Raw genomic sequence first — 227,950 nt, 5'->3', positions numbered from 1 at the left:
CAACATGGCCAATGGGCTCGAACAAGGATTGTAAAAGCCGCTAATAGGCTAGAATTTTTTCAGCTCGATTATCAGGTTTTTTAAACTAATGTGGTGTACCTGACAGGCCGCGCAGTCTGCTTCGCGGCGAGCCCGCTCTCACATTGGAACTTTCACGCTGGTAGTGCTTTCCAGCCCACAATGAGCTGAAATGAGCCAATTAATAGAATCAGCTCATATCGGCTCATTGCCTGAGCTGATCTGAAAAGTATGAGACTGCTGCATATCTGCGGTGAAACACACTACCTGTGGGAACGGGCTTGCCCCAATGCCAGTCAGTCAAGCGAACGATGCGCCCCTGAGCGAGCTTGCTCGCGATGGACTCAAGGGCGGCGGGGGTAGCCATTTCATTATTTGAATTGCGTTGTGCCCGCTGTTGAGTTTCACCGGAGCAATTTTCAGGCAAGAAAAAGCCGCGTCTCGACGCGGCTTTTTCTTGGGTGCGGCTTTTATACGTTGAAACGGAAGTGCATCACGTCGCCGTCTTTGACGATGTAATCCTTGCCTTCCAGGCGCCATTTACCGGCTTCTTTGGTACCGGCTTCGCCCTTGTACTGAATGAAGTCGTTGTAGGCGATGACTTCGGCGCGGATGAAGCCTTTTTCGAAGTCGGTGTGGATCACACCGGCCGCTTGTGGCGCGGTAGCGCCGACTTTTACGGTCCAGGCGCGGACTTCTTCGACACCGGCGGTGAAGTAGGTCTGCAGGTGCAGCATCTCGTAGCCGGCGCGGATTACGCGGTTCAGGCCAGGTTCGTCGAGGCCCAGGGCTTCGAGGAACATGTCTTTTTCTTCACCGTCGTCGAGCTCGGCGATTTCCGCTTCGATCTTGTTGCAGACCGGCACCACGATCGCGCCTTCTTCTTCTGCAATGGCCTTGACCACGTCCAGCAGCGGATTGTTTTCGAAGCCGTCTTCAGCGACGTTGGCGATGTACATCACCGGCTTGGTGGTCAGCAGGTGGAAACCGCGAATCACCGCTTTCTCGTCGGCGTTCATGCTCTTCATCAGGCTGCGCGCAGGCTTGCCGATGGTGAAGTGGGCGATCAACTGTTCCAGCAGACCTTTCTGGACCACTGCGTCCTTGTCACCGCCCTTGGCGTTACGGGTAACTTTCTGCAGTTGCTTTTCGCAGCTGTCGAGGTCGGCGAAGATCAGTTCGAGGTCGATGATCTCGATGTCGCGTTTCGGGTCGACGCTATTGGAGACGTGGATCACGTTCTCGTCTTCGAAGCAGCGGACCACGTGGGCGATGGCATCGGTTTCGCGGATGTTGGCCAGGAACTTGTTGCCCAGGCCTTCACCTTTCGAGGCGCCGGCAACCAGCCCGGCGATGTCGACGAATTCCATGGTGGTCGGCAGCACACGCTTGGGATTGACGATGGCCGCCAACGCGTCCAGACGCTTGTCCGGCATCGGCACGATACCGGTGTTCGGTTCGATGGTGCAGAAGGGGAAGTTTTCGGCCGCGATACCGGATTTGGTCAGGGCGTTGAACAGGGTGGACTTGCCGACGTTAGGCAGGCCGACGATGCCGCAGTTGAATCCCATGGTGTTTCCCCTCGGATAAGAGTCAGGCCTTCTGGCTGTGCAGGTTTTTCATCGCGCGGTTCCATTCCCCGGCGAAGATATCCGGCAGCACGCCGAGAGCAAAATCGATGCTGGCATCGAGTTTTTCCTGTTCGGCGCGTGGCGCACGACCCAGGACAAAGTTTGAAACCATACTGGCAACGCCCGGGTGGCCAATGCCAAGCCGCAAGCGATGAAAGGTATTCTGATTGCCCAGCTGCGCAATGATGTCGCGCAACCCGTTGTGACCGCCATGGCCGCCGCCCTGTTTGAGCTTGGCAACGCCAGGTGGCAGGTCGAGTTCGTCGTGCGCCACCAGTATCTCTTCCGGCTTTATGCGAAAAAAGCCGGCAAGCGCCGCTACGGCCTGGCCGCTGCGGTTCATGTAAGTGGTGGGAATCAACAGACGAACATCCTGACCCTGGTGCGAGAAGCGCCCGGTCAGGCCGAAATATTTGCGATCGGCAACAAGGTTGATGCCCTGTGCTTGCGCGATGCGCTCAACAAAAAGGGCCCCTGCGTTATGCCGGGTCTGTTCGTATTCAGCGCCTGGATTTCCCAGGCCAACGATCAGTTTGATGGCAGTCACGATAGGGGCCCTTCCTAGGAGTGGTGGATAACGTCGCCGCAAGCAGGTTGTGCGGCGAAAGTGGACGAAAAGTGCTCATTTACCATTATGTAAACTCCGCGTTCTCGCCCGCTTTCTCGCTACGCTCTAGTCCGCGATGTTTCCAGTCACTCCGGCGTACAGAGTGAAATTACTCTGCAGCGCCTTCTTCAGTAGCTTCTGGAGCAACACGTGGAGCGTGAACGTTGGCAACAGCCAGGTCGTTACCGTGAGCCAGAGCAACAAACTCAACGCCTTTAGGGGCTTTGAGGTCGGACAGGTGAATGATCGAGCCGACTTCGGTTTCAGCCAGGTCGACTTCGATGAATTCAGGCAGGTCTTTCGGCAGGCAGGAAACTTCGATCTCGGAAACAACGTGCGAAATTTCGCCGCCTTTCTTGATCGGGGCTTCTTCACCAACGAAGTGAACTGGGACGATAGCGGTCAGTTTCTGACCAGCTACAACGCGTACGAAGTCAGCGTGCATCACGTGGCCTTTGGCCGGGTGACGTTGCAGAGCTTTGATGATTACGTTTTGCTTGGTGCCGCCAACGTTCAGCTCGATGATGTGGCTGTAAGCCGCTTCGTTTTCGAGCAGTTTGGCAACTTCTTTGGCCAGCATGCTGATGGATTCAGGGGCTTTTTCGCCACCGTAAACTACAGCTGGAACCAGGCTTGCGAGACGACGCAGGCGGCGGCTCGCACCTTTCCCCAGGTCGGAACGCACTTCAGCATTCAGAGTAAAATCGTTCATGTTGTATCTCCAAAATAACCACATTCGCCCCAGCGGTTGCGACCAGCGCTAAAGGCGATATGGGCAAAAAAGCCCCGCCCCAACAAAATGTTGGGGCGGGGCGCTTTTCGTCGGCGGGATGCAGCTAAGGTTCGACCCTTAACGGAACATCGCGCTGATCGATTCTTCGTTGCTGATGCGGCGGACCGCTTCGGCAACTACCGGTGCGATATCCAGTTGACGGATACGCGTACAGGCTTGAGCAGCAGCGGACAACGGGATGGTGTTGGTCACCACCAGTTCGTCCAGCATGGAGTTTTCGATGTTCTCGATCGCCCGACCCGACAGCACAGGGTGTGTGCAGTAGGCAAAGACCTTTGCCGCGCCATGCTCTTTCAAGGCTTTAGCCGCGTGGCACAAGGTGCCGGCGGTATCGACCATGTCATCGACCAGAATACAGGTACGCCCTTCGACATCACCGATGATATGCATCACTTCAGAGTGATTGGCTTTCTCACGGCGCTTGTCGATGATTCCGAGATCGACGCCCAGGGATTTGGCAACAGCACGTGCACGCACGACGCCGCCAATGTCCGGGGATACGATCATCAGATTTTCGAAGCGTTGATCTTCGATGTCATCCACCAGAACGGGGGAGCCGTAGATGTTATCTACCGGAATATCGAAGAATCCCTGGATCTGGTCAGCATGCAGATCAACCGTGAGAACACGATCGATGCCGACCACGGTAAGCATGTCAGCGACGACTTTCGCGCTGATAGCCACACGTGCGGAACGCGGACGGCGATCCTGACGGGCATAACCAAAGTAGGGGATTACAGCTGTGATTCGAGTCGCTGAGGAGCGGCGGAAGGCATCAGCCATCACGACGAGTTCCATCAGGTTATCGTTGGTCGGAGCACACGTCGGCTGAATGATGAAGACGTCTTTACCGCGGACGTTTTCATTAATCTCAGCGGTGATTTCGCCGTCGGAGAACTTACCGACAGAAATGTCACCGAGTGGGATATGCAGCTGACGTACAACACGCCGAGCCAGATCGGGGTTAGCGTTCCCCGTAAAGACCATCATCTTGGACACGCGCAGTACCTGAAGGCTGAGGGTATACCTGGATGAGTATAGGAAAATGGCAGGGGCGGCTGGATTCGAACCAACGCATGGCAGGATCAAAACCTGCTGCCTTACCGCTTGGCGACGCCCCTGTATCTGTTGCAACGAGTGCCCAGCACTCGATTCCTTTTAGAGCAGACTTTGCAGCTTGCGATGCAACATCGAAACGTTGCTTCCCTTTGCTACAAACCCTGTAAGGGTCTCTGTAAGAAGGGCCGAGACTTTATCAGCTTCAGCTTTGCTTGGGAAGCCCCCAAACACACAACTTCCAGTGCCGGTTAATTTTGCTTCGGTAAATTTACCTAACAAATTCAAAGCGTTACGTACATCTGGGTAACGCCTTGCTACAACCGGTAAGCAGTCATTTCGACTGTTTCCCTTGGGAACGGGGCGCACTTTAATGGGAGAAGAGTTACGTGTCAACAACGGATCTGAAAAAATTTCTGCTGTACTTACAGAGACTTGCGGCACGAGCACGAGATACCACGGTTCTTCGGGGTCTACAGGCGTGAGTTTTTCCCCAATGCCTTCAGCAAAAGCGGCGTGTCCACGCACGAAAACCGGGACGTCGGCGCCTAGAGTCAGGCCCAGAGCGGCCAGCCGATCTTCATCCCAACCCAGTTGCCAAAGATGATTCAGGCCGAGCAGGGTGGTCGCCGCATTTGAACTGCCGCCACCGATTCCGCCGCCCATGGGCAGGATTTTTTCGATCCAGATATCGATTCCCAGCGGGGAGCCGGATTGTTCCTGAAGTTTTTTTGCCGCGCGCACGATCAGATTGCTGTCGTGAGGGACGCCTTCGAATTCGGTGTGCAACTTGATGACGCCATCATCGCGAATGGCAAAGGTCAGTTCATCGGCGTAATCGAGAAACTGAAACAGCGTTTGCAGTTCGTGATAGCCGTCTTCCCGGCGCCCGAGGATGTGCAGCATCAGGTTGAGTTTTGCCGGAGCGGGCAAGGTCAGGCGGGTTGCTGTCATTGCATTGCCCTGGCTTGCCCCAGCGTGCGCGGTTGCCAGTCCTTGATCACCAGCGTGACGTCGAGGTCGGGACCGTGCAGCTTGATCCGTTCGGGCAGCCAGAAGCCGCCCTGTTGCGCATAGCTCAGGTACTCGACCTTCCAGCCATCCTGGTCGAGGCTGGCCAGGCGGCTGTCGGCATCGAGGTTCAGGCGGCTTTTGCTGTCAGGCGCGGGAAGGCCGCGGACCCACCAGACCAGATGCGAGACCGGCAGCTTCCAGCCCAGCTGCTCTTCCAGCAGGGCTTCGGGCGTAGGTGCTTCATAGCGTCCCTGGTTGGCGACTTCCAGTGACACCTGGCCCGGGCGACCGGTCAGGCGGGCTGCACCGCGCCCCAACGGGCCGGACAAGCGGATGTCGTAGTAGTCCTGACGTTGCAGCCAGAACAAGGTGCCGCTGCCCGAATCTTTCGGGGCGCGAATGCCGACCTTGCCGCTGATCTGCCAGCCATCGAGGCTGCTCAGTTGCTGTTTGTGCTCGCGCCATTGCGCGGCGTTGCCATGCCCTTCGACTGACTCGCGGGGGCCCAGGCCTGCGCAACCGGCGAGCAGAGCGATGAAGCTGAATACGATAACGTGGCGCAAAAACATAATCTTAAAGAGTCTCGGAACCGGTCAGGCGCTTGATGGTGCTGCGCAGAATAGGGCTGTCGGGCTGATCCTTGAGGAACTTGCCCCAGATTTGCCTGGCTTCGCGTTGTTTGCCGTTGGCCCACAGGACTTCGCCCAGGTGCGCGGCGACTTCCTGATCGGGGAACCGCTCAAGGGCCTGACGCAGAAGACGTTCGGCCTCATCGAGGTTGCCCATGCGGAAATTCACCCAGCCGAGGCTGTCGAGTACCGCCGGATCTTCCGGGGTCAGCTGATGAGCCTGTTCGATCAGCGCCTTGGCCTCGGCATAACGCGTCGTACGGTCGGACAAGGTGTAGCCGAGGGCGTTCAACGCCATGGCATTGTCCGGATCACGCTGGATGATCAGGCGCAGGTCTTTTTCCATCTGCGCCAGGTCGTTGCGCTTCTCCGCCTGCATGGCGCGGGTATACAGCAGGTTCAGATCGTCCGGGTATTGCTGCAAGGCTTGCTGCAGGACTTTCCAGGCGCGATCGCCCTGATTGTTGGCTGACAGGGTCTCGGCTTCGATCAGGTACAACTGAATCCCATAGTCGGGCTGAGTATCGCGGGCGGTAGCCAGGCGGCTTTCGGCTTCACTGGTGCGACCGTTGCTGATCAAGATGTCGGCCTGGCGCAGTTGCGCCGGCAGGTAGTCATTGCCGGGGCCGACCTGGGCGTACTCGATCAGTGCGCCTTGCGGGTCGTTGCGCTCTTCGGCGATCCGGCCCAGGTTCAGGTGCGCCGAATCGACGTGGCTTTCCCGGGCGACCAAGTCTTCCAGATAACCCTTGGCCTCTTCCCAGGCCTTGGCTTCCAGGCAGACCAGTGCCAGGGAGTAACGCAAATCGTCATCTTCCGGGTATTGCTGGACCAGGCTGGAGAATTCGACCTTGGCATCGTCCATTCGGTCCTGCTCGACCAGCATGCGTGCGTAGGTCAGGCGCAGGCGTTTGTCGTCCGGATACTTGCGGATGCTTTTTTCCAGCAATGGCAAGGCTTCCGGTCCGCGATTCAATGCTTGCAGCAGGCGTGCACGCAGCAACAACGGCGCGACTTCGCCTTCTTCCGGCGGATTGTCCTCGAGCAGGCTCAATGCGCCCTCGGAATCACCGTCCTGTTGCAACATCAAGGCCTTGCCGAAGATCAACTGACCGTTGTTCGGGTATTTCTGCAACAAACGGTCAAAACTTTTCATCAGGCCGTTGCGGGTTTCTTGATCGGTATCGGCGGCAGACAAGGCCAGAAAGTCGAAATGAGTGTCGCCTTTGCCTTGCAGGACTTTCTCCATATAGACCATGGAGTCGTCGTAGCGCCCGCTACGTGCCAGCTGAATGGCCGCGGCGCGTTGTGCCTCCAGGTCGTCCGGGGCGTTTTTCGCCCAGATCAGCGCGGTATCCAGCGCGGCCTGATCGGCGCCCAGGTATTCGGCGATGCGAAAGGCCCGCTCGGAGATCCCGGGATCCTGAGTATTGATGGCCTGGGTCACGTAGTTGTCCAGCGCAAGGTCGTAACGATTGCGCTGGCCAGCCAGTTCCGCGCTCAGCAGGCTGAAGATAGTGTCTTCGCTGAATGAGCTGTAGACCTTGGGCTTTTCAGGCGCCGGCGTACTGTCTTCAGCCGGCGGCGTACTGTCTGGTGACACGGGCACCAAGGCCTGGCAGCCGCTGAGCAAGACAAAAGCGAGGAGCAACGTGGAAGATCTATTCATATAGGAGGAGGACGACTAACCTGCGGTCGGATCATCATGACACAAGCCTTCGGTCAAACATAACCGGGCCAGGCAATTCATGTTGACGGACATTTGAATGCTTCTCGTAGGAGCAGTTGTTGCCTGCGATCTTTTGATCTTGCCCTTCAATGTGCCCGTAAACGCTGAAGGATCGCAGCCTTCGACGGCTTCTGCCGGGGGATTCGCTAAGGCAGTGGTTGTTCTGGATCTGGCGAAGTAGGACAATTGTCGGCTTCTCGATATCATCAGCGACCTTGAATGGCCTTCCTTGCACTCGGTATTAACCACAAGACTGCTTCAGTAGACGTCCGCGAGCGCGTGGCCTTTACCCCTGAGCAGTTGGTTGAGGCCTTGCAGCAGCTCTGCCGCCTCACCGACAGCCGCGAAGCTGCGATCCTCTCCACCTGCAATCGCAGTGAACTCTATATAGAACAGGATCACCTTTCGTCTGACTCCGTGCTGCGCTGGCTGGCCGATTATCACCATTTGAGTCTCGAAGAGCTGCGGGCCAGCGCTTATGTGCATGAAGATGATGCGGCAGTTCGTCACATGATGCGGGTGGCTTCGGGGCTGGACTCACTGGTGCTCGGCGAGCCGCAGATTCTCGGTCAAATGAAGTCGGCCTATGCCGTGGCTCGCGAGGCCGGCACCATCGGGCCGCTGCTCGGGCGCTTGTTCCAGGCCACGTTCAATGCGGCCAAACAGGTGCGCACCGACACCGCCATTGGTGAAAACCCGGTATCAGTGGCCTTTGCCGCCGTCAGCCTGGCCAAGCAGATTTTCAGTGACTTGCAACGCAGCCAGGCGCTGTTGATCGGTGCCGGCGAAACCATCACCCTGGTCGCCCGGCACCTGCATGAGCTGGGCGTCAGGCGCATAGTGGTGGCCAACCGGACCCTGGAGCGCGCGAGCATTCTGGCCGAGCAGTTCGGTGCCCACGCGGTGCTGCTCTCGGACATTCCGGCAGAACTGGTTCGCAGCGATATCGTCATCAGCTCCACCGCCAGCCAGTTGCCGATTCTCGGCAAGGGCGCGGTGGAGAGTGCATTGAAGCTGCGCAAGCACAAACCGATCTTCATGGTCGACATCGCTGTACCCCGCGATATCGAGCCGGAAGTCGGCGAACTGGACGACGTTTACCTGTACAGCGTCGACGATCTTCACGAAGTGGTCGCCGAAAACCTCAAGAGCCGTCAGGGCGCTGCACAAGCGGCTGAAGAGATGGTCTCCATCGGCGCCGACGACTTCATGGTGCGCCTGCGTGAACTGGCAGCGGTGGATGTGCTCAAGGCCTACCGCCAGCAGAGCGAACGCCTGCGTGATGAAGAGCTGCTCAAGGCCCAGCGCATGCTCGCCAATGGCGGCAACGCCGAAGACGTGCTGGTGCAATTGGCCCGCGGCCTGACCAATAAATTGCTGCATGCCCCGAGCGTGCAGTTGAAAAAGCTGACTGCCGAAGGCCGCCTCGATGCCCTGGCCATGGCCCAGGAACTTTTCGCCCTCGGTGAGGGCCCTTCGGATAGCTCTTCGGATAAAAAACCGCAATGAAAGCGTCACTGCTCAATAAGCTGGACATCCTCCAGGACCGTTTCGAGGAACTGACCGCCTTGCTCGGCGATGGCGAAGTCATTTCCGATCAGAACAAATTTCGTACCTATTCCAAGGAATACGCGGAAGTTGAACCGATTGTCAGTACCTATAGCCAGCTGCTCAAGGTCCAGGCCGACCTCGAAGGCGCCCAGGCGTTGCTCAAGGACAGCGATCCGGACATGCGTGAGATGGCCGTGGAGGAAGTGCGCGAAGCCAAGGAGCGGCTGATCGAGCTCGAAGGCGACCTGCAACGCATGTTGCTGCCCAAGGATCCCAACGACGGGCGCAACGTGTTCCTCGAGATTCGTGCCGGCACCGGTGGCGACGAGGCGGCGATTTTCTCCGGCGACCTGTTCCGCATGTATTCGCGCTACGCCGAGCGTCGCGGCTGGAAGGTGGAAATTCTCTCGGAGAACATCGGCGAGCACGGTGGCTATAAAGAAGTCATTGCCCGAGTCGAAGGCGACAACGTCTACGGCAAGCTGAAATTCGAATCCGGTGCCCATCGCGTGCAACGAGTTCCGGCCACTGAATCCCAAGGCCGTATCCACACCTCGGCTTGTACCGTGGCGGTACTGCCTGAGCCGGATGAACAGGAAGCGATCGAGATCAACTCGGCGGATCTGCGGGTCGATACCTATCGCTCCTCCGGTGCCGGTGGTCAGCACGTCAACAAGACCGATTCGGCGATCCGCATCACTCACCTTCCTTCGGGGATCGTGGTCGAGTGTCAGGAAGAACGTTCCCAGCACAAGAACCGCGCACGGGCCATGTCCTGGCTGTCGGCCAAGTTGAACGACCAGCAGACCAGCGCCGCGGCCAATGCCATCGCCAGCGAGCGCAAGTTGCTGGTGGGTTCGGGGGATCGCTCCGAGCGGATCCGCACCTATAACTTCGCCCAGGGTCGGGTGACTGATCACCGGGTCAACCTGACCCTGTATTCCCTCGATGAAATTCTCGCGGGTGGCGTCGATGCGGTAATCGAGCCATTGCTGGCCGAGTTTCAAGCGGATCAACTGGCAGCAATAGGTGAGTAAATGACGATTATTGCCAGCCTGTTGCGTGCCGCCGACCTGCCGGACTCACCCACGGCCCGCCTGGATGCCGAATTGTTGCTGGCGGCTGCGCTGGGCAAGTCCCGCAGCTTTCTGCACACCTGGCCAGAACGGATTGTCAGCAGCGAAGCCGCGCTGATCTTTGCCGGCTATTTGCAGCGCCGCCGCAGTGGCGAGCCGGTGGCTTACATCCTCGGTCAGCAAGGCTTCTGGAAGCTCGACCTGGAGGTCGCACCCCATACACTGATCCCGCGGCCGGACACCGAGCTGCTGGTGGAAGCCGCGCTGGAATTGTTACCGGCCACGCCAGCCAAGGTCCTCGATCTGGGCACCGGCAGCGGCGCGATCGCCCTGGCTCTGGCTAGCGAGCGTCCGGCCTGGCAGGTCACGGCGGTGGATCGGGTGCTCGAAGCCGTGGCCCTGGCCGAGCGCAACCGTCAGCGCCTGCATCTGCACAACGCGACGGTACTGAGCAGCCATTGGTTCAGCGCGTTGGCAGGTCATCGCTATCAGCTGATTATCAGTAACCCGCCGTACATTGCCGATGCCGACCCGCATCTGGCGGCAGGTGACGTGCGTTTCGAACCGGCCAGTGCGTTGGTGGCCGGTTCCGACGGGCTGGATGATCTGCGCTTGATCATCGCCCAGGCCCCGCAATACCTGGAGGCCGGCGGCTGGTTGATGCTCGAACACGGCTACACTCAGGCCGCTGCGGTGCGTGACCTGCTGCTGATCCAGGGTTTTGAACAAGTCCACAGTCGCCTGGACCTGGGCGGCCACGAACGCATCAGTCTGGGGCGCCTGCCGTGCTGAATGATCAAGAGCTGTTGCGCTATAGCCGGCAGATTCTGTTGCAGCATGTCGACATTGACGGCCAGCTGCGTCTGAAGAACAGCCGTGTGTTGATCGTCGGTCTTGGCGGGCTCGGTTCGCCAGTGGCCCTGTACCTGGCCGCGGCGGGGGTCGGCGAGCTGCATCTGGCGGATTTCGACACCGTCGACCTGACCAACCTGCAACGGCAGGTCATGCATGACACCAACAGCGTGGGCCTGAGCAAGGTCGACTCGGCGATTCATCGCCTGACCGCGATCAATCCCGAAATCCAGCTGATCGCCCATCGCGCCGCCCTCGATGAAGACTCTCTGGCCGCGGTCGTGGCCGCAGTCGATCTGGTGCTCGATTGTTCCGATAATTTCTCGACCCGCGAAGCGGTCAATGCCGCCTGTGTGCTGGCCGGCAAACCCTTGGTCAGCGGCGCGGCGATTCGCCTGGAAGGGCAGCTTTCTGTGTTTGATCCGCGCCGGTCCGAGAGTCCTTGCTACCACTGCCTGTACGGGCACGGCAGCGAAGCCGAACTGACCTGCAGCGAAGCCGGGGTGCTGGGGCCGCTGGTGGGGCTGGTCGGAAGCCTGCAAGCCCTGGAAGCGTTGAAATTGCTGGTCGGTTTTGGCGAGCCGCTGGTGGGCCGGTTGCTGTTGATCGATGCCTTGGGCACGCGTTTTCGCGAGTTGCGCGTCAAGCGCGATCCAGGCTGCAGCATCTGTGGACCCAAGCATGCGTGAAGCGCCGATTGGCGTGTTCGACTCCGGCGTCGGCGGGCTGTCGGTGCTGGGTGAAATCCAGCGTTTACTGCCTAATGAGTCGCTGTTGTACGTCGCCGATTGCGGCAATATTCCCTACGGTGAAAAGACCCCGGAGTTCATTCGCCAGCGCTGTAGCGTGATGGCCGAGTTCTTTGCACAGCAGGGCGCCAAGGCATTGGTGCTGGCCTGTAACACGGCAACGGTGGCGGGCGTTGCCGACTTGCGTCGCGATTACCCACAGTGGCCCATCGTCGGCATGGAGCCTGCGGTCAAACCGGCAGCCGCGGCGACCCGCAGTGGTGTGGTCGGGGTGCTGGCGACCACCGGGACCTTGCAGAGCGCCAAGTTTGCCGCCTTGCTCGACCGTTTTGCCACCGATGTGCGGGTCATCACTCAACCGTGCCCGGGGCTGGTTGAGCTGATTGAAACGGGTGACCTTCACAGTCCGGCGTTGCGCCAGTTACTGCACGGTTACCTCGAACCACTGCTGGCGGCAGGTTGCGACACTATCATTCTCGGCTGCACCCACTATCCCTTCCTCAAGCCGTTGCTCAAGCAGATGATCGCCGACGACATCAGCCTGATCGATACTGGCGCCGCCGTTGCCCGGCAACTTCAACGCTTGCTGGTCGAGCGTGAATTGCTCGCCCGTGGCCCATCCCGCCAAGCGCAATTCTGGACCAGTGCCAGCCCCGAGCATTTGCGAAATATCCTGCCTCTGCTATGGAGCGGGTCTGGCGTGGTGCAAGACTTCCTTTTGTAAAAAAACCTGAAAGAACGGCTCAAAAGCTCTGAACTTCTGCGTGAGTGGCGACTTCTATAGCTAGTCTGTTGAGTAGTACAAGAACAATACAAAAACGTTCGCGAAAGGATGTTTCTCATGAAGCGACTATTCTGTCTGGCCGCCATTGCGACCGTTATACTGGGGCACAGTTTTTCGGCACAGGCTGCGGGTGTCGAGTTCGCAGTGGGCCAGACTGGTGAGTCGACGATGACCTACCGCCTGGGTATGCAACTGGATTGGGATAAGAGTTGGCTACAGAGTAGTGTCGGCCGTCTGACGGGCTACTGGGACGGTGCCTACACCTTTTGGGATGGTGACAAAACCTCCAGTAATCACAGCCTGTCGATTTCGCCGGTATTTGTGTATGAGTTTGCCGGTGAAACCGTCAAACCTTATATCGAATTAGGGGTGGGCATTGCGCTGTTTGCCGAAACCGAGGTGGAGAACAATAACCTGGGGTCGGCCTTTCAGTTCGAAGATCGCATCGGTTTCGGCCTGCGCTTTGCCGGTGGGCATGAAGTCGGCGTTCGCGCGACTCACTACTCCAACGCCGGTCTCACCAGCCCCAACGACGGCATAGAGAGTTACGCGCTGCATTACACGATGGCGTTGTAAGCACTTAATGTGGGAGCAAGCTCGCTCCTGCATTAGTACTCGGGTAACTTCGCCTTCAGCAATACGCCGTCGCAATCCCCTGTCGTTCGTTGATGCATTCTGGCGCGCCCATCTCGAATTCCCGACAGATCAGCGGGCGTTTCTCGTAGATGGTGCACATCATGCTGTTGCGATCCAGCGCGGCGCACCAGCCGTCATCCAGGCGCAGCATGACTTCCCCACCCCAATCGTCCGTGTCGATAAAACGTTCGGGCACGCCGGTGTCGGTGATCAGCATGACTTCCAGTTGGCAGCAGCAGGCCGCGCACGTGGAGCAGGTGACGGCCGGTTCGGCGATCTCGATGAGGGGAATATTGATCATAGCCATGCAGTGTAAGGCAGTGAGCCACTGTTGTGTGAAAGGCCAGACGGACGCCGTCACGCGCTCCTGTGCTTGCCGATCACACTTCTCGCTGCGGCTACTTCGGCAGCGGCCAGAATCCGGCCATGCTCAATGCCGCAAAAGCGACTTTCGGCGGGCGACTGCGAATTTCCTCCAGGACATGCCTTGCGGCCAGTTCCAGCGGCCAGTTCTGCGGCATGGGTAGGTCATTTTCCTCGATTGATGGCGTATCGACGAACCCCGGGCTCAGTACGGTGATGTCAATGCCTTGCGGTGCCAGATCGATGCGCAGCGATTCGAACAGCGAGCGCAGGCCGGTATTGCAGGCGCCATTTTCGGCAGTTCGCGGCAGCTGCAGCCAGGTCACTGAGCTGGCGATGCCCACCAGATGCGGTTTGTTCCCGGCCCGTAACAGGGGCAGGGAGGCTTCGATGCAATAACTGCTGGCCAATAGATTGGTGCGCACCACATGTTCAATGATTGAGCTATCGAGTTGCCTGGCATCGACGTATTCACAAGTGCCGGCATTGAGGATCAGGCTGTCGAGCGAGCCCCAGGCCTCGCCGATGCGTTCACCAATCTCCCGCACCTGCTGGCTGTTGGTGAGGTCGCCGGGTACCAACAGCACTTGCCCCGGAAAACGCGTGGACAGCGCTTGCAGTGGCGCGACCGCGCGTGCACTGAGGGCAAGGTGCGCCCCTGACTTGAGCAATTCCTCAGCCAGCGCGGCACCGATTCCGCTGGCGGCGCCGGTCAGCCAGATACGGCGTGGACGACTCATCCCATTCTCCTTTCAAAATCACTCATGTCCGGCTCCCGCAGCCTGTCGCGACGGCAGGCTATTGAACGCGGCCAGTGCCCGTTGACGAGACTGGCCCAGATCGACCATCGGCGGTGGGTAGTCGGGCCCACCGAATAACCCACCCCTGGCAGCCGGGTGGTGGATATCTTTGTTGTTTTGCTCGGTCAGTTCCGGCAGCCAGTGCTTGATGAACAGCCCTTGCGCATCGAATTTTTCTGACTGGCTCAGCGGGTTGAAGATGCGGAAGTACGGCGCCGAATCGGTGCCGGTGGACGAACTCCATTGCCAGCCGCCGTTGTTCGCCGCCAGGTCGCCGTCGATCAAGTGGCGCATGAAGAAACGCTCGCCTTCGCGCCAGTCGATCAGCAGGTTCTTGGTCAGAAACATCGCCACCACCATGCGCAACCGGTTGTGCATCCAGCCGGTTTCCAGCAATTGGCGCATGGCTGCGTCGATGATCGGCAAGCCGGTCCGCCCCTGCTGCCAGGCGGCCAGCTCATCAGGGGCATGGCGCCAGGCCAGGGCTTCGGTTTCCGGGCGAAATGCGCGGTGCCGGGAAACTCTTGGGTAACCCACCAGAATATGTTTATAGAACTCCCGCCAGAGCAGTTCGTTGATCCAGGTCACGGTGCCTTCATTACCGCTTTCAAATTCACCCTGATTGCTTTGCAAGGCGGCGTGCAAGCACTGGCGTGGCGAGATGATCCCGGCGGCCAGATACGCGGACAACTGGCTGGTGCCAGGTTTGGCCGGAAAGTCTCGCTCGGTTTTGTAGTAGTCGATCTGCTGTTCGGCAAAACGCTCGAGGCGGCGCCGAGCCTCGGTTTCACCCGCAGGCCAGAGCTGGCGCAACGTCTCGTTGGGAGACGCGAAGCCTGCTACCTGGGATGGCACCGGATCGCTGCTGATGTTTAGCGACAACTGGACGTTGGGTGCGCCGATCAGTCGTGGTAGCGCACTGTGCAGGCGGGCGTAGCAGACTTTACGGAACTGGCTGAAGACCTGGAAATAGCTGCCGGTCTTGCTCAGCACGCTGCCGGGCTGGAACAGCAATTGATCGAGGTAGCTGTGAAAGCTGATGCCATGGGCGTGCAGTACTTTATCGACGGCCACATCTCGCTGGCTTTCATGAACGCCGTATTCCTCGTTGGCGTGAACCGCTTCGATCCCCTGTTGCCGGCATAGATCGAGTATTACCTGCGGCATCTGGTCCCAGGTACTGGCATGGCGAATCAGCAAGGGGATATTCAATTCACCAAGGGCGTTGCTCAATTCACGTAGATTGCGCAGCCAGAAGTCGACCTTGCACGGAGCGTCGTCATGGGCCAGCCATTGCTTCGGGCTCAACACATACACCGCTACCGTCGGGCCACTCGCCGCCGCGGCCGAGAGGGCAGTGTTGTCATGTACGCGCAGATCGCTGCGCAGCCAGATCAAGTGCATGGTCATTCCAGAAAAAACCTTAAATAAGCCCACGTTGAACCAGTCCCTGGTGAGCCGACAAAGGATCTTCGGCCAGGAACAAGTCAGCTATTCCTGCGGTTTTCACGGACAGCTCGGGATAGTGAATGCACACCGTTGGTCCGGCAATGATTTTTGGGCATCTGACGCTATTCAGAAGTTTCATCAGCTGGCTCAAATTTATCGCTTTGCTCGAATAAAGCAGTACGCCACGGGCTTGCAGGTGATCGACGGCCAACGCCAGTTCCCCTGCGGGCAGGGGCCAGTCGAAGACTTCCACGGGACAATCGGCGTTGCTCACCAGCCAGGCGGTTAGCCACAGATGAGGCTCCAGCGGCAGGTCCGAGTGGTTGATCAACAGCAGCGGCGCTGTGCGTAACTGGCGATTGTTATGGTAGATCCGCGCGCCGAACTTGCTACGCAGCCAGGAATAAAAAAACACCCGTTCCATTTGCATGCCGAACTGGCCCTGCCAGCGCTGCTCGAGGTCGGCCAGCAGCGGTATCAGCAGTTGTTCGCACAAGGTTCGCGGCGGGTAGAGTGACATCGCCTGGTTGAAGGCGTCGTCGATCTGGCGTTCGGCCAACTGGCTGATCGCCTGCAGCAGGCTTCGGCGCAAGGTCTGCCAATCGTTTTCGGCAGGTTCGACGGATGCCTGTGGCGTGTCCAGCAGCTGCTTGACCTGACTGACCGCCACACCGCGGTTGAGCCAGGTGAGGATCATCAAGATGCGCTGCACATGTTCGCTGGAGAACAACCGGTGCCCTTTGGGTGTGCGTTGCGGCACGATCAAGCCATAGCGACGCTCCCAGGCCCGCAAGGTGACCGCATTGACACCGGTCTGACGGGCGACTTCGCGAATCGGCAGCCAGCTGTCTTCCAGCGCCTGTTGGTAGCCGGCGCCGGGTTCATCGTTGGCGGGAGTGTCGGGCTTGGTCATGGGCTAGATCGCATTGCGCAGGCTGAGGTTTTCCGGGTGCGGTTGCAGGTACACCTGCTGTGCGACATACGGATCGGGGTGCAGTCGCAGATGGTGTTTGAACAGCGTCAAGGGCACCACCAATGGCACGATGCCGCGAAGGTACTGGCGGATGACCTGTTGCATTTCCTGCTTGTCTTCAGCGCTGATGGTTTGCTTGAGGTAGCCGCTGAGGTGGTGCAGCACATTGGTGTGGGTGCGGCGGGTGGCGCATTTTTTCAGCGCCGTCATCAGCTCGCTGAAATACCGTGGGCCGAGCACGCTGGGGTCGGACTTGCCCATGTTACCGAGCAAATTGCCCAGGGTTTTGTATTGCACCGGGTTATGGGCCATGAGCAGATATTTGTAGCGAGAGTGAAATTCGATCAGTCGGCGGCGGCTCAAGCCTTCCTTGAGCAACTGCTGCCAGGCGGCATAGACGAAAACCCGAGTCAGGAAGTTTTCCCGCAGTACCGGATCATTCAGGCGGCCGTCTTCTTCTACCGGCAGGTCGGGATGCAGCGCGCAAAACGTCTGGGCATAGATCCCACGACCACCGTGATCAATCGGCATGCCGTTGTCCCCATAGACCTTTACCCGGTGCAGGCCGCAGGAAGGCGACTTCTGCATGAAGATGTAGCCGCAGATGTCGTGCAATTCGCCGGCCATTTTTGCCGCGTAATCAGCCAAGGTTTGGGTGACATTGAGCTGGTGGTGAACCGTGCCAATGGCCTGTGGGTGCTGAGGATCACCCACCAGACGGATAGGCTCGCGGGGAATACCGAGGCCGATAGCGACTTCCGGGCAGACCGCGATGCAGTCGAAATAATCCGTAAGGGTGCGACTGCACAGCTGCGATTGCTTGTGCCCGCCGTTGTAGCGGACTTCGGCGCCCATCAGGCACGCGCTGACAGCGATTTTCGGTCGGGCCGCAGTAACGTCACAGGGCATGGGGAACCTCTGATCCAGGTCTGTACAGACTCGTTTATCCGTACAACTTAATTCATCATAGATTCAAAGGTGTACAAGTCAAACTATTTGTATAGGTTTTCAGGGGGCGCCAGAAAATGTTTTTCGCGGTTTCGCGGTTTCGCGGATGGGCTGCTGTCCATTTCGACAGCAGCAATTTGATCGGGTTGATGCGATTCACTGCAGGTGTTCATGCAAGCGGCGGGCGGCTTCCTGGCCGCTGAGCCAGGCCCCTTCGACGCGTCCGGACAGGCACCAGTCGCCACACACATACAGGCCCAGATCGGCATCGGCCAAGGCGCCCCATTCATGCGTGCCGGCCGGCCGGGCATAGAGCCAGCGGTGGGCAAGACTGAAGGTCGGAGCGGGCATGGCACTGTGCAGCAACTCGGCGAAAGCGCCGTGCAGTTGCTCGATGACGGCCTCTTTCGGCAGGTCGATATGCTGCCGGCTCCAGCTGCTGGTAGCGTGCAGCACCCAGGTGTCCAGGGTGGTGTCGCGCCCCGGCTTACTGCGGTTGCGAGCCAGCCAGTCGAGTGGGCTGTCCTGCACGAAGCAGCCCTCCATCGGGGTATCCAGCGGTGTTTCGAAGGCCAGGGCGACGGCCCAGGTCGGCTCCATTTTCACGCTGGCAGCGGCACCCGCCAGTTTTGGCGCGGCCGCCAGCAGGGCGGTGGCCTGAGGGGCTGGAGTGGCGATCACTACATGGCTGAATGGGCCGTGGGTGAAGCCTTCGGCATCTTGCAGATGCCAATGCTGCTCGCCACGGTAGACCTCGGTGATACGGCAGCCGAAATGCACTTCCAGGTCGCCGATCAGGGCGCGAGTGATGGCGCTCATGCGTGGCGTACCGACCCAGCGAGTCTGCTCGTCCGGGGAAAGGGTCAGCTGGCCGCCGTGGAAGTTATAGAGTAGCGGAGTCCATTCGGCGACCCAGCCCCTGGCTTGCCAGCGCTGGACTTCGGTGACGAAGCGGCGGTCACGCGCGGTGAAGTACTGCGCCCCCAAGTCCAGCACGCCAGCGTCACTGCGCTTGCTCGACATGCGTCCGCCGCTGCCATGACTTTTATCGAACAGTTGTACCTCATGCCCGAGGTCGCGAAGTGCCTGGGCGGCTGAAAGACCGGCGATGCCGGTGCCGATGATTGCGATAGGTACAGTCATAGGGGCCTCGTTTACCTTCTGTACAGACTACGCCGTGGTTGAAACCTGTACAATATTGTTTTTTGGTATAGCTTTTTGCGTGGGCGGTCTTGCAAGCTGTTCCAGGTAGGTTGTCCTATTGTTAACCATAGAGCCTGCCCGATTGAAAAGATCCCTGCTTATAAAAATAGACTAATGGACAGGGTAAAACGCCACGCGAGGAAGTCGTCATGCACATATTGCTGACCGGCGGTACTGGTTTGATAGGACGTCAGCTCTGCCGACACTGGTTGACTCAAGGTCATCGCTTGACTGTATGGAGTCGTCGACCGGATCAGGTGGCAAAACTTTGCGGTGCCCAGGTCCGCGGAATCGGAAGTCTTGAGGCGTTCGGCGCCGAGCCGCTGGATGCGGTGATCAACCTTGCCGGTGCACCGATTGCCAGTCGGCCCTGGACCCACAAGCGCAAGACTTTGCTCTGGAGCAGCCGGATCAGCCTGACTGAAACCCTGCTCGCCTGGCTTGGTAGCCGCGAACAAAAACCACAGCTGCTGATTTCCGGTTCGGCGGTGGGCTGGTACGGCGATGGTGGCGAGCGTGAGCTGACCGAGGAATCGCCGCCGATCAATGAAGATTTCGCCAGCCAGTTGTGTATTGCCTGGGAGGAGACCGCGCAACGCGCCGAGGCCATGGGCATTCGCGTGGTGCTGATTCGCACCGGGCTGGTGCTGGCCGCCGAGGGCGGCTTTTTGTCGCGGCTGTTAATTCCCTTCAAGCTCGGGCTGGGCGGGCCTATCGGCAATGGTCGGCAATGGATGCCGTGGATACATATCAAGGATCAAATCGGCCTGATTGATTTTCTTCTGAATCAGAAAGACGCCCGCGGTCCTTATAATGCCTGCGCGCCCAAGCCGGTACGCAATCGCGAGTTTGCCCAAACCCTGGGCAGCGTGTTGCACCGACCGGCGATAGTGCCAATCCCGACCCTGGTTTTACGGGTTGCCCTTGGTGAGTTGTCTCTGTTGTTGCTGGGTGGCCAGCGGGCCACGCCGACGCGGTTGTTGGCGGCGGGTTTTATTTTTCAGTTCACTGATTTACGTGCGGCCCTGGACGATTTATCCAGCCGCCTTTGAAAGGACGTTGCATGACCGATCACGCGTTGCTCCTGGTCAATCTGGGTTCGCCGGCCTCCACCTCGGTGGCTGACGTGCGCAGCTACCTCAATCAATTTCTGATGGACCCTTACGTCATCGACCTGCCATGGCCGGTGCGGCGTTTGCTGGTCTCGCTTATTCTGATCAAGCGCCCTGAGCAGTCGGCCCATGCCTACGCGTCGATCTGGTGGGAGGAGGGCTCGCCGCTGGTGGTCCTCAGCCAGCGCCTGCAACAGGCGATGACCGAGCAATGGACTCAGGGCCCGGTGGAGTTGGCAATGCGTTACGGCGAGCCGTCGATTGAGACGACGCTCACCCGTCTGGCCGCCCTAGGCCACAAGAAAATTACCCTGGCGCCGCTTTACCCGCAGTTTGCCGACAGCACCGTGACCACGGTGATCGAAGAGGCCCGGCGGGTGGTTCGGGAAAAAAAGCTGGATATTCAGTTCTCGATACTGCAGCCGTTCTACGACCAGCCGGAATACCTGGACGCGCTAGTGGCCAGTGCCAAGCCGCATCTGCAGCAGGATTTCGATCACCTGCTGCTGAGTTTCCATGGCCTGCCGGAACGGCATCTGAAGAAGCTCAATCCCGGGCACAGTTTCGAAGGCGGGGGCGATTGCTGCCGCGATGCTCCGCCAGAGGTCGTCGCGACCTGTTATCGCGGCCAGTGCCTGCGCACGGCCCGGGCCTTTGCCGAGCGCCTGGGGTTGCCTGAGGATAAGTGGTCAGTGTCGTTCCAGTCGCGGCTGGGCCGGGCGAAATGGATCGAACCCTACACCGAAGCGCGGCTTGAGGACCTCGCAGCCCAAGGCGTGAAGAAGATTCTGGTGATGTGCCCGGCATTCGTCGCCGATTGCATCGAGACCCTGGAAGAGATTGGCGATCGCGGGCGTGAGCAGTTTCGCGAAGCAGGGGGCGAGGAGCTGGTGCTGGTGCCCTGTCTGAATGACCACCCTGAATGGGCAGTGGCGCTGAATGCGCTGTGCGAGCGGGCGCCGAGAGCCTTGTAAATGCAGACCTGTGGCGAGGGGGCTTGCCCCCGCTCGGCTGCGCAGCAGTCGTAAAACCAGTGGTTGCGGTGTGCCTGACGAAATGTGATTGCAGGTTTTAGGGCCGCTTCGCGACCCAGCGGGGGCAAGCCCCCTCGCCACAGGGGACCTGCTTGTGTCGGTTACAGCAACGACTCATCCGCCTTCTTGTGCTTCCAGCTGTCATTGCCGGGCAACAGCAGATTCAACCCGATCGCCACCACCGCGCACAAGGCGATGCCTTTGAGGCCGAAGTCATCCGGGCCGGTTCCGGTACCCACCAGCACGCCACCAATCCCGAACACCAGGGTCACCGACACAATCACCAGATTGCGCGCTTCGCCCAGATCGATTTTATGGCGAATCATGGTGTTCATCCCCACCGCGGCGATCGAGCCGAACAACAAGCAGAGAATCCCTCCCATCACCGGCACTGGAATGCTCTGCAGCAGTGCACCGAACTTGCCGACAAACGCCAGGCTGATGGCGAAAATCGCCGCCCAGGTCATGATTTTCGGATTGTAGTTCTTGGTCAGCATCACCGCGCCAGTCACTTCGGCATAGGTGGTGTTGGGTGGGCCGCCGAGGAGCCCGGCGGCGGTGGTGGCGATGCCATCACCGAACAGGGTGCGGTGCAGGCCGGGTTTCTTCAGGTAATCACGCCCGGTCACGCTACCGACCGCGATCACTCCGCCGATATGTTCGATGGCCGGCGCCAGCGCCACCGGAACGATAAACAGAATCGCCTGCCAGTTGAACTCCGGAGCGGTAAAGTGCGGCAGCGCAAACCATGGCGCAGCGGCAATCTTCGCGGTATCGACCACACCGAAGAAGAACGCCATGCCGAAGCCCACCAGCACGCCGGAGATGATCGGCACCAGGCGGAAAATCCCTTTGCCGAAGACTGCGACGATCAAGGTAGTCAGCAACGCCGGCATCGAGATCAGCATGGCGGTCTGGTAGGGGATCAGCTCAGTGCCGTCGCCGGCCTTGCCCATCGCCATGTTGGCGGCAATCGGTGCCATGGCCAGGCCGATGGAGATAATCACCGGCCCGATCACCACGGGTGGCAGCAGGCGGTCGATGAATCCGGTGCCCTTGATCTTCACCGCTACACCCAGAAAGGTATAAACGAAACCCGCCGCCATCACCCCGCCCATGGTCGCGGCGAGGCCGAACTGGCCTTTGGCGAGAATGATCGGGGTAATGAAGGCAAAGCTCGAAGCCAGGAACACCGGCACCTGACGCCCGGTGACCAGTTGAAACAGCAGAGTCCCCAGGCCCGCCGTGAACAGCGCGACGTTGGGGTCGAGGCCGGTAATCAGCGGCATCAACACCAACGCGCCAAACGCCACGAACAGCATCTGTGCACCCGATAAAATCGTGCGCCAGAGCGGGTCGTTGAACTCGTTCTGCATGCTCACGCGTCCTTCTGCTTGGTACCGAAAATCTTGTCGCCGGCATCACCCAGGCCAGGAATGATGTAACCGTGTTCGTTCAGGCGCTCATCGATGGACGCGGTGTAGATAGTCACGTCGGGGTGAGCTTTGTCGACGGCAGCGATGCCTTCGGGAGCGGCAACCAGCACCATGGCGCAGATATCCTTGCAGCCGGCCTTTTTCAGCAAATCAATGGTGGCGACCATCGAACCGCCGGTGGCGAGCATCGGATCGATGATCATTGCCAGGCGTTCGTCGATTTCCGGAACCAGTTTCTCCAGGTAGGTATGGGCTTCCAGGGTTTCCTCGTTGCGGGCTACGCCCACGGCGCTGACCTTGGCGCCCGGAATCAGGCTGAGAACACCTTCAAGCATGCCGATACCGGCGCGCAGGATCGGCACCACGGTAATTTTCTTGCCAGCGATCTTTTCAACGGACACGGTACCGGCCCAACCCTCGATGTCGTAACTCTCGAGCGGCAGGTCTTTAGTTGCCTCGTAGGTGAGCAGGGCACCGACTTCCTGAGCGAGCTCACGGAAGTTCTTCGTGCTAATGTCGGCGCGGCGCATAAGGCCGAGCTTGTGGCGGATCAGCGGATGGCGGATCTCACGGATGGGCATAGGGAATGGCTCCGGCGGCGGGCAAAAAAACCGGCCTAGATTAATCTATCCGAGGGTGTTGTCCTATAGACATGCTGTACGTTAGTCCACAAAGGCTTGATCTCGCTGCGCCGGATGCGTACCTTTGCCCGCTTTTCCGAATCCGCCACCCCCCTGGAGAGCGCCATGTCCGCTGATCTCGAGCATATCCGTCAAATCATGCGAGAGGCTGACTGCCTGTACACCGAAGCTGAAGTCGAGGCGGCCATCGCCCGTGTCGGTGCACAAATCAACGATCAACTGGCCGAGCGCAATCCAGTGGTTTTCTGTGTGATGAACGGCGGTCTGATTTTCACCGGCAAACTGCTGACCCACCTGAATTTCCCATTGGAAGCGTCCTACCTGCACGCGACCCGCTACCGCAATGAAACCAGCGGCGGCGACCTGTTCTGGAAAGCCAAGCCGGAGGTCTCGTTCATCGACCGTGATGTACTGATCATCGACGACATCCTCGACGAAGGTCATACCCTGGGGGCGATCGTCGACTTCTGCAGACATGCCGGCGCCAGCGCAGTGCACACCGCTGTACTGATCGACAAGGATCACGACCGCAAGGCTCGTCCTGACCTGAAAGCAGACTTCGTCGGCCTGCCTTGCATCGACCGCTATATCTTCGGTTACGGCATGGACTACAAAGGCTACTGGCGCAATGCGAACGGCATTTTCGCCGTCAAAGGAATGTAAGAAATGGCAACCCCGAGCTTTCTCGACCAATCATTATTCAGCGAACTGGCCGAGAAAGCCGCGGCCAACCCGCGTGGCCGGCAGCATCACAACTTCCACCAGATGGAAGAGCCGTGCCACCGGATGGCGGTGGGGCTGCAACCCTCGACCTACATCCCGCCCCATCGGCACCTGAGTGCCGACAAGGCCGAAACCCTGCTGGTCCTCAAGGGCCGCCTCGGCCTGCTGATTTTCGACGAGTCGGGTCAGGTATTGAGCAAGCGCGTGCTGCAGGCAGGCGGCGATTGCCTGGGCGTGGACTTGCCGCCGGGTGTGTTCCACGGCCTGGTAGTGCTGGAAGCCGACAGCCTGATGTTCGAATGCAAATCCGGACCTTACCGACCGGTGGGCGAAGGCGAGCTGGCGCATTGGGCGCCGCGCGAAGGCGAAGCGGGCGTGGTCGAGTATCAGGCCTGGATGCGCGCGCAGTTCGATTGATTGCTGCGCTGTGCCCCATGCTAGAGTGCTCGGCCATGTGTCCGGAGCCCGCCATGAGCCTTTTGATTCGCAGTTGCGCCGCTGTGTTGATGGCACTCTGCCTGCCGCTGCAGGCCGCGCCAGCGCCGATGCACGCGCAGTTCCTGCCACCAGACGATCTAACCCTACGGGATGCCCAACCTGAGCACCAGCAGCTGCTGCAGGTCACCGAATACTCGGTAGTGGTCGGCAGTCAGCGTCAATCCAATCAGCAGCCGATCCCGGTGACTTCACCCGTGTTGATCCGCTTGAAGGGCAAGCCGCTGAACAAGGGTGCGGCAATCAATCAGGTGCTGGTTAATTTCGATGGCGAAAGCAAAAGCCTGAAAAAGCCGGTGTTCGACGAAAAGACCAAGACCTTGACCCTGTATTACCCGATGGCCCAGTACCGGGTAATCATCGATCTACTGCGCAATGACACGGTCTATTGCCAGTTCCTCAGCTACGCCAACGGGCATGTCTGGGCCGATCTGCACACCGGGGCCGTACGCGCGCGTTGAGCACAGAGGCTGGCGGGGGGTAAACTGCCCGCCCCGTGAAACGTCTGCGAGCTGGAGTCGGCAATGCGTAAAGATAAGAAACAAGTGATTGGTGACGAGATCGGCGATGCGCAGATCAAATTGTTCCTCGATTTCGAACCGGTTGACGCCACATCGCCGTCCCTGCACAAACTGATCAAGGCCTACCGTGGCCTGCGTATCGACGATTTCGAGCGCTTTCTGGGGTTCTTTGTCGAAGCTGGTTACGACCTGAATGGCAAGGATGAGCATGGCAAGGATTTCGTTGCGTTGATCCAGGATCAGCGTCATGCCGATGAGTACATCGAGTTGATCCAGAAAGCTCGGGGCTGACAGAAGCAAGATCAAAAGATCGCAGCCTGCGGCAGCTCCTACAGGGGATCGGCGAACCGAGGATGAACGCGCTCGGCATAGGAGCTGCCGCAGGCTGCGATCTTTTAGACGAGATAAAAAAACGCCCCGCTCTCAAGGAGAACGGGGCGTTTTTTATGCGCCAAGACTTCAAGCGTAGCTTTCGGTCTCGTTGCTTTGCTCAACCAGTTCCAGGCTGAGGTTGTTTTGCGTGCTGATTTTACGGTACAGCGCAGCGTCGGTTTCCAGGACCTTTTCCCGAGCCGGGAAGATTTCCTGGAGTTTGGTCGCCCAAACGCCTTTGGTTTTTTCCGGGAAGCAACGTTCGATCAGCTCGAGCATGATCGAAACGGTGACCGATGCGCCCGGCGAAGCACCGAGCAGGGCGGCCAGCGAACCGTCCTTGGCTGCCACCAGTTCGGTACCGAACTGCAGAACGCCGCCTTTCTTCGGATCCTTCTTGATGATCTGCACGCGCTGACCAGCCACTTCCAGACGCCAGTCTTCAGCTTTGGCTTGCGGGTAGAAGCGACGCAGGGACTCCAGACGTTGTTCCATCGACTGCATCACTTCGCTGACCAGGTACTTGGTCAGGTCCATGTTGTTTTTGGCCACGGCCAGCATCGGGCCGATGTTGCCGGCGCGAACCGACATCGGCAGGTCCATGAACGAGCCGTGCTTGAGGAACTTGGTGGTGAAGCCGGCATAAGGTCCGAACAGCAGGGACTTCTTGCCATCGACGACACGGGTGTCCAGGTGCGGCACCGACATCGGTGGCGAACCCACTGCAGCCTGGCTGTACACCTTGGCCTGGTGGTGCTTGACCACTTCCGGGTTGTCGCAACGCAGCCATTGGCCACTGATCGGGAAGCCGCCGAAGCCTTTGCTTTCTTCGATGCCCGAGGCTTGCAGCAATGGCAGCGCAGCCCCGCCGGCGCCGAGGAAGACGAACTTGGCGTCGACGTCGCGGGAGTTGCCGGTATTCACGTCCTTGATGCTGACGGTCCAGCCGCCGTTGTTACGTTTGAGGCCGGTGACACGCTTGCAGTACTTGACCTGGGCATCGGGTGCGCTGGCCAGGTGATGGAGCAACTGGTTGGTCAGGTTGCCGAAGTTGACGTCGGTCCCATTGATCACGCGGGTGGCGGCGACGATTTCGTCAGCCGGACGCCCAGGCATCATCAATGGCATCCATTCCGCCATTTTTGCCTTGTCTTCGGTGTATTCCATGTCCGCGAAGGCGTGATGCTTGTGCAGCTTCTCGAAGCGCTTTTTCAGGAACGAAACCCCGTCCTCACCCTGCACGAAGCTCAGGTGCGGCACCGGGCTGATAAAGGTTTTCGAAGAGCCGAAGGTGCTTTTTTTGGTCAGGTAGGACCAAAACTGCTTCGACACCTCGAACTGGGTGTTGATGTGCACGGCTTTCTTGATATCGACGGAGCCGTCCGCGGCCTGTGGCGTGTAGTTCAGCTCACACAGCCCGGCGTGACCGGTACCGGCGTTATTCCACGGATTGGAACTCTCCGCGGCACCCGAATCCATTAGCTCGACGACTTCCAGCTTGATTGCGGGGTCGAGCTCTTTGAGCAGTACAGCGAGGGTGGCACTCATGATGCCCGCCCCAACCAATACCACGTCGACTGCTTCGTTATGCGCCATTTAACGCGTCTCCAAAATCTGCAGCACCAAATTGACGGCATAGCTGCCAGGAGTTACGGGGCATGCTTCAAATAAAGCCCCAGGTCACCCATGGCCAGGATCGCCATGTCCGAATCTTCGCAATTTTTTGCAACTTCGACGGACGCTACCAACCGGCCTAAAGTTCGTATGAACTCACTTTAGCGCGCCGCAGGCAATTCGACTTATGGTCAAGGCGTCCGTTTTTGTGCAACCAAATCCGTAGCGGACAGGCTTCAGGCTCCAGTTCTTGAGGAGTGCTCGGTCCTGTGTAATTGGGCTGTTGTAGACGCTAATAGTGCATTTTCAGACGCAAAACTATTCATTTGCTCGCCACACTCTTGTGAAGTTGTCAAAACCCGTTTTTTCACGCTCTTTTGAAGACGTGAACCTCAAAAAGGGCTGCCTCAGCCTGGCACCGGGCCCGAGGATTAATGCCGTCATGGGATGTATGACAGGCAAAACGGGCAAACAACTCAGTGCCGAGCGCAATGGCAGCTCTGGCAGATTCGCGAAAAGTGGTGGTTTGCAGGATAAACAGCAAGCGCGCCAGCTTCACTCGATCTGTGTGGGCGGCTCTCTGTGGGCAATGCGGGGGAGCTAATGCAAGCGCATTAGCGATGCTGCGAGGCCCGATCAGGAGACGTCCTTATAATCGGGGGAAGATTGTAGCGAAGAAACGCACAGAAATGGTCTTGTTAAATGACTTTTATTAGCCGTTTGGTCAGACGGTCAACGCGAAATGCGCTCCCGAGCGGGGAATGCGCGGGCTGATCCGGGCGTTGGCAGGCAGTGGTCGCTGCAACCAATTGAGGCGAATTTCCTCGATTTCGACCCAGCCGTCGCCGATCGGCGGCAGGCTGCAGTGCTTGAATGCTTGGCAGCAACCTTTGCGGTCGAGCAAGGCAAAGCTGCGGTATTGCCGGCGTGGAGTGAAAAAGGACCGGAGAAAGCGCATGACGGAGTACCTGCTGGTGACTGAGTCAAAGGTTGCCAGCCAGGCATGACAAAGCGATGTAAAAGCTGTGACGGCTGTGTGACAGGAACCCGCCTGCAGTGCCCGGGTCAGACATTTGAGCAAGTGTTGCGTAAGGGTAGTGGCCTGTGTGGCTAGTTCTGTTAGTCAACTTCGGCGCCAGAAGCCCATATCCTGCGTTGCTGTTCCTCGCCATAGCGGGCTATGACTCGTCACAGCGCCTTGGCTATGGACTTCTGGCATCCGAATTTGAGCTAACGAACTAGCCGTACAGGCCACTAGTTCGCAGCACTGGCCCACCGCTATACTGCGCGCCTGTTTGTGCCTGATTCTGGAGAGATGAGCATGTTGCAACGCCTGTTGTTCGGTTTGATCACTGTAACCAGCTTGACGCTGGTCGGCTGCGCCCACAGCCCGCAACAACTCAGCCCGCAACCGAAACTCATGGCCCAACTCGCGCCTGTGGGCCAGGGCCAGCCGGTGGTGGTGAAAGTGGTTGACGGTCGTCCGTCGCCAACCCTGGGGACCCGTGGCGGTCTGTACCCTGAAACCAGCGCCATCAGCGTCGCCAGCGCCGACATCGTGCCCAAGCTGCAAGCCCAGGCCGAAGCGGCCGTGCGCCTGCTGGGTTTCACCCCAAGCGCGAATGCGCTGAATGCCCCGCAGGTCACCGTGACCCTGGTCGAACTGAAGTATCAGTCGCCTAAACAAGGCATGTACGTGACCGAAGCGACTATCGGCGCGACCTTCCGCTCCGATGTGTCGAACGCCAACCGTCGCTACAGCGGTCGTTACGGCGCGTCCCTGGACCAGCGCTTCGGCATGGCGCCGAACCAGGAAACCAACACCAAGCTGGTCAGCGACGTGTTGAGCGATGCCCTGACCCGGCTGTTCAAGGACCCGACCATCGGTCAGATCCTGAGCCAATAATATTGGCTCTGTGTAGGAGCTGCCGAAGGCTGCGATCTTTTGATCTTCGCCCTTGTCGGCATGCTGCTCAAACTGAAAAAGCCCGGCTTCATCACTGAAACCGGGCTTTTTCATGACTGACTGAATTCAGGCAGCTTCGACATAGAAATCGAGCATGCTAACCCCGGTCAGCAAGTCAGTCTCCGGCAGATCGGCATGTTGATGGCCACCGAGGGCGCAATACACCAGCCAATGGCGGTCCTGGACGTTGAAGGCCAAGCCTCCGATCAGAGCTTCTTGCTCATCGCAGGGGGAGATCAGATAAAGGCGATCCTGGTTTTCTGCATGCAGCATGACAAACTCCGTGTCGGTCTCGAGGGGCAACAGACTGGCTTGTTTAGATGACGAAAGCGTGACCGGGTAAATTAATCGGCGAATAGCGCGCACTTTGGTCGAATAGGGCGGGGCATGCGTCAGGGCTTTCGGTAGAATCCGCGCCGCGGGTGCCCCTATGGCATGTCTTACTCGAGGTTGATGATGTCGCTGCAACTGATCTGGTCCATGTTCAACGCCCATCCGGCGAAACTGATTAACGTCCTCGCCTTGTTGTTTGCCTGCCCTGGTGGTTGGCTGCTGCACGCGACCCGTCGTCGAGAGCAACGCGCCCTGGCCAGCATCGAGGCGCAAAGCCAGAGTCGCAATACCGACCAGCCCATCCTGCTGCTGGACGTTGCGACCTTGCGCAAGAACCGGTTTTTCTACTGCTTCGGCTTCGCCTGCCTGGGCTTGGCGCTGCTGGTGTCGTGGGTCAGTACCTGGATCTGAGCCGACCTTCCGTGGCGAGGGAGCTTGCTCCCGCTGGGTCGCGAAGCGGCCCCAAAGCCTGCCACCACGATTATTTAGATAAAACGCAGCAGTCGGTTTTACGACTGCTTCGCAGCCGAGCGGGAGCAAGCTCCCTCGCCACAGGGGTATCCACCAGGCTGAAGACTCGCGCTCCAGAAACCAAAACGGCGCCCAAGGGCGCCGTTGTCGTATTCAGTCATCGCCTCAACGCAGCAACCCAGCCTTCACCAAATACTGATTGCGTACCGGTGTTGCATATTGCTTGACCATAAACGGACGGTGCTCGACCGGACAGGCGTCCAGGCGTTGTTGCCATTCTTCCTGGGCCTTGGCCAATTCCTCGGCAGGGAACAGGTCGGCGGCGGGCGGCACCTGCAATTGCGGGTCGGCGTCGCTCCACTGTGCGTAAGCCAGGTAGTGCACCGGGAACAACCGATAGCCACCGAGAATCTGCCGGTCCATTTCGATCGCCAATTGCTTGGTGTCGTCGAACAGTTCGGTGATCGGTGCAGCGAAATTCACGTGCACGCGGCCTTTATAGCCAGTGATCCCTTTGGCGATGCTGACGTCGTCCTCGCCCGGCACCTTGCAGTAAGTGCCAGTGGTGGCGCGGATGTACAGTTCGCGAGCCTTGGCCTGATCGCAGGGGTCGTATTCGTAGCTGATCGACACGGGGGTCAGGTTCAGCGAACGGATGACCTCGCCGAACGGCTCGTTCTTGCGGCTCATGTGGAACATCTTGAGGATCGCCGACTCGGTGCGGTCGTCTCCATCCTTGGCGCGGCCCTCGGCCTGGGCGATCCAGATCGACTGGCAATCGTTGCGGATCGAGTGACTGATGTAGGCCGAAAGCAGTTGATAGGCGGCCATCTTCTCGCGGCGACCGCTGATGGAGCGGTGCACGATAAAGCTCTTGTTCAGGCGCATCAGGTCGCTGACAAAAGGTTTTTGCAACAGGTTGTCGCCAATGGCGATGCGCGGGGTCGGCAGGCCGGCGTGGTAGATGGCATAGTTGACGAAGGCCGGGTCCATCACAATATCCCGGTGATTGGCCAGGAACAGGTAGGCGCTGCCAGACTTGAATTGCTCGACGCCGGTGTAGGTCACGCCGTCGGTTGCGCGCTCGATCGTGTGGTCGACGTAAAACTCGACCTTGTCCTGCAGGGTGGCCACCGAAGTGATACCGGCGAACTCACGACGCAGCCGATGAGCTATAAGTGGTTTGAGCATCCAGCCGAGGGCGCCGGCAAAGCGCGGGAAGCGGAAGTGGGTGAGGATATCTAGAAACGCCTTGTCGCCGAGCAGCCGTGCCAGCACTGCCGGGACTTCGCTGTCGTCGTAAGGTCGGATGGCATCGAATTCGCCCATCATGCTCTCTTGTTGGAAACGGCTAGGGTAAGTAAAGGTTTGGATCAAAAAGTAGCCGGGCGCGGTCTGAAAAGTAAGCTCAAACAAAAATAGCCCTGCAAATAGACCGGCGATTATACGCACAAGTCACTCGGGAGACCGCGATGCTGGAAACCGAACGCTACGAATGCCCATATTGCGGCGAGGAGGCAGAAGCCGTACTGGACCTGTCCGGTGGTGATCAGACCTACATCGAAGATTGTCCGGTGTGTTGTCGTCCCATCACCTTTGTGCTGCAAACAGACGGTCATGAATGGTTGCTCGAGGTTCACAGCGAGAACGAGTGAAGGGGGAAGGCCTGTATGCAGCGAATCTACGAACCGGAAAACTTGATGGAAGGCGAGCTGCTGCAGGGCATGCTCGCCAGCGAAGGCGTGGAAGCGCATCTGGTGGGTGGCGATCTGCTGGGTGGTGCTGGTGAGCTGCCGGTGTTCGGTCTGTTGGGCTTGTCGGTGGATAACGATCAGGCGCAATACGCACGGGAGCTGATCGCCGCGTACAATGCCGCGCTGCCGTTGCCGGGGGAAGAACCGGAAAGCTTTTCTGGCGTTCTGGTCTGTTAGGCTGGCGTTTGTTTTGTTCTAGAGTCGTGTTGCCCCATGTGTGGACGTTATGCCCTGTTTCGTTGGAACCCCGCTTTCGCAGCCCTGCCAGGATTCCCCGCGGATCAGCAGGCGCAGTGGAATATTTCACCCAACGATTCGGTGCTGATCCTGCGCGCGACCGACGGTCAGCGTAACCTGGCTCGCGCCCGTTGGGGTCTGACACCGCCGTGGCTGACCGATATGTCACGGACCCCGGCTCACGCCCGGGCGGAAACCCTGGCCGAGCAGCCGATGTTTCGCGAAGCCTTTCGTTTGCGCCGCTGCCTGTTGCCGGCCAATGGCTTCTACGAATGGCGCGGCACCACCCGCAAGCGCCCGTACTGGCTGACTCCGGGAGAGGGCTCGGCACTGTTCTTCGCGGCGATCTGGGAGGCTTACCCGGTGCAGGAGCAGGTCTGGCTGAGTACCGCAGTGGTCACCCAAGCAGCTTCAAGCCAGCGCCGGCCGCTGATTCTCGATGCCGCGGGCCAGGAAGCCTGGCTGAACCCGGAAACTCCCTTGCACAGCTTGCAGGCGTTACTCGCCAGCGAGCCGGCGCCTTTGCGCGAGCGGGTGCTGGCCAACCTGGTGAACGATCCGAAGCTCAATGCGCCGGAGTGTTTGACTCCGGGTTGAGTCGAACCGATTCACCCCTGCAATTGCAGGTGTACGCAATACCCGAGCTGCCGCAGGCTGCGATCTTTTGGGGGCGCCCCGTGCCTGACTGACTGGCATTCAGATGGATCTGGGTGGAGGTTTTCCTGGGTGAATCTGAAATTCAGCTGTTACACGTCCGTTGCATCTGGCGCCCATACCCATCACCGCCTAGGATACGCGCCATGTCTTCAGGGAGCGTATTCATGAGTAAGTCATTGGTTTTGTGCGCACTGAGCGCAAGTCTGCTGCTCAGCGGTTGTCAGTCCGTCAACACCACCAGCAGCGGCGCGGTGGGGGTGGAGCGCAAACAGTACATGTTCAGCATGCTGTCGGCCGCTGAGGTCAACCAGATGTATGCGCAGTCCTATCAGAAGACGGTGGGGGAGGCGAGCAGCAAAGGTTTGCTGGACAAGACCAGTAACGATGCCAAACGGGTCCAGGCAATTGCCGACCGACTGATTGCTCAGGCGCCGAGTTTCCGTCCGGATGCTGCCCAGTGGCAGTGGGAGGTCAATCTGATCAAGAGCGACGAGCTCAACGCCAGCTGTGGTCCTGGCGGCAAGATCTTTTTCTACAGCGGGTTGATCGACAGCCTGAAACTCACCGACGACGAAATTGCCGCGATCATGGGCCATGAAATTGCCCACGCGTTGCGCGAGCATGGCCGTGAAGCAATGTCCAAGGCCTATGGCATCGAGATGGCGAAGCAGGGCGCCGGGGCCTTGTTCGGCCTGGGGCAGACCAGCCTCGCTCTGGCGGACACCGTGGCCAATTACGGCATGACCTTGCCCAACAGCCGCGGCAATGAAAACGAAGCGGATCTGATCGGCCTGGAACTGGCCGCCCGCGCCGGCTACGACCCGAATGCGGCGATCACTCTGTGGACCAAGATGAGCAAGGCCTCGGAAGGTTCGCCGCCCGAATTCTTGAGCACTCACCCGTCATCCAGCAGCCGGATGGCTGCGTTGAAAGCGGCGATTCCGAAGGTTATGCCGCTGTACCAGAAGGCGAAGTGAGGCAGCTACAAGCTGCAAGCTACAAGCTACAAGCTACAAGCTACAAGCAAAGCAGATCTGCTTTTGCTTCAAACTTGCCGCTTGTAGCTTGCCGCTTGCCACTGCTACACAGCCTTATACACCGCGACAATGGCAAGGATGAAGAATGCCGTGGCCGCCAAACGGCGGATCAGGGTCAGGGGTAGTTTTTCCGCGGCGAAGTTGCCCGCCAGCACCACCGGCACGTTGGCGATCAGCATGCCGAGGGTAGTGCCAATAATCACCAGCCATAGTTCCGGGTATTGCGCGGCGAGCATCACCGTGGCGACCTGGGTTTTGTCGCCCATCTCGGCGAGGAAGAAGGCGATCAGCGTGGTCAGGAATGGCCCGAATTTGCGTGCGGTGCTGGCTTCGTCGTCATCCATCTTGTCCGGCACCAGGGTCCATAGCGCCGTCGCGGCAAAGCTCGCGGCGAGGATCCAGTGCAGGGTGGCGTCCGAGAAGAAGCTGCCGAACCAGGCGCCGACCACACCCGCTGCGGCATGGTTGGCCAGGGTTGCAGCGACAATGCCGGCTATGATCGGCCAGGGTTTGCGAAAGCGCGCAGCGAGAATCAGGGCAAGCAGTTGCGTCTTGTCGCCGATTTCGGCCAAGGCAACGATCGCGGTAGGGACGAGTAGAGAATCCAGCATCAGGGTTTTCCTAAGGGGCGGGTCGACACGGCTATGACACGTACAGCCTTCCCGCCCCGGGTAAGGTGTTCGTGTCATAGGTCTTGTCAAACCCTGCGGTCCGTCTGTGCGGACTCTGGGTCGCATACGCCATGGTCTGAGGACCAAGTATGTTGACGTATGCCGGACGAGCATGGCGCTCGTGGGAGACTACTCCCCTAGGACGGAGCGGATTCTGCCTAGGCAAATCCAATTGGGCAAGCCCTGTTTTTCTAAAGGATGTTACCCACGCTTGGCCCGGTAGATTCTGAAGCCTTGCCCTTCAGCCTTGATTGCACACACCCCAAGGTGCTCTTCGATCAAGGGTTGGTACTTCAGGAAACTGTTGGCGACCAGGCGCAGTTCGCCGCCGTTTTTCAGATGTTTGGCCGCTTTTCGCAGCAAGTTCTCCGTCGCGTGGTAATCGGTATGCACCCCGACATGGAACGGCGGGTTGCTCAGAATCGCACTCAAACCCATGGGGGCGGCGTCGATTCCATCGCCGGTCAACACCTCGGCTTCCAGGCCGTTGGCAGCCAGGGTCAGGCGACTGCTGGCGGCGGCAAACGCATCCACGTCGAGCAGGGTGACGGTGTTATGGGGATAACGCCGTTTGACCGCCGCGCCCAACACCCCGGCGCCACAGCCGAAGTCCAGCAGGTGACCGCTGGGCAGCTTGTCCAGATGTTCGAGCAGCAGCGCGCTGCCGCGATCCAGGCGCCCGTGACTGAACACGCCGGGCAGGCTGATGACTTTCAGTGGGCCCTCGGCCAGCGGCAGTTCGTACTCTTGCGCGAGGCTCTCCAGGGTCACCGCCTCCGGGGCATTGGCTACGGTGACTTGCCAAAGTTGGCAATGCCGCGCGCTGTCGAGTTTGCGCGGTTTGCCAAAGGGATTCAGCTGTTTGGCCGCGCCTTCGATACCGCTGCGCTTTTCACCCACCAGATACAACTCGCGGCCGGCCAGGCGCGAGGCCAGGGCGTTCAGTACGTAGTCGGTCAGGTCCTTGGACTTGGGCAGGAACAGCACCGCGGTTTCGAAGCCTTGAACCGGCGCACTCACACCGAAATGGCTGCGCTCGGCAAAACGTGCATCCAGCGCGGCCTGATCGCCGGCATGCCAGCACCAGCCGTGGGCGTCGGGCAATTTGCCCAGCAAGTCATCGGCGGGCAAACCGGCCAGCAGCAGCGAGCCCTGGAATAACTCAGCCTGACGAAGCAGTACTTCACTGCGCGGATCCATGGTCTGCTCCCTGAAAAATGGCGCGCAGTTTATCAACTGACAACCCGCAGCGCTGCACCGTTGAAGAAGCCTTGGGCGTTTTCGGTCAATTGGCCAACGATCCGCTGCCGCGCTTCGCGACTGCCCCAGGCATTGTGCGGCGTGACGATCAACCGCGGGATGTCGTTGGCCAGCAAGGGATTGCCGGCAGTCGGCGGCTCGACGCTCAGTACGTCGGTGGCCGCGCCGCCGAGGTGACCGTTGCGCAGGGCATCGGCCAGCGCCTGTTCGTCGATCAAACCACCGCGCGCGGTGTTGACCACAAAGGCGCCGGGCTTCATCAGCGCCAGTTCGCGGGCGCTGATGAAGTGGCGGGTGTGTTCGTTGAGCGGGCAGTGCAGGGTCAGCGCGTCGATTTGCGGCAGCAGTTCATCCAGGGGCAAGCGATCGGCACGGGCAGGGCGCCCTGGCAGCTGGCCGAGCAATACGCGCATGCCGAAGGCTTCGGCCAATCGCGCGACGGCGCTGCCCAGCTCGCCATGTCCGAGCAGGCCGAGGGTCTTGCCCTCCAGTTCGACAATCGGGAAGTCCAGCAGGCAAAACTGTTTGGCCTGCTGCCAGCGACCTTCGCCGACCGCTTTCTGGTAATCGCTCAACCGCGTGGCCAGGGCAAGTAACAGCATGATGGTGTGTTGAGCCACCGACGGCGTGCCGTAACCCTGGCAATTGCTCACCGTGATGCCCTGGGCGCGGGCGGCATCGAGGTCGACGTTATTGGTGCCGGTGGCGGCGATCAGGATCAGTTTCAGTTCGGGGCAGGCCGCTAGCGTCTGGGCATTGAGTATGATCTTGTTACTGATGGCGACGCTGGCGCCTCGCAGGCGTTCGACGACTTGGTCCGGGGTGGTCTGTTCGCACAGCTGCAAGTCGCTGAAGCTGTTTCGCAGCGCGCTGAGGTCGAGATCACCCAGATCCAGGGAAGTGTGGTCAAGGAATACGGCGCGGCGATTGTTACTCATCAACTGTACCTTTTGTGGGATTGACTGAAGGCGTAATGTGGCGAGCCTAACAGATGAAACAATTCGTTACTCCCTGCCCAAAAGGAGCCCCCATGTACTGGACAGAGTTCTTGACCGTCGCCCTGATTCACCTGCTCGCCGTTGCCAGCCCGGGCCCGGATTTTGCCGTGGTGGTCCGCGAAAGCGTGACCCACGGTCGCCGCGCGGGCACCTGGACTGCCTTGGGTGTTGGCACAGCGATCTTCCTGCACGTGGGTTATTCGTTGCTGGGTATCGGCTTGATCGTGTCGCAGTCGATCGTCCTGTTCAATGCCCTGAAATGGCTGGCGGCTGCCTATCTGTTGTACATCGGCTTCAAGGCGTTGCGTGCGAAACCAGCCAAACCTGCGACTGACGACCTGCACCAGGAAGCCGGCGAGCGCACGGCCCGTGGCGCTTTTACTTCGGGTTTCGTGACCAACGGCCTGAACCCCAAGGCGACATTGTTCTTCCTGTCGTTGTTCACCGTGGTGATCAATCCGCATACGCCGCTGGCAATCCAGGCGGGCTACGGGGTGTACCTGGCGGTGGCGACCGGCTTCTGGTTCTGCCTGGTGGCGATGCTGTTCAGCCAGCAGCGGGTCCGCGCCGGTTTCGCTCGAATGGGCCATTGGTTCGACCGGACCATGGGCGCGGTGCTGATTGCCATTGGCGTGAAGCTGGCGTTCACCGAGATGCATTAATTGCGCTGCGGGAAACAAGTGCTGGCGCAAAGCCGGCATCTGCACGCCCTGCAAATCATTCCTTTGGCTGATTTAGCGGTTATCAAGGGGCTCTAAAGTGAAGACCTTTACAGCCATGACCGTGCAGTCAGATAAGGGATTCTTATGTTGCAGACTCGTGTTATCCCGCCAGCCGAAGGCGCTTATCAATATCCACTGTTGATCAAGCGGCTGCTGATGTCCGGCAGCCGTTACGAGAAGACCCGAGAGATCGTCTACCGCGATCAACTGCGCTATAGCTACCCGACCCTCATCGAGCGTGTCGCGCGGCTAGCCAACGTCTTGACGGCAGCCGGGGTCAAGGCCGGTGACACCGTGGCGGTGATGGACTGGGACAGCCATCGCTATCTGGAGTGCATGTTCGCTATCCCGATGATTGGCGCAGTGATCCACACCATCAACGTGCGCCTGTCACCCGAGCAGATTCTCTACACCATGAACCACGCCGAGGACCGCTTCGTGCTGGTCAACAGTGAGTTCACGGGCCTTTACCAGGCGATTGCGGGGCAGTTGACCATGGTCGAGAAAACACTGCTGCTGACCGACGGGGCGGAAAAAACCGCCGACCTGCCGAATCTGATTGGCGAGTATGAGCAGTTGCTGGCGGCGGCCAGCCCGCAGTACAACTTCGAAGACTTCGACGAGAACTCGGTCGCGACCACGTTCTACACCACCGGCACCACGGGTAATCCGAAAGGGGTGTATTTCACCCATCGGCAACTGGTGCTGCACACCATGGGCGTGTCGACGATCATGGGCAGCATCGACAGCGTGCGGCTGCTGGGCACCAGCGACGTGTACATGCCGATCACCCCGATGTTCCACGTGCACGCCTGGGGCTTGCCGTATGTGGCAACCATGCTCGGGCTCAAACAGGTCTATCCCGGCCGTTACGATCCAGAGTACCTGGTGGAATTGTGGCGCAAGGAGAAGGTTACGTTCTCCCACTGCGTGCCAACCATCCTGCAGATGCTGCTCAATTCCAAGGCCGCTCAGGGCACCGATTTCGGCGGCTGGAAAATAGTCATCGGCGGCAGCGCCCTCAACCGTGCGCTGTACGAAGCGTCCAAGGCCAAGGGGATTCAACTGACCGCCGCCTATGGCATGTCGGAGACCGGCCCGCTGGTGTCCTGCGCTCACCTCAATGACGAGCTGATGGCCGGTACTGAAGACGAACGCACTACTTATCGAATCAAGGCCGGGGTGCCCGGCCCCTTGGTGGAAGCGGCAATTGTCGACGTGGACGGTAACTTCCTGCCGGCCGATGGCGAGTCCCAGGGCGAACTGGTGCTGCGTGCGCCATGGCTGACCGAGGGTTATTTCCGCGAGCCGCAGAAGGGTGCCGAGCTCTGGGCCGGCGGCTGGTTGCACACCGGTGATGTGGCCACCCTGGATAGCATGGGGGTGATTGATATTCGTGACCGGATCAAGGACGTAATCAAGACTGGGGGCGAATGGGTGTCGTCCCTGGCGCTGGAAGACCTGATCAGCCGCCATCCGGCGGTACGCGAAGTAGCAGTGGTCGGCATCCCGGATCCACAGTGGGGCGAGCGCCCGTTTGCCCTGCTGGTGGTGCGCGAGGGGCACGCGATTGAGGCCAAAGAGCTCAAGGAGCACCTCAAGCCTTTCGTTGAACAGGGGCACCTGAGCAAGTGGGCGATCCCCAGCCAGATCGCGCTTGTTACTGAAATTCCCAAGACCAGTGTCGGCAAGCTCGACAAGAAGCGCATCCGCGTTGACATCAGCGAATGGCAGAGCAACAACAGTACCTTCCTTTCGACGCTTTAAGCGTCTTTTGCCGTGCCCGAAAGGGCACGGCAAGCCCACCAAGCAAGCGCTTGGCTTGTTAAATCGAAATTTTCAGCCATTCTTCCCCTGCCGAAATTTGTCGGTCTGGCGAAAGGACTGTTCCAGAGTGGTTTGGGCTGCAAATCACACTTTAGAGGGATCAAGCAGTACTACCTGCTGGCTATAGTCCGCCCAAGGATTTTTAAGAACGGAGCAAACGCACAAAACGGGGCGATGCAACTTTGACTGACTTTCGGGACACCCTGGTTCCCTGTCACTTGGAGCGTTTTTAGAAGTGCTCACTGCCATAACAATAAAGCACATGGAGTAGCGTCGATGACATCAGTAAACCAGTTCTGGCGCCGGGCGAAATTGCCCCTGGCGGTCAGTCTCGCCTCTACGCTCGCCGGGCCAGCATTCGGCGTCAGTTTCAACATCGGTGAAATCGAAGGTCAGTTCGACTCGTCCCTGTCGGTGGGTGCCAGTTGGTCTACTACGAGCCCCAACAAGAACCTGATTGGCGTCAACAACGGCGGCCACGGCCTGTCCCAGACTTCCGATGATGGTCATCTGAACTTCAAAAAAGGCGAAACGTTTTCGAAGATCTTCAAGGGCATTCACGATCTTGAATTAAAGTACGGCGATACCGGAGTCTTCGTCCGCGGCAAATACTGGTACGACTTCGAACTCAAAGACGAACATCGTTTATTCAAGGACATCAGCGACGAAAACCGCAAAGAGGGCGCCAAGTCTTCTGGCGGGCAGATCCTCGATGCGTTCGTCTACCACAACTACTCGATTGGCGATGAGCCGGGCTCGGTTCGTCTGGGCAAGCAGGTCGTCAGCTGGGGTGAAAGTACCTTCATCGGCGGCGGCATCAACTCGATCAACCCGATCGACGTTTCCGCATTCCGTCGTCCGGGCGCCGAGGTCAAGGAAGGACTGATTCCGGTCAACATGTTCTATGTCTCGCAAAGCCTGACCGAGAACCTGTCGGCCGAAGCCTTCTACCAGCTGGAGTGGGACCAGACCGTCGTCGATAACTGCGGCACGTTCTTCTCGCAGCCGGACATCATTGCCGATGGTTGCGACAACAACCTGCGGGTCCTGAACAAGCGCTCCACCATTCCTGCAGCGGCATTGCCAGCACTGGCGGCTAACGGTGTAGACATCAATAACGAAGGTGTTCTGGTACGCCGTGGCCCCGATCGGGATGCGCGAGATAGCGGGCAGTGGGGCGTGTCTTTCAAATACAACTATGAACCGCTGGACACCGAGTTCGGCGCGTATTTCATGAATTACCACAGCCGTGCGCCGATCTTCAGTGCCACGGGTGCGCCAAGATCCGCTTATGCCCGAGCGGCCGCGCTGCCAGCCCCGCTGCGTTCCCTGGCGCCATTGATTGTCGCGGGTAGCTCCGAGTACTTTGTGGAGTACCCGGAAGACATTCGTCTCTATGGCTTGAGCTTCTCCACCACCTTGCCTACCGGTACTGCGTGGCAAGGCGAGATCAGCTATCGTCCGAATGCCCCGGTGCAGCTCAACTCCACCGACATCCTGTTTGCCGGTGTGCGTCCACTGGGCGGGGCCCTGACCAACGCATCGCTGCTCAATGGCGTACCGGGGCAGGACTTGCATGGCTATCGTCGCAAGGAAATCACCCAACTGCAGACCACCTTCACGCATTTCTTCGACCAGGTCATGGGCGCCAGCCGTCTGACTCTGGTGGGTGAAGTCGGTCTGACTTATGTCGGTGGCCTGGAAAGCACTTCCGACGTGCGTTATGGCCGTGATCCGGTCTACGGTCCGGGAGAACTGCCCGCCACAGGTACCCTTAATACTTGCTCGCAGATCCTCAACACCAGCACCATCAACGGTGCGGGGCCGGGTGCCGCCACCAACAACCGTAGCCGCAATTGCAACGACGAAGGTTTCACCACGTCGGCCTCGTGGGGCTATCGCGGGCGTGCCATCTGGGAATACAACGACGTATTTGCCGGGGTGAACCTCAAACCGAACGTGGCCTGGTCCCATGACGTCAGCGGCTACTCGCCTGGCCCTGGCGGCAACTTCGAAGAAGGCCGTAAAGCCGTAAGCCTGGGTGTCGATGCCGAATACCAGAACACCTACACCGCGAGCCTGGCATACACCAACTTCTTTGATGGCAAGTACACCACCGTGGATGACCGCGACTTCGTTGCGCTCAGCTTCGGCGTGAACTTCTAAGCACTGCATCTTCAGGATGAACAAGAATATGAAAGTAACCAAGAGTCTGTTGCACGTCGGTGTCCTTGGGCTGTCTATGCTGGCGACCAGTGTCATGGCCGCTGTTCCCGCGGCTGAAGCGGACAAACTGGGCAAAAGCCTGACGCCTATGGGCGCAGAAATGGCAGGCAATGCCGACGGCTCGATTCCGGCCTGGAAACCCATGGCCAAGAACGCCGGCAACGCCGACAGCAAAGGCTTCCTGTCGGACCCTTTTGCTGCCGAAAAACCGCTGTTCACCATCACCGCGCAAAACGTCGATCAGTACAAGGACAAGCTTGCTCCGGGCCAGTACGCGATGTTCAAGCGCTACCCGGAAAGCTTCAAGATTCCGGTTTACCCGTCCCATCGCGGTGCCACCGTGCCGGATGCCGTGTTCGCCTCCATCAAGAAGAACGCCACCACGACCAATCTGGTGTCCGGCGGCAACGGTCTGGAAAACTTCGAGACCGCCGTGCCTTTCCCTATTCCGAAAACCGGCGTCGAGGTTATCTGGAACCACATCACCCGCTATCGCGGCGGCAGCGTGACCCGTCTGGTGACCCAGGCCACGCCACAGCCGAACGGCTCGTACAGCCTGGTGTACTTCCAGGATCAGTTCGTGTTCCGCGACAAGATGAAGGACTTCGATCCGGCCAACCCGGGCAACATCCTGTTCTACTTCAAGCAGAAAGTGACCGCGCCGGCACGTCTGGCCGGTGGTGTGCTGCTGGTGCACGAAACCCTCGACCAGGTGAAGGAACCGCGTTCGGCGTGGGTCTACAACGCCGGTCAGCGTCGCGTGCGCCGTGCGCCACAAGTGTCCTATGACGGTCCGGGTACGGCAGCCGACGGCCTGCGTACCTCCGACAACCTTGACATGTACAACGGTGCTCCGGATCGTTACGACTGGAAACTCGAAGGCAAGAAGGAGATGTACATCGCCTCCGACAGCTTCAAGCTCGACTCGCCGCAACTCAAGTACGCCGACATCATCAAGGCGGGTCACATCAACCAGGACCTGACTCGTTACGAGTTGCGCCGGGTCTGGCATGTGGTTGCGACCTTGAAGGAAGGTCAGCGTCACATCTACGCCAAGCGTGACTTCTACATCGACGAAGATACCTGGCAAGCTGCGGTGATCGATCACTACGACGGTCGTGGTCAACTCTGGCGTGTGGCGGAAGCTCACTCCCAGAACTATTACAACGTTCAGGTGCCGTGGTACACCCTGGAAACCCTCTACGACCTGCAGTCCGGCCGCTACCTGGCGCTGGGCATGAAGAACGAAGAGAAACAGGCATATGACTTCGGCTTCACCGCGACCACCAGTGATTTCACCCCTGCTGCACTGCGTCAGGAAGGTGTTCGTTAACAGCGTGTAAAAGAGAGGCCGCAACCTCTGAGCGCCCCGACTGGTTCGGGGCGTTTTCTTTTGGGTTTCGCAAGCCGGCAGCCGCTAAACCGGGCTGACAATTCTGGTCGTATTCTTTTTCCATCAATTTTCAGCAATAACCTTCAACATCAGGCCTTTTACCGCTAGTCTGCGGACATCTGCAATGCCGACAACAGCATTAAACAAGAGTTGGCTATGACTGACCTGTCCCGTATACAAGGGCCTTCCGGCGTTGCTGTTCCAGCGCTGGAAGGGCGCTTTTACCGTCCACCCTTGCCCGACGGCTATGTACTGCGGCCTCGCCTGTGCGAGCGCCTGAGTGCCGGCTTGAACGGGCGTTTGCTGTTGGTCAGCGCTCCGGCCGGGTTTGGAAAAAGCTCGCTGGCGGTGGAGTTCTGTCAGAGCCTGCCGGCTCACTGGCGCAGCCTCTGGCTGGGCTTGAGTCCTCGCGACAGCGATCCCGGGCGTTTCCTCGAGCGTCTGCTCGATGGTCTTCAACACTATTTCCCGCAACTGGGCAGCCAGGCCCTCGGCCTGTTGAAAATGCGTCAGCGCCATCAGCCGTTCGCCTTCGAAGAGTGGCTCGATGGCCTGCTCGACGAGCTGGCCGATCACCTCGTGCCAGGCAATCCATTGCTGCTGGTGCTGGATGACTATCACCTGGCCCAGGGCCCGGTGCTCGATCGCTGCCTGCAATTTTTTCTCAATCATCTGCCCGATGGTTTGCTGGTGCTGGTCACCAGCCGGCAGCGTCCGAACTGGCACCTGGCGCGGTTGCGGCTGTCCCGGCAATTGCTCGAGCTGAATGAGCAGGACCTGCGCCTGACCCACGACGAATCCCTGGCCTTGCTTGACCGGCACAGCAGTTCATTGCGCGGTGAGGCCCTGGAAAGCCTGATCCAGCGCAGCGAAGGCTGGGTGGCCGGGCTGCGCTTCTGGTTGCTGGCGGCTTCCGAAGCTGGCAGTGGCGGTGCACTGCCCCAGGTGTTGCACGGCGGCGAGGGTTTGATTCGCGATTATCTGCTCGAAGAGGTCATCGATTGCCTGCCCGCCGAGGTGCAGTCATTTCTCTATGACACCGCGCCCCAGGAGCGTTTTTGCAGCGAGTTGTGCGACGCCGTGCGCGAAGCCCACGACAGCGCCGAAATTCTTCGTTACCTGCAAGCCCATCAGGTTTTCCTGGTGCCCCTGGATGACCAGGGCCATTGGTACCGTTACCACCATCTGTTTTCCGACCTGCTTCGGACTCGTCCCACGGCCAATGCGGTATTGCCCGCGGCCAGCCTGCACCTGCGGGCCTGCCGCTGGTTCAATGCCCAGGGCCTGCTCGACGAAGCAGTGGAGCAGGCGTTGCGGGCCGGACATCTGGATGTCGCGGCGAATCTGGTGCAGAACCTTTCCGAAGAACAGCTGTTGGCCGAACAAAACGTCGGCATGCTGCTGCGCTGGAAAATGGACCTGCCCGACAGCCTGCTGATCAGTACGCCACGGTTGATCGTGCTCTATAGCTGGGCGCTGGGATTGGCCTGTCAACTGGACGCGGCCGAGGAGCTGGCCAGTCATTTGAGTCGTTTCCTGCCGGCGCCTTCGGAGACCGCGCAGAAATCCATGCTGGCGCAATGGCTGGCACTGAGCGGAATCATCGCCCGAGGTCGCGGTAACCGCGAATTGACCCGACTTTATTGCACCGAAGCACTGGAAAGCCTGCCGCAGAAGCGTTACGGGCAGCGTTTGATGTGTCTTTCAACCCTCTCCAATCTGGCGATTGCCGACGCCGATCTGTGGCGTGCCCGAGGCTTGAACCGTGAGTCCCTGGAGTTGGCGCAACGGGTCGGCAACCCGCTGTTCGAAGCCTTGGCCCATTCCGATAGGGCTCGGGTACTGCATGCCCGAGGGGAAATCCTCCGCGCGCTCGATGAAGTGCGTCAGGGTTTGCAGCGCCTGCAGGGGTTGTCCACCTTGCGGCTATATGCGGTGCGTGCACGTCTGATCCTGTATGAAGGCTATTTGCTGACCCTGCTTTCCCAGCCCGAAGCCGGTCTTGCCTGCTTGCAGACGGGCCTGGTCGAGGCGCGTGCCTGTCGGGATATCAGCGTGTTGATCGGCCATTGCGTGATCGCCTCCCTGGAAGGGAGCAACGGTCAATTCGCCAGGGCTTTCGCCGAGCTGGCCGAGGCCGAGCGACTGATGCATATCTGGGACGTGCCGCCGATCTACTACCTGGCGATGATCACCTTGGTCAAATGCCAGCTGTGGCTGGCCCAGGGGCGTACCGATCTGGCCGAAGCTTGGCTGGCGCGGTTGGGACAGACCTATAACGGTGAACAGGCGGCAGCGCCTCCGGAGTTCCATCCGCAACTGCCGCTGCACATCGAATTGCAACAGGCGTCACTCGAGGTGATCCAGGGGCAGTCAGCGCTTGCCGAGCAACGGTTGAATAAACTGGTCGAGCGCGGGCAGCAAACCGGCCGGCTGATGCTCAGCGTGATGGCGTTGAATCAGAAGGTCGCGTTGCTGCTTGGCAGCGGGCGTGAACCTGAGGCCCGGCAAGCCATGGCTCAGGCGTTTGAAGCGGCGTCGGGCGGTGTCCAGCAACCCTTCGAATGGTTGTTGAGCGGACATCCCGACTGGCTGCGAGAACAACTCCCGAATTGCCCGCATCCAGCGTTGCGGCAAAGTCTGCTCGAGCGTTTGCCGCTGGTGGTGGCCCGTGAGCCGGTCGAACCGCAGCATCACACGGAAAACCTCAGTGCCCGTGAGCTGGCGGTGCTGCGATTGATCGCTCAAGGGTGTTCGAACCAGGAAATCAGCGACCGGCTGTTCATCTCCCTGCACACGGTAAAAACCCACGCCAGCCACATCAACAGCAAACTCGGCGTCGAACGCCGGACCCAGGCCGTGGCGCGGGCGAAGGAGTTGGGAGTCTTAAGTTGAGGCTCCCTTGCGACAGGATTGGTGGGACACATAAAAAGATCGCTGCCAGTTCCTACAAATACGACAGGGGGGCTGTAGGAATTGGACTTATTTACTGTTGAAGGCGGCCCATCAGTTTTACGTCGTACTCACGAACCTCTTCAGTTCGCGGATTAAACACGACGTGACCCGCGGCTACACTTTTATTGATAAAGCTGCCGGCACCGACAACAACATCGTTCCCTAACTTCAGGTCGTCAGAAATAATACATGAGTGTGCGTGGACTCTAACCCCGTCACCTATGATCAGCTGGATGTCATCTCGTTGACCCTTGATGCCAATAGTGCAGTTCTGCCAGATTTTGAAGTTCTTGCCGATTTCGGCATGCGATGAAATCACGATGCCGGTAGGGTGGGCAATCCACAATCCCTCACCAATAGTGGCACCCAACATGATCTCGACGTTAAACTGACGGCTTATCTTTTCGTTGAGCAGTTTGCCTCGACGCTTCCAGAATTTATTGCCTTGAGCATGTAACACATAAGCCAGTCGGAACCAGAAAATGTAACGGTATCTATTGCTTCTGCGGCACTTTTGAATGAGCCGCTTCCAACTGAAAGGTTTGTCCAGGCCGCCAATGATTTCGATATGCCAATAACGTTTGGCCGTGCTAAAGATGCTAGCTGGCATGGGCAGTCCTTTTATCTTGAGCGTCCATCAGTAACTGAGTCGAAACAATGACCCCGATGGGCAACCAGAAGATCATCCAGTAGACGCCAGGCCTATTCAAGACGGTGTGATAATCAAACAGGGCGGTAGTGATGCTGAAGATAAGCAAGGGCAAGCCTATCGAGCCCAAAGGCATGTTCCAGGCTCTGCGATCCATAGACTGCCGAAATGCGACGACGAGCATGGCTAGCATTAACAGAAGTCCAACGACCCCATACTCATAAAAAAACTGCAGAAAAAGATTATGGGCTTGAGAGAAGCACTGGTCGCCTGCGAGGCATATGTCAAACCTGCGCCCCGCCCCGGCGCCGGTTAACCAGAATTGCTTCATGCGTTCAAGCCAGCCTTCCCAGATGAGGTCTCGGAGGCTCAGCCCCCGAACTTGCTGATCAATCAATATGGGCGACAGCCAAATTGATATGGCCACTCCCAATACCGCCGTTGCAATGAGCCACTTTTTCGAACGGGCACTGCGATGAAGAATAGCCGTCGTGCACAGCGCGATGCCATATCCAAGCCAGACCCCGCGAGAAAAGGTGCAATAGACGAACAAGGACAAGCCCAGGATACAAGCACCGAACAGCAGGGTTGTGGTTAGAGAGTAACGTTTGGTGAGCAACTGACAAAAACCGTAAATCCCGAAAAATCCATAGTACAGTGCTGCAATGATAGGATTCTGAAAGTCGGCGTACTCTCCGTAGCCCAAGCTGTACAGGCGATTTCCGCTGAGGAATATATTGTGGTTCTGCAGTATCGATTGCAGGATCAAGCTTGCAATGGCCGATGTTCCAGCAAGCACAAACAAGATGTTAAGGCATGCCTCCATTCTACCTTCTCTGACCAGCAGGTTAATGGTAGCAAGGTATAAAATAACGTATAACGCTGTTTTAAATTGTACAAAAACCGGGTTTTCCGAATTGTTGTTTGTCAAGGCTATCAGTATTGTGAAAATCAACATCAGGCCGATGAGCAAGTATTTTCTGCTGATCAGGCTTTCACGCAATGGCTTGTCAAAAATGCAGAGAATCAATGCAGGTATGAACAAGGTGGCATTGGAAATCGTGGTGTGACGACTGCCATCGATTATTAATAGCATTCCGGCGATGTGTGCGATAAATCCAACCGTCAAAACCGTGAGCGTAAATCGTAAAAAAAGAGTGCCAGGGTAGGTCATGAAAAATCCAGTTTCAGGTTGAACGCATTTAGCATCGCACGGGCAGTACTGACTATTTTATAGATTGAACTAGGGGATGGTTTCAGCGACCTTCGCGAAGAGGTCTGGCTGGTAGGCCGTTCTGAAATGGGCATTCCCGTCAACGAAATAGCCTGCGTTGAGGGGTTTTTACACATGGGCGTCGTCGACATTCGCTTGGTAAATAAAATCGACTGCGTCATCCTGGCTTTTGGCTTTTACTGTCGGCTTGAATGTGCAGGTCCACTCGGGCCACTCTTCAGACACGATTTGCGCGTGCCAGGAGCCTTTGTTGCTGAACTTCACCATTGCCCACCGCACTGCGCCAACTCATATGCCATCGATCTTACAGGAGTACCCATGCAAGCAGCAAAGACTGCGGTTATCCGCGAAACCTTCCCCGTCGGCCCGTTGCAGTGCAACTGCACGATCATCGGCGATCCGATCACGAAAAAAGCCATCGTCGTCGATCCCGGTGGCAATCATGAATTGATCCTGGCGCGGCTCGATGCCTTGGGCCTGAAGGTGGTGAGCATCATTCACACCCACGCCCATCTCGATCACTTCCTCGCGTCCGGCCTGTTGAAGGAAAAAACCGGCGCCACGCTGCATCTGCATAAAGAGGATCAGTTCCTCTGGGACAACCTGGAGATGCAATGCAGTATGTTCGGCGTGCCCTATACGCCAGTGCCGCCTCCGGATCGCTGGCTGGCCGATGACGAAGAGTTGGCCTGCGGCTGTGGCGTGGCGTTGCACACACCCGGACATACTCCCGGGTCTATGAGCTTCTGGTTTTCCGAGGCCAAGCTACTGATTGCCGGTGACACACTGTTTCGTCGCGGGGTAGGGCGCACGGATTTGTGGGGCGGCGACCAGGCGACCATCGTGCGCTCGATCAAGCAGCGTCTGTACACCCTCGATGAAGACGCAACCGTGATCACCGGCCATGGCCCCGACACCCGTCTGGGTGATGAAATGCGCGAAAACCCTTTTGTGCGGGCCTGATTGATTGGCCTGGACGAGTTGATGGAATTTTTGCCGTCCGTCGTGTTCCAACCCCAGCTAAGGTCTATTGCCAACGTCCGCTGCACCACAGAATGCAAAAAAAAGTAGGAGCTTTCCATGTTCACCTCGCGTCGTTTGATTATTGTCGCTACTGCCGTGGCTTTGCTGTCTGGCTGCGCTTCGCCTAACCCGTATGACAACCAGGGTCAGGCCGACAGTTCCACGGGCATGAGCAAGACCGCCAAGTACGGTGGGCTGGGTGCGTTGGCCGGGGCGCTGGCCGGTGCCGCTATCGACCACAACAACCGTGGCAAGGGCGCGCTGATTGGCGCCGCAGTGGTCGGTGCCTCGGCCGCCGGTTATGGCTACTACGCCGATCAGCAGGAAAAGAAGCTGCGTGAGAGCATGGCCAATACCGGGGTCGAAGTGCAGCGTCAGGGCGATCAGATCAAGCTGATCATGCCGGGCAACATCACCTTCGCCACCGATTCGGCGAACATCGCTTCAAGCTTCTATCAGCCGCTGAACAACCTGGCGGGCTCCCTCAAGGAGTTCAACCAGAACCAGATTGAAATCGTCGGCTACACCGACAGCACCGGCAGCCGTCAGCACAACATGGACCTGTCCCAGCGTCGGGCCCAGAGCGTGGCGACTTACCTGACTTCCCAAGGCGTCAGCGGTACCAACCTGTCGGCTCGCGGTGCCGGGCCGGACAATCCGGTCGCCAGCAACGGCGACGTTAATGGCCGCGCGCAGAACCGTCGGGTCGAGGTCAACCTCAAGGCGATTCCTGGTCAGCAGTATCAGCAAGGCCAGCAATAAGCCCGACTAACACTCAGGCACAAAAAAGCCCGCCCGATCATCAGTGATCAGGCGGGCTTTTTAGTGTCGCTCGAAAAGTCCGGTTACTTCTTCAGGCCGTAATGTTCATCGAGCATGCCAGGAGCGTTCGGCGTTTTTGGCGCGTAATCTTTCGGCGCTTCCTGACTGCGCGGTGGCGTCAGGCGTTCCCGTGGAGCCTGCACAGAGTCGGCGTGCAGTGCGGCCAGCAGGCGTTGGCGAGTCAGTTCGTCCAGGGCCAGACGATTGGCGCCCTCGGCGAGATGATCTTGCACATCCTGATAGCTTTGAGTGAGCTTTTGCACCAAAGACGCAGTGCTGTTGAAATGGGTAACCACTTCATTCTGATAACTGTCAAAACGTTCCTGAATATCATCCAGCTGACGTTGCGTGCGGTTAGGCGCGGCATTCGGCAACAGCCGGGCGATCAAGAATCCAATGGCGACACCAGCAACCAGGGCAAGAGTCGGCAACAACCAAACTAAGAGCGAGTGTTCCACGAGTCCTTCCTCTATAAACGGCTTTGCTTTACGTTAACGGCTCGGACCTGCGCTGTATACCGCGACGAGATCGCAATCATGCCAGGCGCAGACTTTTAGCTAGACGAGTCGACCCAATTCGAGGTCACGGAGTTCCTTCCTTGCTTATGCGCGAAACCCCTGTATTTATCGATGGCCCGGTTGGCCAATTGGAAGCCTTGTACCTGGATCAGCCCGACGCCCGTGGCCTGGCGCTGATCTGCCACCCGAATCCGGTGCAGGGTGGGACCATGCTCAATAAAGTCGTGTCGACCCTTCAGCGCACAGCGCGGGACGCCGGCTTGATCACCTTGCGCTTCAACTATCGCGGAGTTGGCGCCAGCGCCGGTAGCCATGACATGAGCACCGGTGAAGTCGATGATGCACAGGCTACAGCCCAATGGTTGCGGGCCAAACACCCTGACTTGCCAATGACTCTGTTCGGTTTCTCCTTTGGCGGTTTCGTCGCGGCCAGCCTTGGTGGTCGCCTGGAAGCCAAGGGTGAAACACTTGCTCACTTATTCATGATCGCGCCTGCCGTGATGCGTTTGGGCGATCTGGATCAGTTGCCGCGAAACTGCCCGCTGACCCTGATTCAGCCAGAAACCGACGAAGTGATCGATCCGCAACGGGTCTACGAGTGGTCCGCGGCCCTTGATCGCCCCCATGAGCTGCTGAAAGTGGCAGAATGCGGACACTTTTTTCACGGCAAGCTGACGGACCTCAAAGATCTGATCCTGCCGCGCCTTTCGAATTGATAGCAGTCTGATAAGCGATTACCCATGACTACTCGTACGCGAATTCTCACCGGCATCACCACCACCGGCACGCCGCACCTGGGCAACTATGCCGGGGCCATCCGTCCGGCGATCCTCGCCAGCCGTGACAGCAATGCCGATTCGTTCTACTTCCTGGCTGACTACCATGCCCTGATCAAGTGCGATGATCCGCTGCGCATCCAGCGCTCGCGTCTGGAAATCGCCGCGACCTGGCTGGCCGGTGGTCTGGATGTGAATCGGGTAACTTTCTATCGCCAGTCCGATATCCCGGAAATCCCTGAGCTGACCTGGCTGCTGACCTGCGTCGCGGCCAAGGGCCTGCTCAACCGTGCTCACGCCTACAAGGCCTCGGTGGACAAGAACGTCGAAACCGGTGAAGACCCGGATGCCGGTATCACCATGGGCTTGTACAGCTACCCGGTGCTGATGGCCGCGGACATTCTGATGTTCAACGCGCACAAGGTGCCGGTCGGTCGCGATCAGATCCAGCATGTGGAAATGGCTCGGGACATCGGCCAGCGGTTCAACCACCTGTTCGGCCAGGGCAAAGAATTCTTCACCATGCCCGAAGCAGTGATCGAAGAGGGCGTGGCAACACTGCCAGGTCTCGACGGCCGCAAGATGTCCAAAAGCTACGACAACACCATCCCGTTGTTCAGCAGCGCCAAGGAAATGAAAGACGCCATCTCGCGGATCGTCACCGATTCCCGCGCGCCGGGTGAAGCCAAGGATCCGGACAATTCGCACCTGTTCACCCTGTTCCAGGCCTTCGCCACACCGGCACAGGCCGACGAATTCCGCAGCGAACTGTTGCAGGGCCTGGGTTGGGGCGAAGCCAAGAATCGTTTGTTCAAGCTGCTGGACAACGAACTGGGCGAGTCCCGCGAGCGTTATCACCTGTTGCTCGAACGTCCGGCGGACCTGGAAGACATTCTCCAGATCGGCGCGAAGAAAGCCCGCAGTGTCGCCACACCGTTCCTCAACGAGCTGCGTGAAGCGGTCGGCCTGCGCTCTTTCGTCAATCAGACGCAAGCCGCCACGACCACCAAAAAGAAAGCCGCAAAGGCCGCACGTTTCGTCAGCTTCCGTGAAGACGACGGCAGTTTTCGCTTCCGTCTGCTGGCGGCAGACGGCGAGCAATTGCTGCTGTCGCGCAACTTTGCCGACGGTAAAACCGCTGGCGCGGTGACCAAGCAGCTGCAAACGGGTCAGGAACTGGACCTGCGTAGCGAAGACCTGAGCTTCAGCGTCTGGCTGGAAGGTGAGTGCGTGGCGGATAGCCCGGTATTCGCCGACGGCGCTGCGCGTGATGCGGCCATCGAGGCTTTGCGGATCGCTCTGAGTCCTTCTCAGGACTAATCAGGGGCCAGCCCGACTAAGGGTTGATTGCCATTCTCAAGGGTCGTCGCTACAGTGACGGCCCGTTTTTGTTGTCCTTGCCAGCGAATTATGACGCCCCTAGAACGATATCAAGCTGATCTGAAACGCCCGGAATTCTTCCATGACGCCGCCCAGGAAACTGCGGTGCGTCATTTGCAGCGCTTGTACGACGATCTGGTCGCCGCCTCGCAGAGCAAGCCGGGCCTGTTCGGCAAACTGTTTGGCAAAAAAGACCAGGCACCGGTCAAGGGTCTGTACTTCTGGGGCGGCGTTGGCCGCGGCAAGACCTACCTGGTCGATACCTTCTTCGAAGCCCTGCCGTTCAAGGAAAAGGTCCGCACTCACTTCCACCGCTTCATGAAGCGCGTGCACGAAGAGATGAAAACTCTGCCGGGCGAGAAAAACCCGCTGACCATCATCGCCAAGCGTTTCTCCGACGAAGCGCGGGTGATCTGTTTCGATGAGTTCTTCGTGTCCGACATTACCGACGCGATGATCCTCGGCACGCTGATGGAAGAGCTGTTCAAGAATGGCGTGACCCTGGTTGCCACCTCGAACATCGTCCCGGACGGCCTGTACAAGGATGGCCTGCAACGCGCACGCTTCCTGCCGGCTATCGCGCTGATCAAGCAGAACACCGACATCGTCAACGTCGACAGCGGCGTCGATTATCGCCTGCGTCACCTCGAACAGGCCGAGCTGTTCCACTTTCCACTGGACGCTGAGGCCAACGAAAGCCTGCGCAAGAGCTTCCAGGCGCTGACGCCGGATTGCACTATGGCTGTCGAAAACGATGTGCTGATGATCGAAAACCGCGAAATCCGTGCCCTGCGCACCTGTGAAGACGTGGCCTGGTTCGACTTTCGCGAACTCTGCGACGGCCCACGCAGCCAGAACGACTACATCGAACTCGGCAAGATTTTCCATGCCGTGCTGATCAGCGGCGTCGAACAGATGACTGTCACCACCGACGACATCGCCCGACGCTTTATCAACATGGTCGACGAGTTCTACGACCGTAACGTCAAACTGATCATTTCCGCCGAAGTCGAGCTCAAAGACCTCTACACCGGCGGCCGTCTGAACTTCGAGTTCCAGCGCACCCTCAGCCGGCTGCTGGAAATGCAGTCCCACGAGTTCCTGTCGCGGGCGCACAAGCCGTAGGATATTTCGGAAAATAAAAAAGGGTCTGCATTGCAGGCCCTTTTCTGTTGCTGAAGATCAAAAGATCGCAGCCTGCGGCAGCTCCTACAGGGTCATGTCCTACACCGCGTAGGAGCTGCCGAAGGCTGCGATCTTTATCGATCTCCTATGCGCCGAAGAAGCGTGGTGGTGTGGTGCGATCTCCTATGCGCCGAAGAAGCGTGGTGGTGCGACTGCGCTTTCCTATGCCGCCTGCTGAAACTGCTGCCGATACTGATTCGGCGACAGTTCGGTGTGCTGGCGGAACAGTCGGGCGAAGAAGCTCGCATCGTCGTAGCCGACTTCATAGCTGATGGTCTTGATGCTTTTGCGGCTGGCGGAAAGCAGGCCCTTGGCGGTTTCGATGCGCAGGCGTTGCAGGTAGTGCAGCGGCTTGTCGCCGGTGGCGGTCTGGAAGCGGCGCATGAAGTTGCGGATGCTCATGCCGTGTTCGCGGGCGACGTCTTCGAAGCGGAACTTGTCGGCGAAGTGTTCTTCGAGCCAGTGCTGGATCTGCAGGATGATCACGTCCTGGTGCAGTTTCTGTCCGCCGAAGCCGATCCGGCCCGGCGAATAGCTGCGCTGCACTTCATAGAGAATGTCGCGGGCCACGGCCTGGGCGACGTTGGCGCCACAGAAACGCTCGATCAGGTAGATGTAGAGGTCACAGGCCGAGGTGGTGCCGCCGGCGCAGTACAGGTTGTCGGCGTCGGTCAGGTGTTTGTCCTGATTGAGCTGGACCTTGGGGAAGCGTTCGCTGAAGGCATTGAAGAAACGCCAGTAGGTGGTCGCTTCCTTGCCGTCGAGCAGACCGGCCTCGGCGAGCCAGAACACCCCGGTGGCTTCGCCGCAGAGCACCGCGCCGCGTTTATGTTGCTCGCGCAGCCATGGCAATACTTGTGGATAGCGCTGGCAGAGGGTTTCGAAATCGTCCCAGAAGGCCGGGAGGATGATCACGTCGGTGTTTTCCAGGCCGCCGTCCACCGGCAGGATCACGTCACTGAAGCTGCACACCGGTTGTCCGTCAGGGCTGACCAGACGGGTTTCGAAGGCCGGAGTCAGGCCGTGACCGAGTTGTTTGCCATAACGCAAGCTGGCCAGATGGAAGAAATCCTTGGCTTGCATCAGGGTGGAAGCGAAAACCCGGTCGATAGCCAGGATGCTGACGCGCCGCAGGGGCGTGGAGAGCTGGATAGACATAAATTCAATTATTCTTATAGGGGAAAGTGGTCACCAAACGGCTGGATCGTCTTATTTTTTGTCGTATGTGTCCAGTGTCCTGTATCGAATCGCGGGCTTAGGCTCTGAGGACCAATCCCGACTAACAATAATTACAGGTGCCCGCATGATCCCCAGAACCTTGTTCAGTTCCGAGCACGAACTGTTTCGCGACAGCGTGCGCACGTTTCTCGAGAAAGAGGCTGTACCGTTCCACGGGCAATGGGAAAAACAGGGGTACATCGACCGCAAACTGTGGAACAAGGCGGGGGAGGCGGGGATGCTCTGCTCGCATCTGCCGGAAGAATACGGTGGCCTCGGGGCGGATTTTCTCTATAGCGCGGTGGTGATCGAGGAGGTCGGGCGTCTGGGTTTGACCGGCATCGGTTTTTCCCTGCACTCGGACATCGTCGCGCCGTACATCCTGCATTACGGCAGTGAAGCGCTGAAGCACAAGTACCTGCCGAAGCTGGTCTCGGGGGAGATGGTCACGGCCATCGCGATGACCGAGCCGGGCGCCGGTTCCGACCTGCAAGGGGTGAAAACCACGGCGGTGCTGGACGGTGACGAGTACGTGATCAATGGCTCGAAAACCTTCATTACCAACGGCTTTCTCGCCGATCTGGTGATTGTCGTGGCCAAGACCGACCCGAAAGCCGGCGCCAAGGGTACCAGTCTGTTCCTGGTGGAAGCGGACACGCCGGGCTTCGCCAAGGGCAAGCGTCTGGAAAAAGTCGGGATGAAGGCCCAGGACACTTCCGAGCTGTTCTTCCAGGACGTCCGTGTGCCCAAGGAGAACCTGCTGGGGCAGGCCGGGATGGGCTTCGCCTATCTGATGCAGGAATTGCCTCAGGAGCGCCTGACGGTCGCCATAGGCGGCCTGGCGTCGGCCGAGGCGGCATTGCAGTGGACGCTGGAGTACACCCGCGAACGCAAGGCGTTCGGCAAGGCGATCGCCGACTTCCAGAACACCCGCTTCAAGCTGGCCGAGATGGCCACGGAAATCCAGATCGGCCGGGTCTTTGTCGATCGCTGCCTGGAGTTGCATCTGCAAGGCAAGCTGGACGTGCCGACGGCGGCAATGGCCAAGTATTGGGGTACCGACCTGCAATGCAAGGTGCTCGACGAGTGCGTGCAGTTGCACGGCGGTTACGGCTTCATGTGGGAATACCCGATCGCCCGCGCCTGGGCGGATGCGCGGGTGCAGCGGATCTATGCGGGGACCAATGAGATCATGAAGGAGATTATTGCGCGGTCGCTTTGATCAATCTGCGGTGCCTGAAAAAAGATCGCAGCCTTCGGCAGCTCCTACAGGTGTACATCCGTAGGAGCTGCCGCAGGCTGCGATCTTTTCGGGAACGCCGAAAATTACGGCGCCGGGTTCGGATGATCCTTGTGAATCGCCTCGATCCCCGCCAGCACTTCACCGGACAACTTCAGCTCGAAGCTCGCCAGATTGCTCTCGAGTTGTTCGAGGGTGGTGGCGCCGATGATATTGCTGGTCACGAATGGCTGCTGCGTCACATAGGCCAGGGCCATCTGCGCCGGATCCAGGCCGTGTTCGCGGGCCAGTGCAACGTAACGGCTGCACGCAGCTTCTGACTGTGGGTTGAAATAGCGGCTGAAGCGGCTGTAGAGACTCAGGCGGCCTTTGGCCGGGCGAGCCCCACCTTCGTACTTGCCCGAGAGAAAACCGAACGCCAGCGGCGAATAAGCCAGCAACCCGCACTGTTCGCGGATAGCGATTTCCGCCAGGCCGACTTCGAAGCTGCGGTTGAGCAGGTTGTAGGGGTTCTGGATCGACACCGCCCGTGGCCAGCCGCGGCTTTCAGCCAGGGCGAGGAACTTCATGGTGCCCCACGGGGTTTCGTTGGACAGGCCGATATGACGGATTTTGCCGGCCTTGACCTGCTCGTCCAGTGCTTCAAGGGTTTCTTCCAGTGGCGTGAAATCCTCGTCGGCCTTGTGCGTGTAGCCGAGCTGGCCGAAGAAATTGGTACTGCGCTCCGGCCAGTGCAGCTGGTACAGGTCGATCCATTCGGTCTGCAGGCGTTTGAGGCTGGCGTCCAACGCTTCGACGATGTGCTTGCGGTTGTGCTTGAGCTGGCCGTCGCGAATATAATCGATGGTGTTGCCGGGGCCGGCGATCTTGCTCGCCAGTACCCAGTCGGCGCGATCACCACGGGTCTTGAACCAGTTTCCGAGATAACGTTCGGTGCTGGCGTAGGTTTCGGCTTTCGGCGGCACCGGATACATTTCGGCGGTATCGATGAAATTGATCCCGGCGCTCTTGGCCCGTTCGATCTGGGCGAAGGCCTCTGCCTCGCTGTTTTGCTCGCCCCAGGTCATGGTCCCGAGGCAGATGGCGCTCACATTCAGATCGGTTCTGCCTAGCTGGCGATAGTCCATCGGGTGCTCCCTTGGCAAAACATTCATAAAAGCAGGTTGAAAATTTTTTCGCAATCTGCATAATTGCGCACCTCTTTCTGCAGTGGAAGTGATGCGCCGCCTGCCGAAGAATCTTGCCGTTGAACGGACGCGCTGACCCGAGCCCCCGATAGCGTCTGTATCCGGCTGCCTTTGACTTGTCAAAGTACGCACTATTCAGTAAGATCCGCCGTCTAATTTATCAGGGCGGCCCCTGAGGCTATAAAGAATGAAAACTTTTACTGCTAAACCGGAAACAGTAAAGCGCGACTGGTTCATCGTCGACGCTGCTGGTCAGACCCTGGGTCGTCTGGCCACCGAAATCGCGAGCCGCCTGCGTGGCAAGCACAAGCCTGAGTACACTCCGCACGTTGACACCGGTGACTACATCGTCGTGATCAACGCTGAGCAAGTACGTGTCACTGGCGCCAAGTTCACTGACAAAATGTACTACTCTCACTCCGGTTTCCCGGGCGGGATTAAGTCGATCAACTTCGAAAAGCTGATCGCCAAAGCTCCTGAACGCGTGATCGAGACCGCGGTTAAAGGCATGCTGCCTAAGAACCCGTTGGGTCGCGACATGTACCGTAAGCTGAAAGTCTATGCGGGCGCTGTACACCCTCATACTGCTCAGCAGCCCCAAGAACTGAAGTTTTAACGGAATAGTTCATTATGTCGGCGACTCAAAATTACGGCACTGGCCGTCGCAAGACTGCAACCGCACGCGTTTTCCTGCGTCCGGGCACTGGTAACATCTCCATCAACAACCGCACCCTGGAAAATTTCTTCGGTCGCGAAACTGCCCGCATGGTAGTTCGCCAGCCGCTGGAATTGACTGAGACTGTCGAGAAATTCGACATCTACGTCACCGTGATCGGTGGTGGTGTAAGTGGTCAAGCTGGCGCAATCCGCCACGGTATCACTCGCGCTCTGATGCAGTACGACGAAACTCTGCGCGGTGCTCTGCGCAAAGCTGGCTTCGTTACTCGTGATGCACGTGAAGTTGAACGTAAGAAAGTTGGTCTGCGTAAAGCGCGTAAGCGTCCGCAGTACTCGAAGCGTTAATTCGCTTTTACGTTCAAAAGCGCCCAGTTTCCTCACGGAGCTGGGCGTTTTTTATGGGCGATAGTTTTAGCTGTGACAACTTGCCACATCCTCCGCCCCCTGCATTACAAGGCTTCACGCTGGAGTGGGATGGTAATTACCTTGTCAGAGTAGGGGCTTTTCATTACCATTCGGCAAAATTTTTATAAGTTCAGATTTTTACTTAGTAGATGCCTGATTTAACAGGCCACAAAGCTGATGGGAGAGGACTGAATGAGCAATGACGGCGTGAATGCAGGCCGGCGTCGCTTCTTGGTAGCAGCCACATCCGTGGTGGGTGCTGCAGGAGCGGTGGGGGCTGCGGTCCCGTTCGTGGGGTCATGGTTTCCCAGTGCCAAGGCGAAAGCCGCAGGTGCACCGGTGAAAGTGAATGTCAGCAAGATTGAGCCAGGTCAGCAGATGATTGCTGAGTGGCGCGGTCAGCCGGTGTTCATTGTCCGCCGTACGGAGGAAATCCTGGGGAATCTTAAGAAGATCGAGGGGAAGCTTGCTGACCCTGACTCCAAGAACTCGGACCAACCGACTTATGTCGACCCGGTAGTGCGTTCGATCAAACCAGAAATTCTGCTGCTGATCGGAATTTGCACACACCTGGGCTGTTCGCCGACCTTCCGTCCAGAAGTGGCTCCTGCGGATCTGGGCGCGGACTGGGTAGGGGGTTATTTCTGCCCTTGCCACGGTTCCCACTACGATCTGGCTGGCCGCGTCTACAAGTCGCAACCTGCGCCTTTGAACCTGCCAGTTCCCCCGCATTCCTATGAGTCGAACGACATCATTGTCGTTGGCGTCGATACGGAGAAAGCGTGATGAGCAAGTTCATGGATTGGGTTGATGCGCGCTTTCCCGCCACCAAAATGTGGGAAGACCATCTCAGTAAGTACTACGCCCCGAAGAACTTCAACTTCTTCTATTTCTTTGGCTCCCTGGCACTGCTGGTGCTGGTTAACCAGATCGTTACCGGTGTCTGGCTGACCATGAGCTACACCCCGTCGGCGGAAGAAGCTTTCGCTTCCGTCGAATACATCATGCGCGACGTCGAGTACGGCTCGATCCTGCGTCTGCTGCACTCCACCGGCGCCTCGGCGTTCTTCATCGTGGTCTATCTGCACATGTTCCGTGGCTTGCTCTACGGTTCGTATCAGAAGCCGCGTGAGCTGGTGTGGGTGTTCGGCATGCTGATCTACCTGGCGCTGATGGCTGAAGCCTTCATGGGCTACCTGCTGCCGTGGGGCCAGATGTCCTACTGGGGTGCCCAGGTGATCATCTCGCTGTTCGGTGCGATCCCGGTCATCGGCAACGACCTGACCCAGTGGATCCGTGGTGACTACCTGATTTCGGGTATTACCCTGAACCGCTTCTTCGCCCTGCACGTAGTCGCCTTGCCGATCGTGATTCTCGGCCTGGTGGTGCTGCACGTCCTGGCGCTGCACGAAGTCGGTTCGAACAACCCGGACGGCGTGGACATCAAGAAACATAAAGACGAAAACGGCGTGCCGCTGGATGGCATTCCTTTCCATCCGTACTACACCGTGAAAGATATCGTCGGCGTGGTGGTGTTCCTGTTCGTCTTCTGCTCGATCGTGTTCTTCTTCCCGGAAATGGGCGGCTACTTCCTTGAGAAGCCGAACTTTGAAGTGGCGAACGCCTTCAAGACCCCGGAACACATTGCACCGGTCTGGTACTTCACACCGTTCTACGCGATCTTGCGTGCGATTCCGGACAAGCTCCTGGGTGTTATCGCCATGGGTGGCGCGATTGCCGTGCTGTTCGTCCTGCCCTGGCTTGACCGTAGTCCGGTCAAATCCATGCGCTACAAAGGCTGGCTGAGCAAGATCTGGCTCTGGGTGTTCTGCATCTCGTTCGTGATTCTGGGTGTGCTGGGTGTTCTGGCGCCGACCCCGGCCCGTACGCTGCTGTCGCAGGTATGTACCTTCCTGTACTTCGCCTACTTCATTCTGATGCCGTTCTACACCAGGCTCGAGAAGACCAAACCGGTTCCGGAAAGGGTGACTGGCTGATGAAAAAGCTATTTGCTGTACTGATTCTTGCCGCTATGCCTGTATTGTCCTTCGGGGCCGAGCACGGTGGTCCTGAGCTGGAAAAGGTCGATATCGACGTCTCCGACAAGGCAGCGATGCAGGATGGTGCGCGCACATTCGCCAACTATTGCATGGGCTGTCACAGCGCCAAGTTCCAGCGCTATGAGCGCGTTGCCGACGATCTGGGTATTCCCCATGATCTGATGCTCAAGAACCTGGTGTTCACCGGCGCCAAGATCGGCGACCACATGAGCATCGGCATGCAGTCTGCCGACGCCAAGACCTGGTTCGGTGCGGCTCCGCCGGACCTGACTCTGGTAGCTCGTGTTCGTGGTACGGATTGGCTCTACGGCTACCTGCGGTCTTTCTACGAAGATCCGTCTCGTCCTTATGGTGTGAACAACAAGGTATTCCCGAACGTCGGTATGCCTAACGTTCTGGTCGGCCTGCAAGGTCGTCAGGTGATAGGCTGCAAACAAGTTCAAATCGTCGAAGACGGTAAAAAGCAATTCGATCCACTGACTGGCACGGCTTTGACTCACGAAGCCTGCGATCAGATGACCGTGTTGCCGAAAACCGGTACGCTGAACGAAGAGCAGTTCGACGAGAAGGTCAAGAATCTGGTGACCTTCCTGGCCTACTCGGCCAACCCGGTGAAGCTGCAGCATCAGCGCATCGGTACCTACGTGTTGCTGTACCTGGCCTTCTTCTTCGTATTCGCTTATCTGCTCAAGCGCGAATACTGGAAGGATGTTCATTGATTAAGTTGTAAGCAATTGCTGTTAATCGTGCGCGCCCAAGGGCGTCTCTGAAAGTGTAACGAGTCTGGATCTCCAGGCGTTACGGGAGGCGTCCTCTGGGCGCGCTCGTTTTTCCGCTCCCGATAATTTCAACAAGCGAGGAGGACCGCCATGGGCGTGACCAATCGGTTGGCCTGTTACTCCGACCCCGCCGACCACTATTCCCACCGAGTACGCATCGTGCTCGCAGAGAAGGGTGTCAGCGCCGAGATCATCAGCGTGGAGGTGGGTCGTCATCCACCGAAACTGATCGAAGTGAACCCTTACGGCAGCTTGCCCACCCTGGTCGATCGTGACCTGGCGTTGTGGGAGTCAACCGTGGTGATGGAATATCTGGATGAGCGTTACCCGCATCCACCCTTGCTGCCGGTGTATCCGGTGGCGCGTGCCAATAGCCGTCTGCTGATTCATCGCATTCAGCGTGACTGGTGTGGGCTGGTGGATCTGATTCTGGATTCGCGCAGCAAAGAAGCCGCTCGCGTACAGGCTCGTAAAGAACTGCGCGAAAGCCTCACCGGTGTTTCGCCGCTGTTCGCCGACAAGCCGTTTTTCCTCAGTGAGGAACAAAGCCTGGTCGATTGCTGCCTATTGCCAATACTCTGGCGTTTGCCGATTCTAGGTATTGAATTGCCGCGGCCGGCCAAGCCGCTGCTTGATTATATGGAGCGCCAGTTTGCGCGTGAGGCTTTCCAGGCGAGTCTGTCTGGTGTCGAACGCGATATGCGCTAAAAAGCTTAAGGAGCCGCTATGAACTCCAGTCGACCTTATCTGGTCCGTGCGCTCTATGAGTGGATTGTTGACAACGATTGCACCCCGCACATGCTGGTCAATTCCGAGTACCCGTCGGTGCAGGTGCCGCAGGGCTTTGCCAGTGACGGCCAGATTGTCCTGAATGTATCACCCAGTGCTGTGCGGCATTTGCACATGGATAACGATGCAGTCAGCTTCGAAGGGCGTTTCGGCGGTGTGCCGCATACGCTGTACGTGCCTATAGCTGCGATCCTTGGTATTTATGCCCGGGAGAATGGCCAGGGTATGGTCTTCGATCTGGAGTCTTCCCTGGAAGACGATGAGGACGTCGAGCCTGATGACGACGTTCCGCCACCCGATAACGAGCCGCCGCGTCCAACCGGCCGGCCGAGTTTGAAAGTGGTCAAATAACAAAAAAGGCGATCCGCAAGGATCGCCTTTTTTGTTACGTAGGAGCTGCCGAAGGCTGCGATCTTTTGATCTTGATCTTGATCTTGAAAAGCAAAGTCAAAAGATCTCAGCCCGCGGCGCCTACAGAGTGCATCTCAGTCGATGTACTCGAACAGTTTGACGATCTTCTGCACGCCGGAAACGCCCTGCACCAGACTGGTGGCCTGGACGGCTTCCTGTTTGGTCACCAGCCCCAACAGATAGACGATGCCATTCTCGGTCACGACCTTGATGCGCGAGCCGGGGATGTTGGCGTCGGCGAGCATCTGGGTCTTGATCTTGGTGGTCAGCCAGGTGTCGTTCTGCCGCGCCAGGAGCGAGGAGGGCGGGATGACCTGCAGTTCGTTATGCACCTTCTTCACGCGCTGGACAGCGCTCGCAACCTGTTCGGCCTGGGCCTTGAGGTCGGCGCGCGGTGTCTGTCCGGCGAGCAGAACGATGCCGTTGAAGCTGGTGATGACGATATGCGAGTTTTTGTCCAGGTCCGGATTGGCCTTGGAGATATTCACGCCAGCCTTGGTTTCGATCAAAGAATCGTCGATCGTGCTGCCGAAAGTGCGGGTGCCGCGGTCGTCATCAATGGGTTTTTCGCGGCTGGCAGTAACTACCGAGGTGCAGCCGCTGATGCTCAGGCACAGAGTCAAGGCCAGTAGGCCAAGGCGATTAGGGGTCATTCTTCACTCCCGAACAGTTGGCTGTCGATCAAGTCGCAAAGGCAGTGGATCGTCAGCAGGTGGACTTCTTGAATACGTGCAGTGACATTGGCCGGTACGCGGATTTCGACGTCTTCGGGCAACAGCAACGAAGCCATGCCGCCGCCATCGCGTCCAGTCAATGCTACGACAATCATTTCGCGATCATGTGCGGCCTGGATCGCTTGAATAATGTTCGCCGAGTTGCCGCTGGTAGAAATCGCCAGCAAAACATCGCCGGGTTGGCCGAGGGCGCGGATCTGTTTCGAGAAGATTTCGTTGTAGCTGTAGTCGTTGGCGATCGAGGTGATCGTCGAGCTGTCGGTGGTCAGCGCGATGGCTGGCAGGCTCGGGCGCTCGCGCTCGAAGCGGTTGAGCAGCTCGGAAGAGAAATGCTGTGCGTCGCCGGCGGAGCCGCCATTACCGCACGAGAGCATTTTGCCTTCGTTGAGCAGGGCGTTGACCATCACCTGGCTGGCTTGCTCGATGTGCGGTGCAAGTACGTCCATCGCCTGTTGCTTGGTATCGATACTGGCCTGAAAAAGCTGGCGAATTCGGGATTGCATGTCCATCTGTGTGACCTTAAGTGGCGCGGCTTTCCGGCACATGAAAGTGCAGCCCGCAAAGCAAAGAGCAAAATGGTTGAGTGAAAATGACCGGCTCGGCTTGAGCGCTTCGATCAACTGTCAAAGGCATTCCGTAGCCAGTTCAAATGAGATGCTGTACCCGTGGCGCTGTCTATGGCGACCACATCGAAACGGCAGGGGTAGTCGGCCCAGCGTGACTCGCGCTGCAGAAAATACTGCGCGGCGAGTATCAGCTTCTGGCGCTTGCGGGCATCGATGCTGCCGAGTGCGCCGCCCCATTGCGTGTGTTGTCGGTAACGGACTTCGACGAATACTACTGTATCGCCATCAAGCATGACCAGATCAAGCTCGCCGCGTTTGCACAACCAGTTCTGCGCCAGCAGGCGCAAACCCTGTTGCTGGAGATGCTTGAGCGCCTGGCTTTCCGCATCTCGACCGCTTTGCTGGCGTGACCTGTCGGGCATCAGTGCGGGGTATCGGGCAGGCGTTGAACCTGGCCACTGACGAACTCGGCCCAAGGCAGTTGGCGCTGGATCCGTTGGGTCTGGCCCATGCTCAAGCTGCCTGACAGACCTTCGATGCGGCTGTCTGGCAGTGCCTTGAGCTGACCCAGGCGCGGCGCCAGGCGATAGGCATCGACGCCCATGGCGTACAGGCGACCCAGGCTGCCGCCGGCTTGTGGCCATTGTGCAGTCACTTCCTTGCGCAGCGGATCGTTGGGATCCAGCAGCCATGGCGTTTCACAGAAGCGCACGCCATTCATGTCGTTGTACTGGTTCTGATCGCCGCTGGCACTGAACACGTGGGAGGTGGCATAAACCGGCACATCGCCTGCGTACTGGAAATTCAGCGTCGGTTTGATCTGCTGCGCCTGTTGTGGGGTCGCGGCGAGGAACAGGAATTCGATGTCCTGGCGACGTGAAGGCTGTGCGGCGACTTGCGAGCCAACGGTGCTCTGCAGGGTTTTGGCGCGGCCTTCGCTCTGGCGCAGCTGGAACAGATTGGCGATCTGCTGGGCCAGGGCCACTGGTTGGTCCACACGCTCGACACCGATCACGGTGCCGCCGTTGGCTTCCCAGTCCTGACGGAAGGCCTTGAGTATGCGATCGCCCCATTCGCCTTTAGGGACCATGGCGGCGGCGCGTTGCAGGCCGTCGGCACGGGCGCGGCGCGACACTTCGCGGGCTTCGTCTTCGGCGGAAAGGCCGAACTGAAACAGTTGCGCCGGGCCCTGGTTGCCTTCGCTGTAGTTCAGGGCGAGGGTGGTAATCGGCAGTTGCGGGCGGGCACTGAGTTGTTTGACCAGTGGTTTTTCCAGCGGGCCGATCACCAGTTGCACGCCGTCGGCCTGGGCCTTGCGATAGAACTCGTCCAGGGAAGTCAGGCGCGAGCTGTCATAGAACTCGATGCTCGGTGGCTTCTGCCCGGCTTGCTGGGCCTGGTAGTGAGCAGCCATGAAACCTTCGCGCAGGGCTTTGGCCACCGAGGCCAAAGGACCTTCCTGAGGCAGCAGCAAGGCGATCTTGCTAATCGGTTGGCTGGCCAGTTGCTTGAGCTGGGTCAGCGGTAGCGGCAGTTGAATGGCGGCCGGGTGTTTCGGGTTCTGGGCTATCCAGCTGTCGATAGCGGCCTGTTGCTGTTCCAGGGTGCCGGCGGTTTTGACCGCCAGCGCCAGGCTCAACCAGCCACCGAGATCATCCTCGCTGGTGGGTTGCAATTGATCGGTGGGCAGGGAGGCAATCAATGTCCAGATCGCTTCATGGTTCTTGCTGGCGGCGTCACCGCTGAGCAGCGGAGCAATGAAGATGCGCTCCCGTGCGGCGGCCAGGGTCTGGCCATCGGCCTCAAGCGCCAGGGCATGAACAGTGCCGGTGCGGACCTGTTGCTCTTCCGGCATTTCACCCAGACGCTGCAGGCTCGGATGGCTCAAGGCGCTCAGCGCCGCTTTGGGCTGGTTGCGGGCCATGGCCAGTTCGGCCGCCAGCGTGCTGGCGAAGACCTGTTGGCCGGGCTTGAGTTGTTCCAGCGGGACTTGCGCAAGGATCTGCGCGGCCTGGCCGGGATTGTTCTGGCGGTAGGCCAGGTCCGCCGCGCTCAGACGCAGCAACGCCGCTTTCTCCGGCGTTTTGCTGGTGGCGGCCTGTTCGAGCAGTTGCTCGATACTGGCATCCGGAGTCCGTGGGAGTTCGCCAAGGCTGGACGAGGGCGAGCTGGCGCACGCCACCAATAGGGCAGCGAGGCAGAGGGCAGAGAACAGCCGCAGGCAAGCGATCATGTAATTGTTCCTGATACTCGATCAAATTAGCGGGGAATTGTACCCAAGCACTGGCCGGGGCGCGATGTTACTGGCGTCAAACTGGCTATTTAGCTGGTGCAAATGTTGCGGCGCATCGCAAAAGGCTGAAAAACGCGGCAATACAGTGCGTCTGTAACGCGCATTCGCAGGGCCTCTACGCGTTACAATGGCGCCTTTTACCGATCACGAGGTGTGCGCTTTGACTGCTCCAGGTGCTTTGAATTCCGCTGCTGGCTCGCTTTATGTGGTGGCGACGCCCATCGGCAACCTGGACGACATCAGTGCGCGGGCGCTGAAAATACTACGTGAGGTGGCGTTGATCGCCGCCGAAGATACGCGTCATTCCCTGCGTTTGCTGCAGCACTTCGGTATTTCGACTCCGCTGGCGGCCTGCCATGAGCACAATGAGCGCGACGAGGGCAGCCGCTTTATCACCCGATTGCTGGCGGGTGATAACCTGGCGCTGATCTCCGACGCGGGCACCCCGTTGATTTCCGATCCTGGCTACCATCTGGTTCGTCAGGCCCGTGCCGCGGGGATCAATGTCGTTCCGGTTCCGGGGGCCTGTGCGCTGATTGCTGCACTGTCCGCGGCAGGTTTGCCGTCCGATCGTTTTATCTTCGAAGGCTTTCTGCCCGCCAAGGCGGTGGGGCGCCGGGCCCGTCTGGAGCTATTAAAAGAAGAGCCGCGCACACTGATCTTCTACGAAGCTCCGCACCGGATTCTTGAATGTCTGCAGGATCTGGAGCTGGTGTTCGGTGCCGAGCGCCCGGCTTTGCTGGCCCGAGAGTTGACCAAGACTTTCGAAACGCTCAAGGGATTGCCGCTGGCGCAGCTACGGGCTTTTGTCGAGGGAGACAGCAATCAGCAGCGTGGCGAGTGCGTGGTACTGGTCGCCGGCTGGTCCCCGCCCCAAACCGACGAGGTGGTCAGTAGCGAGGCGATGCGCATTCTCGATCTGCTGCTCAAGGAGATGCCGCTTAAACGAGCTACGGCACTGGCGGCGGAAATTACTGGCGAGCGGAAAAATGTCTTGTATCAGGTTGCCCTGGACAAGCAGAAAGGTGAGTAGCCTGCGGGCTGCGGGGTGGCGAAAGGCGTTTAGCACTTGTTCTTCGGCTGTTCTGCCGTTAATCTTCGCCGCGGAGAGTCGATTGGACAGTCGCTGCCTTCTATGAAAATTAGAGGGGGGAGGAAAGTCCGGGCTCCATAGGGCGGAGTGCCAGGTAATGCCTGGGAGGCGTGAGCCTACGGAAAGTGCCACAGAAAATAACCGCCTAAGCACTTCGGTGCCGGTAAGGGTGAAAAGGTGCGGTAAGAGCGCACCGCACGACTGGCAACAGTTCGTGGCTAGGTAAACCCCACTCGGAGCAAGACCAAATAGGGTTCCAAGGCGTGGCCCGCGCTGGAACCGGGTAGGTTGCTAAAGATGTCCAGTGATGGCCATCGTAGACGAATGACTGTCCTCGACAGAACCCGGCTTACAGATCGACTCTCCACCTTTTTCCTCCCGCCCGCGTCGCTGACGACGGGGCGTTTGCAAAACTGATATCTCCCTGCTTGACTCACTGGCGGCAGGGATCTGTAATACCCATTACCCTCCCTGCTTGAATCAATAGCAGAAGCAATTTTGTAATACCGAAAAAATCTTACTCTTAATAAATCACTTTAACTTCGGCTCGTAGCTTTCTGGCTCGGTTGAAGTTCGCGAGCCGCTGCGTCCGCCAAATTCTTGCTACTCCCTCTTTATAGCCTCCTAAATCTCAGTTCTGTAAGGCTTTTCGTTGAAACCGCGCCTTGACGGTGCGGTGGACGCATTCCTATAGTGTGCACAAGTGGCGAAAAGTGGCATGAAGTGGGTTTTTTGAACGAAAAACGCTAAAATTTGGAGAAACGCAGAAGTGTTTCGCGGAGCTAACGCTATCAGCCTCGATGCAAAGGGTCGGCTTGCCATGCCGAGCCGGTATCGCGACGAGCTGGTTTCGCGCAGTGCTGGCCAATTAATTGTCACCATTGATGCCGTTGACCCTTGTTTGTGTGTTTATCCCCTCGATGAGTGGGAGTTGATTGAAACCAAGCTACGCGCACTGCCTTCGCTACGCGAAGAAAACCGTCGTTTGCAACGTTTACTGATCGGCAATGCCGTCGACCTCGAGCTCGATGGCAGCGGTCGTTTTCTGGTTCCACCACGTCTGCGCGAGTACGCAAAACTCGATAAGCGCGCGATGCTGGTCGGCCAACTGAACAAGTTCCAATTATGGGACGAGGATGCCTGGGACGCAGTTTCTGCTGCGGACCTGGCTGCTATTCAACAACCGGGCGCCATGCCTGATGAACTGCGTGATTTGATCCTGTGACTATTGATAGCGGCTTTAACCACATCACCGTACTGCTTGACGAAGCCGTGGAGGCTCTCGCCGTACGCCCTGATGGCTGCTATCTGGACGGAACGTTCGGACGCGGCGGACACAGTCGCCTGATACTCAGCCAGCTCGGGCCCGATGGTCGGGTGCTGGGGTTCGACAAGGATCCTCAAGCGATTGCCACCGGGCAAGCGCTAGCGGCCGAAGACGGCCGCTTTGTCGTTGTACAGCGTAGCTTTGCCGAGCTGGGTTCGGAAATCGCCGAACGCGGTCTGGCCGGCAAGATCAACGGTGTTCTGCTGGACCTGGGCGTATCCTCGCCGCAGCTCGATGATCCGGAGCGCGGCTTCAGTTTCATGAATGATGGCCCGCTGGATATGCGCATGGACCCGAGTCGCGGGGTCAGTGCTGCCGAATTCATCGCCACGGCTCCCGCGGAAGAAATCGCCCGGGTGTTCAAGGAATACGGCGAAGAACGCTTCTCCGGACGCATGGCCCGGGCAGTCGTCGAGCGCCGTGTAATCAAGCCGTTCGAGCGCACCGGCGATCTGGCCGAAGTCCTGAAAGTCGCCAACCCGGCCTGGGAAAAGGGCAAGCATCCGGCGACCCGGGCGTTCCAGGGTTTGCGCATTCACGTCAATAATGAATTGGGCGATCTGGAAACCGGTCTCGAAGCCGCGCTGGAAGCCCTTGAAGTGGGCGGCCGTCTGGTGGTCATCAGCTTCCATTCGCTGGAAGACCGCATCGTCAAGTTGTTCATGCGTCGCCTGGTCAAAGGTGAGAGCGACAACCTGCCGCGCAACCTGCCCGTGCGCTTCGAAGCCTTCGTCCCGAAAATCAAGATTCATGGCAAGGCGCAGTTCGCCTCCGAAGCCGAACTCAAGGCCAATCCACGTTCGCGTAGCGCCGTCATGCGTGTCGCGGAGAAGCTGCGGTGAGCAAGCTCTTCGCCAAACCACTTCCAGGCGGGAGCTTTTTCATGCTGCTCCTGTTTATTGGCGTGCTGGTTTCCGCTATCGCGGTGTCATACAGCGCCCACTGGAACCGGCAGCTGCTCAATACCCTGTACGGCGAGTTGAGTGTGCGTGACAAGGCGCAAGCCGAGTGGGGCCGGCTGATTCTCGAGCAGAGTACCTGGACTGCCCACAGCCGAATCGAAGTGCTGGCGGCCGAGCAACTGAAGATGCGCATTCCTGGCGCAGCTGAAGTTCGGATGGTGGCGCCATGATGAAACTTGAAGGCGCCCTTTATCCTTGGCGTTTCCGTCTGGTGCTGGGTTTGCTGGCGGTGATGGTGGGTGCGATCGCCTGGCGCATCATCGATCTGCAGGTCGTGGACCGGGCCTTTCTCAAGGGGCAGGGCGACGCTCGCAGCATGCGGCATATTCCTATCCCTGCGCACCGCGGCTTGATTACCGATCGTAATGGCGAGCCGTTGGCTGTCAGCACCCCGGTGACCACCTTGTGGGGCAACGCCAGGGAAATGCAGCAGGCCAAGGACAAGTGGCCGGCGTTGGCCGCCGCGCTTGGGCAAGACCCTAAAATGCTGACCGAGCGCCTCGAGGCTCAGGCCACTAAAGAATTTATCTACCTGGTACGCGGCTTGACCCCGGAGCAGGGCCAGTTGGTGCTCGATCTGAAAGTGCCGGGTGTCTACGGCATCGAAGAGTTCCGGCGCTTCTATCCGGCAGGTGAAGTGACCGCGCACATGGTGGGCTTCACCGATATTGATGACCGCGGACGCGAAGGGGTCGAACTGGCCTACGATGAGTGGCTAGCCGGAGTGCCCGGCAAACGACAAGTCATCAAGGATCGGCGAGGCAGGCTGATCAAGGATGTCCAGGTCACCAAAAACGCCAAGGCCGGCAAGCCCTTGGCGTTGTCCATTGATCTGCGCCTGCAATATCTGGCCAACCGCGAACTGCGCAATGCCATCGTCGAGAACGGTGCCAAGGCCGGTAGCCTGGTGATCATGGATGTGAAGACCGGCGAGATCCTGGCCATGGTCAACCAGCCGACCTACAACCCGAATAACCGCCGCAACCTGCAACCGGCGGCGATGCGCAACCGCGCCATGATCGACGTGTTCGAACCAGGTTCGACCATGAAGGCGATTTCCATGAGCGCCGCCCTGGAAACCGGGCGCTGGAAACCGAGCGACACCGTCGAGGTTTATCCGGGCACTTTGCAGATCGGCAGATACACCATTCGTGACGTTTCCAAGTCCGAAGGGCCGGTGCTCGACCTGACCGGCATTTTGATCAATTCCAGTAACGTCGGCATGAGCAAGGTTGCCTTCGATGTCGGTGGTGAAAACATTTACCGTCTGATGCAGAAGGTCGGTCTCGGCCAGGACACGGGCCTGGCTTTTCCGGGTGAGCGCGTCGGCAACCTGCCGAACTACCGCGAATGGCGCAAGGCCGAAACGGCCACGCTGTCCTACGGCTACGGTTTGTCGGTCACCGCCATTCAGCTGGTCCACGCCTTCTCGGCACTGGCCAACCATGGCCGGATCGCACCGTTGACTCTGATCAAAGCCGATAAGCCTGCGCAAACCACTCAGGTGATTTCTGAGAACGTCGCCAAAACCATGCAAGGCATGTTGCAGCAAGTGATCGAGGCACCGCGCGGGGTGTTCCGCGCCCAGGTGCCGGCGTATCACGTAGCTGGCAAGAGTGGTACCGCACGCAAGACGTCGGTAGGCACCAAAGGCTATGCCGAAAATTCCTATCGTTCGCTGTTCGCAGGGTTCGGTCCCATGGACGATCCGCGTTACGCGATCGTGGTGGTCATCGACGAGCCGAGCAAGGCTGGCTACTACGGTGGCCTGGTCTCGGCACCGGTGTTCAGCAAAGTGATGTCCGGCACCCTGCGCCTGATGAACATCACCCCGGACAACCTGCCACCCGTGGAACAAGCCAATGCCACCCCCGGCAATTTAATTAAAGCCAATGGAGGGCGCGGCTGATGTCTCTTAGCCTGAACAAGATTTTTGCCCATGCTGGCCGTGATCTGTTGATTCGCGAGTTGACGCTCGACAGCCGCAATGTACGCGCCGGTGACCTGTTTCTCGCGGTCCCGGGCGGCAAGGTGGATGGTCGTACCCATATTGCCGATGCTTTGCAGCGCGGCGCGGCGGCGGTGGCCTATGAAGTCGAAGGCGCTACCGTTCTGCCCATCACCGATGTACCACTGATTCCGGTCAAGGGCCTGGCGGCACAGTTGTCGGATATCGCCGGTCGCTTTTACGGTGATCCGAGCCGTCACCTGAATATGATCGGGGTCACCGGCACCAACGGCAAAACCAGCGTCACCCAATTGGTCGCCCAGGCGCTGGACCTGCTCGGCCAGCATTGCGGCATCGTCGGGACCCTGGGCAGCGGCTTTTATGGTGCGCTGCAAAGCGGCCTGCACACCACGCCTAACCCGATCGCGGTGCAGGCGACCCTGGCCGACCTGAAAAAGGCCGGTGCCAAAGCCGTGGCGATGGAAGTCTCCTCTCATGGCCTGGATCAAGGTCGCGTCACCGCGCTGGCGTTCGATGTGGCCGTCATGACCAACCTGTCCCGCGATCATCTGGATTATCACGGGACCATGGAAGCTTACGCGGACGCCAAGGCCAAGCTGTTTGGTTGGGCTGACCTGAGCTGCCGGGTGATCAACCTCGACGACGTTTTCGGTCGGCAGCTGGCGGCTGAAAAACATGAATCACGGCTGATCAGCTACAGCCTGGAAGATTCCAGCGCCTACCTGTATTGCCGTGAAGCGAAGTTCGATGACGAGGGCGTGCGCGCCACTCTGGTCACGCCCCAGGGCGAACATCATTTGCGCAGCGCCTTGCTCGGTCGTTTCAACCTGAGCAACGTGCTGGCAGCGGTCGGCGCCTTGTTGGGCCTGGACTACGCGCTGGACGAAATCCTGCGGGTGCTGCCCAAACTCGAAGGTCCGGCCGGTCGCATGCAGCGTCTGGGCGGCGGTACGCAGCCACTGGTGGTGGTCGATTACGCCCACACCCCGGATGCACTGGAACAAGTCCTGAGCGCGCTGCGTCCCCATGCCAAGGGCAAATTGCTCTGCCTGTTCGGTTGCGGCGGTGATCGCGATCGCGGCAAGCGCCCGCTGATGGCCGAAGTGGTCGAGCGTCTGGCTGACGGTGTGCTGGTGACCGACGACAACCCGCGTAGCGAAGACCCAACGCAGATTTTCGACGATATCCGTACCGGCTTCATCGCCGCGGATAAGGTCAATTTCGTCGCCGGTCGCGGTCTCGCCATTGCCCAGTTGATTGCCAGCGCTTCGGCCGACGACGTGATCGTGCTGGCCGGCAAAGGTCACGAGGACTATCAGGAAATCAATGGCCAGCGTCATGACTTTTCCGATCTGGTCGAGGCCGACAGAGCCTTGACCGCGTGGGAGGTGGCCCATGCTTAAAGCCCTCAAATTGAGCGAGTTGAGCGGACCTTTGGCAGGTCGCCTGATCGCTGCCGATTGCAGCTTCGATGGCGTCAGTATCGACAGCCGCGCGATCAAGTCGGGGCAACTGTTTATCGCTTTGAGCGGTCCGCGTTTCGATGGCCATGACTATCTGAATGAGGTTGCCGCCAAAGGCGCGGTCGGCGCACTGGTCGAGCGTGAAGTGGCCGATTCGTCTCTGCCGCAATTGCTGGTGAAGGACACCCGTCAGGCCTTGGGTGAACTCGGTGCGTTGAATCGTGCTGCGTACAGTAATCCGCTCGCGGCCATCACCGGTTCCAGCGGCAAGACCACGGTCAAGGAAATGCTCGCAAGCATCCTGCGTACGCGCGGGCCTGTGCTGGCGACTCGAGGCAACCTGAATAACGACCTCGGCGTGCCGCTAACCTTGCTCGAACTGGCCCCGGAACACACCGCGGCAGTGATCGAACTCGGTGCTTCGCGAATCGGCGAGATTGCCTACACCGTGGGCATGACCAAGCCGCACGTGGCTGTAATCAACAACGCCGGGACCGCCCATGTCGGTGAGTTCGGCGGTCCGGAAAAAATCGTCGAAGCCAAGGGCGAGATTCTGGAGGGGCTGGATGCCGATGGCATCGCCGTTCTCAATCTCGACGACAAGGCTTTCGCCATCTGGGAGACCCGCGCTGGCGGTCGTCAGGTGCTGAGTTTCGCCCTGAACAATAGCGCTGCCGACTTCCATGCAACCGATCTGGATCGCGATGCACGCGGTTGCCTGGCGTTCAACCTGCACAGCCCGCAGGGTGTGGCGCGGGTGCAGTTGAATCTGCTCGGCAGTCACAACGTCGCCAATGCGCTGGCCGCGGCCGCCGCGGCTCATGCACTGGGCGTCTCGCTGTCTGGCATCGCCACCGGCCTGGGCGCGGTGCAACCGGTCAAGGGCCGGACCGTCGCGCAACTGGCAACCAATGGCATGCGCGTGATCGATGACACTTACAACGCAAACCCCACCTCTATGTGCGCCGCGATTGATATACTCGCCGGCTTTTCCGGACGCACCGTCCTGGTGCTCGGGGATATTGGCGAGTTGGGCGAGTGGGCGGAGCAGGGGCATCGCGATGTGGGCGAGTACGCCCGGGGCAAGGTTTCCGCACTTTACGCAGTCGGACCAATGATGGTTCACGCCGTGAACGCTTTCGGTCCACAGGCTTATCACTTCGCCACTCAGGCTGAACTGATCAAGGCGCTGGGCGCCGAGCAAGACACTAACACCACCATTTTGATCAAAGGCTCACGCAGCGCAGCGATGGAAAACATCGTTGCGGCTTTCTGCGCGACCAGTTTGGAGAAACATTAATGCTGCTGCTGCTGGCGGAGTACCTACAACAGTTCCACAAAGGCTTCGCGGTCTTCCAGTACCTGACCCTGCGCGGGATCCTCGGTGTGCTGACCGCGCTGTCGTTGTCGCTGTGCCTGGGGCCATGGATGATCCGCACCTTGCAGAGTCGCCAGATCGGTCAGTCGGTGCGTAACGATGGACCGCAATCGCATTTGTCCAAATCCGGTACGCCGACCATGGGCGGCGCGCTGATTCTTTCGGCGATCGGCATCAGCACGCTGCTGTGGGCGGACCTGAGCAACCGTTATGTCTGGGTGGTATTGCTGGTGACCCTGTTGTTCGGTGCGATCGGCTGGGTCGACGACTACCGCAAGGTGATCGAGAAGAACTCCCGTGGGCTGCCAAGCCGCTGGAAATATTTCTGGCAGTCGGTGTTTGGCCTCGGCGCGGCGATCTTTCTTTATATGACCGCGCCAAGCGCGGTTGAAACCACGCTGATCCTGCCAATGCTCAAAGACGTGACCGTTCCGCTGGGCGTCGGCTTCGTGGTGCTGACCTATTTCGTCATCGTCGGCTCGAGCAACGCGGTCAACCTGACCGACGGTCTCGATGGCCTGGCTATCATGCCGACGGTCATGGTCGGCGGTGGACTGGGGATCTTCTGCTACCTGTCGGGTAACGTGAAGTTCGCCGAATACCTGTTGATCCCTTATGTACCGGGCGCGGGCGAGCTGATTGTGTTCTGCGGCGCGCTGATCGGTGCCGGCCTGGGTTTTCTCTGGTTCAACACCTACCCGGCACAAGTCTTCATGGGCGACGTTGGCGCACTGGCGCTGGGCGCGGCCCTGGGCACCATTGCGGTGATCGTCCGGCAGGAAATCGTCCTGTTCATCATGGGCGGGGTGTTCGTGATGGAGACCCTGTCGGTGGTCATTCAAGTTGCTTCCTTCAAGTTGACCGGTCGCCGGGTGTTTCGTATGGCACCGATTCACCACCACTTTGAACTCAAGGGCTGGCCCGAGCCACGCGTGATCGTCCGCTTCTGGATTATCACCGTGATTCTCGTGTTGATCGGCCTTGCCACCCTGAAGCTGAGGTAGAACGAGTGTCTCTGATCGCTTCTGACCACTTCCGCATCGTTGTCGGCCTCGGCAAGAGCGGCATGTCCCTGGTTCGCTTCCTGGCGAAACGGGGTGTGTCGTTTGCTGTGGCCGATACGCGGGAAAATCCACCGGAGCTGGCCACGCTACGGCGTGACTATCCGCACGTGGAAGTGCGTTGTGGCGAGCTGGACGTCGAGTTCCTGTGCCGTGCCGACGAACTCTACGTGAGCCCCGGCCTGGCCCTGGCGACCCCGGCCTTGCAGGCGGCCGCCGTCCGTGGCGTGAAATTGTCCGGCGACATCGAGTTGTTCGCGCGTAACGCGAAAGCGCCGATTGTCGCCATCAGCGGTTCCAACGCGAAAAGCACCGTCACCACGCTGGTTGGCGAGATGGCTGCTGCGGCCGGCAAACGTGTTGCTGTCGGCGGCAACCTCGGCACGCCGGCGCTGGACCTGCTCAGCGACGACGTCGAGTTGTACGTGATGGAGCTGTCGAGCTTCCAGCTCGAAACCACTGACAACCTCGGCGCTGAAGTGGCCACCGTGCTCAACATCAGCGAAGACCACATGGACCGCTACAGTGGTCTACCGGCCTATCACCTGGCAAAACACCGGATCTTCCGTGGCGCCAAACAGTTTGTGGTCAACCGTCAGGACGCCTTGAGCCGTCCGTTGATTGGCGAGGGCCAGCCGTGCTGGACCTTCGGTTTGAGCAAACCCGATTTCAAGGCGTTCGGTATCCGGGAAGAAGACGGCGAGAAATACCTGGCCTTCGAATTCCAGAACCTGATGCCGGTGCGCGAGTTGAAAATTCGCGGCGCCCATAACCAGTCCAACGCCCTGGCGGCATTGGCCCTTGGGCACGCCGTCGGCCTGCCGTTCGATGCCATGCTCTCGAGCCTGCGCACCTTCGCCGGACTCGAACATCGCTGCCAATGGGTTCGCGACTTGAACGGTGTGAGCTACTACAACGATTCCAAAGCCACCAACGTCGGCGCCGCACTGGCCGCCATCGAAGGCCTGGGCTCGGACATCGACGGCAAACTCGTGCTGATCGCTGGCGGCGATGGCAAAGGTGCCGACTTCAAGGACCTGCAGGGACCGGTCGCCGCCAACTGCCGCGCCGTGGTGCTGATGGGCCGGGATTGCGAGCTGATCGCTCAAGCCATCGGCAATGCCGTGCCGCTGGTTCGCGTCAACTCGCTGATCGAGGCGGTGGAGCAATGCCGCGCGATCGCAGAAAAGGGCGATGCAGTGTTGCTGTCGCCGGCCTGCGCCAGTTTCGACATGTTCAAGAACTACGAAGAGCGTGGGCAGTTGTTCGCCCAGGCCGTGGAGGGCTTGAAATGATCTTCAGTAACATCATCAAGCCGTATCCATCGCCGCTGATTACCGGGCGCGGTATCGACCTCGACTTCCCGATGCTTGCCGGTTGCCTGGCGCTGCTCGGCCTGGGTCTGGTGATGATCACGTCGGCATCCTCGGAAGTCGCTGCGGTGCAGTCCGGCAATACGCTGTACCACATGATGCGCCATCTGATTTACCTGATCATCGGCCTCGGCGCCTGCCTCGTGACCATGATGATTCCGATTGCCACCTGGCAGCGCCTGGGCTGGCTGATGCTGATCGGTGCCTTCGGTTTGCTGGTGATGGTGCTGCTGCCGGGTATCGGTCGCGAAGTGAACGGTTCGATGCGCTGGATCGGCTTCAGCTTCTTCAACGTGCAGCCGTCGGAAATCGCCAAGGTGTTCGTGGTCATCTACCTGGCCGGTTATCTGGTGCGTCGTCAGAAAGAAGTGCGCGAAAGCTGGATGGGTTTCTTCAAGCCGTTCATCGTGCTGTTGCCCATGGCGGGTCTGTTGCTGATGGAACCGGACTTCGGTGCCACCGTGGTGATGATGGGTGCTGCTGCGGCCATGCTGTTCCTCGGCGGCGTCGGCCTGTTCCGCTTCACCTTGATGGTGGCCCTGGCAGTGGGCGCGGTGACGGTTCTGGTTCAGGCGCAGCCCTACCGTATGGCGCGTCTCATCACCTTTACCGACCCTTGGGCCGATCAGTTCGGCTCCGGTTATCAATTGACCCAGGCACTGATCGCCTTCGGTCGCGGTGAATGGCTGGGCGTCGGCCTGGGCAACAGCGTGCAGAAGCAGTTCTACCTGCCTGAAGCCCATACCGACTTCGTGTTCTCGGTGCTCGCCGAAGAACTCGGCATGGTCGGCTCGCTGTTCACCGTAGGGCTGTTCGTGTTCGTTTGCGTGCGGGCCATGTACATCGGCTTGTGGGCAGAGAAAGCCAAGCAATTCTTTGCCGCCTACGTTGCCTATGGGCTGGCGTTCCTGTGGATCGGTCAGTTCCTGATCAACATCGGGGTGAACGTCGGCCTGCTGCCGACCAAAGGCCTGACCTTGCCGTTCCTCAGCTACGGCGGCAGCTCGCTGGTGATCTGCTGCGCCTGTCTCGGTTTGTTGCTGCGCATCGAATGGGAGAGTCGAACCCACTTGGGCAGCGAAGAGATGGAATTCAAAGAGAGCGACTTCGCCGAGGAGCCGACTCATGGGCGCTAACGTGCTGATCATGGCTGGCGGTACCGGCGGGCACGTGTTCCCGGCGCTGGCCTGTGCGCGCGAGTTCCAGGCGCGCGGCTACACCGTGCACTGGCTCGGCACTCCTCGTGGAATTGAAAATGAACTGGTGCCGAACGCTGGCCTGCAACTGCACCTGATCAACGTCAGCGGCCTGCGCGGCAAGAGCAAGCTGTCGCTGCTCAAGGCGCCATTCGTGTTGCTCAAGGCGGTGTTGCAGGCACGCAAGATCATTCGTCAGTTGCAGCCGGTTTGCGTCGTCGGATTTGGCGGTTATGTGACCGGCCCCGGCGGTGTTGCGGCAAAACTGTCCGGCGTACCGGTGATCGTTCACGAACAGAATGCCGTGGCCGGTACCGCCAATCGGCTGCTGGTGCCTTTGGCTGCCCGAGTCTGCGAAGCTTTCCCGGATACCTTCGGGGCATCGAACAGCCGGCGTACGACCGGTAACCCGGTGCGTACCGAGCTGTTCCTCGAAACGCCGCGTCAGGCCCTGGCCGGACGCAAGGCGCATTTGCTGATCCTGGGCGGAAGCCTGGGGGCAGAACCCTTGAATAAATTGCTGCCTGAAGCCCTGGCGCAGGTCTCTCCCGAGCTGCGTCCGAAAGTGTTTCATCAGGCCGGCAAAAACCACGATGAAGTGACTGCCGAACGCTATCGCGCCGCTGGCGTCGAGGCGCAAGTGCAGCCGTTCATCAAAGACATGGCCCAAGCCTATGGCTGGGCCGACCTGGTGGTCTGTCGCGCAGGTGCGCTGACCGTCAGTGAACTGGCTGCCGCCGGTCTGCCCTCGTTGCTGGTGCCTTTGCCCCATGCAATCGACGATCACCAGACCCGCAATGCCGATTATTTGGCCCGCGAAGGCGCTGCCTTCCTGATGCCGCAAAGAACGACTGGCGCAGCGGATCTCGCTGCACGCCTGACAGAGGTCTTGATGCAACCGGAACGACTCAACGCTATGGCCACCGCGGCTCGCCGCCTGGCCAAACCCGATGCCACCCGTAACGTGGTCGATATCTGTCTGGAGGTGGCCCATGGTTGAGAATAAGAAAGCCATGCCACAACCGGAAATGCGCCGTATCCGTCGCATCCACTTCGTCGGTATCGGCGGTGTGGGCATGTGCGGGATCGCCGAAGTGTTGCTGAACCTGGGCTATGACGTCTCGGGCTCCGACCTCAAGGCCTCGCCTGTGACCGAGCGTCTCGAGTCCTTCGGCGCGCAGATCTTTATCGGCCACCGTGCCGAGAACGCCGCGAACGCCGATGTGCTGGTGGTTTCCAGTGCAGTGAACACCTCCAACCCGGAAGTCGCCATTGCGCTGGAACGGCGGATTCCGGTGGTGCCGCGGGCCGAAATGCTCGCCGAGCTGATGCGCTATCGCCACGGCATCGCCGTCGCCGGTACCCACGGCAAAACCACCACCACCAGCCTGATCGCTTCGGTGTTCGCCGCCGGTGGCCTGGATCCGACCTTTGTCATCGGTGGCCGGCTGAATGCAGCAGGCACCAATGCACAGCTGGGCACCAGCCGATACCTGATCGCCGAAGCCGATGAAAGTGACGCCAGCTTCCTGCACTTGCAGCCACTGGTAGCAGTCGTCACCAACATCGACGCCGACCACATGGCGACCTACGACGGTGACTTCAACAAACTGAAGAAAACCTTCGTCGAGTTCCTGCACAACCTGCCGTTCTACGGTTTGGCGGTGGTCTGCCTGGACGATCCGGTGGTCCGTGAGATCCTCCCGTTGATCGCGCGGCCGACCCTGACTTATGGCTTCAGCGAAGAAGCCGACGTGCGTGCGATCAATGTGCGCCAGCAAGGCATGCTGACATTCTTCACCGTGCTGCGTCCTGATCGCGAGCCGCTGGATGTCTCGGTGAACATGCCGGGCAATCACAACGTCCTGAACTCCCTGGCGACCATCGCCATTGCCACCGACGAGGGCATCAGCGATGAAGCCATCGTTCAGGGGCTGTCGGGCTTCCAGGGTGTCGGTCGACGCTTCCAGGTCTACGGCGAACTGCCAATCAATGGCGGCAGCGTGATGCTGGTCGATGACTACGGTCACCACCCGACCGAAGTCGCGGCGGTGATCAAAGCGGTACGCGGCGGCTGGCCGGATCGGCGTCTGGTGATGGTTTACCAGCCGCACCGTTTCAGTCGTACCCGTGACCTGTACGACGACTTCGTGCAAGTGCTGGCCGATGCCAACGTCCTGCTGCTGATGGAAGTCTACCCGGCCGGTGAAGAACCGATTCCGGGCGCGGACAGCCGTCAGCTGTGCCACAGCATCCGCCAACGCGGCCAGCTCGACCCGATCTACATCGAGCGTGGCGTCGAACTGGCGCCGCTGGTCAAGCCGCTGCTGCGTGCCGGCGACATCCTGCTGTGCCAGGGCGCCGGTGATATCGGTGGCCTCGCGCCAAAACTATTGAACAGTCCGTTGTTTGCGGGTGCCGTTGCCGCTCCCGCTCCGGGGAAAGCGAAATGACTGCTGCCTATGCCAACCTGGTCTCGACTATCGAGCCGAAAGACTTCGGTCGCGTCGCCGTGCTGTTCGGCGGCAAGAGCGCCGAGCGTGAGATTTCGCTGAAGTCCGGCAATGCCGTTCTCGACGCGCTGCTGAGCGCGGGAGTGGATGCCTTCGGCCTCGACGTCGGCGACAATTTGCTGCAGCGTCTGCTGAGCGAGAAGATCGACCGCGCCTTCATCATTCTTCACGGCCGTGGCGGTGAAGACGGCAGCATGCAGGGCCTGCTGGAATGCCTGGGCATTCCTTACACCGGCAGCGGAATCCTCGCCTCGGCGCTGGCCATGGACAAGCTGCGGACCAAACAGGTCTGGCACAGCCTGGGCATTCCAACGCCGCGTCACTTCGTTCTGACCAGCGAAGCCGATTGTATTTCTGCGGCGACGGAACTGGGCTTCCCTTTGATCGTCAAACCGGCCCATGAAGGTTCCAGTATTGGTATGGCCAAAGTGACCAGCGCGTCGGAATTGATCGACGCCTGGAAAGCGGCCAGTACCTACGATTCACAAGTGTTGGTCGAGCAATGGATTCAAGGTCCGGAGTTCACCATCGCCACTCTGCGTGACCAGGTGTTGCCACCGATTGCCCTGGGCACGACCCACAGTTTCTACGACTACGACGCCAAGTACGTGGCTTCCGATACCCAGTACCGGATTCCGTGTGGTCTCGACAGCGACAAAGAAAAACAACTGATGGACCTCACGGCCAAAGCCTGTGAGGCGCTGGGTATTGCCGGTTGGGGAAGGGCTGACGTGATGCAGGACGCCGATGGGCAGTTCTGGTTCCTGGAAGTCAATACCACACCGGGCATGACCGACCACAGTCTGGTCCCGATGGCGGCCCGTGCTGCCGGTCTGGATTTCCAGCAACTGGTGTTGGCGATCCTGGCGGCAAGTGTTGCCAGTAACGCTGCCAGTAACTTAGAGCCGCGAGGTTAAGGCCATGCAAGGCGCCCATCTACGTCATCAGCCCCCCGCTCCCGGCCGCAAGCCGGTGCCGCGTGGTGCCAGCCGAATGGTGGCCAAAGAGCCGATGTCGTCGCGCCTGCCGAAAGCCAATTTCGGCTTTCTGAAAAGCCTGTTCTGGTCGGTGCTGCTGGTGGCGCTGGGTTTCGGTACCTATGAAGGCGCGCAGCGTTTGCTGCCGTACGCCGACCGGCCGATTACCAAAATCAACGTCCAGGGCGATTTGAGCTACATCAGCCAGCAAGCCGTGCAGCAGCGAATCGCCCCTTACGTGGCCTCGAGCTTCTTCACCATTGATCTGGCAAGCATGCGTACCGAGCTTGAAAAAATGCCATGGATCGCTCACGCCGAAGTGCGTCGCGTCTGGCCTGATCAAGTAGTGATTCGCCTGGAAGAGCAGCTGCCCGTGGCCCGTTGGGGTGACGAAGCGCTGTTGAACAATCAGGGCGAAGCGTTCACCCCGCGTGAACTGGCGAACTACGAACATTTGCCACAGTTGTTCGGCCCACAGCGGGCTCAACAGCAAGTGATGCAGCAGTATCAGGTGTTGAGCCAGATGCTTCGCCCGATGGGCTTTTCGATTGCCCGTCTGGAGTTGCGTGAACGTGGCAGCTGGTTTCTGACCACTGGTGCAGGAAGCGCCGGCCCGGGGATCGAGTTGTTGTTGGGTCGCGGTTACCTGGTGGAAAAGATGCGCCGCTTCATTGCCATCTACGACAAGACGCTCAAAGAACAGATTACGAACATTGCGCGCATCGACCTGCGTTATGCCAACGGCCTCGCCGTCGGCTGGCGGGAACCTGTAGCGCCGACGACAGCCGCACCCGCTGTCGCGAAGAATTAAGAGAGGCAGGACCATGGCAAACGTGCAAAGCGGGAAAATGATCGTCGGTCTGGATATCGGCACCTCCAAGGTAGTCGCACTGGTGGGCGAGGTGGGGGCCGATGGCACCCTGGAAATCGTCGGTATCGGCACTCATCCATCCCGTGGCCTGAAGAAGGGCGTGGTGGTGAATATCGAATCCACCGTGCAGTCGATCCAGCGCGCCATCGAAGAGGCGCAGCTGATGGCTGGTTGCCGCATCCACTCGGCGTTCGTTGGAGTCGCGGGTAATCATATCCGCAGCCTGAACTCCCACGGCATCGTGGCGATTCGTGACCGCGAAGTCAGCGCTGCGGATCTGGAGCGGGTACTCGACGCGGCCCAGGCCGTGGCGATTCCGGCAGACCAGCGCGTGCTGCACACCCTGCCGCAGGACTACGTGATCGATAACCAGGAAGGCGTGCGTGAACCCCTGGGTATGTCCGGCGTGCGTCTGGAAGCCAAGGTCCACGTGGTCACCTGCGCGGTAAATGCCGCGCAGAACATTGAAAAATGCGTGCGCCGTTGCGGTCTGGAAATCGACGACATCATTCTCGAGCAGCTGGCCTCGGCTTATTCGGTGCTGACCGATGACGAGAAAGAACTGGGCGTATGCCTGGTGGACATCGGTGGCGGTACCACCGACATCGCGATCTTCACCGAAGGCGCGATTCGCCATACCGCGGTGATCCCGATTGCCGGTGATCAAGTGACCAACGACATCGCCATGGCGTTGCGCACTCCGACCCAGTACGCCGAAGAAATCAAGATTCGCTACGCCTGTGCCCTGGCCAAGCTGGCCGGTGCCGGTGAAACCATCAAGGTCCCGAGCGTCGGTGACCGTCCGCCGCGCGAACTGTCTCGTCAGGCCCTGGCCGAAGTGGTCGAGCCGCGTTACGACGAGCTGTTCACGCTGATCCAGGCCGAACTGCGTCGCAGCGGCTACGAGGACCTGATTCCGGCCGGCATCGTGCTCACCGGCGGCACTTCGAAGATGGAAGGCGCGGTGGAGCTGGCCGAAGAAATTTTCCACATGCCGGTCCGCCTCGGCGTACCCCATGGCGTCAAAGGCCTCGACGATGTCGTGCGCAACCCGATTTATTCCACCGGCGTGGGCTTGCTGATGTACGGGCTGCAAAAACAGTCCGACGGCGGTGTTTCCTTTTCCGGGATCAGCAGCAACCGCGACAGCTACAGCAGTGAAGAAGCCAAGACCCCGCTGTTCGATCGTTTCAAGAGCTGGGTTCAGGGCAATTTCTAAAGATTTACCGCAAGACAGCAGTGACAAGTTTCAAGCGGCAAGCAGCAAGTAAAAAGCGGCAGGCAGCAAGAAAAAAGCGGTAGGCAGCAAAAAAAAGCAGTAGGCGCAAAAACTAGAGAAATGTAAGGAGAGGGAAAATGTTCGAACTCGTAGACAACATCCCCGCCAGCCCGGTAATTAAAGTTATCGGTGTCGGCGGTGGCGGCGGCAACGCCGTCAACCATATGGTCAAGAGCAACATTGAAGGTGTGGAATTCATCTGCGCCAACACTGATGCCCAGGCGCTGAAAAGCATCGGCGCACGAACTATCCTGCAACTGGGCACTGGCGTGACCAAGGGCCTGGGTGCTGGCGCGAATCCGGAAGTCGGTCGTCAGGCCGCTCTGGAAGACCGCGAGCGCATTGCCGAAGTGCTGCAGGGCACCAACATGGTGTTCATCACCACCGGCATGGGCGGCGGTACCGGTACCGGTGCTGCGCCAATCATTGCCGAAGTGGCCAAGGAAATGGGGATCCTCACCGTTGCGGTGGTGACTCGTCCGTTCCCTTTCGAAGGCCGAAAGCGCATGCAGATCGCCGATGAAGGCATCCGTCTGCTTTCCGAAAGCGTCGACTCGTTGATCACCATTCCCAACGAGAAGCTGCTGACCATTCTTGGCAAGGATGCGAGCCTTCTGTCGGCTTTTGCCAAGGCTGACGACGTGCTGGCCGGTGCCGTTCGCGGTATCTCCGACATCATCAAGCGTCCGGGCATGATCAACGTCGACTTTGCCGACGTGCGTACCGTGATGAGCGAAATGGGCATGGCGATGATGGGCACTGGCTGCGCCAGCGGTCCGAACCGTGCACGTGAAGCGACTGAAGCGGCGATCCGCAACCCGTTGCTCGAAGACGTGAACCTGCAAGGTGCACGCGGCATCCTGGTGAATATCACCGCCGGTCCTGACCTGTCCCTGGGTGAGTACTCCGACGTGGGTAGCATCATCGAAGCTTTTGCTTCCGAGCACGCAATGGTCAAGGTCGGTACTGTTATCGATCCGGACATGCGTGACGAGTTGCACGTGACAGTGGTAGCCACGGGGCTGGGCGCAAAAATCGAGAAGCCTGTTAAACTTATCGATAATGCCGTTCATACCTCCATGGCAGCTCAATCGCCGGCACCTGCCCGTCAGGAAATGCCGTCGGTCAACTACCGCGATCTGGACCGTCCGACCGTGATGCGCAACCAGGCTCAGGCCAGTGCTGCGACAGCGGCGAAGCTGAATCCGCACGATGATCTGGATTATCTGGACATCCCGGCATTCCTGCGTCGCCAGGCCGATTGATGAAATGTATCAGGGGTATAAGGGTGATTGGTGTTCAGCAAAGGTCTGGTCTGCTATTATCGCCAGCCTTTGTTGATACCAGTTCGCAATTTGCGCTGAAGCGGCCCAAGCCATGATTAAACAACGCACCCTGAAGAATATTATCCGTGCCACAGGTGTAGGTCTGCACTCCGGGGAGAAGGTATACCTGACTCTCAAGCCTGCGCCTGTAGACACCGGCATTGTGTTTTGTCGTGCCGACCTGGACCCTGTGGTGCAGATACCTGCTCGCGCAGAAAACGTTGGTGAAACCACTATGTCGACCACATTGGTCAGCGGTGACACTAAAGTGGACACGGTGGAGCACTTGCTCTCGGCCATGGCTGGCCTGGGCATCGATAACGCCTACGTCGAGCTCTCCGCGTCTGAAGTCCCGATCATGGATGGTAGCGCCGGACCCTTCGTATTCCTGATTCAATCTGCCGGCCTGGAAGAACAGGACGCAGCCAAGAAGTTCATCCGTATCCTGCGTGAAGTGACTGTGGAAGACGGCGACAAGCGCGCCACTTTCCTGCCTTTCGAAGGCTTCAAAGTGAGCTTTGAGATCGATTTCGATCACCCGGTGTTCCGTGACCGCGTTCAAAGCGCCAGCGTGGATTTTTCCAGCACTTCGTTCGTAAAAGAAGTCAGCCGCGCCCGGACCTTTGGTTTCATGAGTGATATCGAGTACCTGCGCAAGCACAACCTCGCACTCGGCGGTAGCGTTGAAAACGCCATCGTGGTCGACGCGGATGGAGTACTGAACGAAGACGGCCTTCGCTACGAAGACGAATTCGTGAAGCACAAGATCCTCGATGCAATTGGTGACCTCTACCTGCTGGGCAACAGCCTGATAGGTGAGTTCCGCGGCTTCAAGTCGGGGCATGCACTGAACAACCAGCTTCTGCGCAAATTGATTGAGCAGAAAGATGCGTGGGAAGTCGTGACCTTCGAAGATGCCAGCACTGCACCGATCTCTTACATGCGTCCAGTTGCGGCCGTGTAAGTAATACTCTCTTTCTTTAGTTTTTAAAGGCTGCCTTCGGGTGGCCTTTTTTTATGTTGTTACGCGGTCCGCCGCCGCACCGCAACTCTCAGCCAGCCACCACCCGATTGCGGCCCCTTTCCTTGGCCTGATACAGCGCCTTGTCAGCGGCGAACAACAAGGTCTTCAAGCTTTCTTCAGGCGCTCCGGACCAGGTGCTCAAACCGATGCTGACGGTAATCGGCGATTTGTCGCCCTTGGTCGGCGGCAAGCGTTCGACCGCGGCGCGGATGCTTTCGGCAATCTGTAACGCGCCGGCTTGGTCGGTCTCGGCCAGTACCACCGCAAATTCCTCACCGCCATAACGCGCTACAAGATCGGCCGGCCGGCGGATGCTCTCGCTGATCACCTTGGCGACCGTGCGCAAGGCGTCGTCGCCGACCTGATGGCCGTGCCGGTCATTGAATGCCTTGAAGTGGTCCGCATCGATCATCAGCACCGACAGCGGTTTGCTCGAACGCTGCGCGCGCGACCACTCATGGCTGAGTACCTGATCCAGCGCCCGGCGGTTGGCGACGCCGGTCAGCGCATCAGTGGCTGCCAGTTGCGCCAGTTCCTGCTCGGCGTGATGGCGCAGCTTCAGCTCGCGACAGAGCAACCAGGTCAGCCATAGCAGGCCGATACAGAGCACTCCGGTGGCGCTGCTGATGACTATCGCGGTGCGCTTCCAGGCGGCGAATACTTCATGGGTGGAGAGGGCAACCATCACCGTCAATGGCAGGTTGCCCACCTGGGAAAAGGTGAACAGACGCTTTTCTCCGTTGACGCTCGATACGCCACTGAAGCTGCCCGTGCCTTCGTGCAGAATGCGTTCGACGTTCGGCCGGGCGCTGAAGTTTTTGCCGATCAGATCCTTGTTCCGCAATGGATGTTGCGCCAGCATGATGCCGTCGCGGTTGATAACGTTGATGGTGCTGTCGTTGCCGATGTTCAGGCTGTTGAACAACTGATCGAAGTAACCCAGGCGCATGGAAGCCACGGCGACCCCCTGGAACTCGCCAGTGACGAAGGACAACCGGCGGCTGAAGCTGATGCGCCATTCGTCACGCTCGTCGCAGTCGCAGCGAAGCTTGAACGGACGGCTGATGAACATTCCCAAATCGCGGTTGAAGGCATGGGCGAGGAAGTAGTCGCGGTCAGCAAAATTCGCCGGTTTCGGCTCGATCAGCGACGAGTCGGCAATTACCTCGCCATATTTGTCGAGGAGCCGGATGTCGCCCTTGAAGGGGGCGCCTGCGGCCCGATCGAATAGCGCCAGGTGGCGTATCTGTGGAGAGACCTGCTTGAGGTCGTCACGTTGGGCGGCGGCGATCAGACCTTTGAGGGACAGGTCATAGAGTTCGACATTACGCAGCACGTCGGCATTGATCAATTGCACGATATTGGTGGCGCTGCGGGTTGCGACCAGCTCGGCGCTGCGGTGTTCGCGGATCAGCAGGAAGGCCACGATGCTCAGTATGGCGATCACCGTCAGCGAACTGCCGACAATCAGGATCAATACCGACCGGCTGACAGGGGGCGGGCGCAGAGATGTCGCACTTCTCACACTCATGGTTCTGACTTCTGCTGTCCGGGACGGTATCAAGAGGGTTGCGAGCAGCGTGCAGAGTGGCAGAGACCGGTCGCGCCTGGGGCGCCTGTATAAATCTGGAGCATAAAAAAGGCCAGCAAAAAATGCTGACCATTTGCACCAATGAGCTTAGAACAGATTCAGTGGGTAATCGACGATTACCCGGTATTCGTCGGTGTCCTGATCCAGCGCGCCGTAGCCATTGCCCCCGCGGTTGGTCGCCCATTGCAGGCGCAGTGCCAGATCCTTGGCCTTGCCGCCCTGGACCACGTAGTTGAGATCAATGTCGCGTTCCCAGTGTTTGGCATGCTTGCCATCGGCGCTATACCAGGTCTCGCCATAACCCGCGCTCTGCGGATCGACCTTGCTCAGGTCCAGTTCGCCACGTGAGTAAGACACCGCCGAGGTCAGGCCCGGCAGACCGAGACCCACGAAGTCATAGGCGTACTTGAGTTTCCACGAGCGTTCATTCGGGCCGTTGAAGTCTGAGTACTGCTGGGAATTATCGAGATAGACGCTGTCGCCCTGGTTGATGTAATCGAACGGGGTGTTGCCGTTCACCCGTTGATAGGCGGCGGTAACGCTGTGATGACCGACGCCGACGCCCAAGTGCAGGCTGAAGGTGTTGTTGTTGATCTTGCCCAGCAGCGCGTCGCCGGTGTCCTGGGTGTGATAGAAGTGCAGGCCCGGGTTGAGGCTGACCAGATCGGTCAGCGCGTAGCTGTAGTCCAGGTCGTAGTAGTACTGGTTCCAGATGTCCTTGAGCTCAGAGGCATACAGGCTGCTGGTCAGCCCTGGCAAACCGCTCCAGGCGACACCGGCCCAGTTCAGGTGCTGGCTTTCCTCACCCTCTGGCAGGCTGCCATAAGAGGTACCGATGCGCTGATGACCGCTCTGGTTGTAGAGCTTGGTGAAGCTGGCCTGGCCACCTTCGATCAGCCAGCCGTCGATACTCTGGTTGCTCAGGCTGACGCCGCGAAAGGTTTGCGGCAGCATGCGGGTTTCGCCGCCGGCAATCACCGGGTTATTCAGAAACAGATCACCAGCTTTGAGTTCGGTATCCCCTGCGCGCATTTTCAGCGTGGCGCCTGCCGTGGAATACCCGGGTGGCGCTTTACCATTGCCGCTACCGATGGGCAGGATGCTCGAGCTATCGGTACCGCCACCACCGTCGAGCTTGAGCCCGAGCATGGCATGGGCGTCGAGGCCGAAACCGACGGTACCCGGGGTGTAGCCGGATTCGAAAATCCCCAGCAAGCCCTGACCCCATTCAATATTGTCATCCTCTCCCTGTCGACGGTTGCGGTTCATGTAGTAATTGCGGGCGTTGAGCTTGAGGCTGGAACCTTCGACGAAGCCATCAGCCGAGTCGTCTGTTGCATGGGCGTTTGAAGCGATAGTTACAGCCACTGCAATGAATAGCGGGCTGATCTTTAATGAAAGACTCACGAGGGGGCAGAGCTCCTTTGATCAAAAATGGCAGTTATTATTTTGTTGATGGGTGTTTCTTATTCGGCAAGACCAGACATTCGAGGTTTTTTTCACCACGAAAAAAAAGCCGCTGAGAGCAGCGGCTTTGAAGACAACTTCTCAGGAGAAAGAGCCCTGAAAGTGTCGAGGGAAATAGAACTGTGGTGCAGATCAGCTATCTTTATCAACCGGCGTTTGCGCTGGATTGACTGATGTTTGCTGGGGTTTCTCAGCGGTTTTGGCCTTGGCGGTCAGTTCGCTCCTGGATTGTTCCAAGGCGTCGGCACGCGCGGCATTCTGCGCAACAAATGCTGGCGACTCTTCAGCCATGGCGAACGGCGACAGGAACAAGGAAGACAAAACAAAAGCGCTGGCAATACCCATAGTGTTGGACATCTTGAAGACCTTCTTGCAGAGCAAGTGATATTTGGTGTGGCAAAAGTACCGGTCTTCGGCCCGGGGAAACAGAGCGGATCACTCAAAGGACTGTTGCCTTTAAGGTAACAGTGGGTCCGCATAGACCCAAAAAGATCGTCCGAACGCGGCCCGAACCTTCGGCAGCTCCTACGCCGACCGAGTACATCCGCGAATACACAACATTTGTAGGAGCTGCCGCAGGCTGAAATCTTGGCGATCTCGCCGGCACCACAAAAGATGCGGAAAGGTAATGGGACTAAACCGGCAGATAGATCCCGAATGTGTTCATCCCGTCATCACTGCGCACAAACACATCACCGCCATGCATCAAGGCAATGGCCTTGACGATCGCCAGGCCCAGACCATGGTTGGCGCCGCTGTTGCTGCGTGAGGCGTCGACCCGATAGAAACGTTCGAACAACCGCGACAGGTGTTCGCTGGCAATGGCCTCGCCGGGGTTGGCGACGCCGATGGCGACCTGGTGTTCTTGCATTTCAATCTGTACGCGAATGGTTTGCCCGGGCGCGGTGTGTTGCACGGCGTTGTTCAACAGGTTGATCAGTGCCCGGCGCAAGTGGGCGATTTCGATCTGTACCTGGGCGTCGCCACTGACCTCGACCTTGACCTGAGCGTCTTCGAGGATGAAGTCCAGGTAATCCAGCGTGGTCGCGACTTCATCGGCCAGTGAGGTCGAGGTGAGGGTGGTGGCTTTGCTGCCCTGATCGGCACTGGCCAGAAACAGCATGTCGTTGATGATCGACCTCAATCTCTCAAGCTCTTCGAGGTTTGACTGCAGGACTTCGAAGTAGTGTTCGGCCGAACGCCCGCGAGTCAGCGCCACCTGGGTCTGGCCGATCAGGTTGGTCAGCGGTGAGCGCAGCTCGTGGGCCACGTCGGCGTTGAACGACTCGAGGCGCGAGTAGGCTTGTTCCACTCGTGCCAGGGTCGAGTTGAAAGCGCTGACGAATTGATTGAGCTCCGGTGGCAGTGGCGACAGTTGCAGGCGTCCGGAGAGTCTCGGCGGTGCCAGGCGTTGCGCCTCCTGGGACAGTTTGATCAACGGTTTCAAACCGATCCGCGCCACCCAGTAACCCAGCGCCGAGGCTAGCAGCACGCCGATGATAGCCAGGCCGATCAGGGCGATCAGCAGCTGATGCTGGGTCTGGTAGAAGGTCTCGGTATCGATGCCGATCATGAAGCGCAGCGGTGGACGCTGGTCCTTGGCCGGGAACTGACTGACCAGTACTTTCAACGGGTAGGGCTGCTCGGGCAGTTGCAAGTCGTGCATGCCCAGCGGGCCTTCGGCAAAGGCCCGAATCTGCGGGGTCGGATTGCCATATTCATAGTTCGGGTCGCCGCTGATGATCCAGAAACGGATACGTTTGTCTTCCTCACCGAGCAGCTTGAGTTTGTTGTTGATCTTGACCCAGTGTTCCGGGGTGCCATAGCGCCCAACCGTCGATTCCAGCACGCTGTAGCGCGCATCCAGTTCGGCTTCGGGCAGCAGGCCCAGGCCTTTGTCGACTTGTTGATACAGCGCCCCGCCAATCAGCAGGAACACCACCAGCGCCACCAGGGTGAACATGCCGCTCAGGCGCAGGGCAATCGAGTTACTCACTGCGGCTCTCCAGCACATAACCCATGCCGCGAATGGTGTGCAGCAGTTTTTCTTCAAACGGCCCGTCGAGCTTGGCCCGCAGGCGTTTGATCGCGACTTCGACGACATTCGCATCGCTGTCGAAATTGATGTCCCAGACCATCTCGGCAATGGCGGTTTTCGAGAGAATTTCCCCCTGACGCCGGGCCAGCACGCTGAGCAGCGAAAACTCCTTGGCGGTCAGGTCCAGGCGCGTGCCGTTTCGGGTGGCCTTGCGACTGATCAAATCTATCCACAAGTCGGCGATGCTGATCTGCACCGGTTCATGCCCACCGCTGCGGCGGGTCAGCGCTTGCAGGCGCGCCACCAGTTCGAGAAAGGAAAAGGGTTTGCCCAGGTAATCGTCGGCGCCGTCGCGCAGGCCCTTGATCCGGTCTTCCACCCGTTCGCGGGCAGTGAGCATGATCACCGGGGTTTGCTTGCGCGCACGCAAGGCACGCAGTACGCCAAAACCGTCGAGGCCTGGCAGCATCACATCCAGCACGATCACCGCGTAATCGCTTTCCAGCGCCAGGTGCAGACCTTCGACACCGTCCCTGACCACATCCACCGTATAGCCTTGCTCGGTCAAGCCGCGGTGCAGGTAGTCCGCGGTTTTTTCCTCGTCTTCGATAATCAGAACACGCATGACCCCGCCTCAGTAAGTGGTCGCCAGCACCGGGGCTGGTTTGGGCCGATGGAAGAGTCGCTCAAGCCACAAGTATATGACCGGAGTGGTGAACAACGTCAGCGCCTGGCTCACCAGCAACCCGCCGACCACGGCGATCCCCAGCGGCTGGCGCAGCTCGGCGCCGGTGCCGTAGCCGAGCATCAGTGGCAATGCGCCGAGCAGTGCGGCGAGGGTGGTCATCATGATCGGCCGGAACCGGGTCAAACAGGCCTGGTAAATGGCTTCCTCCGGCGTCAGGCCGCCGTTGCGCTGGGCGTCGAGGGCGAAGTCGATCATCAGGATGCCGTTCTTCTTGACGATCCCGATCAGCAGCACCAGGCCGATCAAGGCCATGATCGAAAAGTCCTGACCGAAGATCCACAGCATGATCAGGGCGCCAAGGCCAGCAGAGGGCAGGGTCGAGATGATCGTCAGCGGATGCACGAAGCTCTCATACAGCACCCCCAGAATGATGTAGACCGCCACCAGCGCCGCGAGAATCAGCCAGGGTTGGCTGGCCAGGGAACTCTGGAACGCCTGGGCCGCGCCCTGGAAGGTGCCGATGATCGTGGCCGGCATGCCGATTTCGTTCTTCGCCTGGTTGAGCATGGTTACTGCATCGCCCAGGGCCACGCCCGGCGCGAGGTTGAACGACAGGTTGGCGGCCGGGAACATTCCGTCATGGGCGATGGACAGCGGGCCGACCCGGGGCGGATCAACCTTGGCTAGCGCCGACAATGGCACCATCTCGCCGCTGAGCGGCGAGCGCAGGTAGAAGTAATTCAGGCTTTCGGCCTTGCCGCGCTGTTTGGCGTCGAGTTCGAGGATCACGTTGTACTGGTTGGTCTCGGTCTGGAACTCATTGACCTGGCGTTGGCCGAAGGCATCGTAGAGCGCCTCGTCGACATCGGTGGCGGTCAGGCCAAAACGCGCCGCGGCACTGCGGTCGATGCTGATGTGGGTGATGCTGCCGCCCAGTTGCAGGTCGTTGGACATATCGCGGAACGCCGGGTTGGCCCGCAGTTTCTCGGTCAGACGCTGGGTCCAGGTGTTGAGGGTCGGTCCGTCGTTGCTTTTGAGCACGTACTGGTACTGGCTGCGGCTCGGTCCGGAGCTGAGGTTGATGTCTTGCCCTGCGCGCAAGTAAAGGACGATGCCCGGCACCTTGGTCATTTGCGGGCGGATCCGGTCGATGAACTCACTGGCCGAGACGTCCCGTTTGTTACGGTCCTTCAAGGCAATCCAGAAGCGCCCGTTGGCGATGGTCTGGTTGTTGCCGGAAACGCCAACGGAATGGGAGAAGGTCTGGACGGCAGGGTCGGTGCCGAGGATTTTCGCCAACTGCTTATGTTTTTCCACCATGTCCGGGAAGGAAATATCGGCGGCTGCTTCTGTGGTGCCGAGCACGAAGCCGGTGTCCTGTATCGGGAAGAAGCCTTTGGGAATCGTCACGTAACCGACGATCGCCATAGCCAGCGTCAGGCCGAAAAGCCCGAGCATCAGCCGTTGGTGGGCGAGGGCGCGGCGCAGGCCTTTTTCATAGACCGCCAGCAAGCGTTCGCCGAAACCGTGGGTGTGGTGCTCGGGTCTTCGCATGAACAACGCGGCCAGGGTCGGTGCCAGGGTCAGCGACACCACCACCGAAATCAGGATGGTCGAGGTGGCGGTGAGGGCGAACTCCTTGAACAACCGGCCGACCACACCGCCCATGAACAGCAACGGGATGAACGCCGCCACCAGCGAGAAGCTGATGGAGACCACGGTGAAGCCGATCTCGCCGGCACCCTTGATCGCAGCCTCGCGCATGCCATCGCCGGCCTCGAGATGGCGATGGATATTCTCGACCACGACTATCGCATCGTCGACCACAAACCCCACGGAAATCACGATCGCCACCAGGGTCAGGTTGTTCAGGCTGAAGCCCATCACATACATCAGGGCGAAACTGGCGATCAACGACACGCCGAGCACGCTGGCAACGATCAGCGTCGCCGACAGCTGGCGCAGAAACAAAGCCATCACCGCGACCACCAGCAACACGGTGATCAGCAGGGTGATTTCCACTTCATGCAAGGACGCGCGAATGGTTTTGGTCCGGTCCGAGAGCACGGTCACTTGTACCGAGGCCGGCAGCATCCCTTGCAGGCGTGGCAGTTCGGCCTGAATGCGGTCGACGGTCTCGACGATGTTGGCCCCGGGCTGACGGAAGATCACCAGATTGAGCCCCGGCTGGTCATTGGACCAGGCTTGCACATAGGCATTCTCCGGGCCGGCGATCACCCGCGCGACATCCTTGAGCAGTACCGGCGCGCCGTCCTTGTAGGAGACGATCAGTTGCCGGTATTCCTCGGGATGGAACAATTGATCATTGGTCGACAGCGTGGAAATGCTCGACTGACCGTACAGCGCGCCCTTGGCCAGGTTCAGGCTGGCCTGCTGCAGAGCCACGCGGATATCGGCCAGGGTCAGGCCGATGGCCGCCAGTTTGTCCGGCGAAGCCTGCACGCGAATGGCCGGACGTTGCTGGCCAGTGATATTGATCAGGCCGACGCCGTCGATCTGGCTGATCTGCCGTGCCAGCAAGGTTTCCACGTAGTCGCTGAGTTCGGTACCGGGCATTTGCGTCGAGCTGATGCTGAGGATCAGCACCGGGCTGTCGGCCGGATTGACCTTCCTCCAGGTGGGCAGGCTCGGCATGTCATTGGGCAGCTTGCCGGAAGCGGTGTTGATCGCCGCCTGGACTTCCTGGGCGGCGGTGTCGATGCTTTTGTCGAGGACAAATTGCAGGACCAGGTTGGTCGAACCCAGGGCGCTGCTGGAGGTCATCTGGGACATGCCGGGAATGGCGCTGAATTGCACCTCCAGCGGCGTGGCCACCGAGGACGCCATGGTTTCCGGGCTGGCGCCGGGCAGTTGGGCGTTGACCTGAATGGTCGGGAACTCCGCTTCCGGCAACGGTGCGATGGGCAGCTTCGGGAAGGCGATCGCCCCCAGGAGCACTAGGGCAAAGGTCAACAACAGCGTGGCGACCGGATGATCAATGCACCAGGCCGAAATCGAGCCATGGCCTTTCATGGTTGCGCCTCCGTCTTCGCCGTTTCAATGACCTGCGGTGGCTCGCTGAGCACCTCGATCCTGGAACCTGCCTTGAGCCGCGACTGGCCGTCACTGACCAGCACATCGCCAGGCTGCACGCCGGTAATGATGTTCAGGTTGCTGTTCTGATAGACCATTCGTACCGGCACGATTTCGACGGTGTTGGCGTTGACCCGGTAGACAAAATGCTGGTCCAGGCCGCGTTGGACCACGGTCGGTGGTACCACCAGGGCGGCTTTGTCGAGGGCGGTCTGGATCTTGATGGTCACCAGTTGCCCCGGCCAGAGCTTTTGCCCCGGGTTGTTGAATTCGGCCTTGGCGCGAATGGTCCCGGTGTTGGTATTGATCTGGTTGTCGATCAGGGTCAGCTGCCCTTTACCGAGCAGGTCGCCGGTTTCGCCATCGGTATCGGCGCCCATGTAGGCACTGACCTCGGCTTGGCGCGGGGCGCCGATCAGCCCTTGCAGGGTCGGCAGCATCTGTTGCGGCAGGGAGAACTCGACGGCGATCGGGTCGATCTGGGTCACCGAGAACAGCCCTTGAGCGTCAGCCATGCGCAGGAAGTTGCCTTCATCAACGGAGCGAATGCCGACCCGACCGGTCACCGGCGAACGAATCTGCGTGTAGGAGAGTTGCACCTGCGCGGCGTCGATGGCGGCCTGATTGCCCTGGGCGGTAGCTTTCAACTGATTGACCAGCGCCTGTTGCTGATCGTAGGTCTGCTTGGAAACGCCATCATCGACGCTCAGCAGCTTGTAACGTTTGAGATTGACCTGTGCCACTTGCAGTTGCGCCTGGCTTTCGCCCAATTGCGCGCGGGCCTGATCGAGGCTGGCGCGGATCGAGCGATCGTCGAGGGTGGCCAGCAGATCACCGGCTTTTACCAGCTGACCTTCCTTGACCAGCAGTTGGGTGAGGATGCCGTCGATTTGCGGGCGAATGATCACGCTGTGTAGCGACAGCACCGAGCCGATGCCGCTGACATAGCGCGGCACGTCCTGCTCGACGACGCTGACCACCCGTACCGGAATCGCGCTCGGTGCCGTCAGCTTGGCCGTGGCAGGCTTGGTCAGGTACCAGCCGGCAATGGCGGCCAGGACGATCAGAAAGCCTGCGATCACGATGTTTTTTTTCTGAATACGCATGCTGTCAGGACGCCAGAGCAAGTGATCAATGGATTGGCCAGTATCAATGACTACTTATAGCCCTCTGACCCGGTCAGCAACATGACTGCTAACTGACAGCACTGTCAGTAATGGCTGATCGCCGCTGAACCGGGTGGATTAACGAGGCCGCAGAGAATTTTTCCATGGTCGACCGAAGGTCAGCGTGCGGGCGCCAGCCGGGCAGGTATACTGCCGCCTTTCGCGGCCCGCCATCCTGGCCCGACTCTTATTTATGCATCACCCGGAGCTTTCATGACTTCCCCTAAACAACCGTCTGCTGCTGACGTTCAGAGCGACGAACAGGCTGACCTGCAAAACAGCGTCGACTCCAGCGCAGAGACCGAAGACAAGGCCGCCATCCCCGCATTCAAATTCCCGTTCAACCCGGGTGAACTGGCCGCGACCAAGAACGCCAACCAGCCGTGGTACAAAAACGGCGCCAAGAACGGCCACACCAAGACCCCGGGCGTAGCGCCTCCCGGCACCCGTCGCTCGATGGGCAAGCGCTGAGTTAAACCTGGCGCCAGTGGAAGTTCGTGGTATTTGGCGACAGTGATGGCTAAATGCCCAGAAGCTGAGCCAGATCAGTATTTGTGGAATCAGTGCGCTTAGAGTCAGCAGTCCCTGCCGACTCTTTCAAAAACACGAGCGCGCTATCCATGAAGATCAATCTCCCGGTGACGGGGCGATGCCTGGACATTGCCCCTGATGCAAATATCCTATCGACCACCGATCTGACGAGCGCGATCACCTATGCCAACGCCGACTTCATTGCGGTCAGTGGCTATGGCAAGGACGAGTTGCTGGGTTCACCGCACAATCTGCTGCGCCACCCCGATATGCCTGCTGCAGCCTTTGCCCATATGTGGCGAACGCTCAAGAGCGGGCGTTCGTGGATGGGCATGGTGAAAAATCGCTGTAAAAACGGTGATCACTATTGGGTCAGCGCCTACGTCACCCCGGTGACCCGCGATGGGCAGGCGGTGGAGTATCAGTCGATCCGGACCAGACCCAGTGTCCGTCAGGTCGAAGAGGCGCAAAAACTCTATGGACAGCTGGGCAGTCCGGCTCCGTCGCTGTGGCCCGCGTTAGGGTTGAAGTTGAAACTCTGGGTCATGCTCAGTCTGGTCATGGCCTGTGCCTTGGGCGCGGCGGCCTGGCTGGCGCCTCATTCGCCGTGGTGGGCGCTATTGGCGCTGGTGTTGGGCAGCGGCTTGAGTGCGCTGGGTGTCAATCTGTTGCTGCGGCCGTTGGACCGTTTGACCGAGCGCGTCCGATTGATTGGGGATAACCCCTTGAGCCAGGCGATCTATACCGGTCGGCGCGATGAGTTCGGACAGGTCGAGTTCGCCTTGCAGATGCTTGAGGCGCAGGTTGGCGCAGTGGTTGGGCGCATTGGCGATGCTTCGCAACGCCTGGCCGGGCATGCGGCGCAACTGGTCGAGCATCTGCAAAACAGTCAAAACAGCACGCTTGCACAGCAGGCAGAAACCGATCAGGTGGCCGCAGCGATTCATCAAATGGCCGCCAGCGTGGCGCAAGTCGCCAGCCATGCTCAGCAAGCCTCCCGGGCCGCCGACCAGGCAGAAAGCGAAACCCGCGAAGGTCATCAGCTGGTCGGCGAGAGCCGCAACGCCGTGCTATTGCTGGCCGGCGAGCTTGCCCGCGCCACCGAGGTGATTCATCAACTGGAGAATCACAGCAGCGATATCTCCGGAGTCCTGGAGGTGATCCGCAGCATCGCCGAACAGACCAATCTGCTGGCGCTCAACGCCGCCATCGAAGCCGCTCGCGCGGGCGAGCAGGGGCGCGGATTCGCGGTAGTGGCCGACGAAGTGCGTGGCCTGGCCCAGCGCACCCAGCAGTCGACCAACGAAATCCAGCGGATGATCAGCACCCTGCAAAGCGGTGCGCGGGACGCGGTGGTGGTCATGCAGCAAAGCAGCCAGCATGCCGAAAACAGTGTCGAGCATACTCAGCGCGCGGCCACGGCCCTGGACGGCATCAGCCAGCGGGTCAGGCAGATTACCGAGATGAGCCTGCAGATCGCCGCAGCGGTGGAAGAGCAAAGCGCGGTGAGCGAAGACATCAACCGCAACATCATCAGCATCCGCACAGCCTGCGACGTGACGGTGAGTGCCGGCCAGCAGAGCCATATCAACTCCGGCGATGTGGCCGGGCTGGCGGGGGATCTGCAGTTATTGGCGCAGGAGTTCTGGCAGAAAAGGCATTGATCGGAGGAGTGATCGGCTCAAGTCATAGGTGGTTGGCAGTCAGTACAGCCAATGGAAATCTCGAGTGGGCTCCCTAGGCCGCCCGCAACGAGATAAACGCATAATTCACCGGCTCCGCCGTCACCAGTTGCGCCCCGGCCGCTTGCACCTGCTTGGCGATATCGTCCCCGGAAACATGGAACTGCCACTCGCCGGTCGAGCCCGCCAACACCTGACCTTCAAGCTGTTCAATGGCCAGGGCGAACGCCGACATATCCGGCAGGTAAGCGGTAAACCCGTCACCCTTGAGCGCTGTGGTGCGAATGCCCAGTCGTTCGCAGATGGCTTCCTTGGTCTGGATATCGTCCCGGTCAGCCTGGCGCGAACGCTGGATCAGATCGGCCAGTTGCCGGTCGACCAACTCGCCACCGACAATCAATTGCGGGCCTTTTTCCCAGGCTTCCGACGGGCATTCCTTGGCGGTTGGCTTGAGCGCGATGTGCGGATTGATTTCCATCGGGTAGATCCGGCACACCAAAGGCCGGCGTTCATAGATCCGGCAGAGGTTGTCTTCGTCAAGATTCCGGCAGGGACCTACGTTGTATGCCGCGAAGGTGATCGCTACATACGCCTCGGTCGCACCGCTGGGCACCACGCAGGAACGTCGCTCGGCATGTTCGCGCTGGACTACAGGCAGCCCCAGACCATTACCGAGAAAGCCTTCCACCAGCACGATCACGTTACCGCCGTCCGCCGCCCACTGCCGGGCTTCGGCGAGGGTCAGGGGCACATGGTGGTCGTGGCAGCACTTGCCGCATCCTACACAGGAAAAGGTTGTATTCATCGAGCGGCCGGCCGTCATTGATAGGTGTGAGCGGTGACGGGAATACCCACGCAATCACCATGAAGGCCTGTCTGGAAGCAAGTTATGCGCCAGTCACTGGGCCTTGACGGGAAGGGGGATCGAGTCCCACTCGGTGACATAGGCGGTTTTGGTTTTTTTGTTGTACAGGCACAGCTCGGTGCCTGGTTGACCCTTCATGTGCTTTTGCGGGTACTGGCCTTGCAGCAGTATCGCGCTGTAGCCCACCCGGTCATCGAACTGTGCGACCTTGCCGACCGGTTTGGCGTACTTGAGATGACTGGCCTTGTTACAGCTGGTGAGCACCGCCTTGTCGAAAGACGCCCAGGCTTCGAGGCTGGAGGCGTTGGCCTGGACGGCGAAAGTGGCCAGGCAAATGAGGGGCAGTGTGAGGGCTTTCATGGCGAGGCCTCCCAGGGGCGTCGTTTGGGCGAAGTGGGAAGTATGCCTGAGGATCTGCTGTGCGGTTGAGGCCGCCAAGATCGCAGCCTGCGGCAGCTCCTACAGGAAGTTGTGTCGATGCGCATATCGGTGGCCGGACTCGGTCGGTGTAGGAGCTGCCGCAGGCTGCGATCTTTTAGCGGCTTTACGCTGGGACGGGTTCCCTACGCACCAGTCGCATCCCGACACTTTCATAAAGGCGCTGCGCCCGCTGGTTATCTTCCAGCACCTTCAGATCGACATAACCTTCCCGGCGCTGCTGAAACACCGTAAACGCATGCAACAACAATGCTCGACCCAGACCCTGGCCCCTTGCCCGCGGATGCACCACCAGATCCTTGAGATAGGCACTGGTCCAGCATTGGGCAACGCCGACAAGCCCTTGAGCGTCCGAGGCGATAAAACATAGCGCAGGGTCATACTCGGCATCGGTTTCGAATTGTTCGAGCCAGATATCCAGCGCCGGCACATGCCCACCGCCGTGCTGAAAACCGAGTTCCATCAAGCTGTGAACCGCCTCGGCAAGCGCCGGACGGTACTCGATCAGGCTGATGCCGCTCGGCCAGATGACCGGTGGCAAAACCTCAGCAAGGTCGCGCCTCAGCAGCAGACAGTAGTCCCCGGCCACGGCTCAACTACCCTGAGCTGCGACGGCCTTGGCAGCCTCGATCAGACACTTGGTCAGTTCCGGTGAGGAGAACTTGGTCAGCACCGCGTTAGCCCCGGCCAGGCGGGCTTTTTCGCTGTTCATCGCGCTGTCCAGGGAGGTGTGCAGCAGCACGTAGAGGTGGGCGAAGTCCGGAGTCTCGCGCAGGGTGCGGGTGAAGGCGTAACCGTCCATCTCTGACATCTCGATGTCCGAGACAATCAAGTTGATCTGTTGAGCGGTGCCCTGCAGGTCCAGCAGGCAGTCGATGGCTTCCCTGGCGCTGCGCGCGGTGTGGCATTGCAGGCCGAGGTTGCGCAGGGTGTGCACCGATTGTTGCAGCGCTACCTGGCTGTCATCGACCACCAGAATCCGTGCATTGCCCAGCACCTCGGCGTCTTCCATGCTCAGTTCGGTCGGCGCCGTTTCGATTTGTGCCGGGGTGATGCCGTGGATGACTTTCTCGATATCCAGCACTTGCACCAGGGTACCGTCGACAGAGGTCACGCCAGTGATGTACGACTTGACCCCGCCGGCGCCGTAGGGTGGCGGACGGATATCGGTGGTCAGGCAATGCACGATCTTGCTCACGGCCTGAACGTGCAAACCTTGCTTGGAGCGACTGACGTCGGTGACGATCAGGCAGCCTCCGTCCGGGTCGACCAACGGCTTTTCACCAATCGCCCGGCTCAGATCGATCACCGACAGCGAGGCACCACGCAGGGTGGCGATGCCTTTGACGTGCGGGTGCGACTCCGGCAGCCGGGTCAGGGGCGGGCAGGGGATGATTTCACTGACTTTCAGCAGGTTGATCGCCATCAGCTTGCCACTGCGCAAGGTAAACAGCAGAAGCGAGAGTGAATCTGCGCGGGCTTTGGTTGAGGACATAAAAACCTTCTGTGGAAAAGGTGGTTCACGGTGGACGACACCGTGAACAGCTATCAATGACGGGTTATCGACTTGTTGGGGGCTGGCTTTAGGGTTATTGGCAGTCCGTTAGTCATACGCTGAACCTTGTGGCGAGGGAGCTTGCTCCCGCTGGACCGCGAAGCGATCCCAAAATCGGCTACCGCGCTTGTCCAGATAGAACTCCATCGCCGGTTTTACGACCGCTGCGCGGCCGAGCGGGAGCAAGCTCCCTCGCCACAGGGGGCCGTGTGATCACTTCATCCCCAACCGCTTGGCCATCCGTCCAAGATTGGCCCTGTCCAAGCCTAGCTCACGGGCGGCGCTTGCCCAGTTGTGCTGATGTCGCTCAAGGCAGGCAGTGATCAACTGGCGCTGGTAGTTCTCGGTGGCCTGGCGCAGGTCCCCGGCGACGTCGAGTATAAGCTCGGGAGCACCGGCAGACTCTGGTGCGGGTACACGCACCGTGACATTCGGCAAATCCAGATCCGCCGCACTGAGGCTGAGGATCTTCGGTCGTTCCTTGCAATTGCCCAGCGCCTTCAGCGAACTGCGGCCAATCAAATGTTCGAGTTCACGGACATTGCCCGGCCAGGCATAAGCCAGCAGCGCCGCCTGGGCATCACTGGTCAGGCGCAGGCTGTTGAGGCCCATGCGCGAGCGGTTCTGCTCCAGGAAGAATCCGCTGAGCAGCAGCACATCCCGACCGCGATCGCGCAGCGCCGGTACCAGCAGCGGATAAACGCTCAGACGATGGTAGAAGTCGGCCCGGTAGCGGCCGCTGCGCACTTCTTCGGCCAGATCGCGGTTGGTCGCGGCGATCAGGCGCACATCGACCTGATGCTCCTTGTCCGAGCCCAGGCGTTGTAACTGGCCGCTTTGTAGTACCCGCAGCAACTTGGCCTGCACCGTCAGGGATAACTCGCCGACCTCATCGAGAAACAGTGTGCCGCCGTTGGCCAGTTCGAACTTGCCGCGGCGGTCGTTCATCGCGCCGGTGAAGGCGCCGCGCACATGGCCGAACAGTTCGCTTTCCACCAGGGTCTCTGGCAGGGCGGCGCAGTTGAGGCTGATGATCGGTTTGTCGGCGCGTGCCGAGGCGGCATGAATCGCCTGGGCTACCAGTTCCTTGCCGACCCCGGTTTCACCGGTGATCAGCACCGTCAGATCGCTGCCGCCGACCAGCTTGATCTCTTCAATCAGGCGTTTGTGGGTTTTGCTTTGGCCGATCATTTCGCGGTTTTGCTGGCCGCTGGCCTGGCGGTAGACCTCGGCCCGTTGATGTTCGTCTTCGACTCGCAGAGACAGGCGCTCGATGCGCTCGGCGGCACTCACCGTCGCGGCAGCGAGACTGGCGAAGGCCTGCAAGGCGTCCAGTTCGACGGGTTCCCGACGCTGTGGGTCTAGCGCATCGAGGGTCAGCAGACCCCAGGGGCGTTCATCGATAAACAGCGGGCAACCCATGCAGTCGTGGACTTCCAGGTGTTCGTCGAGCCCCTCCACCAAACCGTCATAGGGATCGGGCAAGTTGCTGTCACTGGCGAAGCGGGTCGGTCCGGGGGTGCTGAGCAAAGCCGCGAAGCGCGGATGTTCGCTGACCTTGAAACGGCGCCCCAGGGTGTCCGGGCTAAGGCCATCCACCGCCAGGGGGACCAGCCATTCACCGTCAAGCCGCAGCAAAGCGGCGGCGTCGCAGGGCAGCAGCGCGCGCATGGCTTCGAGCAGGCGTCGATAGCGCTCACCCTCCGGCAATTCACGGGACAGGTCGGAGACCAGGGGGAGCAGGGTGGTGAGCAGTGATTTTGCAGTCATATTGACTCCATATAGTCCTGATGACTATAAGACATGCATGGTCGATATGACTATGACTTTATCAAGTCATTGATTTATATGGATTTAATTATTGGCACGAAAACTGATACATAAGGGGTAATCAGCTAGTTATCAAAAAAGCTCAGGAGTCACCTATGCTTAGCGTTCAAGACCGTGCCATCGTCAAATCGACCGTCCCGCTGCTGGAAAGTGGTGGTGAAGCGTTGATCACTCACTTCTATCGCATGATGCTTTCCGAATACCCTGAAGTGCGCCCACTGTTCAACCAGGCCCACCAGAGCAGCGGCGATCAGCCGCGGGCACTGGCCAACGGCGTGTTGATGTATGCGCGACATATCGACCAGCTGGACCAGCTTGGCGATCTGGTGGCGAAAATCATCAACAAGCACGTTGCCCTGCAAATTCTTCCTGAACACTACCCGATCGTCGGCAACTGTCTGTTGCGGGCCATCTCTGAAGTACTCGGCAGCGAAATTGCCACCCCGGAAGTCATGAGTGCCTGGGGCGCGGCCTATAACCAGTTGGCCGAGATCCTGATCGGTGCCGAAACCGCGATCTACGACCAGAAGGCCCAAGCACCGGGCGGCTGGCGCGGTGAGCGGGCATTCAAATTGGTCGCGCGGGTCGAGGAGAGTTCGGAAATTACCTCCTTCTATTTTGAACCGGCGGACAAAGGCCCGATCCTCGTGGCGGAACCTGGCCAGTACATCGGTATGAAGCTTGTGCTTGAGGGTGAAGAAATTCGTCGTAACTATTCGTTGTCGGCACTGGCAGATGCCGGTCAGTACCGCATCAGCGTCAAGCGGGAAGACGGTGGCCGTGCCTCGAACTTCCTGCACGACCAGCTGCATGTCGGCGCGAGCATCATGCTGTTTCCACCGGCCGGCGAGTTCACCCTGACTGCCAGCGAAAAACCGCTGGTGCTGATCAGCGGCGGAGTGGGCATCACGCCGACCTTGCCAATGCTGGAAGCGGCACTGGCGAGCAAGCGCCCGGTGCACTTCATTCACTGCGCGCGCAACGGTGGCGTTCACGCCTTCCGCGATTGGGTCGATGGCCTGGCCGAGCGTCACCCGCAACTCAAGCGCTTTTACTGCTACGCCGAAGATGACGGCGTGAGCCCGGCAGCGGACCAGGTTGGGCTGTTGAGCGAGGAGCAGCTTGCCGATTGGCTGCCGGAAGAGCGCGATCTTGATGCCTACTTCCTGGGTCCCAAAGGCTTCATGGGCGCGGTCAAGCGTCACCTCAAGGCGTTGGGTGTGCCGGAGAAGCAAAGCCGTTACGAATTCTTCGGCCCGGCGGCGGCCTTGTAGGAGCGAGCAAGCTCGCTCCTACATGGGTACTGCGTCGTACACAGATTTTGTGTCTGGACGCGGTCAAATAATGTGGGAGCGGGCTTGCTCGCGATGGCGTCATCCGCCTCGACACACACCTCCCCGTTAATCCCCCGTTAATGCCCCTGCCGTTAATTCCCTCCTGTTAAACCACCACACTGCCGTCGCGCGGTAAACTAGCTTATCGATGACTACTACCACTTCAGCAAAGGGATACGGGGATGATTGACGAAACACTGCGTTTGGGACGCGAGCGACGATTCCTGATCTTGCTCGGCCTGATCTGCCTGGCGCTGATCGGCGGGGCGCTGTACATGCAGGTGGCATTGGGCGAGGCACCTTGCCCGCTGTGTATCCTGCAGCGCTATGCCCTGTTGCTGATCGCGATTTTCGCTTTTATTGGTGCGGCAATGCGCAGCCAACGCAGCATTACCGTGCTCGAAGGGCTGGTGGTGCTCAGTGCCATCGCCGGTGCCGCGGTCGCCGGGCATCACGTGTATACCCAGTTCTACCCGACGGTCAGTTGCGGGATCGATGTACTGCAGCCCATCGTCGATAGCCTGCCGCTGGCCTCGGTCTTCCCGCTGGGCTTTCAGGTCGACGGTTTCTGCTCGACGCCTTACCCGCCGGTGCTTGGCCTGTCCCTGGCGCAGTGGGCGCTGGTGGCCTTTGTACTGACCATCGTGTTGGTGCCGTTGGGTGTTTCCCGCAATCGCAGGAGTATCCGTTAAGCCCCTCATCGGTGAGTGACGTTGAAACGCCCCGGTCCTCCTTGCGAGTGCCGGGGCGTTTTGCATTTCAGGGATCTGGAAAAAGAACATGATTTGGCGCAAGAAAATGCGCCGCACATGTGCGACACGTTGTCACACGCAGGGTGTGGCAAAACATTTCCAGGTCTTGAGTTCAGGCATCAGGATTGAGCTGATCGGCTGCGCAACACAGTCGATTTTCCAATAGTCGCAAAGTCCCATCATGCAGATCTAACAGATTCCGCTGAATTACTGCAGGCCTTGTTTCAATTGGCCTTGGGACAGATCAAGAAACCTTCGGCGAGAAAAAAACTGTCTGAAATGAGCAGCTTAGACCTACATTCTTCGAGGTTATTATTGAGAATGCAAATCGATACGTTCTTTCGATGACGCAATAATCGTTAACCATTGTTGCTGGATCCGATATTAATTATTTCGAGATGAGACATGGTTTATCAAACAGTACATATCTACAATCGCCCGCACTGAATTTCCGACGCTGCTCATCCCTGAGCATACGAGTGCGGTCGAGGGGCGATTTGCTTGCTCCATGGGACCCCAGGTGTCGGCACCTTCCAGCTTTCCGCACCAAATGGAATTGGTCTGTAAAAAGGCCTTTGACCCAGAATTCGAATAAGACTCACCGCTAGCCCGGGATTTGTCGATCAGCGCTTAGCGCTTCGGGCAGGCCCTTATTCAATCCAAGAAAAATGCCAACCCTTGGCAGGGTGAAGTGTTGGCGATCAAAACCCAACTGCATTGCGCAAGCTGCTTTAGAGGTCGTGAGATGAGTAAAAACAGGTACCCCAGATTCCTAGGCTTATTGCCGCTGCTCGGCACGTTGTTGCTGAGTGGTTGCAACATGACCTTGCTCGATCCCAAGGGCCAGGTCGGCCTGGACGAGCGAAACCTGATCATCACCGCAACGCTGCTAATGCTGTTGGTCGTCGTGCCGGTCATCTTCATGACCTTCCTGTTCGCCTGGAAATACCGCGCTTCCAACAAGGACGCCGTCTACACACCGAAGTGGTCGCACTCCACCAAGATCGAAATCGCGATCTGGACCATTCCGGTGCTGATCATCATTGCCCTGGGCTACATCACTTACGAGTCGACCCACGCGCTGGACCCGTATCGTCCGCTGGAGTCCGACGTCAAGCCGATCACCATCGAGGTGGTCGCCATGGACTGGAAGTGGCTGTTCATCTACCCGGAACAAGGCATCGCCACCGTCAACAAGATCGTGTTCCCGGCTAACACGCCGATCAACTTCAAGGTCACTTCCGACACCGTGATGAACTCGTTCTTCATCCCGGGCCTGGGCGGCCAGATCTACGCCATGGCGGGCATGCAGACCAAGCTGCACCTGATTGCCAACCAGAACGCTGAACTCGACGGTATCTCCGCCAACTACAGCGGCGCGGGTTTCACCGGCATGAAGTTCAAAGCAATCGCCACGTCTCAGGCGGATTTCGATGCCTGGGTCAGTGATGTCAAGAAGGCACCTAAACAGCTTGAAAAAGCTGAATACGAAGCCCTTTCCAAACCAAGCCAGAACAACCCTGTCGAGCTCTACTCCTCGTTCACGCCAAACCTGTTCCAGACCATCGTCGACAAGTACGAAGGCATGAAACCGGGCAAGCCGATGCACCACGAGAAGAAAGACAAAGAAGTGGCCCATATGGAAGGGATGGACATGAGTTCGCATTCAGCTGCCGGGGCAGAGGAGTAATCGATGTTAGGTAAATTAAGTTGGGAAGCGGTTCCGTTCCACGAGCCGATCGTGATGGTGACCATTGCCATGATCGCGCTCGGCGGTCTGGCGGTATTCGCTGCAATCACCTACTTCAAGAAGTGGACCTATCTGTGGACCGAGTGGCTGACCTCGGTCGACCACAAGAAAATCGGTGTGATGTACATAGTCGTCGCCATGATCATGCTGCTGCGTGGTTTTGCCGACGCCATCATGATGCGTACCCAGTTGGCCATGGCCACCGAAGGTTCGCCTGGCTACCTGCCGCCTGAACACTATGACCAGATTTTCACCGCTCACGGTGTGATCATGATCATCTTCATGGCGATGCCCTTCTTCACCGGCCTGATGAACCTTGCAGTGCCGCTGCAGATCGGCGCGCGTGACGTGGCCTACCCGTTCCTGAACTCCTTGAGCTTCTGGTTGCTGGTGTCCGGCGTGGTGCTGATCAACCTGTCCCTGGGCGTTGGCGAATTCGCCAAGACCGGCTGGGTTGCCTATCCGCCGCTGTCGGGGCTGCAATACAGTCCGGGCGTCGGGATGGATTACTACATCTGGGCGCTACAGCTATCCGGGCTAGGTACGACGCTGACGGGGGTCAACTTCCTGGCCACCGTGCTGAAAATGCGTACCCCGGGCATGAAGCTGATGGACATGCCGATCTTCACCTGGACCTGCACCTGGGCCAACGTCCTGATCGTCGCTTCGTTCCCGATCCTGACTGCTACCCTGGCTTTGCTGACGCTTGACCGTTACATGGATTTCCACATTTTCACCAATGAACTTGGTGGCAATCCAATGATGTACGTCAACCTGTTCTGGGCCTGGGGTCACCCCGAGGTATACATCCTGATTCTGCCGGCGTTCGGGATCTTCTCCGAAGTCATCTCGACCTTCTCCGGCAAGAAACTGTTCGGCCACCACTCGATGATCTACGCCAGCGGCGCGATCTCGATCCTCGGCTTCATGGTCTGGCTGCACCACTTCTTCACCATGGGTTCGGGTGCCAGCGTCAACGCCTTCTTCGGTCTGGCGACGATGCTGATTTCGATCCCGACGGGGGTGAAGCTATTCAACTGGCTGTTCACCATCTACCAGGGTCGTCTGCGTTTCACCAGCCAGGTTCTATGGACCCTGGGCTTCATGGTGACCTTCGCCATCGGCGGCATGACCGGCGTACTGCTGGCCATCCCGGGTGCCGACTTCGTCCTGCACAACAGCCTGTTCGTGATCGCGCACTTCCACAACGTGATCATCGGCGGCGCGGTATTCGGTTACATCGCCGGCTTCAGCTTCTACTTCCCTAAAGCGTTCGGCTTCAAGCTGCACGAAGGATGGGGCAAGGCAGCGTTCTGGTTCTGGATCACCGGCTTCTTCGTTGCGTTCATGCCGCTCTATGTACTGGGCTTCATGGGCATGACCCGTCGTCTGAACAGCTCCACCAACCCTGAGTGGGTGCCTTACCTGTACGTTGCGTTGTTCGGTGCGGTCATGATCGCCGTCGGTATCGCCTGCCAGCTGATCCAGCTCTACGTCAGCGTGCGTGATCGCAAGCTGCCACAGAACGCGTGCGAACACGGCGACCCGTGGAATGCCCACACGCTGGAATGGTCGACCTCGTCGCCACCACCGTTCTACAACTTTGCCGTGCTGCCGAAAGCCGACGGCATCGACCCGTTCACCGAGGCCAAGGAAAACGGTACTGCGTACAAGGCGCCAAACCGTTACGAACCGATCCACATGCCAAACAACACCGCGACTGGTGTGGTCATGGGCGCTCTGTTGACGGTGTTCGGTTTCGCGATGATCTGGCACATCTGGTGGTTGGCCATCTTCGGTCTGGTCGGCACTGTTGTGTACTTCGTGATCCACGCTGCTCGTGATGACCAGGGCTACATGGTGCCGGTTGAAACAATCGAACGCATCGAAGCCGAGCAGCACAAGCGTCTGGTAGCGGCCAAAGCAATTCCGGCCACCGCCACCCGTGTTGAAACCTCGTTGGAACAGGCTTAAACCATGTCGAACTTAGTGACCAATGTTGGACACGCCCATGGTCTGGACCATGGGCACGATGACCACCACCACGACTCGGGCGAGATAACCGTATTCGGTTTCTGGCTCTACCTGATGACCGACTGCATTTTGTTTGCGTCGATCTTCGCGGTGTACGCGGTACTGGTAAACAACGTAGCGGGTGGCCCGTCGGGCCACGACATCTTCGAGCTGCCGTACGTGCTGGGCGAAACCGCTCTGCTGCTGTTCAGTTCGATCACCTACGGCTTCGCCATGCTGGCGTTGTTCAAGGGCAAGAAGAACCAGGTACTGGGCTGGCTGGGCATGACCTTCCTGTTCGGCGCCGGCTTTATCGGCATGGAGATCAACGAGTTCCACATGCTGATTGCCGAAGGCTTCGGCCCGAGCCGCAGCGGCTTCCTGTCCGGGTTCTTCACCCTGGTCGGGACCCACGGTCTGCACGTGACCAGCGGTCTGATCTGGATGGCGATCATGATGTATCAGGTGCAGAAAAACGGCCTGACGTCGACCAACAAGACCCGATTGAGCTGCCTGAGCCTGTTCTGGCACTTCCTGGACGTTGTGTGGATCTGCGTATTCACCGTTGTTTATCTGATGGGGACTATGTAAATGGCTAACGCAGCTCACTCACACGATGGCCACAATGGCCACGACGCCGGCCACGGCAGCGTCAAGTCCTACGCCATCGGCTTCATCCTGTCGGTGATCCTCACCGTCATTCCGTTCGGCCTGGTGATGTACCCATCCCTGCCGAAAGACGTGACGCTGTGGATCGTGCTGGCCTTCGCTGTGATCCAGGTACTCGTTCACCTGGTGTACTTCCTCCACCTGGACCGCTCCGCCGCCCAGCGTAACAACGTGATCGCGTTCGTCTTCGCTGCCCTGGTGATCGTCCTGTTGGTAGGTCTGTCGTTGTGGATCATGTACAGCATCCACACCAACATGATGGCGCACTGAGGAACTCCGGATGTCCTTTAAGCACTTTATCCAAATCACCAAACCGGGGATCATTTTCGGTAACGTGCTTTCTGTGGCAGGCGGGTTCTTCCTGGCCTCGAAAGGGCATGTCGACATTGCCATTTTCCTGGCTGCGATGATCGGTACTTCGTTGGTGGTGGCGTCCGGTTGCGTGTTCAACAACTGCATCGACCGCGACATCGACCTGAAGATGGAACGCACCAAAAACCGCGTGCTGGTCCAGGGCCTGATCTCCCTGAAACTGGCACTGGCTTACGCGACCATCCTCGGCATCGCCGGCGTGGTCCTGCTGTACCAGGTGGCCAACCCGTTGGCGGCGCTGTTCGCGGTGATCGGTTTCGTTATCTACGTCGGCTTCTACAGCCTGTACCTCAAGCGCAAGTCGGTTCACGGCACGCTGGTCGGCAGTCTGTCGGGGGCGATGCCGCCGGTGATCGGTTACGTCGCGGTGAGCAATAGCTTCGACATGGCCGCGCTGACGTTGCTGGTGATGTTCAGCCTGTGGCAGATGCCGCATTCCTATGCCATCGCGATCTTCCGCTTCAACGATTACCTGGCCGCATCGATTCCGGTGCTGCCGGTGAAGCGCGGGATTGAAGTGGCGAAGAAGCACATCCTGCTCTACATCCTGGCGTTCGTCATCGCGACCTTGATGCTGACCTTCAGCGGCTACGCCGGCATGAGCTACCTCGCCGTCGCCGCCGCCATGGGCATGTACTGGCTGTACATGGCCTGGACCGGCTACAAGGCGGTGGATGACCGAGTCTGGGCACGCAAGCTGTTCGTGTTCTCGATCTTCACCATCACCGCCCTGAGCGTGATGATGTCCCTGGACTTCAAAGTGCCGAGCGAGCTGCTGCTGACGTACGCGCCTTGAGTGTCTGACGCTGTAAAAAAAGCCCCGCCTTCGATGTGAAGAGCGGGGTTTTTTTTGGGGGCTGGGCGTGTGGGTTTTCTGCCGACAGCTCGTCTGGGTGGTGAAACGTTGCTTGCTAAACTATAATCAATTTGCCTATAGTTTGTTATGCGAACGGTTTTTTTCGAAACTTCATCCTTTACCGCCACCGTCGGCAATTATCTGACGGACGATGAATATCGCATGCTTCAAACCGAGATGCAGTTGAACCCGTTGGCTGGCGATGTCATGCCTCGCACGGGAGGATTCCGCAAACTGCGCTGGTCAGACGGACGTCGTGGTAAAGGTAAGCGCGGTGGCTTGCGGGTCATCTATTATTGGCTTATGAATAATGGTCAATTCTGGATGTTTGCAATCTACGATAAGGATGAGCTCGAAAATTTGACTGCCGACCAAGAGAAGGCACTCAAGAAAGCCATAGATGCAGAGTTGAGAGCACGAGGCACCCAATGAAAAAGCGCGATCTGTTTGCAGAAATGATGCAGGGCGTTACCGAAATGGCAGCGCAGCGCGAAGGCAAGATCACTCTTCGCCAGAACACAGTGGAGGACAAACCAGTTCCCGAGGTTTCCGCGCAAGAGATCGTGGCGCTTCGCGGGAAGCTGCATATGTCCCAGACAGTCTTTGCCAGGCGCATACGCACGAGCCCAAGCACACTGAGAAACTGGGAACAGGACAAATCGAAGCCCAATGCCCAGGCTGCTCTATTGATCAAACTGGTGGAGAAATTTCCCGATATGGTTGATCGGTTGGGGACTGTGTAAAGCGCAGCCGTCATTGCTGAATCAGACACTACAAAAAAGCCCCGCCTTCGATGTGAAGAGCGGGGCTTTTTTTGCTCCGATTAAAAGCAGAAGATCGCAGCCTGCGGCAGCTCCTACAGGACCGCGTGTTCCTGCAATTTCACAGGTGTACTCGGTCGGTGTAGGAGCTGGCGCAGCCTGCGATCTTTTGATCTTCCAGCGTTACTGCTGAACGATGCTGTAACCGTCGAACGCGCTCTGCTGCTGCAGGGCGGCGATGATGCTTTTGCGGGTAACGGGCTGTTCGGTGCCTTCGTTGTCGATGAAGGTCTCGGTTTCCAGCTCGGCCTGATCGCCTTCACCGACGAATGCAAAACCGAGGAACTCGAAGGCTTCACGGTCTACGTTCGGTTTGGAGCGGGGAGTGCGCAGGGGCAGGGTGACGCTCACGCCGTCCTTGCTGATGGAGAACACTTCGACTTCTTTCTTGGCGCGAGCGGTTTTGGTTTTGCCGCCGGATGGATCCTTCACCGCCTGGTGGGTGTGGTTCAACACCTTCAGCGCCAGGCCGTACACCAGCTCCTGGAATTCAGGGTCGTCCTTGAAGCAGGAGAGGATCCGGCTGATGGAGAATTTCGTGCTCAAGTCTTCCAGCGCCGCGCTGTCGGCCGCCTCTGCGTCTTTGAGCTGTTTCAGCTCGCCCATCAGGTCGTAGGCTTTGTCGTCGTCAAACTGGTCATGTGCGTGGCGAATCGCATTGCGTAACTCACGAATCTGGTCGCTTTCCTTCGATGTGTGGAAAGCATCGAGCACCATTTCACTGATGGTCTTGGCCTGCGGCACATGCTGCGAAAGATTGATGGCGTTTTCGTATTCGGCTTTGGACGACAAGCTGATTACGGATTCATCGGTGTTGGAATCAGGCATTGAAATTTCACTACTTCGTTTAACAGGGTTTGAGACGGAAAAGCGCCGGGCATTTTCAGGGTGGCTGTGGCGCGGCGTCAAGGAACCATGCCTGAGGGACCATTTTTAACGGCTGTGCTGCCAGATTCGTGCTGCAGCGATAACAGCGCCCGATACAAAGTGATCGCCCGTACGCAGAACGGACCTAGAACCCTGAGTGATTGCGCTAGCCCCAGCAGCAGACAGCTTTAATACGGTGGTTCAGTAGTGATATCGGCACATCAGAATATGCATTTCATCGTCCTCTATCCCATAGACCAAGCGATGCTCCGCCGTTACCCGGCGTGACCAGAATCCGCTGAGGTTATGTTTGAGTGGTTCAGGTTTACCAAGTCCGTCGAAGGGATCACGCTGGATCGCTTTGATCAATAGGTTGATGCGCTTGAGGCCGGCCTTATCGTTCTGCTGGAACCAGAGGTAGTCATCCCAGCCTTCGGGGGTAAAGAGAATCTTCATTCTTCAATCAGTTGCCTGGCTTTGGCTTTTCCGGCGCGAAGGCTGTTGATCGACTTGATCAAGCGCTCGGCGTTGGCGGGGGAGCGGAGCAGGTAAGCGGTTTCTTCGAGGGCGTTGTATTCGGCAAGAGAGATCATGACTACAGGTTCGCCTTTTTGACGTGTCACCAGCAGCGGAACACGATCTTCGTTCACTCGATCCATGGTTTCAGATAGGTGCGCGCGGGCATTGGTGTAGTTGATGGTTTGCATGACAGGATCCTCGCTCAATGGCTTAAACGTACAGAAATGAGTACGTATTGGCAAGGTGCTCCCTATGAGCGGTCGTTCTGCTGGTAAAGCAGGATTGATCTGATCTTCCATATGGGTTCCGTGAGAGTCAAAAAGTTGCTCGAAGAGGTACTTCAAGACGATGAAACCCAGCGTAGTACTGCATGTGAAAGATACGAGGGGGCTGGCGTAGATCAGATTGTTGCGAGATATGCCGCCAGCCACAGATGCCACCAGTTCCCGCATCACACCACCTGAATATCCACCAACGCCGCCTCCAGCATTTCCCGGAGCCCACAGCCGCGTCGAGCGATGAACACCAGTTGTACGGCGTGTTCCGGCGTTTGCCCGATGGCCAGGCTGAATTGGCTGCGGGCACCGACGTGCTGCAGCCAGTAGGGCTGTTCGTTGCCTTGCAGCTGCACCAGCCCCTTGAGGCGGAAGATATCTTTGGGCAGCCTGGCCAGCCATTCGCGCAAGGCCTTGGGCGGTAGCGGGTGCGGGCTGTTCCAGACCCAGCTTTCGAACAGCTGGTCATGGCGCTCCGGCAGCGGGGTGATTTTCAGGCCGACACGGTTGCTACGGTCCGATAGCAGCAACACCTCCGGCAGTTCCGCTTGTACGGTGTCGAACACTGGCGCGCGGCTGCCGAGAGACGCGTGGATGCTTTGCAGTTCGGCCGGGTCGACCAGGTCGGCCTTGTTCAGCAGCACCAGATCGGCACAGGCCACCTGGGCGCGGGACAATCGGGCGAACTCGCCTTCCAGTGCGAGATAGCCGGTGGCATCGACCAGGGTGATGACTGCATCCAGATGCAAGTGGCTACGCAGTTGCGGATAACCCAGGGTTTGCACGATGCGTTGCGGATCGGACACGCCGCTGCACTCGATAACGATCCGCTCCAGTCGCGGCTGCAGCTGTGCGAGGCTGGCCAGTTGCGCCAGCAGGTCTTCCTGCACGGTGCAGCAGATGCAGCCGTTTTGCAGGCTGTACACCGCGTCGGTGACTTCGGCAATGATTGCGGCATCGATGTTCAGCTCGCCGAAGTCATTGACGATCACCGCCATGCGCCCGCTGTCGGCGCCCTGGACCATACGGTTGAGCAGGGTGGTTTTGCCGGCGCCGAGGAACCCGGCGACCACCGTCACCGGGATGCTTGGTAGGTTCATCAAGCTAGCCCCTCAATGACGGGAGGTTGACCTTGCCAGACCGCTTTGAGCGGAGTGTCGGCGAACCTTGATTCGCGGTCGTACACCGGCCGGCCTTCGACAAAGGTCAGCTGCACCTGAGTGCGATGGATGTAGTTGCGCGGCGCCTGGGCGAACAGGTCGCGGTCGAGCACGATCAGGTCGGCGGACTTGCCGACTTCCAGGCTGCCGGTCAGATGCTCCAGGCCCATGGCGTGCGCACCGTTGAGAGTCGCGACGTGCAGCGCCTGTTCCAGGGTGATCGGTTCGCCGAAACAGTCCGGTTCCTGATTCCAGGGGTTCTGCCGGGTGACCATGGTTTCCAGCGCCAGCCACGGATCGATCGAGGCCACCGGCCAGTCGGTACCCATCACCGCGATACCGCCAGCGGCCAGCACCCCTTTGAAGTCATAAATGCGCTTGAGGCGTTCCTGGCCGTAGCCGGAACGTGCACCGCTGGCAAAGGGCGTCGGGTACCAGGCGGCCGGGGAGAACTCGGCAATTACGTTCAGCTCCTTGAAGCGCTTCAGGTTGCCGGGATGCAGCAGGGTGCTATGGGCGCACTGATGGCGAATGCCGCTGTAACCGTTGCGGCGTCGGGCTTCGGCGACCGCATCGAGGAACACGTCGGAAGCACCGTCGCCAGTACAGTGGGCGATCACTCGCAGGCCTCGACGGTCCATATCCACCACCATGTCGGTGATGTGTTCCGGGGTCAGATTGAGCTTGCCGCGCCAGTTCGACTCTTGTGACCAAGGGGTCATCAGGTACGAAGACTTGGGCTCCACGGTGCCGTCGAAGTGGAACTTCACCGCGTTGGCGTTCAGGCGGGCGCTGCGATAGTAATACCGTTCGCCACTGAGCAACTCCCAACGGCGGCGGACCGGAAAGATATCGTCCTGCCAGCTGATTGCGGCTTCCACGCGCAAGGTCAGCTCCCCGGCGTCATCCAGTTCCTTGAGCGCCTCCAGACGCCGTTCGCAGACATGCACATACTTTGTCGCGGTGACGCCACGGGAAGTCTGAAAATGCACGCCATCGCGATAAGCCCGGCGCAGTACATCCACTGGTGTCGGCGGCATCGCGGCGTGGATCATGGCGTAGGCGCCATCGATCAACAGGCCATTGGGTTCGCCGCTCAGCTCGTCGCGCTCCATGTAACCGTTGCGCGGGTCGGCGGTGTGGCGGTCGATGCCGGCCAGTTCGAGGGCCTTGGAGTTGACCATCATGGTCCCCCACATGCGGTCGAGCAGCGCCACCGGACGATCCGGCATCACGCTGTCGAGCCACTCGCGGCCAGGTGTCAGGCCGGCTTCGCGGAAGGTGTAACGGACCCAGTATTGACCGTAGATCCAGCCGTCACCGGGGTGAGTATCGGCGTAGGCGTGGATTGCCGCGACCAGTTGCTCGGGCGTCGGATCTTCGATGCCGACATCCAGGTCGTCGCTGTAACGCGGTGCCAGCGCCAGATCCGGGTGCGTGTGCATGTCGTGCAGGCCGGGCATGCAGAAGGCGCCGTCCAGGTCGTGCTGGCGGGTGCTTGGGCCGATCAGCGCTTGCAGCGACTCAAGACTGCCTACGGCAATGAAGCGCCCGTCACGAATGGCCACCGCTTCGGCCCAGGGTTGTGCCGGGTCGAGGGTATAGAAACGGCCGTTGTGCAGCACCAGTTCGGCGTACGGAGCGACAACGGAGTGAGTCGAATTGAATTGGTCTGAAGCGGTCACGGGAGCAAACCTCTTGATCAGTGCCAGCGGGTGTGAGGCCTTTGTAGGAGCGAGCTTGCTCGCGATGGATTCAAGGGCGGCGCGTTTGTTCAGAAAACACGCGTTATCGTTAACGTCCATCGCGAGCAAGCCCGCTCCCACAGGCTCGTGCCGGGCATCACAGTCGGGGGTGGTGGCTGCCGAGAATAGCCAATGGCACACGAGGGTCAATCGAGGGTTTTTTGTGTAATTGTGAAATTAAATTCAACAGTTGCCTGATAAGCCTGAGGTTTTGCTGGCTATGTCTGTCGGGCAATTCCCGTTATCGTGAAAGGCATCTCCCGTTGCGTGATCCCGACCTATGCGTTTCCCTTCGATGACCGCTTTGCGGGCGCTGGATGCGGTGGCCCGGCTGGGCAGCGTGTCCGCCGCCGCCAGCGAGCTCAACCTCACGCCCAGCGCCATCAGCCACCAGATCAAGAGCCTGGAGCAGACCCTCGGCTTCGCCCTGACCGAACGCACCGGGCGCACTATCCGCATTACCTGGCAGGGTGAGCGTTATGCCCGGGACATCCATCTGTTGTTGGCTAATATCCTTGAGGCGGGCCAGCGCTTCGATGGCCAGCAGGTCAGCGGGCGGCTGTGCATCAGCAGCCCGGCGGGGTTTGCGACTTACTGGTTGTGTAGCCATATCGCGGAATTCCAGGCGCTTTATCCACAGGTCGAACTGCAGCTGATTTCACCGCGCACGCCGGATGACACCAGTGACGACACGGCCGACCTGTTCATCGCTTACGGTATGGGCGACTGGCCTGATCAACATGTGCAGAAAATCGTCTCGCTGCGGTTTTTTCCGGTGTGCAGCCCGCGCCTGGTCAACTCCATGGGCGGTTTGAAAACCCCGGAAAACCTGGTCGGCGCGCCACTGCTGCACATGATCGATTATTCCGATTGGCGAGTCTGGCTGGCGGCCGCCGGCGCACCGAATGTGGATGTGCAGCGCGGGATTGTGTTTGCCGACGCGCACTTTGTGCAGTCGGCCTGCATCGCCGGGCAGGGCATTGCCATGGGCGACAACCTGATCAGTGGCGAGGCATTGGCCAATGGGCTTCTGGTGCGTCCGTTCGAAACCGAAATCGAATCCAACCGCGGTTACTACCTGGTCGCCGATCAGCAGAAAGTCGAGCGCCCGGTGGTGCAGGCCTTCAGCGATTGGGTCAAGTCGCAGCTGGGAGCCCTGGTCGGGCTGCGCTAGAAGTCCGTCACTCGTTGAAAACGTGAATTTTATTGTTCAATCGCCCGGCAAGCACACGCCTCAGCGGTTACGCAGCCGTTCCTGCATAAAGTCCATGACCTTCAGCGATTGATAGATGGCATTGGCCGCGAGCAATCCGAACGGGCCACCATTCCAGTCCAGCAGGTAGGGTTTGAACAGTTGATAACGGTCGCTCTCGCCGCACACCGCCTCGGCAATCACCCGGCCGCCGATGGAACCGGTGTTCAAGCCGTGGCCGCCAAACGAGGTGCAAGCCCAGACGCCGGGTTCAAGCAGGCCCAGGTTCGGCATCTTGTTGGTTGAATAACCCATCAGCCCGGACCAGGCCAATTCAATCTTCGCCGATGCCAGCTGCGGATACACCGAGACCATGTCGTGCTTGAGCATGCTGGCCAGGGCTTGCTCGTTCTGTTCGTTGCGGGTGGTGATACGGCCGCCCCACAGCAGGCGGTCGTCCTCGACCACCCGGTAGTAATCCGAGGCGCGACGGTCATCGGAAAAGGCCGCGCCGGAGTTCAGGATGTCTTTGATCGAGGCGCCCAGGTGTTCGGTCAGCACCACATAGGTGGCGATGGGCAGATAGGCCCGGCTCAACTTCTGCAGTTCGCTGCCGCCGTAACCGCCGGCGCAGAAGATCAGGTCCTTGCAGCGCACACTGGCGAGGGCGGTCTGTACCGTTTTAACGGCGCCTTCGCGGCGCCAGGCGAGCATTTTCGAGTGTTCGAAAATCCGCCCGTTGGCGCTTTCGATGGCATTGGCCAGCCCCAGGCAATAATTCAGCGGATGGAAGTGCATGGCCTGTGGATCTTCGATGCCCTGAAAGTACTTTTCGGTATGGGCCAGCGCCCGTACCTGCTCGGTATCGAGGAAATTCAATGGATAACCGAAATCGCGCTGCATGCTCTCGACGTGGTTTTTCACCGCCACGCGGTCATCGTAACGTTTGACCTGAATCGTCCCGGGAGACGGGTCGCAGCCCTGTAGCGCCAGTTCAGTAATATTGCTCCTGACAATATTCACCCCCTCCACCGACATCTGGAACAAGGTCCTGGCACTCTCCAGTCCGAGCTTCTTGCGGATCGCGCCGGATCCCTGCGCCCAACCAGGGGAGACCACGCCGCCGTTGCGCCCCGAGGCGCCCCAGCCGATCTGGTGTGCCTCAAGGATGATCACCCGTTTACCGCGTCGGGTCAGCTCCACTGCCGCGGTCAAACCAGCGATTCCGGCGCCGATGATGCACACATCACATTCTGCATCGGCCAGCAGTTCGGCTCTGGGCTCGCGCGGGAGCGAGGTCTGGGCGTACCAGGTTTTCGGAAAAGGCATAGTCATCCCCGTAGGAGCTGCCGCAGGCTGCGATCTTGGCGATTCAAGCCTCAACACAAAGGCCGGGGAATTATTGAAACTCCCCCGGTCACCCGATTACTTCACCGTCGAATAATCGACCCCATACCACTTGTTGGACAGCTTGGTCAGGGTGCCGTCCTTGTGCATGGCGCCGATGACTTCGCCCAGCTTGGCTTTCAGCTCCGGGTCACCCTTGTCGATGGCGATCGCCAGCGGTTCGTAGAACACCACGCTGCCGTCAACGGCCTTGAGTGGGTAACTCTTTTTCACCGCCGCCTCCAGGGTACTTTGTTGCGTGAGGATGGCGTCCAGACGCACGCCGTCGCCCAGGCGCAGGTCATCCAGCGGCCCCAGAGAACCGGAATAGGTTTTCAGCTTCCCGGCTTTCACGTCGTACTTGAACGGTGGAACGTCCGTCGCTTCGATGGCCAGGGACTGGTTGAGGAAGTCCTCGGAAGTGGTCCCGCCTTCGACGCCGATGACCTTGCCGTTGAGCGCAGCGCGGTTGTTCAGGGTCGAGGCTTTATGCACGGCGAAGACATACGGCACGTAGTAATAAGTGGCGGGGAAGTCGAGGATCCGTGCGCGGCTGTTGGTGGCGGTCATGGAACCGACGGACATGTCCCAGCGACCGTTCCATTTACCGGCAGTGATCACATCCCAATCGGGCGTGACGAATTTCACTTCCACCCCCAGGCGCTTGGCGATTTCTTTCGAGACGTCGATATCGAAACCGTCGATTTCATTCTTGTCGTTGATAAACCCCTGCGGCGGCCAGGTGGCGGAGGTGGCGACCGTCATCAGTTTATCTTTGTGAATTTTATCGAGGACCGGACCGGCGTTGACGGCGCCGACAAACAGCACCGACATCAAGGCCGCGAGCGTTACAGCACGTTTATTCGTGAGCATGTCCATCTCCGTATTTATTGTTATAGGGCTGGGTGTTCAGGAACGGAAAGTCAGTGACCGATGATCTGTGAGAGAAATTTTCGGGCGCGTTCGGTTTGCGGGTTTTTGAAGAACTCGGCCGGCGTGGCTTGCTCGATGACCTGCCCCTGATCCATGAACAGGATGCGATCAGCCACTTTGCTGGCGAAGCCCATTTCGTGGGTGACACAAATCATCGTCATGCCGTCATTCGCCAGTTCGCCCATGACATCCAGCACTTCATGGACCATCTCCGGATCGAGAGCCGAGGTCGGCTCATCGAACAGCATCACCTTGGGATTCATGCACAGCGCCCGGGCAATGGCGACCCGTTGCTGCTGACCGCCGGAGAGTTGTGACGGGTATTTGTGGGCGTGCTCGGCAATTCGTACCCGTTCCAGATACACCTGTGCCCGACGTTTGGCTTCGCTGGAGGAGACCCCCTGCACCAGTTGCGGCGCCAGGGTCAGGTTATCCAGCACGCTCAGGTGCGGGAACAGGTTGAAGCTCTGGAACACCATACCGATCTCGCGCCGCACGGCGCTGACACTTTCGGCCTCGCTGGTGAGGGTGATGCCATTGACGCTGATATGGCCCTTCTGGAAGTTCTCCAGATGATTGATGCAACGAATCATCGTCGACTTGCCCGAACCCGATGGGCCGCACACCACCAGGATTTCGCCGGTGGCGACGTTCAAGTCGACGTCGCGCAGCGCATGAAAGTTGCCGTACCACTTGTTCAGGCCGGTGATGGAAATCATCGAGTCCCGGGCCTTGGCGACCGGGTTCGTTTCGTTTGGCAGCAGCTCGGCGGTAATAGTGCCTGTCATCCGGTTCAACCCCTCGCAGTGGATCGGTTGACCCGTTTTTCGATCCTGGCCTGAACCCTTTCGAGCACGAATGACAGGGCCCAGTAAATCATCGCCGCGGTGATCAGCATTTCCAGGTGGCGGAAGTCCGCGCGGCCCTGGGTCTTGGCCAGGTACATCAACTCCCAGACGCCGATGACGGACACCAGCGAGCTGTCCTTGAGCATGGCGATGAACTGATTGCCGGTGGGCGGAATGATCACCTTCAGCGCCTGGGGCATGATCACCCGGCTCAGGGTCTTGAACGGGCTGATGCCCAGCGCCCGTGACGCTTCCCATTGGCCGACCGGAATGCTCTGGATCCCGGCCCGGAAGATTTCCGTCATGTAGGCGCCGTAACACAAGGACAAAGCCAGGATGCCGGCGGGCACTGCATCGACCACATAGCCCAATTGCGGCAGCCCGAGGTAGATCAGGTAGATCTGGATCAGCAGCGGCACACCGCGAAAGAACGAGGTATAGAACGACGCCAGGGCGTTGGCCAGACCGTTGTTCGAGAGCTTGGCCACTGCACCGATCAGCGCCAGGACAAAGGCAATGATGATGGCTAGGGCGGAAATATACAGGGTGGTTGCGGCGCCCTGAATGATCAGGAATCCGACCTTATCCAGGATGAAGGAGTAGGAGAGGTCGAAGGTATCGAAGAACGCCATGAACAACACAAACAGCTCGACCCAGACCACCGTCGTCTGCACCTTGAACTTCAAGCGCCCAAGCACATGGAAGTTCAGCGTGCCCAGCAAGGCAATCGCCAGCCCGACCGCGATATTGCGATAGGCCAGGCTGTCGGGCTCACTGCCGAACAGCGGCTGGACGAAATGACTGATGGCGCTGTTACCGAGGTTCATCAGGTACGCGCCGAGGAACAGCACCACTGCTACACCGAGGAGGAATCGAGGATCATTGGACTTTTTTTTATAAATTATATTGTCGTGATACATGGATGCCTCTGGCTTGAATGGGTCGTTGATCTCGTTCAGGTAGAGGGGGGCGCGGGCCAGTAGTACGCCATCGATTTGATAGCTACAAGCGACCATAATTCGCTACGTCAGTCGCTGGGGGCATTAAGGGGGAGATACGGCGCGTGTGAGATCGCCAAGATCGCAGCCTGCGGCAGCTCCTACGCCGAGCCGGTTTCTTCGCGGAATTACGGGCGTACTCAGTACCTGTAGGAGCTGCCGCAGGCTGCGATCTTTTGGGGACCCTGTGCCGACTACTTCCCCGGCGAATTCAGATTCATCGAGCGAATCGCCAGCTGCGCCGCCATTTCCTCTTCCACCGGCAGCGAGAAGCGCAAGGTCGCGCCCTGGCCGGGAACATCAATCAGCTGGATCTCGCGACCATGCAATTGCAGGATCCGGTGCACGATGCGCAAGCCCAGCCCGCCATCACGCCGGGCGCCGCCGATGTTGAACGGACGCAGGAACAAGCCTTCGCGCAGTTCGGCGGCGATGCCCGGGCCGCTGTCGCTGATGGTCACTTCGACGAAGGCCCCCTGGGGCACGAGGCTGACTTCGACTTCACCACTGAGCGGCGTGTGCCGCAGGGCGTTGTCCAGCAGGTTGGTCAGCACCCGTTCGATCAGGCCGAGATCGGCACACACCGCTGACCCGCTGGGGGCGAAGGTGGCTTTCAAGGTGATCTGCCGCGCCTCGGCAGTCAGCTCGAATTTCTGGAACACGTCCTGCACCAGGTCGGTCAGGGAAAACCGCTCCAGCACCGGTTGCACGAAGCCATGTTCCAGCCGCACCAGATCCAGCAGCGCCTGCGCCAGACCGCTCACCTTGCGGCTCTGATCGAGGGCGATGCCCAGGTAGCGGCGCCGGTCGGCAGACGTGAGCGTGGCGTCCTTGAGTGACAGGGTTTCCAGATACCCATGCAACGACGCCAGCGGCGTACGCAGATCGTGGGAGATATTCGCCACCAGTTCCCGACGCTCCTGATCCTGGCGCGTCAGTGAACGCCATTGTTCACCGAGGCGAGTCTGCATTTGTCGGAACGCTGCGTCGAGCGTGGCGATTTCGTCATGGCTGGCTGTTTGCGCTGTGTCTGATGCGGGCGGCGAGGGCGGGACCACCGGGGCACCGTTGATGTCGAAATGCGCGACAGTCTCGGTCAACCGGCGCAAGGGCCGGGTGATCAGGGCAAATGCGGTGAGGCCAGCAATCAGGCACAACAGCGCCACCAGACCAATCGACCAGAGCGCGGTATTGAGGGCCGCGCTGGTCGCGCCGCGTTCGGCAAAGCGATCGTGTTCCTCGCTGAGCAGCACCACGTAGAGGTAGCCGGCCTGTTGGCCGTTGACCTGTAACGGCGCCGCGCTGAACACCTTGCGCCCGTCGACACTGCGCGGGTCATCGCCGAGGATCGGCAAGGCCTCGCCGTTGATCAGCCGCTGCACCGGCGCCAGATCGACCTTGTCGCGGCGCAAGCGACCCTCGGGCGCAGCATTGCCGACGATGCGGCCGTTGGCGTCGAGCAGATAGACCTCGACGCTGGGGTTGACCAGCATCAACTGGCTGAACAACTGGCGCAGGGCGTCCGGTTTCAAGCCATTGGCGTCCATCAATTGGGTGTCGCGGGCAATGTGCCGGGCCAGATCACGGGACAGCCCTTGCACCACTTCCAGTTCATGCATTTTGTTCGAGCGCACCTGCATCCACACCGAGGTGCCGCAGCACACCAGCAACAGCAGGGCGAACACCGCCGACAGGCGCTGGGTGAGGGTCAGCCTCATGACTGATCCTCCTTTGATGCAAATTTATAGCCCCGGCCCCACACCGTGAGGATGCGCACGGGTTGTGCCGGATCGGCCTCGATCTTGGCCCGCAGCCGGTTGATATGGGTGTTGACGGTGTGCTCATAACCCTCGTGGCTGTAACCCCACACGGCGTTGAGCAGGTCCATGCGCGAGAACACTTTGCCCGGCTGGCGGGCGAAGAAATACAGCAGGTCGAACTCGCGCGGGGTGAGGTCCAGGCGCCGGCCGTCGAGGGAGACATCGCGGGTCAGCGGGTCGATAAACAGCCCGTCGGCCATCAGGCTGCCGGCGTCCATTTTCAGGTTGCGTGCCATCGCATCGACCCGTCGCAGCAGCGCCTTGACTCGCGCCACCAGCTCGAGCATCGAAAAGGGTTTGGCCAGATAGTCGTCGGCCCCCAGTTCCAGACCGAGAATGCGGTGCAGTTCGCTCGAGCGTGCGCTGGTGATGATGATCGGTGTGTAGCGCGCCATGGCACGCGCACGGCGGCAGATTTCCAGGCCGTCGACACCCGGCAGCATCAGGTCGAGGATCAGCGCGTCCCAGCCGCCTTGCTCCAGCAGATGCAGGCCTTCATTACCGTCGGCGCTGTGCACCACCTCGAACTGCTCATCGCGCAGATGCAGCGAGATCAGGTCGGCGATGTGCATATCGTCCTCGACCACCAGGACACGTTTGGGCTGATCCATCGGAACTCAATCCTGCGCTGGGCAATGTGGTTATTGTGCGGCTTTTCCCGGGACCGAGTTATCACGAATTGTTTAACTTGGCGTGAGGATTTGGCGACCACCACAAGCCTAGGCTGTCTCTAACGCAAAACACTGCGATTTTTTGGAGAGAGCCATGTTTTCTCGGCGACAGTTCCTGATAGCGGGCGGCGGCCTGGGCGTTGCGGCACTGGCCATCGGCGTGCTGCCCAGGTGGACGGCAAGTCCGGCCTTGCTCAGCGATGCCAATGCCAGCGAAACCTTCGAGGTCACTCATACCGATGTCGAGTGGCGGGCGCTGCTCAGTGCCGAGCAGTACGACATTTTGCGCAAGGAAGGCACCGAACGCGCCTATACCAGCTCGCTGAACAATGAACACCGTGAAGGTGTATTCGCCTGCGCCGGCTGCGACCTGGCGCTGTTTTCATCGAGTACCAAATTCGACAGCCACACCGGCTGGCCGAGTTTCTGGGCGCCGCTGGACAATGCGGTGGCGACCCGTCAGGACCGCTCATTTGGGGTGGTGCGCGAAGAAGTCCACTGTCGGCGTTGCGGCGGCCATCTGGGCCATGTCTTCGACGATGGGCCGAAACCGACCGGCCTGCGCTACTGCATGAATGGTCTGGCCCTGGCCTTCAAACCACTGTCGGCATAAGCCGGTTCATTCACTTCATATAAGGTCGACGCCATGTGGCTCCTGGTTCTCGCTTATCTCGGCGGCGTGCTGACGATTGTCAGCCCGTGCATTCTGCCGGTATTGCCCTTTGTCTTCGCTCGCACCGGCCAACCGTTTTTGCGCAGTGGCTTGCCGCTGCTGGCGGGGATGGCCCTGACCTTCGCGCTGGTCGCCTCTCTGGCGGCGGTGGGCGGCGGTTGGGTGGTGCAAGTCAACCAGTATGGTCGCTGGCTCGCGTTGTTGTTTGTAGCGCTATTCGCGCTGACGCTGTTGCTGCCGCGCCTCGCCGAGCGCCTGACGCGGCCACTGGTGGCGGCCGGCGGTCGGCTGTCGGAAGCGGCGGGTGCCGATACCCGGCCACGTCCCGGCGCTTCGTTGCTGATCGGCGTCGCCACCGGCCTGCTCTGGGCACCGTGCGCGGGGCCGATCCTCGGGCTGTTGTTGACCGGCGCGGCGCTGCAAGGGGCCAACATCGGCACGACCTTGCTGTTGCTGGCCTACGCCGCGGGTGCCGCGACTTCGCTCGCCGGAGCATTGCTGCTGGGCGGTAAGGTCTTCGCCGCGATGAAGCGCTCGATCGGCGCCGGTGAATGGCTGCGCCGTGGCTTGGGAGCTTTGATGCTGGCGGGCGTAGTGGCGATTTCCCTGGGGTGGGACACCGGCATTCTGGCGCGGCTGTCGACGGCCTCTACCGGTGGTATCGAACAGGCGCTGGTCGGTCGTCTGGCCGGCAAATCGCCGGGCAACAGCGGGGCGATGATGGCGCAAAATCCGCAGTCCGGCTCAAGCATGATGGCCGCCGGTGGCGCGATGAAAATGGCCGCTGCGACACTGCCGATCGAAGGCAAGCTGCCATCGCTCGACGGTGCCGTGCAATGGCTCAACTCAGCTCCACTCAGCGCCGAGGCGTTGAAGGGCAAGGTGGTGCTGGTGGATTTCTGGACCTACTCCTGCATCAACTGCTTGCGCACCTTGCCGTACGTCACAGCCTGGGCCGAGAAGTATCGCGATCAGGGGCTGGTGGTGATCGGCGTGCACACCCCGGAATTCGCCTTCGAGCGTGACGTCGGCAACGTGACCAAAGCCATGAAGGATCTGGGCATCAACTACCCGGTGGCCATCGACAACAACTACAAGGTCTGGCGTGCCTTCAGCAACCAGTACTGGCCGGCGCACTACTTTATCGATGCCCAGGGCCGGATCCGTTATCACCATTTTGGCGAGGGCAACTATGCCGAGTCGGAGCGGGTGATCCAGCAGTTGTTGCGCGAGGCCGGTGCCGCCCAAGTGGCGGGCGGTCTGATCGACGCCAAGGCTCAGGGCGTGCAATTGGCCGCGGACATGAGCGAAGTCCGCTCGCCGGAAACCTATCTGGGCTACCAACGGCTGGAACATTTTGTCCCGGCCGCCAGCCTGGCGCCCGACCGCGTCGCGGCTTACAGCCCACCGACCCAACCTGCTCTCAACGAGTGGGGGCTGGAGGGCCAATGGAAGGTCGGCGCCGAGCAGGCCACCCTGGCAGCGCCGGCAGGGAAAATTGTCTACCGCTTTCATGCCCGGGACTTGCATCTGGTACTGGGTCCCGGCGCCGACGGCAAACCGGTGCGCTTCAAAGTTACCCTCGACGGTCAGGTTCCGGGCGCTGCCCATGGCACCGACGTAGCCCCCGACGGTACGGGAGTCGTGACCGAGCAACGGCTGTACCAACTGGTACGCCAACCGGGCGACGTGGCGGAGCGCACCTTTAGCATCGAGTTTCTTGACCCGCAGGTGTCGGCGTATGCGTTTACCTTTGGGTGAAAACTGCAGGCGTTTAGCGACGAGTGTTGGGGGCTCTGTTGTAGGAGCGAGCTTGCTCGCGATGGACTCAAGGGCGACGCATTTATTCAGAAAACACGCGTTATCGTTAACGTCCATCGCGAGCAAGCTCGCTCCTACAGGGGGCTTTGTATCCAGTAGTTTGGAGTCATCACCATGAAAACCCCGTTTCAATCAACCTGGCGCCGTGTCCTGCTGGGTCTCGCTGCCGCCACCTTCATCGGTCAATGCGCCGCCTTTTCCTTTGGCTCCACAGCGGATGCCGTCCCCATCGCCCCGCCGGCTCTGGATCTGCCGGCCGGTCAATCCGCCAGCGAAACCGTAGTGTTCGCCGGCGGCTGTTTCTGGGGTGTACAAGGCGTATTCCAGCACGTGAAAGGCGTCAAACGAGCGGTCTCCGGTTACGCCGGCGGCACCGCCAGCACCGCTCAATACGAACAAGTCAGCGATGGCAACACCGGCCACGCTGAAGCCGTCGAAGTCACCTTCGATCCGACCCAGGTCAGCTACGGCAGCTTGCTGCAGATTTTCTTCTCGGTGGCCCACAACCCCACCGAACTCAACCGACAGGGCCCCGACACCGGCACCCAATACCGCTCGGCGATTTTCCCGGCAAACGCCGAACAGCAGCGAGTCGCCCAGGCCTACATCACCCAACTCGACGCCGCGCACTCGTTCAGCAAACCGATCGTTACCAAGCTCGAAACCTTCAACGGCTTCTACCCGGCCGAGGACTACCATCAGGACTTCCTGACCGAGCACCCGACCTATCCCTATATCGTGATCAACGATCTGCCGAAAGTGGCGCAGCTCAAACAGCTGTATCCAGAGCGTTATCAGGAGAAGCCGGTGTTGGTGAAGGCGGGGATGTAGGGAGTGCAATTATTCTGGCGATATATCGCGCAGAGTGAAGAAATAATGGCAGGTGCCGGCAGTTATCGGGCATATAGCGAGAGCCATCCATTGGACCGCCGTAAAAGGAATTACCTATGTACATAGGGAAATTGGCCAAACTTACAGGCTGCACGCCCAAAGCCCTTCGGTTGTACGAAAAGCTCGGCTTGCTCCCCGAGCCAGAGCGCCATGGCACCTACCGTGTCTACACACAGCATCATCTCGATATTGTGCGCATCATTCGCACGGCCCAGTCGGTGGGCTTCAAACTCAGCGAGATGGGTACGTTGATCGAAGCCAAGAAAAACCTGGATCACTTTCCACTGGAACTGGCCAATCAGGGCATTGAAAGCAAACGTCTTCAATTGCAGGCGCAAATCGAAGCGCTGCAGGTAATGGATGGTCAGTTGATCGCGCTCAAAGGCGAAATCAATCGGCTATTTGCTGCGGATACGGCACAGCGTTGTGCTGCGCCTTCAGGTATTCAAACGCCAGACTGAGGGCTTCTTCAGGTGATCGGGGACGATAGCCCAGCTCGGTTTCGGCCTTGGAGATGTCATATTCCTGCTTGATGCCGTAGAACATTCGGACCTGGTTCACCAGCAAGTTCGCAGGTTTGCCGGTCGCGCTGGCCAGACGCTCTTTCAGCCAGGCTACGCCGAGCAGTAACCATCTGGGTATTGATGGCGGTACGCGATAGCCGGGAGTGACCCGATTGGCCGCGCCAATGATCTCGGCCAGCGGCGATGAGTGCTTGTTGGCCAGAATGTAACGATTGCCCAGCCGGCCTTTCTCTGCGGCGAGGATCAGACCTTGGGCGACGTCGCGCACATCCACGAAGTTGAAATGAAAGTTGGGGTCGAGGGGGATGTTGCGCCGCTCGATCGAGGCCAGAAACTGCATGGTGTCAGTCAGTCGAAAGCAATGCGGACCAATCATGACCGAGGGTAAAACCGTGACCATCCACAGGCCATGGGTTTGAGCGGTCTGCCAGGCGACTTGCTCCGAGAGAATCTTCGAGCGGTAGTAGGGGTTTTGAAGGTCGTCATTCCAGCGCTCTTCAGACAGCGCCTGGCCGTCATGACCGACAGCCGCCACGGAGCTGACATACACCACGCGTTTGACCCCGGCCTGTGCCGCCGCTTCCAGCACAGTGCGGGTTCCCTGGACATTCACCTCGACGATTTCAGCCTGGGGATCTTTCGCCCAATGCTTGAACACCGCCGCCACCTGGTAAAGCACCTCGACACCCTCCAGTGCCTTGAGCATCGCCGCCTTGTCCTGAAGTTCGGCGTAGACCAGTTGGCAGTCCAGACCTGAGAAAGGTGCGGTGTTGCTGATATCCCGCACGCCGGCCCGGACCTGGTCACCGCCTGCGATCAGCGCCCTGACCAGAGTGTTGCCCAGGTGCCCGTTGGCGCCGGTCACTAAACACAGTTTGCCCATCGATAGTTCCTCGCTTGAAGGTGGCGGGAACTATGGGGTGTGTCCCTAGGGACAGAGTCAAGGTGTCTGTGGCAAGGGAGCTTGCTCCCGCTGGGGTGCGCAGCACCCCTAAACCTGCAACCCCAGTACGTCAGGCACACCGCATTTGCAGGTTTTACGACTGCTGCGCCCGAGCGCGGACCGGCCGGCGGGAGCAAGCTCCCTCGCCACAAGGGCTGACCCTATCCAGGCTTCAGGTTCTTGCGATACTCAGTGGTGGTCATCCCGGCATACCCCCAGTTATCCGTATCCACTTCCTCGATAACGATATGGGTCAGGTCGGGACGCTTGCCCAAAACCCGTTCCAGGGTTTCGGTGATCTCGGCGATGACCTGGGCTTTTTGCTCCCGGGTAACTCCGTCTCGGGTGATGCGCACATTGACGAAAGGCATGATCGTGCTCCTGTTATGTACTCGATTGACCCTCAACCGAGGAGCCGTTGGCGGCTCCCCGGGCAAGACTGTTTACCACTTGCCGCTGCTCATCCCGCCATCCACCGCCAGCACTGTGCCCGTGGTGAACTCGGCATTGGTCAGGTAAAGCACAGCATCGGTGATTTCGCTGATGTTGCCCATACGTCCCAGAGGCTGCAGGTTCTTGAGGAACTCGCGGTGTTCCGGGCTGTGCATCGGGGTGTCGACAATGCCGGGAGCCACTGCGTTGACCTTAATGTTATGGGGTGACAACTCCAGCGCCAGGGCGCGAGTGGCCTGGTTGATCCCGCCTTTGATCAACACCGGCAAGGTCGCCGGTACCTGTTGATTCGGTTGCAAGGCCACGCTCGCGGTAATGTTGACGATGAAGCCCTGCTTGCGCGGAATCATGTGCGCTGCGGCAACCTGTGACGGATAAACGAAGCCCCTGAGGTTAGTGCTGATCATCGCTTCCAGGTCTTCCGGGCTGTAGTCGATGAACGGCTTGGCCTGAAAAATCCCGGCGTTATTGATCAGGATATCGACCTGACCGAAGGCCTCGATGGCCGCCTGGAACAGCCGCTTGGCGGTATCCGGCTCGGCAATGTCGCCGGCCACGCCGATAAAGCGCGGGGAGTTGCCCAGTTGCTCGGCCGCCTCGCGCAGACGCTGCTCAGTACGAGCGTTGCCGACTACGTTGTAGCCTTGCTCCAGATAAGCCTTTGCCAGACCCAGGCCAATGCCGCTCGACGCGCCGGTGATTACCACAGTTCTTGGAGAGTTCATTTTGGGTACCTGCAAAAAATAGGTTTCATAGGTTGTCCCAGAGCCCTTTTTCGGAAGGAACTGCTCGGGTTGAATTCACTGTATTTCTTTACCTTTGTTTGATAAATACAGGTACGAGCACTTCATTTGATCCATGGTGTAATCAATCATGAAGCGACAGTTCGAAGATATTCAGCTGGGCAGCATCGAGTTGTTTTGCCTGGCGGCTGAGTCCGGCAGCTTCACCACCGCAGCCGCGGTCGCCGGTGTCACCCCGGCGGCGGTCAGTCGCTCGGTGTCGCGGATGGAGGCGCGCATGGGCGTGCGGCTGTTCGCCCGAACCACCCGCAGCGTCAAACTGACGGAAAGCGGCCGAGCGTACTTTGAACAATGCCGCCAGGCCCTGGCGCAGCTGGTCGAAGCGCAACGGGAAGTGATGGGCAAGCAGCAAACGCCCTCCGGAACCTTGCGCATCAGCGTACCCACCACCTACGCCCATCACCGCATCCTGCCGTTACTGCCGATCTTCAGAGCGCGGTTCCCGGCGGTCAAGGTCGAGGCCCACGTCAGCAATCGCAACATCGACTTCATCGAGGAAGGCTACGACATGGCGATCAGGGTCCGGGTTTTGCCCGATTCAGGCTTGATCGCTCGCCATCTGGAAGACGCGCAGCTGGTCACCGTGGCCAGCCCTGAATACCTGCAGCGTGCCGGTACGCCACAAACTCTGGACGACCTGCACCAGCATGAGTGCATTCAATTCGAACTGCCCAGCAGCGGCCGGCACATCGCCTGGTTGTTCAAGGACAACGGCGAAGACAAGGATCTGCTGACCGAAGGCGGCTACAGCTGCTCGGACGATGTACTGGGCGGCGTGACCCTGGCCAAGCACGGCGCAGGCCTGTTTCAGACCTACAAATTCATCGTTGAAAAAGAACTCGCGCAAGGCTCCCTGATCGAAGTCCTTGAAGCGTTCCACGGACGATCCCGGCCCTTTACATTGCTCTACCCGGGCGGACGCCACACCCCGTTGCGGCTTAGGGCCTTTGTCGACTTCCTGATGGAATACCGGGCGCAGTGGAACCTGTCCGGTGAGGGTTAAGACGGTGTCTACGCGGATTGCATGCACCCGCAAATTATCCGGTGAACGCAATACTTGTAGGAGCTGCCGCAGGCTGCGATCCTGGCAATCTCATCCGCGCCAAAGCTCTCTGGTTTACATCCCAGAACTGTGCATTTCCCTTAACTGACCAGCATTACGGCGTCTGCGGCCAATCATCCTCAATACTCACCCAGCACGCCTTGGACGCAACGAAAATGTGCTCCTGCCGAGCAGGCATAAAGGGCGTGTCGAGGGTCCCCAGCGCCACGGCAATCTTTTCGGGATGCTCCCCGCTGGTACTCGACCAAAACAGGCTGGAACCGCAGAGGGAACAGAACTCTCGACTCACCGTTGGCGATGACCGATAAGCGCGAATGACCTCCGCGCCCGTCACGCGCTCAAGCGCAGCACGAGGGACAGTGACGTAAGTCGCGAACGCGGCGCCATGGAATTTCCGGCACTGGCTGCAATGGCAATGGCCGGCCTCTTTTATCTCTGCGCGAATTCGATAGGTCACGGCACCACACAAACAACTGCCGGCATAGTCATTCATATGTTTACCTCGTGTCGTTCTAGCGGGAGGCATGTGGAATTTTACTACCGAGGACCAAACAGGCGGTAGAAGAGGATCCGGTTGTTCTCTTGTATTTGGAACTAGGTATCCCTTTCTGCACTCAGGGCGGCCACACCGGGCCGCTGTATTTCGCTTGTAGGTTCGGTCGATGCGCGATCAGGTTTGGTGTCCGAAGAAATTGGCGCGGACCATGATTGAAGCCACGTCAGTCGGCCTTAGTGTAAATGACCGTTACTTTGGGCTTACCCAGTTGCGTGATGTAGTCGTCCATACGGCGCAGATACCGCACGGTTTCTGTGTCGTAGTGGTTTAACAGCGCCCTGGCTTGTTCTTTGTGCCTCATGCCATCTTGCAGCACCGGAAAAAGATCCTCGCTGCGCTTTTGTTCGTGGGCTTCATCAAAAATATCCTGGGTCAACGAAATGAGGCGTGACGCAAACTCGATCTGGTCCGCAAGCGTTGCCATGTCGGTATTTTGATCCACGTCAGAAGACGCAGCTTGTTTGTGATCGCCTATCTTAGGGGGGTCGAACTTATCGATGTGGACCAAGTCGTTGGCCATGTGCTTGCCAAAGTACCTGGCTACCTTGAAGTGCTCTGCAATCAACTGTTGGCGCCAACGGCGATGGAAGTCGAGGAACGCTTGCTCTTGCGGGGAGTTAGCAAGTGCTTTCCAGCCTTGGGATTCAGAGACCTGCACCAGTTTTTCCAACTCGTTGTACCCGGCATACAGCAACTGACTGGTCTCCTGAGCAGTTTCTTGTGCTCCATCAATAAACCGCTCGTTGTCCGATCTGGCGTTTTGACTGTTCGTCATCCAGGCCGTTCCGGCCAGCGTGATCGCGGCAGCCAACAGAGAGGCCGTCAGGGTTTCGAAGAAGGGCGGTTTATTCATTGCGCGGTTAGGGCTCTAAACAAAAGGTAGGGGAGGATAGTTACTTAAAGAGGTCAAGCAGATACCGCGGCCTTTCACAGCCTGCAGGCTCGCTCCCCCAGACGTTGCCCCAACCGAACCAAATACCCGTCAGGATCCTGGACCAGAAACTCCCGTTGCCCGACCTCTACCGCGTCCGCTCGATACCAGACATCTTCACAGGTCCGGAACAGCGGCCAGTGCACCGCGGCCAGACGCTGCAGGATCGGTTCGACCAGATCGACGGCAATCTGCAGGTTGATGCCTCGGCCCAAGGGCGCTTCAAGCGCCCCGGTTACCCACTGGCCTTCGAGAGGGTCGTGCTGTTCCAGCATCACTTGCGCGCCATCCAGATCAAGGTAAGCAAACCCCACCTCCGGGCGCTCATAAGCCACTCGAAATCCGATCAGCGAGGTCCAGAAATCAAGGCTCTGCTTGATGTCGGCGACCATCAACTCCGGGACCAGCTTATTCCGTGAAAACATACATATCCTTATGTGTTTAGCCGTTTGGAGAAGCCACTCTGCCAACCCGGTCTCGATACAACAAAAATCCAATGTGGGAGCGAGCCTGCTCGCGATGCAGGCGCCGCGATCTTTCAGACCAACCAGAGAATGGTGGCCCTAACTGACCGGCATCAACCCAATCACGCGCCGGTCTCAGCCTTCTCAATCGCCGCCTTGATATTCGGCACTGCATAGCTGCTGTACCAATGATTCATCCCTCGGATGGCCTGCTGCGCAGGTGCCGCGTCGTGGGCACCGATCAACTCAGCGCAGGCCTGGGCCATCGCGACCAGTATGCGGGCAGACTCAGGCACATAGGGCAGGGCAACGCCTTTATTGTGACGCTCCTGAATGATCGAGTAACGAATGTTTTCCGGTAAAGTCCAGGCGCTGATCAGGAACTCCTGCACCGAGTATTCCTGGCCTTTGATCTCGACAGTGGCCGATCGATGCTGCTCGCTGTAGCCCGCGTTTTCGATTTGCTCGCAGCTGTCGATAACGGTGTTCATCATTTCGCGGATCTGATTCCAGTCAGTCTTCATCCGGGTCTCCCTGCGCCCTTGGGTATATCAAATACTCTGTGGCCGCAGCTTATCGCGGCTCCTCAGGCCCCACCAACCGCGTAGGTGGTGACCCGTTGGCATTGTGCTGATAAATGGCCTGCGGTTGCCCTTTTTCGTTAAAAAACACCTGCCCGATCCCCGCCGAATTCCATAGCCGCTCACCCGCCTCAGCGTGCTCGGGGATATGCGGAATCACCTGCATCCTCCGACGTTTGGTCAACCAGTTGAGCGGCGAGCGCGGCGAGTACAGCCAGCGATTGAGCCGGTCGAACCATTCCAGCAGTTTCGGCGGAAACTCGTTCTTGATGCCGCTGCTGGTGATCTGCCAGATCCTCGGGCCGCCCTTGCGGTGGCGGATCAGCACTTCATACACAAAGGAATAATGCACATCCCCGGACAGAATCACGTAGTTCCCCGGCGTGCGTGAGTGGCGGAAGATATTCAGAATCACCTGTGCCGCGCCGCGATGGGCCATCCAGTTTTCCGCGTCGACCAACAGCGGGAAACCGAACCAGCTGAACACCCGCTGCACCGTCTCGATCAGCTTGACGCCGAAGATCGGCGCCGGCGAAACAATGATCGCCGAAGGGTGATCCAGCAGTTCCTGCTGCAATTCACTGAGGGCTTCCCAGTCGAGCAGACCCGACGGCTGCTTCAGGGTGAACTCACTACGCCAGCGCCGAGTGCGGGTATCGAGCACCACCAGCGCCGGAGTGGTCGGCATCACGTACTGCCAGTTCTGAAAGCGCAGCAAATCATCGATCAGACTGTCTTGATCGGCGCTGTCCAAGTGACGGTCCCCGCCGATCGCCTCGGCACTCAACGCGTCGGTCTTCTCCAGCAGTTCGCCGAACACATCGGGGTTATTGCCCCAACCCTGGCAGAGCATATAAGCCATCAGGGCGTTGCCGATGATGCGCTTGGAAAACGGATGGCCGTACGCCGTCTCTTCCCACTGGGCGCTGAGGTTCCAATCATCGGTAATGTCATGGTCGTCAAAGATCATCAGGCACGACAAATGCGCGAACACCCGCGAAACACCACCCAGGCCCGCCTTGAAGGCATCGATATGCGTCTGCTCGAGGTCATAATGTGTCCGCTCTTCGGCAACCAGCACCGGCGGCTGCGGCGCGATCAGAGTCCAGGGCACCGGCGACCAGACCAGCAGATACATCGCCATCACTTCAGAGAAAGTCACCAAGTGATTGTCGGCGGTACTGCTGGTGAAAATCGGCTTCTTCACCCCGCCGAAAAACCGCTCGCGCAGGGTTTCATTACTCTCCAGCGCCGGCAGCAGATCGGCACGATGGTAATAACTGGCCGGATGCCCATAGAGCCGGGCACTGTCCTCGACCACCGCGCCCTCCAGATACTCCTCGAACAACCCAAGACGCTCGATCAACGCATGAATCGCCCGCAACATCGGGCCCGCCACATCGTCCGCGTAGACCTGATCGCCACTCATCATCAACAAGGCCGGACGTTGCTCAGGCTCGGGCGCCTCGGCCAGCAAACGATCGACGCAGAGCAGACCTTCGTCGGCATGATGATGGGGTTTACGGCAGGAGCCGTGGAGCAACTGCTTGATGCGGCTCTGCAGGACGAAATCGGGACAGCGCGCATTTCCGTAGAGCAGATGCGGGGCCCAGTCGGCGATGCCTGATTGTCGGCCGTCTGCTTCGGTGATCAGCAGGTCGTATTGAATCGACTGGTCGCAGGGTAGGGCGGTGTCCAGATGTAGATCGATAAGATGGACAAAGCCATGCAAGCCGATTGGTACTACCTGGCACTGTTGGGCGTCGAGGGGGAAATCGAGAATCGTTTCGCCACCGCTGGCCTCGACAAACCGCAGGCGCAGCGTCAACTCCAACGCCCGAGACCCCACCAGCCACAACACCAGTCGCGTTGGCTCCAGCCGTCGCAGCAGCGGGCCGGCAACTACGGCGGGTAATGGGTCGGTGTGCTCGGGTAGCGGGGAGGTGACAGACATCCAGGTTCAAGGCTCTTTACGTAAAACAGAGCCGGGGATCATACCGCAGGTGAGGGTGGGGGTTTGTTGTGTGGTGTTAGTGGACCATTAATCGTAATCAGCGCCGAGCACACTACCTGTGGCGAGGGAGCTTGCTCCCGCTCGGCTGCGCAGCAGCCGTAAGGCTTGTACATGCGGTGCGTCTAGCAGAGCCGGCTTGCAGGTTTTAGGGCCGCTACGCGCCCCAGCGGGAGCAAGCTCCCTCGCCACAGGTTATGTTCCCGTCGGCTTATCGCCTTATGCCGACGGGCACTTCTTCTACTTACACCTTCACCGGATGCTCGCGATCCAACGTCTTTTCGATCAGCAACAACCCCAGTTCCATCAGGCTATAGATCGCCAGGGCGAGGTTGCGGTGTTTGCCTTCCAGGTCATCGGAAAGATCCAGGGTCAGGGTGCTGGCCGAGCAGAAGGTTTCGTAGGTGTGGGCCAGCAAGGCTTCGGGGGTGATGTCTGGGGCGACGGTGAAGAATTGGTTGGGGCGCTGGTCGTTGAAGCGCGGTTTGATTGATGGTGGTGGGGTCAGGTAGTGATCGAGGGCTCGGTAGGCGGCCTCGTGGAGTTTTTTCGAATCGAGGGATTCGTAGGGCGAAACGTTTGGGGTTTCGGGTGGGTTGGGGGTGGCTTTGAACATTGGGCATAGGTCCTTTTAGTGGCGCTGCAACCATCTCGCTACTAAACGGAAGGGTGGCAGCTGTACGCAGGTTAGTAGACCGGGGACCTAGCAACCGGCGCGCCCGAGGGCGCCCTGCGCACAGCCGCCATCAAGTGCAGGGATCTGGGATACCTGACTGAATGGAGCTGTTGCACCTTGCTAGATAACCACGGGCTACTAAACCCGATCGCTGATGGGCAGCGACAGGAGAACCTTAGTGGCGTGGGGCAAGGCGCACAAGCGGGGGGATTCTGGGGGAATTGTAGGCAGTGGCGCAAGTTGGTGTAGTCAGTGGGGAAGTGATGCGGTTGAGGATTTTTAAGATCAAAAGATCGCAGCCTGCGGCAGCTCCTACGGAGGATGTGTGGTTTGGGCGAGTGGTTTCCATAGCGCGAGCTGCCGGCACTTTATGGATTGATGTGGGGTGGGGGGTTTAAGATCAAAAGATCGCAGCCTGCGGCAGCTCCTACGCGAGGTATTGCCATAGGGCGAACAGTGCGGCGCTCCATAGCAGGATGACGACTACAGCGGCGACTCTGCTGACTGGCTTGGGCTCGTGATTTCTTTCCCAGTCCAGGGCTCGGGCGCGGGATATGTCGAGAACGCTTTGTGGGATGAAGCGCATTACCAGCAGTATGCCGAGTGGCAGCAGGATTGCGTCGTCGAGCAGTCCGAGTATCGGGATGAAGTCGGGGATCAGGTCTATGGGGCTGAGGGCATAGCCCACCACGCACAGTGCCAATAGTTTGGGCAGCAGTGGGGTTTGCGGGTTTCGGCAGCTGAACCATAGGACCATGATTTGCCGCTTTATGACGCGGGCCCAGTGGCGCAGTCGGTTCAATGCAGTATTTATCACTGCCAGCCTCTCAAGGTTGTTTTTGGCCGCTTTCAGCGAAAGACGCTCAATGTTTGTTCAGGCAAAAGGCCGGGGGTACTGTCCCGGCCTGTGCGAGCTGTGTTCTGTCAGTGGAGTACGTCGTGCAGGACTTCGTAGATGATGCCTGTCGCGACGGCCGCCAGGATCACATCGGTACCGGCCTGGAGCCATTCATACCCATCATAGTGGGGCAAGCGTCCGATCAGCCGGCCATCGAGCTTTTTGGCGATGCCGGGTGGCAGGGGTTTGCCGCGAGCGAGGTTTTTTTGAATGCCCGGTGGAAGGGGTTGGACGCTGCCCCAGTATTGTCGATTATCGCCAAGGATGACCCGGATCCCGCCCACATCGATGGTCGGGGCTCGGTCCCAACCGCTATCGTCCTGCTTTCCTTGCCCCTGTTTGGCGTTTGCGACGTTCGGGATGCCCTTGTGGCCGCTATTGCCTTGCTGGTTCTGGTTGGCATGGGGGTTAGCTTTGCCGTTGCCTGGGTCGGCAAGCAGCGCGGGTGAACCGGCGAGCAGTGCAGCGGCGGTGAAGGTGGCGACGGACAGACGAATATTCGACATGACGTAGATGCCTCTGGGGGAGGGCGATTGCCCCGCATGCCATTAGATGATGGCTAGCCCGTAAGTTCCTGAGTGCATGGTTCGGTGACTTCTTCGGTGGCGCATGACAGCGATACCCGCGGGTTGGCCAAGGCGACTGTGATCTCTCGCACCACGCCAGGCGATCACAATACCAAGGGGCTGCATAATGCTGGCGCCTCGAGCATCAAGAACGACCGCTGACGGTTAGTTTGGCTGGCGGGTGTCAATGCCGGTCAGTTGATGGAAAGCTGCAGGCCGCCGCGTTGTATCTGAAGACTCGCGGTGGCTGATTTTGGGGTTGCTTCGCAACCCAGCGGGGGCAAGCCCCCTCGCCACAAGTATTGGGTTTGGGCGTCCTGTCCTTACCTCCGGAACAAGTCTGCCGAGGACACAAAGCAGACTTTCTCATTTCCTCCCGTGAGTTGTGCAGCCTTCAGGCGTTGCGCTGTCTGCTTTCGGCGCAAACGTCGGTATGTGGGAAGTTGAAGCCGGCCACGGGTCAAGACCTCAAGATTCAGGCCGATACAGTCAACAGGTGCATTCCGGATTGTTTCTGCCAACTGTCCGGGCTGAGGGCGTATCGCACTATGAGTCAGGGAAAACTCTAAACGCACACTGCCGAGGTGGTGTCGTTGTCTTCCATGCTGGCCCGTATTCGCTGCACCGCCTGGAGCACTATGAAAATTCATAATCTCGACCCCCTCGTGAAGGTGCAAACCTCCAATCTGTCCCTGACCCGCATTTCGCTGATGGGGTTCTCTGGCCTGTTGCTGTCGATTTTCTTGTTGGCCAGCGTGCTGATTATTTTTATCGCCTTCAAGCAGAACCACGACGCCGAGGCGCGCAGCCGCTTCTATACGGAAAAGGCCGTGCAGTCTTTGGAGAAGTCAGTTCTTTTGACGATCAAGGATTACGCGTTCTGGGGCGATGCCTATGAGCATCTGCACAAGACAGTGGATACGGATTGGGCGTTCGTCAGGCAGAACATGGGCCCTACGCTTTTTGCTGATTTCGGCTTTCAGGGGGTGTTTGTTATCGACCCTACCGATCGAACCGCGTACTCGATCATTGATGGCCAGCTGGGATCGGTCGCGGCTGAAGCCTGGTTGAATCAACCCATCACCGCGCTGATCGAGCGTGCCCGCGCAGGGGCGGAAAGTGAGACGCCGATCACAGCGTATCTCGATGTCGCCGGCACTCCCGTTTTGGTCGCCGCCGCGCCCTTGACGACTGGCACCGACCCTCAAGTCGAAGCTGATGCCAGGCCTTCCTCGGTGCTGTTGTTTGTCGCCAAGCTGGATGCCGCCAGATTGAGCGCCCTCGGCAGTGATTTCGGGATTGACCAGTTGCGCGTAGCCTCGGGTGATAGCGCAAAGCTAAGCCCGTCGGTTTTACCCTTGGGCGAGGCGGGTGCGGCGGGTGCGTTGCAGTGGACGCCGGAGCGCCCGGGGCATCAGTTGCTGACCGTTGTCTTGCCGCTGATCGGTATCGCGGGTCTGATTATCGGACTGATGACCTGGATTCTTCGGCGGCGCACCACGGCCGCGGCGCGGGCCATGGATGCCAATTACACCTCCTTGCAGGTCAGCCAGACGGCGCTGGCGGCCAGTGAGGCGCGGTTTCGGGATGTCGCCGAGGCTTCTTCCGACTGGATCTGGGAAATCGATTCCGAGTTGCGTTTCACTTATCTTTCGGAGCGCTTCGAGGCGGTGACGGGGCTGCTCAGGGCCGATTGCATCGGCCGTCCTATCGATGACTTGCTGGCCTCTGATCAAGGGCCGCTGTCCCAGTGGCTGAAAAACCATTCGCGACGGGCCAACGCCATTTTGCAGTGCAGTTATCAGGCAGGCGACGGGCAAGCCCGGATCAGCCGCCTTTCTGTGCGGGAAATGGAAGGGCTGGGGTATCGCGGCACGGCGAGCGATATCACTGAAGAAGTGGCGGCCCGCCGGCGTATCGAATACCTGTCGCAACACGACGCGCTGACCGGCCTGGCGAACCGCACCCGCATGCAAGAGTTCCTCGATGGCAAGCTCAAGGCCGCGCCGACCCTCGACGAGCCACTGGTGATGTTGAGCATCGACCTTGATCGCTTCAAGCCGGTGAATGACTTGCTCGGGCATGCAGCCGGCGATCAGGTGCTCAACGAGGTTTCGAAACGGCTGGGGCAGTGCCTGCGCGCCGATGATCTGGTCGCCCGGGTCGGCGGCGATGAGTTTGTATTGGTGCTGGCCAACATGGTGTCCCAGAATGAAGTCGAGCACCTGTGCAAGCGTTTGATCGACTGCATCGAGCAGCCGTTCCAGGTGGAGGAACATGAAGTCTTCATCAGTGCCAGCATCGGCATCGCCATGGCCCCGGCCGATGCCACCCAGGCCGACGAGTTGCTGCGTTATGCCGACATCGCGCTGTATGAAGCCAAGGACGCAGGGCGCAATACCTGGCGCTTTTACGCCGGCGACATGAACGCTCGAATCATTGATCGTCGCCAACTGGAAAGCGACCTGCGCTATGCCATCAAACATGGTGAGTTACGCCTGCACTTCCAGCCGCGCTACCAGATCGAAGGCCGGCGGATGGCCGGTGCCGAAGCGCTGGTGCGCTGGCAGCATCCGCTGCGTGGGCTGTTGTCGCCCGAGGTATTTATTCCCATTGCGGAGGAGACAGGCTTGATTTTGCCGCTGAGCAACTGGGTGCTGCATACCGCCTGCATGGCCGCGTCGACCTGGCCGGAAGAGTTTTTTGTCTCGGTCAACCTGTCGCCCACCGAGTTTCAGCGCGGGCAGCTGGTGTCCAGGGTGCAGGCGGTGCTGGCGGAAACCGGCTTGAGCCCGGGCCGGCTGGAACTGGAGTTGACCGAGAATGTGATGTTGGAAGACGCCAAGGGCGCGCTGCAGATCATGACCGACTTGAAAGCGCTGGGCGTGCGGCTGGCGATGGACGATTTCGGCACTGGTTATTCGTCATTGAGCTACCTGCGTTCGTTCCCCTTCGATGGGTTGAAAATCGATCGCAGTTTTGTCTCCGGGCTGACCGCCAGCGATGATGATCAGTCGATCATTGAGGCCATAGTCGGGCTGGGGCGAGCGCTGTCGCTTACCGTCACGGCGGAGGGAGTCGAAACGATCGAGCAGCTCGAGGCATTGCAGGAAGCGCGGTGCGATGAGGTTCAGGGGTATTTCTTGAGCAGGCCCATCGATGCGCGAGCGATTGGTGAGCTGATTGGTATTGAGGCGGGGCGTTCCGGGAAACATTGCGGTGTTATTGAGGGTGCTTTGTAAGCATACACACCGAACTTGTGGCGAGGGAGCTTGCTCCCGCTGGGTCGCGCAGCGGCCCCAATAAGGCTACTGCGGTGTTTCAGAAAGAACTCAGCAACCTGTTTTAGGGCTGCTGCGCAGCCCAGCGGGAGCAAGCTCCCTCGCCACAGGTATTCGGCAGCCCTTAAAAGATGTGTAGATATCCTGGAATCGAGGGTTTCTTGAAGGCTGCTTTGAAAAAACCGTCTCAGCGGTCTCCAGCTTCGCGCCGCAGCCTGGCGAACTCCAGCAAGGTATCGGCAAACTCCCGGGCGGCTTCGGTCAGCGGTTCATCCTTGCGCGTGATGATGCCGTAGTCCTGAGGTTCGACCTTGAACGGCGTGTTGAGTACTTTCAGCAAGCCGCTCTGGACCTGCGACTGGACCATGGACTCGGGCAACAGGGCGAGCATCGGTCCCGATTGCAGCAGTTGCAGGAACGTCGGCATCGAGATGGTCTCGACCGTGTTTGTGGGTGTGCGCATATTGAACTCGGCGAAGGCACGTTCCATCCGTCGACGTATGGGGGTATTGAAGGGGTACATGACCCACGGCCAATCGCTGAGTTGCTCGGTAGCCACTTCGTCGAACTGCAAGAGCGGATGGCGACTGTTGACCACCAGGCAGAAGGGCTCAGGCCCTAGCGCACGAAACTCGAACGGTTGCTGATAACGTTCATCCATGAAGCGGGCAATGATCAAGTCGAGTTTTTTATGCTCGAGCATTTCCAGCAGTTGATCACTGGTTTGCTCTATCACTTCGATGGACAGCATGGGCCGGTCCAGCTTGATCCTGGTGATGGCCTCAGGCAGCACGACTGAAGTCGCCGCGAAAATTGCGCCAACCTTCAAATGACCATGTCCCCCTTTGCGCAGTTTATTGAGCTGATCGACGAATGATTGTGTGTCGTCCAGCATTATCCGGGCATAGCGGACCACGAACTCGCCAAGTTCAGTCAACGCCATGTTGCGGGTTTGTCGTTCGAACAAAGCGAATCCCAGCAACAGTTCGATGTCGCGCAGCATCTTGCTGATGGCTGGCTGGCTGAGATTCATCAGGTCGGCGGTGGTGTGCATGTTGCGAGTCTTGGCCAGCGTATCGATCAGCGTCAGGTGCTTGATCTTGAGCCACCTGCTGAGGCTGGCGTATGAAATATCGTCGTTTTCCATAAGGCGCTCGATCTGGTTGATAACGAAACAATATCAAATGCTGAAATTATGTCATTGGGATTTATCAACCAGATCCACTAGTTTCTGCCCCAGTCGTCAGCGTAGGGATGTGGAGCGGCAGTAGTTCGGAAGCAGATTAGTCGTGACCCGCCGCAGTGGTGGACCAGAGCGTGGGCGTTCGGTCTGCGTGCATTGATTGAAAACCTGGCCGTTCGCGGTCTGGTGGCAGGCACATCTCCCCCACTGATTTGCCTGCCAGAAGTTCTGGATAGATAGAAAACAGTGGTCGCTGGACATCTAACAATAAGGCACAAATGATGACCAAAAAATCAACAAGATCGGACCACGCGGCAGCTATTGAGAGCGCCATCGCCAAGTGCCGATGGAAGCTGTTGCCTTTCCTCGCATTGATGTTCGCCCTGGCGATGATTGATCGCTCCAACGTCGGCTTCGCCAAGGCGGCGCTGCAAACCGATATCGGCTTGAGCAATGCATCCTTCGCCCTGGGGGCCGGCATTTTCTTCATTGGTTATGCGATCTTCGAGGTCCCCAGCAACCTCATGTTGCACCGCGTCGGTGCGAGGGTCTGGCTTAGCCGGATCATGATCACTTGGGGGCTGGTGTCTGCAGCCATGATGTTCACGCGCGATGAAACGACGTTTTATGTGCTGCGTTTTCTGCTCGGCGTGGCCGAAGCGGGCTTTTCTCCAGGTGTCATCCTGTACCTGACCTACTGGTTCCCGGCCCAACGTCGCGGTCAGGCCATCGGGATCTACTATTTCGGCCTGCCATTGGCCTTGATGCTGGGCAGCCCGTTGTCGGGTTGGTTGTTGGAAATGCATGGCATGTTCGACCTGACCAACTGGCAATGGATGTTCCTGGTGGAAGGGCTGGCCGCTGTCATCGTCGGGATCATTGCGCTGTTCTATCTCAAGAGTAAGCCACAGGACGCCAACTGGCTGACCCGTGAGGAGAAGGCCGCCCTGAGCCAGGAGCTCCAGGCTGAAGACAAGCTCAAGCTGGCCAATGGACCGAGCAGCCTGCTGGGGCTGGTTCGCAATAAGCGAGTGCTGAAGTTCATCCTGATCTACTTCAGCGTTCAGGTCAGCGTGTACGGGGTCATCTTTTATCTGCCGACGCGAATCGCCGAACTGCTGGGTACCACCGTCGGTTTCAAGGTGGGCATGTTCATTTCGTTGCCATGGCTGTGCGCCGCCGTCGCCATGTATTTTGTGACACGTTACGCCGACCGGCATGGGGCGCACCTGAAGATGGCGATGTGCATGCTGGGCATGGCCGCGCTGGGTATCGCCTCCTCGGCATTGCTCAACAGCTTTGCTCCGGTATTACTGGCTTTCTGCTTTGCAGCCGCCGGTTTCGTCACCGTTCAACCGCTGTTCTGGACACTGCCGACCAGTTACCTGGGTGGGGTCGCCGCTGCAGGCGGTATTGCTCTGATTGGTTCTATGGGAAATATCGGCGGCTTCGTTGCGCCAATGCTCAAGGCCAATATGGAGGTCTGGTTCACCGATCCCCGTGCCGGGATGTTGTCACTGTCGGCGGCTGGGCTGGTGGGGGTCTATCTGCTCTGGACGTTGCGCGAGTCGAAGGGTCAACCGCAGGTAAATCCGGGTCGTGCTGACGGGGTGGTGAGTAATTCCCAGGCACTCTCGAAGTCCTGAGAGTAGCGTTTGGAAAGCAGACCTTAATGTAGGAGCGAGCTTGCTCGCGATGGACTCAAGGGCGGCGCGTTTATTCAGAAAACACGCGTTATCGTTAACGTCCATCGCGAGCAAGCTCGCTCCTACAAGGGCGTAGCGTTCGCTTTGCCATCGATGGTGGCTGACAGTCCGCTCGGTTGCGCAGCAGCCGTAAAGCCTGCAGATGCGGTGTGTCTGGCAGAACCGGCTTGCAGGTTTTAGGGCCGCTCCGCGCCCCAGCGGGAGCAAGCGCCCTCGCCACAATTAATCACCAGTCGATAGATTTCCGTTAACAGACCGGCATTGGGCCTGCCCCGTAACTCGCTAGCTGACGGGTGACGGCTTAACAACAATTTGCGGCGACTCCCCGGCATCGTTGAGCGGCAGGGTGACGTGGGTGCGAAAGCCGAGCTTATCCAGCATGTCCATCATGGCATCGACGGTAAATTTCTCGATATTGCCATTTGCCAATTCGGAGACGCGCGATTGAGGTACGTTCAGCCTGGCGGCGGCTTCAACTTGCTTGAGACCGAGCTTTTTGATGCAGTCGGTGATGAACAGCGACAGCTCCATTCTCAAGGCTATCTTGCTGGCGGTTTCGGCGTCTTGGGTGACCTGAAACGGACGGTCGTGGGATTGAAATGCTATGGGCTGCCTCGCAAAAATATCTGATATTTATGCAAATACCGTAACAGTTCGCACCGCTCCCGGCTAACCCCAACCGACCGTTAACCTTGATTTAGGCGCCTCGTATGCTGTATAGCTAATAAGACGATTAGCCACACCGCAGGATATTACACGCCAATATGCATGGAATCACACGTATCGATCGCCCGTCCGGCCCACTGTCCGCATCCCTGATTGCGCACTGTGGGCCTCACGTAAAATGCTGCGCTGGCGCAGCCACAGGGCTTGTTACTCGCCTCTCCGTTTTACACCGTCTGCGACCTGGCTTGTCTGGCAGCTGCCTCGATCGGCGCCATCGATACGTCCCTCCGCCTGCTTTTTCTGATCGTTAGCCACTGAACCGGCGCATCCCTTTCCGTTTTGTCGCGGGATGCTTTGCTCGTCTGGCTTTTTCTATCTGAATTCATCACCACCTGAGCGCGACACCGCCCCGTCGGCATTCCAGCCTCGAACGGCGCCCGTCCGCTACACGGCACAACTGAGTGCTGCCGCAGTGCCTCTCCCAGGAGACTGGCCTGCAGCGCGCCATCTCACGTTACACGGAGTATCAGCCTATGATTTTTTTCCAGGGTAAAAGAATATTCAGCGCCATCTTCGATATGGATGGCACCATGTTTGACACTGAGCGCCTGCGTTTCAAAACCCTCAAGCAGGCCTCCAGCGAGATTTTCGGCACGCCGCTCAGCGAGGAAACCCTGATCGGTTCACTCGGCCTGAGCGCGAAGAAAGCCGAAGCCCTGGCGAAGGCGAACCACGGTGAAGACTTCCCCTACGCCGAAATCCGCCAGCGCGCCGATGAACTTGAGCTGGCGTTTGTGCGTAATCACGGTGTGCCCATCAAGGCCGGCTTGCTGGAGGTGCTGGAGCGGTTGCGCAAATACGGCCTGACCATGGCGGTCGCGACCTCAAGCCGTCGGGCCATCGCCGAGGAATACTTGATCAATGCCAACGTGCTCAAATATTTCGACATCACCGTCTGTGGCGATGAAGTCAGCCATGGCAAGCCCCATCCCGAGATCTTCCTGAAGGCGGCCAGCGCACTCAATTGCCTGCCGGGCAGCTGCTTGATGTTCGAAGATTCTGAAAACGGCCTGCTGTCGGCGATCCGCGCCGAGGGGCAACCGATTCTGATCGAGGACATCAAGCCGCCAGCGCCCGAGGTCAAAGCCGGTGCGCTCAAGGCTTATCGCAACATGCAGGAGTTTCTCGGTGACTTGAGCGAATGCATGCCCGATCTCGGCACACCCGAGCTGACCGAGGCCTTCCCTACGGCGCTCAACCAGTTCCGCGTCGGCATCCACGGCTTCGGCGCTATCGGCGGCGGCTACCTGACACAGGTGTTCTCCCACTGGGACGGCTACACCCGGCCCTGTGAAATCATCGCCGCCACCCGCTCGCGGATGCTCCGTGAAACGGTCACAGCCTTCGGCAGATTCAGCGTGCGCTACGGTGCCACGTCCTTCGACCAGACCATCGAAAACATCAGAATGATCGACATGGACGACGCCGAAGCGGTGATCGACATGTATGACGTCGCGGAAGTCATCGGGCTTAGCCTGCCCGAGGCGGCCATACGCAAACAGGCCGGGGTGATTGCCAAGGGCCTGATCCGCCGCTTTGAACGCCGTCGGCGCGAGCTGACGATCCTCATCGTGCTGAACAAGGTGGGCGGCGCGGCCTTCGTTCGTCGACAGGTCGAAGCGGAGCTGGGGCGTATGTGCTCAGCTGAGTTCTGCAAGAAGGTTCTGGAGAAGACCCACTTTGCCGAAACAGTGGTCAGCCGCATCGTCTCCAAGATCTCCAACGATGCCCTGCTGCGCCAGCTGCGGATCAAGTCGAAGATCTTCCAGAACAGTATCAACGACGAGCAGATCGACCCTCAGGTGAAGCCGACGACACCGGTTCCTGAGTACGAACGACTGATTGGTCGCTTCCGGCCCTTCACCCAGTCGAGTAACGCGCTTAGCCAGTTGCACTTGATCCTGTTCAACAGCGAACCGGACATGCCCCTCTACGTGGAGCGCGGCAGCAATTTGCTGGAGCGGCTACGCCAAGTGAAGACCGTGGAAGACATCACCCAGACCCAGGTGATGAAGAACCTCCTGTGGAACGGCCCCCACGCGATTATTGCCTGGTACGCCAGCCTGTTGGGGCATTCCTTGCTGGGGCAGGGCATGGGTGACCCGCGTGTCGCCGCCCTGGCCGAGCGGCTGATCCGAGAAGAAGTCGGGCCGGCCCTGGTGGCTGAAAATACGCAGATGAACGAGGCCGTCGCGATATTTGCCAAGACATTCCTGGAACGCTGCAAGACCTCCTTCAAGGACCCTTGCGCACGAGTGGGGCGCGACCCTCTGCGCAAACTGCAACGCAACGAACGCATTCTGCGAAGCATCGACCTCGCCAAAAAACACGGGATCGATTCCCCCGCGCTGGAGTTCGGCACCGCACTGGCCATTCACTATGCCCTGCGCTCGACCGACAGCAAGGACCAGGAGTGCCAGCTGATGAGGAAACTCTACGCTGACAGCGGCAGTATCGAGACGGTGCTGACTTATACCGGGAACTACAACGGTCGGCCCTATCCGGGGTTGGACCCGGTTAAGGATGCAGGATTGGTTGAGGCGATTGCCGGGCATTTCGAGCGGCTTGTGGAACCGGATTCGAGTCACTGGGCGTGGCCGTTGCAGGTTGAAGCGTCAAATGCTCAGCCGGCTTGACGGACTGGCTCAGCGCTGACGATCCCCCTTGCCAAAGGTTCTGCGCTCGGCGCTACTGGCACCAAATCCCGGTTCGGGTGGGTTGGGGATTTGCAGGCCGCCTCACCAGGACCTGGCGCGGCGGCTTACGCCGTCAAACTGTGGCTGGGTTCTGTTTCTCCGGATCAATACCATATAGGGCAATCGCGTCGGCCACTTTCTCCCGTGGCAACGTGCCTTCATCGGCCAGCGCCTTCAAGGCGGCTACGGCAATAAAGTGCCGATCGACTTCGAAAAATTTGCGCAGTGATTCGCGGGTATCCGATTGACCGAAACCATCGGTGCCCAGCGCGATGAAGCGCCGTTTGGGTACGAAGGGGCGGATTTGATCGGCGAATATTTTCATATAGTCGGTCGCAACCACCATGGGCCCCTGTTTATCCTGCAAGCAACTTTCCACATGACCGACTCGTGGCGTTTCTTGCGGGTGCAGCAGGTTCCAGCGCTCGACCTCCTGACCTTCTCGACGCAGTTCCGTCAGGCTGGTCACGCTCCAGACCTCACTGCTGATGCCGAAGTCCGTCTCCAGCAGCTGCGTGGCGGCGATGACTTCCAGCAGGATCGAGCCGCAGCCCATCAGTTGCACATGCTTGCCTTCGGTCTGCGCGGCAGTGGCCGAGAGCCGGTACATGCCTTTGAGAATGCCGTGTTCGGCGCCTTCGGGCATTTGCGGGTGGGCGTAGTTTTCGTTGAGCAGGGTGATGTAGTAGTAGATGTCCTCGTTCTCGACATACATGCGCCGCATGCCGTCCTGGATAATCACCGCCAGTTCATAGGCGTAGGTCGGGTCGTAGGACACGCAGCAGGGGACGGTCGAAGACAGCACGTGGCTGTGGCCATCGTCGTGTTGCAGGCCTTCACCCATCAAGGTGGTCCTGCCCGAGGTTGCGCCGAGTAGAAAGCCCCTGGCCCGAGCGTCACCGGCGGCCCAGGCGAGGTCGCCCACGCGCTGGAAGCCAAACATGGAATAGAAAATGTAGAAGGGCACGGTCATCACACCGTGGGTGCTGTACGAGGTGCTGGCCGCGATCCAGGAGGAAATGGCGCCGGATTCGTTGAGGCCCTCCTGCATGATCTGACCGTCCCTGGCCTCTTTGTAGTAGCTGAGTTGGCCAGCATCCTGGGGCGTATACAGTTGGCCAATGTGGGAGTGGATGCCGATCTGGCGAAACAGGCTTTCCATGCCGAAGGTCCGTGATTCGTCCGGGACGATGGGCACGATCACCTTGCCGATATTCGGATCCTTGAGCAGGGTCCCAAGGATCCGCACGAAGGCCATGGTGGTGGAAATCTCGCGTTCGCCGGTACCTTTGAGCTGGGTGCTCAGGGCCGACAATGGTGGGATCTGCAAGGGCTCTGCGGCACTGATCCGTTCTGGAATGTAGCCACCCAGCTGGGCGCGCCTGGCTTGCAGATAGCGCGCTTCGGTACTGTCCGCGGCAGGCTTGAGGTAGGGCATTTCACCCAGTCGATCGTCAGTGATTTCCAGCGAGAAACGATCGCGGAAGGCCCTGATCGCATCGTCGCCCATCTTCTTCAGCTGGTGATTGATGTTCTGGCCTTCGCCGGCTTCACCCATGCCAAAACCCTTGACGGTCTTGGCCAGAATAACGCTCGGTCCATCGGTGTGGCGCATGGCCGCCGCATAGGCGTTGTAGACTTTTTCCGGGTCGTGGCCGCCGCGAGAAAGCTTCCAGATTTCTTCGTCAGTCATGTCGCTGACCAGTTGCAGCAACTCGGGATATTTGCCGAAGAAGTGTTCGCGTACGTACGCGCCGTTCTGGGATTTGTAGTTTTGATATTCGCCGTCGACGCACTCCATCATGCGCTGGCGTAACAGGCCGCTTTTGTCCTTATCCAGCAGGGCATCCCAGCCACCGCCCCAGATCACCTTGATGACATTCCAGCCGGCCGCCCGGTACAGGCTTTCGAATTCCTGGATCACTTTGCTATTGCCGCGTACCGGGCCGTCCAGGCGCTGCAGGTTGCAGTTGACGACGAAGATGATGTTATCGAGCTTCTCCCGACCCGCCAGGGAAATGGCCGCCAGGGACTCCGGTTGGTCCATTTCCCCATCGCCGAGAAACGCCCAGACTTTTCGACCCTGATGTTCCTTCAGGCCGCGATCTTCCAGGTAGCGCATGAAGCGTGCCTGATAGGCCGCGGTGATCGGCCCCAGCCCCATGGACACGGTGGGGAATTGCCAGAAGTCAGGCATGAGCCGAGGGTGGGGATACGAAGACACGCCATCGCGATCGGTCTCGCGACGAAAGTTATCCAGTTGATCTTCGCTCAGGCGTCCCTCGAGGTAAGCGCGCCCGTAGATGCCCGGCGAGGAGTGACCCTGGATATACACCATGTCGCCAGCGAACTGCTCGGTCCGGCCGCGGAAGAAATGATCGAAGCCGACGTCGTAAAGGATGGCGGCCGAGGCATAGGACGCAATGTGCCCACCAACGTTGGAATGTTTGCCGGCACGCAGCACCATGGCCAGGGCATTCCAGCGGATGTAGGCATTGATCCGTCGCTCCACGCCCAGATCGCCGGGGTAGGTTTGCTGGCGGTTCACGGGGATTGTATTGACGTAGGGCGTGGTGACTCGCCCGTAAAAGTCGCCATGCTGGCTGACATCGAAATCCAGCAACTGATCGATCAGATAATGGGCTCGAGGGCGGCCTTCGACGCTCAGAACCGATTCAATGGATTCGAGCCATTCGCGAGTCTCTTGTGGATCCTCGTCGAGAAACACTGATTGTTGTGCCATCGTCGTCTCCTGGATAGTGCCGCGCGAGCACCTTTCGGTGCCCTGGGGAAGGGGGATCGGTGTGCGCCAATCCGTCGGAATGCGTGTCGTTGCAATTGCAACGACATGCCGAACTTATCCTGCTGCGCGTTACAATTGCAACTAAATCGATTTCATTGGAAGGGTGAAGCATGTCTTCAAGCGAGCCGGATACCTGGTTCAGATTCGTCAGGGCTCACCGCTGCCTGATACGGGAAATCGAGCGCCGGCTGGCCGCGGCCGGGTTACCTGCTTACGCTTGGTACGATGCGTTGTGGGGGCTGGAAAGCGGCCCGAATGGCACCCGGCGCATGAACGAACTGGCCGATGTGATGGCTATCGAACGCTACAACCTCACGCGCTTGATCGACCGCCTGGAGGCTGAGGGCCTGGTCGAGCGCAGTCGTGCCAGCGATGACGGCCGTGGAGCCTGTGCCTCGATCACCGAGAGCGGCAAAGTGTTGCGCAAGAAGATGTGGCAGATTTACGAAGGCGCGGTTGCCGAACTGTTTCTGTCGCAATTCGATGATCAGCAACAGCGCTTCTTGAGTGACGCCCTGGAGCGCGCGGCCAGTGCCGCCCGAAACAGTGCGCGAGCGGGGTGAGCTCTGGCGTTTCTCGTAGAGCCGTTAAGTCAGGCAACGGCTTCTTTCAAGTAAACCGCATACGCAGGACTTGCGAGGACTTCGTCCTCAGCCTCGCCGGCCCCTGTAGGAGCGAGCTTGCTCGCGATGGAAGTTAACGATAACGCTTATTTTCTGAATAAACGCGCCGTTCTTGAGTCCATCGCGAGCAAGCAGTGGATAGTAAAATGTTAAATCGTTTTTTTCAGGCCTTTGCGTCTTTTAAGGGCTCGCGGTATCCGTGATGCACTGTTTTATTCGATCCGAGTCCGTGCCGCTGCCTTCGCTGTGATCAATGTCGCCATTGGCATCGAGGTAGATGTGCGTAGTGGACCACGTCGGGGTTATGTTGACGCAGTGGGCGCGAACGTTTTTGCTCCACCAGGAGATTTCCATGAAAAACTTCTCATCTGGAAACAAGAAGCCATGATCCCGTGTGCTGCTGCCGGGGGGCATTCCTCCTTTGTATATCCGGTGTTGCACATTCCAGATGAACCGCAGTTCTTCCACCCCATGCTTGGAATAATGGACGGTTGCAGTGGGCAGCACAATAATTTGCCAGAGGGCAATCAGCAGAAGCACCAGCAACGGCAGCAATAGCGGTAACAACAAAACCAATAGCCACCACAAGTATCGTAGTCGTGACTTACTTACAGTTGTGGACACGGATTCCATCCCCCAGTTTTCTGGAATAATTGCCAGCCCTTCATTCATGATCATCTTTGCGTTATCCCGCCGTTTGGGTATTACTCGGCGAGCTTCACGCCAATACTGATCGCCAATCTAACCTTCGGCGAATGTTAGGGTTTCACCAAATCCCACTGACACTCTTTCAACCGATCTACGTCAGTGCCGCTCCCTTCCCGCATATCAATGTTGCCGTCGGCGTCGAGGTAAATGTGCGTATTGGGCCACTTCGGTGTGATGCTGATGCAGTGCCAACGCTCGTTCTCGGCAGCCCAAGAAAACTCCATGAAGAACTCTGTATCCGGAGATAGAAATCCATGGTCGATAGCGACTCCTCCGGGGGACATCCGTCCCCTGTATATCCGGTCTTGGACGTTCCACGTGTACCGCAGTTCTTGCACAGCATCCTTGGAGTAATGGACGGTTGCAGTAGGTAGTACAAAAATATTCCAGAGGACAAACGGCAGTAACGCCAGCAGCGGCAGCAGTAGCGGTAATAACGGAATCCATAGCCACCGCATGTACCGTGTTCGGGGTTTACTCGCAGACGTGGACACAGACTCCATCTCCCCAGCTTTCTGGAGCAATTGCCAGCACCTCGTCCATGATCATTTCGCGGCTATTCCGCCATTGTTTTGCGCGCTTCATGCCGATACGGATCGCTTTATAAAGTGTTAAGTCGTTTTTTAGGCCTTTGCGTCTTTCAAGGGCTCGCGGTATCCGTGATGCACTGTTTCAAACGATCCGAATCCGTGCCGCTGCCTTCGCTATGATCAATGTCGCCGTTGGCATCAAGGTAGATGTTCGTATTAGGCCACTTCGGGGTTATGTTGACGCAGTGGGCACGAACGTTTTTGCTCCACCAGGAGATTTCCATAAAAAAATTCTCATCAGGAAACAGGAAGCCGTTATCGACTGCACCTCCGCCGGGTTGCATCCCTCCCTTGTATATCCGGTGCTGGACGTTCCAGATGTACCTAAGTTCTTCCTTTCCGTTTTCGGGGTAGTGAATGGTTACGGTCGGTAGTGCGATATCCCAATGGCTGAGAGCCAGATACAAAAATGGAATCCATAACCACCATCTATACCTTGAACGTATTTTACTTGCAGTCGTGGTCACGAATTCCATCCGGCCAGTTTTCTGGAATAATTGCCAGCTCTTCATTCATGATCATCTTTGCTGTTATCCCGCCGTTTGGGTTTACTTGGCGAGCTTCACGCCAATACTGATCGCCAATCTAACCTTCGGCGAATGTTAGGGTTTCACCAAATCCCACTGACACTCTTTCAACCGATCTATCTCAGTACCGCTCTCTTTTCGCATATCAATGTTGCCGTCGGCGTCGAGGTAAATGTGCGTATTCGGCCACTTCGGTGTGATGCTGATGCAGTGCCAACGCTGGTTCTCGGCAGCCCAAGAAAACTCCATGAAGAACTCGGCATCCGGGGATAGAAATCCGTCGTCACTAACGGCTCCTCCGGGGGACATCCGTCCCCTGTATAAACGGTGTTGGACGTTCCATGTGTACCTTAGTTCTTGCACAGCATCCTTGGAGTAATGGACGGTCGCAGTGGGTAGTACAATAATTTGCCAGAAGACAATCAGCTGCAGCACCAGCAGCGGCAGCAATAGTGGCAACAACGGAATCCATAGCCACCGTAAGTAACGTGATCGGGGTTTATTTGCAGACGTGGACACGGATTCCATCCCCCCAGTCTTCTGGAGCAATTGCCAGCACCTCGTCCATGATCATCTTCGCGGTTATACCGTCATTGAGGTGCAGGTTGGCGAGCTTCATGCCGATGCTGATTGATACTCGATCAGCGACATCATCCCATGATCGCAACTCTGTCCAGGGGCTGGCGGTAGGACGGGGGCCGGGGAGTTCTCTTTCCTCTTTGGGCTTTGTCCATAACTCTTTGGTTTTCCGCAAGGTGTCCGAGGCGATTTGTTCAGCCCCAGCACCGTCCAGCAGCACACTTTCTGAAAGTCCTCCTGCAATGCCGATGTACCCATAATGGATGTTTGACCAGATGTCGTAGTAGTACTCGTACCTCCCTTGCTTGTGCCGGACGACACCGTTGTACATCGCCTCCAGTTTCGGCTTGTGGTCCCACTCCATATTTTGACCCACTTGTTTAGTCCAGATCGCCATCGCCTCAAGCTTATTGGTCCATGCGATGGTGTTGAAATTCGGTGGTCCGGCCAGTCTGGCGTACCATGGTAGCTCGAGGAATTTCTTGGCCGCAGCGCTGCTATCGTAGTTGATCAGTTCTTTCATTTTCAGCACGGCTGGATGCTTGATGTTTCGATTCATCTCACCAGCGATGTAGGTAGCAAGCTCTTCCATTTGGTCTGGATGGTTACAGGTTGCGGGGGCACCGAGATCGCCGAGTGGGGCAGTGGCTTTCTCTGCAGGCTTCGGATCAGCCACCTGGGGTTTCGATGTAAACCGGTTGCCAGGTTGGGTCGCCGGTGGGGCGGCTCTCCTGGTAGCCCGCGGCGCAGGGCGTTTCTCATTCTGATAGGTGGCCGTGAATACCGAGGGGAGCAGTTGGGCTTCACAGGGACAATTGCTGAAGCTATCCAGCGTGCCAGCCACGCGCTTGCCGTGACTGATCACGTGCGAAACGCCACCCACAATCTGATAAGTCTTGTCGTCCTTTCCACAAGTGACTCGATCACCTTCACGGGCATGAGCGATGCCGTACAACATGACTCTGGTATCACCATCCAGGACTTTGCCCCCACAGCTGGTTTCGTCATCCAAGCCAATGAAATATCCTTCATTCATTGATTTTCCTCTCCATTTCATCCGACCGAGTCCAGGGTGTTCCCGACCGTAGGTTGCGACCGTTTTTCCCCTCGGCAAAAGCACTGAGCCGGGCGAATATCGGGGCGCTGATAAATAAGACGGTGGGACGCTAACAGGCCGCACCCCCAATGGCAGGGGCATCCGGAGCGAATAGGAAATGACGCAGAAGAATTAATCCATTTCCTACACAGCAACTCGGTCAGCCCGCCGAAACTACAAGCTGCCTTGGGAAAAAGTGGGAAAAGGGGGACGGATTTATCTCCCGGCTTGCCAGTTGATCGAAAAATAAATTGGTCTCTTCTGATTTCCAAGGCCAATCCAAAGGCCGATCCGGGTTAACCGGCTCAGCATTGCGGCTAGACTTCGATTTGCAGGCTGCCAGGTTTTGGATTTTTCGAATGGAGTCGAAGCGATACCCGCTGAATTCTCTTTCCCTGATGTCCTCGAGGGCGCAGACCATGAACAGCAACTGGCTCGCCAATGGCATGAAATTGGTACTGGCCATCGGTGCGGTATATGCCATCAGCGAGTACTCCATCGAAGCGAACCGAAAGCAGGACGCGCTGTGCGAAATGGCCCAGCTGTACGTGGAAGACCTCTATGCCAAGGCGCGGGTTTCAGTTGCTGCGCCGCCAGCGGGCGCGTACGTAGAGGCCGAGCTGTTCGCATCCGTCAGCGACAGCGATTCCGCCATGAGCGAAACCGATATCGAGGCCCAGATCGAGCGGGTGGCCAATGAAGAGCGACGGATACCAGCTGAGGTTCTGCAGGAAATCAAACGTGCCGAGAAGGCGGTCAGCGACGCCTGCGACCACTACGCAAGCAGCTTCGGGCCGAGTACTAAATAGCAGCAGACAAAAAAGGGGATACCCATTGAGGATGTTTTTCCCGGCGCGTAACAAGTTGAAAGGTCGTACGCAATGCTGGCCAATCGAGCTGGCAAGCAAGGATTTGCGTCAGTTATAGTCAGCAGTTCGCGAAAATCCTGGATGATTATTTTACTAACGAGGACTGCTGGATGATTGATTTCGACAACAAGGGTTTCTTCAAGCTGAAGCAAAACGATGAATACGCTGAACGTGTCACTTCCCTTCTGCTGGAAGGAGAGCAGGTAATCGATTCATATAAATCCATGCGTGATGGCGTGGTATTTACGAACAAAAGAATCATCGCGGTAAATGTGCAAGGCATCACCGGAAGCAAAAAAGACTTCACCTCCTTGCCCTACAAAAATATCGTCGCCTATTCCGTGGAGACGTCCGGAACATTTGACCTGGACTCAGAGCTGGAAATTTATTTTTCGTCGCTGGGTAAAGTAAAGTTTGAATTTACCGGGAAGACTTCGATTGTAGAAATTTCGAGGCTCATATCCAGCCATGTTCTTTGAGTAGGCAGCTATGAGTCGATCATGGAGATAGCGCTCCGACCGCAGGCAACGGCCGCACTATAATTAGTGTGAGACAGTCCGTCTGATTGCGCGAGAGAGGGTTGCGCCATGAAAAATCACGCCTTCCAGCATTACTCTCATGATCTGGGAATGGCCGTTCACGACGCGTGGACTACCGCCAAGGTGAAGTCGGCCCTGGCCTTTGCCGAACCGACCCTTGGCCTGCACATCAATGTCAAAACCCATGCGGGCACTGTGTCGTTGAGCGGTCGCGTCAACACGCATAGACAGTGTGAACAGGCCATTGACCTGGTCCGTGCGGTTCATGGTGTCGCCGAAGTCGATGCCAGCAGGTTGCAGACTCATGTGTTCACGCCAGGGAGTGTTTTTGAAGCTCCCGACGCCGAAGAGAACACTGAAAGTCGGCCACAATCGTCAGCAAAGAGGGACGATAAATGACCAGGGAGGGGAAACGGAAAAGGGGGGACGGATTTATTTTTTGGGTAAATAGGTCCCCTTTATGTTGTTGTCCCTTTATTAGTTATTGAGCGCAACACACGCTCACTATTTCCCCGTTGCCGGTGCAACTGGAGGAGCGAATCCGGGCGGAACTTTGAACCACGGGAAGCCATGCAATGCCATGTCATAACCGGTGTCGTAGAGCTTGCGCATGTACTCGTTGTCGAACTCTTCCTTGTGGGGGAATTTGAAGCTCGACGGTATGAACCCGAGGTTGAAGTCCACACCGTCGCGCTGGGTGGTGGCATAGATCCGGTAGAGGTCGCCGATGCCCTGGCTGTGGATCAGCGAGGCGACCGCGCGCCCAGCGATGCTCATGGTGCTGCGCTCGACCTGCGCCCAGTCCGGATCGAGTCGCGCGTTGCGTATCACGTAGAGCCTGCGCTCGCGGGTGAATCCTGCTTTTGCCGCCTCCTCATTGACCCGGATCCCAACCGGATAAGCGAATACCTGCGCCATGATGCCGCCGTCCACGTGCATTTCCTGATAGGTTTTACCGTCGACTTCCACATCGATCATCATTGGCGGAAATCCTCCCGGAATCGAGGCGGATGCGATCATGATTTTCACGAAAAGATCCAATGCCTCAGGACCACCATAGGTCGCGATTTTCCCCATGTCCCAGATAATGGGGCGTCGCGCATCAAGGTCGGCGGTTGCGATCAACAGAAAGCGGCCCTTCGCGTACTCGGCGGCGATCTCCTTGAGCATGTCATCGGTCACCGATTTGCGCGTCAGCTTCAACAGCGGTGCATTGTCCGACATCGCATCGCCCAAAACGCCGGCGACAAAGCTGCGCGGCAAAATGACGTCTTTGGGCGATAAGGTGGTATAGACCCGCTTCAGCTCCGCGTCGTACTTCGGCCCAAGAAAGGCGAAAGGCGCAATCAGCGCGCCCGTGCTGATGCCAGTAACGAGTTTGAATTCAGGGCGCTTTCCTGTAGCCGTCCAGCCATTCATCAATCCCGCGGTGAACGCGCCATTGTCACCACCGCCCGAAATTGCCAGATATACCGCTGGCGGTAGGGGCCCTTTGTGCCCCTGCTTCACGAGGTAAGCCTGTTCGCGCAGCAGTGCTTGAAGCGCGACTCGGGTCAGCTCCGTCATGTCTCCACCAGCGACATAACGCACCCCTGGCATTCCCGGGATCTCCGCTCTCGCCGTCAACTCGGTCGGCACCGCGGATAGGCGAGGCGGCGCCCAGGCGCAGCCTTGCGTCAGCACAAACAGCGCCACAATCAGGCTGATGATTTTTATAGTCATCTCTATATCCCGCTGTTCGATGGTTTTGATGGCGACAAGCGCTCGGGCGGCTCATTGCTTAACAGCATCGTTACCGCCCCTTGGGTGACCTGATAGGCTATTGAACTCACCAAGGGCACCGGTTGGTTTATTCCCATGAGCTTAGGTCATGTGGGTGCGAACGCAGGCCTCTGGTGCATGAGGCCACCATCCGAATAAATCGCTACGCCCCCCTTATCCCCCAGCTATGATTTAAAAGATTGCGCCCCGCCTACGGCAGTCGCTACGCCCCTGCATCCAGTCCCGCTTTTTCTTCCCCCCGGGAGAAGCGTCATGCGTGTTTGCTATTGCTTCAGCGCAATCCTGCTCGCCGTGTTGTCTCTGTCCGGCTGTTCGGACGAGGACGATTTCTTCACCACGAAGGCATTGGCCGCCGTTCCCGAGTCAGGTGTAGCGGGCGCTGCGCCCGCAGCTGAACCGACTGCACCGGCCGAGGCTGTCTTTGCGCCGGAGGAACTCGACCAGATGCTGGCGCCGCTGGCCCTGTATCCGGATTCGTTACTGGCCCAGGTACTCATGGCGGCGACCTATCCGGGCGATGTCGCCGACGCCGTGGCTTGGTCCAAGGCGCATCCGGACATCAGCGGCGACGCCGCCGTGCGTCAAGTCGCGAACGAACCCTGGGATCCGAGCGTGCAATCGCTGGTCGCCTTCCCGGCAGCGCTGGCGACCTTGGGTCAGGATCCGGCCTGGGTGCAGCGCGTGGGCGACGCCTTCCTCGCGCAGCCCAATGCCGTGATGGATTCAGTGCAACGCCTGCGCCGGCAGGCGCAAGCCGCCGGCCACCTCGAATCCAACGAGCAACAACGCATCACCGTGCAGCCGGCCGCGCCGGCACCGGCCGATTCGACCGTGGTGGTGGTGCAGCCTGCTGCCACGCAGACCATCATCATCGAGCCGGCCCAGCCGCAGACCGTCTACGTACCGAGCTACAACCCGAGCGTGGTCTATGGCACCTGGGCTTACCCGTCCTACCCGCCGGCGTACTACCCGCCGCCGCCGGGCTCCTACCTCGGCACCGCGCTCGCCACCGGCCTGGCCTTCGGCGCGGGCGTGGCAATCGTCAATTCGCTCTGGGGCGACTGCGACTGGGGCCGTGGCGATATCGACATCGATGTCAACCGCTACAACAACATCAACTCCAACCGCCAGATCAACGCCAACCAGAACACCTGGAGCCACAACTCGATCAACCGCGACGGCGTGCCATACCGCGACCGCGCCCACCGCGAACAGAGCGGCCGGCGTTTGGCCGGCAGCGAACAGCGCGACGCTTTCCGCGGCCGCGATCCGGTGAGGGCCTCCCAGCGCGAGCGCGCCAGCCAGTCGCTGGCGCAGCGCGGCATCGAATCGCCGGCCACCAGCAACCGCCAGGCGCGCGAGCGGGCCCAGGCCACGAGCCGCGATCTGCGCAAAGAACCCCAGGTGCGCGAGCGCGCGCAAGCCAGTGCACAGACGCGCCAGAATACCCAGGCCGGTGCGCAGAAGCGCCAGCGCGAGCAAGACAATCCAAAGGTCCGCCAGCAAGTGCGTCAGCAGCAGGCCAGCACACAGGGGCCGCGCAACAATGCCTTTGCCGGCGCCAGCAACCCCTCGCTGTCGCGAACGCAAGCCAGTCGCGGCCAAGCCAGTCACGTCGCCGCCAGTCGGCCAAACGCGGCGCGCGGCGGCGGTCATACTGTGCAACGCCCGTCCCGAGCACCGTCCCGGGGCGGCGGCCAACGGCGCTGACAGGAGACTCGCCATGAATGCTGCATTGCGTATTTTACCGGTTGCGCTGCTGGCGGTTCTGGCCCAGGACGTAAGCGCGCAGCAGGCCTTTCGCAGTCCGGATGCCGCCGCCGAGGCCCTGGTCGCCGCGCTCGGCACCAAACAGGCCGATCCCGCGCGCCTCGCGGCCTTGCTCGGCGCCGACTGGCGCGCGTATATCCCGCTAGAGGGCGTCGACCGCGACGATGTCGATGCCTTCCTCGCCCGCTACCGGGAAAAACACAGCACCCAGTCCGACGGACAAGGCCAAGTGCATCTGGTGGTCGGCACCGACCCCTGGACGTTGCCGCTGCCGATCATGCAGGGTAAGGATGGCTGGGCCTTCAACGCCAAGGCCGGTGGCGAGGAGATCCGTGAGCGCCGCATCGGTCGCAACGAACTGGCCACCGTGCAGTCGGCGTTGGCCTACTACGATGCCCAGGTGGACTACGCCGAGGTCGACCGCGACGGCGACGGCGTGCTTGAGTACGCGCAGAAGTTCATTAGCAGCAACGGCAAGTACGATGGTCTGTACTGGGCCGAGGAGCCCGGTATAGAAGAGAGTCCGCTCGGCCCGTTGTTCGGCGACGCCAAGCCCGGCGGCGAATGGCATGGCTACCATTACCGTATCCTCGACGCACAGGGGCCATCAGCGCCGGGCGGCGCTTACAACTATAAGCTCGGCGACAACATGAGCCGCGGCTTCGCCCTGATCGCCTGGCCGGCGAAGTACGGCGACAGCGGCGTGATGAGCTTCATGATCAGCCACGAAGGCCAGATGTTCGAGAAAGACCAGGGCCCGGACAGCGCGAAACTGGCGACGGCCATGCGACGCTTCGATCCGGATAGCAGTTGGAGTGATGTCGAAGAGCAGTCGGTGCCTTGAGGGCGAAGTGCATGCGCTGATGGATATCGGACAGGTCGGCCATGGGGTTGTTGCCAAAGCAAATGGTACGTTCGTTATCGAGGCGCAAGATCATTGCTTCACCCATGGCGTGGCAAGTTGCAACGTGATGAGGTAGCGCTCCTCTGTGGGACGCTTATCGTCTCGGAAGCGACTAACCACCAGCATCACTTGATACTGGTTGCCCGCTTGCCAGTAAGCAACACTGCTTTTGTTCACATCTCGTAATTGGACGCGCCATTGGGGCGTGTCGGCAAACGGTGGATCGTCCTTGACCCGGATTGGTATCCAGCCAGTTCTGCGCCATTGCTCCTGTAAATCCAGCACGATTTTGAGTGTATCGTCGAGCAATAGCGGCTCGATTTGTGGGGACAAACGGACATTGCCCACCAGTTCATCATCGAAACTAACCGTGAAGAAGCGAGCCAGTGGGGTCACGAACCCGTATTGAGGGTCGGTAAAACGGAGGCGAGCATCAGACTTGGGAATATTGAACCAATAATGCCCAGGAATGGCTGGATCAATGCCCGCACTGGAGCGTTGGCGCATGGCCTCGTAAGGCTCGCCAATCACCAGCGCGATTTCCGGTTCACTCGATTGCATTTGAATCGCCGCCATCGTAAGGAGGGCAGCGGCCGCCAGTGCAAATACCGCGCGGCGCCAACCCACGCGTTGCAGCAGGCTCATCGAACGCCCCGGCCTGCGGCAATATCCCGAATCGCCTGGTCGATCAGGTAGCGATCAGGGGGCTGCAGCAGCTCATCAAACCGCGCCGCGGCCTTGAAGGCCATGCGCTGATGGATATCGGACAGGTCGGCAAAGTGATTGCTGCCAAAGCCAATGGGACGTCCGTCATTAATACGCATGTTCAAGGCCCACCCCGAGACTTGCCCAGTCCGATCGTGATGAGGTAGCGCTCCTCTGTGGGACGCTTATCGTCCCTGAAGCGATTAACCACCAACATCACCTGGTACTGGTCGCCCGCTCGCCAATAGGCCGTGCCCCCTTTATTCACGTCGCGCAATCGGGCACGCCATTGCGGGGTGTCGGCAAACGATGGAAAGTCTTTGACCCGGATGGGTGTCCAGCCCCCTTGGCGCCATTGCTCCTGCAAGTCCAGCACGATCTTGAGCGTATCGTCGAGCAACAGCGGCTCGATCTGCGGGGACATACGGACACTTCTGACTAACTCGTCAGTGAAACTAACCGTGAAGAAGCGGGCCAGTGGGGTCACGAACCCGTATTGGGGGTCTATGAAACGAAGGCGGGCGTCGGATTTTGGAATGTTGAACCATGAGTGCCCAGGAATGGCTGGACCAATGACTGCACTAGAGCGCTGGCGCATGGACTCGTAAGGCTCGCCAATCACCAGCGCGATTTCCGGTTCACTGGCGCCAAGGCGTACCGCCGCCAACACCAGGAGTGCGACAACGGCCAGACCGATCCCGCCACGTTGCCAGCCGAGAAGCGCGAGCCTTTTCATCGCACGCCCCGGCCTGCGGCGATATCCAGAATTGCCTGTTCGATCCGGTGGCGATTGCCGTTCCGCAGCAGCTCGTCAAACTGCGCCGCCGCCCTGAGCACGAAGGCCATGCGCTGATGGATATCGGACAGGTCGGCCATGGGGTTGTTGCCAAAGCCAATGGTACGTCCATCATCGACGCGGCGGCATTGGCTGGCCAGTGTCAGTTCGATGGCTTCAGCGGCGCCGGACGGGACGCCGGTGATATAGGAAACATGGTTGCTGCGCAGCAACCATACCAGTCCCCGGTCCCGGTACATCGCCGGTTGCAAGATGTTGGCCTGTTCGTGCTCGGCAAGAAGCGCAACGCTTTCGGCGATATTGCCAGCCTCAATGGCTTCAAAGGCTTGCAGGATTTCCTCGTAGTCCGTACCGAACTTTAGCGTCTCCTGCGCTACCGGCCACAGCACCGGGTGCTGGTCATGCCCATAAATGTTTTTGCGTGAAGGCAGGCAGGTTTCAAGCGCCTTCAACCCACGCTCTTGGTAAAACGCATGCAGCGGAAACACGTCCAGAAACAGCGTGGTATTGCCCATGGCCAGCATCTCGTACACGTACTGGTACAGCTGCTGCGCATACGACAGCGATTCGTCGTCGCTCCTGAGGTCGATGCTCGGCAGCGGGTTGTTGCGGTAGGCTTGCTCGTAATCGCGCTGTGCCTGCTCGAAGTCCCGCAGTTTCGCCTGCCTTTCTCGCTCACTGCGGCTGAGCAAGCCAAAGAACCCTTTCCTGGCGCTATTCCTCAAGCGCTGTCCCGCTTCATATTCAGCCTGAATCTTCTCGATCGAATCGGCAGCGTGCAGCAGGCCACAACCGACCTGTTTCGAGGCAAAGGCGGCGAGGCCCGCCCATTGGAAGCGCTGATCCTCAAGCCATAACCTGGCATAGGCGGCATTGATCGCGCGATTACGCGCCTTGGGGTCGGCGATCAGCCTGCCACCCGGTGCCACGATGGACTCGGCTCTTTGCTGGTACCCGAGCCAGAGGTTCTCGCAGACCCGCCCCGGCAGTTCAGCGAAGGTCGGAGTGGGACGGGTCGCTGCAGGCGCGAAACCGGAAGGGCGCGGCTCGGCTACCGATTGACGGGTTGAGGTCGCAGCGGCGGGTTGTGCGGCAGCCCGGGGGCGTGGTGCGACGTCACCACCGTCGATCACCTGGCACCTGAGGGTCTGGTTGGCAATCAGCCGCGGCGGCGGGTCGCACTTGCAGCTGCAGAGGTCGCCGTCCAGGGCGGCGTTACGTCCATCCAGCAGGTCCACCAAATGCGGGCCATCGCAGACGATTACCCCGGTGCTGTCACATTCCGGGCAATCGACCTCATCGCCTTCGCGGGCCATGGCCAGGCCATTGATGGTGCTGCATTCCCAGCCAGTGAGCACGGTGCCGTTGACGGTGGTTTTGGCCCCGACGGTGATGTGGTAGCGCCTCATGCGGTCTATGTCCTTGTTTTATCTGCAGGGACGAACACGCTAGGTAAGGCGATGTGGGAGATAAATCAGACGTTTCTTTGGTTGATGTAGGTTTGCTCTGTAATGGGAAAAGGGAAAAGGGGACGAAGGGAAAAGCGGAAAAGGGAAAAGGGAAAAGGGAAAAGGGGACAGATTTATTTTTTAGACGGAAAAGGGGACAGATTTATTTTTTGGTAAGTGCTGTGTGCGATAAATAAATCTGTCCCCTTTTCTCTTCTCATCACAGTTTCTGTGCTCAGCACCGCTGGCACCAAATCCATTCAACTTTGGCGCGCCCGCGATCGACGCGGGCGCGTTTGCTCTAGCTGCCTACACCTTCAACGAATGCTCGCGATCCAGTGTCTTTTCGATCAACAACAACCCCAGCTCCATGAGGCTATAGATGGCCAGGGCGATGTTGCGGTGTTTGCCTTCCAGGTCGTCGGAAAGATCCAGGGTCAGGGTGCTGGCCGAGCAGAAAGTTTCGTAGGTGTGGGCCATCAAGGCTTCGGGGTTGATGTCCGGGGCGACGGTGAAGAATTGGTTGGGGCGCTGGTCGTTGGGGCGAGGCTTGTTCGATGGTGGTGGGGTCAGGTAGTGATCGAGGGCTCGGTCGGCGGCCTCGTGGAGTTTTTTTGAGTCGAGGGATTCGTAGGGGGAAACGTTTGGGGTTTCGGGCGGATTGGGGGTTACTTTGTACATTTCTCTCGGATCCTTAAGTTTGAAGTTGCCACCGATTCGCTACTAAACGAAGGGGTGGCAGCTGTACGCAGGTTAGTAGACCGGGGATCCAAGGAACCGGCGCGCCCGAGGGCGCCCTACGCACAGCCACCATCAAGTGCAGGTAAAGGGAATACCTGACTAATTGGAGCGCTATGCACCTTGGAAAACCACGAGCTACTAAACCCGATCGCTGATGGGCAGCGACAGGAGAACGTTAGTGGCGTGGGGCAAGGCGCACAAGCGGGCGAATTCTGGGGGAATTGTAGGCAGTTGCGCAAGGTTGTGTAGTCAGTGGCGAGGAGCTTGCAAAAATCCGGGAGTCGTCGCCCAGCACCTGGGCTTTGTCGATCCCGCGATTCTGTCGTTGGCAGTTGAAACGCCTATGACGGACAAGAAAAAGGGCAGCTTTGAGGGCTGCCCTTAAACGTTTTGCTTGATATTCATATACACACCCTCAAGCAGGGGTGTGGAGGTCTCACCCTACGCTGATGTCCAGCCATCGACGGGGTTCTTACGTCAGTTATAGCCGCTGGAGGCAACTGGTTTCGCGCTCACGGCCACTTTTGAACGAAGTTGACACTCCCGTCAACCACTCTAAGTGTAAAAAACTATCAGTGCGGCCCTATGAATATTGGGAGTTCTTCCGGCCGAAATGGCCTAGGAGAAAAGGGGACACCCCATCATTCACTGAATATCTTTCAAGTATTCCATGAGCGCGATGAGCGGGGTATCAAGCTGCTCCATGGTCTGAGCACCGGAGAAATTAGCTGACAACCTATGCAACTCGCGACCCAGAGGTGTATTAACACCACCTACCGATTTCAGCGCCAAACCCAGGCATTCATCGACTTTAAGCTGGATAGCCTCGACATCACCTCTGCGCACCAGCAAGCCAAATACCTCCCTCTGATAGCCGCTCATTATCAGATCGTCGCGCAAAATCGGACTTTGGCCTTCCGTCTCGTAAGCCAGTTTGAGGGAGTAAAGGGCGACGGTTTCCAGTGGCGATTCCATGGGGTGGATCCTTGTGATGTCTTACCGATAGGACGGATAGAGGTGACAGGTCTTTTTGTTTATCTTCCGTTAGCCGAGGTGAAGTGGCGCATCGAAAGAGCAAGATCAAAAGATCGCAGCCTTCGGCAGCTCCTACAAAGGCGCGCGCGTGGTGTCATTGGGGCGCGCGCAGGGCAGGGAGGATCGCTTTTCTACAGGCATAAAAAAAGGCCCTGCAATGCAAGGCCTTTCTTAATTTTGGTGCCCCGAGGGAGACTCGAACTCCCACTCCTTTCGAAAACGGATTTTGAATCCGCCGCGTCTACCAATTCCGCCATCAGGGCTCAATGGCGGCGAAGTATAGAGATGAGATTACCGTTGGTCAATCACGTTTCATGGTCAATTTTGACTATTTCCGCTAAACTTCCCGGCCCTGCTAGACGAACCCCATCATGCGCGTTGCTGACTTTACCTTCGAGCTCCCTGATTCCTTGATTGCTCGCCATCCTTTGGCTGAGCGTCGTGGCAGTCGCCTGTTGACCCTGGATGGGCTCAGCGGCGCCCTGGCACACCGTCAATTCACTGATTTGCTTGAGCTTTTGCGCCCAGGCGATTTGATGGTGTTTAACAATACCCGGGTGATTCCGGCGCGGCTGTTTGGCCAGAAGGCTTCCGGCGGCAAGCTGGAAATTCTGATCGAGCGGGTGCTCGACAGTCATCGCGTGCTGGCCCATGTGCGTTCCAGCAAGTCGCCCAAGCCTGGTTCGAAGATCCTGATCGACGGTGGTGGCGAGGCCGAGATGCTGGCGCGTCATGATGCGTTGTTCGAGCTGCGGTTTGCCGAGGAAGTGCTGCCGCTGCTGGATCGCGTCGGGCATATGCCGTTGCCTCCTTATATAGACCGCCCGGATGAGGGCTCGGACCGCGAGCGTTATCAGACGGTCTATGCCGCGCGTCTGGGCGCTGTGGCGGCGCCGACGGCGGGGCTGCATTTCGATCAGCCGCTGATGGAGGCGATTGCCGCCAAGGGCGTCGAAACTGCGTTCGTGACCTTGCACGTTGGCGCCGGGACGTTCCAACCGGTGCGCGTGGAGCGTCTCGAAGATCACCACATGCATAACGAATGGCTGGAAGTCAGCCAGGAAGTGGTGGATGCGGTGGCGGCCTGCCGTGCCCGTGGCGGGCGGGTGGTTGCGGTCGGTACTACCAGCGTGCGTTCGCTGGAGAGTGCGGCTCGCGATGGCGTGCTCAAGCCGTTCAGCGGCGATACCGATATCTTTATTTTCCCGGGCCGGCCGTTCCATGTGGTCGATGCCCTGGTGACCAACTTTCATTTGCCTGAATCCACATTGTTAATGCTGGTTTCGGCGTTCGCCGGTTATCCCGAAACCATGGCTGCCTATGCCGCGGCCGTCGAGCATGGGTACCGCTTTTTCAGCTACGGTGATGCGATGTTCATCACCCGTAACCCTGCGCCAACTGCCCCCAAGGGTTTGGCCCCTGAGGATCATGCATGAGTCGTATGTCTTTTGAGTTGCTCGCCACTGATGGCAAGGCTCGTCGTGGTCGTCTGACCTTTCCCCGCGGTACCGTCGAAACCCCAGCGTTCATGCCGGTCGGCACTTACGGCACGGTCAAGGGCATGCTGCCGCGGGATATCACCGCCACCGGCGCCGAGATCATCCTGGGCAACACCTTTCACCTGTGGCTGCGCCCTGGCACGGAAGTGATCAAGAAGCACGGCGACTTGCACGACTTCATGCAGTGGAAAGGCCCGATTCTGACCGACTCCGGTGGTTTCCAGGTGTTCAGCCTGGGCGCCATGCGCAAGATCAAGGAGGAGGGCGTGACCTTCGCTTCGCCGGTCGATGGCGCGAAAGTCTTCATGGGCCCGGAAGAATCGATGCAGGTCCAGCGCGACCTGGGCTCGGACATCGTGATGATTTTCGACGAATGCACGCCGTACCCGGCCGATGAAGATGTGGCGCGGGTCTCGATGGAGCTGTCGTTGCGCTGGGCCCAGCGTTCGAAGAATGCCCATGGCGAGAATACTGCCGCACTGTTCGGTATCGTTCAGGGCGGGATGCACCAGGACCTGCGCATGCGCTCCCTGGAAGGCCTCGACCAGATCGGCTTCGATGGCCTGGCGATCGGCGGTCTGTCGGTGGGCGAGCCCAAGCACGAGATGATCAAGGTGCTGGATTACCTGCCGGGCCTGATGCCCGCTGACAAACCTCGTTACCTTATGGGCGTTGGCAAACCGGAAGATCTGGTTGAGGGTGTGCGCCGCGGTGTGGACATGTTCGATTGCGTGATGCCAACCCGCAATGCCCGCAATGGGCATTTGTTCATCGATACCGGCGTGCTGAAGATCCGCAACGCGTTCCATCGCCATGATGATACGCCGCTGGATCCGACCTGCGATTGCTACACCTGCCAGAACTTCTCCCGCGCTTATCTGCATCATCTGGACAAATGCGGCGAAATGCTGGGTAGCATGTTGAATACCATCCATAATTTGCGCCATTACCAGGTGCTTATGGCTGGTTTGCGCGAGTCTATTCAACAGGGTACATTGGCCGCCTTTGTCGATGCCTTTTATGCCAAACGCGGCTTGCCTGTTCCGCCTTTGGACTGAGTTTTCTGACCCTAAGATTCAATATTGCAACTGGAGTGCTAAATGAGCTTTTTTATCTCTAATGCCATGGCTGATGCCGCTGCACCTGCTGCTGGCCCAATGGGCGGTGGTTTTGAGTGGATTTTCCTGGTCGGCTTCCTGGTCATCTTTTACCTGATGATCTGGCGTCCACAGGCCAAGCGCGCCAAAGAGCAAAAAGCGCTGCTGGGTAACCTGCAAAAAGGTGACGAAGTTGTGACTACCGGCGGTATCGCCGGCAAGATCACCAAAGTGGCCGATGACTTCGTGGTTCTCGAAGTTTCCGACCAGGTAGAGCTGAAGTTCCAGAAAGGCGCTATCGCCGCCACGCTGCCAAAAGGCACGCTCAAAGCGATCTAAAGTTCCAACTTTTACCAATCGACGGGGCGCGCAAGGCGCCCCGCGTCATAAGCGGGCGGCGTGATGCTGAACAAATACCCTCTGTGGAAATACATACTGATCCTGGCTGTGCTGGCGATCGGCTCTATTTATTCCGCTCCCAATTTATACCCTGACGATCCGGCCATTCAGATCAGTGGTGCAAGTACTGCGCTGCAGGTCACTCAGGCTGATCTGGATCGGGCGAGCAAAGCGCTCTCCGACGCCGGGATCAACGTCAAGGCTGCCAGTCTGGCGGAGAAAGGCAAGGGCGGTTTGTTGCGTCTGATCAAGCAGGAAGACCAACTTCCGGCCAAAGACGTAGTGCGCAAGACCCTGGGCGATGACTATGTCGTTGCGCTGAACCTGGCACAAACCACTCCACAATGGCTGCGCAGCCTTGGCGCGCACCCGATGAAGCTGGGTCTGGATTTGTCCGGTGGTGTGCACTTCCTGCTGGAAGTGGACATGGATAAAGCCCTCGATGCACGCCTGAAAGTCTACGAAGGCGACGTCAAGAGCCTGTTGCGCAAAGATAAGGTGCGCTATCGCAGCCTGCCGCAACTCGATGGTGCCATTCAGCTGGGCTTCACTGATGAGCCTGCCCGCGAACAGGCCCGTACGCTGATCCGCAAGAATTTCAACGATTTCGAAGTGACACCTGCCGACCTCAACGGTCAACCGGTGCTGCGTCTGGCGATGACCCCGGCCAAGCTGGCGGAAATCCGTGAATACTCCATCAAGCAGAACTTGACCACGGTACGTAACCGCGTCAACGAGCTGGGTGTTGCCGAACCTATCGTTCAGCGTCAGGGTGCCAACCGTATCGTGGTTGAGCTGCCGGGCGTGCAGGACACCGCTGAAGCCAAGCGGATCCTCGGCAAGACGGCCAACCTTGAATTCCGTCTGGCCGCCGATGCAGGTGCTTCCAAAGCCAGTTCCGAGTCGTTCGAGTTCCGTGAAGGCGGTCGTCCTGCTGCACAGATCGAGCGTGGCCTGATCATCACCGGTGACCAGGTGACCGACGCTCAGGCAGGTTTTGATGAGCAAGGTCGTCCGCAGGTGAACATCAAGCTTGATGGTCACGGCGGCGAGTTGATGAGTCGTTCGACTCGCAGCAACGTCGGTCGCAGCATGGCGGTGATCTTCATCGAGCAACGGCCGATCACCACTTACACCAAGCAAGTGGTCAACGGCGTCGAGAAAGACGTGCCGGTGCAGACCTTCAAGGAAGAGAAGAAGATCATCAGCCTGGCGACCATCCAGTCGCCACTGGGCAGCCAGTTCCGTATCACTGGCCTGAACGGTCAGGGCGAGGCTTCCGAGCTGGCCCTGCTGCTGCGTGCCGGCGGTCTGGCGGCGCCGATGTACTTCGCTGAAGAGCGCACCATCGGCCCGAGCCTGGGTGCCGACAACATCGTCAAGGGTATCGATGCTTCCCTGTGGGGCATGCTGTTCGTTTCGCTGTTCATCATCGCCATCTACCGCTTCTTCGGCATCATTGCCACGGTCGCGCTGGCGGTGAACATGGTGATGCTGCTGGCCTTGATGTCCTTGCTGGGTGCGACGCTGACCCTGCCAGGTATCGCCGGTATCGTTTTGACCATGGGTATGGCGGTCGACGCCAACGTACTGATCTTCTCGCGGATACGTGAAGAGATCGCTGCCGGCATGTCCGTGCAGCGGGCAATCAATGAAGGCTTCGGCCGGGCATTTACCGCGATTCTCGACGCCAACCTGACCACGTTGTTGGTCGGCGGGATCCTCTTTGCCATGGGCACCGGCCCGGTCAAAGGCTTTGCGGTGACCATGTCCCTCGGGATCTTTACCTCGATGTTCACGGCCATCATGGTGACCCGCGCGATGGTCAACCTGATCTTCGGCGGTCGTGACTTCAAGAAGTTGTGGATTTAAGGGGCTGCCATGTTACGTACAATCAACTTCATGGGCGTTCGCAACATTGCGTTCGGCGTCACATTGCTCCTTTCGGCTCTGGCATTGTTCAGCTGGTTCCATAAGGGCCTGAACTACGGTCTGGACTTCACCGGCGGTACGCTTATCGAGCTGACCTACGAGCGTCCGGCCGATGTTTCCAAGGTGCGTGCCCAGCTGGCTGCGGCCGGTTATGGCGACGCCATTGTGCAGAGCTTTGGTGCGACTACCGATCTGCTGGTGCGTATGCCTGGTGAGGACCCGCAACTGGGTCATCAGGTCGCTGAAGCGCTGCAGAAGGTCGGCGGTGACAACCCGGCCGTGGTCAAGCGCGTCGAGTTCGTCGGCCCGCAGGTGGGTGAAGAGCTGCGCGACCAGGGCGGTCTCGGCATGCTGATGGCGCTGGGCGGCATCATGATCTACCTGGCTTTTCGCTTTCAGTGGAAGTTCGCGGTCGGTGCCATCGCCTCGCTGATCCACGACGTGGTGGTGACCCTGGGTATCCTCTCGTTCTTCCAGATCACCTTCGACCTGACGGTGCTGGCGGCGGTATTGGCGATCATCGGGTACTCGCTCAACGACACCATCGTGGTATTTGACCGGGTTCGTGAGAACTTCCGGGTGCTGCGCAAGGCCAGCCTGATCGAGAACATCAACATATCGACCACGCAAACCCTGCTGCGGACCATGGCGACCTCCATCTCCACTCTGCTGGCGATCGCGGCGCTGTTGTTCTTCGGTGGCGACAACCTGTTCGGCTTCTCCATCGCGCTGTTTATCGGTGTTCTGGCGGGTACCTACTCGTCGATCTATATCGCCAACGTGGTGCTGATCTGGCTGAACCTGAGCACTGAGGATCTGATTCCTCCGGCCGCCACTGACAAGGAAGTGGACGACCGCCCATAACGGCAAACGTCGCTTCTGGCTTCACCCAAAAAGGCGCGAGTATTGAACTCGCGCCTTTTTTTGTGCTCCAAGGCTGGGAGAAGCGCGGGCCTGTCCCGCATGTGATGGTCAGGAGGTTCATGATGAACAAGTCGATGCTCGTTGGTGCTGTGCTGGGTGCTGTCGGCGTCACCGCCGGGGGTGCTGTTGCCACCTATAACCTGGTTAAAAGCGGCCCTGAGTATGCGCAAGTGCTGGCAGTCGAGCCGGTCAAGACCCAGATCAAAACTCCGCGTGAGGTCTGCAAGGACGTCACCGTGACCCGGCAGGCGCCGGTGAAAGATCAGCATCAGATCGCCGGTACGGTGGTCGGTGCGTTGGCTGGCGGTCTGCTGGGCAACCAGATCGGCGGCGGCACGGGCAAGAAGATTGCAACCGTAGCGGGCGCGGTTGGCGGTGGTTATGCCGGCAACAAGGTCCAGGAAGGCATGCAGAATCGTGATACCTACACCACGACTCAGACGCGCTGTAACACCGTGAATGACATCAGTGACAAGATCGTCGGTTATGACGTGAAGTATTCGCTGGATGGCAAGGAAGGCAAAGTGCGCATGGATCGTGATCCCGGCAACCAGATTCCGGTCAACAAAGAAGGCCAGCTGGTTCTGGGGCAGAACGAACCTGCTCAGTGATGAGCTGATTTTCAGGTTCAAAAAAAGCACCCGATTGGGTGCTTTTTTTGTGCCTGAGATTTGGGTGATGCCACCAATCCCCTGTAGGAACTGCCGCAGGCTGCGATCTTTTGACCTTGATCTTGTGGGAGCGGGCTTGCCCGCGATAGACGACCTGCCAGCCGGCCTGTCTCTCCTGGATGTACCCGGATCTACCGTGGGAGCGAGCTTGCTCGCGATAGCGGACTGTCAGGCAGCATCCATGTTGAATGTGAAGCCCTCATCGCGAGCAAGCTCGCTCCCACAGTTGGTGTGGGGTGTTTTCAGGATGGGGCCTGGCTCAAATCCCGGGCACAAAAAAAGCACCCCGGAGGGTGCTTTTTTGGGGCTGCTCGCTTAGCGTTTCAGCGAGGCCGGCAGGTGCGGCTGGATGGCCGTCAGGACTGCTTTGAAGCATTTGGTGTTGCCGGCAACGACGTGGCCTTTTTCGAGGAAGTCGTGGCCGCCGGTGAAGTCGCTCACCAGACCGCCGGCTTCCTGGATCAGCAGGGCGCCTGCAGCCATGTCCCATTCGGACAGGCCTGATTCCCAGAATGCGTCGTAGCGACCGGCGGCCACGTAGGCCAAGTCGAGGCTGGCGGCACCGGCGCGGCGGATGCCGGCGGTCTGGCCAACCAGGCTGCGGAACATGCCCAGGTAGTTTTCCAGGTTGTCCATCTGGTCGTCACGGAACGGGAAGCCGGTGCCCAGCAGCGCGCCTTCAAGGCTGGTGCGACCGCTGACACGCAGGCGACGACCGTTGAGCTGAGCGCCGCGACCACGGCTGGCGGTGAATTCTTCCTGGCGAACCGGGTCCAGAACCACTGCGTGTTCCAGGCGACCACGGTATTTGCAGGCGATGCTGACCGCGAAGTGCGGGACGCCGCGCAGGAAGTTGGTGGTGCCGTCCAGTGGGTCGATGATCCACAGGTAGTCCACGCCATCGCCGCTACCGGCGTGCATGCCGGTTTCTTCGCCGAGGATGCCGTGAGTCGGGTAAGCCTTGCGCAGCGCGTCGATGATTTTCTGTTCGGCAGCGCGATCAACTTCGGACACGTAGTCCTTGGCGTCTTTTTCGTCGACCTTGATGGTATCCAGGCGCTCGATGGAGCGGAAAATCAATTCACTGGCGCTGCGGGCGGCGCGCAGCGCGATATTCAGCATGGGCTGCATGGATGTGTCACCTAAGGTTGTTAAAGAAAGCCGAGCATTCTAGCAGAAACTTTCTATAGATGAAGGTCGACGTTCGCTTTCATAGCATAACTGCAGGATGGTCTGTAAGATTTGCTCCCCTTTCCCGTGTCCGAGAGCGCCTCCCTTGCTGCAAAACATTCGTGTCGTCCTGGTCAATACCAGCCATCCCGGAAACATCGGTGGGGTTGCGCGCGCCATGAAGAACATGGGGCTGTCGCGGCTGGTGCTGGTCGAACCGCGGTTTTTTCCGCATCACGAGGCCGATGCCCGGGCTTCCGGCGCCGGCGATATCCTGGCCAACGCGCAGGTCGTCGCCACCCTGGAAGATGCCCTGGTCGGCTGCAATCTGGTGCTGGGTACCAGTGCCCGTGACCGGCGCATCCCCTGGCCGCTGCTCGATCCTCGCGAATGTGGGACGAAGGTGGTCGAGGAGGCCGCGCAAGGCGCCGAGATTGCCCTGGTGTTTGGTCGTGAAGATTCCGGCCTGACCAATGACGAGCTGCAGCGATGTCATTATCACGTGCATATCCCATCCGACCCTGAGTTCAGCTCGCTGAATCTCGGGGCGGCGGTGCAGGTGTTGAGCTATGAAGTGCGCATGTCCTGGCTGGCGGCTGAAGGTCAGCCGAGCAAGATCGAGAAGGATGAAGTGGCGTCGACCAAGAGCGGCGAGCTGGCGACCATGGATGAGCTGGAGCGATTCTATGAGCACCTGGAGCAGACTCTGGTGGCCATCGAGTTCCTTGATCCGGAAAAGCCTCGGCACTTGATGGCGCGCCTGCGCCGGTTGTACGGACGCAGCTCGGTCAGTCGGGCGGAAATGAATATATTGCGTGGCATCCTCACGGAAACCCAGAAAGCGGCCCGTGGCGAGCTTCTAAAGCGGAAGGATTAATGATGTTCGAGCGTTTGCGTGAAGATATCCAGAGTGTTTTCCATCGTGACCCGGCGGCACGTAACGCTTTTGAAGTCCTGACCTGCTACCCGGGCATGCACGCCATCTGGATCCATCGTCTGTCGTCGGTCCTGTGGGGTATGGGCTGGAAGTGGTTGGCGCGGGTGGTGTCGAACTTCGGCCGCTGGCTGACCGGGATCGAGATCCATCCGGGGGCCAAGGTCGGTCGACGCTTCTTTATTGACCATGGCATGGGCATCGTGATCGGTGAAACCGCCGAGATCGGCGATGACGTCACCCTTTATCAGGGCGTGACCCTGGGCGGCACCAGCTGGAACAAGGGCAAGCGCCATCCGACGCTGGAAGATGGCGTAGTCGTGGGCGCGGGCGCCAAGGTGCTGGGGCCGTTCACGGTCGGTGCCGGGGCCAAGGTCGGTTCCAATGCGGTGGTGACCAAAGCCGTGCCGGCGGGTGCGACGGTGGTCGGGATTCCGGGGCGGATCATCGTCAAGTCCGATGACGAGCAAGATGCCAAGCGCAAGGCCATGGCAGAGAAAATCGGCTTTGATGCCTACGGTGTCGGTGAAGATATGCCCGACCCGGTGGCTCGCGCCATTGGCCAGTTGCTCGATCACCTGCAGGCGGTCGATGGTCGTCTGGAGGGGATGTGCGGGGCGTTGAAGGATCTGGGCAGTAATTACTGTGCCAAGGAACTGCCTGAGCTGCGCGAGGAAGACTTTGCCTGTGTAAAAGGCAAGGATGAGAGTCAGGCCGGCTGAACCCCATCGCGAGCCTGCTCGCGATGAACGATGGCGCGGTATTGCTGGTGGATCACCGCCGCGCTTTGCTATCATTCGCGCGCTAATTTGCAGGTAAACCCGAGTAAAACACTAGGTCTTATAGTTGACTTAAATACTCGGGAATTGCATACTCGCCCCCATTCCGAAACTCCGTGGTACCTGCCCATGAGACTGACTACCAAAGGCCGCTACGCCGTAACCGCCATGCTCGACCTGGCGTTGCACGCGCAAAACGGGCCGGTGTCGCTGGCCGATATCTCCGAGCGCCAAGGCATTTCCCTGTCCTACCTCGAACAACTCTTCGCCAAATTGCGCCGCAGCAATCTGGTGTCCAGCGTTCGCGGCCCTGGTGGTGGCTATCAGCTATCTCGGGACATGCAGGGGATCCAGGTCGCCCAGGTGATCGATGCGGTGAACGAGTCTGTCGATGCCACCCGTTGCCAGGGCCTTGGCGATTGCCATGCCGGCGACACGTGCCTGACCCACCACTTGTGGTGCGATCTCAGCTTGCAGATCCATGATTTTCTGAGCGGTATCAGCTTGGCTGACCTTGTGACTCGCCGTGAGGTGCAAGAAGTAGCCCAGCGTCAGGACCAGCGTCGTTGCAACAGCAAGTCGCCGCGTCTGGACAAGATTGAAGCGTCTGCCGTCGAATAACAGCCATTAGAGCTAGCGGCACGCCAGCCAGCCTGATTTAGGAGATAGTCCATGAAATTGCCGATTTACCTTGATTACTCTGCGACCACCCCGGTTGATCCGCGTGTGGCGCAAAAAATGAGTGAATGCCTGCTGGTCGACGGAAACTTTGGTAACCCGGCGTCCCGTTCCCACGTGTTCGGCTGGAAAGCCGAAGAATCCGTGGAAAATGCGCGTCGTCAGGTCGCTGATCTGGTCAACGCCGACCCGCGTGAAATCGTCTGGACCTCCGGTGCCACCGAGTCCGACAACCTGGCAATCAAGGGTGTCGCGCATTTCTATGCCACCAAAGGCAAACACCTGATTACCACCAAGATTGAGCACAAGGCTGTCCTCGACACCATGCGCCAACTGGAGCGTGAAGGCTTCGAAGTGACCTACCTCGAGCCTCGCACTGATGGTCTGGTTACCCCTGAGATGATTGAAGCCGCCCTGCGCGACGACACCATCCTGGTTTCGGTCATGCACGTGAACAACGAAATCGGCACCATCAACGACATCGCAGCGATCGGCGAACTGACCCGTTCCAAAGGGATCTTGTTCCACGTCGATGCCGCGCAGTCCACTGGCAAGGTCGAAATCGACCTGCAGAAGCTGAAAGTCGACCTGATGTCCTTCTCGGCCCACAAAACCTACGGCCCTAAAGGCATCGGCGCGCTGTACGTGAGCCGCAAGCCACGTGTTCGCATCGAAGCGACCATGCATGGCGGCGGTCACGAGCGTGGCATGCGTTCCGGTACCCTGGCGACTCACCAGATCGTCGGCATGGGCGAAGCCTTCCGTGTAGCCAAGGAAGACATGGCTAGCGAAAACATCCGGATCAAAGCCCTGAGCGACCGTTTCTTCAAGCAGGTCGAAGGCCTGGAAGAGCTGTACATCAACGGCAGCATGACGTCCCGCGTACCGCACAACCTGAACCTGAGCTTCAACTATGTTGAAGGCGAGTCGTTGATCATGGCACTCAAGGATCTGGCGGTTTCCTCAGGTTCGGCCTGCACCTCGGCTTCGCTTGAGCCTTCGTACGTACTGCGCGCCCTGGGCCGCAACGACGAACTGGCGCACAGCTCGATCCGCTTCACCTTCGGCCGCTTCACCACCGAAGAAGAAATCGACTACGCCGCGCAGAAAGTCTGCGAGGCCGTTACCAAGCTGCGCACTCTGTCGCCGCTGTGGGACATGTACAAAGACGGCATCGACATCTCGAAAATCGAGTGGGCGGCGCACTGAATTCAAGTCGCCGAATACAAGCCCTGTGAGATATCGGGGCTTCAAGAGCGACTCTCTGATGAGTGAGGAATAAGAACCATGGCTTACAGCGAAAAGGTCATCGACCACTACGAGAACCCGCGCAACGTCGGCAAGATGGACGCGGAAGATCCTGATGTCGGCACCGGCATGGTCGGCGCTCCGGCTTGCGGCGACGTTATGCGCCTGCAAATCAAGGTCAACGAGCAAGGCATCATCGAAGACGCCAAGTTCAAGACCTACGGTTGCGGTTCGGCTATCGCCTCCAGCTCCCTGGCGACCGAGTGGATGAAAGGCAAGACTCTGGATGAAGCAGAGACCATCAAGAACACTCAGCTGGCTGAAGAGCTGGCCCTGCCGCCAGTGAAAATTCACTGCTCGGTACTTGCTGAAGACGCTATCAAAGCGGCCGTTCGCGATTACAAGCAGAAGAAAGGCTTGATCTGACTTTCAAGATTGGCGACGAGTAAGGAGTCACCGATGGCTATCAGCATGACAGAAGCGGCTGCTCAACACGTGCGACGCTCCCTCAACGGGCGCGGCAAAGGTGAAGGGATTCGTCTGGGTGTTCGCACCACAGGCTGTTCCGGCCTTGCCTACGTGCTGGAGTTTGTCGACGAGGTGGTTGCAGAGGATCAGGTGTTCGAAAGTCACGGCGAGAAAGTGATCATCGACCCGAAAAGCCTGGCCTACCTGGACGGCACCGAGCTCGATTTCGTCAAGGAAGGGTTGAACGAAGGCTTCAAGTTCAACAACCCCAACGTACGCGGTGAATGTGGCTGCGGCGAAAGCTTCAACATCTGAGGCTGCTTGTGGGTACTCCTTGTCATTTCGCTTTATTTGAACTGAAGCCGAGCTTCCGTCTGGATCTCGATCAGTTGGCCACGCGCTATCGTGAGTTGGCGCGCGGTGTTCATCCGGACCGCTTTGCAGACGCTTCCGAGCGCGAGCAGCGGCTGGCGCTAGAGCACTCCGCGAGCCTCAACGAGGCCTACCAGACGCTCAAGAATCCCCCGAAGCGTGCACGTTATTTGCTCGCCCTGGGTGGTCATGAGCTGCCGCTGGAGGTCACGGTGCATGATCCGGAGTTTCTTCTGCAGCAGATGGAGTTGCGTGAAGAGCTCGAAGACCTGCAAGACAGCGCCGACCTGGCCGGCATTGCCGTGTTCAAGCGCCGCCTGAAGATCGCTCAGGATGAACTGAACGAAAGCTTCGCAGCCTGTTGGGATGATGCAGCGCAACGTGAACGGGCCGAACGCCTGATGCGGCGCATGCAGTTCCTCGACAAGCTCACCTACGAAGTGCGCCAGTTAGAAGAGCGCCTCGACGATTAACCCAGTGCCGCTCCGGTCGCACGCCTGATATACAGATAAGTCCTGATAACGATGGCCCTACTGCAGATCGCCGAACCCGGCCAAAGTCCTCAACCGCACCAGCGTCGTCTGGCTGTGGGGATTGACTTGGGCACTACCAATTCGCTGGTCGCTGCATTGCGCAGTGGTCTTTCCGAGCCTCTGGCCGACGCTGACGGGCAGGTCATTCTGCCGTCCGCGGTGCGCTATCACGCCGATCGCGTCGAAGTCGGCATGTCGGCCAGGCTGGCTGCCGCTACCGATCCTTTGAACACCGTGCTGTCGGTCAAGCGCTTGATGGGTCGTGGTCTGTCCGACGTCAAGCAGCTGGGTGATCAACTGCCCTACCGCTTTGTCGGTGGCGAGTCGCACATGCCGTTCATCGACACCATCCAGGGTCCTAAAAGCCCGGTCGAAGTCTCCGCCGATATCCTCAGGGTGCTGCGTCAGCGTGCCGAAGAGGCCTTGGGTGGCGAACTGGTCGGCGCGGTGATTACCGTTCCAGCCTATTTCGACGACGCTCAGCGTCAAGCCACCAAGGATGCGGCCAAACTGGCCGGTCTGAACGTGCTGCGTTTGCTCAATGAGCCGACCGCCGCCGCCGTGGCTTACGGTCTGGATCAGCACGCCGAAGGCCTGGTGGCTATTTATGACCTGGGCGGCGGGACCTTCGATATTTCGATTCTGCGCCTGACCGGCGGTGTGTTCGAGGTTCTGGCCACCGGCGGCGACAGCGCCCTGGGCGGCGACGACTTCGACCATGCGATTGCGGGCTGGATCATCGAGGGCGTGGGTTTATCCGCCGACCTCGATCCGGGCACGCAACGTCATCTGCTGCAAACCGCTTGTGCGGCCAAAGAAGCCCTGACCAATGCTCCGGCCGTTGAGGTTGCCTACGGCGACTGGAAAGCCGAGCTGACCCGTGAAGTCTTCGATGCGCTGATCGAGCCGATGGTCGCTCGCAGTCTGAAAGCCTGCCGCCGCGCTGTGCGTGACTCCGGCATCGAGCTGGAAGAAGTGCACGCCGTGGTCATGGTCGGCGGCTCGACTCGCGTGCCTCGCGTTCGCCAAGCTGTCGCTGAAGCCTTCGGTCGCGAACCGCTGACCGAAATCGATCCGGATCAAGTGGTGGCCATTGGGGCTGCGATCCAGGCCGATACCTTGGCTGGCAACAAGCGCGATGGCGACGAGCTGCTGCTGCTCGACGTGATTCCGTTGTCCCTCGGGCTGGAAACCATGGGCGGCCTGATGGAGAAGGTGATTCCGCGCAACACCACCATCCCTGTCGCCCGCGCCCAGGACTTCACTACTTACAAAGATGGCCAGTCGGCCATGGCGATCCACGTGTTGCAGGGCGAGCGCGAGCTGATCAGCGACTGCCGCTCCCTGGCGCGCTTCGAATTGCGCGGCATTCCGGCAATGGTCGCCGGTGCGGCGAAGATTCGCGTGACCTTTCAGGTCGATGCCGATGGTCTGCTCAGCGTCGCGGCCCGCGAACTGGGTTCGGGCGTCGAAGCGAGTATCCAGGTCAAGCCGTCGTACGGTCTGACCGACGGCGAAATCGCCAAGATGCTCAAGGACTCGTTCCAGCACGCCAACGACGACAAAGCGGCTCGGGTACTGCGCGAGCAGCAGGTTGATGCCCAGCGCCTGATCGAAGCGGTGCAGGGCGCCCTCGATGTCGACGGCGAGCGCCTGCTCGATGCCGAAGAGCGCATGGTCATCGAACTGCAGATGCAGGAACTGAGCGAATTGATGAAAGGTACCGATGGTTACGCCATCGAGCAGCAGACCAAGCGTCTGTCGCAAGTGACCGATGCCTTTGCTGCCCGCCGCCTGGACTCGACGGTGAAAGCCGCTCTGGCGGGGCGCAACCTGAATGAAATCGAGGAATAACTGATGCCGCAGATCATTTTTCTGCCACACGCCGAGCATTGCCCGGATGGTATGGTTGTAGAGGCTGAGACTGGCAAATCCATTCTCGAAGTGGCCCATGACAACCATATCGAGCTAGAGAGCGCCTGCGGCGGCGTCTGTGCCTGCACTACGTGTCACTGCATCATTCGCGAAGGTTTTGACTCGCTGAATGAGGCCGATGACCTGGAAGAGGACTATCTTGATCGGGCCTGGGGTCTGGAGGCGCAGTCGCGCCTGACCTGTCAGGCTGTCGTCGGGACTGAAGACCTGACCGTCGAAATTCCGAAATACTCGCTCAACCATGCAGCCGAAGCGCCGCACTGATTCAAGGAATCGTCATGAGTCTTAAATGGGTTGATGTGCTGGAAATCGCGATCCAGCTGGCTGAAAGCAAGCCGGATGTGGATCCGCTGTCGGTAAACTTCGTCGATCTGCACCGCTGGGTTCTGGAATTGCCGGATTTCAGTGACGATCCAAAGCGTGGCGGAGAGAAGGTTCTCGAGGCCATTCAGACTGCCTGGATCGAAGAAGCGTAGGAGCTGACGAGCGAAGCGAGGCTGCGATCTTTCCCAATGCCACTTGAATCTCAAAGCGCAAGACCAGGATCAAAGGATCGCAGCCTTCGGCAGCTCCTACAGAGGGCAGAGGTCGCGATCTGCAAGCAGTTAGGCAATCCCCCTAAACCCGCGTATAATTCGCGGGTTTAATTTTTCGCAAATTATCGTTTCTGGAGTTACATCATGGCTGTTCAACGTACTTTCTCCATCATCAAGCCTGACGCCGTTGCAAAAGGCGTTGCTGACCAGATCGTTGCCCGTTTTGAAGAAGCAGGCCTGAAAGTTGTTGCTTCCGAGCAGAAGCAACTGACCAAAGAAGAAGCCGAAGGCTTCTACGCTGAGCACAGCGCCCGTGGTTTCTTCGGTGACCTGGTAGCATTCATGATCTCCGGCCCGGTTGTTGTTCAGGTTCTGGAAGGCGAAGACGCTATTGCCAAGAACCGCGAGCTGATGGGCGCTACCAACCCTAAAGAAGCTGCTGCCGGCACCATCCGTGCTGACTTCGCTGAGTCCATCGACGCCAACGCTGTACACGGTTCCGACTCGGAAGCTGCTGCTGCACGTGAAATCGCTTTCTTTTTCCCTGCTGTTGAAGCAGTCGCTCAAAAGGCCTGAGGCCGCTGAGTGAGGATGAATCCATGACTACATCGACTGGCAAAACTAACCTGTTGGGTCTGACTCAGCTGGAAATGGAAAAATTCTTCGACTCAATCGGGGAGAAGCGCTTCCGTGCCGGTCAGGTAATGAAGTGGATTCACCACCTTGGCGTCGATGATTTCGACGCCATGACGAACGTCAGCAAGGCCTTGCGCGAAAAGCTCAAGGTCGTTGCTGAAATTCGTGGTCCGGAAGTCGTCAGCGAGGACATCTCCACCGATGGCACCCGTAAATGGGTGGTGCGCGTGGCGTCCGGCAGCTGCGTCGAGACCGTTTACATTCCCCAGGGCAAACGCGGCACGTTGTGCGTTTCGTCCCAGGCAGGCTGTGCCCTGGATTGCAGTTTCTGCTCCACCGGCAAGCAAGGCTTCAATAGCAACCTCACCGCCGCCGAAGTCATCGGCCAGGTGTGGATTGCCAACAAATCGTTCGGCAGCATCCCGGCAACCGCCGACCGTGCCATCACCAACGTGGTGATGATGGGCATGGGTGAGCCGCTGCTGAACTTCGACAACGTCGTGGCCGCCATGCATCTGATGATGGATGACTTGGGCTACGGCATCTCCAAGCGTCGGGTGACTCTGTCCACCTCCGGCGTGGTGCCGATGATCGATGAGCTGGCCAAGCACATCGACGTCTCCCTGGCGTTGTCGCTGCATGCACCGAATGACGCATTACGTAACCAATTGGTGCCGATCAACAAGAAATACCCGCTGAAAATGCTTCTCGAGTCGTGCCAGCGCTACATGGCGACCCTGGGCGAGAAGCGTGTGCTGACCATCGAATACACCTTGCTCAAAGATATCAATGACAAGGTCGAGCACGCCGTTGAAATGATCGAGTTGCTCAAGAACGTCCCGTGCAAGATCAACCTGATCCCGTTCAACCCGTTTCCCCATTCCGGTTACGAGCGTCCGAGCAACAACGCGATTCGCCGTTTCCAGGATCAGCTTCACCACGCAGGCTTTAATGTCACCGTGCGCACCACTCGCGGTGAAGACATCGACGCCGCGTGTGGCCAATTGGTAGGGCAGGTGCTGGATCGCACCCGTCGCAGCGAACGTTATATCGCCGTGCGCGAATTGAGCGCCGAGTCCGATATGCCGCAAAACGCTGCGAATCGTACCTGAGAACGGAACTCAATGACCTTGCGCGTCGCGCTGCTCGTGCTTTTCGCCAGTCTGTTGACTGGCTGTGTTCTGTCGGGTGATTTCAACCCGCTGAAAACGAGCAAGGGCCGGGACGAGGCGCGCGGGGCTTATGTGCAGCTGGGTTTGGGTTATCTGCAACAGGGCATGACCGAACGGGCGAAAGTCCCGCTCAAGAAAGCCCTCGACCTGGATGATTCGGACCCGGATGCCAATGCGGCACTGGGGCTGGTGTTTCAGGCCGAAATGGAACCGGAGCTCGCCGACCAGCATTTTCGCAAGGCGTTGTCCGGGCGACCCGGCGATGCGCGTATCCTGAATAACTACGGCAGTTTTCTCTTCGAAGAAAAACGTTACAAAGACGCCTACGAGCGCTTTGAACAGGCCGCCGCCGATACCCTTTATCCTGAGCGTTCGCGGGTTTTCGAGAGCCTGGGCATGACCGCTTCGAAGCTCGGGCAGCGTGAATTGGCCCAGAAGCAGCTGGAAAAAGCCCTGCGTCTGAACCGTCAACAACCTCGCGCGTTGCTGGAAATGGCTGAGTTGTCCTTCGAAGACAGGCATTATGTGCCCGCCCGCGACTATTACGATCGTTTTAGCCTGCTGGCCGAGCAAAATGCACGTAGTCTATTGCTCGGTGTTCGGCTGGCCAAAGTGTTCGAAGATCGCGACAAGGCCGCAAGTTACGGCCTGCAACTGAAACGACTCTATCCCGGTACGCCGGAATATCAGCAATACCTGTCGGAGCAATGATGAAAGCGGCGCATCCCGAAGTTGTAGCAGCGACTCGCGTAAACCCCGGTGAGACTTTGCGTCAGGCCCGCGAAAGCAAAGGCTGGTCGCTGGCGGAAGTGGCTGTGAAGCTCAATCTTACCGTGGCTTCATTGAGCAACCTTGAGACCGGTGCTTTCGACAAGCTGCCAGGGCACACCTTTGCCCGCGGCTACATTCGTGCTTATGCCAAATTGCTCGGCATGGACCAGACTGTACTGGTCCAGAACTTCGACCAATACACCGGTACCGACTCCCAGGGCAGCGCCGTACACAGCCTGGGGCGTATCGAAGAGCCGGTACGGGTTTCCCATACCATCCTGCGTATTGTCAGCCTGCTATTGCTGATTGCGGTGATCGGTGGCGGCTTTATCTGGTGGCAGGATCAGGCCTCGTTGCGTCCCAAGGAGCTGGTCGGCCTCAATCAAGAGCACGTCGAAGTCGAAGGTGCCGATGGCACCACGCAGATCCACCCGATCGACGAGCCGGAAGACCAGGCCGTTGTCGAAGGCCAGAGCGAAGGCGAGACCAGTCTCGCGCTGCCCGGCCAGCCGACGGCCGAAGCCCAGGCCAATTCGGCTGAAACTCCATCTGTAGCGCCTGCCGCTCCCGCTCAAGTCGCTCCGGCTCCAGTCGTTGCCCCTGCAGTTCCCGCAGCACCGATCGCTGCTGCTCCTGCCGCTGCGGCAGTTCTGCCGACGCCTGCTGCACAAACCGCTCCAGTCGCTAGCGCGCCAGTTGCCGGTGCCGGCAAGGTTCGGTTGCAGTTCGTTGCCGACTGCTGGACCCAGGTCACCGATGCCAGCGGCAAAGTGCTGTTGAGCGGTGTCAAGCGCAAGGGCGAAAATGTCGAAGTCAGCGGCAAGCCACCCTTTTCGGTGCGCCTGGGTTATGCCCGTGGCGTACAGATCAGCTACAACGGGCAGGCGGTCGACATCGCTCCGTTCACCAGTGGCGAGACCGCTCGCCTGAAGTTAGGTCAATAAGTCATGCACGGCGAATCTCCAATCAAACGTCGCGAGTCCCGCAAAATCTGGGTCGGCTCGGTACCGGTGGGCGGCGATGCGCCGATCGCGGTGCAGAGCATGACCAACAGCGACACCAATGATGTTGCGGCCACCGTCGCCCAGATCAACCGTCTGGAAGCCGCGGGTGTCGATATCGTGCGCATTTCGGTGCCCGATATGGACGCCGCCGAAGCTTTCGGCCGGATCAAGCAACTGGTCAAGGTGCCTTTGGTTGCCGATATCCACTTCGACTACAAGATCGCTCTGCGCGTGGCCGAACTGGGTGTCGACTGCCTGCGGATCAACCCGGGCAACATCGGTCGTGAAGACCGGGTGCGGGCCGTGGTCGATGCTGCCCGTGATCGCGGGATCCCGATCCGCATCGGGGTCAACGCCGGTTCCCTGGAAAAAGACCTGCAGAAGAAATACGGCGAGCCGACCCCGGCCGCGCTGGTGGAGTCTGCACTGCGTCACGTTGAACACCTTGAGCGCCTGAATTTCAAGGATTTCAAGGTGAGCGTAAAGGCCTCCGACGTGTTCATGGCCGTCGAAGCCTATCGCCTGCTGGCCAAGGAGATCGTTCAGCCGCTGCACCTGGGCATCACCGAAGCCGGTGGTTTGCGTTCAGGCACGGTGAAATCTGCCGTGGGCCTCGGTATGCTGCTGGCCGACGGAATTGGCGATACTATTCGCATCTCGTTGGCGGCCGATCCGGTCGAGGAAGTGAAAGTCGGCTACGACATTCTCAAATCCCTGCACTTGCGGTCCCGTGGTATCAACTTCATCGCCTGCCCAAGCTGTTCGCGGCAGAACTTCGATGTGGTGAAAACCATGAATGAACTGGAAGTGCGCCTTGAAGATCTGCTGGTGCCGCTGGATGTCGCGGTGATCGGTTGCGTAGTGAACGGTCCGGGTGAAGCCAAAGAGGCGCATATCGGCTTGACCGGTGGTACGCCGAACCTGATTTATATCGACGGTAAACCGGCGCAGAAACTGACGAATGACAATCTGGTGGATGAGCTGGAAAGGCTGATCCGCCAGAAAGCGGCCGAAAAGGTCGAAGCCGACGCTGCACTGATTGCGCGTGGCTGAGCCTGACTAAAGAGCCGAACGAATTTAAGGATTTTAAGTGAGCAAGTCTTTGCAAGCCATTCGTGGCATGAACGACATCCTGCCCGAGCAGACTCCCCTGTGGCGTCATTTCGAAGGTACCGTCTCGCGTCTGCTGGATAACTACGGTTACAAGCAGATCCGTATGCCGATCGTTGAGTTCACCGAGCTGTTCAAGCGCTCCATCGGTGAAGTGACCGACATCGTCGAAAAAGAGATGTACACCTTCGCCGACCGCAACGGCGATTCCCTGACCCTGCGCCCTGAGGGCACCGCGGCCTGCGTGCGTGCGGTGCTCGAGCACGGCATCACCGGCGGCGGCCAGGTACAGAAACTCTGGTACATCGGCCCGATGTTCCGCCACGAGCGTCCGCAGAAAGGCCGTTATCGCCAGTTCCACCAGATCGGTTGCGAAGTTTTCAACCTCGACGGTCCGGACATCGATGCTGAGCTGATTGTGTTGACCTGGCGCCTCTGGGGCGAGCTGGGCATCCGTGACGCGGTCAAGCTCGAGCTCAACAGCCTGGGCACCAGCGAGTCTCGTGGTCGTTATCGCGAGGCGCTGGTGGAATACCTCTCGGCTCGCCTCGATCAGCTGGACGAAGACAGCCAGCGCCGGTTGAAAACCAACCCGTTGCGCGTGCTCGATACCAAGAATGCCGAGACTCAAGCGGTGCTGGTAGACGCGCCGAAAATGGCCGATTACCTGGACGAAGAGTCCCGCGTGCACTTCGAGGGCCTCAAGGCTCGCCTGGATGCTGCCGGTATTCCGTATGTGATCAACCCGAAGCTGGTGCGTGGGCTGGATTACTACAGCAAGACCGTCTTCGAATGGGTCACCGATCAACTGGGCGCCCAGGGCACGGTATGTGCCGGTGGCCGTTACGACGGCCTGGTCGAGCAGATGGGCGGCAAGCCGACCCCGGGCGTTGGTTTCGCCATGGGTATCGAGCGTCTGGTACTGCTGCTGGAAACCCTTGAAAAGATCCCGGAAGAAATCTCCCGGCAGGTCGATGTCTACCTGTGCGCCTTCGGTGAAGCCGCCGAACTCGCGGCCCTGACCTTGAGCGAGCGGGTACGCGATCAATTGCCGAACCTGCGCCTGCAGATCAATGCCGGCGCCGGCAGCTTCAAAAGCCAGTTCAAGAAAGCCGACAAGAGCGGTGCGCTGTATGCACTGATTCTCGGTGATGACGAATTGTCCCGTCAGGTAGTAGGTTTCAAGCCGCTGCGTGGCCAGGGCGAACAACAAAGCATTGCCTGGGATGCGCTTGCTGCGCACCTGGCCACCTGCGTCGTGCAGGGTTGAAGCTGTCAAACAGCCGATTTAGCGAATAAGGAGTATTGGGGTGTCGAGTAGCGAAGATGAACAGCTGGCGGATTTGAAGGACTGGTGGACGCGTAACGGCAAACCTCTGCTCACTGGCGGCCTGTTGGCGCTGGTCATCGTGTTCGGCTGGCAGGCTTTTCAGAAGTATCAGAGCAACCAGTCGCAAGGCGCCTCGATGCTCTATCAGCAATTGCTGGAAACGACCCTGACCCCGGACGGCAAGCCTGATCCGGCCCGCGTTGCGGATCTGGCCGGCAAGTTGAACAACGAGTTCGGCGGCACCGCCTACGCCCAGTATGGCAGCCTGTTCGTGGCGAAAGTCGCGGTCGAGACCGGCAAGCTGGATGACGCGGTGAAGGAACTCAAGGCCGTGGCCGACAAACCGGCCAACCCGACCCTGGGTGAAGTCGCCCGTCAGCGCCTGGCTCAGGTGCTGGCTGCACAGAACAAGACCGACGAAGCCCTGAAGCTGCTCGAAGGCGAAACCGACAAGGCATTCCTGGCCACTCGTGAAGAGCTCAAGGGTGACCTGCTGGTCCAGTTGGGTCGTACCGACGAAGCTTATGCGGCGTATAAAAAGGCCAAGGCTGCGTTGTCCGATGAGGCGGCGGTCGGTGGCTTACAAATCAAGCTGGACGACCTGGCCAAAGGGGATGCGTGACGTGATTCGTTGGAAACATGCAGCATTGCTGGCTCTGGCCGTTCTGGCCGCGGGTTGCAGCAGCAACAGCAAAAAAGAATTGCCACCGGCCGAGCTGGTCGACTTCAAGGAAGAAGTGGTCCTGCAAAAGCAGTGGAGTCGTTCGGTCGGTGACGGCCAGGGCAAAACCTACAACATGTTGGTGCCGGCGATTGATGGCGACACCCTCTATGCGGGCGATGTCACCGGCGTGATCATGGCGCTGGATCGCAGTAACGGCGACGTCAAATGGAAGAAAGATCTCGAACTGCCTGTTTCCGGCGCCGTTGGCGTGGGTTACGGTCTGGTCATGATCGGTACGCTGAAAGGCGAAGTGGTAGCGCTGGATTCGAGCAGCGGTGAAGAGAAATGGCGCGCTCGCGTGACCAGTGAAGTGCTCGCGCCGCCTGCCACCAACGGTGACGTGGTGGTGATTCAGACTCAGGATGACCGTCTGATCGGCCTCGACGCCGCCACTGGCACTCAACGCTGGCTCTACGACAGCACCCCGGCGGTCCTGACTCTGCGCGGCACCAGTGCGCCGATCGTTACCAGCCGCCTGGCGGTTGCCGGCTTGTCGACCGGTAAAGTGGTCGCACTGGATATCTCGAACGGCGTGCCGGTCTGGGAACAGCGCGTTGCCATCCCGCAAGGTCGTTCGGAGCTGGATCGCGTGGTCGACATCGACGGTGGCCTGCTGTTGTCCGGCAGCACCCTGTATGTCGCCAGCTATCAAGGTCGCGTTGCGGCTCTGGATCTGGAAAGCGGTCGCCCGCTCTGGCAGCGTGATGCTTCCAGCTATGCAGGCGTCGCTCAAGGTTTTGGCAGCGTTTACGTGAGCCTGGCTTCGGGCACCGTGGAAGGCGTCGACGAGCGTTCAACCACAGCATTGTGGACCAACGATTCGCTGGCTCGCCGTCAACTCTCGGCACCGGAAGTGTTTTCCAGTTACGTGGCAGTCGGTGACATGGAAGGTTACCTGCACCTGTTGAGCCAGGTGGATGGCCGTTTCGTCGCTCGTGAGCGCATCGACAGCGATGGCCTGCGTGCGCGTCCGCTGGTAGTGGGTGATACGATTTATGTGTATGGCAACAGTGGCACGCTGGAAGCCCTGACCATCAAGTAAGAACTATGCTTGGGGTTTAACCCCCAAGCGGCTTCACCTGTAGGAGCGAGCTTGCTCGCGATGGACGTCAACGATGACGCGTTCAGTCTGAATAAACGCGGTGCTGTTACGTTTTTCGCGAGCAAGCTCGCTCCTACAGTGCAGCCCCGAGCACCAGCCGCTGCCCAGCAGCGGCTTTTGTATTTTCTGAAATAACGAAGTGGAGAGCCGCATGGTTCCCGTAATCGCCCTGGTGGGCCGACCGAACGTCGGCAAGTCCACCTTGTTCAACCGCCTGACCAGGACCCGTGACGCCATTGTCGGCGACCTGTCCGGTCTGACCCGTGATCGCCAGTACGGTGAGGCAAAGTGGCAAGGGCGTTCCTACATTCTGGTCGACACCGGCGGTATCTCCGGTGACGAACATGGCATGGACGAAAAGATGGCCGAGCAGTCGCTGCTGGCCATTGAAGAAGCCGATGTCGTCCTGTTCCTGGTAGACGCCCGCGCCGGTTTCACCGCTGCCGATCAAATGATTGGCGAGCACCTGCGCAAGCGCAACAAGCGTTCCTACGTGGTCGCCAACAAGGTCGACAACATCGACCCTGAGCTGGCCCGCGCCGAGTTCAGCCCGCTGGGCATGGGCGACGCGATCCCGATCGCTGGTGCCCACGGTCGCGGCATCACTCAGATGCTGGAAATCTGCCTGCGCGATTTCCCGAAAGATGAGGAAGAACCGGAAGAAGGCGAAGAAGAAATCGTTGCCGAAGGTCAGGAAGCCAAGCGCATTCCAGGTCCGAGCGAAAAAGACGGTATCAAGATCGCCATCATCGGTCGTCCGAACGTCGGCAAGTCGACCCTGGTCAACCGTATGCTCGGTGAAGACCGGGTTATCGTGTATGACGAACCCGGCACCACCCGCGACAGCATCTACATTCCCTTCGAGCGTAACGAAGAGAAGTACACGCTGATCGACACCGCCGGTGTGCGCAAGCGCGGCAAGATCCACGAGGAAGTTGAAAAGTTCTCGGTGGTGAAGACCCTGCAGGCGATCAAAGACGCCAACGTGGTGGTCTTTGTCATGGACGCCCGCGAAGGCGTGGTCGACCACGACCTCAACCTGCTGGGCTTCGTCCTGGAAGCCGGTCGCGCCCTGGTTATCGCACTCAACAAGTGGGATGGCATGACGCCTGGCGAACGCGAGTTCGTGAAGATCGAGCTGCAACGTCGGTTGTTCTTCGTCGACTTCGCGGATATCCACTTCATCTCGGCCTTGCACGGCACGGGTGTGGGTAACCTCTACCAGTCGGTGCAGAACTCGTTCAAGTCCGCGGTAACCCGCTGGCCGACCAACCGCCTGACTCAGATCCTTGAAGATGCAGTCGGCGAGCACGCGCCACCGATGGTCAACAACCGCCGGATCAAACTGCGTTATGCCCACTTGGGTGGTGCCAACCCGCCGATTATCGTGATCCACGGTAACCAGGTGGAAAAGGTTCCGAAATCCTACGTCCGTTACCTGGAAAACACTTACCGCCGTGTCTTGAAACTGGTCGGTACGCCAATCCGTATCGAGTTCAAAGGTGGCGAGAACCCGTACGAAGGCCTGAAGAACACGCTCTCCGACCGCCAGGTCAACAAGAAGCGTCGTATGATGACCCACCACAAGAAAGCCGAGAAGAAGCGTAAAGATAAACGCTGATTCTTGAGCCAGCCCGCCTTTGCTGGGCGGGCTCTTTGTGGCGAGGGGGCTTGTCGGAACGCCGCATCGCCCCGCTCGGCTGCGCAGCAGTCGCAAAACCAGCCGATGTGTTCCTCCTGAAACACCTCGGTTGCAGATTTTGGGGCCGCTCCGCGACCCAGCGCGGGCAAGCCCGCTCGCCACAGGTCATCGGCAAGATAAGAAGTACGTGCATAACAAGAAGGGCGCCCATGGCGCCCTTTTTCATGCCTGCCGTTTGGGCTATCCTCGGGCTCTCCCGTGCCGTCGTAGAGCCGGGTGTTCAGCAGGGAACCACCGATGATCACCAGCAAGCTGCCGAATGTCGGCACTACTATTTTCACTCGTATGTCGCAGCTCGCGGTGGAAACCGGCGCGCTCAACCTGTCCCAGGGCTTCCCCGATTTCGACGGCCCGCAGGCCCTGCGTGATGCCGTAGGCTGGCATATCGCCAGCGGCCACAACCAATATTCACCGATGACCGGCCTGCCAGCGTTGCGCCAGCAGGTCGCGGCCAAGATCGCCCGCAGCTATGGCTGTACGGTGGATGCCGACACTGAAGTGACCATCACCCCCGGGGCGACTCAGGCGATTTTCTGCGCCGTTCAAGCGCTGATCCATCCCGGTGATGAAGTCATAGTGTTCGACCCGTGCTACGACAGCTATGAACCCTCGGTGGAACTCGCTGGCGGTCGCTGCGTGCATGTGCAGCTGGGCCTGAATGATTTCGCCATCGACTGGCAGAAGCTCGGTGAAGCGCTGAGCCCGCGTACGCGGATGATCATCCTCAACTCTCCACACAATCCCAGCGGCGCCCTGATCAGTCGGGCCGAGCTGGATCAACTGGCAGACTTGATCCGCGATCGCGACATCTACCTGATCAGCGACGAGGTCTATGAGCACCTGGTGTTCGACGGCGTGCCCCACGCCAGCGTACTGGCCCATGAGGAGCTGTATCAACGGGCCTTTGTGGTCAGTTCGTTCGGCAAGACTTACCACGTCACGGGCTGGAAAACCGGTTACGTGGTCGCACCGCCGGCGCTCACCGCCGAGCTGCGTAAAGTGCATCAGTACGTGAGCTTCTGCGGCGTGACGCCGTTGCAATATGCCCTGGCCGACTTCATGGCCGAGCACCCTGAGCATGTCGAGGAACTGCCGGCGTTCTATCAGGCCAAGCGCGATCTGTTCTGCGACTTGCTGATGCCTTCGCGGTTCAGTTTCACTCGAGTCGCCGGCACCTACTTCCAGTTGGTCGACTACTCGCAGATTCGCCCGGACCTCAATGACGTCGACATGGCGCTATGGATGACCCGCGAACATGGTGTGGCGACGATTCCAGTCTCGGTGTTTTACCAGAACCCACCGCCAGGCCAGCGTCTGGTGCGCCTGTGTTTTGCCAAGCGCGAGGAGACGCTGCGCGAAGCAGCGGAAAAACTATGCGTGATCTGAGTGCATTACCGAACCTTAACGTCGCGCTGATCCAGACGACGCTGGCCTGGCATGACCGTCAGGCCAACTTCGAGCATTTCGAGCAACTGCTGGAGCAAGCCCGGGGCGCGGACCTGATCATCCTGCCGGAGATGTTCACCACCGGTTTCTCCATGGAGTCCGAAACCCTGGCCGAGCCGGAAAACGGTCCCACCAGCAAGTGGTTGCGCAGCCAGGCGAAAAAATTCGATGCGGTGATTACCGGCAGTCTGATCGTTCAGGCCGCCGACGGCAGCCATCGCAATCGGCTGTTGTGGGCGAGACCCGACGGTGAAGTCTGGCACTACGACAAGCGCCATCTGTTCCGTATGGCCGGGGAGCACAACCACTTCACCCCAGGCGAGCGCCAGGTACAGTTCGAACTCAAAGGCTGGCGGGTACGGCCATTGATTTGCTATGACCTGCGCTTCCCGGTGTGGAGCCGCGATGCCCAGGACACCGATTTGCTGTTGTACACCGCCAACTGGCCTGGCGCACGACGTCAGCACTGGAACCGCCTGTTGCCGGCGCGCGCGATCGAAAACCTCTGCTATGTGGCGGCGGTGAATCGGGTCGGCACCGATGGCAAGGGCTTCGCCTATACCGGCGACAGCCAGGTGCTGGATTTCCAGGGCGAAACCTTGCTCAGCGCCGGTGAGGCGGATGGGGTGTTTCAGGTGGTTCTGGATGCGGCGGAACTGGCGGCTTATCGCAAGCGATTCCCGGCTAATCTGGATGCGGATACCTTTCAGTTCACCTGAGATCGGGGGCTCGGCGAAAAGATCTTGAAAATTGCCCAACAAAAAGGCCCCGAGGTTCTCACCTTGGGGCCTTTTGTATTTCAGCGACGGTTACGCCGCTTGAGCCTGCGGCTGGCTCAGGGAGCGGTTCAGCGCGCTGAACAGGGCCTTGAAGCTGGCAGTGGTGATGTTTTCATCGATGCCCACGCCGTGTACCGCACGTTCGCCATTCACTCGCAGTTCAATGTAGGCCGCAGCCTTGGCATTGGTGCCCGCGCCGATCGCGTGTTCGTTGTAGTCCATGATCTCCACGGCAATCGGCAGACCGGCAACCAGGGCTTCCAAGGCGCCGTTGCCCTTGCCGCGCCAGTGTTGGGTTTCTCCGTCGCAGTGAACCTCGACGTCGACCGCGCTGTGGCCGTTTTCTTCCTGCAAGCGGTGGCTGACCAGCGCATAAGGCAGGTTGGCCTGCAGGTACTCGCTGTGAAGCAAGGAGTGGATCTGCTGGGCAGTCATTTCCAGGCCCAGGCGATCGGTTTCACGCTGTACTACCTGGCTGAACTCGATCTGCATGCGACGCGGCAAGTTGATGCCGTATTCCTGTTCCAGCAGGTAAGCGATACCGCCTTTGCCCGACTGGCTGTTGACGCGGATCACCGCCTCGTAGCTGCGCCCGATATCGGCCGGGTCGATCGGCAAGTACGGCACTTCCCACAAGGCATCCGGTTTCTGTTGCGCGAAGCCTTTGCGGATGGCGTCCTGGTGCGAGCCGGAGAACGCGGTGTGAACCAGGTCGCCGACGTACGGGTGACGTGGGTGCACCGGGATCTGGTTGCACTCTTCGACGACTTTGCGCACGCCGTCGATATCCGAGAAGTCCAGTTCCGGGTGGATGCCCTGGGTGTAGAGGTTCAACGCCACGGTGACCAGGTCGACGTTACCGGTGCGTTCGCCGTTGCCGAACAGGCAGCCTTCGACGCGATCGGCGCCTGCCATCAGGCCCAGCTCGGTAGCGGCAACGCCAGTGCCACGGTCATTGTGGGTGTGCAGGCTGATGATCACACTGTCACGACGGTTGATGTGACGACCGAACCACTCGATCTGGTCGGCATAGATGTTCGGCGTCGCGCATTCGACGGTGGCCGGCAGGTTGAGGATCACTTTGTGCTCAGGCGTCGGGTTCCAGACCTCGATCACTGCGTCGCAGACTTCCTTGGCGAACTCCAGTTCGGTGGCGCTGAAGGTCTCGGGCGAGTACTCGAAGGTCCACTCGGTGTCCGGCTGCTGGGCGGCGTATTTGACGAACAGCTTGGCGGCGTCCACGGCAATCGCCTTGACCCCGGCCTTGTCCTGATTGAAGACAATCTTGCGGAAGGACGGGCTGGTGGCGTTGTACAAGTGAACGATGGCTTTTTTCGCGCCGCGCAGGGATTCGAAGGTGCGCGCGATCAAGTCTTCACGACCCTGGGTCAGCACCTGGATGGTGGTGTCGTCCGGGATGTGGCCGCCTTCGATCAAGGTACGGACGAAGTCGAAGTCGGTTTGCGACGCGGCAGGGAAGGACGCTTCGATCTCTTTCACACCCACGGCAACCAGGGTTTTCCAGAAGCGCAGCTTCTTGACTGCGTCCATCGGCTCGATCAGCGACTGGTTGCCGTCGCGCAAGTCGGAGCTGCACCAGATCGGCGCGGCGGTGATGGTTTTCGAAGGCCAGGTGCGGTCCGGGATATCAATGGTCGCAAATGCGCGGTACTTCGAGGACGGGTCTTTGAGCATGGTCATCAGGAAATCCCTATGGTGTTGGCCGAAAAGAGGCGGCCTGCCGGTGAAACATTTTCTATTGATGAAGCCGGGGACGAGGCACCGCGATTCACCCTGGCAGTCGTGCACTGACGAGGCAGAGGCTGCGGTGTTGGCGTCGCTGAATGAGGGTGTGAGAGGTTTTCATGCCTTCAACCCTAACCATTGGGATGAAGGATGGCAAGCGGGTGAAAAAAATTGAGATAATTTCTGAATATTTGCGGTTATTCGAGATTTTGTAGCGCTGGATTGAGTTTGTTGTTGGTTAAATTGCGCTGATGTACAAAGGTCAGCAATTGAATTTTCAAGGGTTGGCCAGACTTTGTTGCGATGTTGGCTTTGAGATTGCTATCGCGAGCAAGCTCGCTCCCACATTAGTCCTGCGGTGCTCACATTATTGTGAATTTGCACAAATCAACTGTGGGCGCGAGCTTGCTCGCGATGAGGCCCTTTGCCTCACAACACCTTCAGGGTTGGAATGCCCCGATAAAAATCGCCGGATCAACCCGTGCATCATTCAGGCTGATGTTCCAGTGCATATGGGGCCCGGTCGCCCGCCCGGTGGAGCCGACTTTGCCGACTACACCACCGCGGGCCAATTGCTGGCCGACCTTCACGTCGATCTTCGACATATGGCAGAACATGCTGATAAAGCCTTGGCCGTGGTCGACGAACACCGTATTGCCGTTGAAAAAATAATTGCCGATCAGAATCACCTTGCCGCCGGCCGGGGTCTTTATTGGAGTGCCGGCGGGCACGGCGAAGTCCAGTCCGGCGTGGGGATTGCGTTCTTCGCCGTTGAAGAAGCGGCGCACGCCAAACTTGCTGGAAAGCGGTCCGTTGACCGGTTTGTCCAGCAGCAGGTTGCTCGGGGTGTTCGGGCTGAAGCTGCGGTAGGCGGAAATCTGTTCGGCCAATTCAACTTCAATGCGTTGCAGGTCCGCCGGGTCGGGATTGACCTGCCGTTTGTTCTTCAGGGTGATGTGTTGTTCCGGGTATTTCTTGGCGACAACGGTGAAATTCACACTGCGCCCGCCGGCGCTGATCTGCTGGCTGCCGGGTTTGACGGTCAAGGGCACGCCGACAATCGCCAGCCAGTTGTTCTGTTCCTTGACCACCAGCAGCGGTTTGCCCTGATAGCTGGCCCTGGGGGCTTGAGCCGAGGTGCCGAGATCGACCACCGCCACGCCACCGGGCACCGGTTTGTTCAGAAGGCGGGTGATGTAACTGTCTGCGTGGGCGTTGAAGGTCAGGCACAGCAACATCAGGGAGCAAAGAAAACGCGGCATGGATCAATCCAGTAAAGAAAGGGTGACAGGCGTCAGGTGGTTGTCTTCGACGCGCACCTGCAGTTCGCCTTCGCCGAGTCTGGCTTTCAGGCGCTGACCGGGATGGGTCTGGGCGGCGCTGCGGATGGCCTGGCCACGCTCGTCCAGCAGAATGCTGTAACCACGAGCGAGGGTCGCCAGCGGACTGACCACATGCAGCGTTTGCATCTGGCTCTGCAGTTGCAGGCGACGGGCCTTCAGGCCTTCGCGCATCGCCCGGGGCAAGCGATCGGCGAGGCTGTCGAGGCGCTGGCGTAGCAGCGCAAGCTGCCGACCAGGATGCTGCCCGGCGAGTCGGGTTTCCAGGCGTATCAAGCGCTCGCGGCGGGTATTGAGGCTGCGCTCGAAAGCGCGGCGCATGCGCATGTCCAGATCGTCCAGGCGTTGCGCTTGCTGGCGCAGGCGCTCTCCGGGATGACGCAAGCGGCGAGCCATGCCTTCCAGGCGCAGGCGATCACGCATCAGCCGGTCACGGATGCGCATCACCAAACGGCGGTGCAGGCTTTCGACCCGGCGTTGCAGATCGCTGGAGTCCGGCGCGAGCAGTTCGGCGGCGGCAGAGGGTGTCGGTGCGCGGATGTCGGCGACGAAGTCACTGATCGACACATCGGTTTCATGGCCGACGGCGCTGACGATCGGGGTCACGCAGGCATCTATCGCGCGGGCGACGGCTTCTTCGTTGAAGCACCAGAGGTCTTCCAGCGAACCGCCGCCGCGCGCCAGGATCAGCGCGTCGAAGCCACGGGCATCGGCCAGTTTCAGGGCGCGGACGATCTGTGCCGTGGCTTCGCGGCCTTGTACGGCAGTCGGGATCAGGGTCAATCGGACTTGCGGCGCTCGGCGGCTGAAGACGCTGATGATGTCGCGTATTACCGCGCCGGTCGGCGAACTGATGATGCCGATACGTTGCGGATGGGCGGGCAACGGCACTTTGCGCTCAGCGCTGAACAGGCCTTCGGCGCTGAGTTTTTCCTTCAGTGCATCGAATGCCAGACGCAGCGCGCCATCACCGGCCGGCTCCACGGTGTCGAGTATCAGTTGATAGTCGCCACGGCCTTCGAACAACGACACCTTGCCGCGCACTTTCACCGCCAAGCCATCTTTCAATGCCTGGCGAACCCGTGCGGCGTTCTGCCGGAACAGCGCGCAACGCACTTGGGCGCCGCTGTCCTTGAGGGTGAAGTACACATGGCCGGAAGCCGGGCGGGCGAGGTTGGAGATTTCGCCTTCAACCCAGATGTTGCTGAACACATCTTCCAGCAACACCCGCGCACGGCCGTTGAGCTGGCTGACAGTCAGGACTTCGCGGTCGAGGCCGAGTCTTGCAAAGGGGTCTTTAATCATGGGGCGCATGATAAAGGCATTTGACCGACAATCTCTACGGCCACGCGATCCCCCGTAGGAGCTGTCGAGCGCAGCGAGGCTGCGATCTTTCCCCTGTCGCCGCAGAACAAAAGCAAGATCAAAAGATCGCAGCCTGCGGCAGCTCCTACAAGTTAATCGAAAATGAGACCAAGGATGTCGTACCCATGAGTGTTATCGCACTGTTGAACCAATGGCCGTTCGGCGCGATGGATTGGCTGCTGATCGAGCTGGGTGTCGCCCTGGCCTACATCGTGTTCGGTGTTGCCGGTTTTGGTACGGCGCTGGTGGCCGGGCCGATTCTGATTCTGTTCTTGCCACTGTCGAAGATCGTGCCGCTGCTGGTGTTGCTGGATTTTGTCGCGGCGTTCGGCAACTTGCTGCCGTCGCGGCGGGATGTGGCCAGGCCCGAGTTATTGCGCTTGCTGCCATGCATGTCGGTGGGCTGCACCCTGGGGGTGATTTTCCTGCTCAACCTCAAGTCCGATGTACTGCTGTTGTTGATGGGGCTGTTTATCAGTGCTTATGCGATTTACAGCCTGGCGGTGAAAATCCGTCCCACCCAGCTGGCTGCCGCTTGGGCGATTCCGATGGGCACGGTGGGTGGGCTGTTTGGAGCGTTGTTTGGCAGCGGCGGCTTTTTATATGCGATCTATTTGAACAGCCGCTTGCCCAAGGACGCGGCGCGGGCGACCCAGAGCGCGTTGATCAGTTGCAGCACGGTGGTGCGTTTGAGCCTGTTTTTGCTCGCCGGGGTATATGCCGAGCTACCCTTATTGTTACTGGCCTTGTGTTTGTTGCCGGCCATGGCGCTGGGCCTGTGGATTGGCCGCCGCTTGATGATGAAGCTGTCCCGGGAAGCTTTTGTGCGCCTGGTGACCTGGCTGGTGCTGGCCAGTGGCATTGCCTTGATCAGCCGTTATATGAGCACTTGACCTGATTGTGTCAGGGATTAAGCTGCCGGCCCTCAGATCCAAGTGGCATCATTGGTCATAATTCAGAATTGCTCCAGGCCTCACCGATGAACTCCCAAAGCATTATCGTCCCGAAAATTTCCACACTGCCGGTGCATGAACCCAGGGCACGGGCGATCGTGCGGTGGCTGGTACGCAAGAACATCATCGAAGCAGAGTTGACTACCTGCGGACGAACCGGCAACCGCATGGCCCATGCCATTGCACCGGGGGCGCGCGCTGTGGTGCTGCACCCGGAAGCATTGCCTTTCGGTGAGCCGGTCAACGGCCTGGAGATCATCACCAAGCGCTGCATTTACACCCCCGCCAAGGGTTTTCTTGAAGAGGCGGGCTGCGCTGAATGCCGCAAGGAAGTGGGCGAAGCCCTGTTCGACAGCCTGGAAGACTGGATGCCCGGGCGCACCGACAATTTCATCTGCCCGGAATGCGGTCATGAAGACGACATCAATGGTTTTCTGTTCTTGCAGGCATGCGGCTTTTCCAACCTGGGTTTTATCTTCAACAACTGGGCCGAGGCGGGATTCAAGCAGAGCTTTATCGACGAGTTCGCCGACTGGCTTGATCAGCCTGTTACCTGGGTAAAAGTTGAGCTTTAAATAATCCCCGATTACCGCGTTATCGTTCATCGCGAGCTTGCTCGCGATACAGGCACCGCGGTCTTCAAATTCCCCTCTTATCGCTCTGCCGATAATAGGCCAAGGTTTACATTGAGCTGTAGGGGGTGTCTGAGTATAATGGCGCGCTTCCATTTTCCCGCTCGGGAGCCCCCGCGATGCTGCGTATCAGCCAAGAAGCTCTGACATTCGACGACATTCTCCTAGTGCCCGGTTATTCCGAGGTGCTTCCTAACGAAGTCAGTCTCAAGACCCGCCTAACCCGTGGCATCGAGCTGAATATTCCTCTGGTTTCCGCTGCCATGGATACCGTCACTGAAGCCCGTCTGGCCATTGCCATGGCTCAGGAAGGCGGCATCGGCATTATCCACAAGAACATGACCATCGAGCAGCAAGCTGCCGAAGTGCGCAAGGTCAAGCGTTACGAGGCCGGCGTGGTCAAGGACCCGATCACCATCGAGGCCGAAGCCACCGTCCGTGAGCTGTTCGAACTGACCCGCCAGCACAACATCTCCGGTGTTCCGGTGCTGCACGATGGCGATCTGGTCGGCATCGTCACTTCCCGCGACGTGCGTTTCGAAAACCGTCTGGACGCTAATGTCCGCGAAGTGATGACGCCTAAAGAGCGTCTGGTCACGGTCAAGGAAGGTGCGGACAAGAACGACGTTCGCGAGTTGTTGCACAAACACCGCATCGAACGCGTGCTGATCGTCGACGAAAAATTTGCCCTCAAAGGCATGATGACCGTCAACGACATCGAAAAAGCCAAGGCCTACCCGCTGGCCAGCAAGGACGACCAGGGTCGTCTGCGTGTCGGCGCTGCGGTCGGTACCGGTAAAGACACCGGTGACCGCGTCGCTGCCCTGGTCCATGCGGGCGTTGACGTAGTGGTAGTCGATACCGCTCACGGCCACTCCAAAGGCGTGATCGACCGCGTTCGCTGGGTCAAGGAAAACTTCCCGCAAGTGCAGGTCATCGGCGGTAACATCGCCACCGGCGCGGCGGCCAAGGCTCTGGCCGAAGCCGGCGCTGACGCCGTCAAGGTCGGTATCGGCCCTGGCTCGATCTGCACCACGCGCATCGTTGCCGGTGTCGGCGTGCCGCAAATCAGCGCCATCGCCAACGTCGCCGCGGCCCTTGAAGGCACCGGCGTGCCGTTGATCGCCGACGGCGGCATCCGGTTCTCCGGTGACCTGTCCAAGGCCATCGTGGCCGGTGCTTCCTGCGTGATGATGGGCTCGATGTTCGCCGGTACCGAAGAAGCTCCGGGCGAAATCGAACTGTTCCAGGGTCGTTCGTACAAGGCTTACCGTGGCATGGGTTCGCTGGGTGCCATGTCTCAGGCCCAGGGTTCCTCCGACCGCTACTTCCAGGACTCCTCCGCGGGTGCCGAGAAGCTGGTGCCGGAAGGTATCGAAGGGCGTGTTCCATACAAGGGCAGCCTGAGCGCGATCATCCATCAGCTGATGGGCGGTTTGCGTTCTTCGATGGGTTACACCGGCAGCGCCGATATCGAAGAAATGCGCACCAAGCCTGAATTCGTGCGCATCACCGGCGCCGGCATGGCTGAATCCCACGTCCACGACGTGCAGATCACCAAAGAAGCTCCAAACTATCGCGTAGGTTGATAGTGATCGCCTTCAGGTTCAGGCCTGTGGGCGATTGATGAATTTAGTAACCGGGGCTGTTTTCTTCAGCCCCGTGTCGTTTCTGAAATTAGACGAGAATGACCATGGCCCTCGACATTCACGCCCACCGCATCCTGATCCTCGACTTCGGTTCCCAGTACACCCAGCTGATCGCCCGCCGCGTGCGTGAAATCGGCGTTTACTGCGAACTGCATCCGTTCGACATGGACGACGAAGCGATTCGCGAATTCGCACCCCGCGGGATCATCCTCGCCGGCGGCCCCGAGTCCGTGCACGAAGCCGACAGCCCGCGCGCGCCGCAAGCCGTCTGGGACCTCGGTGTTCCGGTCTTCGGTATCTGCTACGGCATGCAGACCATGGCTGAGCAGCTGGGCGGTCGTGTGCAAGGTTCGGATCTGCGTGAGTTCGGTTATGCCCGCGTCGACGTGGTCGGCAAGAGCCGCGTACTCGAAGGCATCGAAGACCATGTCGATGCCGATGGCGTCTTCGGCCTTGATGTATGGATGAGCCACGGCGACAAAGTCACCGAGATCCCGGCAGGTTTCCACATTCTGGCCAGCACCCCGAGCTGCCCGATCGCCGGCATGGCCGACGACACCCGTGGCTACTACGGCGTGCAGTTCCACCCGGAAGTGACCCACACCAAGCAGGGCGGTCGCATCCTCTCGCGCTTCATCCTCGACATCTGCGGCTGCGAAGCCCTGTGGACGCCTTCGCATATCGCTGAAGACGCCATCGCCAACATTCGCGCCCAGGTCGGCACCGACAACGTACTGCTCGGTCTGTCCGGCGGCGTTGACTCCTCGGTAGTGGCTGCGCTGTTGCACAAGGCCATCGGCGACCAACTGACCTGCGTCTTCGTCGACAACGGTCTGCTGCGTCTGCACGAAGGCGAGCAAGTGATGGCGATGTTCGCCGAGAACATGGGCGTCAAAGTGATTCGCGCCAATGCTGCCGACCAGTTCCTCGACAATCTGGCTGGCGAAAGCGATCCAGAGAAGAAGCGCAAGATCATCGGCCGCACCTTCATCGACGTGTTCGATGCCGAATCCTGCAAGCTCGACAACATCAAGTACCTGGCCCAAGGCACCATCTACCCGGACGTGATCGAGTCGGCTGGCGCGAAAAGCGGCAAGGCCCACGTGATCAAGTCCCACCACAACGTCGGTGGCCTGCCGGAAGAAATGAACCTCAAGCTGGTTGAACCCCTGCGCGAGCTGTTCAAGGACGAAGTCCGTCGTCTGGGTCTGGAACTCGGCCTGCCGTACGACATGGTCTATCGCCACCCGTTCCCGGGCCCGGGCCTGGGTGTGCGGATCCTCGGTGAAGTGAAAAAGGAATACGCCGACCTGCTGCGTCGCGCCGACCACATCTTCATCGAAGAACTGCGCAAGGCCGACTGGTACCACAAGGTCAGCCAGGCCTTCGTGGTGTTCCAGCCGGTGAAATCGGTCGGTGTGGTCGGTGATGGCCGTCGTTACGCCTGGGTCGTAGCCCTGCGTGCGGTGGAAACCGTCGACTTCATGACCGCCCGCTGGGCACACCTGCCGTACGAGCTGCTGGAAACCGTCAGCGGCCGGATCATCAATGAAATCGAAGGCATCTCCCGCGTCACCTACGACGTGTCGAGCAAGCCGCCAGCGACCATTGAGTGGGAGTGATCCCGGTCTGATTGATCGTCCGTAACACCTGAAAGGCCCCGTGAACGTGAGTTCACGGGGCCTTTTGCGTATCAGGCTCCCGCCAGTTTGACGGGTTTGAGGCCCATCAGCCTCAGCGCTGTCGAAAGGTCCGCCATGTCGGCAAAACGTCGGCCGCTGACGGAAGGCCAATTTGCTCGCTCAATGTAGACCGAGCCGTTGTCGCGCTGAATCGGTGTGCGAACGAGAGAGCCATCACCGCTGCGATGAATGAGCATGAGCTTGTTGTCGATTTTCATCACTGTGCAATCACCTGTATTGCGCAGAGCTTGTTCCGGTGTTTTTGCCAGCGCAACGCTGGGCGGTTCATTCAGTTGCAGACGCAGATCGTTTTTAACGCGGGCTAGCGGTATTCCGAAGTCATCTGTTGGAATACGCCCCGGGTCCACTTCGATACCCCTCGCCTTACCCACTTTGGTGCTTTCGATACGCAAGCCGATACCGCCTTCCAGTTCACTGAGGCCGGGAACGCCTCCCCACGTATTGGCATGACTGTCGCCGACCAGCGCTACCCAGCGATGAGCGCCGCGGGCTCCCTGATCGGCGCTAATCACCTCGTGGGCAAAAAAATTCATCATCTTCTGGCGAAAAGTATTCTCGACACCTGCCATTCCCGTGCTTCTGTAGCTGGCCATGCAATCAACGGCCTGGATGCGGATATGGCTTTCGCGGGCGGCTTTGACCACTCCCAGAAAGGTGAACCGGCCACTGGGGTCGGTTCTATGCCCTTGATCCAGATTTTTCAGGTAGTTCTCGAGGTTTTCCGAAAGCGTGCCGGTTCGGTTGAAAACGTCCAGGTCGGCCTGATGGAAATCCGTAAGCAGGTGTTCAAAGTAGAGGGTTTTGACTTTATGCTGACTCAGCACCTCCATGTTTTCGATCAGGAACTGTTTGCTGGCCACGCTTGAGTGGTTCTCACCAATAACCAGCCCTGATGTAAGGCGAAACAGTTTCTTGATGATGTTCTTGTTTTCCAGGCCCCGCGGCAAGGCAGGTATCCGAGGTCGGGTCGGTATTGGATGCGACTCGAAAAAGGCATTGGCCTCGCGGTACAAAGTTTGCCTCATCTCCTTGAATGCGATTCTGGAAGCACTCTCGTTCGAGCCGACGTACATGTCGCCGAGTTGATACTTGGTTCCCCCTCCGTTAGCCAGTGGTTCGAGTTCGTTGCGCAGGTCCTGCGGCATATCGTAAGCGGTGGGAGGGCTGTCGATGTCCGGCAGCGGGTTATCGATCTCCGGCAGCGGATTACTATCGCGGCCCCATGGCCATAACCCATCGAATTTGCCACCACCGAACAGACCGGGACGGTTGATGGGTTGCCATTCTCCCGCCGCGTCCAGCCGAACAGGCAGACTTCGATAAAACGAGTAGGGGTTTGCCGGGTCAATGATGACCCAGGTGTTCAACGCGTCGACGTAACGTACAAGGTAATAACTGTCGTTGATCAGTACGTAGTTGCCGCCGCTTGGCGGCTGATAAATACCCGCGAACTTGCCTTCCTCGCTGACGGGCGATAAGCCATCCAGCATTTCATTGGTTTCGAAGGATGACAGCAGCTCCACGCCTTGCTCCGCATAGGCAAGGCCGGGGGCGAATTGGGCAATGGGCGGAATACCTGAAGGGTTCGCTTGAACGTCATCAATCGGTTCGCTGACGCTTTCCTGTGGGCTGAAGGTTTCGCTGGCTTCGCCCACTTCGGCGAGTTCGGTTGCGCCGCGCAGGAAAGGCAGGTTGAACAGGGTTTCGATTCCGCTGGAAATGGCGCCAGCGACCCCTGCCTTGCGATCCGCCTTGGTGCTGCCGTTAATTGCCTGGTCAATGTTCAAGCCCATATCGGCAATGCCGGCGCCGACGGCGGCCAATGCCACAGGCCATCCAAGACCAGCCATTGAGCCGAAGACGTGGACAAACGCGTTCAGATAACCGATCCACATCTTTTCTCGCAGTTGTCCGTTGGAGTGCAGGGACAAGTCTGCATCGCTGTACATACGAGCCTTCACCGAGTCTCGCAGCCAGCTGAAGACATCGCCTGTGATCGGCTCGGCATTTTGATTGATCAGATGGTGGTCGTACGCGCCCCAGGTGGTGTAGAGCAGATCGATCGTGGCGTTGAGGCCGATTTTGCCGTCGTCCTGCTGTTGGGCAGACAACGGAAAATGGGTCATGAATCGCGCCCGGTTTTCCGCAAAGTTGTTTTGCAGCAGCAGCCACCAATGGAAATCGAGCAGGGTAGAAAAGATGTGGAATGTTTGGGTTTCACCCGGTGTGTAAAGAATGTTCACGCCGTTGCAGTCGGTGATGCACAGGATGTCAGTGGCCTGATAACCCCCGATATCCAGTGCGCACACACGTAACCCGTCGGCGGTCGGTGCCTGTGTTTGCAGCATATTGAGGCTGATCGGCCAGGTCACATTGCCGGCAACGGCTTTGATCACGGTCTTGAGGTTTTCGTTGTTCAACCGCGAGCCGTCGTGTTCATCCAGCGCCCGAGCCAGGAAATTGAGTTTAGCCAGGGTGCGGAAATCGTCCGAATGGAGGGGCCAGAAACGCTCCATTTTCTCTCGGTAGGACTGGCTGAAGTTGATGGCCCAGAAGTCCTTCAGGACATCTCTGGGGTACATCCGTACTTCGTTGGTTTCGTTGAATATGGAGGCGTGCGGGCCTTCGCTGTAGAAACCGCCAGCGCCATCCGGCATGCCGGGATCTTCCTGATCACTGAGGCGGAAACGCTGGACTACCAGTCGCGGCAGGGTCAAGGACTCGCAGGGCTTAGGGTGGCGTTCCCACCCCAGAAAGGCCTTAGTGCTGCTGACCGATACATTGTCGAAGCGGTGCCACCAGACCTGGTCCGGATCGATGCCTTTGATCCCGTGCTTGTCGAGAATGCCCTGGGCGGCTTCGTGGGCCATGGCGTGCAAGTCGGGGCAGGCCTCGATAAATGGCAGCGCCAACGCTTTGAGAGTCTGCTCGTCGGTCGGATTCGGGAGGAGGGATGGGGTGGTTGTTTCAGTTGAGTTCATTTCTCGCTCCTTGAGAAATGCGGGTTGGAGTGAGGAGACTATGGCAAGTCTTCGAGATCGAAGATGTAGGATCGGGCGCTATCGGTGTTCAGTCCAATGGATGAGCACCGTAAGAAAAACGCCAGTATGTACGGTGTGAGAGGACGGCGGATGTAAATCCGCCTCCTGCCAGATTTAACTTTTGCTAAGTGAACAGGCAATCAGCGGACGAATTTCATGCCCATATGTTCGAGGGCGCTGACCAACTCGCGAATGCTGGAAAAGCGTTGATTGCTGATCGACCATTTGGCGCGATTTATATAGAAATACCCTCGATCACGGTTGATGGCAGTGCGTACGATAGAGCCGTCGTTACTGCGGTGAACGAGATACGATTTACCTGGGCTGGGTTCAAGGGTAAACATGCCGCGTTGTGAAAGGCGCATTTCCATGGCGTCGGTGGATGTTTTTGGTGCGGCGACTTCGATTTGTAATCGCAAATCATTTTTTACTCTTACTTGCTCCAGTTCGTTGGTTGCAAATCTGCCTGGGTCCAATTCAATGCCGCGCGATTGCCCCGGTGCAACATCTTCGATGCGCACGCTGATTCCACCTTCCAGTTCGCTGAGTCCCGGTACGCCATCGAAGGTATTGGCATGGCTTTCGCCGACCAGGGCGACCCAGTTATGCGAGCCCCGGGCAACCTGATCGGCGTTGATGATGAGGCGGGAGAAGTAACTCATCATTTTTTGCCGCACATTCTGCGTCGCCTCTTGCAAGCCGGTGATTCGGTAGCTGCTCATACAATCGATCGCCTGGATGCGGATATGGTTCTTTTGCGCCGATTTGACCACTTCAAGAAAGGTATACCGCCCACTGGAATCGGTTCGGTGCCCCTCATCCAATGCATTAAGGTACTGCTCCAGGTCTTTTGGCATTTTTCCAGTACGGGCGAAGGTATTGAGGTCCGCCTGGTGAAAGTCAGTCAGTAGATGTTCCATGTAAAGCGTTTTGACTTTTTGTTTGGCCAGCAGCTCCATGTTCTCGATCAGGAATTGTTTGCTGCCGACCGCGGAGTGATTTTCGCCGATCACCAGGGCATGACTGTTCTCGAAAACTCGCTTGAGTATGTCTTTGGCTTTGGTGCCGGGATTGAACAGCGGAATGTTTGCTCTGGCTGGCAAGTCTGGATGCGCAAAGTAGGCCGAGGCGTCCTCGTACAAGCTTTTTCGCAACGACTTGAACTTTGACAGGGCGTCTTGCGGATTATGCAGGTTGACAGTGTGGTCACTCAGGTGGTGTTTTAGAACGCGACCATTGGCAGCCTCTTTCAACTCATCTCGCAACACCGCAGGCACATCGTATGCCGTGGGAGGCAGTTCGACATCGGGCAGTGTTCCTCTGGCTTGCCCCCAGGGCATCTTGCCGAAAATCCGCCCGCCACCTTTCAAACCGGTGCCGGTGATCGGCTCCCACCTGTTATAGGCATTCAAGCGTACCGGAACATTGCGATAGAAAGAGTAAGGGTTCGCCGGGTCGATGATGACCCAGGTGTTCATCTGGGCAACGTAGCGCACTTCGAAATGACTGGAGGATGCGCCATGACTCATCAAAATGTAGGTTTTGCCTTTGGGTGTTTCAAGAATGCCAAAGTACTTTTTTTCCCTGAAGCCCGAATAGGTGGGCTCTGTTATTTCGGTCTTGAAGGGTGTGAGAAAATCCCGCTGCTCGACCGGGTAAATGCGGCCGGGAGTGAGTTCTTCGAGGGTGGGGAGGGAGACTTGGGGAATGGCTGCTTCAGCCAGTTTTTCTTCGGGGGCGATGAACTCATTGGCCTCGGCAATCTCCGGCAGTGCACCGCTGCCTTTGAGGAGTGTGGCATTGAACAGTGTGTCCACAGCCGTGAATATGGCGCCAATGACGGCCGCTTTGCGTTCTGAGAGGGTATTAGCGTTCACCGCTTGATCGATATTCAACCCGACGTTGGCAACACCGGCACCCACCACCACAAGCGCCACCGGCCAGCCGACAGCGGCCAACGGACCAAAAAGCCGGTTGAAGGCATTCAGATAGCCGATCCACAGCTTTGTCCTTAATTCACCATTGGAGTGCATCAGATAGTTGGCATCACAGATCATGCGCACTTGTGTGGCCTGGCTCAAAAAGGTGAAGGCATCTGTGGTGATCCTTTCATCCGTGGAATTGATCAGGTGGTGATTGTCGTGCTGCCAGGCGCTGAAGAGCAGATCCAGCATGGCGTTCAGCCCGACTTGCTCGTGATCGGGCCGCTCTTTGCGTTTTGGCAGCAAGCTTGCGAAAGGAGAGCCTAGCGAGCCCAGCACCTCAATAACCGACAGCCAAAAATCGGTATTGACGTTATCCTGGGTTATTTCATGATCCGCCAGCTGAAAATGCGACATCAGGCGCTGTCGCCCGGCAGTATCCTTGGCCAACGACAATAGCCACCAATGCAGATCCCTGGGGGTTTCGAAGGCGTGAAAGCCCCAGACTTCTCCCGGTACGTAGACGATTTGCCGACCGTTACGATCAACGATACGCAGGATATCGGTAGCGAAGAACTCGCCTATTTCGAGTTTGCAAATGCGCAGCCCATCGACCGCCGGAGTGTCCGCTTGCAACATGTCGAGGGTGACCGGCCAGGAAATGTTTCCGGCCGCGGCCTTGATGACTGTCCTGAAATTATCGTCAGATAGCCTTCCGCTTTCCCGGTCCTCCATCGCTTTGGCAATAAAACTGCACTTGGCCAATGCCCTGAAATTTCCGGCGTGGCTTTTCCAGAACGAAGTCAGTTTTTCGTTGTAGCGTGATTTGAAATTAATCGCCCAGAAGTCCTTGAGCACCTCGTCGCCATGCAGGCGGATTTCGTTGGTTTCATTGTATGTCCCGACATTCGGGCCAGCGCGGTAAAACCCGCCGTAAGAGTCGAGCAGGTCCGCATTGTCCTGATCATGAACATCGAAGCGTTTTATCACCAGTTGCGGCAGAGTCAGCGATTGATGGGGTATGCCAAAGTGCTCCCGACCGGTAAAGGCCTTGGGGTTGCTCGCTGTGGTGTTGTTGAAACGATGCCAATAGACCGTTTCCGGCTCAATGTTTTGAATGCCGTGCTTGTCGAGAATCTCCTGAGCGGCTTCCCGGGCCATGGAATACATATCCGGGCAGGCATCCACCAACTCGGGAATCAATGCCTTGAGCTTCATTGCGTCTGCGGCATTGGGCAGGGAAGGGGTTTCATTGCTGTTCATATTTCTCTCTCCTTGAGAAAACCTGAAACCAAAGCTTGGCAAAAAATCAGGGAAGCAGAATCGGTTTTGTGTAAGGGGAAAAACCTTCGAAATACCCTGAAAGACATAAGGCAGCTGCACTTTCAGTCTCGTCTGTACTCTGCGCAGATCATCGTCCAGCCCTATCCGAACGGTTTTCGAAGCTCACACTTCGGATTGGGGGGAAGTGGATTTTGATGGTTGTCATTTGACAACCAGTCGATACTTGACGAGACTGGAGGCTATGGATGGCTCGTGCATCTCACCCAAAAAAAGAAATCGAAATGGCCCTGCGTCATGCCGAAGAACGAGGCTGGCGGATAGAAGTCGGCGGCAGTCACGCCTGGGGAAAGATCTACTGCCCTTTCAGAAATGACCTCTGCCGCTGTGGCGAGTTCTGTATCACCAGCGTGTGCAGCACGCCGAGGAACCCTTTCAATCACGCGAGGGCACTACGGCGAGTGGTTGATAACTGTACGACGCAGCAGGTGGGTGATGGGAAATCAGCACCTCGACTCAAGGAGTAAACTAATGGACTACATTTTCACCCTCAAGTATCAACTCGCGGAGTGCAATTGCGATCCCGACGAGTTGGTCGAACGGCTATACGCCGCAGGCTGCGATGATGCGTTGGTCGGTCTCGGATTGCCGGGTCGGCTGGCGTTGGAGTTCACCCGCGAGGCCGTGACCGCCGAAACGGCGCTATTGAGCGCGCTGATGGACGTCAAGCGCATCATTCCTGACGCTCGTTTGGTGGAGGTGGCACCGGACTTCGTCGGGCTGACGGATATTGCCGACATCGTCGGTGTTTCGCGGCAGAACATGCGCAAACTGATGCTGACTCATTGCAACAGCTTCCCGTTGGCCGTGCATGAGGGCAAGACGTCGGTCTGGCATCTGGCAGAGGTATTGAGCTGGCTGGATGCAAAGGGCGGCTACAGCCTTGAACAACCGGTGATCGACATCGCCCGTATCGCGCAAAGCGTCAATCTCGTCAAGGAATCCCGCCGGGTTGTCGCCTTGGGCGCTGAGTGGCAGGCGCTGGTTTGACGCACCCCTCTCAGCGCCGCGCCACGTCCGAGAAATAGAACTTGTCCAGGGTATGCCGCGACTCGGTGTACTCGAACTGCCGGCCGTCCTGCAGAAAGGTCTGGTTGCTGACCACGATCACATGACTCTGGCCGTCGAGGTCCAGGTGCTGCTGGTCATCCTTGCCCCGTGGCACGGCTTCGATGGTGCGCTGCGCGTAGCTGATCTGCAGGTGCAGGGTCTGTTCGATAAAGGCATAGATCGAGTGTTCGGCGATTTCGCGGTCCAGTCCCGGAATCAGTTCGGCGACGAAGTGGTTGATGTCGAGGATCACCCGTTTACCGTCGATTCTTCGCACCCGTTTGATCCGCGTGATCAAGCTGCCTTCTGGCGCCTGGATATGTTCGAGCAGGGCGCCTTCGAGAGGGAACTGGCTGAACTCCACGACCTCGGTGCGGACGTCGTTGCCCAGTCGCGGGTAGGTTTCCTGAAAGCTGACGATTCCCCCCAGTTGAAATTCGATCGGCGCCGGTGACAGGACGAACGTGCCTTTGCCGTGGACTTTTTGCGCGAAGCCACGCTCCTGAAGTTGCTCTATGGCCTTGCGCACGGTACCGCGGCTGGCCTGGTAGCTGTCCATCAATTCGGTTTCGGAGGGCAACCTGGCGCCGCGTTCCAGACGTTCGGTGGTGATGCTGGCAAGCAGATCGGTGTAGATCTGGTTGTACTTACTCATGGGATGGCTCTGTGCCGCTGTGCTCAAGGCTTGGAACCATAAGGGCAGGGCTGGGGTTTGTCCATTTATGGCGCAGCATAAAAAATATTTCGCAACTCGTCTGTACGAGTTATTGCTTTAACTCGTACAGACGAGTACTTTTCGTTTCGGCGTGCTGCCAATAACGCTCTCCAATAACAAGAAGTTAGAACGGAAGAAAAAAGCATGAGCCATGACTATCCGACTATCGCCGGCGAGATCCTGCAAAGCCTCGGCGGTACAGACAACCTCGAACAAGCTGCGCACTGTGTGACCCGCCTGCGCCTGGCGTTGAAAGACCCGAGCCTGGTCGACAACGCCACCCTGAACCAGATCGACCTGGTCAAAGGCTCGTTCTTCACTGGCGGTCTGCTGCAAATCGTCATCGGCCCCGGTGAAGTGGAAAAGGTCTACGCCGCGTTGCGTCAGCTGACTGGTCTTGCGGCCTCGACCATCGCCGACGTCAAACAGAAAAGCGCCGAGAAGATCAATCCCATGCAGCGCCTGGTGCGGGTGTTCTCCGATGTGTTCATGCCGATTCTGCCGGCGCTGATCATTGCCGGCTTGCTGATGGGCATCAACAACCTGATGGGCGCCAAGGGCATGTTCATCGAAGGCCTGACCCTGCTGGAGGCCTATCCGAACCTGAACGGTGTCTGGAGCCTGATCAACCTGATGGCCAACACCTCGTTCGTGTTCCTCCCGGCGTTGGTCGGCTGGTCGGCGGCCAAGCGTTTTGGTGGCAGTGAAATCCTCGGCATCGTGCTCGGCCTGATGCTGGTCCACCCGGATCTGCTCAATGCCTGGAACTACGGCAAGGCGGTTGCCGGCCTCGAAGGCCAGAGCCTGCCGTACTTCGACATCCTTGGACTGTTCCAGATCGAGAAGGTCGGTTATCAGGGGCAGATCCTGCCGATTCTGCTGGCGGCCTGGGTCATGAGCACTATCGAGAAATGGTTGCGGGCGCGAGTGCCGAACGCCATTCAGCTGCTGGTGGTGCCGATCACGACCATTGTGGTCACCGGTGTGTTGGCGCTGGCGGTGATTGGTCCGGTCACCCGGCACCTGGGGATCCTCATCACCGAAGCTATGGTCCTGCTGTTCGATCTGGCGCCGATGATCGGCGGGGCGATCTTCGGTCTGCTCTATGCGCCGCTGGTGATCACTGGCATGCACCACATGTTCCTCGCCGTGGACCTGCAATTGATCTCGACCCAGGGCGGCACTTTCATCTGGCCGATGATCGTTATGTCCAACCTCGCCCAAGGCAGCGCCGCGCTGGCGGTATTCACCATGACCCGCAATGTCCGGGATCGCAGCATGGCCTCGACCTCGGCGATTTCCGCCTACTTCGGCATCACTGAGCCGGCGATGTTCGGGGTCAACCTGCGCTACAAATTTCCGTTCTATGCCGCGCTGATCGGCTCGGCGCTGGGCTGCATTTTCCTGTCCCTGAACAAGGTCCAGGCTTCGGCGATAGGCGTCGGCGGGCTACCGGGTTTCATCTCGATCATTCCGCAATTCATCCCGATGTTCGTAATCGGCATGGTGATAGCGATGGTGGTGCCGTTTGTGCTGACCTGTGGGTTGAGCATGAAGATTGTCCGGCCGGGATACCGGGTCGCCTGACAGATCGCTATCGCCCGTAGCCTCGCGGTAAGGCCACCGCACAATTAATTGGAGAAACACGCCATGCAAGACTGGCAACGTTCGGTGATTTACCAGGTCTACCCGAAGAGTTTTCACAGCCACGCCGGCAAAGCCACGGGCGATTTGCTCGGGGTGGTCGCCAAGCTCGATTACCTTCACTGGCTCGGCGTCGACTGCCTGTGGATCACGCCGTTCCTGCGTTCGCCGCAGCGCGATAACGGTTACGACATCAGCGACTACTACGCCGTCGACCCGAGCTACGGGACCATGGCCGACTGCGAGCTGTTGATTGCCGAGGCGGGCAAGCGCGGTATCAAGCTGATGCTCGATATCGTGGTCAACCACACCTCCATCGAGCATCAATGGTTCCAGCAGGCCCGCAGCAGTCTGGATAACCCGTACCGCGACTTCTACATCTGGCGCGATCAGCCGAACAACTGGGAATCCAAGTTCGGCGGTTCGGCCTGGGAGTACGAGGCGCAAACCGGCCAGTACTACCTGCACCTGTTCGACCATACCCAGGCCGACCTGAACTGGGACAACCCGCTGGTGCGCGTCGAAGTCTTCAAGATGATGCGCTTCTGGCGCGACAAGGGCGTCGGCGGTTTTCGTCTGGACGTGATCAACCTGATCTCGAAACCGGCGGACTTCCCCGAGGACCAGAGTGACGGTCGACGCTTCTACACCGACGGCCCCAACGTGCATCAGTACTTGCAGGAAATGCATCGCGAAGTCTTCGAGGGCCATGACCTGATCAATGTCGGCGAGATGTCTTCCACCAGCCTCGAGCACTGCATTCGTTACTCCTGTCCTGAGTCGAAAGAACTGTCGATGACCTTCAACTTTCATCATTTGAAAGTCGATTACCCGAACCTGCAGAAGTGGATTCGTGCCGATTTCGACTTCCTCGACCTCAAGCGCATCCTTTCCGACTGGCAGATCGGCATGCAGGCTGGGGGCGGCTGGAACGCACTGTTCTGGTGTAACCACGATCAGCCACGGGTGGTCTCGCGCTTCGGTCATGACGGCGAACACCGGGCGGTCTCGGCGAAGATGCTCGGCACTGCGTTGCACTTCCTGCAAGGCACGCCGTTCGTATACCAGGGTGAAGAGCTGGGCATGACCAATCCGGGGTTCGATCACATCGACCATTACCGCGATGTCGAGACCTTGAACATCTATCGGCTCAAACGCGAGGCTGGAGAATCCGAGACGGAAAACATGGCGGCGATCATGCAGAAATCCCGGGACAACGGCCGCACTCCGATGCACTGGAATGCTCAGCCACATGCCGGTTTTAGCACCGTCGAGCCGTGGATCGGCGTGCCGGAAAACGCGGCGCTGATCAACGTCGAACAGCAACTCGAAGACCCGGCTTCGGTGCTGCATCACTATCGCCAGCTGATCGCCTTGCGCCGCAGCGAGCCGCTGATCCAGGACGGTATCTATCGCCAGCTGTTACCTGAGCACCAGCGAGTCTGGGCCTACCTGCGTGAAGGTCAGGGTGAGCGTCTGCTGGTGTTGAACAATTTCTACGCCACGACCTGCGAAGTGGAATTGCCGGAAGGGGTGATCAGCGACGCGATGGCGCAACGCCTGGTGATCAGCAACTACGCGGACTGCCCAACCCGCAATCGGCAGGTATTCCTGCGGCCTTATGAGTCATTCGTGCTGCATCTGACTGACTAATCGGAAAAATCCTTCGAGTTACATCGGCTCGCATGACTCGTGCGCGGGAAAGCTGCGCCCGACGATTGGCAGACCAACACAATAAAAATAATGGAGCGGCACTTGAAGACCACAATAAATCGCAGCCTTGCAGCATCGTGCGTATGCCTGGTATTGCCATTCCCGGCCCAGGCACTGGAGTTCTCCGGGTACTTGCGCAGTGGTGTGGGGACTTCGGTCAACAGCAGTTCACAGTCATGTTTTAAGTTACCTGGCGCGCAGACGAAATACCGGCTGGGTAACGAATGCGAACAATATGGGGAGCTGGAATTGCGCCAGGATCTGTTCACCCTCGACGATGGTTCGGTGCTCAGCGTCGACGGTATGGCGTCGCTGTATAACCAGTACGATCGCAGCCTCACCTTCAACGGCGACAACGGCTCGGTGCGCATGCCGCAGCTGTACGCGCAGTGGTCGAAGATGCCCAGCCTCAACGGCGGCTCGCTATGGGCCGGTCGGCGTTACTACAAACGTAACGACATCCATATTTCCGACTTCTACTACTGGAACCAGAGCGCCACCGGCGGCGGTATCGAGGATGTATTGATCGGCGATCTGAAGTACAGCTACGCCTTCTCGCGCAAGGACAACCTGTATCAGAAGGACTACATCAACCGGCACGACTTCAATGTCGCCGGGTTCAATACCAACCCCGGCGGCGCGCTGGAGTTCGGTCTGAGCTATATCGACAAGCCGGACAGTCGCGACGCGCACCGTGGCTGGGCGATTACCACTCAGCACGTGCAGAGTGGTTTTCTCGGCGGCAAGAACAAGCTGGCTTTTCAGTATGGCGAAGGTCCGGGTACCGGCCTTGGCTACACCGGTAATGTCAGGCTCGACGACAACAACAAGAGCTACCGTCTGGTGGAGTTCTTCGACTGGCAGGTGACCCCGCGTTTCGGTGGTCAGGTCGAGGCGGTCTATCAGAAAGACATTCGCCCGGACGGCGCCGATCAGAACTGGATTTCTCTCGGCATACGGCCGGCCTATGCCCTCACTGAACAGTTCAAACTGGTCACCGAGCTGGGACACGATCAGGTCGAGGCTCCGGGCGGCACGCGCAAGCTGAGCAAGTTCACCTTCGCCCCGACCTGGTCGCCCAAGGGCCCGGATTTCTGGGCGCGCCCGGAAGTTCGGCTGTACTACACCTATGCCAGCTGGAACCAAGCGGCGAAACGTGCGGCCAATCAATTGGCGGCGGGGTCGGCGTTGTCCGACACCGGGGCTTTCGGCACGGCGCGTCATGGTTCGAACGTCGGATTGCAGGTCGAGTATTGGTGGAAATAACTGTGCCGTCCGAAAAACCGTAGGAGCTGCGTAGGAGCTGTCGAGTGAAACGAGGCTGCGATCTTCCCAGGTCCACTTGAGTCCCAAGCGAAAGATCAAAAGATCGCAGCCTTCGGCAGCTCCTACATTTATAGAGATTAAAACAGCAGGTGAAGTCATGGCCACAACCCAACATTTGCAACTGCTGGCACCCTTGTCCGGGGTGCTGATGCCGCTTGATCAAGTGCCGGACCCGGTGTTCTCCAGTCGTCTGATCGGTGACGGCCTGTGCATCGATCCGACCTCGCAAACCCTTTGCGCACCCATGGCCGGAGTGATCAGCAATCTGCCGCGCAGTGGCCATGCGGTCAGCATTACTGACGACCGCGGTGTGCAGGTGTTGATGCATATCGGTCTGGACACGGTGAACCTGGCGGGGAAGGGCTTCACGCGGCTGGTGGAAGAGGGCCAGCGGGTCGAGGCCGGACAAGCCCTGATCGAATTCGACGCTGACTATCTCGCCTTGCACGCCCGCAGCCTGCTGACCTTGATGCTGGTGGTCAGCGCCGAGCCCTTCAGTCTGCTGACGCCGGACAGCGGTCTGGTCGAAAGCGGGCAGCCGCTATTGCGCTTGAATCTGGCCGAGCAGCCGGCCAATGCGGCGCTGGCGCCGGAGGGCGAAGCACTGTTCTCCAGGCCGCTGGTCTTGACCAACCCGAACGGTTTGCATGCCCGCCCTGCGGCGGTATTCGCTCAGGCGGCGAAGGGTTTTGCAGCGAACATTTGTCTGCATAAGCTACAGGCCAGTGCCAACGCCAAGTCGCTGGTAGCGATCATGGCGCTGCAGACCGCCCAGGGCGATACCTTGCAGGTCAGCGCGGTGGGCGAGGATGCCGAGTTGGCGATCAAGACCCTCGCCGAGTTGCTGGCGGCGGGATGTGGTGAAGCGGTCGTGGCACCATCGGCGAGTGAGCCGGTTGTCGTGCTCGAAGCGCCTTCGTTGAAAGTCTTGCGTGGCGTGTGTGCCTCGCCAGGCTCGGCGTTCGGGCGGGTGGTGCAGGTGGCCGGGCAGACTCTGGAAGTGGCGGAGTTCGGTGCCGATCAAGCCGTTGAACGCAGGCATCTGGAACGTGGTTTGTTCCAGGCAACCCAAGCACTGCAAGGTCTATGCGACAACGCCACAGGCGATGCGCAAGCGGAGATCTTCAAGGCGCATCAGCAGTTGCTGGAAGACCCAAGCCTGTTGGAACAGGCCTATGCCTTGATCGCTGAAGGGAAAAGCGCCGCGTTCGCCTGGCGCACCTCGACCGAGGCCACCGCCGAGCTGTTCAAACAACTCGGCAGCGCGTTGCTCGCCGAGCGCGCGGTGGATCTGGAGGATGTCGGCCAGCGGGTACTCAAACTGATTCTCGGCGTGCAGGACAGCGCCTGGGAGTTACCGGACCAGGCGATCCTGATTGCCGAGCAACTGACCCCGTCGCAGACCGCTGGCCTCGATACCAGCAAAGTAGTGGGCTTTGCCACCGTCGGCGGCGGCGCCACCAGTCACGTGGCGATTCTCGCCCGGGCCTTTGGCCTGCCGGCCTTGTGCGGGTTGCCGACCCAGGTACTGTCGCTGGTCAGCGGCACTCAAGTCTTGCTCGATGCCGACAACGGCGAATTGCAGCTGGACCCTGATTTGGCGACTATCGACCAGCTGCAGGCCAAACGTCAGCAGCAACGGCTACGGCATCAACGCGAACTCGAGCAGGCTTCATTGGCGGCCTGTACCCGTGACGGCCATCACTTCGAGGTGACGGCCAACGTCGCCTCGCTGCCTGATGTTGAGCAGGCGATAGCGCTGGGAGGCGAGGGGGTCGGTCTGTTGCGTTCGGAGTTTCTCTATCTGGAACGCAACAACGCGCCAAGCCATGACGAGCAAGCCGCTATCTACAGCGCCATCGCGCGCGCGCTGGGGCCGGAGCGCAATCTGGTGGTACGCACCCTGGACGTTGGCGGAGACAAACCACTGGTCTACGTGCCAATGGATAGCGAAGCCAATCCATTCCTCGGCATGCGCGGGATTCGCCTGTGCCTGGCGCGTCCCGAACTGTTGCGTGAGCAGTTTCGAGCGATTCTGAGCTGCGCCGGGCTGGCCCGCTTGCATATCATGCTGCCGATGGTCAGCCAGTTGTCCGAACTGCGCCAGGCACGGCAGATGCTCGAAGAGGAGGCACTGGCACTTGGGCTCAAGGCGTTGCCCAAGCTCGGCATCATGATTGAGGTGCCGGCAGCGGCATTGATGGCTGACCTGTTCGCCGCCGAAGTGGATTTCTTCTCTATCGGCACCAACGACCTGACCCAGTACACCCTGGCCATGGACCGTGATCATCCGCGGCTGGCCAGCCAGGCGGACAGTCTTCATCCGGCGGTGTTGCGCCTGATCGCCAGCACCGTGAAAGCCGCCCATGCCCACGGCAAGTGGGTCGGCGTCTGCGGCGCGCTGGCCTCCGAAGCATTGGCGGTGCCGCTGTTGCTGGGGCTGGGGGTGGATGAACTGTCGGTCAGTGTGCCGTTGATTCCGTCGATCAAGGCGACGATCCGTGAAGTCGAGCTGAGGGATTGCCAGGCCATCGCGCAACAGGTCCTGAGCCTGGAAAGCGCCGAGCAGGTACGCGAAGTCTTGCGCCGGCATCAACAGACAGCAGCCGTCAGCTCATTGGTCCTGGAGAACTGAATATGTTCGAGAAATTACAGAGTGCGTTCTGGAAAGCCCTGACTCCGGATCTGGTGGTGGATCAACCCAAAGCGCTTGCGCAGCCTGTGGAGACGACATCCCTGGAGCCTGGCATTGTGGCAGCGCTGGGAGGGTTGAATAACCTCAAGTCGCAACAACGCATCGCCCTGACACGGGTGCGGGTGGAACTGCACGATCAGGCACAGATAGACCCGCTGGCCCTGCGTGCTGCCGGTGTTCCGGGAGTGATGGTATTGGCGGGAGGGGTGGTGCATCTGCTGGTGGGGTTGCCGGCGTAATCGAACCGGATGGCCAGAGGGCAAGCCCCCTGGCCACGACAAACCGGTGTCAGAAGATCCTTTATCGATTCAGGCTAGATACTGGTTCAGCAACCGGTCCATTCGCGCGTCGAGGCGGCGTTTGATTTCGGTTTCGATGTGTGGCGCGAAGTCGTCGATCACATCTTGCATGATCAGTTGGGCGGCGGCGCGCAGTTCGCTGTCCAGGTGCAGGAGGGCGTCGGGACCTTTGGCGGCGACCGGTGCCGGGGCGGGCTGTGGTGCTGCGACCGGCTTTGGCGCCGGTAGCTCGGGTGCAGCTTCGAGGCTTTCGGCAGGTGGTTTGCCGCCCACTGTGTCAAACAGCATGGGGATCTGCACATCGTTGTTAACCATTTCGGTCAGCAGCGGTGGTTGCAGGTTGTCATCGCCGAGCAGTTGCCGGATCGACTCAAGGTCATCCAGCAGATGCGCGGACTTTTGCTGCGGGTTTGGAGTGTCCATCGGGTGCTCAGAGTCGCTGTAGACGGTGATCTTGCAGAGGATAGCCCTGTTCGCGGTAGAAACGGAAACTCTCCCGCGCGGCCTGACGAATAACAGGATCTTCGACCACCACTTCTGCCACACGGGCAAAGCGCTGGGCAAATGCCGGGACTTTCAGGTCCAGATTGACCAACAGATCCGAATGTTGCCCGCAATCTTCGCCAAGGCCCAGGACAATCAGCCCGTCGGGTTCGCTTTCGGCTAGACCATGGGGCACGAAGCTCTCGCCCTTGAAACTCCACAAGCGCGCATCGAGATCGTCACGCTGGGCCGCATCGCTGCAATGCAGGTAGATCCGGTGCCCCATGCGCCAGGCTTTTTCGGTGAGTTTGCAGGCGAAGTCCAGGCGCGCGGAGGGATCGGCGCTGGGCAGAATATAGAAGTCGACTTTGGTCATTGCGGGTCCTGACGCCCGGCCTGCGTCATCCACGGATGAGGCAGGCCGGGGTCTTCAGTTTCAGGCTTTGGCGCGGTCCAGCAGGTACTGGGTCAGCAGGGGAACCGGGCGGCCAGTGGCGCCCTTGTCCTTGCCGCCGCTGGTCCAGGCAGTCCCGGCGATGTCCAGGTGCGCCCAGTTGTATTGCTTGGTGAAGCGCGACAGGAAGCAGGCAGCGGTGATGGTGCCGGCTTTCGGGCCGCCGATGTTGGCGATGTCGGCGAACGGGCTGTCCAGCTGTTCCTGGTACTCGTCGAACAGCGGCAGTTGCCAGGCGCGATCGTCAGCCTGTTGGCCTGCGCTCAGCAGTTGCCCGATCAGCTCGTCGTTATTGCCCAGCAGGCCTGAGGTGTGAGCCCCCAGCGCGACCACGCAAGCACCGGTCAGGGTGGCGATGTCGATCACTGCCTGTGGCTTGAAGCGCTCGGCGTAGGTCAGGGCATCGCACAGCACCAGACGGCCTTCGGCGTCGGTGTTGAGGATTTCCACGGTCTGCCCGCTCATGGTGGTGACGATGTCGCCCGGACGGGCCGCGCCGCCGCTCGGCATGTTCTCGGCGCAGGCCAGGATGCATACCAGGTTGATCGGCAGTTTCAACTCGAGCACCGCATGCAGGGTGCCGAATACGCTGGCCGAACCGCCCATGTCGTACTTCATCTCGTCCATGCCGGCGCCAGGTTTGAGGCTGATGCCACCGGTGTCGAAGGTGATGCCCTTACCGACCAGCACGTAAGGCTTCTCGGATTTCTTGCCGCCCTGGTAGTGCATGACGATCAGGCGAGGCGGTTGATCGCTGCCCTGGCCAACGGCGTAGAACGCGCCCATGCCCAGGTCTTTGATTTTCTTCTCGTCGTGAATCTCGACTTTCAAGCCTTTGTGCGCCTTGCCGAGGTTTTTCGCCTGTTCGGCGAGGAAGCTCGGGTGGCAGATGTTTGGCGGCAGGTTGCCCAAGTCGCGGGTGAACGCCATGCCATTGGCAATGGCCTGGGCGTGGGTCACGGCGCGTTCGACTTCGGCTTGCGCGGCCTTGATGGTCAGCAGGGTAATTTTCTTCAGGCTGCGTGGTTCGGTTTTCTGGCTCTTGAACTGCTCGAAGAGGTACTCGCCGTCCACCAGGGTTTCAGCCAGCAGGCGGGTCTTGCCGTAGCTGTCGCGGCCCTGGACGATCACTTCGTCCAGCGCCAGTGTCGCGTCGCTGCCACCCAGGCTTTTGAGGGTGTTGAACAGGCCGCTGATGATTTTGCGGAACGGGCGATCACCCAGTTCGGCATCTTTACCGATACCAACCAGCAGCACGCGTTCGGCCTTGAGGTTCGGCAGGCTGTGCAGCAACAGACTCTGACCGACTTTGCCGGCCAGGTCGCCGCGCTTGAGGACTGCGCTGATGGCCCCGCCACTGAGTTCGTCGAGTTGTGTGGCGACCGTGCCGAGCTTGCGGCCTTCGCCGACGGCGACTACCAGAGTGGCGGTCTTCAACGTTTCTGGGCTAACGCTTTTTACAACCAGTTCCATGTCCGGGTCCCTGAATAAATGGTCAAAGTGCGCAGCTCAAAGGGCGTGCGCTTGGCTTATCTATATAAAGCTTGTTGATCAAAGGCGCCGGTACGTGCCAGCGACAAAGCCGCCAGTTTGAACCTCGTCGCCCGAGGCTGACAACCCTCCCATGAGTGAACTTCGCCGCTTTACGCGCCAGCTTGAGCGTGCGCAGTGACAGGCGCACCCAATCACAGGATAATGCGCCATCTTTTTTCGGCGGCTGCGCTTTGCGGCCGGTTCGAATACGTTTGCTTGTTTGGCCGCCTTAGCCTGACAACCCTGGAGTGTCTGGTTTGATCGTCTTCCGTTATCTGTCCCGCGAAGTCCTGTTGACCTTGAGCGCTGTCAGCGCCGTACTGCTAGTCATCATCATGAGCGGACGCTTCATCAAGTACCTGGCGCAGGCTGCATCGGGTGCCCTGGACCCGAGTTCGCTGTTCCTGATCATGGGTTTTCGCCTGCCAGGCTTCCTGCAATTGATTCTACCGTTGGGGCTGTTTCTCGGCATTTTGCTGGCTTACGGCCGGCTGTACCTTGAAAGCGAAATGACCGTGCTTTCGGCCACCGGCATGAGCCAGCAACGTTTACTCGGCATGACCCTGTTCCCGGCTACGCTGGTGGCGCTGATGGTGGCGTGGTTGAGCCTGAGCCTGGCGCCGCAAGGGGCGAACCAGTTCCAGCTGCTGATCAACAAACAGGACGCGCTGACCGAGTTCGATACCCTGGTACCGGGTCGCTTTCAGTCGTTGCGCGATGGCACACGCGTAACCTACACCGAGCAGCTGTCCGATGACCGCGCCAATCTGGGGAGCGTATTCATCTCGCAAAAGAATTTGTCCACCGACAAGAGCAAGGATCGCGGTATCTCCGTACTGGTTGCCCAGAGTGGGCGCCAGGAAATCCAGGAAGACGGTAACCGTTACCTGATCCTCGAGAACGGCTATCGCTATGACGGTAATCCGGGGCATGCCGACTACCGCGCCATCAAGTACGACACCTATGGTGTGCTGCTGCCCAAGCCGGATGTCAGCGACGAAGTGACCGATCGCGATGCGATGCCGACCCGGGATCTGCTGGCCAACGACGACCTGCGTTCGAACACCGAGTTGCAATGGCGGCTTTCCCTGCCGCTGCTGGTCTTTATCGTGACCCTGATGGCGGTGCCCCTTTCGCGGGTCAATCCACGCCAGGGTCGTTTCCTCAAGCTGCTTCCGGCAATTCTTCTTTATATGGCTTATCTGACCATCCTGATCGCCGCCCGTGGCGCCCTGGAAAAAGGCAAGATTCCAGCGGTGCTGGGTTTGTGGTGGGTGCATGCGATCTTCCTGTCCATCGGTCTCGGACTGCTGTACTGGGAGCCCCTGCGCTTGAAACTGGCGAGTCGCCGCAGTGCGCTGGAGATGGCCCGTGGATAAGCTCGATCGCTACATCGGTAGCAGCGTGTTCGTGGCCATTGTCGCGGTACTGGGGATCATTCTCGGTCTGGCGTCATTGTTTGCGTTCATCGACGAGATGGGTGACGTCAGCGATACCTACACCTTGCTCGATGTCTTGAGTTTCGTGTTGCTGACCGCGCCACGGCGGGTCTACGACATGTTGCCGATGGCCGCCTTGATCGGTTGCCTGATCGGTCTGGGCAGCCTGGCCAGTGCCAGCGAATTGACGATCATGCGCGCTGCCGGGGTGTCCATCGGTCGGATCGTCTGGGCGGTGATGAAGCCGATGCTGGTGCTGATGCTGGCGGGTGTGCTGGTCGGCGAATACGTAGCCCCGGCCACGGAAAACATCGCACAGGCCAATCGTTCCCTGGCTCAGGGTGGCGGTGAAGCGCAAAGCGCCAAGCATGGTTTGTGGCACCGTCAGGGCGATGAATTCATTCACGTCAACTCAGTGCAACCCAATGGCCTGCTGTACGGTGTTACCCGTTATCGCTTCGACGATCAGCGCCACATGCTGTCCTCGAGTTTCGCCAAGCGCGCGAAGTTCGATGAGGACCATTGGCAGCTGACCGATGTCACCACCACGCTGTTCCATGATGGCAGTACCGAAGTCGTCACCTTGCCTGAAGAGCGCTGGGAAGTGGCCTTGAGCCCGCAGTTGCTCAGTACCGTGGTGATGGCACCGGAATCGCTGTCGATCAGCGGCCTCTGGGGTTACATTCACTACCTGGCCGACCAGGGCTTGAACAATGGTCGCTACTGGCTGGCATTTTGGGTCAAGGTGTTGCAACCGCTGGTCACTGCCGCGCTGGTGTTGATGGCGATTTCGTTCATTTTCGGTCCGTTGCGCTCGGTGACCCTTGGTCAGCGGGTGTTCACCGGTGTGCTGGTGGGCTTCACCTTCCGCATTGCCCAGGATCTGCTGGGACCGTCGAGCCTGGTGTTCGGATTCTCGCCGCTTTTTGCGGTGTTGGTGCCCGCCGGCATCTGCGCCCTGGCCGGGATCTGGCTGTTGCGACGAGCCGGTTGACAGCGGGTTCGCCCTGCATTGGCTGGAGAAAAACGCCTCTGTCGAAAGACCGGGGCGTTTTTGCAATCACCGCCGCCCACCGGCAAACGTGACGCTGGCACCCTGGATCAGGTACAATTCCCGGCTATTTTTCGGCGGGCTATGCCTGCAGCCTTTTTGAGTGTTGATCCGTGAGTGATTTGAGTCATATCCGCAATTTCTCCATCATCGCCCATATTGACCATGGCAAGTCGACGCTGGCTGATCGCTTCATCCAGATGTGCGGCGGCTTGGCCGAGCGCGAAATGGAAGCCCAGGTACTGGACTCCATGGACCTCGAGCGTGAGCGCGGGATCACCATCAAGGCCCATAGCGTTACCCTGTATTACACCGCCCGCGATGGCATCAAGTACCAGCTGAACTTCATTGACACCCCGGGCCATGTCGACTTCACCTATGAAGTCAGCCGGTCGCTGGCGGCCTGTGAAGGTGCGTTGCTGGTGGTCGATGCCGGTCAGGGCGTTGAAGCGCAATCGGTTGCCAACTGCTACACGGCGATCGAGCAGGGCCTGGAAGTCATGCCGGTCCTGAACAAGATCGACCTGCCACAGGCCGATCCGGACCGCGTCAAAGAAGAAATCGAAAAAATCATCGGCATCGATGCCACCGATGCGGTCGAGTGCAGCGCCAAGACTGGCCTGGGCGTCGACGAAGTGCTTGAACGTCTGGTTCACACCATTCCTGCGCCGACCGGCAACTACGAAGATCCGCTGCAAGCGTTGATCATCGATTCCTGGTTCGACAACTACCTGGGCGTTGTTTCCCTGGTACGTGTGCGCCACGGCCGTGTGAGGAAGGGCGACAAGATCCTGGTCAAGTCCACCGGCAAGATCCACCTGGTGGACAGCGTCGGTGTATTCAACCCGAAACACTCCGCTACCGTTGACCTGAAAGCCGGTGAAGTGGGCTTCATCATTGCCGGTATCAAGGACATTCACGGCGCGCCGGTGGGTGACACCCTGACCTTGAGCTCCACGCCGGATGTCGACGTGCTGCCAGGCTTCAAGCGCATTCAGCCGCAGGTCTACGCCGGTCTGTTCCCGGTCAGCTCCGACGACTTCGAAGATTTCCGTGAAGCCCTGCAAAAGCTCACGCTCAACGACTCGTCCCTGCAATACACCCCGGAAAGCTCCGACGCCCTGGGCTTCGGTTTCCGTTGCGGGTTCCTCGGCATGCTGCACATGGAAATCATCCAGGAGCGCCTGGAGCGCGAGTACGACCTGGACCTGATCACCACGGCGCCGACGGTTATTTTCGAGCTGTTGCTGAAAACCGGTGAAACGATTTACGTCGACAACCCGTCGAAGCTTCCTGATCTGTCGTCGATCGAAGACATGCGCGAACCGATCGTGCGGGCCAATATTCTTGTGCCGCAAGAGCACCTGGGCAACGTCATTACCCTGTGTATCGAAAAGCGTGGCATACAGCACGACATGCTGTTCCTCGGTACCCAGGTCCAGGTGACCTACGATCTGCCGATGAACGAAGTGGTCCTGGACTTCTTCGACCGTCTGAAGTCCACCAGCCGCGGCTATGCTTCGCTGGATTACCATTTCGATCGTTATCAATCGGCTAATCTGGTGAAGCTGGATGTGTTGATCAACGGTGACAAAGTCGACGCCCTGGCGCTGATCGTGCACAAGGACAATGCGCACTACAAAGGTCGTCAGTTGACCGAGAAGATGAAAGAACTGATTCCGCGGCAGATGTTCGACGTTGCAATCCAGGCCGCCATTGGCGGGCAGATTATTGCGCGGACCTCCGTCAAGGCGCTCAGAAAGAACGTATTGGCCAAATGCTACGGCGGTGACGTTAGCCGTAAGCGCAAGCTGTTGGAAAAGCAGAAGGCCGGTAAAAAACGCATGAAGCAAGTCGGTAACGTGGAAATTCCACAAGAAGCCTTCCTTGCAGTGCTCAGGTTGGATAGTTAGGTCCTATGTCACTAAATTTCCCGCTGTTGCTGGTCATCGCCGTGTTCGTCTGCGGCCTGTTGGCGTTGCTCGATCTGGTTTTCCTGGCGCCGCGTCGGCGTGCCGCCATTGCCTCCTATCAGGGCAGCGTCAGCCAGCCTGATGGGGTGGTGGTCGAGAAACTGAACAAAGAGCCGCTGCTGGTCGAATACGGCAAGTCGTTCTTCCCGGTGTTGTTCATCGTGTTGGTGCTGCGTTCGTTCCTGGTGGAACCGTTCCAGATTCCTTCCGGTTCGATGAAGCCGACCCTGGACGTTGGCGACTTCATTCTGGTGAACAAGTTTTCTTACGGGATCCGCCTGCCGGTGCTCGACAAGAAAGTCATCGAAGTCGGTGATCCGCAGCGTGGCGATGTGATGGTGTTCCGTTATCCAAGCGACCCGAACGTCAACTACATCAAGCGTGTGGTCGGCCTGCCGGGTGACCAGATTCGCTATACCAGCGACAAGCGGCTGTTCGTCAACGGCCAGTCGGTCGCTGAACTGATGGTCGGTTCCGAGCCGGGTACACTGGGCAGTGCCGAGCTCTACAAGGAAAAACTCGGCGCTGCCGAGCACCTGATCCGCAAGGAAATGAGCCGCTACCGTTCGCCGCCGGACCGCCAGTGGGTCGTGCCCGCCGGGCATTACTTCATGATGGGCGACAACCGCGACAACTCGAACGACAGTCGTTACTGGGATGACCCAAGTATTCCCAAGGATCTGCTAGGCATGGTTCCCGACAAGAACATCGTCGGCAAGGCCTTCGCGGTCTGGATGAGCTGGCCCGAACCAAAACTCAGTCACCTGCCGAATTTCTCGCGGGTTGGCCTGATCAAGTAATCACACGCGGCGCTGTTGAACACAGCGCCGAATGCTTTTCTGGGTCTTGTAGAATGCTTCACGGCAGCGGCTTTCACCGCGGTCGATGAGCTTTGCAGGGATATCACCAAAAGCATGCAGTCAACGATATTCAGGATGTGGATTTGAACACAGCGTTAATTGTCGAGGGCCGTTGGTGCCTCGCCCCTATGGTGGTGAAATTCGACCACGAACTCAGCGTGGGTAAACCGTGAGCGTCTCTTTAAGCCGTCTCGAGCGTCAGCTCGGCTATACCTTCAAAGACCAGGAACTGATGATCCTGGCCCTGACTCACCGCAGTTTTGCCGGGCGCAACAATGAGCGCCTGGAATTCCTCGGTGATGCCATCCTCAACTTCGTCGCCGGTGAAGCCTTGTTCGATCGCTTCCCGCTCGCTCGCGAAGGCCAGCTGTCGCGTTTGCGTGCACGGCTGGTGAAAGGTGAAACCCTGGCCGTACTGGCTCGCGGTTTCGATCTGGGCGAGTACCTGCGCCTGGGTTCCGGCGAGTTGAAGAGCGGCGGTTTTCGTCGTGAATCGATCCTCGCGGATGCCCTGGAAGCCTTGATCGGCGCCATCTACCTCGATGCGGGCATGGACATGGCGCGTGAGCGCGTGCTGGCCTGGCTGGCGTCCGAGTTCGAAGGCCTGACGCTGGTCGACACCAACAAAGATCCAAAGACCCGACTGCAAGAATTCCTGCAGTCGCGTGCCTGCGACCTGCCGCGTTACGAAGTGGTGGATATCCAGGGTGAGCCGCATTGCCGGACGTTCTTCGTCGAATGCGAAATCACCTTACTGAATGAAAAAAGCCGAGGTCAGGGTGTGAGTCGTCGTATTGCCGAACAGGTAGCGGCCGCTGCAGCACTGATTGCCCTGGGCGTGGAGAATGGCCATGACTGATTCAACTGCAACTCGCTGTGGCTATGTCGCCATCGTCGGCCGCCCCAACGTGGGCAAGTCCACGCTGCTGAACCATATTCTCGGGCAAAAACTGGCGATCACTTCGCGCAAGCCGCAGACCACCCGCCACAACATGCTCGGGATCAAGACCGAAGGCACCGTTCAGGCGGTCTACGTCGACACCCCCGGCATGCACAAGGGTGGCGAGAAAGCGTTGAACCGTTACATGAACAAAACCGCTTCGGCGGCGTTGAAAGATGTCGACGTGGTGATCTTCGTGGTTGACCGCACCCGCTGGACCGACGAAGACCAGATGGTTCTCGAGCGCGTTCAGTATGTACAGGGCCCGGTAATCGTGGCATTGAACAAGACCGATCGCATCGAAGACAAAGCTGAATTGATGCCGCACTTGAGCTGGTTGCAAGAGCAGTTGCCGAACGCGCAGATCATGCCGATTTCGGCACAGCACGGTCACAACCTCGAAGCGCTGGAGCGGGTGATCGCCGGGCATTTGCCGGAAAACGAGCACTTCTTCCCGGAAGACCAGATCACTGACCGCAGCAGCCGTTTCCTCGCCGCGGAACTGGTGCGGGAAAAAATCATGCGCCAGATGGGCGCTGAACTGCCGTACCAGATCACTGTGGAAATCGAAGAGTTCAAGCAGCAGGGCAAGACCCTGCATATCCATGCGCTGATTCTCGTCGAACGTGATGGCCAGAAGAAAATCATCATTGGCGACAAGGGCGAGCGGATCAAGCGCATCGGCACCGAGGCGCGCAAGGATATGGAGTTGTTGTTCGACTCCAAAATCATGCTCAACCTGTGGGTCAAGGTCAAAGGCGGCTGGTCCGACGACGAACGCGCCCTGCGTTCGCTGGGTTATGGCGACCTGTAATCGCTTAGTCTGGATGCATTCATCACCACTGTGGGAGCGAGCTTGCTGTGGCGAGGGGGCTTGCCCCCGCTCGGCTGCGAAGCAGTCGTAAAACCATCCCGCGCGTTCTACTTGATATAACGCGGTGGCTGGTTTTGGGGCCGCTTCGCGCCCCAGCGCGGGCAAGCCCGCTCGCCACAAAAACCCGATCGCCAGGGTAATCCCTCTTCAGAGATATCCAGATCTCATGTCCCCAACCCCACCCATCGCCCAACCCGCCTACGTGTTGCACAGTCGGGCCTATCGCGAAAACAGCGCGCTGGTGGACTTCCTTACGCCTCAAGGGCGGCTGCGGGCGGTATTGCGCAGCGCGCGGGGCAAGGCCGGGACTCTGGCGCGGCCGTTCGTTGCGCTGGAAGTCGAGTTTCGTGGTCGCGGCGAGCTGAAAAATGTCGGGCGGATGGAAAGCGCTGGCGTTTCCAATTGGCTCAACGGAGAGGCGCTGTTCAGCGGCCTCTATCTGAACGAACTATTGATTCGCCTGTTGCCCGCCGAAGATCCGCACCCGGCGGTATTCGATCACTACGCCGCGACTCTGCTGGCCCTGGCCGAAGGCCGTCCGCTCGAGCCGTTGCTGCGGGCGTTCGAATGGCGACTGCTGGATGACCTCGGTTACGGCTTCGCGCTAGAGACCGACATCCATGGCGATCCCATCGCGGCGGACGGCCTGTACCGTCTCCTGGTCGACGCCGGACTTGAGCGGGTCTACTTGCTGCAGCCGGGCCTGTTCAATGGCACCGAGTTGCTGGCCATGGCTGAGGCCGACTGGACGGCTCCCGGCGCGCTCTCCGCCGCCAAGCGTCTGATGCGCCAGGCGTTGGCCGTGCACCTCGGTGGCCGGCCATTGGTCAGTCGCGAGTTGTTTCGAAAGCCTTAGTGACCCCATGTCCGGTCTCGGAAATACGTTCGAGTTTTGACGAGTGGATCTCGAAGTCAGTCAAGGCGCCGCGACGAGTCATAGCCCGCTATGGCGAGGAGCGGCAACGCAGCATAGCTGCGAGAGACGCCGTCAAAAGCGAACAGTTATTTTCGTGACCGGACACTATATGCTGTGCACCGAATCTTCAACTCTTCAGGAGAGTTTCTGTGACCACCAGCAATCGCATTCTTCTTGGCGTCAACATCGACCACGTAGCCACTCTGCGTCAGGCCCGGGGCACTCGTTACCCTGATCCGGTCAAGGCCGCGCTGGATGCGGAAGAGGCGGGCGCTGATGGCATCACGGTGCATTTGCGTGAAGACCGCCGGCACATCCAGGAGCGTGATGTGCTGCTGCTCAAGGACGTGCTGCAAACCCGCATGAACTTCGAAATGGGCGTCACCGAAGAAATGATGGTGTTCGCCGAGCGCATCCGCCCGGCGCATATCTGCCTGGTTCCGGAAACCCGTCAGGAACTGACCACCGAAGGCGGTCTCGACGTCGCCGGGCAGGAAGCGCGGATCAAGGCTGCGGTAGAGCGCCTGAGCAAAATCGGCTGTGAGGTTTCGCTGTTCATCGATGCCGATGAGCGGCAGATCGAAGCGTCAAGAAGGGTCGGCGCGCCGGCGATTGAACTGCATACCGGCCGTTATGCCGATGCCCAGACCCCGAGCGAAGTCGCCGAAGAGTTGCAGCGGGTGGCGGATGGCGTGGCCTTTGGTCTGGCCCAGGGCCTGATCGTCAATGCCGGCCATGGTCTGCATTACCACAACGTCGAAGCGGTTGCCGCGATCAAAGGCATCAATGAACTGAACATCGGCCACGCGCTGGTGGCCCATGCGCTGTTCGTCGGCTTCAAGTCGGCGGTGGCGGAGATGAAGGCGCTGATTCTGGCGGCTGCGGCAAAAGCCTAAGATCAAAAGATCGCAGGCTTCGCCAGCTTCTACGCCGACCGAGTGCGCCCGTAAAATTGTGGGTGTATGCAAATCCTGTAGGAGCTGCCGCAGGCTGCGATCTTTTGCAGGCGCCACGATTTAAAGCGGCGGGGTTTCCTGATTCGGCTTGGTCTTGTCCACGCCAGGTACATGCAGGCTGCCCTCGGCCACCTGATTGCCTTCCAGCTGCGGTTGAGTGACCCAGGTCAGGATGTCGTAGTAACGGCGGATGTTGGCGACAAAGTGCACCGGCTCGCCGCCACGGGCATAACCATAACGGGTCTTGCTGTACCACTGCTTCTGCGACAGGCGCGGCAGCATCTTTTTCACGTCGAGCCACTTGTTCGGATTAAGGCCTTCTTTCTTGGCCAGAAGACGGGCGTCATCGAGGTGGCCGCCGCCGATGTTGTAGGCTGCCAGGGCAAACCAGGTGCGATCCGGTTCCGCGATCTTGTCGTCCAGCTG

At 59.0% G+C, this 227,950-nt stretch carries 216 protein-coding genes, 2 tRNA genes, 1 other RNA gene, 1 pseudogene and 1 riboswitch (1 of these 221 only partly in view); of the genes and pseudogenes, 126 read left to right on the top strand and 94 right to left on the bottom strand.

Going from position 1 to position 227,950, the window contains the following annotated elements; translation table 11 throughout:
* Positions 1-488: 488 nt before the first annotated feature.
* The 8 genes from ychF to ACA064_RS27525 all read right to left on the bottom strand — a co-directional run bounded on the left by ychF (position 489) and on the right by ACA064_RS27525 (position 7,417).
* Positions 489-1,589 carry a redox-regulated ATPase YchF gene (gene ychF, locus ACA064_RS27560; RefSeq protein ID WP_497670947.1) on the bottom strand — a complete coding sequence of 367 codons (1,101 nt, stop codon included), beginning with the start codon at positions 1,587-1,589 and terminating at the stop codon, positions 489-491.
* Positions 1,590-1,611: 22 nt separating this feature from the next.
* A complete protein-coding gene (gene pth, locus ACA064_RS27555; RefSeq protein ID WP_489357800.1) occupies positions 1,612-2,196 on the bottom strand; it encodes an aminoacyl-tRNA hydrolase in 585 nt (194 codons plus the stop codon).
* Positions 2,197-2,365: 169 nt separating this feature from the next.
* A complete protein-coding gene (locus tag ACA064_RS27550) occupies positions 2,366-2,968 on the bottom strand; it encodes a 50S ribosomal protein L25/general stress protein Ctc (RefSeq protein ID WP_497670946.1) in 603 nt (200 codons plus the stop codon).
* A 138-nt stretch (positions 2,969-3,106) separates the two neighbouring features.
* Complete coding sequence (locus tag ACA064_RS27545) at positions 3,107-4,048, bottom strand: ribose-phosphate pyrophosphokinase (protein ID WP_010458281.1); 942 nt, start codon at positions 4,046-4,048, stop codon at positions 3,107-3,109.
* A gap of 47 nt (positions 4,049-4,095) precedes the next feature.
* Positions 4,096-4,170: transfer RNA gene (locus tag ACA064_RS27540), tRNA-Gln, on the bottom strand.
* Positions 4,171-4,207: 37 nt separating this feature from the next.
* Entirely contained in the window at positions 4,208-5,059 is an 852-nt protein-coding gene (gene ispE / locus ACA064_RS27535; protein WP_497670945.1) for a 4-(cytidine 5'-diphospho)-2-C-methyl-D-erythritol kinase, read from the bottom strand.
* A complete protein-coding gene (gene lolB, locus ACA064_RS27530) occupies positions 5,056-5,688 on the bottom strand; it encodes a lipoprotein insertase outer membrane protein LolB (protein ID WP_497670944.1) in 633 nt (210 codons plus the stop codon). Before lolB ends, ispE begins: the two co-directional genes overlap by 4 nt.
* Positions 5,689-5,692: 4 nt before the next feature.
* A complete protein-coding gene (locus ACA064_RS27525) occupies positions 5,693-7,417 on the bottom strand; it encodes a tetratricopeptide repeat protein (RefSeq protein ID WP_497670943.1) in 1,725 nt (574 codons plus the stop codon).
* A 279-nt stretch (positions 7,418-7,696) separates the two neighbouring features.
* On the opposite strand from ACA064_RS27525, the gene hemA reads away from it, so the two are divergent.
* The 6 genes from hemA to ACA064_RS27495 all read left to right on the top strand — a co-directional run bounded on the left by hemA (position 7,697) and on the right by ACA064_RS27495 (position 13,065).
* A complete protein-coding gene (gene hemA, locus ACA064_RS27520; RefSeq protein ID WP_497670942.1) occupies positions 7,697-8,986 on the top strand; it encodes a glutamyl-tRNA reductase in 1,290 nt (429 codons plus the stop codon).
* On the top strand, positions 8,983-10,065 hold the full coding sequence (gene prfA, locus ACA064_RS27515) for a peptide chain release factor 1 (RefSeq protein ID WP_497670941.1): 1,083 nt from the start codon (positions 8,983-8,985) through the stop codon (positions 10,063-10,065). Before hemA ends, prfA begins: the two co-directional genes overlap by 4 nt.
* Entirely contained in the window at positions 10,066-10,896 is an 831-nt protein-coding gene (gene prmC / locus ACA064_RS27510) for a peptide chain release factor N(5)-glutamine methyltransferase (RefSeq protein WP_497670940.1), read from the top strand. It begins immediately after the preceding gene.
* Positions 10,890-11,645, top strand: a complete 756-nt coding sequence (locus ACA064_RS27505; RefSeq protein WP_497670939.1) for a molybdopterin-synthase adenylyltransferase MoeB — start codon at positions 10,890-10,892, stop codon at positions 11,643-11,645. Before prmC ends, ACA064_RS27505 begins: the two co-directional genes overlap by 7 nt.
* On the top strand, positions 11,638-12,429 hold the full coding sequence (murI, locus tag ACA064_RS27500; protein WP_497670938.1) for a glutamate racemase: 792 nt from the start codon (positions 11,638-11,640) through the stop codon (positions 12,427-12,429). The genes ACA064_RS27505 and murI overlap by 8 nt, the downstream gene beginning before the upstream one ends.
* Positions 12,430-12,546: 117 nt before the next feature.
* Entirely contained in the window at positions 12,547-13,065 is a 519-nt protein-coding gene (locus ACA064_RS27495; protein ID WP_497670937.1) for an acyloxyacyl hydrolase, read from the top strand.
* A 55-nt stretch (positions 13,066-13,120) separates the two neighbouring features.
* On the opposite strand, the gene ACA064_RS27490 is transcribed toward ACA064_RS27495, so the two are convergent.
* The 7 genes and pseudogenes from ACA064_RS27490 to ACA064_RS27460 form a co-directional block, all read right to left on the bottom strand.
* Positions 13,121-13,426 (bottom strand): YkgJ family cysteine cluster protein, encoded by a 306-nt coding sequence (locus tag ACA064_RS27490; protein ID WP_497674344.1) that lies wholly within the window; start codon positions 13,424-13,426, stop codon positions 13,121-13,123.
* Between the two features lie 97 nt (positions 13,427-13,523).
* Positions 13,524-14,228, bottom strand: coding sequence for an SDR family NAD(P)-dependent oxidoreductase (locus ACA064_RS27485; RefSeq protein ID WP_497670936.1), 705 nt, complete (start codon positions 14,226-14,228; stop codon positions 13,524-13,526).
* A gap of 18 nt (positions 14,229-14,246) precedes the next feature.
* On the bottom strand, positions 14,247-15,692 hold the full coding sequence (gene phrB / locus ACA064_RS27480; protein ID WP_497670935.1) for a deoxyribodipyrimidine photo-lyase: 1,446 nt from the start codon (positions 15,690-15,692) through the stop codon (positions 14,247-14,249).
* Positions 15,693-15,711: 19 nt separating this feature from the next.
* Complete coding sequence (locus ACA064_RS27475; RefSeq protein WP_497670934.1) at positions 15,712-16,650, bottom strand: MerR family transcriptional regulator; 939 nt, start codon at positions 16,648-16,650, stop codon at positions 15,712-15,714.
* A gap of 3 nt (positions 16,651-16,653) precedes the next feature.
* Positions 16,654-17,619, bottom strand: coding sequence for a 2-thiouracil desulfurase family protein (locus ACA064_RS27470; RefSeq protein WP_497670933.1), 966 nt, complete (start codon positions 17,617-17,619; stop codon positions 16,654-16,656).
* 130 nt (positions 17,620-17,749) lie between these two features.
* A pseudogene (locus ACA064_RS27465) lies at positions 17,750-17,818 on the bottom strand (TIGR02450 family Trp-rich protein); the annotation flags it as partial.
* Positions 17,815-18,801: an NAD(P)/FAD-dependent oxidoreductase gene (locus ACA064_RS27460; protein WP_497670932.1), complete on the bottom strand. Its 987-nt coding sequence runs from the start codon at positions 18,799-18,801 to the stop codon at positions 17,815-17,817. The pseudogene ACA064_RS27465 and the gene ACA064_RS27460, both read right to left, overlap by 4 nt.
* A 209-nt stretch (positions 18,802-19,010) precedes the next feature.
* Here ACA064_RS27460 and ACA064_RS27455 point away from each other — a divergent pair, with 209 nt between their 5' ends.
* Together ACA064_RS27455 and hemH are read left to right on the top strand one after the other, a co-directional pair.
* Positions 19,011-19,913, top strand: a complete 903-nt coding sequence (locus ACA064_RS27455; protein ID WP_497670931.1) for a TIGR01777 family oxidoreductase — start codon at positions 19,011-19,013, stop codon at positions 19,911-19,913.
* An 11-nt stretch (positions 19,914-19,924) separates the two neighbouring features.
* A complete protein-coding gene (gene hemH / locus ACA064_RS27450) occupies positions 19,925-20,947 on the top strand; it encodes a ferrochelatase (RefSeq protein ID WP_497670930.1) in 1,023 nt (340 codons plus the stop codon).
* A 161-nt stretch (positions 20,948-21,108) separates the two neighbouring features.
* Here the strand turns inward: hemH and ACA064_RS27445 are convergent, their stop codons facing one another.
* Both ACA064_RS27445 and upp read right to left on the bottom strand, forming a co-directional pair.
* Complete coding sequence (locus ACA064_RS27445) at positions 21,109-22,383, bottom strand: uracil-xanthine permease family protein (RefSeq protein WP_497670929.1); 1,275 nt, start codon at positions 22,381-22,383, stop codon at positions 21,109-21,111.
* A 2-nt stretch (positions 22,384-22,385) separates the two neighbouring features.
* Entirely contained in the window at positions 22,386-23,024 is a 639-nt protein-coding gene (gene upp, locus ACA064_RS27440) for a uracil phosphoribosyltransferase (RefSeq protein ID WP_497670928.1), read from the bottom strand.
* 165 nt (positions 23,025-23,189) lie between these two features.
* On the opposite strand from upp, the gene ACA064_RS27435 reads away from it, so the two are divergent.
* The 4 genes from ACA064_RS27435 (at position 23,190) to ACA064_RS27420 (ending at position 25,114) form a co-directional block, all read left to right on the top strand.
* Positions 23,190-23,747, top strand: coding sequence for a hypoxanthine-guanine phosphoribosyltransferase (locus tag ACA064_RS27435; protein WP_497670927.1), 558 nt, complete (start codon positions 23,190-23,192; stop codon positions 23,745-23,747).
* A gap of 3 nt (positions 23,748-23,750) precedes the next feature.
* A complete protein-coding gene (locus ACA064_RS27430; protein ID WP_497670926.1) occupies positions 23,751-24,224 on the top strand; it encodes a WbuC family cupin fold metalloprotein in 474 nt (157 codons plus the stop codon).
* Between the two features lie 53 nt (positions 24,225-24,277).
* Positions 24,278-24,763, top strand: coding sequence for a hypothetical protein (locus tag ACA064_RS27425; protein WP_497670925.1), 486 nt, complete (start codon positions 24,278-24,280; stop codon positions 24,761-24,763).
* A gap of 63 nt (positions 24,764-24,826) precedes the next feature.
* Complete coding sequence (locus tag ACA064_RS27420; RefSeq protein WP_497670924.1) at positions 24,827-25,114, top strand: PA4642 family protein; 288 nt, start codon at positions 24,827-24,829, stop codon at positions 25,112-25,114.
* 168 nt (positions 25,115-25,282) lie between these two features.
* Here ACA064_RS27420 and mqo read toward each other — a convergent pair whose 3' ends face one another.
* Complete coding sequence (gene mqo, locus ACA064_RS27415) at positions 25,283-26,791, bottom strand: malate dehydrogenase (quinone) (RefSeq protein WP_497670923.1); 1,509 nt, start codon at positions 26,789-26,791, stop codon at positions 25,283-25,285.
* 742 nt (positions 26,792-27,533) lie between these two features.
* On the bottom strand, positions 27,534-27,767 hold the full coding sequence (locus ACA064_RS27410; protein WP_497670922.1) for a hypothetical protein: 234 nt from the start codon (positions 27,765-27,767) through the stop codon (positions 27,534-27,536).
* A 363-nt stretch (positions 27,768-28,130) separates the two neighbouring features.
* On the opposite strand from ACA064_RS27410, the gene ACA064_RS27405 reads away from it, so the two are divergent.
* A complete protein-coding gene (locus tag ACA064_RS27405) occupies positions 28,131-28,715 on the top strand; it encodes a YajG family lipoprotein (RefSeq protein WP_497670921.1) in 585 nt (194 codons plus the stop codon).
* Positions 28,716-28,841: 126 nt separating this feature from the next.
* Here ACA064_RS27405 and ACA064_RS27400 read toward each other — a convergent pair whose 3' ends face one another.
* Positions 28,842-29,048: a hypothetical protein gene (locus ACA064_RS27400; protein WP_497670920.1), complete on the bottom strand. Its 207-nt coding sequence runs from the start codon at positions 29,046-29,048 to the stop codon at positions 28,842-28,844.
* A gap of 183 nt (positions 29,049-29,231) precedes the next feature.
* Between ACA064_RS27400 and ACA064_RS27395 the strand changes: the two genes are divergently transcribed.
* Positions 29,232-29,519 (top strand): hypothetical protein, encoded by a 288-nt coding sequence (locus tag ACA064_RS27395; RefSeq protein ID WP_497674343.1) that lies wholly within the window; start codon positions 29,232-29,234, stop codon positions 29,517-29,519.
* Between the two features lie 225 nt (positions 29,520-29,744).
* Here ACA064_RS27395 and ACA064_RS27390 read toward each other — a convergent pair whose 3' ends face one another.
* The gene (locus ACA064_RS27390; RefSeq protein WP_497674342.1) at positions 29,745-30,908 is read right to left on the bottom strand and encodes a 1-acyl-sn-glycerol-3-phosphate acyltransferase; all 1,164 of its coding nucleotides are present in this window, start codon (positions 30,906-30,908) and stop codon (positions 29,745-29,747) included.
* 143 nt (positions 30,909-31,051) lie between these two features.
* Between ACA064_RS27390 and ACA064_RS27385 the strand changes: the two genes are divergently transcribed.
* From ACA064_RS27385 to ACA064_RS27370, 4 genes are all read left to right on the top strand, one after another.
* On the top strand, positions 31,052-31,234 hold the full coding sequence (locus ACA064_RS27385) for a CPXCG motif-containing cysteine-rich protein (RefSeq protein ID WP_129441317.1): 183 nt from the start codon (positions 31,052-31,054) through the stop codon (positions 31,232-31,234).
* A 15-nt stretch (positions 31,235-31,249) separates the two neighbouring features.
* Positions 31,250-31,510 carry a putative signal transducing protein gene (locus ACA064_RS27380; protein ID WP_497670919.1) on the top strand — a complete coding sequence of 87 codons (261 nt, stop codon included), beginning with the start codon at positions 31,250-31,252 and terminating at the stop codon, positions 31,508-31,510.
* Positions 31,511-31,546: 36 nt separating this feature from the next.
* Positions 31,547-32,167: an SOS response-associated peptidase gene (locus tag ACA064_RS27375; RefSeq protein WP_497670918.1), complete on the top strand. Its 621-nt coding sequence runs from the start codon at positions 31,547-31,549 to the stop codon at positions 32,165-32,167.
* A gap of 224 nt (positions 32,168-32,391) precedes the next feature.
* Positions 32,392-33,204 carry a M48 family metallopeptidase gene (locus ACA064_RS27370; protein ID WP_497670917.1) on the top strand — a complete coding sequence of 271 codons (813 nt, stop codon included), beginning with the start codon at positions 32,392-32,394 and terminating at the stop codon, positions 33,202-33,204.
* Positions 33,205-33,308: 104 nt separating this feature from the next.
* On the opposite strand, the gene ACA064_RS27365 is transcribed toward ACA064_RS27370, so the two are convergent.
* The 3 genes from ACA064_RS27365 to ACA064_RS27355 form a co-directional block, all read right to left on the bottom strand.
* Positions 33,309-33,875, bottom strand: coding sequence for a TMEM165/GDT1 family protein (locus tag ACA064_RS27365; RefSeq protein ID WP_497670916.1), 567 nt, complete (start codon positions 33,873-33,875; stop codon positions 33,309-33,311).
* A gap of 88 nt (positions 33,876-33,963) precedes the next feature.
* Positions 33,964-34,086: riboswitch (yybP-ykoY riboswitch) on the bottom strand.
* A gap of 50 nt (positions 34,087-34,136) precedes the next feature.
* The gene (locus tag ACA064_RS27360) at positions 34,137-35,135 is read right to left on the bottom strand and encodes a methyltransferase (protein WP_497670915.1); all 999 of its coding nucleotides are present in this window, start codon (positions 35,133-35,135) and stop codon (positions 34,137-34,139) included.
* 32 nt (positions 35,136-35,167) lie between these two features.
* Positions 35,168-36,133 (bottom strand): 2-hydroxyacid dehydrogenase, encoded by a 966-nt coding sequence (locus ACA064_RS27355; RefSeq protein ID WP_497670914.1) that lies wholly within the window; start codon positions 36,131-36,133, stop codon positions 35,168-35,170.
* Between the two features lie 92 nt (positions 36,134-36,225).
* On the opposite strand from ACA064_RS27355, the gene ACA064_RS27350 reads away from it, so the two are divergent.
* From ACA064_RS27350 to ACA064_RS27330, 5 genes are all read left to right on the top strand, one after another.
* The gene (locus tag ACA064_RS27350; protein ID WP_150645190.1) at positions 36,226-36,855 is read left to right on the top strand and encodes a LysE family translocator; all 630 of its coding nucleotides are present in this window, start codon (positions 36,226-36,228) and stop codon (positions 36,853-36,855) included.
* 144 nt (positions 36,856-36,999) lie between these two features.
* Positions 37,000-38,682 carry a fatty acid--CoA ligase gene (locus ACA064_RS27345; protein WP_497670913.1) on the top strand — a complete coding sequence of 561 codons (1,683 nt, stop codon included), beginning with the start codon at positions 37,000-37,002 and terminating at the stop codon, positions 38,680-38,682.
* A 336-nt stretch (positions 38,683-39,018) separates the two neighbouring features.
* Positions 39,019-40,908, top strand: a complete 1,890-nt coding sequence (locus tag ACA064_RS27340) for a DUF1302 domain-containing protein (RefSeq protein WP_497670912.1) — start codon at positions 39,019-39,021, stop codon at positions 40,906-40,908.
* A gap of 28 nt (positions 40,909-40,936) precedes the next feature.
* Positions 40,937-42,301 carry a DUF1329 domain-containing protein gene (locus ACA064_RS27335; RefSeq protein ID WP_497670911.1) on the top strand — a complete coding sequence of 455 codons (1,365 nt, stop codon included), beginning with the start codon at positions 40,937-40,939 and terminating at the stop codon, positions 42,299-42,301.
* 216 nt (positions 42,302-42,517) lie between these two features.
* Positions 42,518-45,256 carry a winged helix-turn-helix domain-containing protein gene (locus ACA064_RS27330; protein ID WP_497670910.1) on the top strand — a complete coding sequence of 913 codons (2,739 nt, stop codon included), beginning with the start codon at positions 42,518-42,520 and terminating at the stop codon, positions 45,254-45,256.
* A gap of 91 nt (positions 45,257-45,347) precedes the next feature.
* On the opposite strand, the gene ACA064_RS27325 is transcribed toward ACA064_RS27330, so the two are convergent.
* Complete coding sequence (locus ACA064_RS27325; RefSeq protein WP_497670909.1) at positions 45,348-45,926, bottom strand: serine O-acetyltransferase; 579 nt, start codon at positions 45,924-45,926, stop codon at positions 45,348-45,350.
* Entirely contained in the window at positions 45,916-47,139 is a 1,224-nt protein-coding gene (locus tag ACA064_RS27320; protein ID WP_497670908.1) for an O-antigen ligase family protein, read from the bottom strand. The genes ACA064_RS27325 and ACA064_RS27320 overlap by 11 nt, the downstream gene beginning before the upstream one ends.
* A 378-nt stretch (positions 47,140-47,517) precedes the next feature.
* Here ACA064_RS27320 and ACA064_RS27315 point away from each other — a divergent pair, with 378 nt between their 5' ends.
* The gene (locus tag ACA064_RS27315; RefSeq protein ID WP_497670907.1) at positions 47,518-48,162 is read left to right on the top strand and encodes an MBL fold metallo-hydrolase; all 645 of its coding nucleotides are present in this window, start codon (positions 47,518-47,520) and stop codon (positions 48,160-48,162) included.
* A gap of 117 nt (positions 48,163-48,279) precedes the next feature.
* On the top strand, positions 48,280-48,984 hold the full coding sequence (locus ACA064_RS27310) for a YiaD family glycine zipper/OmpA-like lipoprotein (RefSeq protein ID WP_497670906.1): 705 nt from the start codon (positions 48,280-48,282) through the stop codon (positions 48,982-48,984).
* An 83-nt stretch (positions 48,985-49,067) separates the two neighbouring features.
* Here the strand turns inward: ACA064_RS27310 and ACA064_RS27305 are convergent, their stop codons facing one another.
* On the bottom strand, positions 49,068-49,502 hold the full coding sequence (locus tag ACA064_RS27305; RefSeq protein ID WP_497670905.1) for a Z-ring associated ZapG family protein: 435 nt from the start codon (positions 49,500-49,502) through the stop codon (positions 49,068-49,070).
* Between the two features lie 146 nt (positions 49,503-49,648).
* Here ACA064_RS27305 and ACA064_RS27300 point away from each other — a divergent pair, with 146 nt between their 5' ends.
* The 3 genes from ACA064_RS27300 (at position 49,649) to zapE (ending at position 52,843) form a co-directional block, all read left to right on the top strand.
* Complete coding sequence (locus tag ACA064_RS27300) at positions 49,649-50,278, top strand: alpha/beta hydrolase (protein ID WP_497670904.1); 630 nt, start codon at positions 49,649-49,651, stop codon at positions 50,276-50,278.
* Between the two features lie 24 nt (positions 50,279-50,302).
* Positions 50,303-51,658 (top strand): tryptophan--tRNA ligase, encoded by a 1,356-nt coding sequence (locus ACA064_RS27295; RefSeq protein ID WP_497670903.1) that lies wholly within the window; start codon positions 50,303-50,305, stop codon positions 51,656-51,658.
* A gap of 90 nt (positions 51,659-51,748) precedes the next feature.
* Positions 51,749-52,843 carry a cell division protein ZapE gene (gene zapE / locus ACA064_RS27290; RefSeq protein WP_497670902.1) on the top strand — a complete coding sequence of 365 codons (1,095 nt, stop codon included), beginning with the start codon at positions 51,749-51,751 and terminating at the stop codon, positions 52,841-52,843.
* Positions 52,844-53,065: 222 nt separating this feature from the next.
* On the opposite strand, the gene ACA064_RS27285 is transcribed toward zapE, so the two are convergent.
* Positions 53,066-53,962: a GlxA family transcriptional regulator gene (locus tag ACA064_RS27285; RefSeq protein ID WP_497674341.1), complete on the bottom strand. Its 897-nt coding sequence runs from the start codon at positions 53,960-53,962 to the stop codon at positions 53,066-53,068.
* A gap of 244 nt (positions 53,963-54,206) precedes the next feature.
* On the opposite strand from ACA064_RS27285, the gene ACA064_RS27280 reads away from it, so the two are divergent.
* Positions 54,207-55,343, top strand: coding sequence for an acyl-CoA dehydrogenase family protein (locus tag ACA064_RS27280; RefSeq protein ID WP_497670901.1), 1,137 nt, complete (start codon positions 54,207-54,209; stop codon positions 55,341-55,343).
* Between the two features lie 104 nt (positions 55,344-55,447).
* Here the strand turns inward: ACA064_RS27280 and ACA064_RS27275 are convergent, their stop codons facing one another.
* On the bottom strand, positions 55,448-56,488 hold the full coding sequence (locus ACA064_RS27275) for an NADP(H)-dependent aldo-keto reductase (RefSeq protein ID WP_497670900.1): 1,041 nt from the start codon (positions 56,486-56,488) through the stop codon (positions 55,448-55,450).
* A 247-nt stretch (positions 56,489-56,735) separates the two neighbouring features.
* On the opposite strand from ACA064_RS27275, the gene rplM reads away from it, so the two are divergent.
* The 7 genes from rplM to ACA064_RS27240 all read left to right on the top strand — a co-directional run bounded on the left by rplM (position 56,736) and on the right by ACA064_RS27240 (position 61,610).
* On the top strand, positions 56,736-57,164 hold the full coding sequence (gene rplM / locus ACA064_RS27270; RefSeq protein WP_150641864.1) for a 50S ribosomal protein L13: 429 nt from the start codon (positions 56,736-56,738) through the stop codon (positions 57,162-57,164).
* A 14-nt stretch (positions 57,165-57,178) separates the two neighbouring features.
* The gene (rpsI, locus tag ACA064_RS27265; protein WP_003216038.1) at positions 57,179-57,571 is read left to right on the top strand and encodes a 30S ribosomal protein S9; all 393 of its coding nucleotides are present in this window, start codon (positions 57,179-57,181) and stop codon (positions 57,569-57,571) included.
* Between the two features lie 252 nt (positions 57,572-57,823).
* Positions 57,824-58,417 carry a ubiquinol-cytochrome c reductase iron-sulfur subunit gene (gene petA, locus ACA064_RS27260; RefSeq protein WP_497670899.1) on the top strand — a complete coding sequence of 198 codons (594 nt, stop codon included), beginning with the start codon at positions 57,824-57,826 and terminating at the stop codon, positions 58,415-58,417.
* Positions 58,417-59,628 (top strand): cytochrome b, encoded by a 1,212-nt coding sequence (locus ACA064_RS27255; protein ID WP_497670898.1) that lies wholly within the window; start codon positions 58,417-58,419, stop codon positions 59,626-59,628. The genes petA and ACA064_RS27255 overlap by 1 nt, the downstream gene beginning before the upstream one ends.
* Complete coding sequence (locus tag ACA064_RS27250) at positions 59,628-60,410, top strand: cytochrome c1 (protein WP_497670897.1); 783 nt, start codon at positions 59,628-59,630, stop codon at positions 60,408-60,410. Before ACA064_RS27255 ends, ACA064_RS27250 begins: the two co-directional genes overlap by 1 nt.
* 150 nt (positions 60,411-60,560) lie before the next feature.
* Positions 60,561-61,178 carry a glutathione S-transferase N-terminal domain-containing protein gene (locus ACA064_RS27245; RefSeq protein WP_003216049.1) on the top strand — a complete coding sequence of 206 codons (618 nt, stop codon included), beginning with the start codon at positions 60,561-60,563 and terminating at the stop codon, positions 61,176-61,178.
* 18 nt (positions 61,179-61,196) lie between these two features.
* On the top strand, positions 61,197-61,610 hold the full coding sequence (locus ACA064_RS27240; protein ID WP_497670896.1) for a ClpXP protease specificity-enhancing factor: 414 nt from the start codon (positions 61,197-61,199) through the stop codon (positions 61,608-61,610).
* Between the two features lie 134 nt (positions 61,611-61,744).
* Here ACA064_RS27240 and ACA064_RS27235 read toward each other — a convergent pair whose 3' ends face one another.
* From ACA064_RS27235 to ACA064_RS27220, 4 genes are all read right to left on the bottom strand, one after another.
* Positions 61,745-62,323, bottom strand: a complete 579-nt coding sequence (locus ACA064_RS27235; protein WP_497670895.1) for a BON domain-containing protein — start codon at positions 62,321-62,323, stop codon at positions 61,745-61,747.
* A complete protein-coding gene (locus ACA064_RS27230) occupies positions 62,320-62,913 on the bottom strand; it encodes a phosphoheptose isomerase (protein ID WP_003171862.1) in 594 nt (197 codons plus the stop codon). The genes ACA064_RS27235 and ACA064_RS27230 overlap by 4 nt, the downstream gene beginning before the upstream one ends.
* Before the next feature lie 107 nt (positions 62,914-63,020).
* On the bottom strand, positions 63,021-63,392 hold the full coding sequence (locus ACA064_RS27225) for a YraN family protein (RefSeq protein ID WP_497670894.1): 372 nt from the start codon (positions 63,390-63,392) through the stop codon (positions 63,021-63,023).
* Entirely contained in the window at positions 63,392-65,203 is a 1,812-nt protein-coding gene (locus ACA064_RS27220; protein ID WP_497670893.1) for a penicillin-binding protein activator, read from the bottom strand. The genes ACA064_RS27225 and ACA064_RS27220 overlap by 1 nt, the downstream gene beginning before the upstream one ends.
* A 187-nt stretch (positions 65,204-65,390) precedes the next feature.
* On the opposite strand from ACA064_RS27220, the gene rsmI reads away from it, so the two are divergent.
* The 18 genes from rsmI (at position 65,391) to lpxC (ending at position 85,014) form a co-directional block, all read left to right on the top strand.
* Positions 65,391-66,296, top strand: a complete 906-nt coding sequence (gene rsmI, locus ACA064_RS27215; protein WP_497670892.1) for a 16S rRNA (cytidine(1402)-2'-O)-methyltransferase — start codon at positions 65,391-65,393, stop codon at positions 66,294-66,296.
* Positions 66,297-66,370: 74 nt separating this feature from the next.
* An RNA gene (gene rnpB / locus ACA064_RS27210) (RNase P RNA component class A) lies at positions 66,371-66,724 on the top strand.
* A 401-nt stretch (positions 66,725-67,125) separates the two neighbouring features.
* Positions 67,126-67,581: a division/cell wall cluster transcriptional repressor MraZ gene (mraZ, locus tag ACA064_RS27205; protein ID WP_497670891.1), complete on the top strand. Its 456-nt coding sequence runs from the start codon at positions 67,126-67,128 to the stop codon at positions 67,579-67,581.
* Positions 67,578-68,525 (top strand): 16S rRNA (cytosine(1402)-N(4))-methyltransferase RsmH, encoded by a 948-nt coding sequence (gene rsmH, locus ACA064_RS27200; protein ID WP_497670890.1) that lies wholly within the window; start codon positions 67,578-67,580, stop codon positions 68,523-68,525. The genes mraZ and rsmH overlap by 4 nt, the downstream gene beginning before the upstream one ends.
* Positions 68,522-68,815: a cell division protein FtsL gene (ftsL, locus tag ACA064_RS27195; protein ID WP_497670889.1), complete on the top strand. Its 294-nt coding sequence runs from the start codon at positions 68,522-68,524 to the stop codon at positions 68,813-68,815. The genes rsmH and ftsL overlap by 4 nt, the downstream gene beginning before the upstream one ends.
* Positions 68,815-70,554, top strand: coding sequence for a peptidoglycan D,D-transpeptidase FtsI family protein (locus tag ACA064_RS27190; protein ID WP_497674340.1), 1,740 nt, complete (start codon positions 68,815-68,817; stop codon positions 70,552-70,554). Before ftsL ends, ACA064_RS27190 begins: the two co-directional genes overlap by 1 nt.
* Positions 70,554-72,017, top strand: a complete 1,464-nt coding sequence (locus ACA064_RS27185) for a UDP-N-acetylmuramoyl-L-alanyl-D-glutamate--2,6-diaminopimelate ligase (RefSeq protein WP_497670888.1) — start codon at positions 70,554-70,556, stop codon at positions 72,015-72,017. Before ACA064_RS27190 ends, ACA064_RS27185 begins: the two co-directional genes overlap by 1 nt.
* On the top strand, positions 72,010-73,377 hold the full coding sequence (locus ACA064_RS27180; RefSeq protein ID WP_497670887.1) for a UDP-N-acetylmuramoyl-tripeptide--D-alanyl-D-alanine ligase: 1,368 nt from the start codon (positions 72,010-72,012) through the stop codon (positions 73,375-73,377). Before ACA064_RS27185 ends, ACA064_RS27180 begins: the two co-directional genes overlap by 8 nt.
* Positions 73,377-74,459, top strand: coding sequence for a phospho-N-acetylmuramoyl-pentapeptide-transferase (gene mraY / locus ACA064_RS27175; protein WP_497670886.1), 1,083 nt, complete (start codon positions 73,377-73,379; stop codon positions 74,457-74,459). The genes ACA064_RS27180 and mraY overlap by 1 nt, the downstream gene beginning before the upstream one ends.
* Before the next feature lie 5 nt (positions 74,460-74,464).
* A complete protein-coding gene (gene murD, locus ACA064_RS27170; RefSeq protein ID WP_497670885.1) occupies positions 74,465-75,811 on the top strand; it encodes a UDP-N-acetylmuramoyl-L-alanine--D-glutamate ligase in 1,347 nt (448 codons plus the stop codon).
* On the top strand, positions 75,808-77,025 hold the full coding sequence (ftsW, locus tag ACA064_RS27165) for a putative lipid II flippase FtsW (RefSeq protein ID WP_497670884.1): 1,218 nt from the start codon (positions 75,808-75,810) through the stop codon (positions 77,023-77,025). Before murD ends, ftsW begins: the two co-directional genes overlap by 4 nt.
* The gene (gene murG, locus ACA064_RS27160) at positions 77,015-78,085 is read left to right on the top strand and encodes an undecaprenyldiphospho-muramoylpentapeptide beta-N-acetylglucosaminyltransferase (protein ID WP_497670883.1); all 1,071 of its coding nucleotides are present in this window, start codon (positions 77,015-77,017) and stop codon (positions 78,083-78,085) included. The genes ftsW and murG overlap by 11 nt, the downstream gene beginning before the upstream one ends.
* The gene (gene murC, locus ACA064_RS27155; protein ID WP_497670882.1) at positions 78,078-79,538 is read left to right on the top strand and encodes a UDP-N-acetylmuramate--L-alanine ligase; all 1,461 of its coding nucleotides are present in this window, start codon (positions 78,078-78,080) and stop codon (positions 79,536-79,538) included. Before murG ends, murC begins: the two co-directional genes overlap by 8 nt.
* A complete protein-coding gene (locus ACA064_RS27150; protein WP_497670881.1) occupies positions 79,535-80,515 on the top strand; it encodes a D-alanine--D-alanine ligase in 981 nt (326 codons plus the stop codon). The genes murC and ACA064_RS27150 overlap by 4 nt, the downstream gene beginning before the upstream one ends.
* A 4-nt stretch (positions 80,516-80,519) precedes the next feature.
* The gene (locus ACA064_RS27145; protein WP_497670880.1) at positions 80,520-81,386 is read left to right on the top strand and encodes a cell division protein FtsQ/DivIB; all 867 of its coding nucleotides are present in this window, start codon (positions 80,520-80,522) and stop codon (positions 81,384-81,386) included.
* Positions 81,387-81,399: 13 nt separating this feature from the next.
* On the top strand, positions 81,400-82,665 hold the full coding sequence (gene ftsA / locus ACA064_RS27140) for a cell division protein FtsA (protein WP_150641885.1): 1,266 nt from the start codon (positions 81,400-81,402) through the stop codon (positions 82,663-82,665).
* Positions 82,666-82,802: 137 nt separating this feature from the next.
* Entirely contained in the window at positions 82,803-83,990 is a 1,188-nt protein-coding gene (gene ftsZ, locus ACA064_RS27135) for a cell division protein FtsZ (protein ID WP_497670879.1), read from the top strand.
* Between the two features lie 112 nt (positions 83,991-84,102).
* On the top strand, positions 84,103-85,014 hold the full coding sequence (gene lpxC, locus ACA064_RS27130) for a UDP-3-O-acyl-N-acetylglucosamine deacetylase (RefSeq protein ID WP_150641887.1): 912 nt from the start codon (positions 84,103-84,105) through the stop codon (positions 85,012-85,014).
* Positions 85,015-85,102: 88 nt separating this feature from the next.
* Here the strand turns inward: lpxC and ACA064_RS27125 are convergent, their stop codons facing one another.
* The 7 genes from ACA064_RS27125 to ACA064_RS27095 all read right to left on the bottom strand — a co-directional run bounded on the left by ACA064_RS27125 (position 85,103) and on the right by ACA064_RS27095 (position 95,057).
* A complete protein-coding gene (locus ACA064_RS27125; protein WP_497670878.1) occupies positions 85,103-86,605 on the bottom strand; it encodes a sensor domain-containing diguanylate cyclase in 1,503 nt (500 codons plus the stop codon).
* A gap of 147 nt (positions 86,606-86,752) precedes the next feature.
* Positions 86,753-88,072, bottom strand: a complete 1,320-nt coding sequence (locus ACA064_RS27120; protein ID WP_497670877.1) for an OprD family porin — start codon at positions 88,070-88,072, stop codon at positions 86,753-86,755.
* Between the two features lie 192 nt (positions 88,073-88,264).
* The gene (locus ACA064_RS27115) at positions 88,265-88,489 is read right to left on the bottom strand and encodes a hypothetical protein (protein ID WP_497670876.1); all 225 of its coding nucleotides are present in this window, start codon (positions 88,487-88,489) and stop codon (positions 88,265-88,267) included.
* 277 nt (positions 88,490-88,766) lie between these two features.
* Positions 88,767-90,146 (bottom strand): heavy metal sensor histidine kinase, encoded by a 1,380-nt coding sequence (locus tag ACA064_RS27110; RefSeq protein ID WP_497670875.1) that lies wholly within the window; start codon positions 90,144-90,146, stop codon positions 88,767-88,769.
* Positions 90,121-90,795, bottom strand: coding sequence for a heavy metal response regulator transcription factor (locus tag ACA064_RS27105; protein ID WP_497670874.1), 675 nt, complete (start codon positions 90,793-90,795; stop codon positions 90,121-90,123). The genes ACA064_RS27110 and ACA064_RS27105 overlap by 26 nt, the downstream gene beginning before the upstream one ends.
* Before the next feature lie 9 nt (positions 90,796-90,804).
* A complete protein-coding gene (locus tag ACA064_RS27100; protein WP_497670873.1) occupies positions 90,805-93,891 on the bottom strand; it encodes a multidrug efflux RND transporter permease subunit in 3,087 nt (1,028 codons plus the stop codon).
* Positions 93,888-95,057 carry an efflux RND transporter periplasmic adaptor subunit gene (locus ACA064_RS27095; protein ID WP_497670872.1) on the bottom strand — a complete coding sequence of 390 codons (1,170 nt, stop codon included), beginning with the start codon at positions 95,055-95,057 and terminating at the stop codon, positions 93,888-93,890. The genes ACA064_RS27100 and ACA064_RS27095 overlap by 4 nt, the downstream gene beginning before the upstream one ends.
* A 273-nt stretch (positions 95,058-95,330) precedes the next feature.
* Here ACA064_RS27095 and ACA064_RS27090 point away from each other — a divergent pair, with 273 nt between their 5' ends.
* Both ACA064_RS27090 and ACA064_RS27085 read left to right on the top strand, forming a co-directional pair.
* The gene (locus ACA064_RS27090; RefSeq protein ID WP_497670871.1) at positions 95,331-95,588 is read left to right on the top strand and encodes a hypothetical protein; all 258 of its coding nucleotides are present in this window, start codon (positions 95,331-95,333) and stop codon (positions 95,586-95,588) included.
* A gap of 149 nt (positions 95,589-95,737) precedes the next feature.
* Positions 95,738-97,312: a methyl-accepting chemotaxis protein gene (locus ACA064_RS27085; RefSeq protein WP_497670870.1), complete on the top strand. Its 1,575-nt coding sequence runs from the start codon at positions 95,738-95,740 to the stop codon at positions 97,310-97,312.
* Between the two features lie 73 nt (positions 97,313-97,385).
* Here ACA064_RS27085 and ACA064_RS27080 read toward each other — a convergent pair whose 3' ends face one another.
* The 5 genes from ACA064_RS27080 to norR form a co-directional block, all read right to left on the bottom strand.
* Positions 97,386-98,135, bottom strand: coding sequence for a YkgJ family cysteine cluster protein (locus ACA064_RS27080; RefSeq protein ID WP_497670869.1), 750 nt, complete (start codon positions 98,133-98,135; stop codon positions 97,386-97,388).
* Between the two features lie 93 nt (positions 98,136-98,228).
* The gene (locus tag ACA064_RS27075) at positions 98,229-98,555 is read right to left on the bottom strand and encodes a hypothetical protein (RefSeq protein WP_497670868.1); all 327 of its coding nucleotides are present in this window, start codon (positions 98,553-98,555) and stop codon (positions 98,229-98,231) included.
* Positions 98,556-98,739: 184 nt separating this feature from the next.
* Positions 98,740-99,222, bottom strand: a complete 483-nt coding sequence (locus tag ACA064_RS27070) for a GNAT family N-acetyltransferase (RefSeq protein WP_497670867.1) — start codon at positions 99,220-99,222, stop codon at positions 98,740-98,742.
* Positions 99,223-99,225: 3 nt separating this feature from the next.
* Positions 99,226-100,128 carry a chemotaxis protein CheV gene (locus ACA064_RS27065; protein ID WP_497670866.1) on the bottom strand — a complete coding sequence of 301 codons (903 nt, stop codon included), beginning with the start codon at positions 100,126-100,128 and terminating at the stop codon, positions 99,226-99,228.
* A 273-nt stretch (positions 100,129-100,401) separates the two neighbouring features.
* The gene (norR, locus tag ACA064_RS27060; RefSeq protein ID WP_497670865.1) at positions 100,402-101,958 is read right to left on the bottom strand and encodes a nitric oxide reductase transcriptional regulator NorR; all 1,557 of its coding nucleotides are present in this window, start codon (positions 101,956-101,958) and stop codon (positions 100,402-100,404) included.
* Positions 101,959-102,113: 155 nt separating this feature from the next.
* Between norR and hmpA the strand changes: the two genes are divergently transcribed.
* The 9 genes from hmpA to ACA064_RS27015 all read left to right on the top strand — a co-directional run bounded on the left by hmpA (position 102,114) and on the right by ACA064_RS27015 (position 110,507).
* Positions 102,114-103,292 (top strand): NO-inducible flavohemoprotein, encoded by a 1,179-nt coding sequence (hmpA, locus tag ACA064_RS27055; protein ID WP_497670864.1) that lies wholly within the window; start codon positions 102,114-102,116, stop codon positions 103,290-103,292.
* A gap of 242 nt (positions 103,293-103,534) precedes the next feature.
* On the top strand, positions 103,535-104,044 hold the full coding sequence (locus tag ACA064_RS27050; RefSeq protein WP_497670863.1) for a disulfide bond formation protein B: 510 nt from the start codon (positions 103,535-103,537) through the stop codon (positions 104,042-104,044).
* An 805-nt stretch (positions 104,045-104,849) separates the two neighbouring features.
* On the top strand, positions 104,850-105,794 hold the full coding sequence (gene cyoA, locus ACA064_RS27045) for a ubiquinol oxidase subunit II (RefSeq protein WP_497670862.1): 945 nt from the start codon (positions 104,850-104,852) through the stop codon (positions 105,792-105,794).
* 3 nt (positions 105,795-105,797) lie between these two features.
* Positions 105,798-107,828, top strand: a complete 2,031-nt coding sequence (gene cyoB, locus ACA064_RS27040) for a cytochrome o ubiquinol oxidase subunit I (protein WP_497670861.1) — start codon at positions 105,798-105,800, stop codon at positions 107,826-107,828.
* Positions 107,829-107,831: 3 nt separating this feature from the next.
* Positions 107,832-108,458: a cytochrome o ubiquinol oxidase subunit III gene (locus tag ACA064_RS27035; RefSeq protein ID WP_497670860.1), complete on the top strand. Its 627-nt coding sequence runs from the start codon at positions 107,832-107,834 to the stop codon at positions 108,456-108,458.
* Positions 108,459-108,806: a cytochrome o ubiquinol oxidase subunit IV gene (cyoD, locus tag ACA064_RS27030; protein ID WP_497670859.1), complete on the top strand. Its 348-nt coding sequence runs from the start codon at positions 108,459-108,461 to the stop codon at positions 108,804-108,806. It abuts the gene before it with no gap.
* Between the two features lie 10 nt (positions 108,807-108,816).
* Positions 108,817-109,704: a heme o synthase gene (cyoE, locus tag ACA064_RS27025; RefSeq protein WP_497670858.1), complete on the top strand. Its 888-nt coding sequence runs from the start codon at positions 108,817-108,819 to the stop codon at positions 109,702-109,704.
* Positions 109,705-109,851: 147 nt separating this feature from the next.
* Complete coding sequence (locus ACA064_RS27020; RefSeq protein WP_497670857.1) at positions 109,852-110,196, top strand: toxin; 345 nt, start codon at positions 109,852-109,854, stop codon at positions 110,194-110,196.
* Positions 110,193-110,507 carry a helix-turn-helix domain-containing protein gene (locus ACA064_RS27015; RefSeq protein ID WP_497670856.1) on the top strand — a complete coding sequence of 105 codons (315 nt, stop codon included), beginning with the start codon at positions 110,193-110,195 and terminating at the stop codon, positions 110,505-110,507. Before ACA064_RS27020 ends, ACA064_RS27015 begins: the two co-directional genes overlap by 4 nt.
* A gap of 201 nt (positions 110,508-110,708) precedes the next feature.
* On the opposite strand, the gene ACA064_RS27010 is transcribed toward ACA064_RS27015, so the two are convergent.
* The 5 genes from ACA064_RS27010 to ACA064_RS26990 form a co-directional block, all read right to left on the bottom strand.
* Positions 110,709-111,413, bottom strand: coding sequence for a hypothetical protein (locus ACA064_RS27010; protein ID WP_497670855.1), 705 nt, complete (start codon positions 111,411-111,413; stop codon positions 110,709-110,711).
* Positions 111,414-111,653: 240 nt separating this feature from the next.
* Entirely contained in the window at positions 111,654-111,908 is a 255-nt protein-coding gene (locus tag ACA064_RS27005; protein WP_489357707.1) for a Txe/YoeB family addiction module toxin, read from the bottom strand.
* Positions 111,905-112,159 (bottom strand): type II toxin-antitoxin system prevent-host-death family antitoxin, encoded by a 255-nt coding sequence (locus ACA064_RS27000; RefSeq protein ID WP_497674339.1) that lies wholly within the window; start codon positions 112,157-112,159, stop codon positions 111,905-111,907. Before ACA064_RS27000 ends, ACA064_RS27005 begins: the two co-directional genes overlap by 4 nt.
* A 263-nt stretch (positions 112,160-112,422) precedes the next feature.
* Positions 112,423-113,346: a CobW family GTP-binding protein gene (locus ACA064_RS26995; RefSeq protein WP_497670854.1), complete on the bottom strand. Its 924-nt coding sequence runs from the start codon at positions 113,344-113,346 to the stop codon at positions 112,423-112,425.
* On the bottom strand, positions 113,346-115,091 hold the full coding sequence (locus ACA064_RS26990) for an amidohydrolase (RefSeq protein WP_497670853.1): 1,746 nt from the start codon (positions 115,089-115,091) through the stop codon (positions 113,346-113,348). The genes ACA064_RS26995 and ACA064_RS26990 overlap by 1 nt, the downstream gene beginning before the upstream one ends.
* A 340-nt stretch (positions 115,092-115,431) precedes the next feature.
* On the opposite strand from ACA064_RS26990, the gene ACA064_RS26985 reads away from it, so the two are divergent.
* Positions 115,432-116,325, top strand: a complete 894-nt coding sequence (locus ACA064_RS26985; protein ID WP_497670852.1) for a LysR substrate-binding domain-containing protein — start codon at positions 115,432-115,434, stop codon at positions 116,323-116,325.
* A 60-nt stretch (positions 116,326-116,385) separates the two neighbouring features.
* On the opposite strand, the gene ACA064_RS26980 is transcribed toward ACA064_RS26985, so the two are convergent.
* From ACA064_RS26980 to ACA064_RS26955, 6 genes are all read right to left on the bottom strand, one after another.
* Complete coding sequence (locus ACA064_RS26980; protein ID WP_497670851.1) at positions 116,386-117,672, bottom strand: NAD(P)/FAD-dependent oxidoreductase; 1,287 nt, start codon at positions 117,670-117,672, stop codon at positions 116,386-116,388.
* Positions 117,673-117,768: 96 nt separating this feature from the next.
* The gene (locus ACA064_RS26975) at positions 117,769-118,602 is read right to left on the bottom strand and encodes a transporter substrate-binding domain-containing protein (protein ID WP_497670850.1); all 834 of its coding nucleotides are present in this window, start codon (positions 118,600-118,602) and stop codon (positions 117,769-117,771) included.
* A 50-nt stretch (positions 118,603-118,652) separates the two neighbouring features.
* Complete coding sequence (locus ACA064_RS26970; RefSeq protein WP_497670849.1) at positions 118,653-119,450, bottom strand: amino acid ABC transporter ATP-binding protein; 798 nt, start codon at positions 119,448-119,450, stop codon at positions 118,653-118,655.
* A gap of 5 nt (positions 119,451-119,455) precedes the next feature.
* Positions 119,456-120,430, bottom strand: a complete 975-nt coding sequence (locus ACA064_RS26965; protein WP_497670848.1) for an amino acid ABC transporter permease — start codon at positions 120,428-120,430, stop codon at positions 119,456-119,458.
* Positions 120,431-120,702: 272 nt separating this feature from the next.
* Positions 120,703-122,226, bottom strand: coding sequence for a sensor histidine kinase (locus tag ACA064_RS26960; protein ID WP_497670847.1), 1,524 nt, complete (start codon positions 122,224-122,226; stop codon positions 120,703-120,705).
* Positions 122,223-122,939, bottom strand: a complete 717-nt coding sequence (locus tag ACA064_RS26955; RefSeq protein WP_497670846.1) for a response regulator transcription factor — start codon at positions 122,937-122,939, stop codon at positions 122,223-122,225. The genes ACA064_RS26960 and ACA064_RS26955 overlap by 4 nt, the downstream gene beginning before the upstream one ends.
* A 154-nt stretch (positions 122,940-123,093) precedes the next feature.
* Between ACA064_RS26955 and msrB the strand changes: the two genes are divergently transcribed.
* The 4 genes from msrB to ACA064_RS26935 all read left to right on the top strand — a co-directional run bounded on the left by msrB (position 123,094) and on the right by ACA064_RS26935 (position 126,845).
* A complete protein-coding gene (gene msrB, locus ACA064_RS26950) occupies positions 123,094-123,612 on the top strand; it encodes a peptide-methionine (R)-S-oxide reductase MsrB (RefSeq protein WP_497670845.1) in 519 nt (172 codons plus the stop codon).
* A gap of 33 nt (positions 123,613-123,645) precedes the next feature.
* Positions 123,646-125,433, top strand: a complete 1,788-nt coding sequence (locus ACA064_RS26945) for a cytochrome c biogenesis protein DipZ (protein ID WP_497670844.1) — start codon at positions 123,646-123,648, stop codon at positions 125,431-125,433.
* Between the two features lie 174 nt (positions 125,434-125,607).
* The gene (gene msrA / locus ACA064_RS26940) at positions 125,608-126,324 is read left to right on the top strand and encodes a peptide-methionine (S)-S-oxide reductase MsrA (RefSeq protein WP_497670843.1); all 717 of its coding nucleotides are present in this window, start codon (positions 125,608-125,610) and stop codon (positions 126,322-126,324) included.
* Positions 126,325-126,440: 116 nt separating this feature from the next.
* Positions 126,441-126,845, top strand: coding sequence for a MerR family transcriptional regulator (locus ACA064_RS26935; protein ID WP_497670842.1), 405 nt, complete (start codon positions 126,441-126,443; stop codon positions 126,843-126,845).
* On the opposite strand, the gene ACA064_RS26930 is transcribed toward ACA064_RS26935, so the two are convergent.
* The 3 genes from ACA064_RS26930 to ACA064_RS26920 all read right to left on the bottom strand — a co-directional run bounded on the left by ACA064_RS26930 (position 126,775) and on the right by ACA064_RS26920 (position 129,029).
* A complete protein-coding gene (locus ACA064_RS26930) occupies positions 126,775-127,791 on the bottom strand; it encodes an NAD-dependent epimerase/dehydratase family protein (RefSeq protein WP_497670841.1) in 1,017 nt (338 codons plus the stop codon). The genes ACA064_RS26935 and ACA064_RS26930 overlap by 71 nt on opposite strands.
* 221 nt (positions 127,792-128,012) lie before the next feature.
* Complete coding sequence (locus ACA064_RS26925) at positions 128,013-128,222, bottom strand: tautomerase family protein (RefSeq protein WP_497670840.1); 210 nt, start codon at positions 128,220-128,222, stop codon at positions 128,013-128,015.
* 72 nt (positions 128,223-128,294) lie between these two features.
* A complete protein-coding gene (locus tag ACA064_RS26920; RefSeq protein WP_497670839.1) occupies positions 128,295-129,029 on the bottom strand; it encodes an SDR family NAD(P)-dependent oxidoreductase in 735 nt (244 codons plus the stop codon).
* 148 nt (positions 129,030-129,177) lie between these two features.
* On the opposite strand from ACA064_RS26920, the gene ACA064_RS26915 reads away from it, so the two are divergent.
* Positions 129,178-130,110: a LysR family transcriptional regulator gene (locus tag ACA064_RS26915; protein ID WP_497670838.1), complete on the top strand. Its 933-nt coding sequence runs from the start codon at positions 129,178-129,180 to the stop codon at positions 130,108-130,110.
* A 154-nt stretch (positions 130,111-130,264) separates the two neighbouring features.
* On the opposite strand, the gene ACA064_RS26910 is transcribed toward ACA064_RS26915, so the two are convergent.
* The 8 genes from ACA064_RS26910 to ACA064_RS26875 all read right to left on the bottom strand — a co-directional run bounded on the left by ACA064_RS26910 (position 130,265) and on the right by ACA064_RS26875 (position 136,793).
* Positions 130,265-130,663 carry a GFA family protein gene (locus ACA064_RS26910; RefSeq protein ID WP_497670837.1) on the bottom strand — a complete coding sequence of 133 codons (399 nt, stop codon included), beginning with the start codon at positions 130,661-130,663 and terminating at the stop codon, positions 130,265-130,267.
* Positions 130,664-130,889: 226 nt separating this feature from the next.
* Entirely contained in the window at positions 130,890-131,579 is a 690-nt protein-coding gene (locus tag ACA064_RS26905) for a hypothetical protein (RefSeq protein ID WP_497670836.1), read from the bottom strand.
* A gap of 74 nt (positions 131,580-131,653) precedes the next feature.
* A complete protein-coding gene (locus ACA064_RS26900; RefSeq protein ID WP_497670835.1) occupies positions 131,654-132,082 on the bottom strand; it encodes a bleomycin resistance protein in 429 nt (142 codons plus the stop codon).
* A 161-nt stretch (positions 132,083-132,243) separates the two neighbouring features.
* Positions 132,244-132,645 (bottom strand): hypothetical protein, encoded by a 402-nt coding sequence (locus ACA064_RS26895; protein ID WP_497670834.1) that lies wholly within the window; start codon positions 132,643-132,645, stop codon positions 132,244-132,246.
* Positions 132,646-132,694: 49 nt separating this feature from the next.
* Positions 132,695-134,656 carry an alkaline phosphatase D family protein gene (locus tag ACA064_RS26890; protein ID WP_497670833.1) on the bottom strand — a complete coding sequence of 654 codons (1,962 nt, stop codon included), beginning with the start codon at positions 134,654-134,656 and terminating at the stop codon, positions 132,695-132,697.
* A 301-nt stretch (positions 134,657-134,957) separates the two neighbouring features.
* Entirely contained in the window at positions 134,958-135,329 is a 372-nt protein-coding gene (locus ACA064_RS26885) for a DUF6124 family protein (protein ID WP_497670832.1), read from the bottom strand.
* A gap of 487 nt (positions 135,330-135,816) precedes the next feature.
* Positions 135,817-136,146 carry a YkvA family protein gene (locus ACA064_RS26880; RefSeq protein WP_497670831.1) on the bottom strand — a complete coding sequence of 110 codons (330 nt, stop codon included), beginning with the start codon at positions 136,144-136,146 and terminating at the stop codon, positions 135,817-135,819.
* A gap of 167 nt (positions 136,147-136,313) precedes the next feature.
* Positions 136,314-136,793, bottom strand: a complete 480-nt coding sequence (locus ACA064_RS26875) for an anti-virulence regulator CigR family protein (RefSeq protein ID WP_497670830.1) — start codon at positions 136,791-136,793, stop codon at positions 136,314-136,316.
* 698 nt (positions 136,794-137,491) lie between these two features.
* Here ACA064_RS26875 and ACA064_RS26870 point away from each other — a divergent pair.
* Positions 137,492-140,095, top strand: coding sequence for a bifunctional diguanylate cyclase/phosphodiesterase (locus tag ACA064_RS26870; RefSeq protein WP_497670829.1), 2,604 nt, complete (start codon positions 137,492-137,494; stop codon positions 140,093-140,095).
* Between the two features lie 226 nt (positions 140,096-140,321).
* Here ACA064_RS26870 and ACA064_RS26865 read toward each other — a convergent pair whose 3' ends face one another.
* A complete protein-coding gene (locus tag ACA064_RS26865; RefSeq protein ID WP_497670828.1) occupies positions 140,322-141,281 on the bottom strand; it encodes a LysR family transcriptional regulator in 960 nt (319 codons plus the stop codon).
* A gap of 317 nt (positions 141,282-141,598) precedes the next feature.
* Here ACA064_RS26865 and ACA064_RS26860 point away from each other — a divergent pair, with 317 nt between their 5' ends.
* Positions 141,599-142,963 carry an MFS transporter gene (locus ACA064_RS26860; RefSeq protein ID WP_497674338.1) on the top strand — a complete coding sequence of 455 codons (1,365 nt, stop codon included), beginning with the start codon at positions 141,599-141,601 and terminating at the stop codon, positions 142,961-142,963.
* A gap of 342 nt (positions 142,964-143,305) precedes the next feature.
* On the opposite strand, the gene ACA064_RS26855 is transcribed toward ACA064_RS26860, so the two are convergent.
* Complete coding sequence (locus ACA064_RS26855; protein WP_497674337.1) at positions 143,306-143,629, bottom strand: helix-turn-helix domain-containing protein; 324 nt, start codon at positions 143,627-143,629, stop codon at positions 143,306-143,308.
* Between the two features lie 593 nt (positions 143,630-144,222).
* Between ACA064_RS26855 and mtlD the strand changes: the two genes are divergently transcribed.
* The gene (mtlD, locus tag ACA064_RS26850) at positions 144,223-146,385 is read left to right on the top strand and encodes a bifunctional mannitol-1-phosphate dehydrogenase/phosphatase (protein ID WP_497670827.1); all 2,163 of its coding nucleotides are present in this window, start codon (positions 144,223-144,225) and stop codon (positions 146,383-146,385) included.
* A 133-nt stretch (positions 146,386-146,518) separates the two neighbouring features.
* Here the strand turns inward: mtlD and aceE are convergent, their stop codons facing one another.
* Positions 146,519-149,188 (bottom strand): pyruvate dehydrogenase (acetyl-transferring), homodimeric type, encoded by a 2,670-nt coding sequence (gene aceE / locus ACA064_RS26845; protein WP_497670826.1) that lies wholly within the window; start codon positions 149,186-149,188, stop codon positions 146,519-146,521.
* A 170-nt stretch (positions 149,189-149,358) separates the two neighbouring features.
* Between aceE and ACA064_RS26840 the strand changes: the two genes are divergently transcribed.
* Positions 149,359-149,811, top strand: a complete 453-nt coding sequence (locus tag ACA064_RS26840) for a MarR family winged helix-turn-helix transcriptional regulator (protein WP_497670825.1) — start codon at positions 149,359-149,361, stop codon at positions 149,809-149,811.
* Positions 149,812-150,051: 240 nt separating this feature from the next.
* Here the strand turns inward: ACA064_RS26840 and ACA064_RS26835 are convergent, their stop codons facing one another.
* The 5 genes from ACA064_RS26835 to ACA064_RS26815 all read right to left on the bottom strand — a co-directional run bounded on the left by ACA064_RS26835 (position 150,052) and on the right by ACA064_RS26815 (position 153,311).
* On the bottom strand, positions 150,052-150,549 hold the full coding sequence (locus ACA064_RS26835) for a hypothetical protein (protein ID WP_497670824.1): 498 nt from the start codon (positions 150,547-150,549) through the stop codon (positions 150,052-150,054).
* A gap of 80 nt (positions 150,550-150,629) precedes the next feature.
* Positions 150,630-150,803 (bottom strand): hypothetical protein, encoded by a 174-nt coding sequence (locus ACA064_RS26830; RefSeq protein ID WP_497670823.1) that lies wholly within the window; start codon positions 150,801-150,803, stop codon positions 150,630-150,632.
* A 416-nt stretch (positions 150,804-151,219) separates the two neighbouring features.
* The gene (locus tag ACA064_RS26825; RefSeq protein WP_497670822.1) at positions 151,220-151,681 is read right to left on the bottom strand and encodes a hypothetical protein; all 462 of its coding nucleotides are present in this window, start codon (positions 151,679-151,681) and stop codon (positions 151,220-151,222) included.
* Positions 151,682-151,771: 90 nt separating this feature from the next.
* Positions 151,772-152,155 carry a hypothetical protein gene (locus ACA064_RS26820; protein ID WP_497670821.1) on the bottom strand — a complete coding sequence of 128 codons (384 nt, stop codon included), beginning with the start codon at positions 152,153-152,155 and terminating at the stop codon, positions 151,772-151,774.
* A gap of 40 nt (positions 152,156-152,195) precedes the next feature.
* Positions 152,196-153,311 (bottom strand): polymorphic toxin type 44 domain-containing protein, encoded by a 1,116-nt coding sequence (locus tag ACA064_RS26815; RefSeq protein ID WP_497670820.1) that lies wholly within the window; start codon positions 153,309-153,311, stop codon positions 152,196-152,198.
* Positions 153,312-153,790: 479 nt separating this feature from the next.
* Here ACA064_RS26815 and ACA064_RS26810 point away from each other — a divergent pair, with 479 nt between their 5' ends.
* The 3 genes from ACA064_RS26810 to ACA064_RS26800 all read left to right on the top strand — a co-directional run bounded on the left by ACA064_RS26810 (position 153,791) and on the right by ACA064_RS26800 (position 155,178).
* Positions 153,791-154,180, top strand: a complete 390-nt coding sequence (locus ACA064_RS26810; protein WP_497670819.1) for a hypothetical protein — start codon at positions 153,791-153,793, stop codon at positions 154,178-154,180.
* 170 nt (positions 154,181-154,350) lie between these two features.
* The gene (locus ACA064_RS26805) at positions 154,351-154,719 is read left to right on the top strand and encodes a PH domain-containing protein (protein ID WP_497670818.1); all 369 of its coding nucleotides are present in this window, start codon (positions 154,351-154,353) and stop codon (positions 154,717-154,719) included.
* A gap of 108 nt (positions 154,720-154,827) precedes the next feature.
* Positions 154,828-155,178 (top strand): BON domain-containing protein, encoded by a 351-nt coding sequence (locus tag ACA064_RS26800; RefSeq protein WP_497670817.1) that lies wholly within the window; start codon positions 154,828-154,830, stop codon positions 155,176-155,178.
* A 105-nt stretch (positions 155,179-155,283) separates the two neighbouring features.
* Here the strand turns inward: ACA064_RS26800 and ACA064_RS26795 are convergent, their stop codons facing one another.
* Entirely contained in the window at positions 155,284-156,501 is a 1,218-nt protein-coding gene (locus tag ACA064_RS26795) for a patatin-like phospholipase family protein (protein WP_497670816.1), read from the bottom strand.
* A gap of 312 nt (positions 156,502-156,813) precedes the next feature.
* On the opposite strand from ACA064_RS26795, the gene ACA064_RS26790 reads away from it, so the two are divergent.
* The gene (locus tag ACA064_RS26790) at positions 156,814-158,271 is read left to right on the top strand and encodes a DUF3300 domain-containing protein (protein WP_497670815.1); all 1,458 of its coding nucleotides are present in this window, start codon (positions 156,814-156,816) and stop codon (positions 158,269-158,271) included.
* 13 nt (positions 158,272-158,284) lie between these two features.
* Complete coding sequence (locus ACA064_RS26785; RefSeq protein ID WP_497670814.1) at positions 158,285-159,175, top strand: DUF2950 domain-containing protein; 891 nt, start codon at positions 158,285-158,287, stop codon at positions 159,173-159,175.
* Positions 159,176-159,265: 90 nt separating this feature from the next.
* Here the strand turns inward: ACA064_RS26785 and ACA064_RS26780 are convergent, their stop codons facing one another.
* The 7 genes from ACA064_RS26780 to ACA064_RS26750 all read right to left on the bottom strand — a co-directional run bounded on the left by ACA064_RS26780 (position 159,266) and on the right by ACA064_RS26750 (position 164,223).
* Positions 159,266-159,880, bottom strand: coding sequence for a hypothetical protein (locus ACA064_RS26780; protein WP_497670813.1), 615 nt, complete (start codon positions 159,878-159,880; stop codon positions 159,266-159,268).
* Positions 159,877-160,059 carry a hypothetical protein gene (locus ACA064_RS26775; RefSeq protein ID WP_497670812.1) on the bottom strand — a complete coding sequence of 61 codons (183 nt, stop codon included), beginning with the start codon at positions 160,057-160,059 and terminating at the stop codon, positions 159,877-159,879. The genes ACA064_RS26780 and ACA064_RS26775 overlap by 4 nt, the downstream gene beginning before the upstream one ends.
* Positions 160,060-160,061: 2 nt before the next feature.
* The gene (locus tag ACA064_RS26770) at positions 160,062-160,676 is read right to left on the bottom strand and encodes a hypothetical protein (protein ID WP_497670811.1); all 615 of its coding nucleotides are present in this window, start codon (positions 160,674-160,676) and stop codon (positions 160,062-160,064) included.
* The gene (locus ACA064_RS26765) at positions 160,673-162,145 is read right to left on the bottom strand and encodes a PAAR domain-containing protein (protein WP_497670810.1); all 1,473 of its coding nucleotides are present in this window, start codon (positions 162,143-162,145) and stop codon (positions 160,673-160,675) included. Before ACA064_RS26765 ends, ACA064_RS26770 begins: the two co-directional genes overlap by 4 nt.
* A 348-nt stretch (positions 162,146-162,493) precedes the next feature.
* Positions 162,494-162,865, bottom strand: a complete 372-nt coding sequence (locus ACA064_RS26760; protein ID WP_497670809.1) for a DUF6124 family protein — start codon at positions 162,863-162,865, stop codon at positions 162,494-162,496.
* A gap of 705 nt (positions 162,866-163,570) precedes the next feature.
* Complete coding sequence (locus tag ACA064_RS26755; RefSeq protein WP_497670808.1) at positions 163,571-163,900, bottom strand: hypothetical protein; 330 nt, start codon at positions 163,898-163,900, stop codon at positions 163,571-163,573.
* 238 nt (positions 163,901-164,138) lie between these two features.
* Positions 164,139-164,223, bottom strand: a tRNA-Leu gene (locus tag ACA064_RS26750).
* Between the two features lie 108 nt (positions 164,224-164,331).
* On the opposite strand from ACA064_RS26750, the gene queA reads away from it, so the two are divergent.
* From queA to ACA064_RS26720, 6 genes are all read left to right on the top strand, one after another.
* Positions 164,332-165,396, top strand: a complete 1,065-nt coding sequence (gene queA, locus ACA064_RS26745) for a tRNA preQ1(34) S-adenosylmethionine ribosyltransferase-isomerase QueA (RefSeq protein ID WP_497670807.1) — start codon at positions 164,332-164,334, stop codon at positions 165,394-165,396.
* A 5-nt stretch (positions 165,397-165,401) separates the two neighbouring features.
* Complete coding sequence (gene tgt / locus ACA064_RS26740; RefSeq protein ID WP_150802190.1) at positions 165,402-166,517, top strand: tRNA guanosine(34) transglycosylase Tgt; 1,116 nt, start codon at positions 165,402-165,404, stop codon at positions 166,515-166,517.
* Positions 166,518-166,559: 42 nt separating this feature from the next.
* Positions 166,560-166,895, top strand: coding sequence for a preprotein translocase subunit YajC (gene yajC / locus ACA064_RS26735; RefSeq protein ID WP_150802004.1), 336 nt, complete (start codon positions 166,560-166,562; stop codon positions 166,893-166,895).
* 63 nt (positions 166,896-166,958) lie between these two features.
* Positions 166,959-168,827, top strand: coding sequence for a protein translocase subunit SecD (secD, locus tag ACA064_RS26730; RefSeq protein WP_497670806.1), 1,869 nt, complete (start codon positions 166,959-166,961; stop codon positions 168,825-168,827).
* A 9-nt stretch (positions 168,828-168,836) separates the two neighbouring features.
* Complete coding sequence (secF, locus tag ACA064_RS26725; RefSeq protein ID WP_497670805.1) at positions 168,837-169,751, top strand: protein translocase subunit SecF; 915 nt, start codon at positions 168,837-168,839, stop codon at positions 169,749-169,751.
* A 122-nt stretch (positions 169,752-169,873) separates the two neighbouring features.
* Complete coding sequence (locus ACA064_RS26720; protein WP_497674336.1) at positions 169,874-170,422, top strand: glycine zipper 2TM domain-containing protein; 549 nt, start codon at positions 169,874-169,876, stop codon at positions 170,420-170,422.
* Between the two features lie 375 nt (positions 170,423-170,797).
* Here ACA064_RS26720 and suhB read toward each other — a convergent pair whose 3' ends face one another.
* On the bottom strand, positions 170,798-171,613 hold the full coding sequence (gene suhB / locus ACA064_RS26715) for a type III secretion system regulator SuhB (RefSeq protein ID WP_150641554.1): 816 nt from the start codon (positions 171,611-171,613) through the stop codon (positions 170,798-170,800).
* A gap of 145 nt (positions 171,614-171,758) precedes the next feature.
* Between suhB and trmJ the strand changes: the two genes are divergently transcribed.
* From trmJ to ACA064_RS26610, 21 genes are all read left to right on the top strand, one after another.
* The gene (gene trmJ / locus ACA064_RS26710) at positions 171,759-172,529 is read left to right on the top strand and encodes a tRNA (cytosine(32)/uridine(32)-2'-O)-methyltransferase TrmJ (protein ID WP_497670804.1); all 771 of its coding nucleotides are present in this window, start codon (positions 171,759-171,761) and stop codon (positions 172,527-172,529) included.
* Between the two features lie 2 nt (positions 172,530-172,531).
* Entirely contained in the window at positions 172,532-173,308 is a 777-nt protein-coding gene (gene cysE / locus ACA064_RS26705) for a serine O-acetyltransferase (RefSeq protein WP_497674335.1), read from the top strand.
* 186 nt (positions 173,309-173,494) lie between these two features.
* The gene (gene iscR, locus ACA064_RS26700) at positions 173,495-173,986 is read left to right on the top strand and encodes a Fe-S cluster assembly transcriptional regulator IscR (protein WP_497670803.1); all 492 of its coding nucleotides are present in this window, start codon (positions 173,495-173,497) and stop codon (positions 173,984-173,986) included.
* Positions 173,987-174,037: 51 nt separating this feature from the next.
* Positions 174,038-175,252 (top strand): IscS subfamily cysteine desulfurase, encoded by a 1,215-nt coding sequence (locus ACA064_RS26695; RefSeq protein WP_497670802.1) that lies wholly within the window; start codon positions 174,038-174,040, stop codon positions 175,250-175,252.
* 78 nt (positions 175,253-175,330) lie between these two features.
* Positions 175,331-175,717 (top strand): Fe-S cluster assembly scaffold IscU, encoded by a 387-nt coding sequence (iscU, locus tag ACA064_RS26690; protein WP_003443374.1) that lies wholly within the window; start codon positions 175,331-175,333, stop codon positions 175,715-175,717.
* Positions 175,718-175,750: 33 nt separating this feature from the next.
* On the top strand, positions 175,751-176,074 hold the full coding sequence (gene iscA, locus ACA064_RS26685) for an iron-sulfur cluster assembly protein IscA (RefSeq protein WP_007903589.1): 324 nt from the start codon (positions 175,751-175,753) through the stop codon (positions 176,072-176,074).
* Positions 176,075-176,082: 8 nt separating this feature from the next.
* Entirely contained in the window at positions 176,083-176,604 is a 522-nt protein-coding gene (gene hscB, locus ACA064_RS26680) for a co-chaperone HscB (RefSeq protein ID WP_497670801.1), read from the top strand.
* Between the two features lie 51 nt (positions 176,605-176,655).
* On the top strand, positions 176,656-178,518 hold the full coding sequence (hscA, locus tag ACA064_RS26675; RefSeq protein WP_497670800.1) for a Fe-S protein assembly chaperone HscA: 1,863 nt from the start codon (positions 176,656-176,658) through the stop codon (positions 178,516-178,518).
* Between the two features lie 3 nt (positions 178,519-178,521).
* On the top strand, positions 178,522-178,863 hold the full coding sequence (gene fdx, locus ACA064_RS26670) for an ISC system 2Fe-2S type ferredoxin (protein WP_497670799.1): 342 nt from the start codon (positions 178,522-178,524) through the stop codon (positions 178,861-178,863).
* Between the two features lie 14 nt (positions 178,864-178,877).
* Entirely contained in the window at positions 178,878-179,075 is a 198-nt protein-coding gene (iscX, locus tag ACA064_RS26665; RefSeq protein ID WP_497670798.1) for a Fe-S cluster assembly protein IscX, read from the top strand.
* A 204-nt stretch (positions 179,076-179,279) separates the two neighbouring features.
* Positions 179,280-179,711: a nucleoside-diphosphate kinase gene (gene ndk, locus ACA064_RS26660; protein WP_150641544.1), complete on the top strand. Its 432-nt coding sequence runs from the start codon at positions 179,280-179,282 to the stop codon at positions 179,709-179,711.
* Positions 179,712-179,734: 23 nt separating this feature from the next.
* Positions 179,735-180,883: a dual-specificity RNA methyltransferase RlmN gene (gene rlmN, locus ACA064_RS26655; RefSeq protein ID WP_497670797.1), complete on the top strand. Its 1,149-nt coding sequence runs from the start codon at positions 179,735-179,737 to the stop codon at positions 180,881-180,883.
* A gap of 12 nt (positions 180,884-180,895) precedes the next feature.
* A complete protein-coding gene (pilW, locus tag ACA064_RS26650) occupies positions 180,896-181,654 on the top strand; it encodes a type IV pilus biogenesis/stability protein PilW (protein ID WP_497670796.1) in 759 nt (252 codons plus the stop codon).
* Positions 181,654-182,658 carry a RodZ domain-containing protein gene (locus tag ACA064_RS26645; RefSeq protein WP_497670795.1) on the top strand — a complete coding sequence of 335 codons (1,005 nt, stop codon included), beginning with the start codon at positions 181,654-181,656 and terminating at the stop codon, positions 182,656-182,658. The genes pilW and ACA064_RS26645 overlap by 1 nt, the downstream gene beginning before the upstream one ends.
* A gap of 3 nt (positions 182,659-182,661) precedes the next feature.
* A complete protein-coding gene (gene ispG, locus ACA064_RS26640) occupies positions 182,662-183,771 on the top strand; it encodes a flavodoxin-dependent (E)-4-hydroxy-3-methylbut-2-enyl-diphosphate synthase (protein ID WP_497670794.1) in 1,110 nt (369 codons plus the stop codon).
* A gap of 37 nt (positions 183,772-183,808) precedes the next feature.
* The gene (gene hisS, locus ACA064_RS26635; protein WP_497670793.1) at positions 183,809-185,098 is read left to right on the top strand and encodes a histidine--tRNA ligase; all 1,290 of its coding nucleotides are present in this window, start codon (positions 183,809-183,811) and stop codon (positions 185,096-185,098) included.
* 40 nt (positions 185,099-185,138) lie between these two features.
* On the top strand, positions 185,139-185,780 hold the full coding sequence (locus tag ACA064_RS26630; protein WP_497670792.1) for a tetratricopeptide repeat protein: 642 nt from the start codon (positions 185,139-185,141) through the stop codon (positions 185,778-185,780).
* Entirely contained in the window at positions 185,773-186,924 is a 1,152-nt protein-coding gene (bamB, locus tag ACA064_RS26625; RefSeq protein WP_497670791.1) for an outer membrane protein assembly factor BamB, read from the top strand. The genes ACA064_RS26630 and bamB overlap by 8 nt, the downstream gene beginning before the upstream one ends.
* A gap of 211 nt (positions 186,925-187,135) precedes the next feature.
* Complete coding sequence (gene der / locus ACA064_RS26620; protein WP_497670790.1) at positions 187,136-188,605, top strand: ribosome biogenesis GTPase Der; 1,470 nt, start codon at positions 187,136-187,138, stop codon at positions 188,603-188,605.
* A 318-nt stretch (positions 188,606-188,923) separates the two neighbouring features.
* A complete protein-coding gene (locus tag ACA064_RS26615; protein WP_497670789.1) occupies positions 188,924-190,072 on the top strand; it encodes a pyridoxal phosphate-dependent aminotransferase in 1,149 nt (382 codons plus the stop codon).
* Positions 190,060-190,851, top strand: coding sequence for an amidohydrolase (locus ACA064_RS26610; RefSeq protein WP_497670788.1), 792 nt, complete (start codon positions 190,060-190,062; stop codon positions 190,849-190,851). The genes ACA064_RS26615 and ACA064_RS26610 overlap by 13 nt, the downstream gene beginning before the upstream one ends.
* 90 nt (positions 190,852-190,941) lie before the next feature.
* Here the strand turns inward: ACA064_RS26610 and leuA are convergent, their stop codons facing one another.
* From leuA to xseA, 3 genes are all read right to left on the bottom strand, one after another.
* Positions 190,942-192,612, bottom strand: a complete 1,671-nt coding sequence (gene leuA / locus ACA064_RS26605; RefSeq protein ID WP_497670787.1) for a 2-isopropylmalate synthase — start codon at positions 192,610-192,612, stop codon at positions 190,942-190,944.
* Between the two features lie 485 nt (positions 192,613-193,097).
* Positions 193,098-193,919 (bottom strand): peptidoglycan DD-metalloendopeptidase family protein, encoded by an 822-nt coding sequence (locus ACA064_RS26600; RefSeq protein WP_497670786.1) that lies wholly within the window; start codon positions 193,917-193,919, stop codon positions 193,098-193,100.
* Between the two features lie 3 nt (positions 193,920-193,922).
* Positions 193,923-195,302 carry an exodeoxyribonuclease VII large subunit gene (gene xseA / locus ACA064_RS26595; protein ID WP_497674334.1) on the bottom strand — a complete coding sequence of 460 codons (1,380 nt, stop codon included), beginning with the start codon at positions 195,300-195,302 and terminating at the stop codon, positions 193,923-193,925.
* Between the two features lie 185 nt (positions 195,303-195,487).
* Between xseA and ACA064_RS26590 the strand changes: the two genes are divergently transcribed.
* From ACA064_RS26590 to guaA, 4 genes are all read left to right on the top strand, one after another.
* A complete protein-coding gene (locus ACA064_RS26590; protein WP_497670785.1) occupies positions 195,488-196,255 on the top strand; it encodes a sulfite exporter TauE/SafE family protein in 768 nt (255 codons plus the stop codon).
* An 86-nt stretch (positions 196,256-196,341) separates the two neighbouring features.
* Complete coding sequence (locus ACA064_RS26585; RefSeq protein WP_497670784.1) at positions 196,342-196,890, top strand: sugar ABC transporter ATPase; 549 nt, start codon at positions 196,342-196,344, stop codon at positions 196,888-196,890.
* A gap of 176 nt (positions 196,891-197,066) precedes the next feature.
* Positions 197,067-198,536: an IMP dehydrogenase gene (gene guaB, locus ACA064_RS26580; RefSeq protein WP_497670783.1), complete on the top strand. Its 1,470-nt coding sequence runs from the start codon at positions 197,067-197,069 to the stop codon at positions 198,534-198,536.
* A gap of 104 nt (positions 198,537-198,640) precedes the next feature.
* Complete coding sequence (gene guaA / locus ACA064_RS26575) at positions 198,641-200,218, top strand: glutamine-hydrolyzing GMP synthase (RefSeq protein WP_497670782.1); 1,578 nt, start codon at positions 198,641-198,643, stop codon at positions 200,216-200,218.
* Positions 200,219-200,289: 71 nt separating this feature from the next.
* Here guaA and ACA064_RS26570 read toward each other — a convergent pair whose 3' ends face one another.
* Positions 200,290-203,280 (bottom strand): dermonecrotic toxin domain-containing protein, encoded by a 2,991-nt coding sequence (locus tag ACA064_RS26570; protein WP_497670781.1) that lies wholly within the window; start codon positions 203,278-203,280, stop codon positions 200,290-200,292.
* A 200-nt stretch (positions 203,281-203,480) separates the two neighbouring features.
* A complete protein-coding gene (locus ACA064_RS26565; protein ID WP_497670780.1) occupies positions 203,481-206,525 on the bottom strand; it encodes a membrane-targeted effector domain-containing toxin in 3,045 nt (1,014 codons plus the stop codon).
* Between the two features lie 266 nt (positions 206,526-206,791).
* Between ACA064_RS26565 and ACA064_RS26560 the strand changes: the two genes are divergently transcribed.
* Positions 206,792-207,070 carry a hypothetical protein gene (locus tag ACA064_RS26560; RefSeq protein WP_497670779.1) on the top strand — a complete coding sequence of 93 codons (279 nt, stop codon included), beginning with the start codon at positions 206,792-206,794 and terminating at the stop codon, positions 207,068-207,070.
* 4 nt (positions 207,071-207,074) lie between these two features.
* Positions 207,075-207,593, top strand: a complete 519-nt coding sequence (locus ACA064_RS26555; protein ID WP_497670778.1) for a helix-turn-helix transcriptional regulator — start codon at positions 207,075-207,077, stop codon at positions 207,591-207,593.
* 10 nt (positions 207,594-207,603) lie between these two features.
* Here the strand turns inward: ACA064_RS26555 and treR are convergent, their stop codons facing one another.
* Positions 207,604-208,308 carry a trehalose operon repressor gene (treR, locus tag ACA064_RS26550; protein ID WP_497670777.1) on the bottom strand — a complete coding sequence of 235 codons (705 nt, stop codon included), beginning with the start codon at positions 208,306-208,308 and terminating at the stop codon, positions 207,604-207,606.
* A gap of 204 nt (positions 208,309-208,512) precedes the next feature.
* On the opposite strand from treR, the gene treP reads away from it, so the two are divergent.
* The 5 genes from treP (at position 208,513) to ACA064_RS26525 (ending at position 215,985) form a co-directional block, all read left to right on the top strand.
* The gene (treP, locus tag ACA064_RS26545) at positions 208,513-209,955 is read left to right on the top strand and encodes a PTS system trehalose-specific EIIBC component (RefSeq protein ID WP_497670776.1); all 1,443 of its coding nucleotides are present in this window, start codon (positions 208,513-208,515) and stop codon (positions 209,953-209,955) included.
* 63 nt (positions 209,956-210,018) lie between these two features.
* Positions 210,019-211,665 (top strand): alpha,alpha-phosphotrehalase, encoded by a 1,647-nt coding sequence (gene treC / locus ACA064_RS26540; RefSeq protein ID WP_497670775.1) that lies wholly within the window; start codon positions 210,019-210,021, stop codon positions 211,663-211,665.
* Positions 211,666-211,767: 102 nt separating this feature from the next.
* On the top strand, positions 211,768-212,991 hold the full coding sequence (locus ACA064_RS26535) for a maltoporin (protein ID WP_497670774.1): 1,224 nt from the start codon (positions 211,768-211,770) through the stop codon (positions 212,989-212,991).
* A 157-nt stretch (positions 212,992-213,148) separates the two neighbouring features.
* Positions 213,149-215,686, top strand: coding sequence for a phosphoenolpyruvate--protein phosphotransferase (gene ptsP, locus ACA064_RS26530; protein WP_497670773.1), 2,538 nt, complete (start codon positions 213,149-213,151; stop codon positions 215,684-215,686).
* Positions 215,687-215,688: 2 nt separating this feature from the next.
* A complete protein-coding gene (locus tag ACA064_RS26525) occupies positions 215,689-215,985 on the top strand; it encodes a PTS sugar transporter subunit IIB (protein WP_497670772.1) in 297 nt (98 codons plus the stop codon).
* Positions 215,986-216,054: 69 nt separating this feature from the next.
* Here the strand turns inward: ACA064_RS26525 and ACA064_RS26520 are convergent, their stop codons facing one another.
* From ACA064_RS26520 to ACA064_RS26510, 3 genes are read right to left on the bottom strand one after another with little or no spacing between them, the layout of a single operon-like run.
* Positions 216,055-216,468, bottom strand: coding sequence for a DNA polymerase III subunit chi (locus ACA064_RS26520; protein WP_497670771.1), 414 nt, complete (start codon positions 216,466-216,468; stop codon positions 216,055-216,057).
* A gap of 7 nt (positions 216,469-216,475) precedes the next feature.
* Complete coding sequence (locus ACA064_RS26515; protein WP_497670770.1) at positions 216,476-216,904, bottom strand: DNA polymerase III subunit chi; 429 nt, start codon at positions 216,902-216,904, stop codon at positions 216,476-216,478.
* A gap of 60 nt (positions 216,905-216,964) precedes the next feature.
* Positions 216,965-218,455 (bottom strand): leucyl aminopeptidase, encoded by a 1,491-nt coding sequence (locus ACA064_RS26510; RefSeq protein WP_497670769.1) that lies wholly within the window; start codon positions 218,453-218,455, stop codon positions 216,965-216,967.
* 317 nt (positions 218,456-218,772) lie between these two features.
* On the opposite strand from ACA064_RS26510, the gene lptF reads away from it, so the two are divergent.
* The 8 genes from lptF (at position 218,773) to pdxJ (ending at position 227,464) form a co-directional block, all read left to right on the top strand.
* Positions 218,773-219,894 (top strand): LPS export ABC transporter permease LptF, encoded by a 1,122-nt coding sequence (gene lptF / locus ACA064_RS26505; protein ID WP_497670768.1) that lies wholly within the window; start codon positions 218,773-218,775, stop codon positions 219,892-219,894.
* Positions 219,887-220,948: an LPS export ABC transporter permease LptG gene (lptG, locus tag ACA064_RS26500; protein WP_497670767.1), complete on the top strand. Its 1,062-nt coding sequence runs from the start codon at positions 219,887-219,889 to the stop codon at positions 220,946-220,948. The genes lptF and lptG overlap by 8 nt, the downstream gene beginning before the upstream one ends.
* Positions 220,949-221,118: 170 nt before the next feature.
* Positions 221,119-222,918, top strand: a complete 1,800-nt coding sequence (gene lepA / locus ACA064_RS26495) for a translation elongation factor 4 (protein ID WP_497670766.1) — start codon at positions 221,119-221,121, stop codon at positions 222,916-222,918.
* A gap of 5 nt (positions 222,919-222,923) precedes the next feature.
* Positions 222,924-223,778 (top strand): signal peptidase I, encoded by an 855-nt coding sequence (gene lepB, locus ACA064_RS26490; protein WP_497670765.1) that lies wholly within the window; start codon positions 222,924-222,926, stop codon positions 223,776-223,778.
* Positions 223,779-224,007: 229 nt separating this feature from the next.
* The gene (gene rnc, locus ACA064_RS26485; RefSeq protein ID WP_150641512.1) at positions 224,008-224,697 is read left to right on the top strand and encodes a ribonuclease III; all 690 of its coding nucleotides are present in this window, start codon (positions 224,008-224,010) and stop codon (positions 224,695-224,697) included.
* Positions 224,690-225,592, top strand: coding sequence for a GTPase Era (gene era / locus ACA064_RS26480; protein WP_497670764.1), 903 nt, complete (start codon positions 224,690-224,692; stop codon positions 225,590-225,592). Before rnc ends, era begins: the two co-directional genes overlap by 8 nt.
* A gap of 226 nt (positions 225,593-225,818) precedes the next feature.
* The gene (gene recO / locus ACA064_RS26475) at positions 225,819-226,508 is read left to right on the top strand and encodes a DNA repair protein RecO (RefSeq protein WP_497670763.1); all 690 of its coding nucleotides are present in this window, start codon (positions 225,819-225,821) and stop codon (positions 226,506-226,508) included.
* A gap of 209 nt (positions 226,509-226,717) precedes the next feature.
* Positions 226,718-227,464, top strand: a complete 747-nt coding sequence (gene pdxJ / locus ACA064_RS26470; protein ID WP_497670762.1) for a pyridoxine 5'-phosphate synthase — start codon at positions 226,718-226,720, stop codon at positions 227,462-227,464.
* A 120-nt stretch (positions 227,465-227,584) separates the two neighbouring features.
* Here the strand turns inward: pdxJ and mltF are convergent, their stop codons facing one another.
* A protein-coding gene (mltF, locus tag ACA064_RS26465) for a membrane-bound lytic murein transglycosylase MltF (RefSeq protein ID WP_497670761.1) crosses the window boundary here: on the bottom strand, positions 227,585-227,950 show its final stretch. 1,095 nt of this gene lie beyond the right edge of the window; the window shows 366 of its 1,461 coding nt (coding positions 1,096-1,461); the start codon falls outside the window, past its right edge; its stop codon occupies positions 227,585-227,587.

Source organism: Pseudomonas sp. LBUM1658, from assembly GCF_059716055.1.
The sequence above is the reverse complement of the archived record's forward strand: the minus strand, read 5'-3'. Positions and strand labels throughout refer to the sequence as shown.

Bases quoted from the DNA above. Each gene is read 5' to 3' on its own strand.
- iscX (WP_497670798.1), top strand. From the start codon at position 178,878: ATGAGTCTTAAATGGGTTGATGTGCTGGAAATCGCGATCCAGCTGGCT.
- ACA064_RS26870 (WP_497670829.1), top strand. From the start codon at position 137,492: ATGAAAATTCATAATCTCGACCCCCTCGTGAAGGTGCAAACCTCCAAT.
- ACA064_RS26840 (WP_497670825.1), top strand. From the start codon at position 149,359: ATGTCTTCAAGCGAGCCGGATACCTGGTTCAGATTCGTCAGGGCTCAC.
- ACA064_RS27300 (WP_497670904.1), top strand. From the start codon at position 49,649: ATGCGCGAAACCCCTGTATTTATCGATGGCCCGGTTGGCCAATTGGAA.
- ACA064_RS26995 (WP_497670854.1), bottom strand. From the start codon at position 113,346: ATGAACCTACCAAGCATCCCGGTGACGGTGGTCGCCGGGTTCCTCGGC.
- ACA064_RS27470 (WP_497670933.1), bottom strand. From the start codon at position 17,619: ATGCCCTGTGACGTTACTGCGGCCCGACCGAAAATCGCTGTCAGCGCG.
- ACA064_RS26515 (WP_497670770.1), bottom strand. From the start codon at position 216,904: ATGACCAAAGTCGACTTCTATATTCTGCCCAGCGCCGATCCCTCCGCG.
- ACA064_RS27430 (WP_497670926.1), top strand. From the start codon at position 23,751: ATGGCAACCCCGAGCTTTCTCGACCAATCATTATTCAGCGAACTGGCC.
- ACA064_RS27455 (WP_497670931.1), top strand. From the start codon at position 19,011: ATGCACATATTGCTGACCGGCGGTACTGGTTTGATAGGACGTCAGCTC.
- secF (WP_497670805.1), top strand. From the start codon at position 168,837: ATGTTACGTACAATCAACTTCATGGGCGTTCGCAACATTGCGTTCGGC.
- ACA064_RS27050 (WP_497670863.1), top strand. From the start codon at position 103,535: ATGATTGACGAAACACTGCGTTTGGGACGCGAGCGACGATTCCTGATC.
- ACA064_RS26920 (WP_497670839.1), bottom strand. From the start codon at position 129,029: ATGAACTCTCCAAGAACTGTGGTAATCACCGGCGCGTCGAGCGGCATT.
- treC (WP_497670775.1), top strand. From the start codon at position 210,019: ATGCAAGACTGGCAACGTTCGGTGATTTACCAGGTCTACCCGAAGAGT.
- ACA064_RS26585 (WP_497670784.1), top strand. From the start codon at position 196,342: ATGAACTCCCAAAGCATTATCGTCCCGAAAATTTCCACACTGCCGGTG.
- ACA064_RS27390 (WP_497674342.1), bottom strand. From the start codon at position 30,908: ATGGGCGAATTCGATGCCATCCGACCTTACGACGACAGCGAAGTCCCG.
- iscA (WP_007903589.1), top strand. From the start codon at position 175,751: ATGGCTATCAGCATGACAGAAGCGGCTGCTCAACACGTGCGACGCTCC.
- ACA064_RS26525 (WP_497670772.1), top strand. From the start codon at position 215,689: ATGTTCGAGAAATTACAGAGTGCGTTCTGGAAAGCCCTGACTCCGGAT.
- ACA064_RS26610 (WP_497670788.1), top strand. From the start codon at position 190,060: ATGCGTGATCTGAGTGCATTACCGAACCTTAACGTCGCGCTGATCCAG.
- pilW (WP_497670796.1), top strand. From the start codon at position 180,896: ATGACCTTGCGCGTCGCGCTGCTCGTGCTTTTCGCCAGTCTGTTGACT.
- ACA064_RS26520 (WP_497670771.1), bottom strand. From the start codon at position 216,468: ATGGACACTCCAAACCCGCAGCAAAAGTCCGCGCATCTGCTGGATGAC.
- hemA (WP_497670942.1), top strand. From the start codon at position 7,697: ATGGCCTTCCTTGCACTCGGTATTAACCACAAGACTGCTTCAGTAGAC.
- ACA064_RS26770 (WP_497670811.1), bottom strand. From the start codon at position 160,676: ATGAAAAGGCTCGCGCTTCTCGGCTGGCAACGTGGCGGGATCGGTCTG.
- ACA064_RS26720 (WP_497674336.1), top strand. From the start codon at position 169,874: ATGAACAAGTCGATGCTCGTTGGTGCTGTGCTGGGTGCTGTCGGCGTC.
- ACA064_RS26615 (WP_497670789.1), top strand. From the start codon at position 188,924: ATGATCACCAGCAAGCTGCCGAATGTCGGCACTACTATTTTCACTCGT.
- ACA064_RS26945 (WP_497670844.1), top strand. From the start codon at position 123,646: ATGTGGCTCCTGGTTCTCGCTTATCTCGGCGGCGTGCTGACGATTGTC.
- ACA064_RS26815 (WP_497670820.1), bottom strand. From the start codon at position 153,311: ATGAATGAAGGATATTTCATTGGCTTGGATGACGAAACCAGCTGTGGG.
- mtlD (WP_497670827.1), top strand. From the start codon at position 144,223: ATGATTTTTTTCCAGGGTAAAAGAATATTCAGCGCCATCTTCGATATG.
- ACA064_RS26785 (WP_497670814.1), top strand. From the start codon at position 158,285: ATGAATGCTGCATTGCGTATTTTACCGGTTGCGCTGCTGGCGGTTCTG.
- ACA064_RS27395 (WP_497674343.1), top strand. From the start codon at position 29,232: ATGTCGCTGCAACTGATCTGGTCCATGTTCAACGCCCATCCGGCGAAA.
- ACA064_RS26790 (WP_497670815.1), top strand. From the start codon at position 156,814: ATGCGTGTTTGCTATTGCTTCAGCGCAATCCTGCTCGCCGTGTTGTCT.
- rlmN (WP_497670797.1), top strand. From the start codon at position 179,735: ATGACTACATCGACTGGCAAAACTAACCTGTTGGGTCTGACTCAGCTG.
- ACA064_RS27245 (WP_003216049.1), top strand. From the start codon at position 60,561: ATGGGCGTGACCAATCGGTTGGCCTGTTACTCCGACCCCGCCGACCAC.
- ACA064_RS27065 (WP_497670866.1), bottom strand. From the start codon at position 100,128: ATGTCCTCAACCAAAGCCCGCGCAGATTCACTCTCGCTTCTGCTGTTT.
- ACA064_RS27090 (WP_497670871.1), top strand. From the start codon at position 95,331: ATGACTTCCCCTAAACAACCGTCTGCTGCTGACGTTCAGAGCGACGAA.
- ACA064_RS27490 (WP_497674344.1), bottom strand. From the start codon at position 13,426: ATGATCAATATTCCCCTCATCGAGATCGCCGAACCGGCCGTCACCTGC.
- ACA064_RS26895 (WP_497670834.1), bottom strand. From the start codon at position 132,645: ATGAAGACTGACTGGAATCAGATCCGCGAAATGATGAACACCGTTATC.
- ACA064_RS27000 (WP_497674339.1), bottom strand. From the start codon at position 112,159: ATGCAAACCATCAACTACACCAATGCCCGCGCGCACCTATCTGAAACC.
- ACA064_RS26830 (WP_497670823.1), bottom strand. From the start codon at position 150,803: ATGGAGTTTTCTTGGGCTGCCGAGAACGAGCGTTGGCACTGCATCAGC.
- ACA064_RS27445 (WP_497670929.1), bottom strand. From the start codon at position 22,383: ATGCAGAACGAGTTCAACGACCCGCTCTGGCGCACGATTTTATCGGGT.
- ACA064_RS26695 (WP_497670802.1), top strand. From the start codon at position 174,038: ATGAAATTGCCGATTTACCTTGATTACTCTGCGACCACCCCGGTTGAT.
- ACA064_RS26810 (WP_497670819.1), top strand. From the start codon at position 153,791: ATGAACAGCAACTGGCTCGCCAATGGCATGAAATTGGTACTGGCCATC.
- murC (WP_497670882.1), top strand. From the start codon at position 78,078: ATGGTTGAGAATAAGAAAGCCATGCCACAACCGGAAATGCGCCGTATC.
- ACA064_RS27460 (WP_497670932.1), bottom strand. From the start codon at position 18,801: ATGACTGTACCTATCGCAATCATCGGCACCGGCATCGCCGGTCTTTCA.
- rpsI (WP_003216038.1), top strand. From the start codon at position 57,179: ATGTCGGCGACTCAAAATTACGGCACTGGCCGTCGCAAGACTGCAACC.
- ACA064_RS26930 (WP_497670841.1), bottom strand. From the start codon at position 127,791: ATGGGCAAACTGTGTTTAGTGACCGGCGCCAACGGGCACCTGGGCAAC.
- ACA064_RS27385 (WP_129441317.1), top strand. From the start codon at position 31,052: ATGCTGGAAACCGAACGCTACGAATGCCCATATTGCGGCGAGGAGGCA.
- ACA064_RS26570 (WP_497670781.1), bottom strand. From the start codon at position 203,280: ATGAACTCAACTGAAACAACCACCCCATCCCTCCTCCCGAATCCGACC.
- msrA (WP_497670843.1), top strand. From the start codon at position 125,608: ATGAAAACCCCGTTTCAATCAACCTGGCGCCGTGTCCTGCTGGGTCTC.
- ACA064_RS27355 (WP_497670914.1), bottom strand. From the start codon at position 36,133: ATGAGTAACAATCGCCGCGCCGTATTCCTTGACCACACTTCCCTGGAT.
- ACA064_RS27525 (WP_497670943.1), bottom strand. From the start codon at position 7,417: ATGAATAGATCTTCCACGTTGCTCCTCGCTTTTGTCTTGCTCAGCGGC.
- suhB (WP_150641554.1), bottom strand. From the start codon at position 171,613: ATGCAGCCCATGCTGAATATCGCGCTGCGCGCCGCCCGCAGCGCCAGT.
- ACA064_RS26865 (WP_497670828.1), bottom strand. From the start codon at position 141,281: ATGGAAAACGACGATATTTCATACGCCAGCCTCAGCAGGTGGCTCAAG.
- ACA064_RS26835 (WP_497670824.1), bottom strand. From the start codon at position 150,549: ATGATCATGAATGAAGGGCTGGCAATTATTCCAGAAAACTGGGGGATG.
- rsmI (WP_497670892.1), top strand. From the start codon at position 65,391: ATGGCGCCTTTTACCGATCACGAGGTGTGCGCTTTGACTGCTCCAGGT.
- ACA064_RS26805 (WP_497670818.1), top strand. From the start codon at position 154,351: ATGATTGATTTCGACAACAAGGGTTTCTTCAAGCTGAAGCAAAACGAT.
- guaA (WP_497670782.1), top strand. From the start codon at position 198,641: ATGGCCCTCGACATTCACGCCCACCGCATCCTGATCCTCGACTTCGGT.
- treP (WP_497670776.1), top strand. From the start codon at position 208,513: ATGAGCCATGACTATCCGACTATCGCCGGCGAGATCCTGCAAAGCCTC.
- msrB (WP_497670845.1), top strand. From the start codon at position 123,094: ATGTTTTCTCGGCGACAGTTCCTGATAGCGGGCGGCGGCCTGGGCGTT.
- ACA064_RS27145 (WP_497670880.1), top strand. From the start codon at position 80,520: ATGCAAGGCGCCCATCTACGTCATCAGCCCCCCGCTCCCGGCCGCAAG.
- ACA064_RS27180 (WP_497670887.1), top strand. From the start codon at position 72,010: ATGCTTAAAGCCCTCAAATTGAGCGAGTTGAGCGGACCTTTGGCAGGT.
- ACA064_RS27015 (WP_497670856.1), top strand. From the start codon at position 110,193: ATGAAAAAGCGCGATCTGTTTGCAGAAATGATGCAGGGCGTTACCGAA.
- recO (WP_497670763.1), top strand. From the start codon at position 225,819: ATGTCCCCAACCCCACCCATCGCCCAACCCGCCTACGTGTTGCACAGT.
- ftsA (WP_150641885.1), top strand. From the start codon at position 81,400: ATGGCAAACGTGCAAAGCGGGAAAATGATCGTCGGTCTGGATATCGGC.
- ACA064_RS27225 (WP_497670894.1), bottom strand. From the start codon at position 63,392: ATGCCCGACAGGTCACGCCAGCAAAGCGGTCGAGATGCGGAAAGCCAG.
- ACA064_RS27020 (WP_497670857.1), top strand. From the start codon at position 109,852: ATGCGAACGGTTTTTTTCGAAACTTCATCCTTTACCGCCACCGTCGGC.
- ACA064_RS27335 (WP_497670911.1), top strand. From the start codon at position 40,937: ATGAAAGTAACCAAGAGTCTGTTGCACGTCGGTGTCCTTGGGCTGTCT.
- ACA064_RS26780 (WP_497670813.1), bottom strand. From the start codon at position 159,880: ATGAGCCTGCTGCAACGCGTGGGTTGGCGCCGCGCGGTATTTGCACTG.
- ACA064_RS26755 (WP_497670808.1), bottom strand. From the start codon at position 163,900: ATGGAATCGCCACTGGAAACCGTCGCCCTTTACTCCCTCAAACTGGCT.
- ACA064_RS26885 (WP_497670832.1), bottom strand. From the start codon at position 135,329: ATGTTCAAAGCCACCCCCAACCCACCCGAAACCCCAAACGTTTCGCCC.
- ndk (WP_150641544.1), top strand. From the start codon at position 179,280: ATGGCTGTTCAACGTACTTTCTCCATCATCAAGCCTGACGCCGTTGCA.
- ACA064_RS26565 (WP_497670780.1), bottom strand. From the start codon at position 206,525: ATGAACAGCAATGAAACCCCTTCCCTGCCCAATGCCGCAGACGCAATG.
- ACA064_RS26900 (WP_497670835.1), bottom strand. From the start codon at position 132,082: ATGTTTTCACGGAATAAGCTGGTCCCGGAGTTGATGGTCGCCGACATC.
- murG (WP_497670883.1), top strand. From the start codon at position 77,015: ATGGGCGCTAACGTGCTGATCATGGCTGGCGGTACCGGCGGGCACGTG.
- hemH (WP_497670930.1), top strand. From the start codon at position 19,925: ATGACCGATCACGCGTTGCTCCTGGTCAATCTGGGTTCGCCGGCCTCC.
- ACA064_RS27095 (WP_497670872.1), bottom strand. From the start codon at position 95,057: ATGCGTATTCAGAAAAAAAACATCGTGATCGCAGGCTTTCTGATCGTC.
- prfA (WP_497670941.1), top strand. From the start codon at position 8,983: ATGAAAGCGTCACTGCTCAATAAGCTGGACATCCTCCAGGACCGTTTC.
- ACA064_RS26510 (WP_497670769.1), bottom strand. From the start codon at position 218,455: ATGGAACTGGTTGTAAAAAGCGTTAGCCCAGAAACGTTGAAGACCGCC.
- norR (WP_497670865.1), bottom strand. From the start codon at position 101,958: ATGACTGCAAAATCACTGCTCACCACCCTGCTCCCCCTGGTCTCCGAC.
- ACA064_RS27380 (WP_497670919.1), top strand. From the start codon at position 31,250: ATGCAGCGAATCTACGAACCGGAAAACTTGATGGAAGGCGAGCTGCTG.
- ACA064_RS27240 (WP_497670896.1), top strand. From the start codon at position 61,197: ATGAACTCCAGTCGACCTTATCTGGTCCGTGCGCTCTATGAGTGGATT.
- ACA064_RS27035 (WP_497670860.1), top strand. From the start codon at position 107,832: ATGTCGAACTTAGTGACCAATGTTGGACACGCCCATGGTCTGGACCAT.
- ACA064_RS26645 (WP_497670795.1), top strand. From the start codon at position 181,654: ATGAAAGCGGCGCATCCCGAAGTTGTAGCAGCGACTCGCGTAAACCCC.
- xseA (WP_497674334.1), bottom strand. From the start codon at position 195,302: ATGATTAAAGACCCCTTTGCAAGACTCGGCCTCGACCGCGAAGTCCTG.
- ACA064_RS26555 (WP_497670778.1), top strand. From the start codon at position 207,075: ATGGACTACATTTTCACCCTCAAGTATCAACTCGCGGAGTGCAATTGC.
- ACA064_RS26935 (WP_497670842.1), top strand. From the start codon at position 126,441: ATGTACATAGGGAAATTGGCCAAACTTACAGGCTGCACGCCCAAAGCC.
- rplM (WP_150641864.1), top strand. From the start codon at position 56,736: ATGAAAACTTTTACTGCTAAACCGGAAACAGTAAAGCGCGACTGGTTC.
- lepB (WP_497670765.1), top strand. From the start codon at position 222,924: ATGTCACTAAATTTCCCGCTGTTGCTGGTCATCGCCGTGTTCGTCTGC.
- ACA064_RS27400 (WP_497670920.1), bottom strand. From the start codon at position 29,048: ATGCTGCATGCAGAAAACCAGGATCGCCTTTATCTGATCTCCCCCTGC.
- ACA064_RS26760 (WP_497670809.1), bottom strand. From the start codon at position 162,865: ATGTACAAAGTAACCCCCAATCCGCCCGAAACCCCAAACGTTTCCCCC.
- ACA064_RS27375 (WP_497670918.1), top strand. From the start codon at position 31,547: ATGTGTGGACGTTATGCCCTGTTTCGTTGGAACCCCGCTTTCGCAGCC.
- ACA064_RS27280 (WP_497670901.1), top strand. From the start codon at position 54,207: ATGATCCCCAGAACCTTGTTCAGTTCCGAGCACGAACTGTTTCGCGAC.
- ACA064_RS26880 (WP_497670831.1), bottom strand. From the start codon at position 136,146: ATGGTCCTATGGTTCAGCTGCCGAAACCCGCAAACCCCACTGCTGCCC.
- ACA064_RS27255 (WP_497670898.1), top strand. From the start codon at position 58,417: ATGAGCAAGTTCATGGATTGGGTTGATGCGCGCTTTCCCGCCACCAAA.
- ACA064_RS27085 (WP_497670870.1), top strand. From the start codon at position 95,738: ATGAAGATCAATCTCCCGGTGACGGGGCGATGCCTGGACATTGCCCCT.
- fdx (WP_497670799.1), top strand. From the start codon at position 178,522: ATGCCGCAGATCATTTTTCTGCCACACGCCGAGCATTGCCCGGATGGT.
- ACA064_RS27435 (WP_497670927.1), top strand. From the start codon at position 23,190: ATGTCCGCTGATCTCGAGCATATCCGTCAAATCATGCGAGAGGCTGAC.
- ACA064_RS26980 (WP_497670851.1), bottom strand. From the start codon at position 117,672: ATGCCTTTTCCGAAAACCTGGTACGCCCAGACCTCGCTCCCGCGCGAG.
- ACA064_RS26925 (WP_497670840.1), bottom strand. From the start codon at position 128,222: ATGCCTTTCGTCAATGTGCGCATCACCCGAGACGGAGTTACCCGGGAG.
- ACA064_RS27365 (WP_497670916.1), bottom strand. From the start codon at position 33,875: ATGCTGGATTCTCTACTCGTCCCTACCGCGATCGTTGCCTTGGCCGAA.
- ftsW (WP_497670884.1), top strand. From the start codon at position 75,808: ATGATCTTCAGTAACATCATCAAGCCGTATCCATCGCCGCTGATTACC.
- cyoA (WP_497670862.1), top strand. From the start codon at position 104,850: ATGAGTAAAAACAGGTACCCCAGATTCCTAGGCTTATTGCCGCTGCTC.
- aceE (WP_497670826.1), bottom strand. From the start codon at position 149,188: ATGGCACAACAATCAGTGTTTCTCGACGAGGATCCACAAGAGACTCGC.
- ACA064_RS27475 (WP_497670934.1), bottom strand. From the start codon at position 16,650: ATGACCAAGCCCGACACTCCCGCCAACGATGAACCCGGCGCCGGCTAC.
- ACA064_RS27420 (WP_497670924.1), top strand. From the start codon at position 24,827: ATGCGTAAAGATAAGAAACAAGTGATTGGTGACGAGATCGGCGATGCG.
- cysE (WP_497674335.1), top strand. From the start codon at position 172,532: ATGTTCGAGCGTTTGCGTGAAGATATCCAGAGTGTTTTCCATCGTGAC.
- ACA064_RS27410 (WP_497670922.1), bottom strand. From the start codon at position 27,767: ATGCGCTTTCTCCGGTCCTTTTTCACTCCACGCCGGCAATACCGCAGC.
- iscR (WP_497670803.1), top strand. From the start codon at position 173,495: ATGAGACTGACTACCAAAGGCCGCTACGCCGTAACCGCCATGCTCGAC.
- ACA064_RS27005 (WP_489357707.1), bottom strand. From the start codon at position 111,908: ATGAAGATTCTCTTTACCCCCGAAGGCTGGGATGACTACCTCTGGTTC.
- secD (WP_497670806.1), top strand. From the start codon at position 166,959: ATGCTGAACAAATACCCTCTGTGGAAATACATACTGATCCTGGCTGTG.
- ACA064_RS27220 (WP_497670893.1), bottom strand. From the start codon at position 65,203: ATGATCGCTTGCCTGCGGCTGTTCTCTGCCCTCTGCCTCGCTGCCCTA.
- ACA064_RS27405 (WP_497670921.1), top strand. From the start codon at position 28,131: ATGTTGCAACGCCTGTTGTTCGGTTTGATCACTGTAACCAGCTTGACG.
- bamB (WP_497670791.1), top strand. From the start codon at position 185,773: ATGCGTGACGTGATTCGTTGGAAACATGCAGCATTGCTGGCTCTGGCC.
- ACA064_RS26985 (WP_497670852.1), top strand. From the start codon at position 115,432: ATGCGTTTCCCTTCGATGACCGCTTTGCGGGCGCTGGATGCGGTGGCC.
- ACA064_RS26590 (WP_497670785.1), top strand. From the start codon at position 195,488: ATGAGTGTTATCGCACTGTTGAACCAATGGCCGTTCGGCGCGATGGAT.
- ACA064_RS27110 (WP_497670875.1), bottom strand. From the start codon at position 90,146: ATGTGCTGGAGAGCCGCAGTGAGTAACTCGATTGCCCTGCGCCTGAGC.
- cyoB (WP_497670861.1), top strand. From the start codon at position 105,798: ATGTTAGGTAAATTAAGTTGGGAAGCGGTTCCGTTCCACGAGCCGATC.
- ACA064_RS26825 (WP_497670822.1), bottom strand. From the start codon at position 151,681: ATGAAGAGCTGGCAATTATTCCAGAAAACTGGCCGGATGGAATTCGTG.
- ACA064_RS27345 (WP_497670913.1), top strand. From the start codon at position 37,000: ATGTTGCAGACTCGTGTTATCCCGCCAGCCGAAGGCGCTTATCAATAT.
- guaB (WP_497670783.1), top strand. From the start codon at position 197,067: ATGCTGCGTATCAGCCAAGAAGCTCTGACATTCGACGACATTCTCCTA.
- der (WP_497670790.1), top strand. From the start codon at position 187,136: ATGGTTCCCGTAATCGCCCTGGTGGGCCGACCGAACGTCGGCAAGTCC.
- ACA064_RS27230 (WP_003171862.1), bottom strand. From the start codon at position 62,913: ATGGACATGCAATCCCGAATTCGCCAGCTTTTTCAGGCCAGTATCGAT.
- ACA064_RS27495 (WP_497670937.1), top strand. From the start codon at position 12,547: ATGAAGCGACTATTCTGTCTGGCCGCCATTGCGACCGTTATACTGGGG.
- ACA064_RS27370 (WP_497670917.1), top strand. From the start codon at position 32,392: ATGAGTAAGTCATTGGTTTTGTGCGCACTGAGCGCAAGTCTGCTGCTC.
- ptsP (WP_497670773.1), top strand. From the start codon at position 213,149: ATGGCCACAACCCAACATTTGCAACTGCTGGCACCCTTGTCCGGGGTG.
- ispE (WP_497670945.1), bottom strand. From the start codon at position 5,059: ATGACAGCAACCCGCCTGACCTTGCCCGCTCCGGCAAAACTCAACCTG.
- ACA064_RS26600 (WP_497670786.1), bottom strand. From the start codon at position 193,919: ATGCCGCGTTTTCTTTGCTCCCTGATGTTGCTGTGCCTGACCTTCAAC.
- ACA064_RS27075 (WP_497670868.1), bottom strand. From the start codon at position 98,555: ATGAAAGCCCTCACACTGCCCCTCATTTGCCTGGCCACTTTCGCCGTC.
- tgt (WP_150802190.1), top strand. From the start codon at position 165,402: ATGTCTTTTGAGTTGCTCGCCACTGATGGCAAGGCTCGTCGTGGTCGT.
- mqo (WP_497670923.1), bottom strand. From the start codon at position 26,791: ATGGCGCATAACGAAGCAGTCGACGTGGTATTGGTTGGGGCGGGCATC.
- ACA064_RS26960 (WP_497670847.1), bottom strand. From the start codon at position 122,226: ATGAGGCTGACCCTCACCCAGCGCCTGTCGGCGGTGTTCGCCCTGCTG.
- ACA064_RS26795 (WP_497670816.1), bottom strand. From the start codon at position 156,501: ATGACTATAAAAATCATCAGCCTGATTGTGGCGCTGTTTGTGCTGACG.
- ACA064_RS27115 (WP_497670876.1), bottom strand. From the start codon at position 88,489: ATGTCCAACACTATGGGTATTGCCAGCGCTTTTGTTTTGTCTTCCTTG.
- ACA064_RS26765 (WP_497670810.1), bottom strand. From the start codon at position 162,145: ATGAGGCGCTACCACATCACCGTCGGGGCCAAAACCACCGTCAACGGC.
- ACA064_RS27320 (WP_497670908.1), bottom strand. From the start codon at position 47,139: ATGACCTACCCTGGCACTCTTTTTTTACGATTTACGCTCACGGTTTTG.
- petA (WP_497670899.1), top strand. From the start codon at position 57,824: ATGAGCAATGACGGCGTGAATGCAGGCCGGCGTCGCTTCTTGGTAGCA.
- ACA064_RS26915 (WP_497670838.1), top strand. From the start codon at position 129,178: ATGAAGCGACAGTTCGAAGATATTCAGCTGGGCAGCATCGAGTTGTTT.
- ACA064_RS27190 (WP_497674340.1), top strand. From the start codon at position 68,815: ATGAAACTTGAAGGCGCCCTTTATCCTTGGCGTTTCCGTCTGGTGCTG.
- mraY (WP_497670886.1), top strand. From the start codon at position 73,377: ATGCTGCTGCTGCTGGCGGAGTACCTACAACAGTTCCACAAAGGCTTC.
- lpxC (WP_150641887.1), top strand. From the start codon at position 84,103: ATGATTAAACAACGCACCCTGAAGAATATTATCCGTGCCACAGGTGTA.
- ACA064_RS27315 (WP_497670907.1), top strand. From the start codon at position 47,518: ATGCAAGCAGCAAAGACTGCGGTTATCCGCGAAACCTTCCCCGTCGGC.
- ACA064_RS26905 (WP_497670836.1), bottom strand. From the start codon at position 131,579: ATGAATAAACCGCCCTTCTTCGAAACCCTGACGGCCTCTCTGTTGGCT.
- prmC (WP_497670940.1), top strand. From the start codon at position 10,066: ATGACGATTATTGCCAGCCTGTTGCGTGCCGCCGACCTGCCGGACTCA.
- ACA064_RS27105 (WP_497670874.1), bottom strand. From the start codon at position 90,795: ATGCGTGTTCTGATTATCGAAGACGAGGAAAAAACCGCGGACTACCTG.
- ACA064_RS27425 (WP_497670925.1), top strand. From the start codon at position 24,278: ATGAGCCTTTTGATTCGCAGTTGCGCCGCTGTGTTGATGGCACTCTGC.
- queA (WP_497670807.1), top strand. From the start codon at position 164,332: ATGCGCGTTGCTGACTTTACCTTCGAGCTCCCTGATTCCTTGATTGCT.
- leuA (WP_497670787.1), bottom strand. From the start codon at position 192,612: ATGACCATGCTCAAAGACCCGTCCTCGAAGTACCGCGCATTTGCGACC.
- ACA064_RS26775 (WP_497670812.1), bottom strand. From the start codon at position 160,059: ATGCGTATTAATGACGGACGTCCCATTGGCTTTGGCAGCAATCACTTT.
- ACA064_RS26975 (WP_497670850.1), bottom strand. From the start codon at position 118,602: ATGCTCACGAATAAACGTGCTGTAACGCTCGCGGCCTTGATGTCGGTG.
- ACA064_RS26800 (WP_497670817.1), top strand. From the start codon at position 154,828: ATGAAAAATCACGCCTTCCAGCATTACTCTCATGATCTGGGAATGGCC.
- ACA064_RS27360 (WP_497670915.1), bottom strand. From the start codon at position 35,135: ATGGATCCGCGCAGTGAAGTACTGCTTCGTCAGGCTGAGTTATTCCAG.
- phrB (WP_497670935.1), bottom strand. From the start codon at position 15,692: ATGCACTTGATCTGGCTGCGCAGCGATCTGCGCGTACATGACAACACT.
- ACA064_RS27550 (WP_497670946.1), bottom strand. From the start codon at position 2,968: ATGAACGATTTTACTCTGAATGCTGAAGTGCGTTCCGACCTGGGGAAA.
- ACA064_RS27350 (WP_150645190.1), top strand. From the start codon at position 36,226: ATGTACTGGACAGAGTTCTTGACCGTCGCCCTGATTCACCTGCTCGCC.
- ACA064_RS26875 (WP_497670830.1), bottom strand. From the start codon at position 136,793: ATGTCGAATATTCGTCTGTCCGTCGCCACCTTCACCGCCGCTGCACTG.
- ychF (WP_497670947.1), bottom strand. From the start codon at position 1,589: ATGGGATTCAACTGCGGCATCGTCGGCCTGCCTAACGTCGGCAAGTCC.
- ACA064_RS26560 (WP_497670779.1), top strand. From the start codon at position 206,792: ATGGCTCGTGCATCTCACCCAAAAAAAGAAATCGAAATGGCCCTGCGT.
- ACA064_RS27125 (WP_497670878.1), bottom strand. From the start codon at position 86,605: ATGAGTGTGAGAAGTGCGACATCTCTGCGCCCGCCCCCTGTCAGCCGG.
- ACA064_RS26955 (WP_497670846.1), bottom strand. From the start codon at position 122,939: ATGGATCAGCCCAAACGTGTCCTGGTGGTCGAGGACGATATGCACATC.
- ACA064_RS27340 (WP_497670912.1), top strand. From the start codon at position 39,019: ATGACATCAGTAAACCAGTTCTGGCGCCGGGCGAAATTGCCCCTGGCG.
- hmpA (WP_497670864.1), top strand. From the start codon at position 102,114: ATGCTTAGCGTTCAAGACCGTGCCATCGTCAAATCGACCGTCCCGCTG.
- ACA064_RS27010 (WP_497670855.1), bottom strand. From the start codon at position 111,413: ATGCCTGATTCCAACACCGATGAATCCGTAATCAGCTTGTCGTCCAAA.
- yajC (WP_150802004.1), top strand. From the start codon at position 166,560: ATGAGCTTTTTTATCTCTAATGCCATGGCTGATGCCGCTGCACCTGCT.
- ACA064_RS27325 (WP_497670909.1), bottom strand. From the start codon at position 45,926: ATGCCAGCTAGCATCTTTAGCACGGCCAAACGTTATTGGCATATCGAA.
- treR (WP_497670777.1), bottom strand. From the start codon at position 208,308: ATGAGTAAGTACAACCAGATCTACACCGATCTGCTTGCCAGCATCACC.
- ACA064_RS27100 (WP_497670873.1), bottom strand. From the start codon at position 93,891: ATGAAAGGCCATGGCTCGATTTCGGCCTGGTGCATTGATCATCCGGTC.
- murI (WP_497670938.1), top strand. From the start codon at position 11,638: ATGCGTGAAGCGCCGATTGGCGTGTTCGACTCCGGCGTCGGCGGGCTG.
- lolB (WP_497670944.1), bottom strand. From the start codon at position 5,688: ATGTTTTTGCGCCACGTTATCGTATTCAGCTTCATCGCTCTGCTCGCC.
- ACA064_RS26890 (WP_497670833.1), bottom strand. From the start codon at position 134,656: ATGTCTGTCACCTCCCCGCTACCCGAGCACACCGACCCATTACCCGCC.
- ACA064_RS27485 (WP_497670936.1), bottom strand. From the start codon at position 14,228: ATGAGTCGTCCACGCCGTATCTGGCTGACCGGCGCCGCCAGCGGAATC.
- ACA064_RS27080 (WP_497670869.1), bottom strand. From the start codon at position 98,135: ATGAATACAACCTTTTCCTGTGTAGGATGCGGCAAGTGCTGCCACGAC.
- cyoE (WP_497670858.1), top strand. From the start codon at position 108,817: ATGTCCTTTAAGCACTTTATCCAAATCACCAAACCGGGGATCATTTTC.
- ACA064_RS26965 (WP_497670848.1), bottom strand. From the start codon at position 120,430: ATGTATCACGACAATATAATTTATAAAAAAAAGTCCAATGATCCTCGA.
- hscA (WP_497670800.1), top strand. From the start codon at position 176,656: ATGGCCCTACTGCAGATCGCCGAACCCGGCCAAAGTCCTCAACCGCAC.
- ACA064_RS27250 (WP_497670897.1), top strand. From the start codon at position 59,628: ATGAAAAAGCTATTTGCTGTACTGATTCTTGCCGCTATGCCTGTATTG.
- upp (WP_497670928.1), bottom strand. From the start codon at position 23,024: ATGCCCATCCGTGAGATCCGCCATCCGCTGATCCGCCACAAGCTCGGC.
- ACA064_RS27185 (WP_497670888.1), top strand. From the start codon at position 70,554: ATGTCTCTTAGCCTGAACAAGATTTTTGCCCATGCTGGCCGTGATCTG.
- cyoD (WP_497670859.1), top strand. From the start codon at position 108,459: ATGGCTAACGCAGCTCACTCACACGATGGCCACAATGGCCACGACGCC.
- era (WP_497670764.1), top strand. From the start codon at position 224,690: ATGACTGATTCAACTGCAACTCGCTGTGGCTATGTCGCCATCGTCGGC.
- ACA064_RS27235 (WP_497670895.1), bottom strand. From the start codon at position 62,323: ATGACCCCTAATCGCCTTGGCCTACTGGCCTTGACTCTGTGCCTGAGC.
- ftsZ (WP_497670879.1), top strand. From the start codon at position 82,803: ATGTTCGAACTCGTAGACAACATCCCCGCCAGCCCGGTAATTAAAGTT.
- ACA064_RS27150 (WP_497670881.1), top strand. From the start codon at position 79,535: ATGACTGCTGCCTATGCCAACCTGGTCTCGACTATCGAGCCGAAAGAC.
- zapE (WP_497670902.1), top strand. From the start codon at position 51,749: ATGACGCCCCTAGAACGATATCAAGCTGATCTGAAACGCCCGGAATTC.
- ACA064_RS27295 (WP_497670903.1), top strand. From the start codon at position 50,303: ATGACTACTCGTACGCGAATTCTCACCGGCATCACCACCACCGGCACG.
- ACA064_RS27275 (WP_497670900.1), bottom strand. From the start codon at position 56,488: ATGGACTATCGCCAGCTAGGCAGAACCGATCTGAATGTGAGCGCCATC.
- ACA064_RS26860 (WP_497674338.1), top strand. From the start codon at position 141,599: ATGACCAAAAAATCAACAAGATCGGACCACGCGGCAGCTATTGAGAGC.
- ispG (WP_497670794.1), top strand. From the start codon at position 182,662: ATGCACGGCGAATCTCCAATCAAACGTCGCGAGTCCCGCAAAATCTGG.
- ACA064_RS27330 (WP_497670910.1), top strand. From the start codon at position 42,518: ATGACTGACCTGTCCCGTATACAAGGGCCTTCCGGCGTTGCTGTTCCA.
- ACA064_RS26970 (WP_497670849.1), bottom strand. From the start codon at position 119,450: ATGACAGGCACTATTACCGCCGAGCTGCTGCCAAACGAAACGAACCCG.
- ACA064_RS26910 (WP_497670837.1), bottom strand. From the start codon at position 130,663: ATGAATGACTATGCCGGCAGTTGTTTGTGTGGTGCCGTGACCTATCGA.
- ACA064_RS27310 (WP_497670906.1), top strand. From the start codon at position 48,280: ATGTTCACCTCGCGTCGTTTGATTATTGTCGCTACTGCCGTGGCTTTG.
- iscU (WP_003443374.1), top strand. From the start codon at position 175,331: ATGGCTTACAGCGAAAAGGTCATCGACCACTACGAGAACCCGCGCAAC.